Source organism: Bacillus cihuensis (assembly GCF_000504145.1).
Taxonomy (GTDB): Bacteria; Bacillota; Bacilli; order Bacillales; family DSM-1321; genus Peribacillus; species Peribacillus huizhouensis.
The window spans coordinates 403,701-634,386 of the sequence record NZ_AYSD01000010.1 but is presented as its reverse complement, the minus strand read 5'-3'; the positions used below and the strand labels follow the sequence as shown (position 1 = coordinate 634,386).

The following is a 230,686-nucleotide window of genomic DNA, read 5'->3' as shown; positions in this document are numbered from 1 at the left end:
TTGTAGTTATTCCACAATCTGGCCCTTTTCATGAAGAAAGACGCTTTCCTTATTTCAGAAAAGCGCCCGATTCTAGAATAACCTAATGAATTATCGAACTTTAATTGTGTTAAAATAACTTTCGAGGTGCATCTTGCATCTTATGAACTATGACAATATTGATCTAACCAAAATTTACGATTATAAAGATTTTCCTGATAAACAATCTGGACGATGCGATAACTGTGATAATAGTCATTTCGAATCAAAGGTTAATGTGTAGCTGTATAATAAAGTTTGATCAAAAATATCGCTTAAACCTGCATTTTACGATAAATAAAAAGAATCCATTTTGAAAAAAGATTGATCAAAATGGAGTCATATCTAGCAGATTTAAGTATCGTTTTTATTAAAAATTTTGATCATTTCCTTCCTGTGTTGTTCTAAAATCTGCCCTATAATGGAATAGCTAAAATATGATTTCAATCATAAAATTACTTATCTCCCCTTTCACTAAAGAGCTACCCATTAGTACTATAAAAAATGACCGCCATTAAGACGATCACACTCTTTTGAGTTCCAATTCGGAAAATCTTCAGGAACACTCTTACTATTCTAGACTACTTCTGTCTGCGCTGAATCTCCTGCTTCTCCATATAACTGCGCATCCGTCGCATATATTCGGGTGCGTCCATCGGATTCCCGACGATCATTTCAATGATACAGAGTCTTTCGGCACTTTCCTTTTCAGCTTGGGTTATAGCCTGATCAAGCTCTCCATAGGTCCGAACCGTAACGGTAAACGCGTGGCCACCAAAGGCTTCGGCCAGCTTGGTGTAAGACCATCGAGGAATTTGGTTGTACTTTTGATCCTCTGTTTTGACATTCAAATATTTCTCGATCGTATAACCATCGTTGTTCAAGACAAAGATTATGGGCTTGCAGCCGTAATAAAGCATGGAACTGATCTCTTGGGCTGTCAGCTGAAGGGAGCCGTCACCCGTAAACAGTAGCACCCGGCGTTCCGGCGCGGCGATACTAGCACCGAAGGCCGATGGTGTGGCGTAACCGATTGACCCCCAGCCTCCTTGCCCAATATATGTTACATTGCTCGGCAGTCTCACCTCCGCCATTCCATTGTAGAACGTCCCGGTCTCGACGATCACAATATCGCTCTCTTTCAGCATGCGCTGAAAACGGGGATAATAGCCTGCTGCCATTAGAGGTTCGTCGGCACTAGCTGTGACATGATCGTAAGGAAATGACAATTTTCCCTCCAACCCTTTGCCCTTGTAACCCACTTTCTGTACTGCTTGCAGCATGTCGGCTGCCAGAACATTCTGATATTCCGCCTCAGCTACCTTGACCATATCCGGTTGAATATTGACAGTCATCAGTGGGTTCAGCTTTGCGATAAAATTTGCGGTGTTGGTGTCCGCCCATACCATGCCGACCGCAATGATACAGTCTGCATTTTCTACCGTGCTTTGGACTTCGGAACTTCCGAAAGAACCTAGGTACATTCCGATATAATTCTGATGGGTTTCGTCGAATGCTCCCTTCCCGAATATCATCGTCACAACAGGCACGTTCATGGCGTCGGCCAGCTGCCGAACTGCTGTCTGAAGGCCGAAACTCATCGTTTTGACGTCCACCAAAATGGCCGGCCGGTGGGCACGCTCCAGCAGCTTTCGGACATGATCTGCCACTGCCTGAAGGGTTTTCAAGTTGGACATTGGACGCGTCGGCATCGGCTCCTCACGGGCCGTGATCGGCTTGGTCACTAAATCATCGGCAACAACCAGGTATACCGGCTTTTTCTTTTCCTTCGAAATGCGAATCGCAGCAGGAATTTCAATCTTGGCGTTTTCCGGCGTAAGCACCGCGGTATAAACCGCAATATGCTCATACATTTTGCGGAAGACATCAAAATTTCCATCCATTAGGGTGTGGTGCATCAGCTTGTGCTCCTTTTGATCCTTATCAGGTGGCGCACCCACAATGTGAATTATTGGCACATGCTCGCTGTTGGCACCCGCTATCGCATTGCAGGCGCTAAGCTCCCCGACCCCGAAGGTCGTAATAAGAGCGGAAATGCCTTTGATTCTTGCGTAGCCATCCGCGGCATAACCCGAGTTTAGTTCATTCCGTCCACTTATAAACCTGATGCCGTTATACCGCTCCAAAGTATCAAGCAGTGTAAAATTATAGTCCCCTGCGACGCCGAAAATTTCAGTAATGCCCTCCAGCTTCAGGCAATCGAACAAATACTGGCCAACCGTTTTTTGAGGCGTTCCAGAGCTGCCCACAGTCATCATGTTATCCATCGCGCTCTCACTCCTTATCCATTTCCTGGGTTTATTCTCTTTTATAGTACCCTTTCATTGAACAGGTTATCCCGCGTGCGGTGCGGCGAGCGGTATTCTATGCGTTATATCCTTTAAATATTTTGTAATCTTTCTTAAACTAAACTACCACTATAGTGTAATTACATTTCTTCACAATCTACACACTAACATTAACATAAATATCCGGTCCGTTTTGAAAGTCTTATTCCACTAAATGGCCCTATAACGGAAAAAAGCGATCTTCTTTATTGAAGAATCGCGCCCGATTGTTGCATAACTCTATTCCCATAAATTATTTATGATACAGTTCAACCAATTTCATTGGTAATATATATGTTCATACTTAGATTCCATTATTATGTATATTAAAGTTATGAAAAAATAAAGTTGTCTATTATGGAGATTATATTATGTCAAAATATGATTCTACCAATTTTCTATACTAATTGAGGCTGTTCTCTAAAATTAATATGTTCGTACCATTGGTGCTGTATAATTTGCAATATATTGTTCGATTTCGATGAATGAGTTGGAAAACAGCATTGCTTTTTTATCTGCTTCAGTTAAAAAACCGTTTGTTACCATATCATCATAAAAATCTTTTAATTTATCATAGTAGCCACCTACATTGAATAAAATACATGGATTTTGGTGTTGACCAATTCTTGCCCATGAAATTACCTCAGAGATTTCTTCTAGAGTTCCCGGTCCCCCAGGCAGTGCAATATAGCAGTTCCCTAATTCAATCATCTTGTTTTTACGTTCAGACATGGAATGAACAACTTCTAAACGAGTTAAATTTGGATGACTTAGCTCTCGGTCCATTAAAAATGTTGGAATAATGCCGATTACTTTACCGTTATGTAATAAAACTTCATCTGCAATCACGCCCATTAGACCTGCCTTTCCTCCGCCGTATACTAAAGTATGACCATTTTCGGCAATCCATTTTCCAAGTGATCTTGCTGCCTCTTCGTATAAATCATCGTTACCTAGACTTGCACCACAATAAACTGAAATATTCAAATTTTATACCTCCTTTATGTTATCATTATAGAGGTATAAGGAGTGATTTTCATTGAATGTTTTTGAATACCAAAAATGGATAACAGAATTTTATAAAAAACGAGGCTGGTATGACTTAAACGCCTTTATTCGTGTAAATTTTTTAACGGAAGAGGTTGGTGAAGTTTCAAAAGCCATTCGAACAATTGAAATTGGGCGTGATCGTCCAGATGAAGAAACTCTACCAAAAGAAAACCAAATTGAGAATTTAAAAGAAGAACTAGGCGATGTTCTTGATAATTTATTTATTTTAGCTGATAAGTACGAAATTGATTTAACTGAAATTATGTTAAGCCATAAAGATAAACTAACAAAACGATATCAATAATAATGCATGTAACCTTTAAAAAGCCCCTAAATAAAAGTTTTAAAATAACAAAACCACCTAAATCGTTGTCATATCAACGTTCTAGGTGGTTCTTTTCAAAAATCGCACTTACTTATGATACGGTTCACCGTATCAAATCTAAATGAGGTTAATTAAACTTTTATAGAAATTAACTTAAGGAGGAAATTCCTATAATTTGTTATTGATTTGATTTGTATGAATTATTACACTGCATTCCCTCGAGAGCATTTGCTTTGTTTTTTTCCAATTCCTTATCAATGACTTGTGATAATCTTTCTTTACTAGCTAACCCCTGAATCACTTCTTCGCCAAACACAAAGTAATCAAACGTTCGTTTTAAAACGCGCAATTCCTTGCTATGACAAGCCGCATCCGCATCATATCTTCAGGAAATAAAATTAATTAAATGTTTGTTTGGTTTAATATATTGAACAGAAATGAACACCTAGGGATTAATTGCCAAAGTGCTTCGCCAGTTAACCCTTTCGTTCTTTGATTTGCATTTATGGGAAAAAATTTTTAGTTTAAGTAGGGATCAAAAATGTTAAATTCATTTTTCCTTGGAATCATATCGATGTATTTTTTTCAGAAGAATGATCATTTCTAAACTGTTTAGGAGTTAAACCAGTGTATCTTTTAAAGATTCTTATAAAATAACTTTGATCGTTGAAATTTAGCCATGTACTGATGTCTGAAATCGGATAATTTGATAAAGCCAACAACTTTTTTGCTTCGTCTACTCTATGCCGTTGAATATATTCACTTACAGGAATACCGACTTCTTTTTTAAAAAGGGATGATAAGTAATTGGGACTTAAACGACACACTTCTGCAAGTTGTTCAAGTGTAATGTCGCCATAAAGATGGTTGTAAATATAATGTATACAGGCAGTTATAGGCGATGAATATTTTTCTTTATTTAATTGGTGTACACGATGGGTGTAATCACTTATGGCATCTTCCGTTAATCTCAATATTGCTTTTAAGTTTCCTAATTCCTCAATCTGCTGAATGTAGAAATCACTTAACGTAAAGGCCGTTTCTTCGTTTAAACCGCCTTCAATAGCAGCTCTGCATACAAGCGCAATTCCCGTTATCATTAAGTTTTTTTCACTTCTCAAGCGATTCCGTCTCGACAATAATCCTAATTCTGCCTCACCGACAATTGAGTAGTCGAATATATCCTTTAATTTATCAATACGACCGTTTTGGACATAATCAAGTAGAACTCGTTCATAGGAAAGATTAGAATGAAAAATAAAATTCCTTCTCCCTTTCGAAAGCTCAAGTTCCAGCTTCTCTGACTCAATTATTTCGAGGTCTAACGCTTTATTGTTTTCTATGACATACGTTTGATCTAACGTTTTATGATAAATTAAATAATACACCAATAGACTAATCACTAAAAGTTTTTGATTATCAATAATCGGGACGGCTTGATAGTATTCAATGAGATTTCTTTTATTGACGTTTCCATTAAAAGCTTCCATAATCTTGGTAATATTTTCATCCGATATTTCGGACTCAAGGACAGGTCCTACAATAATCGCACCTAAATAATGGTTCAATTTTTTAAGATTAACAAAGAAAAAATTCAAATTTGAATTTGATAAAAAGATCGGAAAATCAAATGGATCATCTTCATAAGTATATACATTTATCTGCTCCTTGAACGGGACATGATAAGGATTACTCCTTAGGTCACTTCTTGAAAACTCGTATTCGAACTCGCCAAATCCATTGACATAATAAACAGGTATTCCATGAACTTCCGAAATAAGCTGGCAAATATATTGTAAATCCTCTGTTGATATCTCCATCTATTTCATCAACTCCATCCGTTTTTATAATCAGTTACATTATTTATTTTTCACATTAAAAAAATACTATTATCCGTAAGATAATACAATAATTGATTCTTAATCAGCAATAAAATAGGTGATGTAAGAAATCTTAAACAAAGGGGAAATGAACATGGAATTAGTAAATAAAATTGCCGTTATCACTGGTGCAGGAAGTGGCATTGGAAGAGCAAGCAGTTTGAAACTTTCTAGCAACGGGGCAACTGTTGTCTTAGTTGATTTTAATAAAGAGACAGGGGAAGAAACATTAAAGCTTGTAAAAGAGCAAGGTGGAGAAGGAATCTTCGTTCAAGCTGATGTATCGAAAAGTGAAGATGTGCAAAACTATGTAAATAAAGCCGTCGAAACATATGGACGTATTGATATATTTTTTAATAATGCAGGCATTATCCAAAAGTTCGCACCATTCACAACCGTTGAAGAATCCGAATTTGATCGGATTATGGACATCAATGTAAAAGGCGTATGGCTTGGATTGAAACATGTGTTAAAAGTGATGGAAGCTCAAGGAAGCGGTTCGATTATTAACACTGCTTCGACTGCAGGAATTCGTCCTGAACATAGTGTAGCTGTATACTCTGCAAGCAAGCATGCCGTTATTGGTTTAACAAAAGGAGCCGCATTAGAGTATGCGAAAAAAGGAATTCGTATTAATGCCCTTTGCCCAGGCGGCGTTCAAACAGCTTTAACAGCAAGTGTCGCTGAACAGTTTGAAAAAGACGGTTACTTCCCAGAAGAGATTTCAAATATGAGAATGGGCCGTTATGCTGATCCAAACGAGCTTGCTGAAATGGTTGTGTTCTTAGCATCAGACAAAGCAAGCTATATGACTGGTTCCATTGCACTTGTAGATGGTGGTTTAACTTTATAAGCGATTGAATTATCAGGCACGGGTCGTCATTTCTGAGTACATTCTTGTAATCCTAAGATAATATAACCGGTAGGAAGGTGCTCTCAATGATGACTATCCGGTTTAGAATATTTAGTAGAAAACTTAGCTCCGTGCAAATGTATAAGCATTGTGCGGAGCCTTATCAGGAAGCTGCTTCATGCTTTCTCTATCCATCGGCTTATAGTGTGCTCAAAATTCTATGCTTATTTGTGTATGACTATTTACCGATGGATAAAAGATTAAAATGCCATAGACAATGTGGCCCTTTGTTTACATACATATCTTTGAAACAATTCTAATTCTTCTAAATCAATTAGAAACTTTCCATTCATTAAGATATCAAGTCCTATTAGCCCATTTATACCCCAATCTTCTAAATTTCCGAAGTCTAGATTAATATTGTTTTTTTATTTTGGAAGTACCAAACAATAAAAAACCTCATTTACTTATGGTACGGTTCACCTTACTTAATATAAAATCAATAATTATTTATTCAACAATCTGGCCCGTTTGTGGAACAACCCTTTAAATAACTTCCAAAGAGGTAAAGCATCGTAACTTTTTTTGCAAACATCGTGACTTTATTTTAAATCCACATATTGAATTCCTTTTGTAGCTTTGATATATATATATTCTCATTTGTTACGGGCATCCAATTAAGCTACAAAAAGTAAAATACTATAGAAGTCAAAAACTATAATAAGAGGGCACCTGTTGTTATCATCTTATTTTTATTAAACAAAAACGACCATTCTTAATGAATAATCGTTCTTGTTCATCCCATTTATCATTATCTACGTACTTTTCTAAAATTTATCTGTAATGACTCCTATTGATGAAGCTTTAATAAAAGGTAATCCTCGCAGACTCTTCAAGGTTTCGGCATCACCAGTAACTACTACCCCAAATACCCTAATATCATCTTTAGTCAATTTTCCATCCTGTCCAAGCAAATTGTTATAAACCCGATCAAATTCCCCCTTAAATCTAGTATCGTATTCTCTTCCATTTTTTAATGCCCAAATAAAATGTTGTAATGGTTCTTCTAACCTTACATTGCTCGCATCTAACGCTTTAATCCCATAGACGGTTTTCTCAGAACGAATCCTTGAAAAGTTGGTCTCTTCGGTTTTTTGTTCTCCATTATCATCTATTTGAGTGATCGTAATAGATTTACTTTCTTCTTTTTCTTCATCGTTCAAATCATCAATCCAATACCACGATAATGTAACATCATTAGGCAGCTTGTCGCGAACTTTATCCATACTATAAGATTGATCAAATGACAAAGCGATCTCCATATTCTTATTGGCTTCAATCTGATCTAATAGATGCAAATCATTTTTATATTGAGGATAATCAACGAAAGGATAAAAGAAGATCATTTCTCTTTGTCCTAACTCATTGTACTTTTGTCTATCCAGATCTTCGGTATCATAACTTGTACCTATAATACTTGGTGCTTCACTTCCAATTAGATTGCCATTATAGTCTTGAAATAAACCATAACTATATTCACTTTCACCTGTATACACTACTTTTCCTTCGATAATTTTATAGGTTGTAAAACTATTTTTACCACCGAGAACACCATGGTACCGATCTATTTTCCCAATATATTTATTAGGAGCTGAAATTTCATTAAAGTCGGATACGGCAATTTGGGTCGGCGCTTCTAGTTTGTAAACTAAGTTTCTATTGGCTATTGAACCGCCAATGAAAAAGACTACTAAAACTCCTAAACTGATTAACACATTTCTTAGAATAGACTGCCATTTTGCTTTTTTTATTGCCTTTTTCAATTTATTTTTCTTTAGATGATCAAATAAATCATCCAGTTCTTTTTCATCTTTTATATCACCGTTTTTGTTATCTTTATTGTTCATCATGATTTCCCTCCCAAATGTGTTTGAAAGTATTTCTTGCACGGTAAAGATAAACTTTTATATTTTGTTCACTTGTCTCCAAAATGCTTGCTATTTCTTTATAAGATAAATCCATGTAATACTTCAAAATTAACAAGTTCTTATACGCTGGTTTTAATTCATTTAAAGCACTCATTAGCTCCTTCTTGTTTTGTTCGGTCAAATATATTTCTTCTGCACTATTACTTGATGGCTTTATCATCTCTAATTGCTCAGAAGTAAGATGAACCATTGTCTTCTTTTTACTATAAAGATTGTAGTAGTTATTAATGGCAACCTTAAAAAGCCAAGCTCTAACCTTATCTTCATGAATAGAATCAATGTTTTTTATAGTTCTATATAAGGTATCTTGCAAAATGTCTTCGGCATCTTCTTTTGAAGCCCCCATTTTCAAAAGATATTTATAAACCAGTTTAGCTTCATCTATTAGAAAATCTTCTATGGCCCCATTTTTCATGTTTCACCAACTTCTACTGTCATGCATTTTAGCCTAGCTAAAAAATAACGTTATTATTTAACTTACATATATAACAAATGAAAAGCCAAAAAGTATACAGTTCTTTTAAAAGAATTCTAGATTATTTATTTTAATTTGGGGAGTAAAGCCTTTTTATATATGATTATTTGGACTTTATAGAAGGAAATTATCTCATATCGTGGTAAATGAAGATGAAAAATAACTATAAACTTCGAGGATTATCATACAGAACTTATCAAAGAGCCTTATTTGTACAAACCCAACGTTTTTAGTACAAAAGGGGAGCGAAGAAATCTCATCCTTGAATAAACCACCGTTTATTTACTCATTTAACTGAGTATATTAAAACACCAAAAATCTCTACATTTTATCTGAAAGCAGAGATTTTATCCATGTTTAACGAATCGCTTTTTTTGCTAAAGTACTACTCTATATTCAAATCATCTTACTCCATTAAATGGCCCTTTAATTGAACAAGTCCTTAAAGTATCACATGAATACCATATACAAATCTAGTTAACATAAAGTCAATTTCCGGAACTTCCGAACTATAAAACCCCTTGGCGCTCAAGGGGTTCCAAATGGTCCATTTTTATCGTTTATACATGATTTTATACATGGTTGATTCATAAAAAAGGGATGTTTTATGCAAATTCTTCTTTCACTAAATCCCCCATTAGTTAAACAAATCTACTTATTTTTATTATGCAGTTCAAATGACTCTTCAAATTTATCCCATTTTACATTTACTTGTATAACTTCATCTTCGTTTACTTTTGCCCCACCTTCTGATTTTCCAAAAGAAGTAAATATTAATTCTCTAGGAGGATCAGTGAATTCCTTTGTTGATGTTTCGTTCTTGCAGAACATCTTTAACCATGCCGCCCCGTCCATTACTAAACGATATATCGGAATTACACAAGACGAAATCGACGAATCATTACAAGATTTCTCCTTATGACACGTTCAGAACTTATTCCTTTTTAAATTCAAAATTTCAACAAAAATCCTGCAGTAAGATGCAAGCATACCTCATCCTATTAATCTGACTTCCAATAAGTATATTTTTAACTAAATTGTCAAGTATAACTATTGATAATTATTATGAGGTGTAAATAAATATGGAAAAAAAATTAGAATTTAACGATGTTAAAGAACACTTTGAACATAGAGGTTATACCTATTCCAAAGCATTTATATCAATAGCAAGACTCCAATAAAATACAGGTGTCCTAAACATCCTGACAAAATACTAGAAAGAACTTTAGATAATTTTCAAAACGGAAAAGGCTGTAAATTTTGCGGTGCTTTATGGCTGCCAGGTCATGAGGTCTGAAGAACAGGTGGAGTCGGCGAAACGAAGGCTGAAGCCATTCTATTGAAAAGCTATGCCAACGAATATGCCGGGCGGCTGAAAAACTGGATATGGTGAGAATCGTTCCGAGAAAGGAACTGACAAATACCCGGATGTACGGGTCTAAAACCTCAACATAGGGAAAACTATGTACCATCCAAACGATGGTGTGAGTGGCGTAGAGTAAAAATATGCTCTCTGAAATACGCTATGCCGAACTACGGCGGTATCTAGCTCACAGACCTACAGGGAAGCACCACCATATACGGAACCGTACGTACAGTGGTGTGAGAGGTCGGGGGTTATCCACCCCCTCCTACTCAATTATCCTACTTTATTAATGTCATCATCATCCGCTGTCAAGTCATCTAACGGTTTAGAATTCGTTTCTTCTCCTAATATTAAGGTAGATAACATACCTACTAGTAAAACACCTGTTGTCATTAAGAATACACCGATAAAACCATAGATTGGATACATAAATCCAATATAGATTGGTGCTAATAATCCGCCAATTCTTCCGAATGCGGAAGCGGAACCTGTACCTGTTGAGCGAATAATCGTCGGGTATTGTTCAGGTGTATACGTATACATACCTGCCATTCCGCCTACCATAAACAGTGATGTGAAAAATCCTGCTATAATAATGGTTGTTGATGTGTCTGCTTGGCTTAAAAATAAGGCTGAAACCGCTCCTAATCCTAGGTACGCGCAGATAACCTTTTTCCGGCCAATCTTGTCATTTAAAAAGGCTGCAGAAAAATAACCCGGTATTTGTGCAAGATAGATCAGAATCGAAAACATAAAAGATTTAGAAATTTCAAATCCTTCATTATAAAGAAGGGTCGGAAGCCATGTAAAGAAACCATAATAAGAAAAGATTACAGAGAACCAGAGAATCCAAACCATAACTGTTCTTTTCACAAACTTTTTGTTCCAAAGTGTAAAGAAGCTGCCTTTTGCTTTTGGAGGCTGTACAAATTCAGTTGGCTCTGGAAGTTTGCCGATATACTTCTCAACATTTGCTTCCATTCTGCTCATTTCTTTCTCAGCTTCTTCTAATCTGCCGCTAGATTCAAGCCATCTAGGAGATTCAGGTAATGTTCTTCTCCAGTATAGAACTAAAAAGATTGGCAGTGCAGTGATAATGAGAGCAATACGCCATCCCCAATCTTCAGACATCGGAATAACAAAATAACCAATAACCGCTGCTGCTACATAACCAAAAGAGTGGAACCCTGTCAATGCGCCAATATATTTTCCGCGATATCTGCTTGCAATTAATTCTGATAAATACGGCGCTAAGATAGCGCTTTCACCACCTGTACCAATACCAGCAATTACTCGCATCCAAAAGAAATGTTCCCATTCAGCCGCAAATGCACTCGCCAAGGTTGCAAGGCAATAAATGACAAGTGTATACATGATGACTTTTTTCCGGCCTATTTTATCGCCAAGCCATCCGGAGAAAAATGCTCCAAAAAAGTAACCGATTAATACAGAACTTCCTAAAATTCCAGCCTGCTCGGAAGTTAAACTCCACAGACCAATTAAAGATGGTAATACGAAAGCAACCATTGCGATATCCATTGAATCAAATGTATTACCGAATCCTGTCCTTATCAGCATCTTCCTGTTATACTTATTATCAGGGATCCGCTCAATTCTAGCTCCAATATTCGCCATTTTTTATCCTCCTCTTGGCCGAACAATCAATTACTTAGTTGTCTTTATGACTCCAATAAAAGATTGCACAATTAAACTTCTAATTTGCTTTAAATCCCATTACATCTGTTAATATTTTACAACGATTTTCGATATTTCTGATAATAGGAAATATTCCGAAAAGTGTCGGCGAAAAAATATATTTTAAATTTATATTCTTATTCATTGATCTGGTATAGATGGGTATCTTCACTATTATTCCTATGTGTTCTAGCATAAGAGGGTTTCTTGTTCTGGGATTTCATTATGGTTTAAGGTAATTAGGATTGGTAATATTACCTCATCTAATCTTAGCAGGCATATATAAGGAAGAGTGTTTTCACATTGTTCAGAAATTTCCTCAATAAATCCTTAAATATTCGGCTGCTGGCTATTTACTCCATTGACGAAGTTTCTATCTGTTAGTCACCGATTTTTTTCCGAATAATCTTTAATGAAAAATAAAATGTGTTCTAAAGGATTCTTCTCAGCTGAATCCTTTTTTATAAAAAGGTATTCAGCTGGGAACCCATAAAATTTAATCTAATAAATTCTAATTTATTTAGCTTCTTCAAAACCTGACCATTCTAAAATGTTTAGAACGTTCGTTTCAACGCAGTCTAACCAATCTTGAATATTTACCCACTCATCCGCGCCATGCAGGTTGCCGCCTTTTGGTCCATAAATAATTGCTGGCATATCCATATAAATAAGCGGGAAGCGGATATCACTGAATGTAGGCATTCCATATATTTCCGTTGTTCTGCCAACAACTTCATCAATATTTGATTTGACCATTTGCACAAATGGATGGTCTGGACTGATCTCCGCTGGGCTTGTATGCCATTCATAAGAAATTTCCGGCGGGTTTTTAGATAACCATTCATCAATAGCCGCAATTTCCTTAATTGCGTTTTCAATCTGTGCTTTCACTTCTTCAAGTGTTTCATTTGGCGGGTAGCCTATTGTTCCAGTTAATTCACATTCAGCCGGAACTTTATATGCCCATTCACCAGCATTAATCATTGCAGGTGTTAAATTACTTGAACGGACTTGCATATCTGAAGCGGCGAAATAACGTTCAAACGGAGCATAGCTGACAGTTTCTACGCGTTTATTGTCCAGTTCAACTAAAGCGTCATATATTTTCATCGCTTTGCCGATTGCATTCACACCAACTTGTCCGTTTAAGTTATGAGCGGCCACACCTGTCACTCTTACTTTAAAAATCAATCCGCCTGCACAAGCAATTTGTGGACCTGCACCAGTTGTTAATGGATGCGGATAAATACATGCATCTGCTTTAAAATTCTGTTCTTCAAGGTATTGAACCATTGCAACAGCTCCGCCGGCTCCGCCTACCTCTTCATCAACAACGGAAATGGTTGTAATATTTCCTTTTGGCTTTAGACCCATATTTTTAATAACCTGCAGTGCAGAAAGGATAGAACCGTATCCGCCTTTATTATCAGCTGTTCCTCTTCCGTACATAAGTCCATTTTCAATTACACCTTCAGTTGGCGGGTAATTCCAGTGGATCTCATCCCCAACCGGTACCGTATCAACATGTGTAAAAAGTAAAAGTGACCGTGCATCTTCTGATCCAGTCCATTTCCCAACAACATTCGGACGGTTCTTAAAACCAACTTTACGTTCTACATCTGACTCCGTATATTCCGGATGCTGTCTTACTTTCACTGGATCTGCTTCGAATGTATCTACTTCAAGACCAAGGTCTAACATAACATTTTTAATATGTTCCTGAACCGGCCCTTCATAACCAGTTTCACTTGGGATTTGGATTAATTTTTGAAGCCCCTTAATTAACTCTTCACGATTTTCTTTCATGTATGTGCTTACCTTTTCACGTACTCCATTTGATAAAACAGTTGCCATTTAAAATTCCTCCAGTCGTTTAAGTTTTTTATGCAGCAGGCTATTCCAGTTGTTGCTTTTGCTTATATTCGATAGGGCACAAGACATTATTCTGAATATTTTTACCCTTTCGAATATTCCTTAAAATAAATGTACCATGGCTTTTTTATTATTTAAAATACATATTTCGAAAGGTTTAATACTTTAAAAATATTAAAGTTTATCATTTCTGAGTTACAATGTATGAATTTAGCATGTAAAAGACTTTACTGCTGCGGTATTTTGCAAAACAGCTCATATGTAATGAACATTTTTTCTACCCCCTATCCCGTTCTATCGTGAGAGGTATCCTAATGCTCAAAAAAACTTATAAAATACAGAAATTGTCGTATTTCCCCCACTGAAAATCGGCTGCGGATTTCATATCCTTTCATTCACTAATTTTCTCATTCTCGTTCATTATGAATTTCTCCTTTCAAGCAAAGGGGAAAGTCCCCTTTGCCTGTTAGTTAATTTTAAAGATAACCCTTTTCTTTCAAGCTGACATGCTTTCCAGTATGGGTAACTATCACATGGTCAAGGACTTCAATTCCAATAATTTTCCCCGCTTCTGCTAATCGCTTCGTTACTTCTATATCTTCTCGGCTAGGAGTGGGATCTCCACTTGGATGCTGATGAGCGACTATGATAGAAGCCGCATTATTTAGAACAGCACTTTTCAACACGTCCCTTGGATGGACAATGCTTGCGTTCAAACTCCCAATTGATGCTCTATGAAGCCCGATAACTTGATTTTTGGTGTTTAACATCATCACAAGAAATACTTCTCTATCTTCTTCATCTGCAATATATGAAACTGCTAATTCTTGTGCATCTCCTGGTGATGCAATCCGATAAGATGAAAACTCTGATGATTCCCTGATTTCCTGTTTTATTCGTACTACTTCAATAATTGGGGTTAATGCCATTTAAAACACTCCTTTGTGGTTGTGATTTTGTACATTTCTTCTCCATTGATTTTCGGTCTGGCCTTTTGGACTTGTCCCTCCTCCTAAAGGCTTTTTCTTTAATGAATTTGGGGTTTTAAGTTTTTCCTTTTGTCTTTCGAAGCGAAGTTTGTTCCCCAAAGGGGGACTATTTTTCCCCTTTTGCAAGTAGAACGAAAAACACGCATAGGCAATGGGTCAAGGGCGATCTGAGCGCAAAAGTTTTTTATGTTGTGTAGCGTTTTTAATAAAAAAGTTTTGTGCCCCTTGACCGATTGACTAGGCTTCTTGGCTTCTGGCCGGAAAGGTTCGGGTGTCCTGCCGGCCAGAAGATTAGAAGCCTTGCGCTGTTTTACGATTCGGAAGGCAAAAGGGAAAAATAAAATAAAAAGCAGCCGGATGGCTGCATTCCTTTCGTCTTTATCTCTTTGATCTTCAGTACTTCGGTTCGTTCGGTATGGAGGGAACCGCAAATGGAACAAACAGGAACCTACGGAATGTAGGCGCTAGCCGTACAAATCGTGGTTATCGGGCCATTTAATGCTGTAGTGCTGCCGCCCGAAGTATGCTTGAAGCCTTTATCTATAAAACCATCTAAAGAAAAACCGCACCTAAAGACTACTCGAGCATCACAAATGAATATAACGTGAAATATATTGATATTGAGCAAGGGAGCTTATTTAGTCATAACTAAGATTTACTTTCACCAGGTACCCTTGCTCTTAACCGTAAAGAACAACTGATTCTTGACAGTGACAATAAGGATAAATAACAATCTTGCACATCTGCTAGTAAAGGTATTACATAACTCAAGTAACGATAATCGATGCCATTTAAATGAACCTTCCTGAAAAATAATGAATTAAAATGGACATGTAACAGATTCTCATTGATAACAAGAATAAACTCTCATTCTCCCTTTTCTTATAAGTTTAATTGAATATAATTATTCAGAGCAACATTTAGGTTTTTATTTTTGCTAAGAGTTGATAAAAGGGGATACCTCAATGAATAAAGAGAAACTATTAAAAAGGCTTCAGAGTGCGCATCAAGGTAATTTATTTTCACTAGAAATTCCCAAGAATACTAAAGAAGATGAAAATAAGATTGAAGAATTAGTTAAAGAATTAGAGAGAGAAGGAAAAATTAAATTAAGAGAGTATGTGCAGCGAGAATACTCCGTTTATTTACAAGGAATCCTTAAGTATGTATCCGATTAATCGGATACTTTTTTATTAGAATTTAGAAAAAACTTTAACAGAGACTTTTGAAAAGAACAGAGTACATATAACCCGTCTTATATGTACTGGTACCTCTTTTGTGGCAACAAAAAAAGGAGCTGCATCCGGTATCATGTATGTGCAAGCTTTAAAGTACGTGGTTATCAGACCATTTAATAATGTTAAAAGCCTAATTCCTCAGTATTATAAACGAGAAATTGGGCTTTCTTTATTTCACAAACGCGCCCTTTAATGGAAGATCGGTTTACAATACTCAGAAATTAAAATATTGCGGAAAAGCTCCCAGTTTAGTGACATAAAATCCTTTTCAATATTTGTATATGTTTATGAGAAATGGGAATTAATTGTATCTTCCACTTTCTTTAACATGCCTTTATATGCTTCTTCATCAAGGTATCCAATACTTCCGAATAGTAAATGGTCCACAGGCTCAATTCCAGTAAAATCAAATATTCCAGTGTCAGAAGTGACTTTCAGACCTGCTGTCATACCCATCTCATCGTAAACCTCATTGGGATGACCATGAGTATTGATGATAAGACCTTTTTTACCTTTCAATAGCTTAATTGTACCTTCTTCCCCAGCAGAATAAGCAAATCCAAATGCAAATACTCGATCTACGTATCCTTTTAAAATTGCTGGAAGACCTGTCCACCAAATAGGGTAAATAAATGTTATAACGTCTGCTTCAGCAATAAATTCTTGTTCCGTTTTAATATCATTAGGTGTATTTCCTGCTTTCATAGCGGCTGTATCTTCTGGTTTCAGGACAGGTTGAAAATCAAGTGCATATAAATCACGAACAACAACCTCATTACCATTCTTTTTTAATGTATTCACTGTTGCTTCCAAAATCGCGTGATTTAAACTTTCAGGGTATGGATGTGCATAAACAATCAGATGTTTCATTTCAAATAACCTCCGAGTATATTATTTGGCTAACAAGCTTCATCAAATACTAGTATTAGACATTTCTTAAATAATCATGAACAATGAGAGAAAAAATGTAATTCCCTGCTTAGATACTAGTTAAAAAAATGATTACATTAAAACATACATGCTCAAATCAAAACTTTGTATCTCTATGTTGTCATTTGAACTGAGCTTTTTATAGTTTAACAAGCGTTCTTCCACGTACTTTTCCTTCTAAAATATCAGCTAATACTCCTGGAAGCTCTTTTAATGAAATTTCATTTACCAGGTCTTCATTTAACGTTGTTGGTTTTAAATCATCCCCAAGACGATTCCAAACCTTTAAGCGCTTATTCATTGGACATTCAACCTAGTCAATACCAAGCCAATTGACTCCTCTTGATATGTAAGGAAGAACTGTTGTGGACACTCCTATCCCACCTGTTAAACCACATGTAGCTACAGACCCTCCATATTTCAAGGTACTTAATATATATTGAAGAGTTTTCCCACCAACGGGATCGATAGCACCAGCCCATTTTTCTTCACGAATTGGTGTTTGATCTGTATCTATTATTTCATGACGATTCAAAATTTGTTTAGCCCCTAATCCTTTTAAATAGGCCTCTTCATTAGATTTACCTGTACCAGCGACCACTTCATACCCTCTTTTAGCCAAGATATTGACTGCAATACTGCCCACTCCACCTGTAGCACCTGCTACTAAAACTGGTCCCTGGCCAGGTTCCAATTCATTATCTTCAAGCCTTTGAACGGATAATGCTGCGGTAAACCCAGCTGTTCCAAGTATCATGGCTTCTTTTAAAGACAATCCTTTTGGAAGAGGAACAACCCACTCTGCAGGTACACGTGCCATTTCGCTAAATCCACCAAAATGTCCTGTTCCTAACTTATAACTAGTCACAATGACTTCATCACCTGTTTTAAATCGTTCATCTGTTGAATCAATAATCGTTCCAGCTAAATCTATTCCTGGCACTAAAGGATAGGACTCTACAAACTGATTTCGGATGGACACTATACCGTCTTTAAAATTCACACTAGAATAAGCTACGCGAATTGTTACTTCCCCGTCTGGTAAATCATCCATGCTCAATTGTTTCATTTCTAGCTTAGTTTGATCACCAATTTTATCGAGCACCATTGCTTGAAAAGTATTCATTTTCTTAATCATCTCCTCTCTTCATGATATAATCGCAAATCATTTGTACATACAAATGATTGGTGAAAAAAAGAGTTAGAATTTCTCTTTTTTTATTATTTCACTTGATTCGTAAAGGATTTTTGCAAGCTCATTACTTTTTTCTTCTCCCAAAATAGAAGCATACCGTTTGTGAAGTTCATCAAAGCATTCATCCATTTTCTCACAAAGCTCTACACCTTTTTCTGATAAATGTATATGCGTTTCTTTCCATTCTGAACGTCGATAAACTAAGTTGAGTTTTTCGAGTTTATTAATAAATCTTGTACTTGTGGAAGGTGCAATTGACAATTTATCACAAAGTTCTTTTTGCGTGATTCCAGGATATTGATACACCACTATTAAGAGATAAATGTAAGAAGGAGACAGATTAGTCTCTGCAAAAGCATCTTCTGCAATCTTCGTCATATAACGAGAAAAACGATTCGATGTAAAAAATAAACACAGAGATAAAATAGAATCATCTATTTTCACTTGATTTCACCTCTCATTTGCATATACAAATTAACATATAATTTATTAAGAGTCAAATAATTAAAAGGGGTATCGCCATCACCCCAAACGGTATTTTTTGTACTGGACAACTTTTTCATAATATAATTCACTTCTAAATTATTCTCCCTGATAGTTTATTTCTCATTCCATTAATCTGCTTTGTTAGTTTAAATGCAAACCTTCGCAATCTCTTCTAAACTTTAATATAGATATCCAATTTTCTTTAAAGGTGTTGTTCCACAATTTGGCCCGATTGCAGAACAACAAAGTCCTGCATATCATACAGGACTTTTAATCAATCTTTTTATAAATTATCGAACTTTATTTTAAATCAACACTTTCTCTTTAGAGCAACCGACCATTGCAATAAATAAACATAATAATAAAACAATAAATTTCTTCAAAATATTCCCTCATTTTTACTTTCGAATATTAACTAAATGTGTAAGCCTCTGTATAACCTAAAAAATAAGAAAACCAGCTAAACCTATAAATAGCAGGGTTTTGCTGGTTTAGTTACTTCCTATTCTTATTTCTATCTATTTTTTATTTTCTTCTAATGAATGACATAACAAGAGCAACGATAGAAAGAACTAACGCGATGATTGATAAAATCATTCCTGTATTTGTTGTTTTATTATCAGTTGCTTTTGTTTTTGTATCAGTTGTTTTTTCAGCTATATCATTTGCATTATGATCTGTAGCTGCTTCTGTTTTATTTGGAACAGAGGTAGTAATTGAAGTAATAGAATGAGGTAAATTAGAACCCTTATCTCCAGTCCATTCTACAACAGAACCATCTTTATAGTATTGATAGGCATCCCAAGCTGCTTTTCCTTCCTTCATTATTTATAAGGCTGAAAATCCACTGATTTTGGTTGGTACATTTTGTCACGATATTCATAAGTAATAATAAACTCTTAATTCTGCATCTATTTAAATAGATCTGCTAATTCATTTTCTGTTTCACTATTTTGATTTTCTCGTCTTTATTGGTAATATTTCTCTATATCAAGTACGTTTTCCTTCAATCCATGCTCTTCTCGACCATTTATAGTTGTACTCTGCACTGTCATTTCTTTATACTTATTTTTGTAAAACCCTACTTCTTCTTTTAAATTATCAATTTCTTTTTCTTTACTATATAGAATTTTCTCAAACTCATCTACTTTGAGGACTTTTTCAAATGCACTTTGATAAGCATTAAGAATTTGATGCACTGCCTCTATTAATCTTTTTTTATTATAATAATTGTTGTTTACTAAGTCTTCTGCTGAAACAAGAAAAGCCTGTTCTTTTAATAAATCAACAATTTCTATTGGTGTTTTATTTAATCTTTCAATCTTATGGCCGGTTCGCAAAATCCAGGAAATGTTGGGTACTTATCAGGCCTACCTTCTCTTGAAAATGATAAGGTAGAAAAAAATAAATAAGGCAATGATAATAACAATGAAGATAGAGATAACTAAAGAAGATCACCAAACGATCTATTCATGGCAATCCTAGTAGTAAACACTATATTTCATTTTGCTAAAAGGAATCAGTGCCGGTTGGCTTTGGTTCCTTTTTCTATCCTATTTTATTATGCTGGAACCGATATATGGTGGACATAGTAAGTAAAACGCCCTTTCACCATAAAAATAATAGCCCAAATCTTGGTCACTTATATATGACCAAAATTAGGGCTATTCTTAAAATCTAAATAAAGATCATCTTCATCATGAAATCAAATACCAGTTAGATAATAGCTGCCTCTTCTAACTCCTAATTTTTTATCTTTTCATGTCATATTAGCAGTATCTGAGTTTTTAGCAATTACTCAAGCAACCTCTACTCGGTTCCGCGAAATGATTACGCGATGGAGGACCATTGCACCAAGGCTCTGTATAACCGTCTTCACAATTACCTGACCTAGAATCGCAAAAGGTACAGCTTCCCATGGTAGGAAATTGGCACCCAATGGGCTTAAGCCAATAATGACAAAGATAGCAGAGTCCAGGAAACCACCGACTAAACCACTATAAAAAACTCGCCAAGCCATCGGCAGTTTCAATCTCGAGTAAATTTCGGTATCGGTTGTTTCTGAGATGACAAACGAAATAGCAGATGCAAGAACGATTAATAATGTGTCTCCCAACAATTTTGACATGATCGCTGAAAGAGCTAAAGCTGTTCCGATTGCTATATAGGTTTTCTTTCTGCCAAATGTATTTTGAACCAAATCTCTTAGGATAAAAGTTGCACCAATAAATAGCGTTCCCATTGGCACAATAAACACACCGAGAGATAAAGGGGCAAAAGAAGCCGTCACAACATTGGCTGTTACAATGGCGATTAAATATAGTAAAATTCTAATCATTTATTCTCCTCGTTTCTTACACGCCTCGTTTATTTCCCCATACTAATGCATGAAGTTGAGGGAGTACTTTAACTTCTTTTAACTCTTTATCTTGTATCACTTGCTCGATTAACTCTGCGTATTTTTTCAGCAAATGGGTAATTAACTCAGCGTCATTTACAGTCTTCGTATCATCATTCCCCACCTGCATGTAAAAAGGAATGCCAGGGTATCTTCTATGAATTTCCTTTGCATAGTTAAAATCAGCTTCATTGAATACAACGACCTTCAAACTGACATTTCCTGAAAAATCGTCTGACATGAGTTTATCGAGGATCATATCAAGTGAGTCAAAGTTTGTGATCATACCTGAACTAGGTGGCTTAGGTGAGATCGTCAACTCATCAATCAAAAGCATCCAATCTTGCCACTTCGACCCTTGCGTTTCAAGACAGGTTTTCATGTTCTCTTCCTTTATTAATTGGACAAATCCTGCAAGATTCTTCAACAGAGCCGGGTTTCCACCTGAAATGGTCACATGAGAAAACCCGTCTCCCCCAAGTTCTCTTAACTGTTGCAAGATTTCGTCTGGCTCCATTTGCTTAATGAGATGTTTACCGGTTCCATCCCATGTAAAAGACGAGTCACACCATGAGCAAGAATAATCACAACCCGCCGTTCTGACAAACATCGTCTTTTGACCGATGACCATGCCCTCTCCTTGAATGGTTGGTCCGAATATCTCCATAACAGGAATTTTACTCATGTTCCATCCACTCCCTTTTTGCCTCGGCATAGCTCGTTGGCGTTTCATAAAGACGGACAAATTCAACCCTTGCTCCATCATATTGTTTTTGTCTATTTTTTAATGCTTCCGCCATTTTTTCATAAATCCAAACAACCATATTTTCAGCGGTTGTATTCATTAATGGCAACGTTTCGTTTAAATATTTATGATCAAGAAAAATTTCAATCTCATTTTTCCAAATTTCTTTAATGTCGCCAAAATCAATAAGTAAGCCTCGATCATCGATAAAACCACTAAGTCCAAAAATAACCCGGTAGGTATGACCATGAAGGTTTTTGCATTTCCCTTCATAACAATGTAAATGGTGAGCCGCATCGAATGTAAACTCTTTACTAACTAGTACTCGTTTAGCATGATATTTTAATTGATCAGCTTTAATATCTTTATTGATCTTTTGCAATTTATCTACTACGCGAAAGCCATACATCAATTCTTCACCTTCTGACTCAAGTAGTCATCGAGGCCTTTTCGACGTAATTTACATGCTGGACAATCCCCGCAACCATCTGCCATGATTCCGTTATAACAAGTTAGTGTCTTATTACGAACAAAGTCCAAAGCACCTAATTCATCCGCCATGCCCCAGGCCTCCGCCTTATTCATCCACATAAGCGGTGTATGAATCACAAATGGCTGATCCATCGATAGATTTAATGTCACATTCAATGATTTTATGAAAATATCTCTGCAGTCCGGATAGCCGCTAAAGTCTGTTTCACACACACCCGTAATAATATGCTTCGCACCAACTTGGCTAGCAAGCACCCCAGCAAAAGATAAGAATAACAAATTTCTCCCCGGAACAAAGGTGGAAGGAAGCTCCCCCTCTTCTCCATCACTCACGGCAATGTCATCACGCGTTAATGCATTCGGCGCCAATTGATTAAGCAGCGACATATCCAGAATATGATGTTTAATGCCAAGTTCGTCTGTAATCTGCTTAGCACAGTCTATCTCTAACCGATGCCGCTGATTATAATCAAACGTAACTGCCTCCACTTCTTTAAACTGCTTCATCGCCCAGAATAAGCATGTCGTACTATCCTGACCGCCACTAAAAACTACTACTGCTTTCTCTTGCTTCATTAAAAAAATCCCCTTTTCGGCAGAAAAACAGCACTACTAAGAAAGCAGTGCTGTTTTCCTTAGTTTTTTAGAGAGGGTAGCTAGAAACCTCTACCGTAATTAAACGGATTTTATATTTACATCAGTTCATTTTAGACTAAAATCATTATTTCTTCAAACTAAAAATAAAACATGCATAAATTGGTACATATTGGATCTCTTTTTTCCATTATCTGTTTTTACATACACTTTCAACATCTCAGATATTTAAGACAAAACCTAAATCATTTGATAAAATTTGATTTGTTGTTGAATTAAATAATAGAATGGAGAACATATGAAGTCAAAATTCAAGGTACTAACACTTGTCATTGTCAGTTTATTATTACTTGCATCTTGTTCAAACGACAATTACCAAGAAGCAATGGATAAAGGTATCGAAAGCTTGATAGAAAAGGATTATCATCAAGCTGCAATCCAGTTTGAACTAGCATTAAAAGAAAAAGAAAGAGACGAAGATGCCTCCTCTTATTTTGAGCAATCGACTCAAATGAAAAACGCACTGAGCGCCTATGAGCAAAAACAATATGATACTGCCATTGATTCGCTTAATGCTGTCATTAATCATAGAAATGGATTAAAAACCTTGCAGTCAGAAGCGAAAAGTCTTCGAAACCTCGTCCATTCAGATCAAAATATCACAGCTTCTTTTCAAAAAAACCTTGACCTTGTTAAAAGCCTGATCACAAAAGAGAGCTATAATTTAGCTGAAGAAAAGATACAGCTTTTACAAAAAGACATCGAAACAAACAAAATTCTAGCAGACTATCAATCTGAAGTGACTAAACTATCTGAACAAGTAACAGTAGCTTTAACGACCTATGAACCTATAGTGCAACAAACTGACACAGATCATAACGAAGAAAAATCTAACAGCAAGAAGAACAAAAAAAAGAAAGCTAAAACATTCAAGTATCGTTCATATGCAAACGACCTTTTTGGTTTTTCAATGCAATATCCAGACGATTTAACAATGGATACTCCACCTACTAATGGCGATGGAGCAAGGTTCTATAATGCAGAATTTGAAGTCACTGCCTATGGCGGTCATACGAATATTGTGAACGAAGGAGAAACAATCGAAACCTATTACCAGGAAGAATTAAATAGCATCTCAGGACAAATTGCCTATCAAAAATTGACAGATGATTGGTATGTAGTTTCATATGAAGAAAATGGCCAAATTTTCTATGAAAAATTTTTCTTTGGCCCAACAGTTTTTAATAAATTTATCATCTCCTACCCGACAAATAAACAAGATAAGTATGATCCAGTAACGACTCATATTGCCAAAACATTTGCTCCAGCTGCTCAATAGAATTAGGAAAGAGTTTGTCTCATAAGGGTCTGACCTCACACTCTAAATCAGTAAGTAGTGTTCCATACACTTATCTTATGTTGTATTTAGTTGTTGCGTGGTCTGACCCTTCTTTTGGGACATTCAGATTTAATTATTATTAAATAAATTTTATCCCCATGCTACTTTCCCCCATTCCGAAGTTATAAAGAGAGTGACAAGCAGAATTCTCTGCATAACGGGAGGGATTAGAATGGCGAAGAAAAAGATTGAATATATTGCAGGTGTCCAAACGTATCAGGAACTAGCATCATTTGCGTCGGTAGAAGAATTAAACGAGGCTATTTTGCTTCATTTAGATTCATTAGAATTAACCAAAACAGAAACAGAAGTCTTACTCCTTCTTGCAAGATATAGTTGTGTGTATCCAGGTGTAAGTTTTTTATGTAAAACGAAAATAGCGGAGATGATTGGAAAAAGTAGGAGAACAGTAATTCGCGTCTGCCTTAAATTAGAACAGCTCGGTGCCATTCGGCAATATGAAATGAAGCGGACAACAGATATGAAACAAACATCCAATGCGATTGTGATTCAATTCATTCAGAAAGAAAAACTTGTGAAAACTGATCTTTCTTCCACTAAAGAAGAAATTGTCACACAAGAGATGCCTGAAAATGTCACACCAAAAAGCTGCATTCCTTTTAAGCAAAAAAATAAAGAATTAGATCATACGTATCAAGACAGTCATTCGTCTGCTTATCAACGATTTAAGGGAATGATTCATAATTTTGTCAGTGACTGCCCTTTAGTGGATAAACTTTATGGCATCTATGTCGCACAAACTCATTACATAAAAAATGTTTATACGCAGGAAGAGCTTTTACATATTGGCATTTCAGCTATTAAGACGTGCTTTCAGGCTACAAAACGAAAAAAAATCCATAATCTTGCTGGATATTATAACGGTACATTGTCCAATATGCTGGATCAATTATATTATGACTCTGTATTTCCTGATTTCGATGATGAAGCTACAAACGAAGAATTGGAGTGGCTAGTTTAGTAGTTTAATTGGAAAGATGCCCATTATATCTATTGATGTTCATACTAATACAGTCCCAATTAAACGTTACCATGTTTGGTTTCCACGACTATATCTAAAGAGTCATCATTTACATATTTCTGGATGGTGCTTGTCACCTAAGTATATTTGCCGTATATGTATTATCTCCAGGGCGTTTCTTGATGTTGTTCCAGGCTGCAATTGCTTCTTCACGGCTTTCTGGGTCAGTGAAAAAGTCACGAATAAATTGATTATATTCAAATTGAGGAGCAATTTTTTTCTTATATGATGGGTCTTTCTTTCGTTCTTCTTCATCCCAAGTATCTACAACATCACGATATGTTTTTCCTACATTGTTTTAAAATAATTTTGAATATAGGTAGGAAAATGAAACTTAGGACTGATCACTGTATTGTTCCTATCAATTTAAATAGACAATTACAACAAACTATACGAAAACAGCCTAAGAAAATGCTCCCTAACACAACACGGGAATATTCGCGCGCCATTATCCGCTACTTTTCATAGAATTTCTGAATCCACAATTACACATTACTGGATGGTACCTGTTACCTACCAAAAAACGGATAGCCCCAAAAGGGCTATCCAGCAATTCTACTATATTTTCCCATCATTATTCTGATAGCTGTTCAGCTACTTTACTTGTATCTTATTATTAATCCATGTAGGTGGAATTTCTCCCTGTAAGCCAGCAACTAGGTTCGTTGCTGCTAACATTGCCATTTTCAAGCGAGTTTCATACGTTGCGGAACCAATATGCGGCAAAGTCACAACATTATTCATAGCAAGCAATGGATTATCCAAATTAACCGGCTCTTTTTCAAAGACATCAAGACCAGCTGCATGAATTTCTCCAGTTTCGAGAGCATGAATTAAAGCGCCTTCATCTACCACTCTGCCTCTTGAACAATTGATAAAAACTGCTGTCTTTTTCATGAATTCGAACTCTCTATTTCCTATCAGCTTTTCAGTCTGGGGAGTTAACGGTGTCATTACACATACAAAATCAGACTGCTTGAGCAGATCTTCCATCGAACAATATGTAGCCCCATACTTTTGTTCAGCTTCATCATTTCTGGATCTATTGTGATATAAAATATCCATATCAAATCCAAAATGAGCCCTTTGGGCAACCGCAGAGCCGATTCCACCCATTCCAATAATTCCTAATACTTTATGATGGACATCAATCCCAAACCAATTTTCCTCAAGTTTTGTTCCCCACTGCCCTGTCTTAACCATTTGATCCAATTCCGGCATCCTTCTAGCCGATGATAAAATTAATCCCATAATCGTATCTGCAACTGTCTCGTTCAGTACTTCTGGAGTATTTGTAGCCATAATTCCTCGTTCTGATAGCTCTGAAACGTCCAAATTGTCGTAACCGACCGAGGTATTGCAGACAATTTTTAATTGTGGAGCCTGATCCAGTAAATTCTTATCCACCTTTAATCCTGAGCCTAATATCCCCTGTGCGTCCTTTAACTCATGTAGAAATTCTGGATAGTTTTGGGAACCAAACTCCTCAAAATAAACAACATGACAAGTCTTTTGAATAAAATCTAATACACTTTGGTCCACTTTCTTATAGACAATTACTTTCGGCTTCATGACTGTTTCCTCTCTTTCAATATAGTAAGAATTACTAGACAGCTGGATTCCACTTTGGTTTGCCATCAATTCTTACCATTATTATTGCACACAGACTTTACAATCTCTATTAAATTACAATATTCTTTAAAGTTTCAATCAACTTCAACAATGAAAAACATCTATGAGCGCCTACTCCCAACCCTACGATGAAAAAGGTGCAGGATCTCAAACTGTATCACCTGATGAAGGTGGCGGGACGGGGCTGATTTTGCGAAGCCCCACCCCTTTTCCGCAGAAAAATAACGACTCTTCACCATTGTTTGTGATTCCCACAAATTCTGGTATAAAGTTAGCTAGATTGGAGCCAATCATCGCAAATTAAAAAGCTGTAGAGTTATGTATATCCAGGGTTGCGGTTATTCCTTTCCTATCGGGGAAATGTCCATCCATTAGCTAGTTGTAAATATTTAATTTTATATTCGAGAACTGTTGCGGTATATAAAATTTATTATACATTAATGGATAATCTGCATTGCTGTAAAGGCTTTCCAATAATAAAAAACATTCATTTTGGCCGATTAATTTTTCTTTCTTGTTGACTAGATTAACAGTACGGGTATATTTGATTTCAATTTCTCCGTGGTTGGCATTCAAATACACTTGGTTCTCTAAAAAATCCAGTAACTCATTCTTATTATTTAAGTCCAAGGATAAACTTTCGACCATTTCCATCGACATAAATGTAAAAGCATAGGCTACTAAATCGTCTCCCTTTCTATACAAACGTTCTAAAGCTACAACTGTAGATGAATCTCTTTTTAATACTTGTTTCGTATATTCCGTTTCCTTGTCCAGACGATAATTTGTATCTATTCGATCAAATGTACTTATATGACACTTATGCATAGGGTTACTTAATTTTTCTAACTGAACACCCTCTTGCTTATAAAACGAATCGATCACAAAATTTCCTTTTCCACGTATATTTCTTACTATTCCATCATCTTGCAAAAGGGCTAAAGCTTGTCGTAAAGTTGCGCGACTAATCCCTAGTCTACTTGCTAAATCTGGTTCTGAAGGAAGCCTACTACCTACAGGGTATTCTCCTTTCGTAATTTGAAGCAGGAGCTCGTCATATACATTGATATAGAGTGGTCTTTTCAATTTATCTCGTTTATTTTTAGTCATTTAGTCAATCCGTATCCTTTTCTAAATAATTTTACAAAAAGGGTCAGACCCTGCAACGACTATATACAGATTATAATATACTGTGTATAGAGTGCGAGGTCAGACCCTTTTTGGATATCCTCTTTCATGTATAGTAACGTAATATTTTAGAAATTGTAAGGAAGAGTTACCATATTAGGACTTATTTAACATGATCAGTCATTACAAGCTTCCTTCACGTTCGTCTATGTAGAAGTGAAGGAGGCTTGTCTAACTCAAAGATGGAGCAAATTTACGCTAATTCTAATGCAATCTCCATCATTTTAGTAAATGCAGTTTGACGTTCTTCAGTAGTAGTCTGTTCTCCTGTAATTAAATGATCACTAACCGTTAAGATACATAATGCATTTACACCTGCTTGAATGGCATTCCAATATAATGATACAGATTCCATTTCGACACTCAAAATGCCCATATCCTGCCATTTTTTGATGTATGTTGGATCAGCATGATAAAATACATCGCTTGATAAAATGTTTCCAATATGAACTTTTTGCCCTTTTTCATCTGCTACTTTTTTCGCTTTTTCCAAAAGTTCGAAAGAAGCCGTTAATGGGAATTGGCCAGGTAAATTAAATTGATCGCCAAAATTTGAATCCGTTGCAGAACCCATCCCTAAAATAACATCATATAACTCAATGTTTTCTTGCATGGCACCACAAGTACCAATTCTAATTAAATTTTTAACGCCAAAGACATTAATTAATTCCCAAGAATAAATCCCCATGCTCGGTGCACCCATTCCAGTACCCATAACAGAGATTTTCTTACCTTTATATGTGCCTGTGTACCCTAACATACCTCTCACTTCGTTAAAGCACTCGTAATTATCTAAAAAGGTTTCCGCAATAAACTTTGCTCTTAAAGGATCCCCAGGTAATAGTACAGTTTCCGCTATTTCTACTCCGTTTGGCTTAATATGAGGTGTTTCTTTAGTAGTACCCATCGTTTTCTTTTACTCCTTTAGTTAAAAATTGAGTTTTTAACATGTCTATTTTTTATACAAGTTTAAATTATCATAATCTTTTTTCGGATGCAAGCACTTTCAAAAATATTTTTATAATACGAAATAGTTAACAAGAGGTGTTTCAAAAGCAAAGAAGGGTCAGACTTCGCAACAACTAAATTCAGTATGAAACACAACATACTGTTTTAGAGTGCGAGGTCAGACCCTTATAAGATACCCTCTCGTTTGAAACTTATTTACTCCAAATTTCATAAATCAATTCTTTAATAATCTCATTTAAATCCGCTTTTTTTTGCTTAGATAACCATTCCGTTTGGTCAATAGGTAAATTTAGTTTTAATATTACTTTCTCATTGGGCATTTCAACTTTTCTGATTTCTTCTAACGTGATGCCTTCTTCTATGTTCGGGAAAAACGACTCGTTTTCTATTACCTTTTCGAAATCATGATATTCTTCAAGATCATTCACTTCACAATATAAATTAAGCTGTGGTAATGTTCCCGACCATATTTTCAGTTGCATAATTGCACCGATGATTCTGCCGTCTTGTAATTCAATCTCAATAATTAAATTTTCCTCCTTTCTATATTTTTTTACGATCACCTCACTAACAATCATATTTAACTCCAATGTATTTCCCGTACTTGTTACAAATATATAGATTGCACTTTTGAAGACATGGATACTTTCTCCATCAATTTTTACAGATTTCACTTCAACCATGAAACATCCCCCTTCACATGTTTACTTTACAAAAGAAGAAAATATATGCTGAATTGATGCAAACAACAATATTAAGATCGTGTCACGTGAGTACAATCTATTCGTCTAACTGCCTCAGTAAAAGATCCTAAAGTAAGACAATTGTAGTCTATGAAACTTACTATTTTTGTAGGATTTCCCTAGATTAGTTCTTGTCTCTATTGTACTATTCGTGGGCTTTTTTCTCTTGCTATGAATCTTCATTCAACTGCGCACTAACTAAGTTTTTTGGTTATATACTGAATTATTTCTATTATGTCATAATTTTCGGATATTAAGCAGAAAAGGGGCTTACGAAAATTATTCATTTTGAGTTAGCATCAAGTATTGAGTTTAACCAAGTTATTTTGTAATTTCTTAATAGCCGATTTTCTCCATGATTTTACGGCACTGTTGGAAACGCCGTAAAGCTCAGCCATTTCACTAATACTCAACTGATACTGAAATGTGCCGATTACCCATCGCTTCTGTGAAACTGTAAGATTTTCGCAATAACAAGATAAGTACTCGGATTCCAGCAGTAGATCACAGGATGATAAAGCAGGATCCTCAGCCATCTCACTTATATCAGTTACCTTACAAGTATCGTCAATCCGTACATTTTTTCTGAGTGCATTTAATAGTTTTCCTTTGATTACTTTATAAGCATAGGTAGAAAATAGAGCACCGTGATCTGGATCGAATTTTGATTGTGCTTCCCACAACGCAATCAACCCAATCTGATAGAACTCTTCCTTATTTTTATAAATGGACAAAGACTGAATAATACTATAAATCATCGGCCGAAATTGTTCAGCCATTTCAGTAAATTTTTCCAAAGACTTCGCCTTTCGAAATATGCATACTTCTTGAATTCCTAGGTAAGTCCACCGTACAGAACTTCAAGATGTTTGACGAAAGATGAAATCGAACATTTGGAATGAATAATTCACGATATTTAAGTAATTCCTCTTTCAAAAACACTGTTTCAATAAAGCAAATTAAGAAATTGCATCTATTTTGATCCGAATTGAATAGAACTAAAAGGCTCTTTTCGTAAAGATTGTTGTTTTTAGCAAGAAACCAGTTCGAACAGATGTTGATCTTCGTTACAGGTGCGAGACTCCTGCGGGAAAAGCGTGTTGAGGGAGACCCCGCAAGTGCAAAGCACTGAGGAGGCTTCTGAGACCGCCCGCGGAAAGCGAGGACCTGCAACGGAAATCAACCCGGGTTATTAGTGTAAAAATGATTGAAAAGCAACAAAGAATGTGAAAACAGCCAACTAAAAAAAGCCATCCAATGATGGCACCTTGTGAAAATTTATAGGGAAATATCTATTATTATTATGTGTTCCTAATGAAAGTACTTAATTAGGAGGAGGGAAAAATGACAAAAGTTCTTATAGATATCCCTTGTTTGAGGGTATTACACAAAGGATCAGTCCCCATTTATTGATTGTTGCGGGACTGATCCTGGCTCTCAACCACTCACTTAATTAGCTTATAATTTTTATGATTAACAACAGTATTTATTGGTTCATCCTTTTTTGTATTTCTACCAATTTCTACAATAACCGAGTTTTCTCGCACGATGACTACTTTCCCCTTCTTTCCTTTTTCAAGTCCACTCTTTATATCAATCATATCCCCTACTTTCACTTTTATTTTACTATCTGTTGGGTTTTTACGATTCGCTTTTTCTTCTGTCAAATTATTTACCCCTTTTTTATGATTTTATTTTGAATATACACTTATATGTAAGATCTAAACTCTATTCCATATGTGCCATAGTTTCACCAGTCCAATTTTTTTCTGAACAGTGTCTTTACTTTTAGTTTATCCTTATCCATCCGACAGCAAGTAAAATTGCCCAGGAAATACTATCTACATATAATATAATTATTCCAGACAACGAATAGATCCAAGCAGCAAAAAGAATAAGTATCCTACAGGTAATTATAGTTAGCAATTTGGGGTTTAATATACTTATGAATGCATGACAAATTTCAAAAAGCTAAAATGACAGTACCTATGTTAGTATGTGAAGATATTAGCTTATATTTCCACAACGTTCAATTATTAAACAAACTTCACAACTTTTCCGCCGAGTTTTTCAGAAGGATTTTTTCCTGATGTTCATCATCATATCGATTTTTCTTCTTTAAAGTCACTATCTGAAATATGTTTACCTCTCTTTTGGAACGTGATAGCCAAAAAGCAGATATTGTGATGGAGGTAAAAGGGAGAGTACTTTAATTCCGAAGATTACAAGTCTCGATTTTAAGGCAATTGAACATATCAAAGTACTCTATAACATAAAGGAAGCTAGGGATGATTCAAAATTTGAATCACCACCTAGCCTCTTATCTTGTCATTTATTATTGAACTTGCAATTGTCTAACTTCTGTTAATCCAAACCTTGATCCGAAGTACAACTACAGCCTTTCTTTCGTGACACTGATGCCATATCCCTCTCTCATTTCAAATCCCTCTATTTACTTCATCCATTCAGGTTTTCCGAATCCTTTAAATTCTTCGTCAATAATTTTTTCGAATTCATCAGACTCAACAACTTCTTTAATGTCCTTTGCAAACTGTGAATCTTTATTATCTGTTTTTACAGCTACTACATTGCGATATTGATCACTCATATTTTCAAGTGCTAATGCATCAAGCAAGTCCATCTTGGCAGCTAACGCGAAGTTTCCAGGTACAGCCGCTAAGTCTGCACTTTCCACTGAACGGGGAAGTTGCCCAGATTCAAGTGGTTGAAACTTCAAGTTTTTCTTATTTTCCGTAATGTCTTTTTCTGATGCTTTTAATGGATCAGTATTTTTATCAATTACAATTAATCCTTCATCTTGAAGCGTATTAAGAGCACGAGCCGCATTGACTGGGTCATTAGGAAGTGTAACTGTTGCCCCGTCTTTTACTTCATCTATAGATTTATATGTGTTTGAAAAAATCCCCATTGGCGCTGTAGGTACAGCGAGTAATGCTGTTAAGTCCATTTTGTTTTCTTTCGCGAAGTTTTCGAGATATATTGTATTTTGGAACAAGTTTGCTTGAATATCGCCATTGTCCAAAGCTTTGTTCGGTTGGATGTAATCACTAAATTCTATGACTGTCACCTTGTATCCTTTTTCTTCTAATCCAGGAATAATCGCTTTCGTTACCATGTCACTATAAGGACCTGCTGTAGCACCAAATTTAATTTCTTTTGATTCTGAACTTGTCCCTTTGTTACTGCTTTTCTCGCTATTAGTATTGCCACATGCAGCTAAAACCGTTATAACGGCTACTAAAATTAATGCTGTTAACCATTTTTTCATAATTGTCTCCCTCTTTCTGTTTCTTTATCCCGCATTAACGGGCAGTAACACCCCCACTCAAGGCTTGGAGGAATCGAAGAAGCGTAGGTGGGGGATAACTGCCCGTAAAAGCCCGATTGGTTCAACTAACAATTAGTAGGGGATGAAGAAAACCCCTACTGATTGAAGTTTCACTTTATCTTTTATCTACAACTTTAGCGATGAAATCACCAGCAAGTTGAATAATCTGAACTAAAATAATTAAAATAACTACTGTTGCAATCATAATCGTGTTGTCATAGCGATAATAACCAAAACGGATAGCTAAATCACCGATTCCACCGCCGCCAACAGTACCAGCCATAGCCGAAAATCCAATTAAACTGACGAGCGTTAACGTGACACCTGAGATAATGCCTGACTTGGCTTCTAGCAGTAGTACATCTTTAACGATCATCCATGGTGTTGCACCAGCAGCAATAGCTGCCTCAATGACACCTTTATCAATCTCACGCAATGCTGTCTCGACAATTCGAGCAAAAAACGGAATCGCGGCCACCGATAAAGATACGCTTGCTGCAGTAGGTCCAATTGTTGATCCTACGATCCAGTCCGTTAGTGGAAGTAGTGCAACTAATAAAATGATAAACGGAATCGAACGGACTAAATTCACTACAAATCCTAAACCATTTTTGAACCAGCGATTTTCTAAAAATAAACCTTTGTCCGTCACAAATAATAATATTCCAATCGGCAGACCGATCAGAACAGCAACGATTAACGAAATTGTAATCATATAAACTGTTTGCATAAATGCTAGATTTATATCTGGGATAAGTTCTATGAAATGATGATAATCAAAGCCCACCGCGTATCACCTCTACTTGTGCAGCCCGACCTTCAATAAACTGGAGTGAGCCCTCTATTTCTTCCTTTTCACCTTTTAATTCCATAATAAAGATGCCAAGTGGTATTTCCTGAATATATTCAATAGAACCGTGCAGAAAATTACCACTAACGTTAAACTGCTGAAGCATATCGGAAATAATTCCTTCAGAAGCAATCTTCCCTTTAAAGATCACTTTGACAATCGGTCCAGTGCATCCATTCAAAATCACTTCTGGGATTTCAAAAGATACAACACTTTCAATAAACTCATTGGTAAGTTCCGTCTGTGGGTTAGCAAAAATATCATATACCGCCCCTTCTTCAATAACCTTACCTGATTGCATAATAGCCATTCGATTACAAATTTCCTTTACAACATTCATTTCATGCGTAATTAAAACAATTGTAATATGAAGCTCTTTGTTAATTTTCTTCAATAAACTCAATATGGACTTTGTAGTAGTCGGATCTAGTGCTGATGTGGCCTCATCACATAAAAGCACCTTTGGGTTATTAGCAAGAGCCCGTGCAATTCCAACTCTTTGTTTTTGACCGCCACTTAATTGCGAAGGATATACGTCTTTTTTATCAGCAAGACCTACCATTTCGAGCAATTCTTCTACTCGCCCTTTTATTCGATTTGCTGGTACATTGGCAGCTTTTAAAGAAAAAGCAATATTATCAAATACAGTCTTTTGACTAATCAAATAAAAATGTTGGAAAATCATACCGATTTTCAACCTTGCTAAGCGTAAATCCTCACCTTTTAAAGATGTAAGATCGGTTCCATCCACTTTAATTTGACCTGAAGTAGGTCGCTCTAACAAATTAATGCAACGCAGCAATGAACTTTTTCCTGCTCCAGAATATCCAACAATTCCATAAATTTCGCCTTTTTGAATCGTTAGAGAGACGTCATCTACTCCCTTAACTAATCCTTTTTTCGTTTTATAAATCTTTGAAAGATTACGAATTTTAATCATACAATTCCTCACATTTCTCCAAATTGACAAGTCATTTAAAATATATAGACTTTTCATCCTACGAAAAATGCTCCCTTCAACTGAAAGGAGCATCGAAATACGAAAGAATCTCGACTTATCTTTCAGAATGAAGATCATTCTGCAGGATTGGCACCTTCCCAATTATTGGGGGTTGCCGGACGTCATAGGGCCTAGTCCCTCAGTCGCTCTGGATAAGTATCTTAAATTAAATTTAATGTAATTAATATATTATAAAACTATCCTATTATTGTCAATCTTTTAAAAAAACTAACTAAAAAGGGAAACTTCATTCAGTAGGGGGAACGGCCCGTTAAAGCGTGATAAACTCTACTACTCTAGCAGAGTACTAATTTTTCCCCTTATAATTCGTATAAATCCGTCCGCCTGTCTTTAAAAACGGGAATCGTCTTCCGCACCTGATCGACTTCCTCTAACTCAAGGTCCGCGTACAAGATCCCTTCCTCTGTTTGATTGCTAATTAGTAGCTCACCCCAAGGTGCAATGACCATGGAATGACCATTGAATTCATTATTTGGGTCATTACCGACACGGTTGACAGCCACGATAAAACACTGGTTTTCAATCGCCCTAGCTTGCAATAATAATTGCCAATGGTCAATACGTTGCTTTGGCCACTGAGCCGGGATAAACATAATCTTGGCTCCATTTAATGCATGTGTCCGAATCCATTCTGGAAACCGCAAATCATAACAGATGACCCCGCCACATGTAATGCCATTCATTTCAAATACATTCATACTTTGTCCTTCGTTTAAATATACATGCTCATCCATTAACTTGAATAAATGAGCTTTATCGTAGGCCGCGACAATTTTTCCAGTTCTATCCACGATATACATCGTATTAAAGTATTTGTCTCCTCTTTTTGTTGCTACTGAACCACCGACAATGTTCACTTGATGTTTTTTGGCCAGTTGAGACAGTAGCTTTCTTGTTATGCTTCCCTCTCGATCAGCCAGTCTGTCGAGTTGATCAAGAGCGTAGCCTGTATTCCACATTTCCGGAAAGACAATGACATCCGCTTGTGCTTTTGCCGCTTCTTCAATGTATTTCTCAATCGCTGTATAATTTTGATCTGGCTCCCCAAAAGCGATATCCATTTGTACACAAGCAATCTTCATTTTTGACACCTCTAGACTTTTTTATCTAAATATTATAAAATTTTAGATTAAATAGCAACTCTTACATAAAAGGTGGTTCACATGGAATATTCAGAGCGCTTAAAAAAATTACCAGTACAATTTTTTGCAAACCTAGTTGAAAAGGTAGGCAAGGCAGTTGCAGAAGGACGGGATGTTATTAATTTAGGGCAAGGTAACCCAGATCAGCCGACACCACCACACATCATCAAAGCTCTCCAAACTGCGGCAGAGGATCCACTAACTCATAAATACTCCCCGTTTAGAGGACTTAAAGAACTGAAGGAAGCTGCTAGCGAATTTTATTTGAAACAATATGGAGTAGCTATCGACCCAGAGACTGAAATAGCTATTTTATTTGGGACGAAAACAGGTCTAGTTGAGCTGCCAATGTGCTTGTTAAATGAAGGCGAACTAATGTTATTGCCTGATCCAGGATACCCGGATTATTTATCAGGTGCAGTGTTAGCGAATGTCGAATATAAAACATTCCCACTTAAAGCTGAAAATCAATTTTTACCTGATTTCAACGCCATTCCGCAAAAACAAAAAGAATCAGCAAAATTAATGTATCTTAACTATCCGAACAATCCGACTGGGGCTACAGTAGATCGGACTTTCTTCGAAGAAACAGTTGCTTTTGCAAAAAAACATTCAATCACGATTTTGCATGATTTTGCCTATGGCGCAATTGGATTTGATGGAAAAAAACCAGTAAGCTTTCTTGAGGTCAATGGTGCAAAAGACGTCGGCATAGAAATGTATACATTATCTAAAACCTATAATATGGCCGGCTGGCGCGTCGGCTTTGCGGTTGGTAATGCCAAAATTATCGAAGCTCTAAACCTTATCCAAGATCATTTATACTGCAGTCTTTTTCCAGCTGTGCAAAAGGCCGCAGTTGCAGCGCTAACAGATGATCAGCAATGTGTTGGAGAACTCGTCAACCGTTATGAACAACGTCGAAATGCCTTTATTACGGCATGCCAAAATATTGGCTGGAAAGTTGAAGCACCAACTGGATCGTTTTTCGCTTGGTTGCCGGTGCCTAGTGGGTTTACTAGTGAAACATTCGCCAATTATTTGCTTGAGAAAGCAGATGTAGCAGTTGCCGCCGGCAATGGGTTCGGTGAATATGGAGAAGGGTATATTCGTGTCGGTTTATTAGTGGATGAAAAGTTATTGGTAAAGGCCGTAGAACGGATCAAAAAACTCGAATTATTCTAATAATTAAATCTCATATAAATTTGAATCATAGAGGGCGTCCCATGAGCCAATGTGTCAGCCCCCACAATACTATATCTAGCGTGATTTCGATTTAAGATAATCTAGATGCAGTGCTGTGTGGGATCCAGAACACTTATGGGACACTCTCTCTTTTTTGTAAGAAAGTTCCTCGTCGTTTCTTTTGTTTGAAAATTCTTTCTTCTGTTATATATCACTAGTATTAATTTACTTATTTTGGTATGATTTACATATAATATTTCAACTATTCATACTACTATTGAAAGTTCGGTGCAACGATGGACCTTATGACGAAGGACTTACTTATCAATTTTTTATTTATTCTACTCTCTCTATGTTTAGTACAAATGGTTTATTTGGTTAAATATGTGTATCGTTTAGAAGAAATAAAAGGCTGGGTTATCGGTATTTTCCCAATAGTCTCTCTTATCCTATGCATGCTGCTTCCTGTAGCACTTGAAAAGAGTTTCATCTGGGACCTTCGCTGGATCCCCTTTATTTTAGGAAGTTTAATCGGAGGATTTCGTTTAGGTTTTTCACAATTGTTATTAGTCCTAATTATCCGCTATTTACAAGGTAATGATGTAGGTTTTTATGTTACAGCGATTACACATATCTACATCGGTTTACTCGCAATCTTTTTATCTAAATACTACTTAAATATGAACATTAAACAAAAACTAACATTAAGTTTTGCATTAACTCTATTTGCACTATCTAGTTCAGCGATTGTTTCAATACATATATTTCATGTAAAAATAGATAGCATATTCTGGACAAAGTATGTCGTCATACATATCATCGGCATGTTCATATCTACTCTTCTTTGGGAAGTGATCCAAACAAATTTTCAGGTGCTACAAAAGTTAGTAAAAGCTGAAAAGCTACAAATTGTGAGCCATCTTGCTGCAAGCATCTCTCATGAAGTTAGAAATCCGCTCACTGTCAGCCGCGGATTTATCCAAATGCTATCTGAAGGTGAAGCTACACAGGCAAGAAAAGAGTATGCAACTATTGCGTTACAAGAATTGGATCGTGCTACAGAAGTGATTAACGATTATTTAACTTTTGCTAAACCGGCATTCGACATAGAGGAAAATATTAATATTAATGAAGAAGTTCAACATGCCGTCAATGTAATCATCCCGTTAGCCAATATGAACGGAATACAGGTGAAGTTATCTTTAGTAGAGCATCATCATTATCTTGCTAAAGGGGACAAAAAAAAATTCCAACAGTGTTTGATTAATATCATGAAAAATGGAATTGAATCGATGGAAAATCATGGAGAAATTAACATCCATTTAGACTATATAGATACCACTCTCCATATTAATATCCAGGATGAAGGGGCAGGGATGACACAAGAACAAATCAATCGTCTTGGCGAGCCCTATTTTACAACTAAAGAAAAAGGAACCGGACTCGGAATGATGGTTTCGTATAGTATTATTAAAGGGATGAATGGACATATACATGTGACCAGTGAACACGGTAAAGGAACTTGTTTCTCTATTATTCTACCAGTACATGCGTATAAAAAAAAGTTAATTAGCAATACTCTATCTTTGACTTAAATCAACAAGATGAAATTGATAGAGAAGCGGGTGTCTCATAAGGGGCTGACCCTTTGCTTTTGGGACACCCTTTTTACATTTTTTTATGATGATCTTGTATGATAAAGTCAAATACTTCTATATTCTCTTCATCTGTTACAACTAGTAAATCTGTATGAATATTGTCAGTCCCCAAAATACCTTGTAAATCTTCATAATGAATGCTGTCTACTCTTACTAAAATATCGTCTGCTACATACATGTAAATCGTAAAGTATTTTTGCAAGAAAGAGAAAAAAGCGGCTACTATCATTCCTGATTTTTCAATATATTCACTATTAAATTCTATAAAACCAATCGCTGATTTACAGCTCTCTAGTAACCCGCTCATCCCTTTTAAAACAAACGCTTCATACCCTTCGACATCCACTTTAAAAAGAACGGTTCCATTTGTTGAGCCTTTCTTAAAGATTGAATCAATCGTAATGGTACGAACAGGCACCTTTTCAATCATATTGTGAGCAGGTATATAGGATGCCGAAGATGTTCCCGACCAATGCTTATCGATATAAAATTCTTTCTGTTCGTCGTTTTTGTCTGATGCAAAGGCATTGATAATCGTTATTTGTGTTTTATTCGGGTGAACTTCTCTCGACTTAATGATGTATTGAATCAAATGATGATTCGCTTCGATTCCATAGATGATCGCTCCTACGGGATAGGTTGTTGAAAAAAGACATTCACCATAGTTTACCCCAACATCTATGATCAGATTTGGCGAGAATTCTTTTACAGATGTACTCCAAAAATAAGAAAGTCGCTTTTGTGTGATGCCATCACTAATTAATAATGCTCTACCACGATTCTCCTCTGAGTTAACATAAAGAACATTGGATGATGATAATACAATTTTGTTGGGAATTTTATTAATGTTTAATGTTTTATATTTAAGGAAGATCCCCAAGTCAATTAATATTCTCCAAGTTTTTGGGTGTCGCTCCCACATATTCATTATAAAAGGGGAACGAACTACAACTTTTGATATCAAGATCTGCCCTCCTATTTGTTTTCTCCAATAGAAGCTAATATTCTACTACTGATTTCTTTAATGTTTCGGGAAAATCCTTCAACAGAATCATAGATTAACAAAACATTTACATTCATTAAAGGACATGGGGACGGGGCTTCGCGACTTACTAATCTAGCTAATCTACTTTGCAGCTATACATACTTTATTAAGAAAGTACTGCAAAATCCGGCTCCGCACCGCCACCATTGTATTTAGGCGAGTGTATCGTGCTACAGGATGGGGCTTTCATGGTAAACGGTGGTGGTGCTTAACGTCATACCCATTTCATTCGTTTGATAATATCCAAAAGGAAAATTATGAATACTTCATGAAGGTCGAGAAGAGTACAATCAAAAAAGAAAATGACTCGTTGAATAAACCCACTACCTTCAGAGTCATCTCCTTTCTGTATTAAAATATTCGTTTGTTGTAAGGAGGAATACTTTGAGGAAAGGTAAATACATTATACGGATCATATGCGGTTTTAACTTTTCTTAGCCGGCTGACATTTTCCCCATAGTAGGTTGTTGGCCAATCTTTGATATAAATATCTGGCCAGTTCACATAATCACCCATCGTATCCTTCGATAGCGCTCTTCTGAGCCTTTCAATCCACTCGACGTTTTTCCGTTCCTCACGCTCGGTATTCCAAGAAGAAATATACTCTTGGCCGATAATGGCTTCTCGATAATAGTAAGCTGTATCTTTAGGATCAAATCGGCTCACTGCACCTCCCAGTGATTGGTGCCATATCGCTGCATTTTCGTTAGGTGCGTTTGACAAAAATTGTTTCATCTTTAAAATGGCTTTGCTTGAAAGAGGTTTTTCTATAAAAGAACCAGAACGCTTAAAATGTGTTGGTCGATCTCCGCTTGGAGAATCAAAAAATTTGACCGTGTCAATATACGGTACCTCTTTTACTCTTTGATCTATAGGGCTGCCAGCTTCCAATAATGGCTGAATTAGTTGCTTTAATTTTGTAGCGGGACCAACAAACTCCCCTAGTACTTCAATTCTATTTACTTCCTTTGCTCTTAATTCAATTGTAGAAGTAAGGCGTTTATTCGTAAAAGGTGCCCAATTCTGCCAGACGTTAAATACCTCTTCAAAATCCTCCCATTCCCATGTAATTGAGAAAATCGATACGTCTGAGATTGGATGGACCCTGAATGTAAGTGACGTGACAATGCCAAAGTTCCCACCACCACCACCACGGGAAGCCCAGAATAAATCGCTATTTTCATACTTATTTGCTTTAATGACTTCCGCGCCTCTATTGGAAGAAGCTTTAACCATTTCAATTTCAAGAAGATTATCACAAGTTAGTCCATATAACCTTGTTAATAAACCAATTCCTCCGCCAAGTGTGAGGCCGACAATCCCGGTATTAATAGATGTTCCGGCGGGAATGGTGACTCCATATTTCCATAATTCTTGATATACTTTCCCTAATCCCGCACCCGCCTCAATCTTCGCGGTTAAACTTTGGCGATTACATATGATTTGATTCATTTCACTTACATCAATAACCAGACCTCTGTTCAATAAAGAAAAATTTTCAAAACTATGGCGACCGCTTCTCAAACGGAAAGGAACCCGATTCTCCCTTGCCCATTTTAATGCATTCACTATATCTTCAACATTTTGACAAAAAACGATTACCTTTGGAAACTTAGGTATGCTCAAATTCAGATTTGTTCTCGCTTGCTCATAATCAGAATCTTTCGGTGTTACAATTCGACCTGTCAGTTTCGTCTTTTCCACAAAGAATCCCCTTTCTACAGTTGATAATGGCTTTAATTGTGTGAAGGGTTTTTCTATAAATATTATGAAGCAATTTTAGGAAAAGACCTTTAAAGAAAATACTCTCTGAACTATATCGAAAAAGAAGATTACAAGTCAGAATCTCATGATTACGCGCCAGCATGGGTCTCTCTCATAAGCAAAAGAGCCAAACCCCGCAGCAACTAAATACAGTATAAGTACGTGTATAAAACACTGCATACTGATTTAGTGTGCGAGGTCTGACCCTCTTTTTTGTTATATTTGCTAGCTTCCGGTAACTCTCATAAAGAAAATTCTACAATAGATCTCTTCTTAATTCTTCTGCAGATTTTGGAGATAAATATACAGGTGCAACTTCATAAACGGTTTTGGCACCAACTTGTCCCTCTTTGTTTAAGCGATATGCAGCTCGTGCATATGCGACTAATACACTTGCAGTAAACTCTGGATTGCTATCAAGATTTAGTGAGAATTCAATAATTTGTTTATTGCCTGATCCTGTTTTCCCACCACGAATAACAAAACCACCGTGTGGCAATTTTGAGTGATTCTCTTTTAATTCTTCTTCTGTAATAAAGTTCACTTTCGTTTCATAATCGGCAAAGTAGTTCGGCATCGTTACAATATCTTGTTCGATTTTGGCTTGATCATATCCTTCTTCTGCTACTACATAGCAAACGCGAAGGTGTTTCTCTGCAGTTGTTAATTCAGGATTTGCACCACTTCTTACTTTTTCAACTGCCTCTTCGATTGGTACGGTATATTGAACAGCACCTTTCACACCTTCAACTCTACGAACAGCATCTGAATGTCCTTGGCTGACACCTTCCCCCCAGAATGAGTAATTTTCCCCGTTCGGCAAAATAGCTTCTGCCATTAAACGATTGATCGAGAACAAACCTGGATCCCAGCCAACAGAGATGATGCTCGTCTTCCCACTTTCTTTTGCAGAACGATCAACTGAATTAAAATATTCAGGAATTTTAGCATGTGTGTCATAACTATCTATCGTGTTAAACATTTTTGCAAAATCTGGACCTTGTTCTGGAAGATCAGTTGCCGATCCTCCGCATAAAATCATTACATCAATTTCATCCTTATAATTCTCAGCTTGAGAGATATGTAAGACCTTCACATTTGGTTCATTTACCGAGATACTGTCGGGTGTTCTTCTTGTAAAAATAGCAACAAGTTCCATATCCGGACATTGTTTAATTGCGTCTACTGTTCCTCTACCAAGATTACCATACCCTACGATACCTACTTTAATTTGATTGCTCATCGTTTTCCCCTCCATCATTGAACATTTCGAGGACATTCATAGTCCTTCATAATATTATATTACTTTTTTTGTGTGGCACACAAATATGAGATGAAGATTGATTTATTTCAAAAGTTAGATTGATTCAGAGAGTTACCCTTGAATATACATAGTTAGACCAGTTTTTATCCTACAAAGGAAACCTTGTGGCTCCTTTGTCGTATTAGTGTTGTTTCTCTAATAAGATCCCTAATCTATTAAAATAAAGTGATAACAATAAAGAAAACAAACATAGTAACTAAACCAACAGGTAGACCGAATTTCGCCCATTCCTTGCTTGTGATCCCTAGTTTTCCAGCTGATATGATATTCGGGATATTGCCTGGTATCAGCATTCCACCACTTATTAATAGACCAAGTAGAATCGCCTTAATAGTCGGTTCATCCATCGAAGGGCTAATTTCAGCTGCAGCGAGAGTCGCATTATCAAGGACTGCTGAAATCATATTAATCCAGTATAAGATCCCCGTATTTAAATCCAGCAGGTAACGGTTGATCAACGTTTCAAAACCTTCCCCTAGAAGCGTCAGCCCCATTACAAACAAATAAATTTTTATCGTTCTAATAATAATTTCACGATAGGTTTCCCTCGATTGATTATTGGACAATCCATCTTGATTTTGTTTCGGATGAACCAGTAACGCAGCAAGAATCCCAAAAATCAGCACAGCAGGAATAACTTCAGGGCCAATTAATCGGAAGAGGTAAAAGAAATCTTCTCCTAATTTACTGATAGCAATAGTTGAAAGTGGCTCACCAATTGGTGTTAATGCTGCTCCAAGACCGATTGAGAAACAGGCTAAAACAACAAGTCGAACCTCTGATTGACGGTCAAGTGTAAGAACACTGACAATAAGAACTAAAATTAAAGCAGCGATAATTGCTGTAATTACACTTGAAAGCAATCCTAAGATAATAACGATTAGAGCAATAAATAACCGAAAAGGCATCGCACGACTTATGCCTAGAATTGTTTTTTCCAAAGGCGTCTTAAGCCATTTAAATAATAGTCCAGCTACCAAAACAGCAATCGTAATTTTAATCGGATCCTCTAATGCTTTAATTAGAAGATGCTTGTCAAATACGCCACCTACAATTGCAGCTAAAAAACCCATGATAAACAAAAATACTTCTAAATTCTCTTCAATGTGTTTGATAAAAAAAGGCAAAAATAACACAAGAAGTAAAATAATTAACAACCCAATAATCATTGAATTCTCCCTTTCAAACAAGCTTTGCTTGTAGCAAAATAATATGTATGACTCTCAATAAAACTATTTTAACATATAACCTGTCATGTTAGTTATATTATTCTGATAATTCAACCAACATTTCAATCTATTAGCCAATACAATGAGGCTTTTTCCAGTCTACTGAACAAAAATGAATGAAAGAATCCTTATCAATGAAGGATTCCGACAAACACCTTGCGATGAAACCTAAGAAACTATCATAAAGTAATTTACGATAGTTTCCTTTGATTACTCAGTTCATTACAGATTCAGATCGTAAAAAAGATATGAAGGCACAAACCTTTCCTATGACTAAAACACCGCTTGCAGAAATAATGGTTACTATTTCAAGCAAAACTGGCTAAACAGAAAACACATGTAACGAAAAGATCCTGCTCTTTTGTTTGAAGGGATAGAGTTTTCTTTTAACTACTTATTCTTCACTCTTTGGCTTCGCTTGATCTTATATTGTTCAAAATCCCACTTCGACAAAAATTCTTTAGTGGAATTATAGCCTGATCTATAGAGAAAATCGATTTCATCTTTATTCAGTTCAAAATCAGTTGCGCTGATATCACCAGTAGGGATTTGAATCGTGCGCTCAATCGTTTCTTCTTTCATATATCTTAAATCATGGGCTTGAAGCATCGTTTTAAATATATTTTTAAAAAGGTGGATTGGCGTTGGTATAACTGCATTTATGTTCACTTCATTTTTCACAAAATGGAAGCCAAACGTTGGAAAGCGGGGATTGTCTGTATCGAATATCCATATTGGGAAGTTACTAAGTAATCCACCATCTAAAATGTAGGATTTGTTACGGTCTTTTGATTTCCAAATAACCGGACGGAAGAAAAATGGTAATGAGGTACTCATCATAATGGCAGTTGAAACTTTTAAATCAGCAGGAGTCATTCCATAGCGAACCAAATCATCTGGCAAAATAAGCAATTGGCCGTTCGAAATATCGGAAGCAATTATCTTCAACTTGCCTTCTGGAAGATCGGCAAATGTCTTAATTCCTTTTACTGCAAGAAGTGAATCGACCCATGTTTCTAAATAATTGTTTTTATAAATTCCAAGATGTACCACAAGCGCTAAAAAGGTACCGATTATGGGGACTCGATTCAAGATCGTTCTGCCTCTTAGCTTTGAGAAATCAAGTTTACTTAGCTCGTCTCTAATTTCATAGCTTTTATAACCACTTGCCACCAGTGCAGCGATGACGGCGCCTGCTGATGTTCCAGCCAATCGTTCCCACTCAACGTTCTCCTCCTCCATCGCCTGAATCGCTCCAATAAAAGCAATTCCCCTGATCCCACCACCTTCAAAAACAGCATCTACCTTCAATGTACTTCACCTCGTAAAAATTATTCATTACTAAACTACTATGATAGTAGATTAGTAATCACCTCTAGTAAAATTGCATAATTCCTTTTATTTTTCGACTTCGAAATTTGATAAAAAGACGGGTCCACGCTATGCAAACCCGTTTAAAACAGCTGAATTCAGATACCAATGATGACAGCTTTTCTTTATTCTATGTAAGGAGACAAGCTTTTGCTATAAGTCTTAGTCTAATTTGATATGGCATTTTAAAACGTTCTGACTAAGTAAATATAAACCGTTATATTTACTTAGTCACTCTTACAGATATTTTGCTTTCATAAGCTCAATAGGACATTGTACCTTTTTCGATGTGTTTCTTCCGTCCAGAATGGAACAAGGATGATTTTAAATATTTTCACACTTTCAAAAGAACACTTTTTTCAAAGTTAGAAAGAAAATGACTAGCTTCTCATTTTTTTCTTTTCTTCCCAATCAATAAGGTGATTTGTGTCATAGTAATAGGCAATGAAGTTTTCTTTCGGTAAGCTAAATATTTAGGATGCCATATATCTGCATATTTTTCTTTAAATTTTCTTAAACCATGAAATGAATAGAGAAATTGACCATGCATAAATATTTGGGAAGCTACTTTCTCACTTAAAAATGAATACTTTGAAATTCCAACATTAGATAAAGGTGCCATCCCTATATTAAAGGATTTATATCCTTCCTCTTTTGCCCATTCAAATAAGGATAGAAAAACAAAGTCCATCGTTCCAGAAGGGGCATCCTTACCAAATCGCATTAAATCCAAAGAGATCGTATCTTTTTTATCGTAAACCGGCATAATGGTTACAAATCCAAGAATCCCCTTTCCTTCAGCTTTCACAATGGCAATCTCAGCTTTATTGAGGTAATTCTCATCAAAAAAGCCGAGGGAAAAACCTTTTTCCGTTCTTCCTTGAAGCCATTCATTGGATATTCCCCTAAGTTCCTTCATGAAATCTTCATCAAAAGGAGGGGCTACAATTTCAAAATGATAATTCTCTCGTTCAAACTTGTTTTTTACTGCCCTGGCTCCTTTCATTTTTTTCCCACTATATGAAAAATGGTCTAAATCAACATATGCTTCTTCGCCAAGTTTAAAAAAGTCATAACCGTTTTCATGAAGATAAGGGAGCATCGTATTGCTGACTTCATAAAAGACAGGTGTAAATCCATAAAGATCAGATGTTTCACGGAATTCTTCGATTGCAAGAAGCAATTCATCGCGTTCACCGATCGGGTCTCCAAGGACCACTAGCTTGTCAGAAAATATCTGATAAGAAAACATGACATTGTGCTTTTGATTCCAATAGATATATTTATCATGTAAAAAAATTAAATGCGTTAGAACCGTTCCATTATATCGATCTAAGTGTTCAATAATTTCATCTTCCTGAGCAAGGGATGTTTCCATACTCCATCTTTTATCCCGACTTAACAAATAACCCGCAATAAATAGAGAGAAAGCAATAAGCAAGCCAATTAAAGCACTATTAAATAAGTCATGATAATCTTGAATCACAAACGGCGATAGCTTTGAATTTACTTTCAATTTGGAGGTAGGTAAATTTGAATATCCAATTAAGACATACATTAAGGTAATCATGACAAACACAGCTATATCAAAAATCGTTTTGCCCCAGCTTAATATAAAATTTTCTCTGTAAAAACGATTTTTTGACATTCTCAGGAGCACAATAACAATCAAAAGGTACAATGCCTCTTCATAATCAAGTCCTTTAAAGAAAGAAAATAAGGCGGCCAAAAACAATACAGCCATAGTTAGAGAATATGACCGTTTCACCTTATACTGAATACTTCGGGATAAACCAAGCAAGATAAAACCTGTTGCAACGGAGAGCTGATGAGATATATTCATGATTGGCAATGATAAAAATTCCTGGGCAATTTGTAACCTTCCGATAATTCCTGGTACTGCCGCTGAAAGAAGTAAAATAATTCCTGAAAAAAACACCAAAAAGGTTAATATTACATGGCTTATCCTCACCATGACCACTTTGGGTAGATTGTTCCATGATTTATTCCACTTGTTCCAAAAATCTTTGATAAAAAGAAAAACTCCTACTAAAAATGGAAGGATAAAATAGCCGATACGATAAAATAGCAATACGACTAGCACTTTCTCATCTGGAACACCCAGTGCATGGGTTCCCCAAATAAAGACTAAATCAAAGGATCCAAAGCCCCCAGGAATCATACTGATAATACCAGCACATGAAGCAACGATAAAAACAGGGACAAGATCGTTAAAATAAATGGGTAGCTTCAAAATAAAAGATAATAACCAAATGCATAGAAATGCGCCTATCCATTCAAGTAAAGAAACAATGAGTAGTTTTATCATAATTCCAAGATCAGTACCTGAACCAGTAGCTTTTTGGCGTTGGATGATATGTACAATAATAAAAAGCGGCAAATATATACTTACGGCTACAACGGCCCAGAAAAGCCATCTTGTCTCTTGAATCAAAGGGGCATTCCTATAAGCGACAAGTACAATCCAGGAAAGTAAAGAGATACCTGTAAGATAAAAAAGTGAAACAAATGCAATTTTTTTCACCAGTCTTTTCCTGTCAGCTTCGTATTCATTATAGAAATATGTTCTTAGCGTAGCTCCAACAAGACCTCCAAAACCAATTAAATTTGAAAAAGAATTCGCGATAAGAGACTTTTTTACCAACTCTTTCAGAGGAACTTTAATACCTAATATTTTCGCTAGAAATACATCATAAAAAACCATAGGGAAAATGGAACAAAAAGTAAGAAGAAGAATAAAGATCGTCTTAGCAAAATGCAACTGGCTTACTTCATGACGAAGCATTTGAATATCTATGTTTCCAGTAAATTTTTTTATTTCAAAGACTGCAAGTACTAATAAAATCAGTGGAAAAATAATTTTTACAGACTTAAAAATCTTGGCTTTATTTAACCTTTTCATACTCATTCACCTCGTATATTTCTCCTTGGTAACTATCCTTAGACAGATACAATTTGAAACTGGTATTCGTTTCTATTTCAGAAATTACAAATGACTATGACTATAAAAGTCAGGGTACCAACACCGTAATTTACATCTGATCAATCTTATAACTGTTTAAGACATTTTTACCACGGACTTTTCCTTCAAACGTGTTTGTTCTTTCCATTCTTGAAAGCCATCATCTTATTGTCTCTAAACTCTTAAAAAATAAAACCGCGATTTCGATTTTTGTTCTTTATTTTTCTGTTTTCACAAATTAGTAAAAGTTTCCTTTAAAAATGTACACATTTGAAATGACAAAAAAATCGGGAGATAGTGTGAATATGATGTTTAACGTAGGTAAAATTATTACTCGAAATGCAGGGACTAAGAAAAGATAAAGACAATAACTTGTTTTGATTTTAGATTGTGTATATCTCCTTTTTAGCACGTTGTTTTTACCGTTCGTTTATAGCTTCATGTTTCCCCTTCAAGTTCCTTCTGAACAATTAATTCATTTAAAGACTATGGAATGTAAACAAGTTGAAGTCCTTATAATTTAAGTCTTGATTTCGGAATATATGAAGGCTTTTTATAATAGAAGTCGAAGTAGGTAGATAGTAGAAAGTCAAAAGGTGGCGAGTTTTATTTTGTTGAATTAGAAGCTGATATCGAAGAAAGGCTTAAACCAACAAAAAGAAATATTGAGCACTCTGAACTATAATGGTGTATGGAGCATTATTGTTTTACACGTAAGAAGAGAGGCTGTCCCAAACAAGACAACCTCTCCCTTATTTTATGTACTTTTTTCATTTCTGTCTTGATTATGTATTGAGTTAACCTTTTATGTCCTATCTCGCACTAAAGCCTTCCTCTCAAGTAGAACAAATTTCCTTTTTCGAGGTCGTAACTAATCAAGTAGAAATAAAAAAGGCTTCCCGAATCAAAGGAACACCCCAAATAGCCTAAGCACAAATTGTTATGATCTGTTCTATTAGGAAATTGTCCCGTCATCTCACATAATGGCGTTTGCCAGTGCTTTTGCTCGTTTAGATACTCTTAGAGCATTTTAGAAATAACTGCCTTTGCCGTACTTTCTTTATTAATGACAGCGTCCTCATATGTTCGATTAAAAAATTCTGCATATAGAATATCTAATAAGTATAGCTGTGATATTTTTGCTGATAAACTTCCCCCTTGAAGAGGACCTTCGTTTCCACCACAAAGCAAAGTGATATCTGAATAATTTGTTAAAGGTGATTTGGCAAATCGAGTGATGACAATAATCTTGGCTCCTCTTTCCTTTGCACATTTTGCTACTTCAATCATATCTTTAGTTGATCCTGAATAAGAAATAAGAATTGCAACATCATTTTCGGTCATTAATGCTGCTGACATAATTTGCAGATGAGAATCAATTGCACACTCTGTTTTGTTACAGATTCTCATAAACTTATTTTTAGCTTCCATAGCTGTCATTAATGAAGCACCTACACCAAAGAAATGAATTCTTTCAGCCTTAATCATACTATCAATAGATTGAATAATAGCATCATTATTCATATTGTTATAGGTTTCTGTAAGCGCACTGATATTTGTTGTTAATATCTTGGATGAAATCTCCTCAATTGTATCTTGGATATTAATCTGACCAGAAAGCTGTGGAGTTTCATCATCATGTGAAATACTATGAGCTAAAGCAATTTTAAATTCCTGATACCCCTTTAGTTTCATCGTTTTACAAAATCTAAATACACTAGACTCACCGACACTACAAGCATCAGCTAAATCTGTGATCGACATGTATATGACTTCCTTTGTATGTTCAAGGATATAGTCAGCTACTTTTTTCTCCGTATTTGTAAATGAATTGTATCTGGCGTGAATGAGCGGAAAAATATCAGTCTTATTCATTAAACACCTCTTCTAGTAATCTCCTTGTAAATGAAGCGAAACTGCACCAAGGATACCGGCTTTATTTCCTAGCGATGCCTTCATTATATGAACATCTGAAAAACTTTCCATTATAAGCTCTTTTACTTTACTCGAAACCATTTTTACAAGTTTCTCCTGTTCCATAACTCCTCCACCAATTATGATTGCTGGTGGGTTAAAGATGTGAATTAAAGATGTAAGCCCTAAAGCCGCTTCAAAAATCCAATCATGAACAATCTTTTCCAATTCTTTGTCACCTTGATTTACTCGCTCAAAAATGACTCTACCATTTATGAAACTCTTGTCAAGCTCCATTGCTTTTCTTACTAACGCTGTAGTAGATGAATATGTTTCATAGCATCCTAACTTGCCACAATTACAATGGTTGCCTAGTGGGTGAGTAACGATATGCCCAAATTCGCCTGCAACGCCATTATTCCCCTTGTAAATGTTAGAGTTCATAATAATGGCACCACCAATCCCAGTCCCATATGTTAAACAAAGAAAATCTTTATAGGCCTTCCCCGCACCAAAATGCGCCTCTCCTAAAGCTGCTGCATTCACATCATTTTCCACCTCAACTGGAACATGAAATGCATCCTCAAAAATCGTCTTTAATTTAGTGCCTGTATAGTTAGGAATATTATCATTCGCGTAAATAATCGATCCTGTTACACGATCAACTTGCCCCGCAGTACTGATTCCAATGGCTTCAAACCCTTCGTAACCCTTGATAATCTGAATCAATTTTTCAACGATATATTCTCCGCCTTTTTTACTTTCTGTATCATATTCTTTAAAAGCTTCAATATTTCCTTTTTCATCTGACATACCAAGTTTAATAGATGTTCCACCAATATCTGCTGCTAATATTCTCATTTTATTCATCCTTTACGAATACATAGACAGTATCCATCCCTCGAGACATCCGGGGATTTATACTAAAACATTTTCTACTACTATTCAGGTTTAATGGCATTCATAAATCTTTTCGTAATTTCCATTGGTCTAGTAATCGCTGTTCCAACTACCGCTGTATGAACACCTAAATCAAAAATACGTTTTAATTGTTCAGGCGTCCAAATCCCACCTTCAGCAATGATCGGAATTGGAAAGTCCTTAACTAAACGTTCAATTAATTCAAAATTAGGTAAACTACTGCCTTTCGTATATTCTGTATAACCATTCAAGGTTGTACCTAAGCAATCAAACCCTAATTCATAAGCTTCTTTCGCTTCTTCATAAGTAGAGCAATCAGCCATGAATAACTGATCTTTATACGTTTCTCTAATTGTCGGAAACACTTCACTTATCGTCTTCCCATCAGGTCTAACCCTGTTTGTTGCATCTATTGCAATAATATCTACTCCAACTTGATAGAGTTGATCTATTTCTTCAATAGTTGGCGTAATGAATACGGCAGATCCTTCATAATCTTTTTTAATGATTCCGATAATCGGTAAATCAACCGTCTCTTTAATTACTTTAATATCCTCAACACTATTTGCTCTAATTCCCTTTGCTCCCCCAAGCTTCGCGGCATAAGCCATCTTGCCCATAATAAAAGGGCTATGAAGAGGCTCTTCTTCTAGTGCCTGACATGAAACAATCAGTTCTCGTTTAACTCGATCAAATACTTGCTGTTTTTTGTTCATACGTATTCATCCCCACATTGTAAATTATTATTTATCTGCACCAATCGTAATCCCTTTTGTAAAATACTTCTGGAAGAAAATAAATATAAGTAGCATCGGAACCGCTGCAACAGTAGCACCAGCCATCTTATAAGCAAAGTTTGGATTGAGGTCTTGCATTAAGGTTGCAATCCCTACCATTAAAGTTTTTGAAGTTGCATCTTGTCCAACGATTAGCTGCCACAAATAGTCATTCCAAACTTGAACAAAGTTCAGAATAAATAATGCACCAATACCAGGCTTAACTAGCGGTAAGTAAATTTTATAAAAGATTTTAAATTCACTTGCCCCATCAATTTTTGCAGCTTCTCTTAAAGAATCTGGGATACTGTCAAAGAAGCCTTTAAGTAAAAATACTCCGAAAGCAGTTGCTACGTTTGGCCAGATCATCCCACTAAGAGTATTTACCATATCAAAATTTTGAATGATTCTGAACAAAGGAACGATCATTACTTCTTTCGGAATCATCAGACTTGAAATAAAAATGATGAAGATGATATTTTTCCCTTTAAACTTAAGTTTTGAAAAGGCATATGCCGCAAGGGAGCTTACGATGATTAAGGCAATTGTCGCAACTAAAGCTACAACTATACTATTATATGCCCATAGTAAAGCAGGTTGATTATTGAAAACGTCTACATAATTACTCATGGTAAAGGTTTTTGGAAACCAATCAGGTGGCATTTTCACAACATCTGCGCTGTTCTTAAAGGAACTAGTCAAAAGCCAATAAAGAGGGAACAGACTTAAAATAGCAAAAAATAACACAATGGAATTCGTGATGATATCCAGTTTTTCTTTCTTTTTCTTGTTCTTATTTCCAAACATACTCTCTCACCTCTAATTCTTCTTAAGCATAGCTCTTAGCTGTGGAATAGATAAAGCTAAAGTAATTAAGAACATAATCACACCAACGGCAGAAGCAATACCAAGCTGATTATACTTAAATGCATTGTTATACAAGTAGTACATAAGAGTTGTAGAGGAATTGTTCGGTCCTCCACCGGTCAATAACTGAATAACAACAAATATCTTCAGCACAGCAATAATATTCATAATGATGATGTAAATGGTTGTTGGTTTAACCATTGGAATGAGAATCTTAAAAATGATTTTCATTCTACTTGCACCATCGACTTCAGCCGCTTCGAAAAGCTCTTTAGGAACGCCTATCAAAGAAGCGATATATAAGATGATTGCCTGTCCGACATTCGTGGCAAATGTTACGAAAATAATAACTGGCAACACCCAGCTCTTATCACCTAAGAAATTAACCGTTGATAGCTCCATTTGTCTAGCTACAAACGGGATAAGTCCATTAGCAGGATTCAATAAAAAGCTCCAAACCATACTCATTACAACCATGGAAACCATTACTGGAATATAATAGGCACCTCTTATAAAAGATACATATTTTGCATTTTTATCAAAAATAGCCGTGGATACAAAAAGAGCAAAGATCACTGTTAACGCAACAATAAATACTACGAATATTACCGTATTAAAGGTAGACTGAACAAATACTGGATCACTAAATAATCTTTGATAGTTTCCAAAACCAATAAATGTTTCAGTTTGATAGTTTATTTTATATAAGCTTAGTCTGATTCCTTCAATGATCGGATACACTAAAAATACTAAAAATAGTAACATCTGTGGAGCTATAAACAGATATCCCGTTATATTTTCTTTAAAAGATTCATTTTTAAATTTCATTAGTATCATTTACCTTTCTTCAAGAGCTTGTCTATAGAAGGGGGCTGACCTCACATTCTACTAGTAGATGCAGGGTTTAGCCCCTTTCGTTATGAGACAACTCTTGGTAAAGTCATATACTCTTTAGAACTATTTGCTATATATTACTGAGTCTGCTTTTGCATCTTCAATGATTTTATTACCTTTTGACTGATAGTCCTTAACTGCCTTATCTGCTGTTTTTTCACCAGTATATAGAGCTTGCAGTTCTGGGTATAGAACTTGTCTTAATTGATTGTATCCTGGTACATTTCCTGTGAAGTTGAACATGAATTGATCATTAGCTGTATAGGCAGCGAATAAAGGATTTTCCCCCTTGAACTCCTCAACAACAGATGATCTAACTGGTACACCATTCTTAGAAGCCTTCACTAGCTCTGGGTCAGATGAGATAAATTTAACAAAATCCTTACTCACTTTAATTCTTGTTTCATCCTTCGTATCAAAAATAGCCGCACCTGTTACATACGTAAATGTTAATGGATCGCCACTTTCAGAAGGAATATTAGCAAGTCTCATATCAAATTTAGGAGCTTTGCCAGATTCCATGTCAGCCTTTGCATTATTAAATAAAATGGAGTTTGTGAAGCTAACACCTAGTTGCTGATTCTGGAACATTGCGTTCGCATCGTTTGAAGAAACAGATTCAGCACCTGGATTCGTTAAACCATCATCATAGATTTTCTTTAACCAATTTGCCGCCTTAGCCCCGTTTTTATCACCAACGATGATATTTCCTTTTTCATCAAAGAACTCATTGCCAAACATTCTTAGGTAAGCAAGGTTCCAAGTATCCCCCTGATTATTTAGTGCAAATAATGCCATTGGGAATGCATTTGAATATTTGTTCTTAGGTAAATCTTTCTTAAGACCATAAAGAATATTTTCATACTCTGCTAGAGTCCATGTTTTAATTTCATTTTCTTCACCAATATACTTTTCTAGTCCTGCATCTCTTAACATATCCGCATTATAAACTAATGTTCCTGGGTTATGTGAAAATGGATAGAAGTAAATGTCATCACCGAAAGTAACGTTATCCCAGAAATTCTGTGCAATGTCCGCTTTAGCATCTTCATCAACAATGTCATTTAACGGTACTAAAGCACCTCTATGTGCATAGTCCCCCATAGCGAAAACGCTCTCAAAAAAGATATCTGGAGGAGTTCCACCGTTAAGATTTACGTTGATTAGTTCATCTCGTTGGTCACTTGCAACGACCTCTACATTCACTTTTACTTTATGATCTTTGTACTCAGCAGCGAATCTTTCTGCCGCATGTTTAAAGAAGCTATCATAATCAGCACCATCTTCAGATGCATTTAGAACTCCCTTCCACTGTGGAGTTAACCAAACTGAAATTTGAACTTCATCACTTGAACTTTTCCCCGAAGATTTACTTGTGTCCTTTCCAACACACCCCGCAAGTACTCCGAGTATGAGCGCTACGCTCAAGATTGAAGCAAGAAATCGTTTCTTAAACATACATAATCCCCCTTTAAATGTCGTTACTAAATCAATCTCTTAACTTTGTGAAAAACAACTTCTGATAATTTCTTATGTCCTTCCTCATCAAGATGCATAAAGTCAATCTGATTCATCGGAACTAAACCTTTTGTATCTAGAAACTCAATTCCTTGAGCCTGTAGTAGTCCGCTTATATGTACAGCTAGCTCGTCCGATTTACGATCACATTCTCTTCCCATTGACTTTCCTATGTCCGTGTCATAATACTCCTTACCAATTGGCGGTGGGGCAATGACCAGTACTTTTGGAAACCTGCCATTTTCACCGACTGGCGTATTCTTCGCCTTCAGTGAAAGTCTAGCTATTCCTTGGGCGATATTATAAGAAGTTAAATGAAATCTTTCCTTGGTGTCATTCGTGCCGAGCATTATAATCACTAGTTCCAGAGGTGCATGACTCATTAAACATGGATGGATATAGGAATAACCATTTAATCCTTCAAATAAAGGATCATCGACTACACTCGTTCTCCCCGATAGTCCTTCTTCTACTACTTGAAAATCGTCTCCTAATAGTTCTCCTAAAAGACTTGTCCATCTAACTCCATCTGAAAACCTTTTCATCGTTCTAGCATCAAAGCCCCATGTATTTGAATCTCCAAAGCAAACGATTCTTTTTTTCATATCCTTACCTTCTATATTTTAGAATAGCTTGATCAATTGACTCTTTAATTCCTTCTATTTTGAATAAATCGTCTCCTGAAACTTCCTCAAGCGGTCCTCTTACACTACCAATGTTTAAACCTCTTAATTTTAATAATTCTTTAATCGCAGAGTACATAGACCCATTTAGTGAACATAAAGCGATAATGATGTCATTAATATCTGTTTGAATTCTTCTTGCATCTGTAAAATTACCAGAAGAAACAAACTCTTCAGCCTGTAAGAAAAGTTCAGGCATTGCCGCGTACGTTCCACCTATCCCACTATCAGCACCGATCAATCTTCCAGAAACATATTGCTCATCCGGTCCATTGAATACGATTACATTTTCTCCGCCACAAGCCTTAAATCTTTCAATATCCATGACAGGCATCGAGGAGTTCTTTACGCCAATAACCTTTTTGTTCTCTAGCATTTTCTTAAATAGATTCATAGAAAGGCTATACCCTGTCGTTTGAGGAATATTGTAAATAATAAAAGGTAAGTTTGTTGAATCAATAATCTCTGACCAATACTTATCAATTGAGCTTTCAGGTAGCTTGAAATAGATTGGTGGAATTGCCGATAACGCATCATATCCTAATTCTTCGGCATACTTTGCCAATATAACGCTTTCTCTAGTAGACGGTGCACCAACATGAGCGATTAAAGTAAGCTTTCCTTTTAACGTTTCTGAAACATACTTTAATGTCGCTTTTCTTTCATCAAGGTTTTGATAAATGCACTCTCCAGAACTTCCTCCTACATAGAGTCCTTTGACCCCTTTTTCAAAGAGATAGTTACAAAATTCTTTCGTTCTATTCTCTGATACTTCCCCAGCATCATCATAACAAGCATAAAAAGCAGGAATAATCCCTTTAAATTTTTCTAATTCCAATTTTCTCTCCACCCTAGATAGACCCCTTTCGTGTTAACGCTTACAAACGAAATATAACATACCAATAAATCATTGTAAATAATTTTCTTCATTTTATGATTATTATGAAAAAAATTTCTTTGAATATCATGTAAAAATTTTTGATATTTATGATCACCTGACTCCTTAGTCAGAATACACGTAATGAAAAGCCACTGTACGCTCTTTATTTTATTTAAATTCAAGTTTAAGTTCATGATCATTTAAAGAGATGAACAACCTTTTATTAAATCTTTCATCCTCTGATGGATAGTCTTCTCGATAATGAGCGCCTCTGCTTTCCTTTCTTTCAAGCATGGCCTGTAAAAGAATTTTGGACAGCATGATGAAGTTCCTAGCTTTAAAAGCGCTTTTCCGATCCTTTACATTATCAACAAATTGACTGATATTAAAGGATTTCCTTAATTCTTCAATCTTTTCAATAGCAGAGAGAAGATTTTGTTCATCCCTGATAACATTTCCGTTAAACCACATAATGTCTCTAATCGAATCAATCACTTCATTAGGTGTCAAAGAATGATCGAGATGAACAGAAAAATGCTTCATAGATTCGTTTAATTTATTGAGCTCTTCTTGTGAATCAATTTCTATAAATGAGTTTTCATTTATATATGCTAGACAATCCTTTGCAGCCCTCTTCCCAAACACCATACATGCACCTGTAGAATTGCCACCGAGTCGATTAGCTCCTTCAATTCCTCCAGCCAATTCGCCTACAGCATAGAGTCCTGCTACATTTGTTTTTCCGAAATGATCAACCTGTACTCCACCATTACTCGCATGGGCGAAAGGAGCTATTTTTACCTGATCCGTTAAAAGATTGATTCCCCGCTCAGTCAACCAATTTAAATAAATCGTGTAAAAATCACTTTCATTCTCATAGAGTGCCTTATTATAAATTAATTCAAAACCTTCTTCACTTCTCGTCTTCATAATCTGTTTCATCATAGCTATATCAAAGTATTTGGACACGAGCGAGTTCGTAAAAGGTCCATGTGTACTTCTAACTTCCAAGCACTCTTCTTTTGATAGCCCCTCAGGAAGAATTTCATCTAAAATACTATTTCCACTATCATCAACAAAGTCTTCACAATAATTTAGAGTGTGCTCTCCAAACAACGTCTTATATTTTGGCGTTGTAAAACCTGGGATAAACTGGATGAATTCTAAGTTAAGCAAGCTAGCTCCAGCTTCTAAGGCAAGAATATGTCCGGAACCATCCACGTCATTAGGATTTAAATTATGCTTATAAATATTTCCGAAACCTCCTGAAGCTAATACGACTGCCTTGCATTGTATCAAAATTAATTCCTTGTTTTTATCCAAAAGAAAGGCACCGATAATCTTGTCATTTCTCTTTATCAAAGAGATAACGACAGATCTTTCCATTACCGTTACATTTGAGTAATTTTCTAAAATTCCCGTGACGTTCTCCCTTATCTTATTCCAATCTCTTAACATATAAATCGTTCGACCATGATTGGCAAAGCATGCCTTTCGATTATCTGAAAGCTTATAAGGCTGAATCCCAATTTCTTCAAACTCATCGACTCGATCTTTAATCTCCTCAATATAGATTTTCGCCATATCCTTATCGTGCATATTATGACTGACGTCTTCTATATCTTGTAAAAACAGATCCTTGTCCTCGTCATTTTTCGTTACTTGAGTTCCTAAAGAGGCTTTAAGAGGATAGAAGCTTGAACCAGAACAAAGCTGGGTTTTGGTTGACATTAAAACGCTTTTCCCTTCTTTAGCCAGTTCAATACTAACCTTCAATCCAGCTATACCGCTCCCTACGACTAATACATCTACCGCTAATTTATCTTTAATATCCATAATTACTCCTCTTAAATTTTCACTTTAAAAACAAGTTTTCTGACCTTTTCCTGTTCATCGACCTTTATTCCAGTCATATGAACATCTTCCGGATAACAAATCATAAAATCGCCCTGTTGGAGTCGTACTTTAGAGTGCAAACTACCTTCCAACAGAAAATAATCGTTCTCTTCATTATAATTCTCTTTAATTCTCATTCTTTCAAATTGCTCGTATCCTATGAATTCGGTTCCTTCTAATAAATAGTGAATATCGATATATTTCTTATGGGATTCCCAAAATCGATTTTCCACATTAGTTGTTTCATATTCAAGTACATTGAAAAAAAGTTCTTCTCCTTCTACTTCATACGTTTTTGGTATGAGTTCGTCAAAGTTCATACTTTTAATGAAAGCAAAGGCTTTATCAATCCTTTCATTGCTTCCTTTGTATAAATCGTAATTAGTAATATGATCAACTATCATATAACTATGCTCCTTTTCTATGTATACTTTGAAGTTCGCAAGCATTAACACCTGTTTTGCTAGCGCTTTCAAATGAAATTTAACACATTACTAACATAATGTAAATAATTTTCACTAATTTTCATAATTGTAGAAAAAATTTCTTTTTATTTTCCTATGAATTACTACATAAGTACCTGATAGGTTTCATTAAGCACTTAATGAGCTTCGTCATATAATGAAACTTTCCTCAGTTCGTATCTGTTACTCTCCATTTAACTGAAATAAAACAGGACAGCTACCGATGAGCTGTCCTGTTTTATAAATATTATTAGATCTTGAGCAAATACAAGGTTCTCGATCACTGATAATTTTTAGCGATTTCGATAAATAGCTTAATCGCATCTGGAATAACCTCTTCATCAATATCGAATTTAGGGTGGTGGTGCGGATACATACTTTTCTCTCCACCCATACCTACAAAGATAAACGCGCCCGGTTTATTTTGTAAATAATAAGAGAAGTCTTCGCCACCCATCACCGGATCAACTAACTCAAATACATCATCACCAAAAGATTGGCGAATGACTGACTCAACGAAGTGAGATTCTTTAGCATGATTAACAAGCGGCGGCGTTCCAATGATAAAATCTACTTGACCTTTTGCATCAAATGCCTTGCAAATCCCTTCTGTAAGTTGAACCATTTTGTTTTGCAGCGTAGCAACAGCTTCCGGCGTCAATGCCCTTATCGTACCAATTAATTTCGCGGTATCTGGGATAATATTATATGTCGTCCCCGCTTCTATCTTTCCAACTGAAATAACACCAGAATCGATTGGATTTAATTTCCGACTAATGATGCTTTGTAAAGATTGAATCACATGTGTCGCCACATAGATCGGATCAACAGTTTCATGGGGCATTGATCCATGTCCGCCTGAACCTTGAATCATGATCTCAAAGTCATCAATTGACGCCATCATCGGTCCATGTGTTAAACCGATTTTCCCTTTTTCCATCCCTTGCCACAAATGAATCCCGAAAATTGCATCGACATTTTCTAAAACTCCTTGTTTAATGAGCCTATCTGCTCCACTAGGGGTAATTTCTTCGGCTGATTGAAAAATAAGGACAATATTTGGTTCGACTTCATTTCCTTTTATCGATAGCCATTCGGCTACCGCTAACAATGTTGCTGTATGACCATCATGACCGCACATATGCGCTACCCCAGGATTTTTTGAAAGATAAGGTTTATCCCCTTCTTCTGTAATCGGCAAAGCATCGATATCTGCTCTTAACGCGATCGTTTTGTTTCCTTTTGTCCCTTTAATAAACCCAATCACACTAGGTGGTTCGAAATCTAATATTTCTATTTTTAATGCTTCAAGTCTGTTACGAATAAAGGCACATGTTTCGAATTCTTCTCCCGATAACTCGGGGTGTTGGTGAAAAAAGCGACGATCTTCAATCGCTTGTTTAATTAAATGCTCATCTATATAGATATTTTGCAAGAAAATTTCCTCCTTTGTTTAAAACGGCCCATAATGAATCCACTGCGCAATCATAAGTGCGATAATGGCAATTCCAATTTGAATGAAGAAAAAGGGCAGCAACCACTTAATCCATTTCCCCCAAGGAATTCCGGCAACTGCTAGACCAGCAATCAAATAGCCGCTTGTAGGAAAGATGATATTTGAAATTCCATCGCCGAATTGAAATGCAAGGACAGCTGTTTGTCTTGTAACACCAACTAAGTCCGATAGTGGAGCCATTAGTGGCATCGGCTGCTTGTCCACTCCCAGATGGAACTAGAAAGTTTAACCCTATTTGAAAGAATAACATCCCCACAGCAGTCATAGAAGCAGGAATTGCATCAATCGCTTGTGAAGAATAGTAAAGGATTGTATCCATTAGTCCCGCTGTATCAAAAACCACTAAAACCGCCTGTGCCAGTCCGATAATCACAGCCGCACCAATTAGGCTGCCTGCTCCCTTAATAAAGTTATCAGCAATTTCAGAGGGAGATAATTTTCCAATAAGGCCCATAATTACTCCAAATAATAAGAACAAACCAGCAATTTCAGTAATATACCAACCTAATTTAATAACACCGAATACGAGGACAACAAAATTGCAGAGAAAAGTGATTAACACTAGTTTGTGTCTCGTTTCCATTTTTGTGTTAGCTTGTAAAAGAGTCTCTTTCTTTTCTTGTTTATAGTTCCCGTAAAACCCAAGTGAAGGATTGCTTTTTACTTTTCCAGCATAACGATAAACATAGATAACAGCTGCCAAGTATAAGACAACAAATACGATAAGACGGAAACCCATCCCTGAAAATGTTGGGAGTTCAGCAATATCTTGAGCAATACCAACCGTGAACGGATTCATCACAGCTGCAGTAAAGCCAACGGACGCACCAAGAGTGACAATTGCATAGCCTGTAATGGCATCAAACCCTAATGCAATCGCCATTGGAACTAGAATCGCGACATACACAATGGTTTCATCTGACATTCCCATTAATGCACCACCCGCAGCAAAAAACAACATAAGCACAGGGATAATTAGTTTTTCACGGTTCGCCATTTTGACTGAAAGCATAGCAATAAATGCATCTAACGCTTTAGTCGCAGAAAGAATTCCAAATGCTCCACCAATAATTAAAACAAAGAAAATAATATTTGAACCTTGTACCATGCCGCTATGAATACTATTGAAAATGTCTAAAAGCCCAACTGATTTCCATCAACATTTTGAAACGTTTCTGGTTGAATGACACTACGCCCATCAACCTCTGTCCTTTCAAATTGCCCTGCTGGAACGAGATATGTTAAGATTGCCGATATTATAATGAGACAAAACATTAAGACATATACATTGATATTTTTTGGCTCTTTTGTTTGATTAACTACCAGTTTACTCACTCATTTCCTCCTTAACCCTACTATTACTCATGTATCACCATATGTGGTTTGTGAAGATTCATTTGTAAAATCTACTTGTATTTCCTTTCAGAATTAAAAGTAGTACATCAGATTTTAAATAAAAATAATTATACATATATATTAATTTTTATACAATGTTATTTTTTAAGAAATCCTTATTCAGTATCCAAATTACTTCAGATTCACGTTCTAGAAACCTCTATTTTGTTCCTAAAATGAAAATTATATCCGATTCTCTTCTTATTAAATGATAGGTATTTATTGAGTGAATGCTTGAAGACTATGGTTATTTAGATGAATAATCCAAGATGTAAAAGTCTGGATGACTTCGGTTAATTTTATAATGTAAATTTGAATCCCCTTTATTTTAAGATTTGGTAAAAACGCTTAGACACCGGTGTCATAATAGGTCACTTATGATATAGTGAACATAGGAATATTGTTAATTAAGTGAGGATTGATAAATTGGAAAAAAAATATACATTACGTGATATTGCACAGCTTGCTAATGTCTCCTTTAAAACCGTTTCAAGAGTGATTAACAACGAAACAGGTGTAAGGAAAGAAACAAAGGAAAAAGTTTTAAGAGTTTTAAAAGAAACTAATTATACGATGAATTACTATGCGAAAGGATTGTCACAAAACAAAACGTTTCAAATTCTTGTTGTGTCTGACATCGATCGAGACAATTATCCTGTCCAAAGAACAAGCATTATTATTAATAACATTATCAAAGAAGCAAACAATGAAAAATACAAAGTCGTATTAGTAAATAACTTAGATGAATTAGAGTCCAATTATATGGGAGTTTTAGAAAAAGGGTATTATGATGGAATGATTGTCCTAAACTCTCCACGCAACAATGCATTACTAGAAGAAGTAGAAAAATTAGGTGTTCCAGTTATTGTATCCGGAAAAAATGATAAATTTACGTATGTGGGAACGGACCATGAAACTGGAGCCTATCTTGCCGCAAACTATTTATTCAAGTCTGGTATGTCCGACATTCATTTATTGTTAGATAATCCAAACTGGCCTACCCATGATGAAAAAATAAAAGGGTTTCACAAAGCTTTTTTAGATAATCATATCCCTTTTGAACCGAATAGGATTATCACTGACTTGTCCAACAGTACTGACGTCTTTCAGTATGTAGAAAAACATTTCAAAAATGATACTTTACCAAATGGTTTAATCATATCTTCTGATTTCTCTGCATTAGGAGCCATCAAAGCGATCAATAAATATCAAATACCGTGTCCTGACAAAGTAAGTGTCATCGGCTTTGGAAATATGCCCATTTGTACGGAAGTTTTTCCTGAATTAACATCTGTGGAACAAGATTTTGAAAGAATTGGACAAAAACTCGTCCAAAAACTAGTCAAAAAATTAGCAGGTGAACAAACGACTTCCTATAAAACTAAGACGGAATTAGTCGTGAGAAAAAGTACATTGTAAAAAACCAAGTTGGGATTTTTCTCTTAACTTGGTTTTTAAAAATATACAACTTGCATGATATATGATCATAAACCATAATTGAGATTTATAGTGATTATAACATGACCGTGTACTTTTCATTTCCTTGAAATAAATTTGTATCTTCTGCATGTCCACATCGTTCGTGGTGAGTATTCAAATCGAATTTTCCCTTCTCCAATTTATTCACGGTTTTCTTTTTGATAAAACCGTTCACTATTATAATGATTCGCTAACTTTTCATCGAGATAGTCTAATAACTTAAAAGAGTAATCGGTTTGAATGATATTCATTCCTTTATCGACCAACCATCCCCAACCTGCATCAGGATCCACAAGTGACAGCGTATCCGAATGACCACCATTTAATGATAAATCCAACGAGTTTACCCATACATTTGCGTTTTCTTTTATTTTTATTAGAACTTCCTCTGATACAACGGTGCTTGTATCATATTGAAAAGAAATCTCAATCGCAATCGGCTGAAATTTTGTAATGATATCTTCTAGTTCATGGACATTTACTTCATTTACCTTATGCATATAATGTAGTTTTTTATCTTTTGAATTCAAAAATTTTTCGATATTCTCGATTGTAGAGTCACTTTTAATCAGTGCATGATCAAACGTATCTGTTTGCTCTAAGATTTCGTATACTTCTTCTCTAATATCCCAGCATTTATCAATATTAACTAAGGCTTTGTCTTTAACTAAATTCATTGCCTCTAACAGTGTCGGTACTTTCTCATTTGTTAATACAGCTTCATCACCACCATTGTTCTTCTTAAGAAACAATGCTTTAATTTGTTCTAACGTTAAATCAGCAATCTTCCCTGACCCGTTTGTCATCCGGTCGACAGAATCATCATGCATCAAGATTACTTTGCCATCTTTCGTTTTGTGAACGTCTAGTTCAATAATGAATACGCCTTTGTTCATACAATTTTGAATGGCTGATAGGGAATTTTCAGGGGCAAATTTCCAACACCCTCTATGCGCAACTGGGAATAAATAATTCCCTTTTTCTTTAAACTTTTCATAAAAATCTTGAAAATTATGATATCTAGATGTGAAATTTAGTATTTGTTCCATCATTTACTCCTAACCATTTTTATTTTGATATACGTTCGGTCATCAAACGATGTGTTCCCCTTTTTTATGCCCTTCGTCGATTTAAGAAGATTAAACATAAGAGGATCATTTTTTAAAAGAGTTTGAAGTTCAGTTTCTGTATCTGTAAAGCTTTCTTTCAAAAATGGGTAGCCATCACTTGCAAGAACAATGGTATGGGCATTATTACATGTAGCTATTTTTATTTGATCGGCATTCATTGAGAAACCATCAATGACTGAATAGGATAACACCGAGTCATACCTATTGTTTTGGTAAAGATATTGACTCATTAAAAAAGGTTGAATATCCTCTCTCGCTCGATCATTTTCTAATAATTCTTCAACGGAATCTGTTTGCAAATAGTTCGAAATGAGCTGACTTCTCATTTCTGATAAAAGATGATCAATCTTTTTTTCGTTTGTGACATGAAAGCCATCTATTAAACAATGACAATCCCCCATTAACCAGATTTCTTGTCTAGTTTTACTAAATATAATGGCACTAGCTGACATTCGCTTATGAGGATGATCCGTTACTTCCTTCATTATGTTATTTTCTACGTAATAATCACGTATACATTCGGTCAATCTTCTTGATGCCTCTAGACAAGTAATATTTGTAGGAAAAGATTGTATTTCGGTTGCAATTCGTTTAACCGCAATACGTGCAGGTGACTCACCTTGATACAGAGAATAATCTTTTGGCGTCATTCCATCAATGACAGCAATAAAGGAATCTGCAATGACCATAGCATCTTCATTGTCTTTTTCTTGTCCTGTTTTTGCGATTGAAATCTTTTCAATAATTTTCATAGAATACTCCTTTATCCCGCATTAACAGGCAGTAAGCCCCCCCACCTCAAGGCTTAGAGGAATCGAAGAAGCATAGGTGGGGGACAACTGCCCGTAAAAGCCCGATTGGTTCAACTAACAATCAGTGGTGGATGAAGAAACCCCCCACTGATTGAAGTTTCATTTTATCTAGATCCTCTAAAGTGCACGAACACTTCTTACTTTCTAGAACCATTTCTACCATATACAGAGTAAATAACCAGAGCTGTTATAAACATTAACAATACGGAGTAAACAAAAGTCATTGCTTTTGCATCAACTGAGGCAGTTGGTGCTGTACTATTTTGAATAACGATACCAAGCGGTTGGAACAATGGATGGTACAAGAATACGGTCATGTCATAATCAGTAAGTTGACTATTAAAGTTCTAAGCAAGAATCGCTAATGCTGACGGTAAAATAATAGGTAATACTACTTTGATAAACGTATAAAACGTTTTTGCACCTAAATTTTTAGCAGCTTCTTCTAATGAAGAATCCAGAGTACATGATTTGAAGTCGAAGCAAATGTCATCACAAATACAACTGCTAGATACCCTGTAAACCATTTAGCATTCATAGTAGGAAAAACGTTCATTAATACTTGAGTAAAAAACCCGTTTCACCATAAATGAATTTATATCCAGCTACTAATATTATTCCTCCATAGAGTCTTCTTATAATCTGTTGATCCATTCATTTAACTCTTTACTAATCAGAAATGCATTCCCTAATGGACACCGGTGTCATTCAGGAGGATAAAGAAGTAAACTTCTAAAGTTGTTTGCCTAACTCTTTTACTTTTCATACAGTAGACACCGGTGTCAAATGTGTGAACCAACATTTATTTATGAATTAAATTTTATCAGTTATTCTTTAATTTAGTTTATTAATATTGTAAATAATACGTAAAAATATAATTATTTGAAAAATCAAGACAACTGGTGAAATCTCAATTCAGCACATATTTTCACGAATTTTCAATAAATAAACAGCATATTAATTCATAAGATTTGGAGGGTAAAAAATACAATTAATCGTGAGAAGATCCTCCATATGATGCATATTTAATGGTCGTTATCTATAATAGATGGTTCAAAATTATGGTAAATTTTGCAGACAGATAAAATTCCTTCACAGTTACAACTTTTTTATTATCGCCTTGTCTCTTCAGTTAATAATGCATAGACACAAGGTTAATACGGTATCTCGCAACTCACCTCTTCTACCCTTCCTCTTGAACACATACTAAAAAATTGCTGAAATGTGGCGCTTTTTTTGTTGTTTAATGAAAAGCTTTACAAGATAAGCTTAAAATTTTTCATAAAATGTCGAATAATAACATATAGGCCAAATAGCATAGAATTTGTTTTTTTTATTAATACATCTACATAAATCGTAGATTAGAACACTGGAGGAGTACAGATCTTGAATGCAGTAAAAGAAAAAAGCAACATGATGTACAAAAAAGTTAGCACAGAAGAGGAGCTTGCAACATTTCATCGCATTAAGAAAGTGTCATGGGATGAGAAGGGATTCGAGATGGAATATGCGAAAAATGGTTCTGATTTATTTTTATTTGTAAGTGAAGACGGACATTATGGCGGGACATATGAAATCACACCTTACGGAATTTGGACAAACCCTTTTATGAAGAACTTATTTGAAGATGTTGTAACTAATGATATGAAGGTCATGGAAGTTGATAGTTTTGCCGTTTTACCTGAATATCGTGGAAAGCTTGGCAGAAGTGCGATTTGTCTAATGATTGATTATGCAGAAAAAAATGGCTACACACACGCAATTGGAATTGCTGATCCTAAGGTTTTTCGTTCATTTAATGATTCATACCATATCTCATCTATAAAGGTAAAAGATGATGTTTTTTACAAAGGTGCTTATGCAGTGCCCACGCTTTTTCATCTAAAGGAAGTTTATGAAAATAAGCATCTTGAAAAATATGCTTGGATTACAACTTTAATTGAACAGAAAGAAGGGGATTTAGTTGGAGAATATTAATTTGTTAGTAAGAAGAAACAACTGGGTCGTTCTAGTTTTTGCGGGCGTCATTACGAGCGTTCAGTTATTAAACCTCATCCTTGGTATTCCATTTTCCTTTGTCGCGACAGTTCTTGGTATCATCTATGGTTTATTAGCCCCGTTTGCCTATTTATCAAATCGACCACGATGGAAAGAAAAACTGTCTGGATTCATGAAATATTTTAATTTAATTGTAATTGGAGCTTTCATGTTCACGGTAATCAGTATTGATCCACATATGATCAATATTATGAGTACTTACTTTTATGTTGCCGTTATGGGCATTTATCAGGACAAAATTATTAACGGATTGACCATTTTAATCACTTTAGCAATCGTATCGTATTACTTTTTTACACAAGGTGATGTCATTTTTCATTCAACGAATCCTGTTGATTTAATGTATTTCTTACTCACCTTTTGTTTTGTATCATTAGCTTCTATATTGCAAGCATATTTCAATAATAAATTACAAAAAGAGGTTGTCGTTCAAAAATTAGAAGCGATTGAATCTCAAGAGAAATTACAACAAATGTTAAATGGCATCACTCATTCGCTAGCATCTGTAAAAGAGTATCAAGTCGGATTGAATCAAGCAACGGATGTTGCAAATACACGTGGCTTAGAAATCGTTGCCTTATTAGATGAAATGCTTCAAACCTTTGATGCTCAAACGGAAAAGTCTAAAGAATTAAACAATGGTATGGAGTCCACAAATAATCAAGTAGACGATATGACCAACTCCATTACAGAAATGCACAATTATGTAGAGTCAACGAAAATGGCAACGCATGAAAGTGGGAAACGTATTGAAATATTGGAAAATGACTTAGTTACTTTCAATCGTGATATTCAAAGTACAATTCATCTCATGCAGGAATTGAATGAAGAAACTGAATCAATTGAAAAAATCATTCAGACAATTTCTGACATATCAAAACAGACAAACCTGCTAGCTTTAAACGCATCGATAGAAGCAGCAAGAGCAGGCGAACATGGAAAAGGATTTGCTGTTGTAGCTGAAGAGGTTAGAAAATTAGCAGAATCCTCTAAAGTATCATCCGACTCTATTTCCGAATTATTATCCGGAATCCATTCAAAAATGAATACAGCTGCAAACACCATTTCTCAATCGCAAAAATCCATCGAGAAAAACACTGTTGGAATGGTTGAAGTAAAAGATATTTTTTCAAATGTGGATTCATATATGCAAAATATTTCCAACCAAACAAAAGATCTGCAAGATTTTATTTTAGATGTACGAAGCATGATGCAAGAGGTTGGTGCAGGAGTAGAAATAAACTTGAATACAACAGAAATTAATAAAGAAAGTCTTGATGACACACTCAAGCTTGTATCCAATCAACAAGAAGAGATTCAAAGTATGTCTGATGGATTTGTAAGGCTTGAACAAGAAATATCTGTGTTATTGGATAAGAAATAATAGTCCAGTCCCCTTACCAAAGATATCAAATCTTCTTTTTATAGAATACGCTTGGATTACATAAATCCAAGCGTATTTTCAATAACTATAAGTGGTTTATCTATTTCCACGATGTTCACATGCTGCCTGTTACAAAAAGAAAAGATAAAGTAGTTTAAGGATATTATTTAAGATCCTTCTTAATGTCTTAAGCTGTTAGAGGCTTTGATTTGTTATTTTCTTTAAAAACAAATTGTAAAGTTACGACGACGACAAACATAACTAATCCAATAATATCAGATACCCCTTCTGGATAGATTAAGAGGATTCCTCCGAATAATGCAAGAATTCTTTCATACCATAATAATTTTCTAAACCAATGTCCGATCACTCCTGCGCCAATTGCCGTCATACCGGCTAATGCTGTGAATACTACCCAAATCAGGTAATACCAAGTTGTATCAATCATTAAGAGTTCAGGTGACAGAACGAACATATAAGGGATGATAAATGCCGCAATAGCCAGCTTAGACGAGCTGACCCCAGTTTTTATTGGATCTCCTCCCGATACGCCTGCAGCAGCAAATGCAGCGAGCGCAACTGGTGGAGTAATGTCTGCAATAATCCCGAAGTAAAATACGAATAAGTGAGCAGGCAAATCAGGCACACCTAATAAAATAATGGCTGGTGCTGCAATTGTTGAAGTAATAACATAATTTGCAGTTGTAGGTGAACCCATTCCTAAGACAAGAGCAGCGAGCATTGTAAGCATTAATGTAGGAATAATTGCCCCGCCTGCTAGATCGAGCAGTCCGTTTGCAAGTTTAAGCCCCAGCCCTGTCTTTGTCACAACTCCAACGATAATTCCCGCTGCAGCAGTAGCCGCGGCTACCCCAAGTGCCGTCCGAGCCCCATCGACAAGAGCTTCAATTGCATCTTTAACGCTAATCCTCGTTTCTTTTCGAATCGCACTGACACCCACAGTAATAACAATTGACCATAATGCAGCTCGAATGACGCTCATTCCGCTCATAAGAAGAACGATTACTGCTAAGATGGGTAATAGCAAGTAAATTTTACTTAACACTTCTTTTCTGTTTGGCATTTCTTCATCCGTTAAACCCCTGAGACCAAGTCTCTTCGCTTCAAAGTGTGTCATAATCCAAATACCAGTAAAATAAAGCAATGCTGGAATAGCCGCTGCCTTAGCAATTTCCCAATAAGTAATTCCGCCAATAAACTCTACCATTAAGAACGCTGCTGCCCCCATTACCGGAGGCATTAGCTGACCGCCTGTTGAAGCAGCAGCCTCAACCCCTCCAGCAAATTCTTTCTTATATCCAAGCTTTTTCATCATCGGAATGGTGAATGAACCTGATGTAACAACGTTGGCTACAGAGCTGCCACTAATTGTTCCCTGTAGAGCACTTGAAAAAATCGCAACTTTTGCAGGTCCCCCAATTCTTTTTCCAGCAATTGAAAGAGCCAGATCATTAAAATATTGTCCGACTCCAGTTTTCACAAGAAAGGCCCCAAACAAGAGGAATAGAAAAATAAACGTAGAAGATACACCTAAAGGGGTACCGAGGATCCCTTCAGTTGTATAAAACATCGTTTGGACAAGACGTTGTAAATCTAGCCCGCGGTGGGCCAAAAATCCCGGCATGTAAGGACCATATATTGCATAGGCTAAAAACAAAGTAGCAATGATCGTAATCGGCAAACCTACCGCACGGCGAGTGGCTTCCAATACGAGGATAATGGCTGCTAATCCGATATAAAAATCAAGATCTGTCAAACGACCAACCCTCATAACAAGATCATCAATCATTAGCGGCCAATAAGCGCCCACCACAACTGCAGTGAGAGCCAAAATATAATCAAACCATGCTGGCCTATGTTTTACTCCCCGGTCTTTTTTTCTAGCCGGGAATAATAAGAAAATCAGTGCCAACGCAAACCCTAAATGAATCGAACGCTGCAGCTGAGCGGTAAGCATTCCGAATACACCCGTGTAGAGCTGGAATAACGAAAAGGATAGCAATCCTAAAAAAACAACCCAGCCTAAAACTCCTTTTAACTTCCTCGTTCCTGCCTCAGGGTCATATTTTTCAAGTAATGCTTGTTGTTGTTCTTGAGATAATGATTCATGACTGCTGCTCAAGGATGTTCACTCCTTTCAATTGCTGTAAAAGATTCAGTTTCTCTATTTTTATACGAACCCAAGTCCCCGGTTGGATTGATTTGGCAAGCGGATACTCATTATTTTTATAGATAACTGTATGATTAGCCTTTACTTGACCAGTCCTAAGATCAAAAGAAGGAAAAACACGGTTCATATTTTTAATAAAATATTTACCGTCTATTTGTTCAAAAACCTCTCCTTTTGACGCGTTTTCTGGCATTCCAATCGCAAAATCTTCATACATAAGCTCATACTGTTGAATATAGCCTTGTTTAGTTACTTGATAACTCTCCACTACATCAGATAAATGAATGGAATGTGTATATTTAATCTTAAATTTATCTTCCTTAGAAAAAGGGATATAAGCCAGTATTCTTCCCGTATCTTGAAATTCAAAAACGAGTCCTTGCCTTATTGGAATGAATAATATAATTGCGATGACTGTTAGGATAAAGAGCAGCGGAAAAACTTTTTTTCTATTTGAATTTCTTTTTTTCATAAAGACCCCGCCTGAATAATAAAAATATTAAACGTACAACAGAAATCGGATTTTATTTTTGTTCCTGTTCTCCTCAAAAAGATAATGTGACCGGCGATCATAACCTATATTTGGCTAAACCACCGGTCAACCTTTGCTGTGGAAAAGAGCGGGGCTTCGCCAATTCAGCTTTGCACCGCCACCTTTATCAGGTAATCCAATTTTTAATCTTTTTCATCGTTTTAGTTGGGATCAGTTGCTCATGGCTGTTTATTAAAACGATTACTGAGCTTTAATCCCTTTTTCATCAAAATATTTCTGTGCACCAGGGTGAACATCAATTCCCACACCTTTTAAAGCATTTTCAGCTTTAATTAATTTCCCTTTTGCATGTGTAACTTTATCCATGTTTTCAAATAAAGCCTTGGTAATATCGTAAACAACTTCATCAGAAAGGTCATTTGAAACAACAAGCATGGCCTGTACCGCAACAGTTGAGACAGCATCAGCCAATTTATATGTTCCAGCTGGAATTTCTTCTTTGATATAGTAAGGATATTTTTCAATTAAAGCATCGATTTTATCTTGTGCAATCGGAACAATAACGACATCTTCAGTAGCTGAAAGACCTTCAACTGCACCTGTTGGCGTCCCAGCAGTTACGAATGCTGCATCAATTGTTCCATCTTGAATACCAGTTGTAGACTCGTCAAATGATAAATCTTGTTTCTTAATATCATCGAAAGTCATTCCGTGGACTTCAAGAATTTGTGCTGCATTTGGGTTCGTACCTGATCCAGGGGCCCCTACAGATACTTTTTTCCCTTTTAAATCTTCCACAGATTTAATTCCTGATTTAGCTGTTGTAACGATTTGAATGGTTTCGGGATAAAGTGTGCCAATTGCACTTACGTTATCAATCTTATCCCCTTCAAACATTAATGTTCCTTCTTTTGCATAGGAAGCAATATCTGTCTGAGAAAATGCAATTTCGGCATCCCCAGCTTTTAAAGTTGTCATGTTTTCAGCAGATGCACCAGACGTTTCCGCGTTTGATTTAATACCTGTTTCCTCTGTTATAATTCCAGCGAAAGCTCCACCTAGCGGGAAATATGTACCACCAGTACCACCTGTTAGAATGCTAATGTATTCAGGTTTTTTAGCACCGCTCTCTCCTCCATTGTTACCTTCAGAATTATTACCGTCTACCTCTTTCGTACTTCCACCACATGCAGCTAGAATTATAGAAAGCGCTAACATTAAAACTGTTACGAGAAGAAAACTTTTCTTTTTCACCTTATTTCCCCCTTTAATATGTAATATTCCCAAATTTTATACTAACATAAATTTTATCAAAATTGTTAATATTTTTACTATTTATCTTGTATTTTCCAAAACGGCATTAACCGCCCCTCTACTCGATACTACTTCGTGAGTTATTGAAAAATCTAATAGAATACAATACCTAGTGAAATATGGATAGAATCCTTTATATAATAAGATAGCTTGTTAGTTTCAACAATTTCATGCACTGTAATAGAGTAGTAAATGCCTACCTTTTCCACAAAAAAAGAGAAATAAGACTTTATCCCATTTCTCCAAAAAGCTTCATGTTTATTTTTAAAAATCAAATGTTTACTTTTTCTATTGGTCATATTCTTTAATCTGCATCAAAGCTATTTGTTGCTAACCTGTTTTAAAACATGCTCAACTTATAATTCTTAGATAACAGTTCCAATAACTTTATACCTGCAATACTGTTACCTTTTTCGTCTAGAGCAGGGCCGAAAATTCCAATGCCGAATTTCCCCGGCACCGCACCCATAATCCCACCGGATACGCCGCTTTTTGCGGGAATGCCAATTTTAATGGCAAATTCTCCAGAAGCATTATACATTCCACATGTCACCATAAATGTTTTACAAATACGAGCGATATCTGCAGGGATGATTTGTTTACCACTTTGAGGATCGATTCCATCCATTGCAAACACCAAACCGATTCGAGCCAAGTTCAAACAATTCATTTCTATGGCACATTGCATTGTATATAATTCCATTAGTTGTTCTATATCTGTATTCTCGGCTATCATTTTATGCTGCTTTAAAAAATAACATAGCGCCCGGTTTAAATAAGACGTTTCAAATTCAGAACGTGCTACTTCCTCACAATACCGAATGGTTGCATCCTTCGTCAGTTCCTGAACAAAAACTAAAAGTCTTTGAATTCGCTCTTTTACTGTATCTCCATTAATCATATGGGTCACAACAAGGGCACCCGCATTGATCAGAGGATTTAATGGTTTGGTCGGAGCCATTGTTTCTAATTTCACGATCGAATTAAAAGGATCTCCAGTTGGCTCCATGCCCACATGCTTAAAAACATCATCCTGTCCTCTATCCATCAAAACAAGGGCCAAACTAATCACTTTTGAGATACTTTGCAGTGTAATCTTTTTTTCGATATCTCCTGCTGATAGACAGCGCCCGTCAGGATAATGAATAGCAATAGACAAATCATCTTCCCTAGCTTTACCAAGTGCGGGAATATAGTCTGCTACTTTCCCGTTTTTTGTACAGTTTCTTGCTTCTTCCACTAATGCCTTTAATTCATCACTAGATTGACATGGCATATTCATCACCCATAGTAGTATATGCCAAATACTTTTAACCTATCCAACTCATTTATATAGTAATCCCTTCCATGGGATTTATGCCATCTATTACTTGCAAAGATGACAGTATTATTCATGTATAATCGATTGAAGAAGGGGTGATTGAATTTGAAAATATTATTCTTTGTCGTATTAGCCATATTTCTTCTTTATTTAATAAAAAAAGCCTATAAAAACACGAAGGATATCGTGATGAATAAAGTTAAAATTCATAAAGAATCAGCCAATGGACAACATCCAACATTAAATATTCTGCAACTTTCCGATTTACATCTCGAAAATATATCGATTTCCCCATTTGAACTCTATGAAAAACTAAAAGATGAGCCAATAGACTTGATTGCACTTACTGGAGATTTCCTCGACCGTAAACGTACCATTCCTAAGTTAGTCCCTTATTTAAACATATTGAATAAATTAAATGCAAAATATGGCATCTATGCCGTTTTGGGAAACCATGATTATCTTTTACGTACTCAAAACCTACAAGTATTAATCGATACACTTACTGAAAATAACTGCAAAGTTTTACAAAACGAAAGCGACATGATTTTTGTTCAAGGAAAACCAGTTAATATTATTGGGATTGATGATTTTAGTACAAAACGAAGCAAGCTTGAAGCTTCTTACAAAGGCATTGAAACTGGAACAAATTTAGTATTAACCCATGATCCAAATATTGTTCTACACATGAAAAATTACCATTTTGACTATCTGCTCGCTGGACATTTCCACGGCGGACAAATCTGTTATCCAAAAGCGTATCACCTCGTAAAAATGGGCAAGCTTGTAAGAATGAATATGATAAAAGGATTCCATACGCATGATGGTAAGCCTTTCTATATTAATGAAGGGCTTGGTCAAACAGGTGTTAACATCCGTGTTGGAAGCCGACCTGAAATTACTCTTCACGAATTATCCTTAGCCGCTGGTAAAACTGAAGTAGATACAGCCATATAAGGAGGGTGTCTCAAAAGGGTCTGACCTCGCACTTTAAATCAGTATAGTGTTTCAACCACTTTTCTTATACTGCATTTAGCTGCGTGGTATGACTTTTTTAGGACACCCTTTTGTAGATCTAACTAAACATATTATTTAATAGGGTAACAAATTATTTCGGAAAATTCAGGACTATTTATACCCTCCTAGATGTGGTGATTTTATTCAGTTTTTTTAAAGTAACAATAATTGTATGTTCAATTTAAGACTAAGAAATTGTTCAAGGTACATATTAAGATTGATTATTTCACCTAATAATACGGAGGTTAATTCAATGAAAAATAAATAGCAAATCTCTATTTTGTCAGGTGTGCTATCGGTGAGTCTTCTATCAGCATGTAATCTTGGTAATAATGAGGTGAATGATCAAGATGATGGAGTAAATTATCGACCAGTTCGTTATGAAAAAGACAATAATGATGTTCTTGATAATCGAACTCCTTTAACTCCTGGTAGAGACTTTGATCCAACTGATGTAAGGTTTGATAGGGACAATAACTTTGGCATAAATAACAACAGAGATACAGATATAGATCTAGAGCCATCTGAAGAAAGAAAAGGTTATTAAACAGATTCGCGTTAGTAGACGAAGCCCTAACTGGACTCCGTCTACTAGTTTTTTGATGTAACATCAATTGCTGATCTGTACTTTGTTTATATAAACAATTATTACTTCTCGGTACTTACAAATACTACAGAAATCTAAAGTGTAATTTAATGAGCTTCGAGAAAAGGGAAAACAGTACTAAACCGTATCCAGTGGTCCGAAATAAGACCGTCTCTTGACGGTGCTATTTATACTTGTTTTTCATTTGTCAACCAAATATTCCGACGGATTTAGTAAAAAGAATTCATCTTGATGTAACATCTTTAACTGTATCAGAAATACGGTCAACGACTGCTTTTCCAACATCTTCAACCGTATCAATTGCATTTTTTGCTACATCGCTTACTGTTTCAACGCCACTTTTTACACTGTTTCGTCCTTGGTCAATAGCAGATTTATTTTGTTCAGTCATTCGTTATTCCTCCTTAAAATCAAATTCAATCTTAGTATAAGATCATGTCATTTATTTATTCATACATTTGAGGAGCAACACGTATTCAATTAAATGACTAGCAAAATATGAATAACTGTGGCGATATTTTAAATAGCTTTAAAATGTTTCGTTATTTTCCCAAGATTCAACGGTTAAATAGGCGTTATGAGGATCCATGCCTTTCCATATTAAATAGGTCATTGCAGCAACTTCTTGTAATGCATGCTCATATGAAATTGCTTTTGCTTCTTTTAAGCCATATTTACCAAAAGGATCAATGGTACTTAATACTTGATGTTTCAAATGAGGGTATAAAGTTTGTTTAATTACTTGCCCTGCCCATATCTCTGACTGAGGATATAGTGGAAACTGGCTGACATATTGCGGTTGATTATAAGGAATATGATAAGAATTGAAATAAAAGCAGATGGCACAGCGCGAAGTTTTTAATAGCTTCGCACTACCATCTGCTTTTATTTAACACAGAACTCAAACATTCTTATGCAGAAATATCATCATCCGGATTACCCTCTAATGGTACTCGCTTATCCATTCTTAACACGTAATAACTTACTGCGACAATAGCGAGGAAAATGACTCCCACAATAAGAGATATTCGAGTACCAGGGTTAAACCACATACCAACTAACACCATCAGTAAAAAGGCAATTGTTGCATAGTTGCTGTATGGGGCAAAAGGCATTTTGAAAGGATGGTTGCCCATTTCTGTAGCTCTTACCTTTCTGAATCTAAGCTCACTAATTAGTATGACAAACCATGGAATCATTCCAGGTAAAACACTAGCACTGTAAACATAAAGGAATAGTTGTGGCGGTGCAAGGAAGTTCAAGACAACACCAATGGCTAAACCTAGAAGGACAGCGATCGTACAATATGCTGGCACTCCATTTTTTGATACTTTTGCAAAGATTTTCGGAGCTTGACCGTTCAATGCTAAAGTGTAAAGCATACGCCCTGCACTAAAAATCCCACTGTTACATCCAGACATCGCTGCTGTAATGACGACAAAGTTAATAATACCTGCTGCTGCTGTAATACCGATTTTAGCAAAAGTTGAAACAAATGGACTACCGATGTCATCTAATCGATCCCACGGATAGACCGTTACAATGACAAAAATTGCGCCAATATAAAAGATTAATATACGCCAAATGATCGTTTGAATCGCTTTGGTCACAGTCTTCGTTGGATCTTTCGCTTCACCAGCAGTAATTCCGATAAGTTCAACGCCTTGATAAGATGCTATGACAAGGGAAAGCGCAAAGAAGAATCCTGAAAAGCCCCCTGTGAAGAAGCCGCCATTTGCCCAAAGGTTTGATAAGCCAATTGCATCGCCTCCATTTCCTAATCCGAAAAAGATAAGGCCAATACCAGCAATAATCATCAGCACAATTGTAATAATTTTAATAAGTGCAAACCAAAATTCAAATTCCCCGAAAGATTTTACAGAGATGAGGTTTGCAGCTCCAAGAATAAGCATGGCGATCACACCTGGGATCCACGCTGGTAGATCTGGGAACCAATACTTCATATACATTCCAACGGCAATGATTTCGGACATACCGACAATTACCCATTGAAACCAATTACTCCACGCAGTCATATAACCCGCTAAAGGATGAATATAGTTACTTGCAAAGGTTGCAAATGATCCCGTAGTAGGCTCTAGATAAAGCATTTCACCCATAGAGCGCATAATGAAAAAAATAAATATTCCACAGACAGCATAAGCAAGCATAACAGATGGTCCAGTCCATTTAATAGTACTAGCTGAGCCCATAAATAACCCAACGCCAATAGTACCGCCCAATGCAATCATCTGAATATGCCGTGCCTCTAGCCCTCTCTTTAATTCTTTATTTGCCAAAATTAACTCCTCCAATTGCCTATATTACCTAATTCAGACCTTTATAGACACTATCTATCTAATCCAATACTTTTTCTTATATCATAATAATATGTTCTCTGTAAAAACACAATTGTATTTTTAGAAAAACACATACCAACATTAGCATATCAATCATTTCCATGAATTATTTTTTCGTTCCCAGGAAAAATTTAATATTTTAATAAAACAAGGGTCAGAAATCACATCCTCTATATATCGCTTTAAACGGATATATAGAATGTGATTCTGACCCTGTTTTGACATAAGACTATGCTTCAATGTTGATTAAAGCAAATCAAGCAAATCAACAAAATCATAAATACTCATTTCTTTACTAAATCAGACGCCTTATCGGCCTCAGCTACCTTATCTAATTCATCACTCACGATATCTTGGGCAGATTTTTTAAACTCAGATAAGGTTTTTCCAAAGGCAGAACCAACTTCAGGCAGTTTTTTCGGACCAAAAATTATCAGTGTAATGATAAGAATTATGATTAAACCTGGAATTCCGATATTTTGTAACATACTCCATGCCCCTTTCTAAACAAGCTGGCCTCCATTTTTACTATATTTCACAATCCCTTCTGCTGCACGATAAGCGAGCGCTCCAAGCGTTCCCGTAGGATTGTAGCCGCTATTATGTGGAAAGGCAGAGGCACCGACGACAAATACATTATCAGCATCCCACATTTGCGAATAATTATTCACCGCTGATATATTTGGGTCATCTCCCATTATGACACCACCCACATTATGAGTCGTCTGGTATGGCACAATATTGTAGTCCACTAATTTCCCAATATTCATAACGGTATCCGCGCCCATTTCCTTCATGATCTTTTCACTTTGCTTAGTTAAATATTCATGTAACTTCCGATCTTGATCAGTAAAATTATAAGTCATTCTTAATAACGGTACTCCATATGCATCTTTAAAGGTAGGATCTAAATCAAGATAGTTGTCCCGGTGAGGCAAAGATGCGCCTTGGAACCCAGCATTAATGGTCCGAGTATAATATTTAATCGATTTTTCTTTGAACTCTTTTCCCCATAATGGTGTTCCAGGAGGGACGGGATTACTTGCAATTGGACGATATCCTGATTGACTAACGACCAATGTACCTCCATGAATAAAATCAAGATTACTATGATCAAAGTTATCGCCATTAAAATCATCAACGACTTGACCAAGAGCTCCAGCACCCATATAAGAATTAAATCGTTCCTTTTCAAAGAAACCGGTACTGCCAGGAGTTAACTGATAGGAGTAATTTTTTCCAATCACACCTTTGCCGGTTTTTGGATCATATGGTTTTCCAAGTTTCGATACGAGTAACAACTTTGCGTTATTCATGACATAGCTTGTTAAAACAACGACATCAGCGGGCTGGATGAATTCTTCGCCTTGTAAGGTGTCTATATACTTGACTCCTGTTGCCTTACCGCCTTCGTGAATGATTTCAATCACATTGGCGTGTGTTCTCAACTCGAATTTACCTGTTTTCATAGCCGTTGGAATAACTGTTATATTTGGAGAAGTTTTTGCTCCATATTCACATCCAAATCGCTCACAAAAGGCACAATATTGACAAGCATTAAGTTTTTCTCCATCAGGATTCGTATACGCCTCAGACAAATTTGCAGATGGTAAAGAAAACGGGTGTAAATTGAGCTTTTTTGCCGCGTCTCTAAATTTATTTGTTATGACCGTATTTTTCATTGGCGGTGTAGGATAATCACTGCTCCGTTTGCCACCAAGCGGATTTGGTTCACCTGAAATTCCACATGTTTTTTCAAACGTATCATAGTATGGCTCTAACTCATCATAGGTAATGCCCCAATCCTGGAGCAAATAATCATCTTTAATTTTCGACTTCCCATACTTTTCGATTGTTTTTGTTTTAATTTCAAAATCGTATGGAAGGAAGCGGAAAGTATGACCATTCCAGTGGACACCTGAACCACCTACGCTAGAACCGAGGAGGAAAGAACCTAATTGCCTCATTGGTAACGCTCTTTGATCTAGTTTGTTGCGAAATGTGATGGTCTCTTTTGACACATCTTGCATTAAATCATAGCGGATGGCATATCTTAATTCATCATGGATCATGGAGAAATCTTCTGTATTGCGATTCCCGCCTCGTTCTAAGCCAACTACGTTTAATCCATTTTTCGCACATTCGGCCGCGATAATTCCTCCAGCCCAACCAACTCCGACTGTTAATACATCGACTTTAGGTAATGTTTTAGCCACTTTTTACTTCCTCTCTGTCTTAAAATATGTATGTCTCATTCACTTATTTTTTTGGTGAAGCAATATGAGAATGTAGACTGCTCGGTTCAATTTCGAGAAATTCCTTTGATTCAATTTGTGCCAAATAACTCATCTGATTGCCAGGAAACCCTTTCATTTTCCAGCCCGCCATGTCACGATTACCACCATATAATGGATCAGCATAAACTCCTTCTAATACCGACATGCGCAGCAAAGTAAAGAAATCATTTGAGCTTACACCTTTCATTTTTACCTTTCCTTTTTCAAAAGCAGCCAATATATCATCTTGTTGGTGCTCGTTTAACTCTGTGAATTTCTTCTTAAAATTCTCCTTGCTAACCGACTGTATTCTAGCAATTCCTTGACTAATGATTTCATTTCTTTTTAAATGCGACTGGAAACCTTGCGTTTCTATACCAGGATAAAATGGCCCCAACATATAGTCTCGCGCATTATTTCCCCAAGCTCCTGCTAATTGATGATCGATATAAAAAGGAACATCTAAATCAATCGCACCTGGTCCAAGGTCATCCGCCGGAAAAATTCGTTCAGAGGCTTGAGCAAGAACTTTAAAATCCTCTTGCTTATTGAAGAACATAAGTGCTTGATTATAGCGTTCTACATCGGCTTTTTGGACACCTTCATTTTTAGTCTTACTTATTTCTGGAGATGGAGATGGAGCTGTCGGCATAAACATTTGAGAAATTGAAGCACCCAAAATCCCACCACCAATAGCTCCGCCAGCAACATAGCCTCCTTTACGAATAAATTGCCTGCGGGTCATCGCATCTTTTCTTTCATCTTTTTCACTCATGGAATATCCCCCTTCTGCCTTTAATTGATGTATTTGGAAATTATTATGTTCATTTAGTTTAAAAATAAACATTCGGCATCTGGAATTTTTACAAAAACCACTAAAATAAGACAAAAACCACCCCAGGAGAAGATGGTTTTAAATAGATATAACTTTTTTAGATTTTATGAAGAATTTAGAATGGGGCATAAAAAATAAAATATCACCACAAATGCCTGACACGACAATCCAGTTTTTTCATAAAATACAAATAAGAACAAATTTCCATATTCATGAATTGAGGAGAAAGTTGTGATATTAAGATATGAGAAACGATTTGGATAATCAGTACCTATTTCAAAATCTACAGGAAAGTTGGATGTCCTTTGACCAGGTTTTTGAACATATTGTAAAATTCATGAAATCTAAACCTTGCAGTCACTTTCGATTAATGGTAGGAACAGATTCTCAAGTTCACCAAACACATACGACCTTTATAACAGGAATTGTCATATTTAATGAAGGAAATGGTGTATGGGCTTGTATAAGAAAAGTTATAATTCCTAGGAGAATGTTGCATTTGCATGAGCGAATTTCCAATGAATTATCTCTATCCGAAGAAATTGTTGCTTTATTTACGGAGGAAAGAAAAAATCAGTTAATCGACATCGTTCTACCTTACCTTTATCAGGGAGCCACATTTACAATGGAAGGCCATATTGATATTGGCGCTGGAAAAAAGAATAAAACGAGTGAATTTGTCAATGAAATGGTAGCAAGAATGGAAGCCATGGGTGTAGAACCGAAAATTAAACCGAATGCATTCGTGGCATCTAGCTATGCAAACCGTTACACCAAATAGAAGATTCGGCTGAAAGCGATCTTGTGTAATAAGCCAAAATAATTATTATGTTATTACGAATTGAAAAAAGTACGAATTATGTATAATTTATTCCTATCGGCAAAGTGCTGGTCGCACCCTGCCCTCTACACCAGTCAATAAATTAAACAGCAAGTCGCTCCCCGAAGCCCGATTCCAACTAAAGAACTGTTAATTCTGAATGGTACAGAGGCTATGGGCTATTTTATTATTTTCATTCCCTCCTTTATTGTACATATATAGAAGCAAATTTTATTTAGAATGATCCCCTATCTACTCTACCGATTTCTTCGATTTATTCCTCTTCGAGTACCTTATAAATGTCTCCCGTTTGAACTAAATCACCAAATATCAAACAAGCAATAATGTACCTGTTTTTTTTATATGTTAAAATAAAGGTATTTTAAAAGGTAGGTGGCACTAGATGCAAAAACTTCAGTATGAATCATCTTGGGATAAAACCTTATCCAATAAAGATCGTAAAATCATTAAAGAAATTTTTTTAGAAACTAGTTTGCCGAAACAAAGTCGTTTTCAATTCACCTCTTTATGGCAAGCAATGAATCATAAAGGTGAATTATTAGTTACCGTGCTTGTCCATAATTTCAGTCACCAAGTATGTTCATTTATTAACAAAAATCTGCGGTATATTGAAAAGAATGAAATCATTGCAGAGCATACTTTCACTCTCCCTTCACTATCCGTTCAGCCGGAAACGAGTATGCCGTGGACGTTCATTTTTCCTATTGAAAGTTTGATGAGTCATGGATCATTAGAAAATGGGCATTTAGAATATTTAAATGATTAAATTCAATTTGTCTGCTCTGATTGTAGTCTTAATAGGAGTCGCAAAACGAAGGGTCTGACCTTTTTGGTTTTGCGACATCTCCGTAATGGATTATATAGATCTGTAAAGAAATTCTCCCTCAACTCCAATTAAAAATAAGAGGGCTTGACATAGAGCTGCATTATCAGAAATGGTCGTAGAGACAGATATAAAAATGAGCTTCCTCCTCTTTTTTATCCCTATTTAGTACCATAGTTCCACAATGCCCCAAGTGCAAAGCATATCGGTTTTTAATTTGGATAGAATGAGTTAGTAAGTTAGTAATATACGAAGTTGCGGGATGGACTTACACACCAGAGACGCAATTTGCCGTGAGAAGTAGTCAGTAAAGTAACTTTATTAAATATTGCTATTCTATTACATTTGTTGGTGTTGCTACTTTTACAATAATAATACCGTCATATGCTTCATTGGGCGTCATTTCAATCGTGTAAAACGTCTTTAAAAACTTATACCACGCTCGGAAATCATCCCCAATATTCGGCATCTTCTGCTCCCTCGTGATGATATCCAATAACTCATCCGACTCACTCGCTTTTCCAAAATCAACATAGAAAATATTTGACTCCACTTTACTGAATGCATCAACTAAATCATTGTGATTCTCCAGTGTATGAATCTGCCTTTCACCAGAGCCTCCATTTTTCGCCTGAAACTCGCTGATGATAAAATCAGTACCAATTGCAAAGTACTCTTCACCATATAACTCATCTAAATAATTCCCCATCGATTTGTAGCCAGCTAACGATGCAGATGTTTTTTCAATATGCCCATTATGTCCGGTGATGAATATTTTATCGTGACCTCGTGTTGCTTCAAATTCAACAATCCATTGTAAATTGTCCGCCAAATATTGATCACGAAGTTTCATATAATCTCCTTCATTTAAAAATAACTGAGTACGCTGTTTCATGATTTTTGCATATTGTAAAGCAAAGGCATAGGAATCAGTAGACGTTTGTTCCACGTAAGTCACTTCATTTGATTGCAAGTCTAAAATGATATTTTCTATTGTTTCATCGATTTCATTCAATTGCTCCGTCGTTAACTTACGCATTTTATTAGTTGAAGCGTGTTCCAGCTGTGATGCATATTTTTTTACTACATCTGCGTTAACAACTTTATAATAGTCAAGCACGCCTTTTTTACTGTAGTCATAGCGTTGCATATCGTTTCCATAAAAATAAACTTTCTCGTCCTCGCTTACCGTCGTGTTATAATCATGCATCCATTGAACAAGATCAACCATTTGTTCTGTCTTATAAATACTATAATCAAGGGTATTCACTGCCTCTTCTGCTGTACCATTTCCGTTTAAAATGAACTGATTAATTCGTTGTCCACCTCCAAAATCACCTTCTAAGACAAAAACTCTTAATCTTTCATTTTTTACCAATACTTTAAAAACATCTTTTTTCAACTCTTGGAATTCAATGTTTCCATGTGTTGCCTCCCCCAAACCGATTATCTTCACATTATCTGGTATATCAATTTGTTCAACGGTTGAAGTGTATTGATCTGTTTCTTCAACTACTTTAGCACTCCCGCAACCTGCTAATAAAACCAAAAGAGAAACTACTGTAAATAATAAAGAACTCTTTGTAGAAAAAATCATTTTATATCCCCTCATTTACTTTGAATTTATAAGACATTTTCGCTGAAGAAAAATTTTTACTGAATATGCCTTTTTACTAAAACGAACTGAATAATGGGATACGCAATACATAAAGCTATGAACAGCGTATAGTTCTCACCTTTGCTTATCGTTCTTATTTCAAATACATATGTCTATAAAAACAAAGAATACAATATTAAATAAACAAAATGCTAAAAAGAGAATATTTTTTGATTCATCAAATAATTCTAACTATTAAATAGGGATTGAGACTATTTTTTTACTTCCCAGATGCAGCTTTCAATTTATTTTCCACCCTTTCATTTACTCACACTCTTCAAAAGATAAGTTTGAAGGTTCGTCTAAGAGGTCAATCGCTATTTCAATATTAGTCGTCGGTGTAGTATGATCAACCTCCTCAAATTTAAGTTTATCAATCCAAACTTGCCCATTCCCTGAAAGAAGAACACCAAAGGAAATGACTGCACTGTTTTCAGGTATATCTAAAACGATATAATAATGATTCCATTCCGTATCTCCTACAATTGGCCGGTCACCCATATTATCAAATTGCAATACATCATGAAGTGCATCATCTACTCGCATCCAAAACCCACAGAATCCATCAACATTTTTTGATTTTATAAATCCAGATAGTTTTAATCGTTTGCCAAGATACTTATCTGCTTTAAATTCTTGCATCATTGTTGCAAACTCGCCTTGAGATTGTACAGTAACAGATTTTAAAAATCCAGATGCTTTCCCTTTATGAAAGATTTCTCGGTCAATTCCCATCTTATAATTAAATGGGTGACTGCCACTTAAGCGCCATCCTTTCAATAACTGTTCATTTTTCAACATGATTTCCTCCCTTTGTAGCGTTAATTTACCCATGATTTTACGATATTGTCCTGGCGGTAATTGATAATATTTCTTAAATGAACGAGTAAAAGATTCTTGTGTTTCAAAGCGATAATAGAAAGCAATTTCAATTATTTTTTCATCCGTATAGAGAAGCATGTTAGCTGAATTCGCAATTCTTCTATAACGAATATATTCAGATGCGGTAACGCCAACCTCTTTTTGAAAAATACGATGATAGTGATACTTTGAAAAACCAGCAATCTGAGCAATGCTTTCTAACGATAATTCTTTATCTAAGTTAGACTCTATATATTCAATGGTTTTTTGGATGATAGGACTGTAGCTCATTCTATGAACCTCCCTTACAAATAAGATAACAGAAAAAACTATGATTTTTTTGACATATATTGCTTTTTTGTCTCGTGAAAAAATAGTAATCTACTTAACAAGTAATAACACAAAGAAAATTAAAAGAGCTTAACGATATAAAAAAGAACCGTTATTTTTATTAAAATTATGAATAATGATAACTACATACAGATTCTCTAAAATGAAAACAACAAATAAAGGTAGGTAGGAAATTTACACAATTATTTGTATATCATGGAAAATGATCGTTGGATTTGAGCAATTACTATTTACTGAGTCCCCCGTCTTCTCAAAGAGTAATTGAATTTAACGAAGTATACCCGTATTATAAAATATAGAAAAATCTAAGTAGTAACAATTATGTTATGAAAATACTTAGTGAAAAGGAGGATTTATTATGTCCAATGAAATGTACCAATTAACAGCGATTATTATTTACATGGCTGCTATGGTTTTCATCGGTTGGTATGCATTTAAACGTACATCTAACCTAACAGACTATATGCTTGGCGGACGTTCTCTTGGACCCATGGTTACGGCTCTCAGTGCTGGCGCTGCCGATATGTCGGGTTGGTTACTAATGGGTCTTCCGGGTGCAATCTATTTGAGCGGCCTTGTTGAAGCTTGGATAGCAATCGGGCTGACGGTCGGTGCGTATTTGAACTATGTACTCGTTGCCCCACGTCTTCGCGCCTATACGCAAGTGTCGAATGATTCCATTACGATTCCAAGTTACTTGGAAAGTCGTCTGAAAGATAAATCGCGTCTATTACGGATTGCTTCAGCTATCATTATTCTTATTTTCTTTACTTTCTACGTATCTTCCGGAATGGTTGCAGGAGGGAAGTTTTTCCTTAGCTCATTCGGACTTGACTACCACGTTGGTCTTTTGATCGTATCTGCCGTCGTTATTTTCTATACGTTGTTTGGTGGATTTTTAGCGGTTAGCTATACAGACGTTGTTCAAGGACTTATTATGTTTTTTGCACTTATACTTATCCCAATAGTTGGGTTATTTTTTACAGGTGGACTCTCAGAAACAGCAACGAGCATCAGAGAGGTTAATCCGCAATTATTGAACTTCGTGTCAGGCGCTTCCTTCCTCGGAATTTTGTCAGCGGTCGCATGGGGGCTTGGCTATTTTGGTCAACCACATATTATTGTCCGTTTTATGGCAATCAGTTCGGTTAAAGAAGTGAAAAACGCCCGTCGTATCGGAATCGCCTGGATGTTCCTCAGCCTTTTTGGTGCTGTTGCAACAGCACTTATCGGGGTTGCTTATTATCAGCAGCATAACGCTACACTTGCTGATCCGGAAACCGTGTTTATTGTTCTCGGACAAATCATCTTCCACCCGTTCATTGCGGGAATTATGCTTGCAGCGGTCCTTGCAGCAGTTATGAGTACAATTTCTTCACAGCTGATTGTCACGTCATCAGCACTAATTGAAGACTTGTATAAAGCGGTGATCAAGACAGATGCAACAGATAAACAATACGTATTTTTAGGAAGAATGGCTGTCCTTGTCGTATCGATTATTGCAGGGGCGCTCGCTTGGCCAAATGACGAATCCATTTTGAAAATCGTATCGTTCGCATGGGCAGGGTTCGGTGCTTCATTCGGCCCAGTCATCTTACTTTCTCTATACTGGCGGAAGATTTCAACTATAGGTGCCCTTTGGGGAATGGTTGCAGGTGCGATCACCGTTATGATTTGGGGAAATGTTGCTTCATTAACTAATACGATTTATGAAATTGTTCCAGGTTTCATCATCTGTTGGATCGTTACATACTTTGTAAGTCTTGCGACGTATCGACCAAATGCTGAAATTGATAAGGAATTCGGAGAAGCACTTGAACTTTTAAAAAAATGATCCTTAAAAAAGCCTGCAGATTGCTGCAGGCTTTTTTGAGTATAGACACATCATCTTGCATAGAGATAGTGTCTTCAATGTCTTTTATCAGGTACTAATCAACACTTTGAATTTTTTACGTTTCCTGAAACGAGAATAGAACCTGAAAGTACAATTAACGCACCAATAACAAATTGCAAAGTAATAGGGGTACCAATAAATAAGATTTCCGTTATTATAGCCCAAAAAACATAAGTATTGTTAAGCGATTGCCCCCTAGCAGCACCGATTAAATTAATTGACGTGTAGTATAAAGAATAATTGGCAAAACCTAATAAACCCGCTATGACAATTAGCCATACGATGTTAGATGATGCTGCCTGAAATGCTAAAGGATATCCTTGAATAAATGGTACAATTAATATTCCATAACAAAGTGCAGAGGTCATCTGTCTTATATTAATTGCATATAAAGGAATGACTTCTTTTCCTTTCATTCCCCAAGCACCGATCACCCCTTCAAGTCCCCAAAATACGGCAGCACCTAATGAAAACAATATTCCAATAAAAAAATGACTATTGACGTTAAACTTCGATGGCACATAGGCTAATATTATTACTCCGATGATACTTAAAAGAACGCCTAACCACGTTCTTTTGTTCATTTTTTCCTTCAAAAAAGAGAAAGCAAGCACAGCACCTATCCCAGGGAATATCGAAGCAATGCTTGCCGCATAAGTTGCACCTACAGATTGAATACCAAGAAAATAAAAGGTCATTGCCAAAGGACCACCGGACAATGCTCCCAATATTAAAATTGCTCCGCTCTTTGTTTTAAACAACTTTAATACATTAATAAATTCACCTTTTACAATCATAAATAAGGATACCCATAGAGCAGAGAAAAAATCATGCATAAAAGCGGCTATAATGGGAGCAAGGCCAACAGCCTGTTTAAAAGGTGTACTAGCTATTATTATGCCAATAATCACCGTATCTACTCCCCAAGCAACAGCTGAAGTAGCCCCTAGGGTTACACCCATTCTAGATTTCTTACTACTTTTTACATTCATCAACTCTACCTCTTTTCCAAGGATCATTTCACCAGAAGGTTCCTTGTATGCTGAATAGTAAGGATAGGAAAAAATGAATATGATACCTTGCCACGCTCCACTAGAAAATGTGAACTAGCGCATACACCCGTTCCATTGCTTATCTTTTCTCCGTGCAGGCTGGAAATTTATATTTAATTTGTCTATCCAGAGTAAAGTTTATACCTCTCTATACAAAACTCCTATAGCGTTAAAACGCCTAATCACAATGGTGGCGGTGTGGAGCCAGAATCAGTGGTACCGTTTTTCGTTGCATTATATCAGGCATTTAAACTTTTAGGCTCCATTGACTGAATTGTCTGTTAAATATTTAGAGGATATCAAATTCTGTGCACTGACAATTAGTGGTTTATATGTGGTAATTATGCCATTTGTTTATCTCGTAGCGGAGCTAGACGATGCCCCAGATCTCATCATAATCGGTATGGCCCCAAGCCTAAACTAGTATACCGATTTCTCTAAGTGCCAGATTAAAAGCTGATTCCAGCCCTAATTATGCATTTTAATTTTTCTAGTAATCTCATGGAAAGCACATATCTCCACTAATTTTTAGGAATGTCATCAACAAAACGGCAATACATTAAAACAAGGCAGAAAAATAAGAGTTAGTTCAAATGTGTTAGATTTTGCAGTGCCATTTATCTTCTTTTTACTTACCATGTATTACTTGAAAAAAGGTATTTCCTTTACATCATTAAAGGATCGGAAGAAAGATTGAACCCTAAGAAAATGAGTGAAAGTGACAAATTAATATCCTATATATTGAAAAATTGATAGTTAGGAGGGCTTAGGATGGTTAGTAAGGATGATTTTGTTCAGGGGTTTGTGCCGAACCATAATCATGGGTCCGTTGATTATACATCTGTCAGTGATGGCCATGTTCATCAATGTTTAGATGTTACTTCACCTCCTATTAAAATTGAGAATGATAACCATGTTCATTACACTGAAGGTTATGTGGTCTTTGAAGATGGGCATACTCATCATTACCAGGCATATTCGGGTCCTGCTATTCCTGTAGGAAATGGAATGCATGTTCATTATTATGATTTTTACACAACAGAAAACAACGGACATCGTCATCATGTAAAGGGTGTGGACCAGCCCGCTCCAGGAAATAAATAAAGAGGCGTTCAATTTGTTCCAATAATCTTACTTAATAATTAAAGTTTACCTGTCTAATAACATGCTTAAGCAGGGGTATTCATATTTTTATGCTTCGAGCTATTCTAACTCGAAGTTTCCTATTTGCTTCTCTTTTTTCTAGGGTGACTTTTGTTTAGAATGCTGTTTAAACCTTCCCGAAAATCTAAACCCAAAACAATCAGAATTTATATTCATGATACTTACCACAGCCTGTTTTAGATGTCGAGAACCTTACTTTAAAAAGAACAACTATAATTTTTGTAATCAACGGTGATAAAGTGAAACTTCAAGCAGTGGGATTTTCTATGATTAGAGAACTTTATAAACTATTAAAGCTATCTCTGAAAACAGGGTTTGATGTAAAAACCAAATTCTATCTCACCTTGCATTTCGATCACCTTTAAATCACATTGAAGAAAAATAATGCTACCTTTTAAAAGAGGTAGCATTATCTTGAAAATCCGTCAATGGTTTGATAAAAATGCTTATATATCAAGTACCGCAAAAGGTTTGGTAAGGAGTTGCTGACACCGGAAGTGTGGAGTATTCAGCCTGTTCGGTGGAGTGTGCGTAAGGGTTTGACAGAACATCCAAAAGCCGCTCCATCACACTATAATCTCCTTGCACAGCCGCTTCTAATGCTTCTTCTACCCGATGATTTCGTGGGATTATAGCAGGATTGCTGTTTCGCATCAACTGATTTACGGAGTCCTTCGATTCCTGTTGTCTACTTAATCTTGCCTGCCACATTTCATACCATTGAGTGAATTCCGGAGAGCCAAATAGGACTGTATCTTCCTGTTTATCAAATGTTAATGCCGAAAAGGTATTCGTATAATCCGCATGATGCTTCTGCATCAGAATGAGGAGGCTATTGATCAAGGCTTCATCTTCTGTCTCTTCGTTAAACATCCCTAATTTCGCTCTCATTCCCGCGAGCCATTTTCCCTGATACAACTCCATAAAATTAGCAATCTCAGCCTGGGCTAGTTTGAGAGCCTGCTCCTGATCATCATGCAATAGAGGCAATAGGGATTCAGCAAATCGGGCAAGATTCCACCCGGCCATATACGGTTGATTACCATAGGCATAGCGGCCTTGCATGTCAATCGAACTGAATACCGTAGCTGGGTCGTAGGTATCCATGAAGGCACAAGGACCATAATCGATTGTTTCTCCACTAATGGTCATGTTGTCAGTGTTCATCACTCCATGGATAAAGCCAGCTAGTTGCCATTTGGCAATAAGCTCAGCCTGAGACTTGATCACTTCTTGCAGTAAGGATAGATAGCGGTCCTCATCAGCTTCAATGTCTGGATAATGACGCTTTATTGTGTAGTCAGCCAGAATCCTTAGTTCTTCAACTGTTCCCCATTGTGCAACGTATTGAAAGGTACCGACACGCAGATGACTGGCAGCCACACGAGTCATAATTGCACCAGGTAGCTCGGTTTCACGGAATACTGACTCACCAGTTGTCACCACTGCTAAACTACGGGTCGTAGGAATACCTAATGCATGCATAGCTTCACTGATAATGTATTCACGTAGCATCGGTCCAAGTGCCGCGCGACCATCCCCTCCGCGGGAGTATGGTGTTCTCCCTGGACCCTTAAGCTGAATATCCATCCTCTCACCTTGAGGCAGAATCTGCTCGCCTAACAGCACCGCTCTGCCGTCCCCCAACATGTTAAAATGACCGAATTGATGCCCAGCGTAAGCTTGAGCAAGAGGCTTGGCACCTTCAGGTATCTGGTTTCCAGCAAGCACTGCTACACCCTCTTCGCTTTGTAGCGCCTGAATGTTTAACCCCAGAGATGTTGCCAACTGATTATTAAGAACAATCAATTTCGGTGAGCGCACAGGAGTTGGGTTGATGCTAGAAAAAAATGATTTCGGCAGACGGGCATAACTATTGTCTAAGTTCCACCCTATTTCTTTACTCGTTGTCATAGTTTCTCCTTTTCTTCTTTTGACTTTTGTACATTCCAAAACACACTACATTCCTTTTTTAATGTCTACTTCTGCCAATTTATTATACCGTTTCCACAGGGAGTTAGCGCCTTTTAAGTAAAGTTGATTGCCTATTACTGTTCTAGCTTTGACATCTTGATATTCAAGTTGTTACATTAGTAATTAATGATGGTATTCGTTCGACCATAAAAGGAGAGTAGGATATTTGTTTTTGTGAAAGGCTGTTTTCACATACTTTGTTGCTTTTCAATCATTTTTACACTAATAACCCGGGTTGATTTCCGTTGTAGAGGCGGTCTCAGAAGCCTCCTCAGTGCTTTGCACTTGCGGGGTCTCCCTCAACACGCTTTTCCCGCAGGAGTCTCGCATCTGTAACGAAGATCAACATCTGTTCGAATTGGTTTCTTGCTAAAAACAACAATCTTTACGAAAAGAGCCTTGTGAAAATAAGAGTGGGATTGTCGAGATAAGATATCCATGGAAGTAATGTAAGCAGGAAAATGGCAAGTTTGAAGAGTATTTCTTTAGAAGAACAAACATGAGTATCTAAAACCCAACTAACACGATGAAAAAGGTTCAGGTTCTCAAATGACATCACTTAATTAAGGTAGAGGTGCAGATCCGATTTTGCGAAGCCCCGGCCCTTTTCCATAAAAAAGGAGACATTTTAAAATGACAACATCAGAAAAAAATGCGAGGACTTGCAACAATGGACATACCTATTATAAAAGCAGCGATTGTCCAACCTGTCCGACTTGTGAACAAGAACGGAGACCCACTAATGGATTTCTTTCATTGCTCTCGGCACCAGCAAGACGAGCATTAGAAAACAATGGGATAACTTCTTTACAGGATCTATCTAAATATAGTGAAAAAGAGATTTTGCAATTTCATGGTATGGGACCGGCTTCTTTACCTAAACTTAGAAATGCTTTGAAGGAAAATGGGTTGTCATTCAGAAACTAATAGCAAGAAAGAGAATGCTTTGATTTTTTCTTCGAGTAATGAATGAGCTTTAAGTTAATGGGGGAAACAATAATTCAAACGCTCAGAGCGATCATTCTCTAAGCGTTTTTGTTTGTGAATAGATATGCGACCTTCACTGTAACGAAAGTGTTATTCGATATTTTTTAAGTTTTTCTCAGAGGTGCCTTTGATCTTCTTAAGAGAAAGAAAACCAAAACAGTTCCTTCATTATCATTCTTGATAAATCTATAATAGCTGGTTTAAAAACCTTTGTGTACGCTCATGTTTAGGATTTGTAAAAATATCATCAGGATGTCCTTCTTCTATAATATTTCCGTCGGCAAGCATGACGACACGATCAGCAACTTCTCTTGCAAACCCCATTTCATGTGTCACAATGACCATCGTCATTCCTTCACGAGCTAACTCCTTCATCACTTGAAGAACTTCTCCAACAAGTTCAGGATCCAAAGCTGAGGTTGGTTCATCAAAAAGCATCACTTTAGGTTCCATTGCTAATGCTCTCGCTATTGCCACACGCTGCTTTTGTCCTCCAGATAATTGATCAGGATAAAAATGAGCTTTATCTTGTAATCCTACTTTTTTCAGGAGAATCCTCGCTTTTTCCCTCGCCTCTTCTTTGTTTTCTCCTCTTACAAAGATAGGGGCTTCGATAATATTTTCTAAAACAGTTTTATGAGGGAATAAATTGAAATGTTGAAACACCATACCCACTTTTTCTCTTACTTTATTCAAGTTCGTTTTCTGTGGGATAACTTTTTCTGAATCAATGCTAATCTCACCGTTCTCAGCTACTTCCAAAAAGTTTAAACAGCGAAGCAATGTACTTTTACCCGATCCGCTAGCACCGATTAGTACGACAACTTCTTGTTCTTTTATTTTCAAGTCAATACTCTTTAATACGTTAAGAGGACCAAAAGATTTTGAAAGATTAGTAATCTCTATCACGCAATACGAACCTCCTTCGGTTTACTTACATCCATTTTTTTCTCTAAACGATTTGTAAACCATGTAAAAATAAGGACGATTACTAAATAATAGAGGCCTACTACAAAATAAGTTTCAAACGGCATATAGTTTTCGCCTTGTACACTAAGAGCTGTATTGTACAAGTCAATAACAGATATGTAAGCAACAAGGGATGAATCCTTTAAGCTAATTATGAACTGATTGGCAAGTGGCGGAATGGACCTTTTGAAAGCCTGCGGAAAAATAATTCTTCTCATCGACAGTGAATAGGACATTCCTAACGATCTGGCTGCCTCCATTTGACCGCGATCAATGGACTGCACTGCCCCTCTAAAGATTTCCGAAATATAGGCACCTGTATGTATGCCTAATGCTAATGCTCCAGCCGTAAAACTATCCAAAGTTACAATACTAGCTATTCCGTAATAAAGAAACATGATCTGAACAATCAACGGTGTTCCCCGAATGATTCCAACATAAATATCAGAAATTCTATTTAAGAATTTAATGGACGAAATTTTAAACCCTGCAAAGACGATGCCAATAATTGTTCCAAAGAATAGCGAAACACCGGTGATTGATATTGTAATCCATGTAGCCTTTAAAAAAGCAATTCCATGTTCATTCAGGATGCCAATAATATTATGCAAAAAATCCATGATTTCTCAATCAGCCTCCTTAGAAAAAAAGTGTATTGCCAGACTTTACTTTTCCAAAATATTTCTATTAAACCATTTCATACTAATTTCTTCATACGTTCCATCGTCGACCATTGATTGAATCGCTTCGTTAATTTTTTCTTTAAGCTCAGTGTTTCCTTCATTAACTGCAACACTTACTCGATCCTCATTTAGCAATTCGCCAACTGGTTTAATTTTTAACCCTTTTTCCTTTTGAGCATTTAAGCCAACAATTTTATCTGTTATCACAGCGTCAAGACGACCTAACTCCAAATCTTGAAGAGCATTTGTATCAACTGGATATCCCTTTACCTTATCAGATAGTTCATCCGCCAGATCCTTCCATGTACTTGCTTGAATAACACCAATTGTTTTCCCTTTTAGATCATCCTTCGATTGAATCGTGCTACCTTCAGCTACAAAAATTTGAGCCCCAGATAAATAGTACGGCTCTGTAAAGTCAACCTGCTTATCACGCTCTGGTGTAGCTGTCATACTCCCAATGATGGCATCGTATTTTTTCGCTTTTAAACCTTGAATAATCGTTTCCCATGGATTGGTTACAGGATTCGCTTCCAGTCCCATTCTTTTGGCAATTTCCGTTCCAATTTCTACATCAAACCCAGTTAATTTTCCATCTTTTTTAAAATTTAATGGTGGATATATCCCCGTCATGGAAAAGGTTAAGTTCCCCTCTTTAACTAGCCCCATCTCCGTATTTTCAGCCTTCCCCGTCTTTTCTGTTCCACTTTCCTGTTTGCTTCCGCATGCTGACAAAAGAATTAGCATGGATGCCGCTATGAGAATCATCATTTTTTTCATTTAATAGTACCCCCTTTTTTAAAATAGACACTGCTAAATCAATCAAAGTCCATCAACAAAATGAAAACGCTGTCTTCAGGATATGACAGCGCTTGCACACCCTCATTCATAAGCATTAGTAAAGATAGTTCTCCACAATTTTTTCATATTGTGACAGTGCTGTCCCTATTCGAGTGCAGCCCCAGCAATTCTGAACACAGTGATTTCAGAAGCTTCGGCAATTTATCCTTTTTCCTATTTTCATAGATTTCACAGAATCTCCAATAGGATACTAATATAAATAGCGACCTCTACCTCATCTAAAACTCTAAAAGATGAGGGATAAATATTTGTTTTATTCAGATAATTTATATTATATATAACGACGTCGTATAAAACAACAAAAAGTTGGAAAAATCGAAGTATTTCGATAATACTTGACGTTTATTTATCCAGTGTTATACATTTTTACAATAACACTCTAGTAAAAAGGAGACAAACCTATGTTGACATGCAGAGAGGAAGTATTAGCTTTTACAAAACAACTTGTTCAGATTGAAAGTATTGTAAATACAAATGGCGAAAAAGCGATTGCCCAATCATTATTTAAATGGGTCTCTTCTTTTCCATATTTTTCTCTTAATCCTTCTCAAATTCATTTGGAACAAACCATTGATGATGAACATGAAAGGTATAATGTACTAGCCTTTGTAAAAGGGACAAAAGGAAGTAGTAACAGAACTGTTATTCTAATGGGACATATGGATACCGTTGGCATTGATGATTTTAATCAACTCAAGCAACAAGCGTGTAACCCAGATGAACTAATGAACACTCTAAAAAATGAGAACCTTCCTGCTGCAGCTAAAAATCATTTAGACTCAGGTGATTGGTTATTCGGACGTGGTGTCCTTGATATGAAAAGCGGAGTAGCAAGTAATCTATACCTCTTAAAATACTATTCAGAGCATCCTGAACAATTAGATGGAAACATGATCTTCCTTGCAGAATGTGACGAGGAGGATAGCTCGCACGGCATACTTTCAGCGTTAAAAACTTTAAATAGCTGGAAAGAAGAACATGGATTTCATTATACGGCAGCGATAAATGCAGATTTTGTTTCAGCTCGATATGAGGGCGACGAAAACCGTTATATTTATAAAGGGACAGTCGGAAAGCTTTTGCCATCCTTCTTTATTACCGGTGCAGAAACCCATGTAGGCTCCTGCTTCGAGGGACTGGATCCTAACTTTATTGCTGCTGAGCTGACAAAGCAAATTAATTATAATCCTGAACTTTGTAACGAAGCTTACGGTGAAACAACCGTTCCGCCGGTTTCATTAAAACAAATGGACTTAAAACCGTCTTATACTGTTCAAACTGCATTATCTGCCTATGTCTATTATAATTTTTTTATCCATTCATGGTCACCTAAAGAGGTCCTTTCAAAGCTGAAGGAACAAGCAATGATTGCCTTTAGCAATTCCCTTTCTTTATTTGAAGAAAGATTTAAGCAATACTGTGCGATAAGCAAAGAGCCCTATATGCCGATTCATTGGCAACCAAGAGTTTTTACTTACGAGGAAATCGAGCAATTATTGATTCAGGAGAATGGCGAAAAATTTGTGACACATATGAATGCGTTCAAAAAAAATCTATTATCAAACACTGAACTAGATAATCGTATGTTTGCCGCTAGAGTGGTTGAAGAAGCTTGGAAATGGATGAAAGATAAAGATCCTGCAATCATCTTATTTTACTCCTCTCTATATTCTCCTAGGGTTGAATTGACAGGGAAAACTGATGATGAACAATTATTAATTGATGCATTAGACCAAGCTGTGGAGATGGTACAACCTAAATATCCATACCCAATTGTAACGAGAAACTTCTTCCCATACATTTCTGATATGAGTTTTGTTGCTCTAAGTGATGATGAAGAAGGAATTAATGCCGTTTCTAAAAATAACCCTTGTTGGGGTACAAAACACTACGTGAATTATCAAGACATACGCAAATTAAATGTACCTGTAATTAATATAGGACCATATGGGGTAGATGCGCATAAAAAACTGGAGAGAATGGAAATGACATATTCTCTTGAAATCGTTCCCAACTTAACAAATTATGTTATTCAAAATCTACTAAAGTAACTTACGTAGAAGAGGGTACCAAAAGTAAAGGGTCAGATCCCGCAACATCTAAAAGATAAGTGTATGAAACACTACGTACTATTTTAGAGAGTGCGAGAATAGACCCTCTTGACGTACCCCCTTCTTATATTTTTAACCTCATATGTCATCAACGATTTTTTTATGATTTGAAATTATTTAGGTGTATCACAATAAAATTACCCAATTTTTCTCCTGTCTTCTTCAACAGAACGTCCTTCCATTTTAACATCACCTTTTTTATATACGAGAAAATATAAGAAACTTACAAAGATTGCTCCGCCAACAGCATTTCCTAAAAATACTGGAATCATATTCAATAATAGTTCAACCCATGATAGATTTCCTGAAAAGATAGCAGCTGAGATAATAAACATGTTAGCAACCACGTGTTGAAATCCTATTAAAACAAAAGTCGTGATTGGGATCCAAATCGCTAAAATTTTTCCAAAGAAATCCTTCGCTCCATAACATAACCATACTGCCATAGCTACAAGCCAGTTACACCCTATTCCTGAAACAAAAGCGACCCAAAATGGATCTTTCACTTTCGCTTGCGCAGTTGAGACGGTCTTTTCTAAAAAGGCTCCCTCTGTTAGACCGACAAAATGCCCAAAAAAATAGGCAACAAACAATGCGCCCAACAGATTAAATAATGCAATTAGGAACCAATTACGTATTAACTGAAATAATGTAACTTTTTTTGCAAAGTAAGCGATACTCAATGTCATCATGTTTCCAGTAATCAATTCTCCTCCCCCTAATAAGATCAATACTAATCCGACTGGGAAAACAGCTGCTCCTATAAAAGTGACTAAACTTCCCCATTCATGAGGCATGGTTCCAGTTACTCGAATATAGGCAAGAAATCCAAATGCAATAAAAGCTCCGCCTAAAAAACCTAAAACTGCAAGAGATACATTAGATAGATTTACCTTTTCAAGACCTTTTTGAATAGATATGTCCGCAATTTCTTTTGGACTATAGTAGTTCATTATTTTCTCCTCACTTTTAACTTCTAATTTAGATTTCTACTTTTCTAGCCGTTCACAACGCATTTGGAAACTCTGTGATTCTACAAGTATGACACGTTCCATTAGAACGTCAAATGAAAAAATATATAACAGGATTTTAGATTATTATTTATCCAATCTGCTGGTTGATAAAAATAAGTTGTTGAGAAAAATTATCTCAACAACCTATAGCTTACGCTTTTCGTAGTATAATTTGGTTAATAAAATATAGTTTTATTTCTTCTAGATTTATTAATAATCTATTTTTCTTGCGCTAAGGATATTAGACACCTTTAGTTTCTGCTACATCTCTAATTTTTTGTGCAACACCCGTTTCTATTGCAGCCTTCGCTACAGCTTCTGCTACACAAGCAGCTACTCTAGGGTCGAATGGATTTGGAATGACATAATCAGCATGAAGCTCTTCATCAGTTATTAATTCTGCAATTGCGTAAACAGCTGCCAGTTTCATTTCTTCATTTATTTCTTTCGCTCGTACGTCCAAAGCCCCTCGAAAGATACCAGGGAATGCAAGTACGTTATTGACCTGATTTGGAAAATCTGAACGACCTGTCCCTATTACCAAAGCTCCCGCTTCCTTCGCCTCTTCCGGCATAATTTCTGGCATTGGATTTGCCATTGCAAAAATAATCGGGTCACGATTCATGGAACGAACCATGTCTTTCGTAACAGCCCCTGCTGCAGACACACCTACAAACACATCTGCTCCCACAAGAGCATCTCCCAATGTCCCAACTATTTGTTCTTTATTAGTGATATAGGCCATTTCCTCCTTAAATGGATTCATTCCAACTAGGCGTCCTTCATAAATGATGCCTTTTGTATCACATAAAATGACGTCTTTTACGCCCATATGGAGAAGCAATTTAACAATGGCCACCCCAGCAGCACCGGAACCGTTTACTACAACACGAATCTCTCCTATTCTTTTGTCAACTAGTTTCAGAGCATTTAGTAATCCCGAAGCGGTTACAATAGCCGTTCCATGCTGGTCATCATGGAAAATTGGAATATTACATACTTTTCGTAGCCGCTCTTCAATTTCAAAGCATTTAGGGGCAGCAATATCTTCTAAATTCACTCCTCCAAAAGTAGGCTCCAATAATTTAACAGCTTCAACAATCTTGTCTGCATCTGTTGTATCTAAACATATCGGAAATGCATCAACATCTGCGAAAGTTTTAAATAATAATGCTTTTCCCTCCATAACAGGCATGGCCGCTTTCGGTCCGATATTACCTAGACCAAGTACAGCTGTACCGTCGGAAATAACGGCAACAAGATTCCCTTTCATCGTATAATCATACGCTTTACTTTCATCAGCATGAATTTCGCGGCAAGGCTCTGCAACTCCCGGAGAATAAGCAAGACTTAGATCCCTCGCATTTTGTACTTGGACTTTCGAATGTACACCTAGCTTACCTTGCTTTTCTTTATGCATATTTAATGACTCTTCACGTAAAGTTGACATATTTTCCCCTTTTGTTTGAATTTTCAGAATTTTAATCGGATAAAGGAAGAAGTTTAAAAAAAATCCTCTCACTTGGTAAAACGGTCTATATCTAATAAATTGAATCAATATTTATTTGCTAGTTCATTTGTTGTTAATTTAACCATTCACGTATTTTGAATTTTGTTTCGTACTAAAAGGGAAGGCTAACTCATCTGCAAAATAGAGGCTTCCAAATCAGCCTTTCACTTTAGAAAAAAACGGAATTATAATTTTTCTACCTTTTTAACATCTAACTGATGGAATTCAGATCCAGTAATCGTGTTTCTAATCTTCCGTTTCATTGGGAAATAATATAAAATGGCGGGCAAAAATAATCCTGCAGCCCAAGCTAAGTCTGCCCCATTAAGTGCTTTTGCAACTGGTCCTACATAAAAGGAAGCATTAATAAAAGGAATCTCAGCAATGATTGAAACTACGAATGCAAAGGAAGCAATCCAATTGACCTTGCCATACTGTCCATTAAGGTCAAAAATATCTTTAACACTATATTCGCCTCGGCGCAATAGATAATAATCGACCAAGTTAATTGAAGTCCACGGTATCAAAAAATAACTCATAAAAAAGATAAAATTTAAGAAAAACTCGAGAAAATTTCCTTGTCCCACAATACATAAAATTGTTGCAAGGAATGTAATGCCTAGCAAGAAGCCCATCCGTACTTTTGGTGTAACTTTGAATTTAATAAACGGTTCAATAGTCGTAACCGATGACATAAATGCTCCATAAAGATTAAAAACATTAATAGCAAGTTGTCCAAAAACAATCAAAACATACATAAGGATTGCAAAGCTACCATATAGCGATGCTAAATTACCACCAGTATTATCCATGAAATTAGGAATCGCTATTGTCAATACCGCTCCTAATACCATCATCCAGACAGCTCCAATCACGGTCCCAGAATAACTATACCAAAACGTTTTTGCAGGTGGTGTATCTTCTGGAAGATACCTTGAGTAATCTGCAACATATGGAGCATAAGATAGCTGCCAAGTAACAGCAATACTAACCGAAAGAAAAAACGCTGACACGTCAATATTAGTAGGTAACCATTGTTCTTGTGGTACTGGCAACTGAAAAACAATATAGGTCATAATCAAAAAAATAAGCAACGATGCGGCCGAGAACCATTTTTGGACTTTGTGAATTAAATCATATCCATAAAGTGCAACTACAAAACAAATAGCACCGATTATGACTATATTCCAAGTTTGGTTAATTGGAAGTATATCACCTATGGTTTGAGCTGCAAGCAGTGTATTACTGGCGAAAAAGCCTAAATAAATAAACATGACAAGGAATAAAGGTATAATTGCGCCGATGACCCCAAACTGAGCTCTACTTTGAATCATCTGTGGTATTCCCAGCTTAGGACCCTGTACAGAATGGGATGCCATAAAAATGGCACCAATGAGCGAACCAATTACGATCGCAACAACACTCCAGAACAAATTAAGTCCTAACATTATTGGCAACGAGCCTGAAACAAGTGTAGTGATATTCATATTGGCGCCAAACCAGATTGGAAATAAATCTTTTGCCTTTCCGTGCCGCTCATTAGCTGGAATGTATTCTATACTTCGAGTTTCAACTTTCATAAAACTCCTCCTTGTAATCGTTTTCATCTTCTTATAAAAGCTAATCCATAAAGAGTGGGCAAGAAACTTAAGTTCACCTTAGCTGAACTTAAAACCATATTATTTCTCATTATGGAAAATAGCTATTTATCAAAGTTTTTCTAATGATAACTTTGAATAGATTTCTTTAAGATTATTAGGAGAAAATTGAAGTTGATCTGGACATGTTGCCTCCCAGCCATGGTGTTCTTCTCCTATAAGCCTCTTTACTATATGAGTAGTATCGTATACTTTAAGATCATAGATCCAATTGGCCATCATTAATGTTGCTGCCATATGTGCTCCTGTCGTTGTCGTACCGCAAATATCCTTAACAAGATTTACTTGGTAATCACGATAATAAGCATCTAACACTGTAGCCAATACACAACAATCTGTGAGAACTCCTCCAATTATTAAATGTTTAACATCTAAACTTTTAAGCATCAAATCTAGGCTTGATTCATAGAAACCGCTGTATCGGTATTTATCCACAATGATATCATTTTCCTGAGGCTTTATTTCATCGATAATCTCAATCGTATCCGTGCCAGAATGATAATAGATAGGTTCCCCATTTTCATTTACTGGTTCTTTATTTGCCAGGCCAATAGCATCTGCTCTGCTAATATGGCGAGTGTAAATGATTGGAATCCCATGATTGCGGCATATACTCACAAGAGTTTTAGCGTTTTTAACAATATCATTCATTCCAACAACATTTGATGTGCCACTTTCTTTTTGAAGATCAATCAATAGAAGAGCTGTTTTTTTCATATCCATTACCACTCACTCCTAAATACCTTTTACTCTTTTACTTCAGCCTTTTGTTTTTCGCTACATATCAATTATGGAGTTTCTGAATTTAATACCAACAATAGAATAAATTACCATGTACCATGCCAGTTACCAGATAAATAAATTTGGATTCTGGATCCAAAGTACAGGTTTTCTATTTTATTAAGCAATCTTCTTATTAACTTAATTCCCCACCGTTAATAAGGGTTAACGCTTCCCTAATTGGCCAATCAGAAAAGCGTTGTCACGATACACGCACTCTTTGTCATATCTTCATCATTCTTTCAGACGACTAGCCACTCTTTAAGCTCAAGTCGACGTGCGCCCTCGACGATATGCGGATCATCTTCCGCTAGTGATAGAGCCTCCTCAATCGAATCGGCAATATACACTACAAGTCCACCTGAACCGTCCAAGAATGGTCCTCTTGCAAAAATTTTCCCTTTTTTATCAAGATCGTCTAAATATTCGATATGACGTGGACGCACTTCAGTATTTTTTTTGGGATCTATCATGTGTAACATCGCTGCATAGTAAGGCATACTTCTTCACTCCTTAATTCCGGTTCCAAACAATTAGCTTCATTTCTGTCATTTCTTCAACTGCATATTTCAATCCTTCACGGCCTGTACCGCTTTCCTTCACTCCACCGTAAGGCATATTATCAACACGGAATGTCGGAACATCGTTGATCATCACTCCACCAACTTGTAAATTTTCTGCTGCATCTAGCGCTGTATGGACATTGTCCGTATAAATTCCTGCTTGCAGGCCATATTTAGAGTCATTGACCAAATTAATTGCTTCTTCCACCGTTTGGATCTTGTTGATTAGAACGATTGGAGCAAACACTTCTTGGCACGACACTTTTAAGTGCGAGTCAGCATCTAATATGACGGTCGGATGAAGAATATTGCCTTCCCTAAACCCGCCTGTTGCAATATTAGCTCCACTTTGTTTCGCCTCCTCAATCCAATTAAGAGTTCTATCAACATCATTTTGGGAAATCAAAGCGGAAACATCCGTTTCCGGATTAAGTGGATCACCTACTTTTAATAATTTAGTTGCTTCGATAAATTTTTCAACAAAACGATCATAAACCTCTTCATGAGCATATATCCTTTGCAATGAGATACATACTTGTCCCTGGTTCGAAAATGCTCCCATTACACATCGAGAGATAATCTTATCAATGTCTACTCCTTTATCAATAATAACAGCTGCATTGGATCCTAATTCTAATGTCACACGTTTTAACCCTGCTTTATTGCTGATACCAATTCCAACAGCTGGGCTACCTGTAAAGGTAATCATATTTACTCTAGAATCGGTGACCAACTTGTCGCCCACCACTCTGCCTCCACCCGTAACCACATTTAATGCTCCTTTAGGCAATCCTGCTTCCTGCAATAGTTCGGCCAAGAACAACGAGGAAAGCGGTGTTTGGCTAGCTGGCTTTAGAACAATTGTATTTCCTGCTGCAATGGCTGGACCTACTTTGTGAGCAACCAAGTTCATAGGGAAATTGAAAGGTGTAATAGCTCCGATTACTCCAATTGGTTCACGTACCGTGTAGGCAAGTCTGTTTTCGCCGCCTCGTGCCGCATCCATTGAAAGTGTTTCGCCGTGAATTCGTTTTGCTTCTTCAGCTGCAAACTTGTAGGTTTCAATGGTTCGATCCACTTCACCCTTAGCTGTGTTAATTGGCTTGGCTGATTCCATCGATATAATTTGAGCAGCTTCCTCTGCACGTTTTTCAAGAAGTTGAGCCAATGTTTCCAACACTTTTGCACGTTGATGAGCTGGCATTTTGGCCATGATTTTCGTAGCGTTTTGCGCTGCTTCGATAGCTTGGTCAGTTTCTTCTTCTGTAGCCATTGGGATTTCAGCTAAGACTTCTCCAGAGTATGGAGAACGAAGTGGACTATATTCTTTTGCATCCATCCATGACCCATTAATAAGTAATTGTTTTTTTATTACATTGTTTATCGTTGTCATGCTCGTTGGTCACCCTTCCCTCTTTGTATTTCTCACCTACAGATTAGAGGCAATTTTTAAAACTCGGCGATTCTATTCTTTGAAAATAATATTCTTCTAATTTTATGATTAATCCACCTTGACCAAATTTACAGCGGTTATTTTCCAATTTAGAATTTCCCTTAATAAATTCAAGAAAAAATAATATACGATTACGTCTTTCTAAAACGTTTCGAATGCCTTGCTTGTAAAACCAAGCATCTATTGTATTAAAAACACCTCTATTAACTCCGTAGTTTTCATTACAAACATTAATAAACGATAAATCTGTTAAGTGTATGGTCTCTTCTACATCTAATAGCAATTTATTCACTCCTTGCTATCTAGCACTGTATTTAGAAATTTTCTTATGTCAAAACATGTTGTTTTCATGAAGATAAACAGTTTCTTATTTCATCCTTATATCATTTGTCAATAAAGGTCTCTCGATCAAATGACTTGTGTCACTTGATTCGTGTTTTTTAATGCTTTTTGCATAAAAACGACTTCTTCACTTAGCAAAGATACACGTTCTAATACATTCTCATCAACTAGTTCGTTTTGCGGACTGAAATGATCATTATGTGCATAAACAGAACTTGGTGCAACGAATGCACGGAAATAACCTGCAATTGGCTTTAGCTGATTCTCAATCACTAAATAATGTTGGTACGTTCCGCCAGTAGCAATAAAGCCCATCACTTTATTTCGAAAAATCGCAGGAGGTACTAAATCAAACAAGTTTTTCAGAGCTCCTGTTAGTGATCCTTGAAATATCGGTGTTCCAATTATGTAAAAATCCGCTGATGCTACGATATCAATTACTTCTTTAGTGTCCCCTGTATATGTTGATGGATCACGACCATCACAAAACTGAACATCATACTTTTTCAAATCAAGCAATTCGATTTCGATATCAGGATGATTTTTCTTTACTTCTTCCAATGCCTTTTCAATCACAACTTTTGTTTTTGAACCAGTTATTGTTCCTGAAATCCCCAGTAACTTCATTACATTTTCCCTCCTATTAATAGCCCTTACTTATAAAGTGATTTTTACCTATTAATATTTACCTCATGATGAACGGATCAGGAATGGGTTCAGAGGATGTATTGATCCAAACCACTTTGTCTTGCATATATTCATGAATGGCTTCATATCCGCCTTCTCTGCCATAGCCACTTAAACCAGAACCGCCAATTGCCGCTATCGGTGATATACTACGATATGTATTCACCCATACGATCCCTGCACGGATCGCTTTTGCCACCCGATGAGCTTTTGCAATATCACTTACCCAAATCCCAGCTGCTAATCCGTAATCTGTACTATTGGCTAATTGAATAACTTCAGCTTCATCTTTAAAAGGAATAACACTTAAGACAGGACCAAAAATCTCTTCTTTGGTAATACGTGACTTGTTATCAGTGTGTTCGAAGATAGTAGGTTCAAAGTACCAACCTTTTTCTAATTGCTTAGGCCTTTTTCCACCGTGAACAAGTTTGCCCCCTTCATCCAACCCGATAGACACATATTTCTCAACACGCTCCAATTGTGCTTGCGTTGCCAATGGCCCCATTTCAGTTTCATTTTGAAATGGATCACCAATTTTAATTTGCGACACACGATCAACGAGTTTTTGCATGACTTTATCGTAAATATCTACATGTAAAAATGCACGAGAACCAGCAACACAACTTTGTCCTGAGGCACCAAAGATTCCTGCTATAATTCCCATCGCTGCATTATCTGGGTTGGCATCCTCAAATACGATATTAGGTGATTTTCCTCCGAGTTCAAGTGATACCTGTGCAAAGTTTTGTGCCGAATTTCTGACAATATGACGAGCAGATTCCGATCCACCAGTAAAGGCAATGCGCCTTACAAGAGGATGTGAAGTAAGCGAGTCCCCGACAGGCATTCCAAAGCCCGTAACTACATTTACGACCCCAGGCGGAAATCCAGCTTTCTCTACTAGTTTTACTAATTCTAAGAGAGATGCCGAGGTCATTTCAGAAGGCTTAATAACGATTGTATTCCCTGCAATAAGAGCGGGCGCTAATTTCAATGTTGTTAAATAAAGAGGAGAGTTCCAAGGTGTAATAGCTGCTACTACTCCAAGCGGTTCTTTTGATGTAAAAGCAAACATATCATTTTTATCAATTGGTAAGGTTCTTCCATGAATTTTATCTGCAAGGCCTGCATAGTAATAGAAAAATTCAGGCAGATACTTTACTTGACCACGCATTTCACGAATTAATTTTCCGTTATCAAGTGTTTCAACTTCCGCAAGCTCTTCAGCATGTTCAGCAATCAGCTCTCCAAGCTTTCTAACAAGACGCCCTCGTTCTGTGAATGTCATATTCACCCACCCTGAATGCAAGAAAGCATTATGAGCAGATTGAACAGCACGATCAACATCTTCAGCGTTCCCTTTTGCGACTTGGCACCATGCTTCACCGGTTGCAGGGTTATAGCTATCGAAATATTCACCACTAGCTGATTCTACCCATTCTCCATTTATATACATTTGATATTTTTTGAGCTCTGTCATTTTCGCTCCCCCTTATACCGCTAATCCTTTTGCTTATCTATAAACATTCGGATCGTATCATTTACAAATTGGGCCCCTTCGATCGGTAACATATGTTTCATATTCGGTACAATCACCATTTCTGACTGGGCAATTTGTTCGTGCATCTGTCTTGCCATTTCTGGATTAGATCCAATATCATCCTCACCTGTAATAATTAAGGTTGGAAGCTCGATTTGCTGAAGCTGCGGCCATAGTTCTTCATCTGCAGTTGCAAAAAGTGTATAAGCTGCTAAATATGATAAAGGTTCATTTGTTTGGAGCCTTGTCCGAATCCTATCAACTGTTTCTTTCTGGGTATTTAAGAAATCATGATTAAACCAACGTTGAATGGCTGGTTCAATTGAGACAGTTGGTCCTTGTACCTTCACTTCTCCAACTCTTGCTAATATGGCTTTTCGCTGTTCTTTCGTACGATTAGCAACGGCACTCATGATTGTTAACGTTTTCATTTTTTTCTTATACTTCAATGCGAATGCTTGAGCGACCATACCACCCATTGAGAAGCCTATAATATGGCTTTTCTCCACCTGTAAGTAATCCATAAGTGCTGCTAATTGCTCGACATACTGTGCTAGGGAATAAGGACCCGGAGGATGCTCAGATCCTCCGTGCCCAACCATGTCATATACGATAACACGGAAATGTTTCGACAAGTCTTCAACTTGCTTTTCCCACATAGTATGATCTAGGCCAACACCATGAATTAGAATGAGCGATTCACCAATTCCTTTTTCTTCATAATGAATCGAATCTTTTCCATGTAATGCTATTGGCATTAAACCAGCCCCATTTCAATCATGTCTTGATGGCGGTTGCCTGTTCTAGGATGTGGACGTCCTCCTGTAGAAATCCCGATTGCGACAACAATCTCATCCGCTCTTGGTGCATCAGGAATAGCTGCTTCAAAAGTTACAAAGTGAGAACGCTCAGACTCGTCAGTTTTATGTACCATTGGAATCATTACAGCGGAGCCTGCACCGCCTCGCTTATTCGTAAAACTTAAAATACTCGTTCCTTTCACAGCATCACGGAATTTATTGCCGAATTTTAATGTATGGATAAATGCTGAAGCATGTTCAATTTCCCCATCCACTCCTACAACTGCTGCCTTGCCAAATGCTTCTACTTCATCAGGTGAACCAATATGCTTAAATAACTCAGCAACTAATAGTTCGCCTATTTCCGGTGCATATTCATCAATTTCCGGCTTTAAGTTTTCAACATATCCTCTATCAATCCAAGGATTTTTGATGACTGCCATCGTTGTTATCATCTTGATCGGATTATCTACTTTCTTACCACCTTCAATACGTGTTTCTTCAACGGCTGTATACACTTTGCGAATTTCCAACATTTACATAACCCCCAGTTTAGTTTTTGTGAATTTTGGCATAACTTCTTCAGTGAACAATTTCAAACTTTTCATCATTTTTTCATGCGGTAAACCATTGTGGTTCACCCAAAGTAGTAAAGTTTCTAAATTGAGTTCTTCCTGTAACTCTTGAATTTTTTCTGCTACATAGTCTGGTGTACCAAATAATAAATTCCTTGGATGCAAGAAATCATAATTCAACTCTTGTCCATCTTTTACTTTTTCCCCTGGATCCATGAGATTGCTAAGTCCTCTCCAATGACAAATCCAGCGATAGTTGTTTAATACTGCTTCTGCAGCATCTTGACGAGCCTGTTCCATTGTTTCAGCAACATACACATCGCGAACCAAAGCGATGTCTTGACCAAGCGGTACATCATAGCCTCTAGCTTTGGAAGCCCTTTCACGATATAGTTCAAAACGCCCTTTCAATTCTTTAACAGTCGGCATCCAAAACATGCCTTTAATATTATTCTCTGCCGCCCATTCAATTGAACGAGGAGAATCTATTACTTGCCACAAAGGCAGTGATTCCTGATATGGTCTAGGCATAAGCGAGATTTTATTAATTTCACCTTTTTCCATGTCCATAAAATCCGGTGTTGCTGGGCTCATTGGATGACTCCATTTCAATCCTTTAGGAGGAAATTGATAAATGTCGCCTTCATGTGAAAAGAAACGATTCGACCAAGCTTTCTGTAAAATCTCTAACGTTTCTTCAAACAGTGCCCGGTTTTGCTCTTGGTTTTTTGGATCAGCCAATGAGTTTAGATTAGCCGCTTCTCTTCCGTATAATCCTCGAGCTAAACCAACTTCTACACGGCCCTTGCTCAGTTGGTCAAGCATGGCAATATCTTCTGCCAAACGAAGCGGGTGCCAGAAAGTTGCAACATTGGCAGCTTGTCCAATTCGAATTCGCTTTGTACGAGCTGCAATATCAGCCCCCATTAAAATTGGGTTAGATATTAATTCATTGCCTTCATGACCAAAGTGGTGCTCGGTGTACCAAATTGAATCATACCCATTTTCATCACAGTAAATAGCTTGTTCACGGGCTTCATCTAGAACCTTGTAATACTCATCGTGTCGTCCTGGTCCAGCAAGGTTGGCGAAGATTCCAAATTTCATAAATCATATACCCCCATTAATTTATATTTGTTGTCCCTAATTTTTTTGCAATATCAGTTTTAAGTTTAGCTCCACTTGCTCTAACATGCTCTCGCATGGATTTCTCAGCTTCTTCACAGTTACCGTTTTCTATGGCTGCTAAGATTAACTGATGTTCTTTAAGCGATTGTTTAAGGCGTATCGGATCTTCAATAGTTACAAAAACATACCGGTTATAAGGTATTTGATTGAGTAACAAATTTAGCATAGTAGTTAATTTAGAGTTGTCGGCCCCTTCTAGAATGACAGTATGAAAAGTATTATTCGCTTCCACATACTGTTTATTATCTGAAATTTGTATAGCCTTCTCCATGTCAGCAACTGCTGCTTTTAGTTTATTAATTTCTTCGGAATTCCCTCTTTCCGCTAGCAGACCTGCTGCAAGCCCTTCCAAAACTTCTTTTAAAGCAAATAATTCATTTAGTTCCTTTTCAGTAGGCTTTGTTACACATGTTCCTACTCTGGGAATAATTTCAACTAACCCTTCTCTTTCTAATTGTTTTAATGCTTCTCTAATTGGCGTTCTACTTACTTTGTAATACTCGGATAAAACAGCTTCTGATAACTTTTGACCTGGCTCATATTCACCAGTAACAATAGCTTCACGAATTGCGTTAGAAACTTGAGCAGTAATGCCTAATGTCAATATAGCTGTGATGAAAAACGCCTCCTCTTAAGTATGTACCATGTACCATACAAGGTTGGTTGATAAGGTAAGTATAGATTATTCAAAATTGCACGTCAATTAAAATTTTAGAAAATTTATTTTTTTATTAATCTTCCATTCTTTAATAAAATCATTTAGTACAGATTAGTATTCACTACGAATTTGTTTTAACTAAAACATCATTGCCCCTACCAAGCTTCCCTTGATTTTCTTCCTTTCACGACAATGAACATTAAGTAATTTTATATTTATTATTAGAATACATTGCGCGGTTATCAAATGTAATCTATCGAACTACATCACGATCTCTATAAGATTATGATTCTCTAACTAGCTTAGAATAAGTAATTGGCTTTGTGGATGGCCAACTCCCATTTAATTTTCCTTCAAAATTCATAGACACCTCAAGTTGTTAATAGGAATGTAAAGATAAGGATCACTGGGCTTTAGCTCGTTATTTTTTCCAACTCTCTACAGTAATATCGACTCGGTAATTTTAAGTAAAAGGAATTTTCATTTTATTTAAAGATAAGACCTTCTTATAGAGTGTTAATCAATTAGTGAAATTAGGCTAATTAATTTACCATGAAGTTGACAATTTTTCCGTCTTAATTTTTTCTGAATATATTGACATTTGTATTCGCTTACAATTATAGTATTTCTATCAAGCTACTTGCATGGTACATGGTATGGTTTAACTTGCATGGTACATGGTAACAGGTAAATTTACAAGGGGGGATTATTAATGAAAGTTGAGACTCGAAGTATTGAATATATTCCTGCAGAAGAGAGGCACGGTAAGGCTCGCGATTTATTTCCTATTTGGTTTGGGGCAAATATGCATATTACTACGCTAGTAACAGGGGCATTACCCATTGCATTAGGTCTTAATTTATTTTGGAGTCTTGCAGCAATCATTTTAGGAACCTTACTAGGCGCCATTTTTATGGCTTCCCATTCGGCTCAAGGTCCTCAACTTGGAATTCCGCAAATGATTCAAAGCCGGGCGCAATTTGGGGTAATAGGGGCTATTTTCCCATTGTTTCTCGTTATGTTTGTTTATTTAGGTTTTTTTGCAAGTAGTGGTTTGCTTGCAGCTCAAACCTTAAGTAGCTTAACATCTATTGACCAAACATGGAGCATAGTATTTTTAAATGTTCTATGTTTTATAGCAACCATTTATGGTTATAACTTAATTCATAAAATGCAGAAAGTATTGTCTTGGACATCATTTCTTATTTATCTAGTTGCCACATTTATTGTTTTTCAATTACCGCTTCCTTCAGGTAGTTGGACAATGGGTAATTTAGATTTACCGGTATTTTTGTTGGCGGTAAGTATGGTAGCAACATGGCAATTAGCCTACGCTCCATATGTTGCAGACTATTCTCGTTATCTTCCAGTATCTACTCCAGCGTCTCAAACATTTTGGTATAGTTATGCCGGAACTTCAATTGGAACTATCTGGATGATGGCATTAGGCGCAATCTTGACTATAGCGATTCCCAACTTCCTTGACCACTCTGGTGGAAATTTAGCACATTTATTTGGTAGCTTTGCCATAATCATGTTCCTCATTATTATCTTTGGACAACTTGCCATCAATGTGTTTAATTTATATGGTGCATTTATGGCAACCATTACAACGATTGAGCCGTTCATCAAGTTAAAGGTTACACCAAAAGTTCGGATTGGCATGATCTTTTCCGTAACAGTTGTAGGAACTGGTCTATGTTTATTAGGTCAAAGTAATTTCCTAGCTTTTTTCTTAAACTTTATTTTTTTCATTAGTTACTTTTTAATTCCTTGGACCTCTATTAATCTAGTAGATTATTATTTGCTACGACGTGGACGTTATAATGTAAAAGATATTTTTGATTTAAATGGCCAATATGGAAAAATAAATTGGATAGCTTGTATAGCTTTTCTTGTATCAATCCTTGCAGAAATCCCTTTTATTAATACATCATTCTACGTTGGACCTATAGCGAAGGCATTCGAGGGGGCTGATATTGCTTGGGTTATTGGATTGGTAGTCCCAGCAGTTTTATACTACTTCCCAATGAAAAAAAAGTTAAATAATGAAAAATGCGCTGAAGATAAAATCGAGAGAGTTATATAGATTATTAAGTTCTCAAATGATGAAATGAACTCTGAATGGGGATCCTTCTAGACTTAGTTCCACAATCTTCAGACCAGCCTATTATATCGAATTGTGTGCAGACTTGGGATTTGGTATTAAATTAGAATGGCTCTTAATAACAATTTATTTTATTAAAAATTGAAATGTAGATATTCTATATAAAGCAAGGGAGCCTATCATAATATAGGCTCCCTTTTATTACTCAACAATTATTTTATTAATTAGATTTAGCTAAAAATAAACGTATGGAAGACAACAACAATACAATAATGCCGTTCATAATATAGAGTCCTGTAAAAAGAACAGTTAGTATACCTGCCCCCCAACCGCTTTCATCGAAGGTTAAAACAAAAAATAAAGTGCCGAAGTAGATAAGTGGCGTTAGCAGTAGAAAAATAATACCTGCCCATACCCTTTTTTTAATATTTTGTTGAGAAAATTTGAAAGTATAAAAGTTGATCAAGCCAAACACTATAATTTCTAAAATAATGGTTAGTGACAATCCAACAGAATCAGACATACAACATCTCCTTTTATTATTTAGAAGGGGTTATTTGGAAATTTTTATTAATTTAAGTTTATCATTTGTTGTTTCAGTTAAGCACAGACAATTTTCCTCAATCATTTTTCTTTAATCCCGATATCAACCAATTATTAAAATTCCTCTTTCCTTTTGCTAATATTAATCCCAATTGTACTTAAAAGCGTTATTAAACAACCTGGCCCAATTGATGAACAAGAAAAAATCCTGCATATCAATACAGGATTTTTGATCAAACTTTTTTTAATTATCGAATTTTATTTCAAAACCACAATATACCTGTCATTATTGCTAAGATTAATTTTTTGCAAATTCTAAGAAGGAGTTTTATGTTAACTACTGTCAAATAGTTCTTACATTTATTAATCTGACTGCTTTATCTATGTGCTTATTACTACCATAATTCTAGATCGTCTACCTCTTTGTTGTTAAAATAGAAAACTTAAGAAAATGGGTAACGAGGCTCTTTTTGAACAGATACCCATTTAACAGTAGTAAATTCTTCAAGAGCCCACTCACCGCTTTTACGGCCTAAACCTGAAAATTTTTCTCCACCAAATGGAATATTAGACTCTATATTAATAGATTGATCATTGACATGCATCATTCCGGTTTTTATTTTTCTAGCAACATGAATTCCTCTTTCTAATGATCCAGAATATACAGCCCCACTTAACCCAAAAGGAGTTGCGTTGGCAACTTGAATCGCTTCTTGCTCACTATTTACTGGTATTAATACAGCAACGGGTGAGAAATTCTCATTTTGGGCAACGGCCATATCATTTTTTACATCAGCTAAGATTATCGGTTCCATAACGTTACTATTTTTTATCCCACTCTTAATGGGCAGTAAAGGTCCGATTGGTTCATCTGGTTAAGTTTAGTGCATCCGCAAACCTTTTTATTCCCTCATTTATAGTCTCTTCTTTCTCTCTAGCAAAAGTGAATCGTGCATAACATTTTTTAGATCCCATCATAGACCCAGGAGCATAAATAATTCCTCGCTTTATGGAGTTTTCCAACAATTTCATTTCATCTACATCTCTTTTTAGTTTGCACCAAATATGGATTCCACCTTGAGGAATAGTAAACTCCACTTCATCTTTTAGAAAATTATTAAAACTTGATACAATTTGATTGCGCCGCTTTTCTAATGCCTTCACTAATTTCTTGATATGAGAATGAAAATGCTCTGATTCTAAAAAATCGTTAGCGATCCATTGGGTAAAGCTAGCATGACCAAAATCAATTTGTTGTTTGGCATCAGATAATCTCTCTATTACCGATCTTGGCCCTATAATCCAGCCAATTCTTAAACCTGAAGCAACGACCTTCGATAAAGAGCTAATGTACAGGACATTTCCATGTTTATCAAGAGATTTTAATGTCGAAACTTCTTCTCCTTTAAAAGACATTAAACTATACGGATCGTCTTCCACAACAGGTATTCCATGTTCTGATGATATTTCTAAAATGGCTTTCTGCTGGCTCTCTTTAAGCAAGGTGCCTGTTGGATTTTGAAAAGCTGGATTTAAAAATATCATTCTTATGCGATGTTTTTTATGTAATTCCAATAACTCATTTGGATCTACACCATCTTCATTTACTGGTAAATAGAAAATTTTTAAACCTGCTGATTTAAATATTGGGAGATTATAATGATAGGATGGATCTTCAATCACCACTGCATCACCAGGCTTTAATAAGCATTGAACGACTAGGTGTAAAGCTTGTTGAGCACCAGAAGTAATTAGAATAGATGAAGGATTTGTTTCAATATTTCGAAACTCCATCACATGCTGTGTAATTGTAGTCCTTAAAACTGCATTCCCCTGTGGATGGTCATAACCTAGCCTACCGATAAAAGACCGTGTTGAAGTAATCTCTCTTAATGCGTTTATTGGAAAGAGGTCCTCCGATAATTCACCACTGGCTAAATTGATTAATTTTTGCTCTTCCATCTCTTTACGTATTCTTTGAGCGACCGGTAGATTCGGTAAAAATGAACCTGCTTCAATGTATCTGTTCCAACTAGGTATACGTTTTTTAGTTATCCCCCATATATCCTTACTTATAGTAGTACCACTTCCACGATTTCGTTGAATGAGACCATATGATTCAAGCTCATCATATGCGGCTACAACAGTACTCCTATTTATATTTAGCTCTTTAGCTAAGTATCTCTCAGAGGGTAGGGGTTTATCTGGCGGAAAAGTTCCATTTGCAATGCCATTTTCAATATACTCAGCAATTTGTTTATAAATCGGTTTTTTAGCTTTTCGATCAATGTTCCAGTCCATTTATTTGCATCCCTTTAAAAACTCATTTTATATATTGTAACCTAATTATCATTACTTTTTCTTTAATACAAATAAATAACCTATTGAGTCATCATAGGTTATTCACCTTAATTCCCACCAAACGGAAAGACTAATATACACACCAAGTGCAAGGAAAGATAATAGAATAGCGATAACATGTATGAATGTTAAGTTTGAAATATTTTTTAGTAGAGCCACTATACTTTTTGTCACTCTTACTCACTTTCCATATTTCCCCAACCAAAGCTAGTATAAAAGTAATCACGACAAAAGCAATCAACATTTTCATAGGCCACCACTTTAATGTACTTTTATAAAAAAGTCTGTCCAAAATGCCCAAATATAATATTTCATCTAAATCATCACTATAAAATAAATTGTACTGCTTGTCCCCATCCATTTTTCAATGAATTTTACCATCCACTTTATTGTATTACACCATTTTCCTTCATCCTGAACTCTTATTGAAGGCCCTTATATCAAGTCATTTTAATATTTTCAAACCCTATTAAACTGCTAAATATCCCTTTTTAAAAAAGTTTTTCTTATTTGAACAATTAGTGACACATCTCATATTTAATTGCATTTTAAAATTGGTGTCTTTATTATAAAGTGAAACTTCAATCAGTGGGGGTTTTACTGCCCGTTAAAGCGGGATAAAAATCAATAATAGTGAATCAGTTAAACGATCAAAACGATTTCATTTTCACTGGAATTAAAAAAGGAGTTAATATCATATGACATGGACAGTTGTTATTAGTTTAGTAATTGGATTTATTCTCAAATTTTTACTTAGTCCTCCAAGTGCAATGGTGGGATGGGTCTTAGGTAAATTTGAACTTCATCCAAAACTTGAGTCAAAAGAGGTTACTGTAACATTTAACGGAAAGAATTTAAAAGAGGAAGAAAAGGTTAGATTTACTGACTATTTTAATGAAGCTGACTTTTTAAAAAAATACTATATATTCCCAGGTAATGAAAAATTATTTTTACATCCAGAGACTAATGTTACTCCATTTGTCATCAACGTAAAAAAAGGCAAAAAAGAGGTTTATTTCTTTGTTTATAATTACGATAATCACGTTGATGTAGTCAAGCAGTCCAAGAAGAAAGTTGTTTCTTATAGTCTTAGTTCTGATAATCTACAAAAATTTACTTTGCCAACTAAGGGATTAGCATAGTACTAAAAGAAAAGGCTTGATATACAATTTAGTAACTTATGTTTCCATTAGCCGGTCATTATTTGAATGTAAATATTGTTTAAAATGACTAAATCTAAATTATTGTATTATAACTTAAGATAAGCATATTGAGAGATGTACAGGGAAAGTCATAAGTACAAAGACAGGATATTCTTTTAGAGAACTCCAATAAATGATATAAAACAAAATCCGGTTTGAACTGCCCCGTAAATGTTAGACACCAACTAACATTTACGGGGCAGTTCATATCAGGGATTTTTTCTATGTTTAATCATTATGGTTTATTTTGAAAGCACTACACTACATTTAATTTTATCCCTAAAAAATCAATAACCATCTATCGACTTATCAGATAGATGGTTATTAAAGATGTTTAAAAATTTAGCATTTCCTTTATTTCACTACTTTTAAGGATAATATATTTGTTTAATTTTTTGTCTGTTCTTCTTTTTTATTTTTTGTAATATCTTCTGAATAAAAAGAGATTTATTTTTAAATATAAGAAACTCTGTCAAGACGAAACGTTGCTGACAAATCAACTTATAATTGGTGATATTCTTTTAAAACATCAGGATTATTTCTCAAATAATTTCTGAATAAAATTTGATTGTTCCAGCCTTCTCCTTCAAACTGATAAAAATGCATATGATGTGTACCAGCTCTCCATTTTCCTTTTCGGAAGAAACGTCTTTTAGGAAATTCTTCATGATAAACAAATTCAAATCCTATTTGGTTTAAAGACTCAAAAAATTTGCTAACTACCTCTAAATCATTTACTCCAATAATAATATCTAAAATAGGTTTAACCCCTAACCTAAATTCAATAATTCCCATTTTTTCTAGTTTTCAGTTTTAAGATCATTCCTTTTTTAGACATCCGTGGACTTTTGCTGAGTAAAGAAAAATATGAAAATGATAATGGGGAGCACTATTAAAAATGTATTGTTTCTAGAAGTTTTTACTGTAGGAATATCTGTTAATGACATTTTACTCATTCCCTTTTAGATTAGTTAATAATTCCGGTGGAACGATATAATGCTGCGTTACAATTTTATTAAAAAAGTTATAATCTTCAATTGGAAGTGCCGGAAGAACTTCAGGATAACCGAAAATAGGACCTGAAACATTAATTGAAAAATCACCAGACGAAACAAATGTGCCAGTCACATGTATTACATCATTGATTAATAGTATAGCTATAATGATGTCCAGTATATCGATAAAAAGGTTTCCTTCTTGCGAATGGTGCTTCCCTTCTAAACGATGCCCTCCAAAAAGAGGACCACCTAACGAGAGACTAAATCTGCCTGGTCTTACAAACACGCCAATGATTGTGATTTGCCCGGTTAATAACAGGATTGCTGTAGTAATTTCGATACTTCGTTGAAAGGAGTGAATTACTTTTTTATTTGTATCAAATTCACAGGTCTCATTCAATATCATCACTCCCTATGTAGGCATTATATTCAGATAAACTGACAAACGTCACTTAATTGAGATCAATAATCAAGGTTTTATCATAAAGTTTGATCATTTCTTACGGAACTAAAGCACCTCGTTAGTGAGTATACTAGTAAAAAATTTTAAAGGAATTTATGGATTTGAATTTGTTACCATACAATTTTATAATTGTGTGAAAAAGGATGAGGATTGTGCCTATTAATTCATTTGAAGATTATCCAATGACATGGAAGCCGACGTTAAACCGAGTAGATAGACCGATTTATCAGGCATTAGCTAAGCAGTTAGAATGTGACATTAAAGAGGGACGCTTAGTTCCAGGAACAAAACTTCCACCACAAAGAGAGTTAGCAGACTATTTGGATGTGAATCTAAGTACAATCTCAAAATCATTTAAGTTAGCTGAGTTAAAAGGACTGATTAGCGCAACCATTGGTAGTGGCACTTATGTTTCATATGATGCGATTTCGAATGCATACTTGCTTTCAGAAGAAAAGCCAAAACATTTAATTGAAATGGGTGCACTGCTATCAGATCGTGTATCGTATGGACCTTTACATGACTTACTGCAATCCATGTTACAAGAATCCGATGGTGCGAGATGGTTTGGGTACAGCCGGCCAGGTGATTCGATTTGGCAAAAAGATGCAGGCGTCAAATTATTAAAATATGCCGGTGTTGAAACGACTAGAGATCAGATCTTACTGGCTAATGGCGGACAAAATGCCATCACCGCAACACTTGCGGGTCTTTGTCAGCATGGAGATCGGATTGGTGTCGATCACCATACATATCCAGGCTTAAAGACAGCTGCCGCGATGCTGGGCATCCAGCTTGTACCGATTCGGTCAGAAACTGATGAAATGAGTCCGGAAGCACTTCTGTATGCATGCAAAAATGATAACATTAAAGGCTTATATATTCTTCCGGATTATCAGAATCCGATGACCTATACAATGAGCGTTGAAACTCGCAAGGCTATTGCGGAGATTGCCATAAAGTATAATTTATTTATTATTGAAAATGGAATGTTTCATTCAATCCAAGATAAAGTATTGCCGCCCGTAGCGGCATATGCTCCTGGGCATACGATTTATGTAGCGAGTTTATCGAAATCGATGGCACCTGGACTCCGTCTTGCTTATGTGGCCGTACCTTACAACTTCCTGGATACTACTCGTAAAGCTCTTTATAACTTAAATATTTCCGTATCACCACTATTTGCGGAGTTAGCAGCACGAGCAATTGTATCGGGTCAGTTTGATAACATTGTTGGACTTCATAAAGAGGAAACTAAAGCTCGCAATCAATTGGTCAATCATTATTTAGATAAGGAAAATTGTTTAGGCGGAGAAACAGGGCTGTTTCGCTGGTTACATTTGCCGAACCATTATTCAGGGGACCAATTTGAACAAATAGCTGAAGCACAGGGGGTACAAGTTTATAGTGGAGGGCGATTTGCGGTAGGCAATGTTGCACCGGCAAATGCCGTGCGTTTAGCTATTTGTGCTCCAGAAACGAGAGCCGAACTTGAAAAAGCGCTTATTACACTCAAAAGATTAATTTAAATATTTTGAAATATAAAATAAATATTGTTTGCCATACAATTATAATATTGTATGGCTTTTTTGTACATGTTATGATATTTCAAATTAGTGGGAGGATGTCACGCCTCGATACAGTAAAGGAAGGGAAACAGCTAATGATGGTTAAACAATATGATTATAAGGAGCATTTAGAAATGCGCAACAAATTTGCAAAGAGAGCTAGTTTGGTTAAATCTTCTGAAACGCGTGAAATCTTAAAGGTCACAGAACGACCAGAAATGATTTCTTTTGCAGGAGGTCTCCCGGCTCCGGAACTGTTTCCCGTAGAGGAACTAAATGTGGTATGTGAAGCCGTTCTTAAAGTAGATGGCCCTGCTTCCCTTCAATACAGTACAACAGAAGGATATATCCCGCTTAGAAACGCGATCATTAAACGGATGGATGCGATCGGTATTCAAGCGCATTTACAGCAAATCTTGATTACATCAGGGTCCCAGCAGGCTATTGACCTGACAGGAAGGCTCTTTCTTGACGAAGGGGATACCATCATTTGCGAAAGCCCCACATACCTGGCTGCGGTCAATGCTTTTAAAGTATACAATGCCAACTTTGTAGAAGTAGAGATGGATGAAGACGGCATGATGATGGAAGCACTGGAGAAACAGCTTCAGGAGAATCCCCAGGCAAAATTTATTTATACCATTCCCGATTTTCATAACCCGACAGGCCGAACGCTCAAACTTGAAAGAAGAAAAAGAATGATTGAGCTCGCCAGCCAGTATGACGTTTTGATTGTGGAAGATAATCCGTACGGAGCGGTCCGGTTTTCTGGAACTGCCCTTCCGCCAATAAAACATTTTGATACAGAAGGCCGAGTCATTTATCTGAGCACCTTTTCGAAAATCTTCACACCGGGACTTCGGCTTGGCTGGATTTGTGCAGATGAAGTATTTATTGAAAAATACGTGGCATTTAAGCAGACAGCAGACTTACACTCTGACAGCTTTGCACAGCGGATCACGGCTAAATATATGGAACTGTATGATATAGAGGCTCATATTGAAAAAATTAAAGCTGTATACAAAGAAAGATGCACAACGATGCTTGCCTGCATCGATCAGTTTTTCCCTAAAAATATCTCCTACAGCAAGCCGGACGGCGGGTTATTTATTTGGGTAGAGCTTCCTGCTTCTGTTGATTCAAGTAAAATCTTTGTGGAGTGCTTGAAGAATAATGTGGCTATTGTTCCTGGTATTCCATTTTTTCCAAATGGTACACAAAAGAACACATTACGGCTAAATTACTCGAATACAACGAAAGAACAAATTAGGGAAGGTATAAAACGTATGGGTGAGGTCTTACATCATGAATTAAAGAAAGAAACAACAACTTCTTAAGTAATGACGAGGCAACCTAGCTGCTGTCTTTGTAGCTCTATATGAAGGAATGCTTAACTTGTCACTATCAATATCTATTAATAGAAATAGGGGGAATTATGATGCCATTATCAAATACAAACTTAAACACTTGGAAGCCATTTTCAACATCACCGCCACCACCGTTTACTCGATTTGTTAAATCAGTACTGAATAAGCTTATATTAAAAACAGATTAAGATTCTGCGAAATATAAGCTGTTTCGCAGATTCGAAGGAGTAAACAATGAAATCTAAAATTCAGTTTATATTATCAATGGTCATTTTCGGTACAATCGGTTTAGTTGTTCGATACATTGATCTTTCTTCGAGCGAAAGAGCCTTACTAAGCAGTTTCATAGGATGCTTATTTTTAACATTAATATTCTACATCATGAAGAAAAAAATATCATGGAATTTAGTTATATCAAATGCTTTAATTTTGTTACTTTCTGGTATTGCATTGGGTGGAAATTGGGTTTTTCTTTACCAATCCTACGACCTTACAACAATTTCCAATGCAACGCTAGGCTACTACTTTGCACCTGTGTTTGTGATGGTTCTTTCTCCATTAATCCTTAAGGAACAATTATCTATTAAAAAAATTGTATGCATTGGTGTAGCGATCATTGGTTTGGTTTTAATTGTTGGTGAAGGCGTAAGTGCATCTAATACAGATGATATTCTTGGACTTTCCTATGGAATAATCGCAGCTGCGTTTTACGCTGCATTATTGCTATTAAATAAATTTATTAAAGATATGGGAAAGTTAGAGCTAACAATCATTCAACTAGGAATAACTGCTTTACTGCTCACGCCATACGTTTTCTTGACTTCCGGCTTTGGTATTTTTGGTGTATCCAGTTCTTCCATTCCATTTATTTTAATTTTAGGGATTGTCAATACAGGGATTGGATTTTGGTTATTCTTCTCTGGCATGGAAAAATTAAAAGGACAAAGTATCGCTATGCTAAGTTATGTGGATCCCTTTGTAGCAATACTGATTTCCGCAATGATACTGCATGAACAGATGACATTGGTTCAAATGCTTGGTGGTACATTACTTTTAAGCTCAACATTTGTTAGTGAAATTAAATCAGTCAAATTTTCAAGACGAATAGTAAAAACATTAGCTAAATAACGAGAAAACAGTGGGAACATTCGTTTCCCACTGTTTTTATTTTTATGCGGTTTTTGAACTAAACCCCCGTTTCTCAATAAGATAAAGGAGCTACCGTAATAACTCCTTTGTTCAACTCTTGTTACCCGTTACTTTAAGTACATTACTTCACAAACTTCCATATTCTTTACAATTATCAGAACACCATTTTAGGAAACCTTTTTTACCCTCACTTTTAAAAGCAATCCAGTCATTCAAAAGATTTCTGTAATAATTTGCGCTTTCATTAACATACTTTTTACTTTCAACATCAATCATTTCTGTGGAGAGGCTTTCAATTTTCAAAACTGCCTCTTGGTCCTCAGAAATATCACCAAGGTAGGCATCATCAGAAATGTGGTGAAAAGAAAATCCAAGGAAATTAAGATAATAATTAATGATCTCCATCAAGACTCTTTGTTCACTCTTTCCACCAATTTCAAGTGCCTTTTCTAAATATTCCATACGATTTTCGGCATTTAAGAATATGCCAAACCATCTGGTGTGAGCCTTCATCACCTGAAGCCTTAGTAAACAATTCAACATCTTCTACTGTGAAAGTCCGTTCAAATATAATTTTATCGCCTACTTTTAGAGACAATTTTATTTCCCCTTTAAATTTTAAAACTCCTCCTCAATTTAAATGTGACATATATCCAAATGCTGTTGTTCCATAAACACTTTTGAAATGTTTATTTAAATGGGTTAAATCAACAAAACCACATTCAGCTACTGCTGAATAAATATCTCCATTTTTTTCTATTAACTGCTTTGCACGTTCTATCTTACAGTTAAGAAAGTATTGGTATGGTGAAATCCCAGTATGAGCCTTGAACAATCTAATAAATGTAAATTTTGATAAATTAAGCTCTTTACATATCTGGTCAAGTTTAAGTACATTTTCTAAGTTGGTTTGAAGCATATCCTTTGCTTTTCTAATTAGGGCGTTATCTTTCTTGTAATCCGTAGAAAGATTAGTTTGAATAAGGCTATCTGCGAGGGATAAAAGTAATTCACTGCACAAAGCCTCATCTTTTTCGCTCAATATTGCATTAGCCAGACTTAAAACTCTTTGTTCAATTCTATAATCGTACACAATAGGGTTTGAAAAACGTACAATATCCTTTTTCTCAATAACTTCTAAAAGCAATTGTGGCTCAATATATAGCATCACATAATCAAGGCCTGTCTCATCATGTGCCCTTCCGTCATGTGCCTGCTCTGGATTAAAAAGCATAACACCATTTTGATATGATAATTGTAAACTGCCATCCAAGTTATACTGCTGAATACCACGCAATGTGACGCCTATTGCATACTCCTTGTGAGAGTGGTTTTTATAGGTAAAATCAGTAATACTTGCTGACAACGCAGTAATACCTGCTGACTTTTTATAGATAAATTTTTCCAATTTAATTCACCTCTTAAGTAGCTTACCTACATCCATATCATGATTGCAGCATAAACTAAAAACAATGCCATCAGTACATTAACAACCTTTTTATGCTTCTGTAAAAACTTCTTGAAGATCGCCCCGAAAAGTACCCATGTAATAAATGCCAAAAATCCAATACCAATTATAGCTATAACACTTATTGTAACGGCAGACTTTGAGACATAGTAAGGCATAATATAGGTAGGAATGACAGTCATTGTAAATAGTACTACCTTTGGATTTAAAAATTGAGTAAGGAAGCCTGACATAAACGTACCAGTTTGATTTGCAGATGGTTTCGATGCATCCGTTTTGTAGACTTGATAAGCGAGATAAAGCATATATAAGCTTCCGATTATCTGCATTATAATGATAATTTTAGGGATAACTGTTACAAGTAAAGTGTTTAACATAGCAGAAATAACAAGTAATAAACCAAAGGCAATCGTTGCTCCATACGTATATTCCATTGCCTTTTTTGTCCCAGAATTATGAACAGTGGATAATATGACGATATTAGTAGGTCCTGGTGTAAACGTAACAATAAAACAGTATACGACAAAAGATGTAATATTCATGAGGTAAACTCCTTTCAAGATATCCTCATATAACTGTACATCTTAAATTTAAATAACTTATAGTATGTTATTGCAGGAATCAAAAAAGCTTCTGTAAAGTTAACCCTACAAAGTTAGCCAGAATTAATAATCCTATTGATATTTGAACTAGCCTGCTTCTATAGTTCAATACTGCTTACTTCATTAAATAGCCCTTTAATGGAAAAAAGCGCTGTTCCTTGTAAAAGAAAAGCGCCCGATAGTTTAAGCGAAATACTTCACATACCCAATCCGATATAAACAAGGGGAGTAGTCCATCTTTAGTCCAAAACCAGAATAAGGATAAAAGGGTACCTTCCTTTTCAAAAGCAAGTCTTCCCCTAAAGAGATCTTTCGTTGAGATTTAAAACAAGTTGAATAAAATTAATCCCCATCGTTACTTCCAAAGACAACATTTTATGAAGCATTTAACATGAATTAGGCTTTTAAATCAGTAACAGTCACCTAAAAGTAAGCATACTTTGTTGAAGAGAGTAAACGTAGTATATCTTAATTACACATAACTGACAAAATTTCTTCCTTCAAATCTCTTGTTAGATGTCTGTTTAACCAATTTTTCTTAAATAAACAGGGGAGGTAAACATGCTCAATTTTCAAAATGAACTTCAAACTTTAGGAATGGATAATTTCCAAGTTGGTCAGTTAATTCCTACGGGTCCTCAGAGTCAGGATTCGAGAATATTTGGCGGTATGCGTTGTATGCGTTGCGGTGGCATGCGTTGTGGCGGCGGTATGCGTTGTGGTGGATTCCGATGTTTCGGTTGCTTCGGCTGCTTCAGCTGTGGTGGTTGTGGTGGTTGTGGTGGTTGTGGTGGTTGTTATAGCGGCTACGTTGATTACGACGATTGGTACAATTACTAATTCACAAAAGAAAGAATGGATATCTATTGAAATAAAGTGCCCATGCATAATTTGCGGGCAAGGGCACTTCTTTACTGATTTTCATTTTGGACAAAAAATCGTACACTAACTGATAGGGCACAATCGTAACGATCAAATAAGAAATGGGATTCCCACAGCAACCCCACTGTCCAACTAAAGCACCAGTTAGTTCAATAAAATATGTATCCTATTTTAAGTGGTCTTCAATAATTTCTCTGAACACGTTCTTAGCTTCTTCCAATGTTACTAACTCCCCGATAACCTTACTTCCAGGGATTTTTGTTGAAAGTGGTATACCTAAAAGATACCTTTGACACTTCCATATAGGAACTTCAAATATAATTTTATTGAACATTTTATTCTCTATTTCTATTTCTACTGAAACGAAAGAAAAATATCTAGGTTTAAAAGGGTCTGTTCCGTATTTTTTCAATTCAAGGTTAATCCTTTGTTTTCTCTCAGTAAAAGTAGGTGTTTATTCACTTAATAATAATTCGATATGTTCATAAAAAGATTGTTCAGTAGCTTTAATTAACTCATTTAAGTCGAGAGAAAAATCCCTTTGTAAATATTTCAATGGACTGGTCCTTCCGCAATGGTTTTAAAAATTTAGTTTAATCTTAATTAAGTTATTATACCTTCTAATCGATTAATTCAACTATCATTACTTAAATTCTTACTACTCAATTAAACTCCTTTAGTTGAAGAAGGGGTCTTTTCGAATGTATGATTTTAGATATTTTTGTACATTGAAAATATCTCCAAATTGGTGGTCGAGTTGTTGAATTAAAGCTCCCCGTTAGTTTAAGTACAGACCTACACAATCTCCTCTAAGCTTAGATAGATATCTATTTTCTTTTAAGGTTTTGTTCAAAAATCTGGCCCTATAATGACAAAAAGCGATCCTCTTTATTGAAGAATCGCGCCCGATTGTTGAAGATCGTTATACAAATATAACCCCCTACTTGAATAAGGATTGAACTTTTAAAGCAACTTCTTTTGGCTAAACATCAATAGATGATAATCATTTAATATTCTACATTACTTATATCTACTTAATATTTCTTCTGGAATATGACAATAATCGTTTGGACATCTAGCTAACCTGTCTTGATGTTCTTCTGCACTTCTCACATAGTTTGTAAGAGGTAATACTTCAACAACTATAAGGTCATGATCATTTCTCTCATCAAGAAATGCCTTCGCTTCTTTTAAGTGTTCTTGCTTTTCACTATATACTCCTGTTCTGTATTTCTTACCAACATCCTGTCCTTGTTTATTCAAACTGTATGGATCAATTATTTCAAAAAAACATCCCATTAATTCCCTGATAGTTACCACCGCTGGATCAAATCCTGTTTTTACACATTCGGCGTAACCATCATAATCACCCTCAAGAGTGTGACTTGTTCCATTAGCTCTTCCCGCTTCTGTAAACTTAACACCAGGTAAAGTTTTTACAAAAGCTTGTACTCCCCATAAACATCCACCTGCAAAATATACTATTTCCATATTATTTTCCCCCTTATAATAAAGTATCTTTTCTGTTATTTTATCACTTACTCCTTGTTCCACTACTGCAACTATAGTTTAAGTACAATCTTTCACAAACACCACACTAATTACCATGAGTACTCAATTTTTCTTGAGACTATTCCTCCATTAAATGGCCCTATAACGGAAAAAAGCGATCTTCTTTATTGAAGAATCGCGCCCGATTGTAGAAGATCAAGTATTGCACAATTTGGATTACTATATTTAACTTGTGATACGGTTCTCCATAGCATATCTATATAAGGTTCTCAAAAATGCGGGGACTAGCAAATACTTTTGAAATGAAAGGGGCTCCCCCCATGAAGGAATCCTCATATATCGTGTTTATTTATTTTTAATTGTCTACATATGCGTTAACAGGCGATCCTTTTGGTCAAGGAAATATGCCATCAGTTTCTTACATTGAGGAATAGAAAATCCTAACATTGGACCTAATCCAAACGCAATAAACACTGTTCCAATTCCAACTGGCCCCCCTAACATCCAACCAAGAAGAAAAACGAGAACTTCAATGCCATTTCTAACCAACGGGATACTCCAACCCGTTCTTTCAACAATTAATAACATAAAGCTGTCTCTAGGACCTGCTCCAAAATCAGCAGAAACATAAAATCCAATACCGTACCCAATTAAAACAACACCTATGATAAAGGCTATTATTGCTCCTGCTAAACTATCAATGCTAGGTAAAATCGAATTAAAAAGATCAATAAATAACCCTAGAAACAACATATTTAGAAAAGCCCCTATTTTTGGCCATGCCTTATTGAAAATTGAACTGATCAACAAAAGTAAAAATCCACTTATTATCGACCAAGTTCCAATAGTAAAGCCAAATTTAGTAAATAGACCATAATGAAACACATCCCATGGTCCAATCCCTAAATGCTTTCCTTCAATTGTTAAAGATATGCCAAATGCTAACACCATTAAGCCAAAAATAAAAAAAGACCATCGTAGAATCCATTCCTTTTTCATAACCGCTCCTCTATCTTATATCTTATTTTTTTATTAATATAACATTAAATTTGGACAGAATTTATAATCTATATATTCTGAAACATTACCTAAAAAGCGTATCTTTCATTTTCTTATTGGGTCTTATTCGTTTTAACAATGGAAAAGCTGACGTAGGCAATATCATATAGCCACGTCAGCTTTTCCATTTTGAAGACTAAAAAATCCCTAAACATTTTGTCGATTAGGAACAATCTAGTATGCCTATTTTATGTTGAAGCAAATATTGAATAAGTAGTAAGTGAATATATTAAATATGGTTTACGTGAAAATTGAGTGAACTTATTAAATGGAACCCAGCCCTCTTTTTGATGAAGGCTGGGTTACTTATAGAAGTTAAAATAAGAATTACTAATTACTCAACTTTCGCACCCTTGCGTTTCTATAAGGGATTTCGCATGCTTACCCTTGGTTGGACAGATGGTGCCACATTTATCTCTATTGAATTTTCCGCTGGGCCGACCGGCTCACCTCGATACCGTCGACCACCCTCAGCTTGGCTCCGTCGATGGCGTCGACGACGTTTTCAACCATGCTGAGGTCCTCCCCGGCATCGATCCTGATGCCGTTGGCGGCCTGTCGAATGACGTTGGACTCGATCCTGATGCCTGAGGGGATGCCTTTGCCCCGTCCTTCAGTACCGTGGTCCTCACGGAGCCGGATGGCCCAGAACCCGTCAATCCCTCCAGTGATGTAGTTACCATGCAACTCCGTGCCCGGCGCATTGCGGACCTCGATGCCTACCTTCGAATCCTCCCCAGCGGTGATCCTGTTATCCTCGATGAGGGTGTCAGGAGTTCCCAGAATGACGAGGATTCCCTGACGGTTTCCAATCAGGTCGTTGGAGTGCACCCAGTTTCCAGGCCCTGAGGCGTCGTGCTTGTTCTTGGACCCGCCGGAATTGCCCAGCGCGATGCCAGCCTGTTGCCCGCCGATGACCGTGTTGTCCCGGACCTCGTTCAGGTATTCACCCTCACCGTGCAGGTCGATGGCGTCGAGGAGGCTACCGACGATGGTGTTCTCCGCCACGAGATTGTTGTGCGTGGGGAACTGCAGCAAAATAGCGTGCCGCAGATGCTTGCCATCGAAGGTATTGCCGATGACGACGTTGTGCCGGGAATCGTTGGCGGCATCCGGGTCGCGTTGGTCCCTTGAGCCCTCGATAGCAATGCCGTAGCCCTGTCCGCCGGGACCGACGGCAGTTGCCTCACTGATGTAGTTTCCAGAAAGAGTCACTTCACGGCTGGCCTTGACTGAGATGCCTTGACGCTCGAACCTGCGGATGCCCAGGTTCTCCACCAGGACCCGGGAGCTAGCCTGCCCTTCAAGGGCTCCAAGGTAAATCCCGTACATCGGTCCGCCACTCGCATCGCTGTCGTCGGGGTCGTCGCCGAGTGGACCCTCATAACGGGAGGTGATGGTGAAGTCAGCTACGATGACGTCGTGGACGCCGGAGCCGCGGATTACCCGGCTGTCATCCTCTCCGTCGAGAGAGGTCAGCAGCACGGTGCTCTCCTGGCCCTCTCCCCGCAGGTCCACGCCGCTGCGCAACACGATGTTCGCCGACTCGTCGGCCGGGTCAGTGGAACGCAGGTCATACGTGCCGGCCGGCAGCACAACCTCGTCACCCGGTACGGCCGCGTCCAGGGCCGCCCGGATGGCTGCTGCGTCGTCGTGTGAGTCCGGATCCGGATCTGCCCCAAAGTGCGTAACGTCAAGGGTCCTGCCCGTGGCCGGACCCGGCCTTGGCACCTCAATCGGCTTGCCGGACCGATCCACCAAGCCGGGGGACTGCCAGTCGCCATGCCCGGACGGGGCGGGTCCCACGGCTTCATCGCTCTCGAACGTCCCTTCGGATTCCTCGACGGTGCATGCGGTCAAGAGGACCAACAGGCCAAGGACCATCCACCATGTATGTGCCAGCCCTCGCCGGCTGTTCCGAACAGATTCCTTCATCAGAACTTCTCACATCCTTTCTGCACTCTTTTCGTTCCTCTCGTCGCCCATGAAAGCGACGAGAAAAGCGGTGAGCTCACGCGCTCACCGCCTTCAGGATGCCCCGACGCCCCCTACCGGGTCGCCGATATCATCCCATTGCTGTTGTCATTGGCTGTTACCATTGTTGTTACCTTGGCCATTGCCTTTGTTACCATTGTTGTTGCCTTGGCCATTGCCATTGTTATTGCCTTTGCCGTTGTCCTTGTTAAGTTTGAAGTTCAACGGGACGTCCTTTTCTAGCGGAGTGTCTGCAGATGAACCACCGACATGCACGCGGTATTTTCCATCAACAGTAGCCCACTCGCCATCTGCCCAGTTCCCTAGGTTGTCCGGTTCTTCCGGAATGAAATAGGAGAACGGGTGGTTGGAGTCAGCCTGGTTAATGCGCACAGTCACCTGCTTGCTCTCACCTGGCTCAAGGTCAACCTTCTCGAAGTTGACAAGTCGCTTGGTCGGCTGACCCGCCTCGTCCGGCAGTGTCAGGTAGACCTGTGCCGCTTCTTTGCCGGAAACGTCACCAGTGTTCGTGATTGTGAAGGACACGTCAATACCAGACAACGAGCCTTTACCTTGGACCTTCTTCACCTTGAGGTCGTCATACGCGAAGGTCGTGTACGATAAGCCGTACCCGAATGGGAAGACCGGGTTCACGTCGTTGGCTTCATACCAACGGTAGCCCATCTCAAGACCCTCAGTGTACTGGGCGATTAGCTGATGAGAACCGTTACCGTACGGGCCTGGGCCACCTGGCTTGCCAGTATCTTGACGCGTTCCAGGGAACTGCTCCTCAGTCGCGAAGGCAGCTTCACGCTCGGTCGCACCGAACGTCATAGGCAGCTTACCAGAAGGATTGACTTTACCATAAAGCAAGTTGGCAACCGCATTGCCATCCTCCATGCCTGGGAACCAAGCCTCAAGCACTGCTGGTACCTCATTCAGCCACGGCATAAGCACCGTACCGGAAGTCTTCAGGACCACAGCGGTGTTCTCCGCATTGGCCTCCAGAACCGCATCGATTAACGGCTCCTGCTCCACCCAGTCCGCGTTCTTGCCGAGGGGAATGGCCGGGAAGCCGAGAGTTTCGCGGTCTATGGTCTCAGCCGGGGTGTCGCCGACCATGAGTAGCACGACGTCAGACTCGGCGGCTAGCTTGGCAGCAGCCTCCGGGTCACGGCCATCGTTGTACGTCACTTTGGTGTCGTAGCCCAGCTCTTTGATGACGTTCTCCAGGCCCTGCTTCGGCGTGACCGTGTAAGGGGTCACGACGTTCTCGTTGTTTACCCGAATGGAGCGCGGTGACATCTTGGCCTCACCGGCGAACCACTCGAGGCCGATCAGCGCGATCGACTTCTGCTTACCATCCAGTGGTAGGAAGCTGTCATCGTTCTTCAACAGCACGGCCCCTTCTTCGGCCATCTCACGTGCGCTGTCGCCGTTGGCCATCGGATCGACGATCTCCGGCAGGAACTTGTCGTAAGGCTCATCCATTTGGCCGAACTCAATCATTTTGACGTATCGTGGACGAAGCAGATTGTCGATGTCGTCCTCGGTCACCTGACCCGAGTCTAGCGCCTCCTGGATCTTCTCCTCAGTGTAGTACTGCGGTGCCCAGTCGAGCTCTACATTCGTACCTGCCTTGATAGCAGATACCGTATTGTGAATCGCGCGACGGTCACTCATGACGTAACCGTCGAAGCCCCATTTAACACGCAGGGCATCTTGGAGTAATTCAGAGCTATCACAAGCATAAGTGCCGTTAACATCCGGGAATGAACACATCACTGAGGCTGGATCAGCATCCTTGACAGTCATCTCGAAAGGCAGCATGTACAGCTCGTTCATGGCCTTTGAAGGAACTTGGACACCCATCGTCCATCGCTCGGTCTCTTGCTCGTTGCCGGCCAAGTGCTTAAGCTGGGCCTGGACCCCTTGGTCCTGGATGCCTTTGACTTGCTCGGTCGCCAGTGTACCCGTCAAGTACGGGTCCTCACTGAAATATTCATAGTTTCGGCCACCGTACGGGTGACGTATTAAGTTCATGCCCGGTCCGAGCAACACGTGATGCGCGAAGGCACGAGTCTCTTCGCCGAGAATGCGGCCAGCCTCATAGTTCAGCTCCTGGTCGAAAGTCGCGGCCATCGCCGGAGTGGACGGAAGTCCCGTTGCCACCGGGTCATTACCACATGATCCGCCCTTTACACCCGTACCACCGTTAGTCATACGGATTGTAGGGATGCCCAGTTCCTCAATCCCACGGATCTGACGTCCAGTGTCCTGCCACTCACACCCAGGCAGTGTACCTTCGGGCGCGAATTCGCCACTCTGGTACTTGTCAGTACCTTTCTTTTTGATGACGACCGTCTCACCGGTGTCGTTCTCATTAAAGCGCGAGATGGCGATTTGCTGGATCTTCTGTTCCATTGTCATCTCATCGAGAAGCAGCTCAGTGCGCTCCTCAGCAGAGAGCTTGGTGTTCATCCAGGGGTTGGTCCCTCCCGTTCCACCGTTCATCGCATTAGCAGGAACTACTAATGTAGACATGGAGATCGCTGCTGTCAAAAGAATTGAACTAATTCGTTTTATCATCTTAATCTCTCCCTTACTATCTATGTTGTCTATGTATTGAAAGAATCGTTTAAAGCTCCCTTCTGTATACTTGTATACAAGCATTATATTTCCATTACCACCTATTTGTATATTAGTCTAATGAACGATTAATTACAGAACTGGAACAAAAAATCACGAAATTAGTAATAATTCTTAAGTCCTGAAAGTAGTATTCAAACACTGTGGCAAGCAATGATTTGCCAAATAAACAATCAAAATAAATAAATTTAAATGAGCAGCATACTCCATTATTCTAAATATACTGTAACAAGATGGAAAAACTTCTATTTATTAAATAAGCATTATTACTATGATATTTGGAAATCCAATCGAATGGCATGTAATGTATGGAATAAGTATTGACCCTTATTTGCATGTACGTACGGTAAAAGGCTTTGAATATGGATCAAATGGAAATAATATCAGCTTTATTTCTGATTATACCGGCGTGCCACAGGTATGGGAGGTCAATCCAGGAGAAGGATGGCCTTTTCAAGTCTCTTTTGCACAAAAAGGAATTACGTTTTTCAGCTATGTTCCTGGAACATCAGATAGGAGTATTGCTATGGACCATGATGGGGATGAACCGGTTCAATTATACTTACTAAAAACCCTGGGGAACTGATTGTGCCAAGAAGATTGCCGATAATAGTATTGATTTAATAGTTACTTCTCCCCCTTTTGCATGATTAAGAAAGAAAAATTATGGTAATCAAGATGCAGCTGACTATATTAATTGGTTTGTTGAATTTGCAACAGAATTTAAAAGAATATTAAAACCAACTGGTAGTTTGGAAAAGGTTGAATATTAAACCACACCCAGCTCGTTTTCCAAATGAACTACCATCTTTCTTTATTAAGTTTCTAACAGATCCAGGAGATGTTGTATATGATCCCTTCGGAGGAAGCTGTGTAACAGGGAAGTTGCTGAGGAACTAAGAAGATATCGGATTACATCTGAACTTGTAGAAGAGTATGTAGAAGCTTCACAATATCGATTTTTCGTTTTACCATTAAATGTAACTGATCCTTAATCTAATATATTTACTAAAAGGTAGACCTCAAAAGGGGGCATTTCAAAGTCTCTACCGCTTATTTTTCTTTTTTCTAACTTTATCCACTAACCTCGTTAAATTATTTAATATTTAATTGTACTTTTAGTATGGTGAATGGAATGTTTAATCCGAAAAGAGAAGCTGCATATGTTGTTATTGATGACCTTGTACTAGAAGGTATTTACAATATAGGAAACATACGGCAAAGTGATAAACTAAGCCGTATATTCGAAAAAAATCGTGATATACGGCTATAATTCATCCTAAGATACTTAACACGCTTGTAATTTATATGGAATCTGTACGTTCTTTCTATCATTATCTGTATTGTTCGATACCTATAAACCACTTGTAATAATCAACACTTTTAAATACCTCTTATACCTTATATAAACACTGAATAGAATATTTCCCTTCACATCTTTTAGAGCTTTTTAGCATTTCGTTGTCAGCCACAAACTGTTTAATATTAGCTTTAGGGGGCATCTCCTACATAAGGTTACGAACAGCTCCCCCATCATCCTTAGATAATCGCTACCTATTTGTGGTAAGGTTCACCGCGTTAAATCATAAATGAGGTAATGAGTTGGAATGACTCTATCTAACTTACTAAATCCTAGCCATTTGCCTATCTATTTTCCAAACCTTTTGCGATATCCGCATTTTCTGCATAGTTCCTCCACTGCCACTCTTCGTGAAAAACCATCTACTAGGTTTTTTGCTCTATCCATCTCGATAATATCAGAAAATGAATTTTCATTAATATTTCCAAGGTTGATAACTCCCTCACCATCTAGGCAACAAGGAATAACAGTCCCATTTGCTAAAATACCTGCTTGATTTCGCATGCCATAGCAGAAGCCCTTCCCATCATCTTCTTCTTCATGTAACGCAGGCCACTGAAACTCGTAATCTTGATTGATGAAGATGCGGTCCGCAATTTTCACGCCGCTTCCTGGTACGACCTTCTCTTCAATTTTGTAGTCTAAATCAAATTCTTTCTCAATAATTTCTAGTAATTCTCTGTTTCGTTTTCTTTCAATATTCGTCGCATTGTCTTGTGTAAGGTTCCATAGTCTCAAGGAAACAATCATTTCTGATTGGCTCGTTGCTTCTTTAATAAAAGAAAGGATGCTTTTCACATACCCTTCCTTATCTTTAGAACCAATATGGCCATCAAAGCTATGGAGTGAGAAATTCATTTGTCTTAGCGCAGGCTTATTTAATAATTTTTCTCTCTTTTTATTAATTAATGTTCCATTCGTTGTGATATTAACTTTAAACCCTTTTTCATGACTTAGGTCCAACAATTGGCCTATTTTAGGATGGAGCAGTGGCTCACCTTTTACATGTAAATAAATGTAGTCTGTATGCGGTTTAATTTGGTCTAATCTCTTAGAAAAATCCTCCACAGAAATAAATTGCTTCTGACGTTCTGTTGGCGGACAAAAGCTGCAAGCAAGATTACATACACTTGTAATCTCTAAATAAAACTTCTTAAATTTTTTCACCATTAATTCCTCACTTCTTTGACTACTTAGAACAGGATGAACGATTGTTCTATCACTATTACAGCATACTTGTTCATAAATAGAAACATGCTTATTCAAGGAAACGGCCGTTGCCATTTTTCTGTTTAACAGAATGCACTTGTATTCACCTATTATTTATCCTACTACTTTCTAAACTGGAATTCCTTCACTTGTACTGTTTACATAATAGTAGAAAACCATCAGAGAATTTTCTCAAATGATCTTCACATGTTAGCGAACGATTAGGTAACTAACATATTGTACAAAATCTTAACCAAAAATGTTCCACCATATACTGTATTCCATTTTATGTAGTCTTAGGCGACGCCCTTACTTAAAAAACCTCATTTCCTTATGAAAAGGTTCACCACTATTAACCTTAAACTTATTTACCATCTTTAAAATCGGTAGCTCTTTCTCAACAATTTGTCCCTTTAATGGAATAATGTTTTTAAACAACTCCATCGTTACTTAACGTAAGTAACTATATTTCAAAAACTAATTTACATATGATACAATACTATATAATCCCTATTATCATTATTTCCTACGCACGCAATGTTTTACTAGTGACAAATGGTAAATCTCCACTAATTTTGTATTCATTTATGCTATTATAATAAAATAGAATTTTTTATATTTAAAGGACTGTTTAACATCACGAGGTACTCTTTCAACGAGAAGTTTATATACGGCGGATAAAAACCCGCTAAATGTGCAATTCAAAAGATTTCACTCACAATTAAGTACTACAAAAGGAGTATGTATGAAAGAAGTTTATACTCAAATCAATAAAAGATTATATTATACGGTAGTGCTCATCATCATATCCCTAATGATGGTAGGGATGTTAGTATCTATTCTATGCTATCGTGAATTTGAGGCAGGTTACATATTACAAGCTGTGCTTATATACGTTCTATCGGCATGTTTATTGCTATATCCTAAGTACGAAAGTCATATCTTTAGAGTTGTCATTATTTTCGTAGGATCCGCTTATTTCTATACACTTTTCTTTTTATATCCAGAAACTTGGTCTACCTTTATCTTTCTTTGTTTAATCCCTGCTGTTGCCATTTTATTTTTTGATTCAAAGTTATTTTATTTATCATTACTATTAAATGGACTATCAATCACAGTTACGTTTTGCTATATTGTGCTAATTGATCAGGGAAATCTATATCCACATATTAAACAAGATATAGTTGGGAATATTATTAATATTATAGGCAGTCAAGTGCTTGTCTATTTTATTTATCAAGCATCGTATGTACGGATAAAAAAACAGCAGTTATATTATGAACAATTGCAAAATTCCGAGCGATTAAAGACAACGGGGCAATTAGCAGCTGCTGTTGCACACGAAGTTAGAAATCCTTTGACTGTAGTTAAAGGTTTTTTACAGCTTTACCGTGAAACAGACACACCATTCAGTAATGATAGCAAAAAACATTTTACTTTGATGATTGATGAATTAAATACAGCAGAACAAGTCATTTCGCACTTTTTAACTATCGCAAAGCCAGACAAAGATAAGAAAATGGAAATTGTGAATGTGAAAATTGTTCTTCAAAGTGTAACGGATTTACTTCAATCATATGGTTTATTACGTGATAATACGATCGATTTAAGTGTGGATGAAGATTGCTACATCTACGCCAACAACATTGAGTATAAACAATTAATGATTAATATTATTAAAAACGCCATTGAAGCCTCAAAAATTGGCGATACTGTTCTTGTTACGGCAAAAAGACAAAATCATTTTGTCGAGATAAACGTAACCGACTATGGTTCCGGCATGTCAGAAGCGGAGGTTATGGCTCTAGGTACTCCTTTTTACTCGTTAAAAAGCAATGGTACAGGACTAGGTTTAATGATTTGCTATCATATTACCGAAAAATATAATGGGACTATTGATTTCCAAAGCTCAAAAGGTGAGGGGACAACTGTGACGATCCGCTTTCCATCAAGGAAATCGTGAGGATTATTAAAGCAGCTCAATATGAGAGTTATAACGTCAATTTTTTTTTCGTTTGTCCTCCATCTTCAAAAGGTATATTCTCTAAAAACTTGCTAACAAACATGTAATTTTGTATCAAATTCTTCTTGATCTTAATACTCTCACAAATCTTTTCTTGTAACTCTTCTCTTTATAGTCCAAACGAAAGGATCTGATCCCGCAACGACTATACACAGTATATAGTTAGTATTTTACTACTATATACTGTGTATAGAGTGCGAGGTCAGACCCTTATGAGATACCTTCTCACTCCTATATTAATAAAGTGAAACTTCAATCAGTGGGGGTTTTTCTTCATCCTCCACTGATTTTTAGTCCCGTTCTAGTGTCACTTATATCTCTGTTCCACTTTAATAAAGCGACACTACGAACTCAATTCAATGATTCACATTCTGTGGGCGCAAACTTACCTTTGAAAACCACAAAGGTAAGTTTCACTGTATCTCACCAATCGGGCTCTTATGGGCAGTTGTCCCCCACCTACGCTTCTTCGATTCCTCATAGCCTAGGTGGGGGCTTACTGCCCGTTAATACGGGATAAAGTGAAACTTTATTACAATGGATTTCCCATGTTAGTCGTATACTTCTGTAACAATACTTCAAAATTCTCTACTGAAACGGGAGGACTTAGAAGAAATCCCTGTATCTCATTGCATTTCAAATCCTTTAAAAACGAAAGTTGATTCTCATCTTCGACCCCTTCCGCTATCACATTAATATTTAAACTATGTGCCATTGAAATAATTGCCTTCACTATAGCTGCATCATCAGAGTCATACATGACATTACTCATGAATGATCGGTCAATTTTCAAATGATCAATAGGCATTTTTTTCAGAAACCCTAACGAACTGTACTTTGTACCAAAATCATCCATACTGATTTTAATTCCCATCGTTTTTAAATTGCGCAATACTTCAATAGAGTAGTCTACATCCATAGCGATGCTTTCTGTAATTTCAATAGTTAGTAAAGAAGGATTAAAATCCGCCTCGTCCAGTATTTCTTTTATAACAGAAATAATAGTAGGATTTTGAAACTGCAGAGCAGAAAAATTTACAGACAACTGGATTGAATCACTCTTTTGCCACTTTTTACACTGAATAACAGCGCTACGCAATACCCAATTGCCTAAAGGGACGATTAATCCTGTTTCTTCTGCTAACGGAATAAAGTGAACGGGTTGAATCATTCCCCGTTCTGGATGATTCCAGCGAACCAAGGCTTCTACACCAATTATTTCATTTGTATTGGTATTAAATTGCGGTTGATAATAAACTTCAAATTCATTTCGTTCTAAAGCTCTGCGCAATTCGGTCTCTAACTGTAACTGATGAGGAGTTCCCGGACCGCTAGCCGGTTGATAAAATGAAAAACCATTCTTCCCAGACTCTTTGGTTTTATACATCGCTGCATCGGCATTTTTTATTAGCGTTTCACTGTCTTTCCCATCTCTTGGATACATCGATATTCCAATACTAGTCGTAACAAAAACTTCATGATCTTCCAGGTTAAAAGGCTCTAATAAAGAATGAATGATTCGCTCTGCTGTATCGATAACATCTTGTTCAGAAGTATCATTAAGGATAATGGTAAACTCATCCCCGCCATTACGGGATACTACGTCCTCGTCATCCAAGCAGCCACTTAATCGATTAGCTACACCACATAACAGTAAATCTCCTAGTGCATGTCCCATTGAATCATTAATATTCTTAAAACGATCAAGATCTAAAAATGCTACAGCAACAGTGGAATGATGTTCTTTTGCCTCAATTAGAGATTGCTCAAGCTTTTTATGAAACATTCGACGATTGGGTAAACCCGTAAGTGTGTCATGATAAGCCATTTGCTTGATCGTTTTCTCTACATTTTTGAATTCCGTTATATCTCGGGCATAAACAGTATAGACAGGGAGTCCATCTTTTTTTATCCTTGTTATTGTCATCTCAACTGGAAATTCTTCACCACTTTTCCGAACACCAGTGACTTCAAACCGTTTATTAAGCATCCATTTTTCATTCGTTTGAATGAACGGCGTTGAAAATGACATATTTGACAAAGACGAATGCAAAAAAAGCTTCTTCTCCATGTTTTGTTCGATTATTTCCTGCCTTGAATATTCAAATATTTTTTCTACTGCTGGATTGCATTCTATGATGTTTCCCTGATGATTGATAATAATCACACAATCTAATACAGACTCAAGAATCGCTCCTTTAAAAGCGATTTCCTCATTTAATCTCTTGTCTAAAATAAAAGAACTAACAAGAACAATTCCTAGAATTATCACTGCACTAATCGCAACAAAAATAACAATTGTATCACTATCATGATTGGCTACTGTATGATTTCCTGGATTAAGATGGCTTAGAGTAAACGTTGCAGCCTCCATTCCTGTATAATGCATGCCAGCGATCGCTACTCCCATAATCCCCCCGCTAATGTATTTAGCTAGATTGTTTATACCTTTTTGGGCCTCTCGAAATTGAAACGCAAGCATCAATGCAATAATGGAAGCACCTATTGCAATCAAAATGGAAAGCGCAAATGGGTAAGGATGATACATAATATGAATACCTTCCATGGCCGCCATCCCTATATAGTGCATCCCGCTAATCCCTAATCCCATAAAGGTACCACCTATACATAATTTCGCCATGTTCATTTTCGGATGGCAAATAAAATACAGTCCACATAGCGATGCGACAATCGCAACAACAATCGATATGACAACTAAATAGACATTGTAATGAATAGGGACAGGCAATTTAAATGCTAGCATTGCAATAAAATGCATAGCCCAAATTCCAAACCCCATTGCGGTTGATCCACTAAACAGCCATGTATTTCTTTTCCATCCTTTTGAAAAATTCACTCGTCTTGCAAGATCTAGTGCAGTAAGTGAAGCCAAAAAGGCAATGATAAAAGAAAGAGCAACTACCGTTATATCATGGGTTCCGTGAATATGCTCCATTCATGTTGTACCTCCCGAATCCCTTAACTATTCCTAGGTTGATAGAGTTATTGTTTTACTTCGATCCAATAAGTGGTCTGCTATCTACGATACAAGAGATTTTATACACAAAGTTTTTTCTTGCAAGATGGTAACTTGGATCGTCGCCATAAAAGTTCACCCACATTTTTTCCAATTCCTCTTGCCGATACACTTCTAAGGGTTTGTACGCTTCATCCGCTTGTCGGTTTCGCTGTTTCTCTAGCAGTAATTCGTCGAAGTCTGAGCTATTAGATAAATGATTGGCGATGTTTTCAATCTCCGTACAAAATTCCTGCGCTGATTGTCCAAACGATTCATCTAGGAGTCCGATGGATACAGCTGTTGTCGTACTGATCGGTAAGCACTCTTCTGTTAATTCTATTGTCTTGTCATAACCGACACGTTTAGGAAGCAGATATGTCCAATATTCAGATCCGTATAACCCACCCATCTTTTTGTAATGCGGGTTAAGTACGATGCCTTGTCTGGCATATACATAGTCTGCTGCCAAAGCTAGTATTACCCCTCCAGCTCCAGCGTTCCCTTGCATTGCTGAAACAATTAATTTAGAGTCTGTCAGTAAAATCTCTCGTACTAAATCATCCTTCGCATGTATGTTTGCCCAAGATTCGTCTGCAGGACTTTCTGCATTTTCAATGGTATTCAAATGTATACCATTCGACCAGAAGTCATGTCCTCCCATTAACACAATTACCTTGATATCTATTTTTTTCGCTTCAACTAACGCATTTTTTAAGCGCATACATTGATCCGTACTCATAGCTCCATTATAAAAATTGAAATGCAAATACCCAACTTGTCCTTTTTGCTCATAATAGATTTCTCTAAAGGTTTGTCCTCCGTATGAATCGAATGGAGTGAGTGGTGCTTCTTTTATTCTATGTAATATATCTTCTAAGACCATTGTAGCGGGTAACTTAAATTCACCTTTTTTCTTTAGATGAGTAATCCACACAGCTCCATCCCCAGTGGCTCTGCAAATAGCTCCATCACGATATGCCAAGATTTCACCCGGTTCCCCCGTTAATCGATCTTCTTCATGTACGCCAAAAAGGTAATATTCTTCGCCACAGATTGTATCAAGTACACCCGGATTACTATCTGCTGCACGAATTTTACGTGCAATTACCTCTGTAGCTTCATGCCAATCTAATTTTCTATCCATCTGCTTCATTGTCGGACGAAGTGTTCCCTTAACTTCTTTTTTGCTATAATCAAGTGGTTCCGGGATAAAAGTTCCTAGTTCAACCTTTTCTATCACATCTAATAACCCTTTAATAGCTGCTTGTGTGACTTCATGACGATAGATGTTACTTTTAGTAGCTTTAGTCATGACAAAGTTTTGACTAGACCAAATGTCACCGGCATCCATTTCCGCATCCGCCTGAAGCAATGTAACTCCCCATTGTGTTTCGTCGTCCATAATCGCCCAATCCAAAGATGATGGCCCTCTATCTCCTTTGATTCCAGGGTGAACAATAATGCACACATGACTTCTCCATATTAATTCCGGAATAGCCGTTTTTAAGAAAGGAGCAATAATTAATTGAGGGCTAAATTGAGTAACAGCTTCTATCATTTGATCTTCACTGCCGGCTAATTGAACGAAAACCTCATGTCCCCGATCTGTGAGTTCTACAAAAGCTCTCTGACTAAGACTGTTGTGTGAGGTTGTGATAAACAAAATACGCATAGTAATATCTCTCCTTTATCAGAAATTATCTCTAGATTAAATAAAAATAACTGCATCTAGTGAACCAATACCCTGTTCACACGTTTTTAAAGTCCAATTTTTAATATACAAATTCATTTTCATAGAGCTTAGAGTATACTAAGCAGACTATATTTTTTGACACAAAAAAAGACTAACCATTCACTGAGTAGTCTTAAATTATTTTTCTATAAGCTATTTAAATGTCGAGTAAGTTTTATGGGGTGTAGCATCTTTAACAATGCACAAAACCCAATTAGAATGACATTTACTTCAATAGAACTTTTAGAAGATAACAAAGATTTTTGCACCCAGATGACTTAACTATTTCTGACTTAAACTCGTGTCTTTGCACCTACATATTTTAAAAATCTATCTTTTAAATTTTTAAAATAATAAGTAAATTCTACAATAAATTTACCATATCAATCCAATACAGTAAATGTTTTATAATGAAAATAACTAATAATTCAAAAAAGGGACATAGGTGAACTGTCCCATTAAACAAATCTATGAAATGAAATATTAACAGAACAATATCCCTTTCCTAATACTTTAGTCGTTACAAAGTGGTATACCTACTGATTTTAAGGCTTCAGCTATATCAGCTGAAATTTCAACTTTAACGGGTTTCCCCAAAATTGTATCGATTAAATAAAATTTACCTTTAATTTCCTTTATACATTTCACTACTTTCCCCTCCTTTACCTATGAAACTAATATTAGGTATTCTTAGATCCCTATCATCTTTATGCATAGCTTAGGGAAAGACGATGTCTCCCGTGATTCCATAATTTCATAACCTCTGTATGGATCATGTCCCGGTATTTTGCAGTCGTGGAAAAATCATACCTCCAGTCTTCTATTAAAATATCTTACTTTTATATTTGTATGGTATAAATTGAAATTCGAATGGGACAAAGTGTTATTTATCTAGAAGGAACATAGGGACAGTAAGTCCTATGCTAGTGATAAAAACAAAATGAAAAGGCATGAACTCAAGTAATAATACCGAGCTCATGCCTTACAAACTATCTATAAATAAAGTATTAATCTGACCAATTACAAATCGATAAGACTTGGAGGTAGCTTTCTAAATCCTTTTGTTGTAATAAGTGCATAGACAACCCCAATGGCCATCCATATAAAGCCTACTTTCAACGTCATTGGTGACAAATTAATAAATAGGTAGAAACAGATTAAGAAACCTAGGCCCGGAATTAATAAATAACGGACAAATTTCTTCTCTTTTTTACGGAAATAATAATACACAATGACTGATAAGTTAACAAACATAAAGCCAGTTAAACCGCCAAAGCTCATTAATTCGGCAACAAAATCGATTGATAAGAAAAGTGCTCCAGCAATACTAATGCTGCACATTAATAATATATTGTAGATAGGTGTTTTATATTTAGGATGTAAATGTGTAAAGAATTTTTTCGGCAGGACTTCATCACGTCCCATACTAAACATTAACCGTGAAGCACTTGCCTGACCTGTTAAACCAGCTGTAAAAGTTGATACGATAATCGCTACTGTATAGAGTGTTACAAGCACTGCACCACCTGCTACATTCGCTATATCAAATAATGCCGTATCGGCTGAGCTAAAGTTATTCACATCTGGCCATACTAGCTGAGCAATATACGCTTGCACGATAAATATAACCCCACCGATTAAACAAGAAAGAATGGCTGCTTTCCAAATATCATTTTTGGGATTCACCGATTCTTCCGATAATGTTGTAATCGAATCAAATCCTAAAAATGAGAAACATGCCATCGCTGCACCTGAAATGATTGCCGTCGTCACAAATGTTTCGTTATTAAAGAACGGAGTGATCGATACTAAAGCAGATGCACCGCCTTCTCCCATAATCGACTTTACACAAAAAATAACGAAGATGACAACAACAATTCCCATAAATAATACTAGAATTTGGTTCGTTTTTGCCGCCATTTCAATTCCAAGAATATTTATTACCGTAATAATCACAGCAATAATGAATACCCAAACCCAATATGGAATGGATGGAATTAATGCATTAGCATAGGAAGCACCAACCATAAAGACGATTAAAGGCACTAATACATAGTCCATAAACATGGCCCAACCGGCAAAAAATCCCAAATGCGGATTGATCGCACGTTGTGTATACGTATACGTTGACCCGGAAACTGGAAACGCTGCGGCCATCCTGCCATAGCTATATGCCGAAAACATCATCGCAACCATCGCGATTAAATAAGCTAACGGCAACATACCGCCAGTCGACTGTGCTGCATAACCATATATATAAGCAGGAGCTATTGGCGTCATAAAGGCGATGCCATAAATCACCAAGTCCTTCAGTGTTAGGACACGCTTAAAATGAGGAGCAGCACTGTCTTGATTTACATTACTTTGTCCTTGACTCATCTAAAAAGCTTCCTCTCTATTTTTGAACGACAGTAAGTTGTTCAATTTCCTCTGAAATGAATTGAATGGTTTCATCTGTGCTCATGACTTGGCAATAAATTTGATTCATGATCATGATTTCTGCATCATGTAATTGTTGTGTCGCTGCTGCACAAGCATCTTCTACTAAAATCACTTCAAAACCCGCATCTGCTAAGCTACGTACAGTTGAGGCAACACATTGGTCTGTTACAACACCAGTACAGACAACTGTTTCAATGCCCATGTTACGAAGTAAAAACTCATAGTTTGTACCACTTAAAACGCTATCTGTCGTTTTATTTACCACGATTTCATCTTCTAATGGTTTTAATTCATCTACCATTTCTGCACCCGGATCACCGATTGGTAATAAAATATTGTTCCAACCTGGACGACGTTGTACAGGAGAACGATCACGTCCATTCTTATGATGACAAGCAATCCGTCCGAAAGTTACTTCTAATTGATTGGCACGGAAAAAGTCTAATAGTTTTTTATTGTTTGGAATTGCTACGTTATCAATACGGTCATAGAAATATTCCCACTTATCGAACATTCCCTTTTCACGTGCAACTTGAGCATCTAGCCCATCACGGCTAATAAATTGATTCTGCATATCAACAACTAAAAGTGCAGTTTTTGCTGGGTCTAATTTCATTCTAGCTTCGCCAGTCGGAATAAATTCGTAATAAAGAGTTTGGTGTTTGTCCATAATCATTTCCTCCATAATAGCTTCATAAGCTATATTCATTTTTTTCAATACAAAATATTTGTGAGCCTCGTATCCTAACTTAAACGATGAAAAAGGTTCAGGTTCTCAAATTGTATTACCTTACGAAAGTGGTGGTGCGGAGCAAATATTTTTGAAGCCCCGCCCTTTTCCACAAAAAAAGAGATTCCCCTATATGCTAAAGGAATCTCTTAAAGGCAATAAAAAAAGACTATATACCTTCCGAGAAAGAACCCGGAAATCGATGTAGCCATTCCAAATTCCTCACCCTTTTATCTCATCTGAGAGATAGCACATCTTAATAAGTTGGGAAACTTATTAAGACAGTCCTGTAATTATTCATTACAGACCCAGCACATAATGGCGAGAACTCATTATATACTTCGGCGATATTTCCTTCTGCTTAGCTTCTTCGTCTTCTCGGACTCCACTAAGCACTAATAAATATCGCGCCTCTACCTCACAATCATAAAAAGCGAGGTGTATTGATTTACTGAAATTATTATATAATTATAAATATTACGATGTCAATTTAAAAATTTACCATTACTAACCTTAGAAATAAGCAAATTATTAAAAACGTTTACAAACAGAATAATATATTAACATAATTCAAATAACTCCAGTTCAAGATTTTCTTTTAAACAAACAAGATCCGCTTCAGAATAGCATAAAAACTCATTTGCGATTTATGATTGCAAATGAGTTTTGTATCACTAGCTAACATCTAGCTTGCTTTAAAAAAATGACTTGTATGAATTTTTTTACTTTAATTGTTTTGCTTAAGCATTGATATAAACCACCATCAGATCTCGTTTATTCAACTAAAGAAAACGATTAAAAATTGGAATATCTGCAACAGTCTCATATATTAAGATCTAAAGCCACGACATCACGTACTTTGCCGGTTAGCTTAGCACGCCGGGGACATAGAAACAGGAATCTGTCCCATTGGACATCTAAGAAAGGAAATATTTGAGGACGCTTTATTTACTAAAAAAAAATAAACTTACTATTAAAGAATTACACTCTTTAGTTCAACGGTGTGATATTTTCTTTTCTTTAAGTCTTTTACTTAATTCTTTAAAGTTTTGTATTACATCAGGCATTGATAATTTTTTTGCTAACATGCTCCCTTTCTGAATAGAGTCTGAGGCTTCGTCTAATAAATTTGCTTTTAGTTGAGCATCTGCAAGGCAATACCAATAAAACCACGCATCCATTTTTGAAATCTTAGCGTCAAAAAACCTTTTAATTTTAGGATAATATCTAGAATATAATTCTGCATTAAGAATCAACTTTTCACCATTCCATGTTAGTACATCCACAAAATAAGTATCAGCTATATACCGTTGCCAAACTGCTAAAGCTACTTTTTTATTTTCATTCAATAGGTCTAATTTATGATAAGGAACCTTAGCTATCATTTTAAATGAATGATCAGTCCACTTAAAAATTTCAAGTTGGTTTCCTGCTGAAGCACCAATTGTCCAACCGAATAAATATTCATTGATTCCATCACCAGTAATATCTGCGAAACCTGAAAAGTGCAACCCCACTGCTTCTCTTTCTGTCTCCCAAATTTTTATCCAACTTTTCTGCTCCTTTTTTAATAAAATGACCCCGTACTGAGAAGGCGATGGCTGGTCTTTTGCTTTTATTTCATATGTAATAATGATTTCTTTCTGGCCATCTTGGTTAAAGTCATATTGTTGAATTGGTTGTGTTGACAAAGGGTTTTCAGGACTTACCAGTAATGAGTTTGACGGTATAAACTCTTTAACTATTTGTATGAACTCTTTATTTTGTTCACTGTCAGCGTAAACAAATATCTGAGAAAGATTTAATATCCCGAATATCAGTATGAACAATAGTATTATTTTCTTCATCAACTTGCCCCCTTTAAACCGGCATTTAATGATATAGTTCCCTGATATTCACTTTTTATATTTGAACTATTTAGAAACGTACTATTAATCTCAACTGATGGATTGCTAGAAATACATGATTGGATGGACAAAAATACATTGAATCTTTTTACTTAAACTAACTCTGTTGATATTTGAATAAATCGAACACTTTTGTTCTATAATGGACGTAAAATAGGACGAGAGTGAGTTGTTAAGAATGGCATTGAAGGACATCATCCTAGATATACAGCAGATCAATACCGCCTGAAAGAGTTCTTTGCTAAATCTTTATCTTCCTAAGAGTGGTTTCATAATCTGGTAGATAAACATCAAGAGTTAGCACTTACAGATACTGCTCACGTATTTAGTGTGTTTAGAAAAGAAGATGGAACACATTTAGGAATGGTTGATTTTTCAACCTTGCAAGAGATGATTTCCAATGGGGAAGGATAGGATATACCATCCATAATCAGTATTGGAAAAAAGGTTACGGCAAAGAAGCAGTAAAAGAAGCTCTTAACATTGCGTTTCAACATTTGAAATTCCGTATAGTAGCTCATATTAACATTGATAATATACCTTCTATAAAATTAGCAGAAGGTATAGGTATGGAATTCGAATGTATTCGGAAAGGTTTTATAGACGAATATGATGAGTGGACAGACCACTTAATTTATTACAAGAACTCAAAGTAATTTTCCAACAATCGGGAGATTTAATTAAACAAGGGGACTCCGTTTTTGGGAGTTCCCTATATTTATTATAAAAATCAACATTATTCTTTAACAAGGTTTCTTCTTAAGTCTTTTTTTCTTCACTTTTCCTTTTAAAAAGGCTGTTTTCACATACTTTGTTGCTTTTCAATCATTTTTACACTAATAACCCGGGTTGATTTCCGTTGCAGGTACTCGCTTTCCGCGGGCGGTCTCAGAAGCCTCCTCAGTGCTTTGCACTTGCGGGGTCTCCCTCAACACGCTTTTCCCGCAGGAGTCTCGCACCTTCCACTACAATCAACATCTGTTAATTGGTTTCTTGCTAAAAACAACAATCTTTACGAAAAGAGCCTTTAAAAAATATAAAAAGGTATCCTATCCTATGAAGAAATATACCCCTAATTTGCTTAAGACTTGTTAGACCCAATTTTCAGCATGGTTTCTAATTAAAGAAATCATGCTATTCATGGATGGAGAAAGCCATTTATCTTTATGATACGCAAGAAATGTAGAAATTGCCGGATGTTCCGGTTCAACTTCTTCTCCTTTTAGTTTATCGCTTTCTATTTCTTCTTTCACCGAAAAGTAAGGCACCAGTGAAATACCTAAACCACTTCGAACACACTGCTTAATCGCTTCTATGCTTTGAAAGTCTAAACTCTCTTTAACATCCATCTGTTTATACCGAATATACTCCTCAAACACTGACTTATAACTGCATGTTCTCTCTGTATAAAGAACTGTTCTCGTATCAACTTCTTTTTCTGGTGGGCTAATCAAAACCATTCTTTCTCCTTTCAGCTTTTCGCAATGAAGCTCAGGTAGAAACCAATCATCTTTTTCTAATACTAATGCCAAGTCGATGTCTCCGTTTTGCAGACTTCTTGTAATATCATAATGATCCAGAGATTTAAGTGCTATGTTAACTTTAGGGTAAGATTTTTTATATTCCAGAAGCATAGAAGGGACCCGACAAATTGTTAGCGATTCTGATATACCAAGAGTAAGATCTCCTGCAGGTTCTTCATCCATGTTTAACGCTTGAGAATACAATTCAATGATTTTAACGGCATATGGAAGAAACCTCTGTCCATAATGGGTTAAAATAACTTTTTTACCTAGCCGATCAAATAATGGTTTACCTACTTCTTCCTCTAATTCTTTAATATGAGTTGTGATAGAAGACTGTGCATACCCTAGATGTTCAGCAGCTTTTTTAAATCCTCCTTTATCAACAATTGTTTTGAGTGTTATAAGATGACGAAGCTCCATAAATAACGATATCCTCCTTTAGTTCATTTTTATCGAACTAATAGTTCTGTATTATCTATTTTACTAAACTATAATAAGGATTTACAATTAAGCTAGTATACAGGTTCAAATCTTTCAAATAGGGAAAAATATAATAAATACACAAAAGAGGTGCTTAGATAATGACAGATACCAAATTGATATTTGAGTCTGTTTCACTAGGTTATACAACATTAAATAATCGTGTAGGAGTTGCACCAATGACACGTATCAGTGCAACATCTGAAGGATTAGTCACCGATCAGATGGTATCGTACTACACATCTTTTGCCCGAGGTGGGTTTGGGCTTATCATTACAGAAGGGACTTATATTGATGACAAATATAGCCAAACATATTTTAATCAACCGGGTATTGCCTTCAATGAACAAGCCCAAGCATGGAAGAAAGTTGTAGACTCCGTCCATCAAGCAGGGACGAAAATCTTTATGCAATTACAGCATACAGGTTCTCTTTCTCAAGGGAACCGTTTTGCTCAAGAAACCATTGCACCTTCAGCTATTCAACCAAAAGGAGAGCAATTAACATTTTATTTAGGAGAAGGTCCATACCCAACACCAAGAGAAGCGACAAAAGAAGAAATCTCAGAAGTTGTAATCGGGTTTGTCAATGCGGCAAAACGTGCTCAATCAGTCGGATTTGATGGGGTTGAAATTCATGGAGCAAATGGCTATTTACTAGATGAGTTCCTTACTGATTATACAAATCAGCGTACAGATAAATACGGAGGTTCTACGGAAAACCGAGTTCGTTTATTAGTGGAAGTCTCTGAAGCTGTTCGGGAAGCAGTTGGAAAGGACTTCACCATTGGTATAAGAATTTCACAAGCGAAAGTAAATGATTACACACATAAGTGGGCAGGAAAAGAACAAGATGCTGAAATCATCTTTGGTCAACTAGGAAAAGCCGGTCTTGACTATATCCATGTTACGGAATATGAAGCATGGAAGCCTGCATTTGATACAAGCGAAGCATCACTCGCATCTCTTGCGAAAAAATATGGGAAACTGCCTATAATAACTAATGGACAATTGGAAGATCCTGAAAGAGCGAGGAAAATTATTGAAAAAAGGGACGCCGATGTGATTGCCTTGGGTAAGGGGGCATTGGCTAACCATGATTGGCCTAACAAAGTAATAAACGGGGAGTCATTAGAAGCGTTTAAACCAGAGGATGTGTTAAGTCCAACTGCTAAGATTAAAGATTTTGAAGTGTAAATCTTATAACAGAGATTAGTTTAAGGGTCAACAGGGACATAGGGACAGGGCAGGTACCTATCCCTATGACTCATATTATTAATCTATTATATTATTAACGTTCCATGCGCCTTCCCTTCGATAATCTGCTCCCCCATACACTACACCATCATCAACAACTAAACTTTGAACACTTCCAAAGGGGAGTGAGGACTTTTCTTCGACGACTTTAAAGCCCAATTTCCGCAATTTTTTCTTTACTTTAGACGAAAGTTCGCCCTCAACCACAATTACATCTTCATTTACTTCCATAAAGAAGCGCGGGTGATCAATTGCATTTTGTATGGTTTCATCGTATTTTATATTTTGAACCAATACCTGTGTAATCACCGAAGGAATACGGCTACCGCCTGCACTTCCAATTCCCATCACGGGTTTTCCATCTTTGACTATAATTGTTGGAGCAATGTGGCTAACAGGTCTTTTCCCTTCCTGAATACGATTTGGAGATTTTTCATGCTCACTAAAGTTTTTCAGTTGGTTATTCAAAAAGAATCCATCCATATATTTACCTGATCCAAAAAAGTTACTTAATGTATTCGTTACGGAAACCATCATTCCACTTTTATCGACGATTACAAAATGGGTCGTATCAGAATGTTCTTCTTTTTCGGCCTTTGAATCCAGTTTCGATTTATAGCCTCCTTCGGAAATGTCGGATACTAGTTTTTCACTATACTCTTTTGATATCAATTTTTCCAAGTCCATATCCACGAAATTCGGATCACCTACATGGGCGATTCGATCACGGTAACTCTTACGATTAATAATCCCCAATTTATAAATATACTCGTCTTGGCTCATTTCTTTCTCAAACTCCATCTCGTCTACCATTTGTAATGATTGAGCCAGCATTACACTACCAGAAGGAGGAGCCGTTGAATAAATGTCAAATTTATCAAATTTGAATTTTATAGGTTTTTTCCTTTCTGCCTCATAACTTTTTAAATCACTTAAGTTAATCGTTTTTACATGATCATGAATATGTTCAGCTATTTCCCCCTCATAAAATCCCTTTGCACCTTCTTTTTGAATGATACGAAGCGTATTTGCTAATTCTTTTTGACGAAGCCTCTCACCAGTCTGTATCGCTTTTCCATTCGGGAAAAAATGAGGTACTTCATCCTTGTTAATTCGATAAGACGCACCTTTCAATCTTTCATGCAACGTTTTTGAAACATCAAAACCTTTCTCTGCCAGCTGTATCGAAGGTTCAATTAATCGTTCCATTTCAACCGTTCCCAATTGCTTATGAACTTTTTCCATTCCTTTGACAAATCCCATGATCCCTGTTCCACTTGAAGGCAGCGTATCTGACGTTGAAAGCGTATAATAGTCATATACAATTGGTTTTTCCCCTTTTCCCTCATGAATAATCATTTCACCACCGCCACCAAGTCCTGAACCATAAGGTTCGACCACACCTAATGCATACGAAACAGCCACAGCTGCGTCGACTGCATTTCCTCCCTTTTCAAGTACTAACATTCCTATCTTCACCGCTAAGTCATTATCAGCAGATACACCATAACCTTGATTTTCTTCACTGCTTTCTCCTTTTGGTTCTGCCAATTCATCGCTGCTTTGATCAAATTCCACAGATATTGGTTCTTCTTTTTTGATTTCATTTAAACGGGAAAAGTTCATTATCCAAACTGTTAACAAAACAGCTAGGACAATGAACCCCCACCAGAAAATACGTTTCATAAGATCACATCACAAAAATTAAAATTCCAGAAATTAAAATAAGCAAAATAATAGCATGTTGCGTACTTCTTTTTTTATGCCATTTAATCGTTTTTAAAACCCATTGCGAAAAAGTCATTTTTTTACTTTCTGCTCTCATTGGATAATTAATCTCCTTTTAGAAAAGTATTTTATACGTCAATACAATACAAAATGTCGATGCAGTTAGTAGCAATGTACTACTTAGCGTAGGAAAAACACCTTGCTTTTGAATTGTATTTGCAATTAAACCAGGTACAATAACACCAATTGCTGCTAATCCTACGACTTCGATTGGTACCGCTAGTGAATAAAAATAATCAAAAGTAAGTTTTAATAATATCCCTACTGTTAACATTGCCGTAAATTTGCGTCTTCCATATAAAATGGTAAATCTGGTCACAACTTTTGTTACAATCAAAAAAGTCAATAAACTAATCAATAGTGTGACTAAAAGAAATAGTGGACTGGTAAAAACTAGAGCTAGATAACCAGGTACAACCAATCCTGCAGGAATTACGCCTGTTTTTTCTGCATAAAATAAACTTAGAATAACTCCAACAACAAGTGCTATATATACTTCCACTCTTCTTCCTCCTACGTTGTTACATATTCTTTGATTTTATTATCTTGGTAATCTTCTATAGAATTAACTTTGCTCTTTTCTAAGTGTTCAATCAAAGGTTCGGCTGCTCCATGGATATTCCCAACCCCATAGATCACACGATCACTTAAATACTCATTTAATATCGTTGCGATATTATCAGTAGTATATCCTTCGAGATCATATACTCTCTCTGCTTGAATATTTCCTAATTCATATTCATCATAGATTGGACTAGTTGTCTCACCAATTAAGACAAGGGCGTCCATTTTAATATAAGGTAATACATCTTTTGCAAATTGTTCCGTTCTGTCTACTCTATCTGCTCTGCAATTCATAATTACAACTGGGTTATTCGTTGGATAATTCAACTCTTCAACCCTTTTCCAAATATTCAAGGTAGATGTTGCATCGTTCGCTGCAAATCCGTTAACCAAATACGAAGGCTTCAGTTTATCCCCTATCGGTAATATAGTCATTGAACCTGGATCTGGATTTGCTTTCAACATCCCTAGAAAAGCTGTCATCTCATCAATCTCCAAAGCTTCGGCTACCGCTAAAGCCAAGGCTGCATTCTCTGGAAACACCATATATTCAAATTGCAATAGGTAATCTTCTGGGATTCTAGAGACATCACATACGATAACCTTCGTATTTCTCTTCTCTGCTATCTCTCTGAAATAACTCACATACGGACTTTCATTGACGATCAAGTGGCCATTATACGGGATTGTCGCTGTAAAAGCTTCAGCTACTTCATCTAACGTTGGTCCCATTACATCCATATGGTCTTCTAATATATTTACAATTACTCCGATATTAGCCTGTAGCAGTTGTTCCTGAAATATAATTTGATAATCCGGATTAACTGCCATACATTCACTTACCAGTACTTCAGCACCTAATTTTGAAGCATGTTCGACAATCATTTTCTGTTCTCGAATATTTGGACCTTCTAGCCTTCTTTTAATTGGAGTTTCTTCTTTCGTATTCCAATACATCATTCGTGCCGATGTCCCAGTAGTTTTCCCTACAGTCTTATAGCCTGCTTCCACTAAAACAGCAGTAATCAAACGTGTCACCGTAGATTTACCACGAATACCATTAACATTTATTCTAATTGGAAGTGAATTTAAGTGCTTTTTATGCCTATTTTTTTCAATAATTCCGATTATTAAAAGTAACATACTCAGCCCAATGATTAAACTCATTCTGATTTAAATCCTCCTAGACCCGAAAAATAATATAATAACTTCCAAAAACTTAAGCTTCTCTATTCTTCCTGAATCACCTCATTAACCTCAACTTTGTAATCTTGGCTAACTCATTAAATTACTTCCGACTGAAATACCATCTTCAATGACAATGTGTACAATAATTTAAGTGAATCACCTACCTCACATAATTTATACATACGGCAGACACATTTAAACACACTTTTACACAATTGTATATTTATGTAAATTAAAACTATATTTAGTATTTTTTAATCCTTTTCAGAATTAACCACTGAATAAATAGTAATCATTTCGATTTACATTACATTTTTTTAATATTCTTAAGCCATGATTATTATTTAAGATTTAGCTAATGGTAATGTACTACGGATATGCTACCTCATTCTAAATTAACCTGTGTTCTTAAAGGTTAATTTAGTCTTATTCAAAAAATCTATTTTCATCGCTGAGTATGTATCTAAAATTTCTTCCCCACAAGCGTTTTGGTAATCCATAAGCCTGTTAAATATGCGATGCATAGAAATTCCACTAGCTATTATTGGGTATTCTCTGACATTAAATCCAAATTTTTTTATATGTAATCACAGTCAACTTGGCAAATTTTTTTCTCTTCCTTCTGATCGATAGATCTATCATACGTAAATTCTACATATAAAAGTAAGCAATATTCAACATATTTTGGCAACATTACATAATTCAGGTAATAAATACTATTTTTGTAATATAAGAGCGCGTACTTAAGATTTAGCACACGTTAATGTACTGTCGACACTGGTTTCTAACCCTAATCTTAGTTCGTTTGATCATTATTTTGTATCTAAAGATGTATCACAAGCACTACAAGAAATGATCTATAGGTCTATTAACCTCACTATTAGGCAATTATCAAGCTAGCTTATTTCATTTCTGTCTGACACGATGTGGCCAACACTTTTAACAAACCATCTACAATTCTAAACATACATATAAACTTGTTTCAACAATTTTTATAAATTGAGGAGATATTAACTATAGGTATAGATTACTTTAATACCATTAAATCCCAATAGCATACTTTAAGCACTTTAAGTTACTCATAACTTGCCATAGATTTGTAAATTCCAGCGCATAGACGTTTCGATTGTTGAGTCATTTCTAGAAATCCCCGAATATGGTATTTAAGATGGATAGACTTTTTAACGGGAGACTCAAAACCTTCTTTCTAGAAGGTTCTTTAAGCCCACTGCTCTCAAACTGTATACTGAGTAATAGTAATTTTGTATTATTAACTTTTTCCAGAATACCAAAATATCCTAGGGCAGACGCTACTTTAAATTAAACATATGGCCTTATTTTCCAAGCCTTTGAACCTAATTTTATATGTAAGTAATAACGACTAAAGCAGATAAACCGACCATTCTTTATGTTTTCGATCATAAAATTTTTGAACTTATCAATGGAAATAAATCAATTATACAGTTGGAAAAGCTATTGGCAGGTACCTTAAAAATCACTAGTTGGAAGGTAAGATAGTTCGTTGAGAACCAAAGTATATATTAATAAGAAGAAACACATCTAAAATAGAACAATCGCCATGGTAATCACCTTTATTTTCCATTTATAACAACATATATGTAGTACTATTTACTACTTGTAAAAAAAAAGAGCCTTATCAATGGCTCTTCACTTTGTGCGTAAGGTATGAGTACTATCTTAAGAATAAGGTCCTGAAAGATTATGGCTATAGTAATAAGTAACATAAATCTTCAGTCCAAAGAATATGAAGCTATAAAACCCGTTTTGCACTATGGTAAATCGGCCTCCAATACGAACTCACTTTATAATTTACAATTCGAACTCCTTGGCTTGATACTACTGCAATTTGCCCATTGCCGATATAGATGGAAGGGATAATGCTGTTGGATTCAAAGAACACAAGGTCTCCTGGCTCTAAATTCTCTTCTTTCACTTCTGTTCCTATTTTAAGCATGTCTTTTCCATAACGAGGTAACTCTATACCAACTTGTTTATAGACATATTGGACAAATCCACCTGTATCAAATCCTTCTAGAGATGTTCCTCCTGATTGATAAGGAACAGCTAGTAGGTCTATTGCTATGTTAACAACTGGGACATCCTTAGGAATTTTAAGATTTTTTACTCGTCTAATACCTGCAAATTTTTCCGTATAAAAATTTTTGGACAGATAATTGGTTCTCACTTCTGCTGTATCTGTTCTTGAAGCGTGTATCATTTGATTGTTTCCAGCATAGATTCCTACATGTGAAATACCTGGACGATGAGTATCTTTAAAGAATACGAGATCTCCTACTTGAATCTTCTCTTTTTCAACTGGTGTACCTAGTTCCCATTGCTGTTCAGGGGCTTCAGGCAAATAAATCCCCACCGCTTTTTCATACACATACTTTGTAAATCCAGAACAATCGAATCCTTTTGGTGTTTTCCCGCCTTCAAGATAAGGAGCTCCCATATACTTTAACGCCTCAGAGATTAAGGGGTCGTTACGGTCAATATCGGGAATTTCTGTTATTCGCTTCGCTCCATAAAAACGATCATTCCAATAAGAAGAATGCGCAAAATCACTCGTTGTAATCCCTTTTGAAGGTGAACTATAAATCATTAGCCCATTTCCTAGATAAAAAGCCGTTGTTGTGATATCACCTGTATCCTTATTTTTGAAGAAAAGGACGTCCCCCGACTGAAGATTTTCTTTGGATACGTTTTGACCTAAGCTCCACTGTTCACTAGCATTTTCAGGAAGTTTAAGGTTCAAAGATTTTCCAAAAACATAGTGAACGAAGCCTGCTGAACTAAAACCTCTATCTGGCGTCTTACCATTGCTTGAGTAATGAACTCCAACGTATTTCATAGCTTCTACTAACAAAGGATGATTGATTTGATAAAGATTAGTAGGATTGATTCGTTTGGCACTAATATACCTATCACCGTAGTAAGATCCCTCTGCAAGTTTAGTGATGATAACACCTTTTGAAACAGAACTAATAATGACTTCATCATTTCCATTGAATATTCCCACACTTGTGATATTATTCGTATCTGTTCCTTTAAAAAAGATGAGGTCACCAAGTTGAAGATCATGCTTCTCTACAACTTCTCCGAGCTTGAATTGATCTTTTGGGTACGGAGGTAAATCTATCTCCTTCGCTTCTTTAAAGACATATCGAGTAAATCCACCTGTGCTAAATCCCTGATCTGGAGCTTGACCATCTGTTAGGTATGGAACACCGAGGTATTTTTGGGCAGTTTCTGAAATACTTAATTCTGCATTTGCAAAGGCTGGTTGAAAAAAGAAAACCGATAGTAAAAAGATTCCTACAATTAAACATGTTTTCGGGCATTTGGACATTACCTTCACTCCTTCTTTTATATGACACCTCCATTATTTCGACAATTATTATTGGATACAAAAGGAATTATACCCAAATTCAACATTTTTTTAGCTAGCAATGCTTGATGCAATACTTTCCTCATCCTACTTAAGAACATATAACTTTCTTACTTTAAAATACGAATTTTTCAAAAAAAGCACCTCAAATGAGATGCATGTTTAAGTCGAAGGAAGAGCCCGATCCTATGATTACATATACTCTTGTTCATTTATTTATTTAAACTAGTTAACCCATGGCTTTCTGTAAAGCTTTTACATATTTTATAAATTCGTCTGTTATGTTCACACGATTAGCACGACTAGTATCACCATTCTTAAAAAACGCTCCTCTTTGTAGTGCACTAATCTCTAATTGAACACCTTGACCTCTAGATATGCGATTAGTGATACTGTTAGGGTTAATGCCTGATAATACACCACTTGCTATCCCCGCCGAAAATCCTTCCATTTTAAGTTCCCTTATCACATTGTCTCTAAGGTGATCATCTAATCCACCTACTTGGGTGTGTTTAACCGAAAGATCAGCATATCCGTGTAACGCCATAGCATTTGACGCTTCACCCACCATTTTTAATACTAAGGGTTCGTCGAAATGGATCGAAGTGATGTGTAGCACACTGTTTTTACTAGGCTTCATCCCTTCAAACTCATACCAGTTATACAATCCACTCGCTACTGCCTTCACCAATTCTGATGTTCCTGGTTCAATACCGCCGCCATGCGGAGTAAAAATGATGGTTTTCGATCCAATCACCCTATGGAAATGAATATCATAGTCTACTCCTTTTACCTCAGCAGCAGCTAACTCGTTATAATTTGCGTAAGTATCAGCCATATATTATCCTCCTACTCACCATTAATTAATACTAGCAACTATAAAACAATGGTCCAACAGTTTTTCGGATTACTTAGCATTGATGAAACTTACTTTATTATTGATTTGTTCAATTAATGAATCAGATAAAATTGCTCATCTTTGTTGTGAGTAGAATGTCCAGTTCACATCTAATGTTTACCTCATTTCTCCTTAAACAAATCATAGTAAAATAGCCTTCTCAGTCGAGAGAAGACCATGTTTATCATATGCCGGTGGCACTAGCGGCCCCTTCAATCTATAAGTCTTACATTCTCCATTCTGACCATGGCTGACATTATCGAATGTCAAAGTACCAGCACTTACTAAAAGAAAACTATATTACACAAAGCATGCCTCGTAAGGGGAATTTTTTGGATCATGCAGTCATGGATTAAAATCTGAATTACTGTATCTCCAGGAATTTGAAAGTATAGAGCATTTTAAGAGGGAACTAGAGAAATATATTCACTATGACAATCACAAACGTATACAAGTAAAACTTAAAGGATTGCTCCCGTACAATACAGAGAACAATCCTCTATAGCTACATAAAATATTTGTCTAACCTTTTGGGTTCATTTCAATCCCCTTGTCCCATTGAGTCCCTATACTTTAAAGCGAGTCCTTTTAAGAAATTCCTAGCGTATCGATCGCCACATGCTTTATAATTCTTATGGCCTTCTTTTCTTAGAATAGCGCTTAATTCCCCTTTTGAAACAATGACTCCAGCCACTTCCAATATATCAAGCATATCTTCACTTGTTAAAGCTAATGCTATTTTCAATTTCTTTAACAATACATTATTAACACTTCTATCATCCGTTATAGACATGGCTGGCCTTTCAGGTTGCCCTGGCTTTGGATCTTGTTTTCCTCTTTTAAAAATAATCAGGCCATTTAAAAATGACTCTAGCGTGAAATTATCGCACAGTATATTCTCTTCATCAAAATCAACATCATTATGATAGCTGTCTTTTGATTTTATGAGCATCTTTTGCACTTCTTCTTTTGTTATCTCAACGCCTCCAAGTTTAAATATCTTGACCATGTCGGTATCTTTTATATCTAGAGCATATCTTAATCGAATTAAGATATCATTATTCGTCATATCCATCTGTAACCCTCCTAAAATATTGACTATTACACAGCTTTCCATTATATTTTCCAAACTATATTTTTCGTTCAAATTTAAATATAACCAAAGTATCTCCATGAATAGTCTTTACTATGTACCACAAGTACTCGCCAATTATATAAAGATTTAAGCGAATGACCATAAAATAATAGTTTAACATTTCAAAAACGTGTTTTATAGTTTAACTGAACTTATAATTAATTTTTCTAGTCCCCTACTTATACGAATAGCTGCCCATTTCTCGGTTCTTTATGTTTTATTTACTGGTTAATGCAGTAAAAAGACACAACCCTATTAAGGTTGTGTCTAAAACTTCTATCTATTAAAAGTAACCTTCTCTTCCAATTGATCTAAAGTTATCGTTGCTTCACTTGGTTTTGTTTCAGCAACCATCTTGCCATTTCTAAAGGAATATCGAACTGTCGCTTGCTTACGAATCGCCTCATATTCGTTTTCTGCAGATAAGACGATGAAGTTAGCTGGTTTACCTTCTTCGATTCCGTAATTCTCTTCAATGTGCAACGTTTTTGCACTATTTTTAGTGATTAAATCGATTGAATTTACAATTTGATCATAGCCCATGAGTTGTGAAGCATGAATCCCCATATGCAATACTTGAAGCATGTTACCTGTTCCTAGTGGATACCATGGGTCAAAAATATCATCGTGGCCAAAGCATATATTTAGTCCCGCTTCCTGTAATTCTTTTACCCTTGTTAGACCTCTTCGTTTTGGATACGTATCAAATCTCCCCTGAAGGTGAATATTCACAAGTGGATTTGATACGAAATTAATAGAAGAAAGTTTTAATAGGCGGAATAATTTATACGTATATGCATCATTATAAGAGCCCATTGCCGTCGTATGGCTCGCTGTTGTGCGAGTACCTATCCCACGTTTGTAGGCCTCCGCAGCTACAACTTCTACAAATCGAGACTGTTCATCATCTATTTCATCACAGTGGATGTCAACTAATCGATCATATTTTTCAGCAAGGTCAAAAGCGACTTTTAACGACTCTACTCCGTATTCTCTTGTAAATTCAAAATGAGGAATGCCGCCTACAACATCGGCGCCCATTTTCAATGCTTCCTCCATCAATTCTTCCCCATTAGGATATGAAAGGATGCCTTCTTGTGGAAAAGCAACAAGTTGAAGATCTACATAGGGAGCCATTTCTTCCTTTACTTCCAACATCGCTTTTAAAGCCGTTAATTCTGGATCTGTTACATCTACATGTGTACGGACGTGCTGAATTCCTTGAGCAATCTGCCATTTTAAAGCCGTTTTTGATCTTGTTTTTACATCATCAATCGTTAGCGTTTCTTTTCTTTGTGCCCATCTTTGAATTCCTTCAAATAAGGTGCCACTTTTATTCCACTCTGGTTCTCCCGCCGTTAACGTTGTATCTAGATGGATATGTGGCTCAATAAAAGGTGGCAGGACAAGAGAGCCATCGACATCGATGATTTCTTTTCCGTCAACATCACCAAGTATTTGCGTAATTTTATGAATCTTATTTTCTTCTATAAATAAATGCCAAAGTCCATCTTTTCCTCTAAGTTTTGCGTTTTTAATAATCACTGATTAACTCACCTTTTCATACATTTTAGTCGTCACTTTTTCTCCATGCTGAGGTAGACATTTCATTATTACTACATAAATAGCTGCAGACCCTAATAGCGCATTAATAGGTGGAATGCCTGGTACTAAATTAGCGACTGCTACTCCGCCTACCCATGCTAATATTGCAACCCAATTTACTGCTTTAAACTTCATCTGTTCGAATGGTTGATATGTTCTGCGCTTCACTATAAAATAATCTGCTAATATAATAGCGCCAATCGATGGCAGAGTGGAGCCTAAGATCGTCAAAAACCCAACAAAATTGTTATAAAGCCACATTGCTGTCATTGTTCCAACAATTCCATTGAAAACAACAACTTTATGTTTTGGTAATTTCGTAATGTTAGAAAAACCTAATCCTGAAGCATATAACGCACTATCATTCGTTGTCCAAATATTCAAACCTAGAACAATAATAGCAGGTATCATTAACCCTTGTAAAAACATCACGTCCGATATGTCAGCTTTACCGTAAGCCATAGCTCCGACTGCACCAAATAAAAACATAAGCGAATTCCCTAGAAAGAATGCAATCACATTCGCACTAACAGCAGAGCGGGATGTCTTAGAAAACCGAGCAAAATCAGGCGTAAGGGTACCAGCGCTAATAAAAGAGCCGATACAAATCGTTAATGCTGCTGAAAGCCCTAATGCCTGTGTCGGTTCATAATCGAATAATCCTTGAATTCCCCCAGCCACATCAGCTGCATCTGTCATCGAATAACTACCGAAAATCGCAATGGCAGGAACAGCAACAAATCCTAGTATAGTCAAAGTCTTCATCCCAAAGATAGCTGATACGGTCATTAATATTCCAAAAATCGCAATTAACAAATAAACATTGGCCCCTGTTGCTTTTGCAACAGGAACAGCAAACATGGCAAGACCGACACCAAACCAACCTACTTGAGTTGAAGCTAGTAAAAATGAAGATAAATAAGAACCTTTTTCACCAAATGCATATCGAGTCAATAAATGAGTTGATAAGCCCGTCTTTGCTGCAATATGAGCCAATGCACCTGTATATAGCCCAAGTACCAAATTACCTGTTAACACGATCCAAATAAACTGTATAAATGTCAATCCAGTTCCTAATGTTCCTCCAGACCACATGCTCGCTGAGAAAAAGCTAAGTGAGAGCATCACCGCAAGAATCTTCCAAAACCCATTCCGATTTGCTTGTGGCACTGCCTGAAACGAGAATTCTGTATCTACTTTTTTCATACCAATTCCTCCTATAAGTTAGTTGATAAGAAACTGGTACCGAAGAAAGCTTCGATTATTTTAGGAGATTAGGAAATAAAAAAAGCTTCTTGCCATTTCTGACAAGAAGCTTTTTTTACACAATGAACATGGGTAACCTACATACAAAGGCCACCAAAGCAATGTTCATTATTTCCGCTGTCCTTGTCAGCCTCACGGGACTGAATTAAAGGTACCAGTATTTAATTAAAGTTATTATCACAGGAAAATTAGATGTTGTCAACAAATTTTTAGGCGCTATACTCCATACATTGCCTCCCTCTACTATTTTACTTAAATAATTGATAATCTTACAATTTCACCTTTAGGCACTTCGAAATCATCTATTTGTCACAAAAAAACATTTAGTTGTGCTATGATAGGTCCAATTTACAAAAAATAATAAAAGGTGGTTTTTTTATGAGCACTCTAGCCATTCAAGAACTTCAAACACAGGATGAATTCCTTAAAGCCTTTCCAATAATGAGCCAGTTACGAACACATCTGAATGAAAATTCTTATCTTGAATTAGTTTTAGAGGCACAAGAAAAAGAGGAGTATAAACTGTTTGCCTTATTCGATGGCAATGATATAGTTGCAGTTATCGGTTTTCAGCCAATGATCACTCTCTATTATGGCAGATTTATTTGGGTCTGTGATTTAGTTACAGAAGCTAATAAGCGTTCAAATGGATATGGTGAAAAACTGCTTTCACATGTACATGAATGGGCAAAAGAAAAGAACTACGAAAACGTTGCTTTATCTTCAGGATTACAGCGGACTGATGCACACCGATTTTACGAAGACAAAATGGACTATAACAAGGTAAGTTATGTGTTTAAAACAGCTTTAAAATAGGTATTGTAGTAGTAAAAGAACAAATATATTAATGCTGAATCTATACATATAGACCAACAAGTGGTCCCTTTTTGGATTTCCCTCGTAGAAAAGTTTTGCTTTTTGAAAGGGGGATAGGGACAATGTCCCTATCCCTTTAACCCAGGTCTGTTAATTGAGAAAAAATAATAATAATTGAAAATTTAAATTATTCTACCAAATCATTTTCCCCTATAGATCTAGACCATCATTCCATAGGTGCTACCGCTATCGAGGCGGAGAGGCTATAACAATACAGTTATAATAAAGTTGAGTGTTATTGTTGACAACAATTAAATATTATATAATAATTAATATGTAATTAGAATTATTATAGTTAAATAATGATAATCAACATGAACTAGAATTATTAATGGTTATTAAAGTTTGACTAATTGTCTAAACTAACTACTAATAAATTCTAAAGAACATACTAGGAGGAAGATTAATTATGTCTTTAATTGGAAAAGAAATACTACCATTCAGCGCATCAGCTTACAATAGCGGTAACGGCGAGTTTATCGATGTTACCGAGCAAAACTTAAAAGGACAATGGAGTGTTGTTTGCTTCTACCCAGCAGACTTTACATTCGTATGCCCAACTGAGCTAGAAGATCTTCAAAACCAATATGCTACTCTAAAAGATCTTGGTGTTGAAGTATATTCTGTTTCAACAGACACTCATTTCACACATAAAGCATGGCACGACTCATCAGAAACAATTAACAAACTACAATACATTATGATTGGCGACCCTTCACATCAGATTTCTCGCAACTTCGATGTATTAATTGAGGAAGATGGTCTTGCAGATCGCGGTACGTTCATCATCGATCCAGACGGTGTGGTTCAAGCACTTGAAATCAATGCAGGTGGTATCGGCCGTGATGCAAGCACTCTTGTTAGTAAAATCAAAGCCGCACAATATGTTCGCAACAACCCAGGTGAAGTTTGTCCTGCAAAATGGCAAGAAGGTGCTGCAACACTAAAACCTAGCCTTGATCTTGTAGGAAAAATTTAAGGAGTATTATCCATGATACTTGATGCAGAAATCAAAGCACAATTAGCCCAATATCTGCAAATGATGGAGGGCGATGTGCTCCTTAAAGTTAGTGCGGGTTCCGATAAAATTTCACAAGACATGCTCGCTTTAGTTGATGAATTAGCTACCATGTCATCCAACATTAAAGTTGAGAAAACACAGTTAGAAAGAACACCAAGCTTTAGTGTAAATCGCATCGGTGAAGACACTGGCGTAACTTTTGCTGGTATCCCTTTAGGACACGAATTTACATCATTAGTCCTGGCTTTATTACAAGTAAGTGGTAGAGCGCCGAAAGTTGATCAGAAAGTCATTGATCAAGTAAAAAGCATTAAAGGCGAACATCACTTTGATTCTTACATTAGCCTGACTTGCCAAAACTGCCCGGATGTTGTCCAAGCACTGAACTTGATGAGCATTATTAATCCTAATATTACTCATACAATGATCGACGGTGCAGCATTCAAAGAGGAAGTAGAAAGCAAAAACATCATGGCCGTACCAACTGTATTCCTAAATGGCGATTCATTCGGAAGCGGTCGAATGGCCCTAGAAGAAATTCTAGCGAAAATGGGGAACGCCCCAGATGCCTCAGAGTTTGCTGATAAAGATCCTTACGATGTACTCGTTGTCGGAGGCGGACCTGCGGGTGCAAGTGCGGCAATCTATGCTGCACGTAAAGGAATTCGTACAGGGATTGTTGCGGAACGCTTCGGCGGTCAGATTTTAGACACTGCTTCGATTGAAAACTTTATTAGTGTTAAACACACTGAGGGTCCGAAACTCGCTGCAAGTCTTGAGGAGCATGTGAAAGAATACAACGTTGATGTGATGAATTTACAGCGTGCCAAACGTTTAGAAAAGAAAGACCTCATCGAAATTGAACTGGAAAACGGAGCTGTTCTAAAAAGCAAAACCGTCATCCTTTCAACAGGTGCTCGTTGGCGCAATGTTGGTGTTCCGGGTGAAAATGAATTTAAGAATAAAGGTGTAGCATATTGTCCACATTGTGATGGTCCATTGTTTGCAGGAAAACACGTAGCCGTTATTGGTGGCGGAAATTCCGGTATTGAGGCAGCAATTGATCTCGCTGGGATTGTGAAACATGTAACAGTTCTTGAATTTAATCCTGAGCTTAAAGCTGATTCTGTACTGCAAGATCGTCTTAACAGTCTGCCAAATGTAACTGTCCTAAAGAACGTTCAAACAACAGAAATTACTGGAACTGATAAAGTAAACGGTATTTCCTACGTTGAGCGTGAGACTGGGGAAGCTCAGCATATTGAATTGGCGGGAGTATTTGTTCAGATCGGACTTGTGCCAAATACGGAATGGTTAGCTGAGACTGTTGAACGTAATAGAATCGGTGAGATCGTTATAGATAACCATGGAGCAACGAACATACCTGGAGTGTTCGCTGCTGGAGACTGCACGAATAATCCATATAAGCAGATCATTATTTCGATGGGATCAGGTGCGAATGCAGCCTTAGGTTCATTCGATTATCTAATCCGAAATTAAACCACCATTTTATTATAAAAGGGCCGTTGAAATTACTTTTTAACGGTCCTTTTTCTTTATTCACCTTAAAAGATCCCGAATTAATAACCTCAGTTACTTATATACGGTTCATCGTAACACGCCTAAATGAGATTTACTTTCTACCTTTATTTCCAATATACCACTATTACTACATTTTTCCCCACCATTATCTTGTTTTATGGTGCATGACTCAATGTAATTTAAGAAGCTTTCCTCACTTTCATTGATTCCCTGACACCTTTTTTTGGAATCGCAGCTACTATAGCTAGTAAAGCTAGTCCAGCAAAAATAGCATTTGTCAATAACCCCATACTTGCAGCCACTTCCATATTTCCAGCCTTTTCAACTACACTATAAACAGTAACAGATATCGCTAATCCGAATGAGTTTCCAAGTGTACTAGACATTTTATAAATACCAGCTGCCTCTCCTGCTTTTGCTGCCGGTACATTGTCTACTGCTGTATCCGTAGATGGTGTCGCATAAAGGCCAAGTCCAATCCCATACACGGTAAAACCAATAAATACAACAATGGAATAAATCGCATTTGGTAAGAATGTTAATGTCATTAAGATAATTCCAACGATCACTAAAAGACAAGCTATGACCATCGGCTTTCTTGGACCACTTCGTTGTAATATTTTTTCACCAATACGAATCATCGCTAATGTAGCAACTAAATTGCCAATTGATAATAACCCAGATTGAAAAGAACTGTATCCTCTTGCCATTTGAACATAGGTATTCGCAACAATAAGTGCTCCCGCTACACCACTTATTAAAAAGTTTGACACAGTAGCCCCAGTAAAATATTTATTTTTAAATAAAGATAGATCGATAAATCCGTTAGATTTCCCTTTTACAAGTTTTAAAAATATCCAACCACCTATGACAGTGGTAGCCATTAACGTTAACGAAAGAGGGCTTGTCCATCCGAAGGCATCTCCATGTGTAATGACAACATTCAAAGCGACCATCACTAATAAAAAGATAACAAAGCCAGGAAAATCAAATTTTGCTGAATTGCTTTGTTCCGCTTTACTCTCTGGTACATCTTTAATCAAAAACATAGATAGTAAAGTGAAAATAATGGAAAATATAAAGATCCAGCGCCATCCCATATACGTAGCAATTAAACCTCCAGCTAATGAACAAATGCCTATGCCGCCCCAAGATCCAAAAGACCAGTAACTTATGGCTCTTTGTCGGTCTGGGCCGTCAAAATAGGTTTTCACCAAAGCAATCGTTGCAGGCATAATACACGCTGCCGAGATGCCTTGAATCACACGCCCAATAATTAAGAGAACCGTCTCCTGTGCAAATACGAGACAAAGTGAACCAATTATATTTAATAGTAAACCAATAGTTGTAATTTTCTTGCGTCCAATTCGATCAGATATTCCTCCAGCTGCTACAATAAACATGCCTGAAAATAAACCGGATAAACTAATTGCTGTATTCAAAAGTCCCATCGAAATGCCCATATCTAACTGAACTTCAGGCATCACATTTATGAGTGACTGTGAGAAAAGCCAATAAGTAAGCACCCCAAACACAATCCCCGTCATCATTCTGTTATTACCTTTATAGCTTGTTTCCATGGTGAACCACTCCTTTTTGGTTAAATATCCATTAAACTAACTATGTCTCTACAGTGATGATGAACGTGTAAATTATGCAGGCACAACAAAAAGGACAGAGAAAAACAGTGTTTTTCTCTGCCCTTCTCTGTCCTTTTACCTGAGAGTTTAGCTCAATAGAGCCTTTCCCCTTTGGTGACGTATCGATTCATACGCTCTCTCCAGAGGTGTGTCCAGCTGCAGTTCTTCTACCTGAGAGATTCGCTTCAAGGGTCTTATTGAAGTTTGCTCCTTCGGTGGCTTATAATAAACACTCTCCTGCAACTTTCATCCATCTATGATTTCTATATTTTCTGTATATTCTGTATTTATAGAATAATTTCAAAAGTCGATCGTGTCAACTAAAATCGAAAACGCTTTCAAAATCTATTGTCACTTTGACGCCCAGAACAATCGTTTCACAAGACGTTCCACGGATAGATATGGAATATTGCTGTGAAAAAGGATCTTTCAGATGGTAACCGACCAACTAATAGCAACTTTCGGTTTACTTTCTAATACCCCATTAAAACTTTCGTGATGGAATATTGTCCTTGTTAGCAGGTTATGTTGCCAATAATACAAAACAGATAACTCCCCTAATAGTAATTAGAGGAGTACATCAATGATCTCTTACCTATAGAAAATAAAGGAGACCGGCAACATCCAATCTCTTATCACTTATTAAAAACTTTAGGCTCTTTTCGTAAAGATTGTTGTTTTTTTGCAAGAAACCAATTCGAACAGATGTTGATCTTCGTTACAGGTGCGAGACTCCTGCGGGAAAAGCGTGTAGAGGGAGACCCCGCAAGTGCAAAGCACTGAGTAGGCTTCTGAGACCGCCCGCGGAAAGCGAGTACCTGCAACGGAAATCAACCCGGGTTATTAGTGTAAAAATGATTGAAAAGCAACAAAGTATGTGAAAACAGCCAAACTTTATCTTTATCCATCCAATTACTCTTTTTCATATCGCTTAATACTTCTTGAGTACAAAATATACTTCACTTTAATTCGAGTTTTATATTCTTCTACTTTAAATAATTAATTGCGAGAGAAATATAAAACCGTATGGAGTCTAGATATTTTTGTATGTCAACCCATTCATCGGGCTGATGAGCCACTGTAGGCTCTCCTGGTCCACAGATTAATATTGGAACATTTTGAAGATGATTCCTATAGATAGACCCATCTGTATAATAATTAACTCCCCCTATATTGGGATCGTTTTGCAAATATGATTGCGCTTTATCCAAAGCCAAATGAATAAATGGATGATCGGGCGCAGTATATACAGATACTAAGTTGTTTATGACATCAATTTTATAAGAAACGTTCATTTCCTCAGATACTTTTTGTAAGAGTTCATTTATTTCCCCAACAATTTCCTGATGATTTTGCCCTGGTACAGTTCGAATATCAATGGTAATTTTGCACTGGTCAGGCACTACGTTAGGACCTACTCCGCCTTGAATCATTCCTATATTTAATGTAGAATCGCCTAAAATATCATGACGTTCATAACGAAGATCATAATTGTTTAATTTATTTATAAAATGATTGATAGCCAATATTGCATTAATCCCATGAGACGGCATTGAACCGTGAGCTGTTTTACCAAACATAGAGATCTCAAGCCAAAGTGCCCCTTTGTGTGCAACAACCACCTGATTTGAGGTAGGTTCACTAATTACAATAGCTGTAGCTTGGTCAATTTGACCTTTTTTAACTACTTCTCTAGCACCAATACAATTTACTTCTTCCCCAACCGTTCCAATGAATTGTAGGTTTCCACTCAATTTTATTCCTGCTTTTTGTATACATTCAATTGCTAAAATCATGGCAGCAACTCCACTTTTCATATCTGAGGAGCCACGCCCGAATATTCGATTTTCTACTTGTTTGCCCTCAAAGACAGGAAAATTCCATTCTACATTTCCAACGGGAACAGTGTCAAAATGACCACTGTAAATCAGTGTTTTTGAGTTATTAGTTAATTGATCTTCACTAGAATATGAAACAATTAAATTTTCTCTATCTTCCTCAACAACATCAGAATGGATCAATAACCCAGATTCACTTAAACGAAGGCTTATTAAATCAGCTAGTGCTTTTTCCATCCCAGGTGGATTTATTGTGTTTATTTGAATTAATGATTGTAAAAATAATATTGCATCATCCTCATCAATTTGTTTAAATACATTTTCTAATTCCAATATAACTCCCCTCCTATTCAAGTGTAAAAGGCAGCCCTTTTCGAGAACCAATCTGAGATACTACCCTACCTCCTAAGTTAATTCCTGTCTGTAAAATCAACTCCTGTGGCCATTCTCGTATGATTCCATATAGTGCACCTACTGCAAAAGCATCGCCTGAACCAGTTGAATCTATTGCTTCTACCTGTAGAGCGGGTAGCTGTATTCGTTTGTAAGTTCCTCCTGAGAAAACACTTGAAAGAGCTCCCTCTTTACCTAATTTAATAAAAACTTGCTTGATACCTAATTCGTGTAGCCTCCGAATGGAGTAATCAATATCTTGTTCTGGAAACAAATCATTTAGTTCAGAATGATTGAGAAACAAAATATCTGTTTTCGACAGTATGGGCAGTAAATAAGACAAGCCCTTCTTAGTTAATAAAGTACTAGGATCTAAAGATATCTTCAGATCAATATTCTCCTCTTTCCATCGAAAGAATGATTCAGCGACTTCTAGATATGGACTACTTAAATGTAAATGTGTAATTTCCTCATAAAATTCCTTTGGCACGTTTTTAAGATTATAGTTTACATTCGCACCTGGATAGGTATACATGGTTCTTAAACCAGAACCATCTACTAATGCCATTGCCGTTCCTGACGGTTTGCCCCTAATTATTTGGACATAATCTAGTCTAGTATTCTCTAAATTATCCAAAAGGTAGGACGTATAGATATCATCACCAATCGCACCTAAAAAATAAACCTCCTCCCCCAAACGGGAGAGTCCAACAGCGACATTCGCTGCTGACCCACCTGGGGTTAATTGAAGGTTCTTAAGTTTGGTCTCCTGATCGGTTTCTGTAAATTTATCTACAAGGCCAATAATATCTATATTAATAAAACCATGTATAGCAACCTTTACCATATTAAGACCTCTAATCTATCGGAGTGAATGAACTTCATCCATAAACTTCTTAACTCTTTCTACCTCTACTCTTTCCCACCAATTTCCGTTTTCTTTTAATGAACTTCCGACAATAGCTCCATCAGCTATGGAGAGAATTTTTTTTGCATTTTGTTCAGTCATCCCACTGCCAATTATCACCGGTAAACTAGCATTCTCTTTTATCCCTATAAGCTCATCTAAGGAAGTTTCGTCACCTGTTCTATTTCCTGTCGCAATTAATATATCTGCATCGAAAAACTCATTATCCCTCGTTTGTTCTGCAAGGCTGCGGTCTGCCACGATGGAATGACTTCCATGTTTCACATGAACATCAGCCATAATTTTAATATCATCACCGTAAAGATTTGCTTTATATCTCATTGCGTTAGCTGAAGCACCTTCTACAATTCCTTCATTCGCAACGTACGCATTTACCCATTGGTTCGATCTTACCCACTTAGCTTTACACGCTTTTGCAATGGCAATGGCTGGAATGACTGCATTTGCTAAACAATTGACTCCAAGGGGGAGCTTTGTAGCTTTTGCAATTTCTACCCCGACAGCAGTCATAGCAGCAACTGTTTCGAAGCTAAAATCTTCAGGCTTCGGGAAAGGGAGATCCCATGCATTTTCTATTTGCAATCCATCGATCCCTCCTTCCTCCAAACGACGTACATCCTCCAGCGCAAATTCAATCATTTCATCAATGCTTTCACCTTTATAATGAGGTGCTCCTGGGAGTGGTTTTAAATGAACCATTCCAATAATTGGTTTACTCACATGAAATATATTTTCTAATACGAATCTCTTTTCAGGAAATACTCCACCGCTCATATTCATCACCTATACGCTAGCCTTTCTTCTTGCTTTAATTGAATTTAACCAAACCGCTAAAAGTATAACTACTCCTTTAATCATTAGCTGATTATAAGAAGACACATTTAATAAATTTAATCCGTTGTTCAGAATGGAAATAATCGCTACTCCCATTAAGGTTCCAGAAATTTTCCCTTCTCCTCCAAATAGATTTGTCCCACCTAAAACAACAGCGGCTATTGCATCTAATTCTGAACCTGTACCTGCATTTGGAGAACCTGATGACAAACGGGAAGCAAGTACAATACCTGCAATCGCCATAATAGCCCCACCAAAAGCATAAACACCTGTTTTGACTAGTTTTACATTTATTCCACATAATCTAGCAGCTTCTTCATTGTCTCCAATTGTATAAACATATCTTCCAAAGCGTGTATGCGATAATAATAAATGGCCAATAATCGCAACAATAATCATAATCACAATAGCAGTTGGAATGGGACCGATAAATCCTCGTCCTATCTCACGAAATACAGCATCAGAAACAACGATTGGCGTTCCTTCGGTGTACACAAATGCGATTCCGCTCAGAATGGTCAACATTGCTAAAGTAACAATGAAGGGCGGAATGTTCTGTGTTGAAATAACAGTGCCCATGAATAACCCAATTAGCCCACCAATGATAATCGTTAAGAGTATTGCCAATGGTATTGGTACACCTGCAACAATCAGTCCACTTACAGCAACTCCACTAACAGCCAGCTGTGACCCTGCACTTAAATCAATCCCACCTGTAATAATAATGAAAGTCATGGCTACAGCCATAATGCATAGAACTGAAGATTGGCGCATTACATTGACTAAGTTGTCAACTGTTAAAAAATCAGTTGTGATAATAGACATAATAATAAAGAGAAGAGCAAGTCCAATAGTCGTACTCCCTTTGTCAAAAATGACGAAAAGAGTATTTTTCCAGTTTATATTTTTGTTATTTTGACTCATTTCGATGCTACTTGAATTATTCTTAAGCACTTATTCCACCCCCAAAAGCTAATTTCAATATATTATCAGAGGTAATCATATCTTTTTCCAGTTCACCCGCAAGAGTACCTTCCCTCATTACGATTGTCCGGTCACTCATTCCAACGATCTCAGCTATTTCTGAAGATATCATGATAATCCCAACTCCTTGCTCAGCAAGTTTACTAATTTGTGCAAAGATTTCTGCTTTTGCCCCTACATCCACCCCGCGACATGGCTCATCTAAAATGAGAATACGTGGTTCTTGGATCATCCACCTTGAGATGATTGCTTTTTGTTGATTTCCTCCACTTAAAGTAGATATCGTCTGTTCTATTGATCTAGTTTTAATATTTAATTTCTTCTTATAGTCTTCCGATTCTTTCTTTTCTGCCTTCTTATTAATAAATAGATTCGTAGTATATTTTCTGAGATTCGGTAGGGAAATGTTATCTCTAACAGTTTGTTTGAGAACTAGCCCTGTCTCTTTACGGTTTTCTGTCACAAAGCCGATACCTAACTTTATCGCATCACTCGGCCCTTTAATTTCTACCTTTTTATTATCAATAAGAATTTCTCCCGCATCCTTTTTAAGCATACCGAATAATGCCTGGGCAATTTCTGTTCGTCCTGAACCTACCAGTCCAGCAATACCTAGAATTTCGCCAGAACGCAGATTAAAGTTGATATTATTAAGAACTCCTGTTTTTGAAAGGTTTTGTACTTCAAGAATTGTTTCACCAATTGGAACTTCAATTTTATTGAAGTAACTCTCCATTTTACGATTAACCATTAATTCGACTAGGGAATCAACATTCTTAACTTCACTCATAGGCAAAGATTTTATATACTTCCCGTCCCTTAAAACGGTTACAGTATCACATACTTTAAATATCTCATCCATCCTGTGCGAAATGTACAGGATACTAACACCTTTATTTTTTAATTCTGTAACTAATGAAAGCAATATCTCTGTTTCTCTTTCTGATAAAGAAGATGTTGGTTCATCCATGATTAATATTTTTGCATCTTGAGAAATGGCACGTGCAATTTCGATCATTTGCTTTTGGGCAATACTGATATCTTTAGCCATTTGCTTTGGATCTAAATTTATTTGAAGCGATGCAAAAATTTCTTTTGCGGTTTGATTCATTTGTTTCCAATCAATTAAACCCAGTTTGTTTACAGGTTGACTGCCTAGAAACACATTTTCTGCTACAGTTAAGTAGTTCGCTACATTTAATTCTTGATAAATACAATGAATCCCTAATTTCTTTGAAGTCTTCGGATCCATATTCTCAACTTTTTCACCTTTATAAAAAATTTCACCACTAGATTTCGAATAAGCACCAGTTAATATTTTCATTAAAGTGGACTTTCCTGCACCATTTTCACCTACAAGCGCATGAACACTACCTGGATGAACAGTTAGTGAAACATCCGTTAAGGCTTTTACACCAGAAAATGATTTTGTAATATGTTTCAACTCGATTATTGGTGAGTTCATTAAACAACTCCCCTCTCTTTTGGAGTTAAAATCAAGGAGAAAAACCTCCCTGATTATTTTTTGAAATGTTCATCGACATTTTCTTTATCAATAAGAATGACAGGAACACTAATATTTTTATCTAGTTTCTTACCATTAATTGCTTCAAGAGCTGCTTTAATAGATTCTTCACCGATTTTAGATGGTTGCTGCTGTATCATTGCTAGTATATAATCTTCACGGACTCCTTCTGCTGCCTCATCCGTCACATCAAAACCAATAATTTTTGTATGCTTGTTGTTAGCTGATTCAAGAGCTGCTAATGCACCTAAAACGCTGTTCTCTGCAGTAGCATAAATATAATCGACATGCGGATTCGCTTGAAGGATATTTTCAACTGTAGCCATTGATTTTTGACGATCGTATCCTGGTTGGCTGTTTAGAATTTTAACCTTATCAAACCCTTTTAGCGCTTCTTTTAATCCTTCTAATCTTTGTTTTTGTACGAAAGATTGCTCGTGCGTGACAACTGCGACTTCTACTTTTTTCCCATCTGCTTCAACTTTGTTTTTTAAATACTCACCTAATTGTTTACCAGCTTCATAATTTTCAGTTCCGATAAAAGTATCTACACTCTCACTATCTACAACAGCATCTGCAGTAATAATAGGAATTCCTTTATCTTTCGCTTCTTCAATTACAGGAATAACTCCAGCATTATCAACCGCTAAAACTACTAAAGCATCTACCTTTTTTTGCATATAATCTTCAATTGAAGATACTTGCTTAGCTAAATCCAAGTTAGGGTCATTAACTAATAATTCTACTCCAGCTTCTTCAGCAGCTTTTTTCATCCCATTGTCAATATCAATAAAAAACTGATGACGTAATGTAGCTGTTGTAACTCCAATTGTTAATTTTCCGTCTTCCTTTTTGTCAGATCCTGACTTTTCCACATTAGACGAACTACAAGCTGCCAAAATCATGACCATAGCTGCAACGATAAGTAAAAAAACTTTTTTCATAAATTCCCCTCCATATTTTTAATTATTTAAATTTATTGACTCAACATCACACCAAGAAATAATGAAATTCACATAAATCTCGATTAATGATAAAAACTGAGATATAGGCACTGATTCATCGACACAGTGACATTGTCTCGGATCTCCACAGCCTACAATAACCGTAGGAATTTTACCGAATCCAGAAAGGATACGAGCATCACATCCCGCGGGCATCCCCTCAATTACAGCTTCTTTCTGTAATACATCCTCTATTACACTCTTCATTTCTTGTACGAGTGAATGAGTTATTGGCGTTTCAAAAGGATATCCTTCCTGATAAACATTTACTTGAGGTGGATGTTCCTTCAACCACTCATCGCCATTGACAACGCTTTCAATAGCCCCTAACACTTGGCTGTTCACACGCTCTCTTGTTAGTTCATAAGCTTCATTTTGTTTTGGCTGATAATGAAGACATGTTTTTAACGTACAAGAACCTGGAACTACTGAACCAGCTATACCTCCTGCTATCTCCCCAAGATTAATAGTAGGGCCTGGTAAAAGAGGATGTTTCTCTGTCATAAGCCAGCGATGCTCCAAATCTTTCAGAGATTGATAGATTTTTATCGCCTTGTCAATAGCATTGACACCCTCCCAAAGTTGGCTGGAATGAAGACTATGCCCTTCAACCACTATTTCATGAAATAAAAACCCCATATGCGCTGGCTGGATGTGTAATTGAGTAGGTTCCCCCACAATCGCTGCATCAGCTGTATAACCTCTTTCTACACAAGCAAGAGTTCCATTCCCACCACCTTCCTCATCAACTACGGATTGGATAATTAAATCACCTTTTAATTGTATTCCTGACGTCTTGATGACTTGTGCTGCTAGAATCATGGCAGCTAAAGATGCCTTCATATCGGTAGACCCAAGTCCATATAGAACATCTCCTTGAACTTGTCCTAAGAAAGGATCATTAGACCACTTATCTCGGTCTCCGAATGGCATGGTATCTATATGCCCGTTTAGTATTAAAGATTTTCCTCCACCCGTTCCTTTTAGAATTCCTACAATATTGGGACGCTCGCGATTATCATGACCTAAATTGGCACCTGGAAATTTTTTTATTTTTTCATCTTCCACTAAAAACTCATCAATTTCAAAGCCAAGATCCAAAAGTTTCTGCTTAATGATTTCTTGCCCCGCTTTTTCTTTTCCGCCAAGAACCCCGTGCCCAAGCACTTGAGTATCGGTTTGCACTAATTGTGACAAGAAGTTTATATACTCTTCCTTATTTGAATATACGATTTCATTTACAGTCATTCACATCACCAGCCTACGATTATTATTTCTTAATGTGTTCTAAAATTCGTTGCCATAATGGTTGATAATATTCCCAGTCCATGAATTCTATTGGCCCCCAATGTGGAGCACAATCGCTAGCAAAAGCAGCTGTTTTCCCTTTTCCATATTCCCCAATAACTAATAATGGATCTCCTTCGATTTGTACCAAAGTTGTTGCATTTTCCTTTGCAGAAAAACGATTATAGCCTAAAAACGGCGGCCATTGTTCGAGACCTTTTGTTATCGAGTGCTCAAGAATTGTTTCAGGATAAACCCCTTCTGGTTTTTCTACCCTATCATCCCTGTCTAACATTTCTACTGGAAGAACGTCAGCAAGAATCGTATTTTTATAGTTGGCTTTTCCTTCTATCCCCATAAAAGATAGATAGCCTCCTATCATCAATAGCCCTCCGCCATTTTCGACATATTGACGTATAAGTTCTAAGGAATTCGGAATTCTTTCCATATAATAAAAGGTTTTATTTTGAAGCAAGAAAGTATTACTTCCTATATCACTAATCACAATCGAATCGTACTGCTCCAAAGCTTCAAGCTTATCCGGAAATCTCACTTGAACTTCGTGTGAAGGCATGTAATCAATTTCTATACCTCTATTTCTTAAACTATCAATTAAAAAAGTTGCGCCTTCTTCATATTTAGTTGATTCAAACGTGTCATATCCTTTTGCATGAATCATATGAACAGTCCATGATTCCCCTATAAATAATATCCTCATTTCAATTCCCCCTTTATTTGTAAGCGATTACATTATCAACGAAAATCTACTTGATTTCTGATAAGATAGTCAATCTTAGCAATTTCACTATACTTCCTCTGACCTATCGCTCCTATCTTCATTTCAACAATCATTTACCATATCAACTTTTTGCATCACCCCTTTCAAATAAAATTTTGATACTTTTTACTCCTACTGTCGTTATTGCTATTTGAAGTCTGATACCTTGATAAAACACTATTCGTTATTAAAAACTATTAATTTAATAGCTACTATACCCTTAGATTAACTTTTAAGTGTTTCATATCAAATGTTCTATCAAGGCAGACATTCAGATTGAGCACCTTCTAGTGTAACTGCTATTGCGGCTGCGTCAGCTTGGGATGCACTCTTTCCTCCTGAGAAAAAGGAAGTTTCTATCCCCTGTATCGTCTCACCTAACAATAACGTTATCCATATTCATACTATTTATCACTAGAATTCGGGACATTTCTCCCGCTCCTTAACCCAAGTATTTCACCGACCCAAATTTCTGAAGTTCAACACCTAAGGTAACTTTCTTAGGAAATGATTCGTTTTTTTCAACCTGCTTTAACTTTTCAATGAGCATTTCAGCTGCATGAGTCCCCATTTCATATGTTGGACGTTTTACAACACTCACTCTCGGCTTAACAAATTCAGCAAGATCATTTGCATCAAAGCCTACGAGGGATACATCTAATCCTATTGTGAGATCCAAATCTCTTAATGCCTTTATAGTTCCTTGACAAATCAGATTGTTTGCAGCAAATATTGCTGTTGGCGGTTTGGGTAATTTCATCAGTTCTTTAGTTGATTGGTAACCGTTGTTTTCAAACCAATCTCCATGCTTTTGGTAATCACTTACTAATTCAATACCATTATCTTTTAGTGCTTGTTGATATCCCCAGTACCTTTCAGTTCCGTCATTAAATGTTTGAGGTCCAGTAATAATTGCGATATCTCGATGTCCATATTCGATTAAATATTTAGTGGCTTCATATGCTCCACCAAAATTGTCAATGATCACTCCATCAAGACCGCAACCATCAATATAACGATCTACGAGGATGACTGGCTTATTCATTTTTTGATAAAATACTGGATCCTTATGTGCGCCAATTAGTACAATTCCATCAACATTTCTCCGGAGGGAGCTTTCAAAGAATGTATCTTCTTCACTTTCACTATCATTTGTTGAAAATACAAAGGTATTATAACCCCTTTCTTTAGCCACATTAACTGTTCCTTTGATAACTGATGTATAAAATGGGTTTTCTATTTCAGGAACGACCACTGCCAACATCTGCGTTTGCTTAGTAATCATGGATGCAGCCATCGTATTAGGTACATAATTTAGTTCCTTAACTACTTTTAATACCTTTTTACGTGTTTGGTCACTAACCCTATCCAGTCCATTTAGGACTCTTGAAACTGTCGCTACTGAAACATTTGCTTGTTTAGCGACATCTTTAATTGTTATGTCACAGGTCATTACGATCCTCCATAAAACTTAGTAAATATGTAAACGTTTTTACCAAATAAATACTATGTTTACCATTGTATCATTATGGTAATTCACCTTTTTGTAAAAACGTTTACATTTGGATTATAAATTAATTTTTTAGACTTTTCAATATTTATTTTAAGTATTATGAATTTTTTTATTTCATGTTGAGATCCGCCATCATCGATATTTTCACGAAAACAAGTCTGTACGAAATGTATATCAAAGCCTTCTGGCTCAGGCTTATTATAAGCAATCAATGATTGTTGACCCATTCGGTGAGTCTGTGTTTAAATCGGCTCAATATCATATCTTGCGTCTATCATTTCGTAACATATCGCCTAAATTTGAACACGCTTATGGAGCCCTTTTAATAAAGGAATCGCCATCTTTCCGTCATTCAAATTTCGGGAAGAAAACGGGATTAAAGAATATATTGGCTTTCTGTTCCAACGGCTAAATGTCCTTAAAGCCATAGCAATAAACATTCTTACCTTCGCTGTTTTTCTTCCCACCTTGTTCAAGCATAACACCACTTCAATAACCAAACTTTATTCCTAAACAACAAAAGAACGTTAAAAGAAATCTTTTCAAAATCCTTCACTCATTATTTTAGATGTTCATTTAGAACGTTCTCTTCCAAGATATCAGATGTATCACCATACACTTTGATAAGATGTTGTTCTCCCCAAGTGCAAAGCGAATTTAAGATACCTTGTAAGCTCCATCCATATTCACTTAGCTCATACTCCACTTTTGGTGGAACTTGATTATAAACAATTCTATTAATGACTCCATCTACCTCTAATTCACGTAATTGTTGTGTTAACATCTTTTGTGTAATGTCCGGCATAAGACGCTTCAATTCACTTGTTCGTTTCTTACCGTGTGTTAGATGGCATAGAATGACACATTTCCACTTTCCCCCTATCACTTCAAGCGTCGCCTCTACTGAAATATTGTATTTCTTCTTCATATATAATTCCTCCACATATATAGGAACTTAAAAGTACCTATAGAACCTTTTGGTTCCTATAGTACTTTTAAGTGCGTACTTCTCTACTGATTTCATATGTATCATAATAGCATTTATCGATTGAGTTTGAATGTAATTAGTTTTTAGTTTACTTAAAACAAGATCGTTCATACATTACCGATTTTTAGGAGGAGAAAAATGTCTTTAGATAAAAAACAAAGTACTTTCGCACTGTTAGCCTTAGCTATAAGTGCATTTGCAATAGGAACAACAGAATTTATCAGTGTAGGTCTTTTACCATTAATAGCGAATGATTTACAAATATCTGTTACGACAGCAGGCTTGACAGTTTCCTTATATGCATTAGGAGTAACATTTGGGGCACCGATTCTAACTTCCTTTACTTCTAGTATGTCAAGAAAATCATTACTTCTTTGGATTATGGTTATTTTTATTATAGGCAATAGTATTGCTGCTAGTGCGACAAGCATTGGTGTGTTACTTGTTGCTCGTGTCATTTCAGCCTTTTCACATGGAGTTTTTATGTCCATTGGCTCTACCATTGCTGCAGATTTAGTACCAGAAAATAAAAGAGCTAGTGCCATATCCATAATGTTTTCTGGACTCACGGTAGCCACTGTAACAGGTGTACCATTGGGAACATTTATTGGACAACAATTTGGTTGGAGAATGGCCTTTATCATCATCATTGGCGTCGGAATTATTGCCTTAATCGCGAATAGTATCCTGATTCCATCTAGCTTACGAAAAGCGACTCGTACAACACTTCGTGATCAATTCAAATTAGTGACAAATGGTCGCTTATTGCTTTTATTTATAATTACAGCCTTAGGTTATGGAGGAACATTCGTTGTCTTTACTTACCTATCTCCCATGCTACAGGAAATAACAGGATATAAAGAAGGAACAGTTGCTGTAATACTTCTTGTTTATGGTATTGCAATCGCAATTGGCAACATGATAGGTGGAAAGCTGTCGAATCACAATCCAATTAAGTCGTTATTTTACATGTTTATTGTGCAAGCGGTGATATTATTTCTCCTGATGTTTACGGCACCATTTAAAATAACAGGATTGATTACCATTTTCTTAATGGGGCTTCTAGCTTTTATGAATGTGCCGGGCTTACAAGTGTATGTGGTTATGTTAGCAGAACGATTTGTACCGACTGGAGTAGATGTGGCGTCTGCCATCAATATTGCTGCATTTAACGCAGGAATTGCAATCGGCTCCTACTTAGGTGGTATGATCACAGACTCTATTGGACTGATTCACACCTCTTGGGTAGGAGCACTTATGGTACTGATAGCTGCCATCCTTGCAGGTTGGAGTGCATCCCTTGAAAGAAAAGACCATAAGGAGGATAAATTGAAACTTCAATCAGTGGGAGGTTCTTCCCCCCACTGATTGTTAGTCCCGATCTAGAGTCGCTAATACCTCACTCCGCTTCGGTAAAGCGACTCTACGAACCCGATTCAATGATTCACAGACTAAGTACGCCGCGTCCTCATGTCTTCGTCTATGTGACCCACGTCCTGTGGGCCTCAACTACACCTTTGAAGACCACAAAGGTAAGTTTCACTGTAACTCACCAATCGGACCTTTACGGGCCAGTTGATCACCCACCTATCTTTTTTAGCATGCTCAGAATCTCAAGGTGGGGGTCTTACTGCCCGTTAAGTGTGGGATAAATTGAAAGGGGTGGTTTGCTAAATAATATAAGTGTGAAATCAACAAATATAACGATCTCATTTCTCATAAATAAAAATTGGAGGTTTAATTATAATGATTAAAAACATACAAGATACAACTAATTTGCATAATGGTGTAAAAATGCCTTGGTTTGGAATTGGGGTGTTTAAAGTAGAAGAAGGACCTGAACTGGTTAATGCCGTAAAATTGGCAATTAAACATGGGTACCGTAGTATTGATACAGCAGCCATTTATGAAAATGAAGAGGGAGTTGGTCAAGCTATCCGTGAAGGAATAATAGAAACAAATATCCCTAGAGAAGAACTATTTATAACATCGAAAGTTTGGAATTCTGACCTAGGTTACGAATCCACTATAGCAGCTTATGAAACAAGCTTAAAAAAACTTGGTCTTGAGTATTTAGATCTATATCTTATTCACTGGCCTGTAGAAGGTAAATATAAGGAAGCTTGGCATGCATTAGAGACTCTTTATAAAGAAGGAAGAGTAAAGGCTATTGGAGTAAGCAACTTCCAGGTCCACCATCTTGAAGACTTAATGAATGATGCCGAAATTAAACCGATGGTCAATCAAGTAGAATACCATCCACGATTAACTCAAAAAGAAATTCAAGCCTTTTGTCAAGAACATGGAATTCAGTTAGAAGCTTGGTCACCTTTAATGCAAGGCCAATTATTAGATAATCTAGTATTACAAGAAATAGCAAATAAGTATAGCAGGACTATTGCTCAAGTTATTTTACGCTGGGATTTACAAAATGGCGTTGTCACCATTCCAAAATCCACGAAGGAACATCGAATTGTTGAGAACTCAACTATATTCGACTTCGAACTAACTAAAGAAGAGATGCAGCGAATTAACAAGCTAAATCAAAATCTTCGAGTAGGTCCAGATCCTGACAACTTTGATTTTTAATAAAAAAGGGCATAAGATATGATCAGCATCCCAATTGGTAGACACATCTATCAATTGGGATGCTGTTTTTTTCGTTAAATATACTTTAGAACAATGAACGCCAAATGATATTGCCCCTAACTTATGTCTGATGGCGTAAGTACTTCAATTCTCCTTATATCCCTTCTAACTCGAAGCGTTTTGTAATTTTTTTCGAAGTTGTTCGGCTGCAAATAATGCATTCATGTCTTGAACAATCTCACCCGGTTTGTTTCCTTCACCAATAATGTATCCGTCAAAGGTTGTCCCTACAAAGTCAAAGATATGCTGGAATTGCTGAATCAATGGTAAACCTTTCATGTATGGCTTATCTCCACCCACTGCAACTACATACGCTCTTTTTTGAGACATTTGATTTTTAAAATCGGGATACTTTGCGTCTTTCAATGTTTGGGACCATCGATCAATAAAATTTTTCATTGTTCCCGTCATGCTATACCAATAAATCGGGGTAGAAAAAATAAGAATATCATGGAGAAGAATGCGATCAATGATTGAGTCATAATCATCATTGATTTCGGGAAACCCTTCCTCTGCATGACGCTTATCTATTATAGGTTCAATCAAATAATCCTTCAGATATATTTCCTCCACGACTAATCCTTGAGTAGCCAACTTTGTTAACGACTCTGTATTCCCGTTTGGACGGTTTCCCCCGTAAATAACTGCAATGGTCATCTTTAAAACCTCCACGTTTTTGTTAATTGATAATTTTTTATTTCTAATTAATATTTTATAATGATATTGAAAAACAATAAAACGGATTATTCCGATTAAATCAATCGATAAAAGCGATTTAAGGAAGGTGAGAGAATTGGAGATCAAACAACTGATTACCTTTAAGGTAGCTGCTGAAAGTCTGAACTTTACCCAAACGGCGAAAATGTTGAATTTTGCTCAATCGAGCGTAACGGCCCAAATGAAATCGCTTGAAGCTGAACTTGGAACACCTTTGTTTGAACGTCTAGGGAAGCGTCTAATTTTGACAGAAGCCGGGCGAAAGTTTCAATTATACGCAGATAAAATGATTAAACTGAATGAAGAGGCAAAGATGGCTGTAAGTGGAGATGAAGGACTTTCGGGAACATTAACAATTGGAGCACAGGAAAGTCAATGCACTTACCGACTTCCACCAATACTCATGGAGTTTAAGAAACAATATCCTAACATTAAGGTCATATTTAAACCGGCACATTCTGACGAAATGGCAAGAAAGGAGCTACAGGAGGGCTTGTTGGATATTGCATTCATAATGGACACATCGAAGCCAGGAGATCCATTGAAAATAGAATGCCTTACACAAGAAAAAATCAAAATGGTCGTTGCTCCAAATCATCGTTTACTTGCCAAATCAGAAGTTCGTCCAAAAGATCTTGAATATGAAACATTTTTACTTACTGAATTAGGCTGCTCCTATCGCACCCTATTAGAAGATTCCCTTCGCTCAGTAGAAGTATACCCACAAAATAAATTCGAATTCGGTAGTATAGAAGCCATCAAACAATGTGTGATGGCGGGTTTGGGAATTGCGGTACTTCCGGAAATGGCAGTCGAGTCAGACATTAGATTGGGAAAACTGAAGGAATTGGCATGGATAAACACCTTATCACCGATTTTTACCCAGATTGCATGGCATAAAGATAAATTGATGACTCCTCCATTAGAAGCCTTTATAGAATTAACCCGTGAAACCTTTAAAACAAATAAAACTTAGATGAGTACTGCACTTTAACGGTTGTTGTATTCTGTGAAATTATCCATAAAAACCCCTATAAATGTTAGATTGATGTCTAACATTTATGGGGCAGTTCATTAGTAGAAGTGCTTTTAAATTAATTCAAAAGTGTTTAAAATAACCTTATTTATATCTGCATCAACTGCAACGCCCTGTTAACAAGAAGGAAATTGTGAAAGACATTTCGATTCTAGTAAAAAAACAACAGTTATTACGATTCACACGACTTGTTATTTAATTGATATGCTTTTCCGCCCAGTAAGCGATTCAGACAATGAAGATAGGGTCATTATTAAGTAAAATTACAGTTTTCCCTTTATTAAAAATATAAAAAGAAGTATCAAGAACATTTAGTTGTTCAATGATACTTCTTTAATAAATACTGACTATATGCTTACTAATTGTTGGGTTTCGCTTTATAGTAACAGTGAACGATCTTATGAAATTTTAACTAATAATCTTTATTACATTTCAAACCAAATACCGTTTCAAAGCAGAAACAAAAAGGATACAGAATATCTATTAAGCAACATTATTTACATTCTTATTTCCATTAAGATCATTCTTGTATTTAAAACTTACAGCAAAAATGATTGCAAGGACGAATGTGTATACTGCAAAAACTAACCAGATACTTTGCCAATCCTTCACTCCGTTAATCGTAAAGTAATCCACCAGTTTTCCACTAAGAACAGCGCCTACATAGGTACCGATTCCGTTGACCATTGTCATGAATAAGCCTTGTGCACTTCCACGAATTCGACGATCCACTTCCTTTTCTACAAAAATAGAGCCGGAAATATTAAAGAAGTCAAATGCAGCACCATATACAATCATTGATAATAGCAATAAGATGACTCCTACATTAGACGGGCTGCCATAGGCAAAAAGGATAAAGCGTAATGTCCATGCCACCATGCTCAACAACATTACCGTCTTAATCCCAAATTTACGTAAGAAAAAAGGAATGGCAAGAATAAAGAATACTTCAGCAATTTGTCCCATTGATAATAAAATTGCTGGATATTTAACAACGAGGCTATCTTTATAGTTAGCGATTGACGCAAAATCATGTAAAAATGGGTCAGCAAATACAAGGTTAATTTGCAATGCCGCACCTAACAGCATAGCAAAAATGAAAAAGATAGCCATTCTCTTTTGCTTAAATAATACGAAAGCATCTAGACCTAAAAGACTTACTAACGACTTATCCTTTTTGACATTTGATGTTGGATTATCAGGCAGTGTAAATGAATAAAGTGCAAGTAAGAAGGAAGCCCCCGCAGCCATGTAAAGCTGGATATTGCTTAACTCAAGTCCACCAAGACTAATTACCCACATCGCAAGAATAAAACTAATTGTTCCAAAAACACGAACAGAAGGGAAGTCTTTCGTTGTATCAAGCCCTTCTTTTTCTAGGCAAAAATACGAAATCGTATAAGATAAAGAAATCGTCGGCATGTAAACCATTGCGTTAAAAAGCATAGCCCAAAACATGAGATTAGGGTCTGAAATCCCTGCAGCTAAAAATAAGAAAATCGCTCCAAGGAAATGGCAAATTCCATATAATCTATTTGCTTTTATCCAACGATCTGCAATAATCCCTACAAGACTTGGCATTAGAAGAGAGGCAATCCCTATTGTGCTATAAACACCTCCAACTTGTGTGCCGGTAAAATGCAAGGTATTGAACATATATGAGCCAAGTGTAACAAGCCAACATCCCCAAATAAAAAACTGAAGTGACATCATAATTTTAAGTCGTGATTTTATAGTCATTTTTTCCTCCAACTATGCTTTTGTGCTAAATTTTCTAAACTCTTTTTTTAATTTTGATTTTAAATAGAGTCATGTATTTATTTTCTGAAAGTTCTGGTAATTACATCTATAATATTGGTATTTGACTTACTCACATGATAATTTTTTCTATAAAAAATACAATCAACTATATTGATCGTAATACATTAAGAACTTTTCTCTAAATGTACTACGATCAATGGTTCACAAAAAAAGAATGGTCTTTAAGCTTTCAAGATAGTTATTAACTTTAACAAAAACTGTAACCTCATGTTAATTAACCATCTATTTCAAAATCTGTATGTTATAGATTAAGCTTTTTTAGATAATTCGGTAATATAATCGAAGAAAGCATTAGAATTTACATCATAAACAACATTTACTGGGCGACCATTGTCTGTTTCTTCTGTACGCCCCTGACTCGGCCCATCTGTATGCACGATACTATTAATTCTTTTCACTTTTACAAGATCACTATTACCAACAAATGCTGTTGTTAAGACATCCCATAAAAAATATGTTGAGTTTGTTGTAAAGTGAACCAACGGCGGGCACATCGCATAACATTGGCCAATAAAATCAACACCGAGGTGTTTACGTTCAGATGCCCAACGATTACGTATATCTACTGTAAGAGGTACCTGGCTAGTACTTTCAAGCGCTACTAAATCAATTTCTATACTACTTTTCCATACTCGACCAGCTGCTTCAGGGTCCCAAAACACATTCCATTCCGCAGTCCCATCATGTTCGGGCTCTTCCACATTTCCTACATCACGAAAAGTGCCGCCCATCCATACGAGTCGATCGATTTTTTCTTCAATAGAAGGGTCTTCATCTAGTGCACGAGCAAGATCCGTAAGTGGACCGGTGAATAAAAGAGTAGTTTTTTCATCTGAAGCGTGAATGGCATCTATCATATGAAGATGTGCTGGTTTCTCCGCTACTGGTGTAACAATCTTTCCGGATTCATTTAATATTGGCAAGGCATCCACAAAGAAAGCGTGCAAACGCCAATCTTTAGGAAAAGGATTTTTTCCGCGAGAATTTGACTCTGCTACATCTAGACTGCCTTTTCCAAAGCGATCAATGATTTTTCGGCTTGCAAACATAGCTGGTTCTAAATAACAATCAGCTGGAATGACGGAAACACCAGTTAGTTCGATGGTATCCATTTGTAGTAATAAAAATAGAGAAACAAGATCATCTACACCGCCATCATGATTAAAGTAAATTTTCTTTTTCATTCTTTCTCAATCCTTTCACATTGCATTTTTATTTTGCTTTACGAATTGATCCAACTGTTTTCTAAGCGTTGGAATGGGTCACACTTTATTACACATTAAGAGCGAACAAAACTTTCTTGGTATAACACTTCACATAATAAAATCTAAAATTAAATAGTACTTAAACGATAAAAAACGCTCCGATATCTACCGGAGCGTTGACTAGGGCATGAGTAAATAAAAGAAAGAGACTCCCTCTTTCATTTAAAACTTACCTCGTAGTCAAGCCCTTTACGGCGGCTTGGTAGAAACTTTTGGGCCATATTCCCAATATTATACGACATAATTCTACATTAAATTCACTTTTATAATAGCAACGATTTAATGTCGCGTCAACAAATAAAAAACAATTGTTTATATTTTTAATAATTGTTTATATTTTCTCGATATAATATCACGAGCGTTTATCATCTAATTTCTACCAATAAAGTGAAACTTCATTCAATGGGGGTTTTCTTCATCCACTACTGAGTGTTAGTCCCGTTCTAGATTCGCTAATATCTCCGCTACGCTTCGATAAAGCGACTCTACGAACCCGATTAAATGAATCACAGACTAAGTACGCCGCATCCTGCGGCAACGTCTGTGTGACCCACATCCTGTGGGCCTCAACTAAACCTTTGAAAACCACAAAGGTAAGTTTCACTGTATCTCACCAATCGGGCTTTTACAGGCAGTTGTCTCCTCCACCTACTTCCTCTAATCCTTGAGGTGGGGGTCTACTGCACATTTATGCGGGATAAAATTACATAAAAAAGAGAGATTCTCATGTAAAATAGTAGTCATCCCTACAACATTTTACGAAGTGGGAACCACTATTGAACTAGTATTGCGCGATTTTTTCACTCATTCATCTTTTCTTTTCGAAGCTGAACTTTAACCGATTTTAGCTGAAGTCACTGTTTTAAATGCCGCGTCGACTATTATTAGATGCCGCTTCATACTCCCCTCACTAACTTAGTGCGCAATTTGTTGGATATATATTCAACAATTAATTTCCTAATTTTATATTAATATTTTTTGTAAATTATAGGTAAACTAAATATTTTTTCCTCTTTTATCAGCTAAAATAATCGTATACTAATAGCCCTTATATAGAACAAATGGAGGTTATATAACTTGGTTATAAAACAATTACAATTACTAGTAACAAGTGATGTTCATGGCTATATCATGCCCACCACATTTCGTAGAACTGAAGAAACTCTCGGTTTAGCAAAAGCTGCAAGTTTAATAGAACAATTGCGACATGAGAGACCTAGTATTTTAATTGACAATGGAGATCTATTACAAGGTAGTCCTTTAACTTATTACCACCAACAATTTCATGCTCATGAACCAAATCCAATTATTGAAGTGGCGAATGCTCTCCACTATGATCTCGCTGTATTTGGAAATCATGAATTTAATTACGGTTTATCTTTTCTAAATAAATCCATTCAGGAATCTCATTTTCCATGGTTAACAGGAAATATAGTTTTTGATGATGGCACTTCTTTTACAATCCCTTATATGATTAAAGAGATTGAAGGTGTCCGTATTGGTATTGTTGGTGTAACTACCCATTTCGTGCCGATTTGGGAAGATCCAAGCCACATTGAAGGAATACAGTTTAGACAGGCCTTTGAAAGTGCTAAGAAGTGGCTTGAACATCTGCACCATCATGAAAATGTAGACGTTACCGTACTTTGTTATCATGGAGGTTTTTCACACAATTTAACTACTGGGGAACTTTTAGAAGCTGATACTGGAGAAAATGAAGGTTACCAAATGTGTAAAGAACTCGACTTTGATATATTTATAACGGGACATCAACATCGTGATATTTGTACAAAAGCATTTGGTAAATCGATTGTACAGCCAGGCACAAAAGGTGTTTGTGTTGCTGCAATTTCATTGGATGTTGCAATGGAAAATGGAAAAGTCATTTCTATCAAACACGAACCTTCTTTACATTACGTAGATCAACATACACCCATTAATAATCGAGTTGTAAATAAAATAGAGCGCGTATATTCATTAACCGAAAAATGGTTAGATGAACCAATTGGGCAAATTGAAGGAAATATGTTATACGAAGATGCATTTGATGTTCGTGTAAGCAAACATCCATATATTGAATTTATTCAACACGTACAAATGGAAGTCACAAATGCGCAAATATCCTGTACTGCACTATTTAACGATGGCCCAGGAGGATTCCCACCACAAGTTACAATGAGAGATATTGTAACAAATTATATTTATCCAAATACATTGAAAGTATTATGCGTTTCAGGAAGACATATTGTTGAAGCACTCGAACAAAGTGCTACTTATTTCACGATCAAAAATGAAACCATAGCTGTTTCAGACTCATTTATTTATCCAAAACATCAACCTTATAATTATGATATGTGGGAAGGTATTGAGTATGTAATGGATATTCACCGTCCGATTGGTCAAAGAATTACTGAAGTAATCTATCAGGGGCATCCACTTGATTTAACTGCATCCTACGAGGTCGTAATGAATAATTATCGCGCATCAGGCGGAGGAAACTTCTCTTATTTTGCAGATTGTCCAATTATTAAAGATATTCAGATTGATATGACCGAACTAATTGCTAACTATTTCCGAAAGAATCCTATTGTACAAGCAACCTGTCATCAAAACTGGACAATTCTTTAAATATCATATTAAAACTATGGGGATGTGTCTTAATAATTTTTAGGCATAGACACGCCCCTTTTGTAAAGTGACAAAAAACTGTTAAATTTCAACATATAGAGATCAGATTCCTCGTTCCGATTTAGGACTGGGCTAAGTGCTATGAAAATAAGCCTCACTTTAAGGAATAAAAAAATATCTTTTCATGAAGATCGTCCTCGATGACACGCTTTCTGACACAAAGAGAGCTTCGCGACAAAAGTATACTAGATGCAGGAAATCCCCTAAGAGCCTATATATTTGGTATTAAAATAATGCCCCTTCTATAGCAATATTTCTTTTAGTTTCCTAATTTGACTTGTTCGACTAATTGGATCATTTCATATCACGAAGGTTTTTCCGTTGGTTTTTAAAACGATATGCCCGGAGCCGTCGATCTGTTCAACGGCTTCAGGCAATGCAAGACAGATAGATATCGCGCGCGCATTCAAGCATGCCTACTGCCTAATGTGATTTCATACATTAAATCGACTATGTCGGATTCTATTTGGCATTCACATCTGGTTGATGAATGCCAAATATATTCCCTTCAGTATCCTTATAGTACCCTTGCCACGCCATTCCAGGCAGGGCATATTTAGGCATTGCGACTTGGCCACCATTTTCAATAATTTTAGTTTCCGTTAAATCGTAGTTTTCCACTCCCATTGTACAAGCGTATCCATTTAACGCCTGATTTGTTTCTGGCGGAGCACTTTGACGCTGCATCAAAGCACCATTGATTCCTAGCTCATTTTCATCGCCAGTCACTGCTCCAAAGTAAGGCATTCCAGCATATTCACTCCAATCTTGAAAAGACCATCCGAATACCTCTCCATAAAACTTCTTCGCTCGCTCCATATCATCAACATGAATTTCGAAATGAACTAATCTTCCCATGATTACCTCCTATTTTTCATTAAAATTTTTATATAAACCCATCCACTATTATCGTAACAATGATGGAAATATATTCAAAGATTACTTTGAGATTTCATTAAAGCATTTGCTTCCTGAACAACTGAATTTGTGTAATAATCTTTCATTTCAAAACGATTTTTCACTGTTATGTGAAGGGATTTATCTCACTTACTTTTCCCTGAACATTTTTCTACCACTTATGTTTGAATAGCAAAATACTTGCTCGATTACAAGGAGGAAATGAGATATGACATCTACATATACTTTCAGAACGTATTTTTGTAGATTCTTTTTGATAAATAAGCATTTTCATCTCCTTCTAAACAGAACATACATTCGTTAATATTATTATAACAGAAAGTTTATCCACTTTACCATATTTGAACAAAAATATTTTTGATAGAAAAAAGCTCCATTCTTCCCCAACCCGCTATCTTGTATTAAAGATAGCGGGTATTCTGTCTAGAAAAGATAAAATGTTAATTTGAATAATAACTGATATGGATGAATCTGATGCAAACTAACAATTAGAAGTTATGTAAATAGGAGAGTATAATGTGAGAAATAATAAAAGTTATGAGGTATTCATATGGAATGGCATCAAATTAATTATTTCAAACCGTTGCTAAAGTTCAACATATGACACGTTCTGCAGAACAATTATCTATTTCCCAACCTGCTCTTAGTAGGTCCATTGCGAAACTTGAAGACGAATTAGGTGTTCAACTCTTTGATCGTAAAGGTAGAAATGTCTATCTGAATCGATTTGGAAAGATGTTCCTAAAACATGTTGAGCAATCCATCAAGCAGATTGAGATGGGAAAGCTAGCCAACGTGTGAGAAATTCTCCCTTTCCCATTATGCATGTATCTCCAATCTATACTTGTTTCTCGACAACTCGAGTATAAAAGACTGGATGATTACGTGCATTTTTTTATGTTTAATATTGTGTTAGAATCCCAACAAATAGTATAGAACCTTTATAAAAACAAACTAGACCCTTTGCGTAAATTCGCAAAGGGTCTTTTATTAGAATCGCTTCACTAGAAACCAGCAATTTCAAGGATAGATAGACATCGGGATAATCAATTTTAAAGAAAAAGGCATAGTCTCCTCACATATTGAGGAGTTATATCTTTTATTATTTTAAGAAGAATTTTTCAGTGGCCTTTATAGGACAGACTCTTTTTTTAGTGTCTATATATAGAGTACATATTGCGCCACTAAGTGCCTTTATCTTATTTTTAGAGATACCTCGTTTACTTATGAACGGTTCACCGTAACTACGTGAACTAATAAGAAGTGGCAATCAAGACAGCCTGATTCATGAAGGCAAGATACGAAAGATCTATTTAAAGGGGATCTATTTAAAGGGGATCATTTTATCGTATTAAAACTTATTCCAAATTTTAAAATTAACCAAATCATTTATAAATTACTTTTGCAATACTCCATACACCTAACATGTGCTTTCAAACTACACAATAACATAAGATCTACTAATCTTAATTGTTTCGAATAGTTCAATGAAGTAGGGAAACTATTAAATCCATTACCCCTTTACCATTGTCAAATGCTCATTTAAACCCATACGTTTGAAATCAAACTACTAATACTGCTCATAGATCTTTAAGATTAATTCTATTTATGCTATCTCTCATCCCTAATTCCGGGGTGTTGTCCCTAACGTTTCTTTATCAGGTACTTTCGTCAATTTTTTTGACTCTTTTATGTTCCCTGAAACAAGGATAGAACCTAAAAGTACGATTACCGTTCCTATAACAAATTGTAAACTAATAGGAGTACCTATAAATATTATTTCAGTTACTATCGCCCAAAAAACATAAGTATTATTAAGAGATTGACCCCTAGCAGCACCAATTAAATTAATTGACATGTAGTATAAAGAATAGTTGGCAAATCCTAATAAACCTGCTATGATAATTAGCCATACTATATTAGATGACACCGCTTGAAATGCTAAAGGAAATCCATGCATAAATGGTACAATTAATATTCCATAACAGAGTGCGGAGGTCAACTGTCTTATATTAATTGCATATAAAGGAACGACCTCTTTTCCTTTCATTCCCCAAGCACCGATCACACCTTCAAGTCCCCAAAATATGGCTGCACCTAATGAGAACAATATTCCAATGAAAAAATTACTATTGACGTCAAACTTGGATGGCATATAGGCTAATATAATCACTCCTGTGATACTTAAAACAACGCCGAACCAAGTTTTTCTGTTCATTTTTTCCTTCAAAAAGGTGAAAGCAAGCACAGCACCGATTCCAGGGAATATGGAAGCAATACTGGCAGCATAAGTTGCTCCTACATATTGAATACCAAGAAAATAAAAGGTCATGGCCAAAGGACCACCAGACAATGCTCCTAAAACTAAAATCGCACCGCTCTTAGTTTTCAACAGCTTTAATACATTTATAAATTCACCTTTTACAATCATAAATAAAGATACCCATAGAGCAGAGAAAAAGTCATGCAAGAAAGCGGCTATAATTGGAGCAAGTACAACAGCCTCTTTAAAAGGTGTACTAGCTATTATAATGCCAATGATTACTGTATCTACACCCCAAGCAATAGCTGAAGTAGCCCCTAGCCCTATACCCATTCTAGCTTTATTAATATTTTTTACATTCATTAACTCAACCTCTTTTCCAAAAATCATTTCACCATAATATTCATTGAATGGTGAAGCTAGGAAAAGCAATGAGAATGTCCCCTTGCCACGCACCTGCTAGAAAAAATAAAATGGCGCGTTCACACGTTCCATTGCTTATTCCTTTTCCATGCCGGCTGGCAATATATTTAATTTGTCTATCAAGAATAGAGTTTATTCTGCTCAAATTCTTTATTTCCTAATATTGAATAGTCGCGTCTTACTAACATTAATATAAGACGGAGAAAAAGTTTTTTTAAATAATCCAAATGAAGAAAAGGTAGAAATATGAAGGTCAAACACCTTAAACTAATTGTTACGAATATCCCTAGCTTCTCAAATTTTTAGAAACTTATATTGGTAGGACGTATAAAAACAACCGAGGAAATGTTTTTGCGGTAATGCTTACCGACGATGGTTTTGTGTAACTTAAATGGATGATAAAAGGAGTCCATTATCTAAAAACTATCCATATTGGATTCATCTAGGAAATAAAGAATAAGTGAATAAGAGCAATCAACGATTGAAAGAGGATGGATTTAAAGTAGAATCCCAAAAACAACTACATCATTTTACGTGTTTCGACTTTTTTTGTCAAGTTCTGTGAGGGTGAGGTCCAACAATACCTTATGTATTCTGAGATATGTTTAGAGTGTTTTCAGATTGAGAGTTCGCTCCAGTGGCCAATTCTTCAATGGTAATCGACACTTGATCACCACCAGTTTTTACTACTTCTGAGGGTGTAAAAGCAAAGCGCTTTGCTTACCAACCTCGACAAGTCTGAAACCTCGTGGATGCTTGACATTTTTCTATAATGTGGACAATTAAAATGCCAGCTACTACATATAGCTGGCCCATTTCTCTCATTATCGATACCTGATTTTACGCTCTTTGTTTACGAGTGAAAACGTCAAAAATAACTGCTAGGGCTAACACACCACCACGAATGATATATTGAGGTGCAATTCCTACCCCCATCAAGTTCATGCCATTTGTTAACGTTGCCATAACGAGTGCCCCAATCACAGCTCCTGTTACTTTACCAACTCCACCTGCTGCAGAAACGCCACCAACGAATGCTGCTGCAATGGCATCAAGTTCGAATAAAGTACCTGCAGTGGTTGTTGCAGATTGTAATCGGGAGGTAAACAAAATACCCGATAATGCGGATAGCATCCCCATGGATCCAAATACAAGGAATGTAATTTTACTCACATTTATCCCACTAAGATGTGCTGCCTCTGGGTTACTACCTACTGCATAAATATGTCGTCCTACCACTGTCTTTGTTGTAATAAAGTGGTAAACCATTACAACAAAAAGCATAATGATAACTGTCCAAGATAATCCGTTGTAACTAGCTAAAATCCATGAAATATACCCAATAATAGCGGATACAAAAAATAACTGCAGAATAAAAATTTCTTTTGATACAACTTCAAAATTGTATTTTACTTTATTTCTTCGGTTTGAGATCGTGCTGTAAATATAGAATATAATCGCCATTGCTCCAACGATCAACGTTAATAGATGCGCACCATTAATGACCATGAGCGCTGGAATATATCCATTACCTATCGCATTAAATGCATCATTATTAACGATAATCGTCCCTGTCTTTTCTGTTGCTAGAAGAATGGCCCCTCTATAAATCAGCCATCCAGCTAATGTAGCAACGAAAGCGGGAATTCCTATTTTGGCTACTAGAAAACCTGTAATCGATCCAGCAAATAGTCCAAGAATTAATATAATTGGGATGACGATATAGACCGGCAATCCTACCTGCATAAGTAATATCGCTGCAATCGCACCAAGAAATCCAGCTAAGAAACCTATAGATAAGTCAATATGCCTAATGACAATAACGAGCATGACACCCACTGCTAAAACGGCAATATACCCAGCAGAATCTAGTAAATTACTTATATTTCTTGCAGACATAAAGAGACCATCTGTTAGAATGGAGAAGGTCACCATAATCACGATTAAAGCAATGTACATACCGTAATCACGAATATTATCCTTAATTAAATGCTTCGCTTCATTCAATAGTTTCATACAATAACCTCCTATTGCGTAGCAAGCTGCATGATTTTTTCTTGATCAGCTTCCTCAGATGACAACTCGCCTTTGATTTTTCCTTCAGCCATCACATAGATACGGTCACTCATTCCAAGGACTTCGCCAAGTTCTGAAGAAATCATCATAATACTCATACCTTGTTCGATTAATTCATTCATAACGGAATAAATTTCAAACTTAGCACCAACGTCGATTCCTCGCGTTGGTTCATCTAGAATAAGTAGTTTTGGACCGACAAATAGCCATTTACCTAATGATACTTTTTGTTGGTTGCCCCCACTCAAATTTCCAACGAGCTGTTGTAATGACGAAGCTTTAATACCTAATGAATTCTTGTAATGATCCGCAACTTTGATTTCTTCATTTTCATTAATCATTCCATTCGACGAGATTCCCATCAGGTTGGAAGCAGTGATATTGTTCTTTATATCCTGTAATAAAAACAACCCGTCTCCCTTACGATCTTCGGTAACATAGGCAATCCCTGCTTTAATGGCCTGACTCGTATGTTTAAAGTTGACGGGACGTCCGTCCACGAATAGATCACCCTGTATCTTGTACGATTTCGAGTTACCAAAAATACTAAGTGCAAGTTCTGTTCGACCTGATCCCATCAATCCTGCGATTCCAACAATTTCTCCTTTTCGCACATGTAAATCGATATCTTTAGAGACGTTGCGGCCTAATTGTGGATCATAGGCAGTCCAGTTAGTTAACTCGATAATCTTATCACCAAAAGATTTTCTCTCTCTTTTTGGGTAAATATCATCAATTTCTCGGCCAACCATATTTTTAATAATCGCTGCTTCATTAATTTCACCCTTGGAGGCGTCTAGCGTGCAAATCGTTTCTCCATCCCGGATAACAGTTGCCTTATCGGCAATGGATGTGACTTCCTTCAACTTATGGGAAATCATAATGCAAGTGATGCCCTGCTTCTTTAATTCACGTAATAATTGTAATAAGTTCTCACTATCGTCTTCATTAAGCGCTGCAGTCGGTTCGTCCAAAATAAGCAACTTTACATCTTTACTTAACGCTTTCGCAATTTCAACTAGCTGCTGTTTACCTACTCCTAAATCTTTAATTAACGTTTCCGGATTGATCTTCAGATTCACCTTATTAAGCAATTTTTTAGATTCAACAATGGTTTTGTTAAAGTCCAGTACCCCGCTATGGTTTACTTCATTGCCAATAAATATATTTTCATAAACAGGAAGATCCGGAAATAAGGCAAGCTCTTGATAAATAATAACGATCCCCGTATCAACACTGTCACTGATTTTGTTGAATTGTTGAACCTTGCCATTAAAAACGATATCTCCCTCATACGAACCATAAGGGTAAACACCGCTAAGTATTTTCATAAGTGTAGACTTACCAGCTCCATTTTCACCAACAAGGAAGTGAATTTCACCCTTTTTCACTTTAAAATTAACATTACTGAGCGCCTTGACTCCTGTAAATTCCTTCGTAATCTGTTTCATTTCCAGAATATATTCGCTCATGTTTTTCCTCCTCAACAAAAACAACTATTACAATTAAGAAATAGTGATAGATGAACGTCTACCACTATTTCTAAAACCTTGCTCTAGTTCTTTACGTTTTTATAGTCCAGTGAATTCACTCTCTTCATAGTAACCGGAGTCAATGAGTTCACTCTTCACATTCTTTTGCTCTATAACGATAACATCTGTTTGTTTTGCTGGTACCTCGATACTTCCATTATCATAAGAACCTGTTGTTTCAGGTGTTTTACCATCAAGTATGTCAACGGCCATTCCCATCGCATCCGCAACAAGTGTACGAACATCTTTAAATACTGTCATGGATTGCTTACCATCAATAATGTATTGAATAGAGGCTTTTTCCGCATCTTGACCAGTTATGACATATTTTGAAACATCAGGGTCTGAGGCAAATACATCCGCAATCGCACGAGATGTACCATCATTTGGAGCAAGAACGACAACTTCGCCTTTGAAGTCTGCCTTAGCAGCTGTTAGGTGCGTTTGAGCTTTATTTTTCGCTTCATTTGCATCCCAGTTTGTTGTTACTTGCCCAAGAATTTTACCTAATTCATCACGTGTAAGTTCTGCTTTATCTTTTAAAGCTTCTGCTGTACTTGAGTTTGCAATGACAAAAGTTCCATCCGCAATTTTTGGTTGTAATACATTCCATGCACCTTCAAAGAATAAGAAGGCATTATTGTCAGAAGCGGCCCCAGCATACAGATATAATGGGATACCTTTTTCTTCACCAGCATGATCGATTAGGTATTGTCCTTGTGCTTCTCCTACAGCAACACTGTCAAATGTTACATAATAATCGATTCCTTTTGTATCTGTAATGAGACGATCATAGGCAATCACCGTCACGCCATCTTTTTTCGCAGCTTCTACCGCAGCACCGGCTGCTGGTCCATCATGCGGCGCAATAATTAAAACATCAATCCCTTTATTAAGAAGTGTTTCTACATTTTCTTTTTCTTTAGCAGATGAACCTTGGCTAAACAAAATTTCTGTTGTATACTCAGAATCTTTTAACGCATCATGAAAACGTGTTTCGTCTTGTACCCATCTTGGTTCGTCTTTAGTAGGTAAAACAATCCCAACATTTATCTTGCCGCCTTTAGCTTTTTTCCCACTTGTTTTTCCATCCCCACTATTCGTTGAAACGTCATTACTACAGCCAACAAGAAATACCATTAGCATAGCAACGAGTAAAGCAGAAAAAAGTTTAAAATTCCTCATATTGAAACCCCTTTCTTTTCTGTGTTTTTTTAACTTCTATTTAACTATATCAACTCAACCAGTCTGTTAAAGCGCTTTCTTCTAGTAATATTTTAGTTTCATCTGTCTTTTTTTAATATTTTCATAAGATTTCCATCATGGCTGTTAATAAAAGTATGAATGAGTAGACATGTTTAAACGTGGTTATTGACTTACACTCCAAAATGATCTATAAATAAGGCTCTTTTCGTAAAGATTGTTGTTTTTAGCAAGAAACCAATTCGAACAGATGTTGATCTTCGTTACAGGTGCGAGACTCCTGCGGGAACAGCGTGTTGAGGAAGACCCCGCAAGTGCAAAGCACTGAGGAGGCTTCTGAGACCGCCTCTGCAACGGAAATCAACCCGGGTTATTAGTGTAAAAATGATTAAAAAGCAACAAAGTATGTGAAAACAGCCTTAAATAAAGAAGACCCTCATATCCATTAAAAGGATATGAAGGTCTTCTTTATTCATCCTGCCATTTAATCGATCTGAAAAGATTTTCAAATCCCCGGCGAGTTTCGACAGTTTAATTAGAGTTACTTTTCTTTATTCTTATATACTTCTTCTCGAGAATGAAACCCATCTGCAATAATTGTTTCATCGATATTGTTTTGGTCGACAGCGATAGGAGAAAGAAGGATGGCTGGCACCTCTAATTTTCCGTTGTTAACAATTCTCTCTACCTCTATTTCTTCTCCTTTAGCAAGCTTCACCGCAAGTTCAGCCGCCTGGTCAGCAAGTGCCTTTAATGGCTTATAGACCGTCATCGTTTGCAAACCTTCAACAATTCTCTGTGTTGCAGCAAGATCAGCATCCTGACCAACAACAGGTATTTTCCCTGCAAGCCCTTGTTCAGCCAAAGCTTGAATAACTTTGCCCGCGGTTGCATCATTTGCGGAAATAACAGCATCCACTTCGTTATGGTTTACTTTTAAAGCCTCTTTCATATTCGTATAGGCATTTTCAGGATACCACTCCTTTGTCCATTGGTCATAAACAACGGTGATATCGCCCTTATCAATCAGCGGTTGGAGTATGTTAAACACACCTTTTTTCAGTAAATGAGCATTGTAATCTGTTTCAGGACCACCGATATACACATACTTTCCTTTCGGGACTAATTTCGTGATCGCCTTCGCTTGAAGCTCACCTACCATTTCATTGTCGTACGATATATACAAATCAGTTTCAGAATTTCTGACTAATCGATCATAAGAAAGTACTTTAATCCCTGCTGCGTGAGCCTTTTTGACAATCATGGCTGTTGACTCGGCATTGTGGGGGACGATGACCAATATATCAATGCCTTCATTTATTAGATTTTCAGCATGTAGGATTTGTAAGGCATCATCTCCCTTTGAGGCGAATATTTTCACTTCAGCACCTAATGCTTCCACCGCTTCTTTAAATAGTTCTCGATCCCTTAACCATCTTTCCTCAGCTAACGTATCCATGGAAAAGCCAATAACGATTTTATCGTCTGGCTCTCTATTACTCGCACTGGATGCTTTATTTAAAAAGGAATCTTCGTGCATCTCTTGATGATCTACTCGACTTTTATTTTGTTGGCAGGCAGTGACAACAAGGATGAAAACAAACATAAACAATAGGAGATGTACCTTCATAAAGGTCGGTTTCATTCATTTCACACCCTTTCTATCTTGTTATGCCTTTGATCCAAGCAATGATTTTCTATATTCTGTTGGCGACGCACCGTACATTTTTTTAAAAACCTTACTGAAATAGTTGGGATCTTGATATCCAACTTCAAATGTAATTTCTTTTAAACTTTTTTCATGATTTAACATCAATTTTTTTGCCTTTTCTAATCGGCATTTCGTCAAGAAGGAGATATAATTAACACCTAACTGTTCTTTAAAAAGCTTGCTAATATAAATGGGACTTAGTTCAAATTTTTGCGCAATCCCATCTAACGAAATTTCTTTATGAGAGTGTTCGATGATGTAGTGCTTAATCTGTTTAATCGTGTCATCCTCAACCTGGTTTTGATAATCGGTATAAGACTGCCACATCTGGTTGAGTAAATGATTGGTTTCCGTACGTAATTGCCTGAAATCTTTTATTTGATAAGAATAAAGAGGAGTATCTGGTTCAACTCCTATTTCATTTAATACCCGAGAGGCAATCCAAAGTAGCTCTAAAACACGTTGCTGTGTTTCTAAAAGATGAACTCCCTTTTTCTCAAAAAACTCGATTAATTCAGATATCTCTTTCATAATTTCCTGCCATTGTCCATTGCGAATCTGATCAAATAATTTATTTTCTAATTTTTTTGATTGATAACCATCTATCCTTGAGTCAGCCAATGGTATATCTGAATAAAAACGATATTTAACAGGAAGGGAGCTATCCTTCGTAGCAATCAGCGATTCCTGATAGGATTGTCGTACTGTGTCCAAGGAATAGCAAACGCTTCCAATTCCGATGAACCAGCCTGCCTTATCCTCCGTATTAGATGCAGATAAAATATTCTTTGCTAGAGTAATAGCTTGGGAGCGAAAAGAATAACTATGTTGCCTAAACACGATAATGGGAATTTGGCGTCCATATAATGTACCCACCCACGCACTTCCTGTCTTTCTAACCCTTTGTTTAATTTCTGCATACAAGCTCTCAGAATCCTGCGGCAGTAAAATAATCATGACAAACTTTTCACTTGTCATCGGAGTATGCAACATCTCCACTAACTCATCCAAATGGACTTCGTGCACGTGATCGAATAATAACTGTGTAACCACATCCGTTTCTACGATGGTTAAGGCTTTTTGCAATACGTTCTTCTGAAGGATACGCTCTTGTCGCGACTTTTTTTCTTCATCAATTTGACTAATTACTTTACGAACCGTTTGTACAACTTCACTCGCTTTACTCGGTTTAAGAAGATAGTCCTTCACCCCTAGCTTTAGCGCTGCTTTTGCATAGTCGAATTCGGCATATGCAGTAATCATGATAAATTTAATATTGGGGTTTTTTATATTTATTTTCTGTACGGCTTCAAGTCCGCTCATTCCCGGCATCTTAATATCCATTAATACCAAATCAGGCATAAATGACTCTGCCTTCTCAATTGCCTTTTTTCCGTTATTTGCTTCTTCTATCTCCATTTCTGGAAAGCCCTTTAATAATATTGCTTTTAAGCCTTCCCTTACAATCTGCTCATCATCGACAATTAGAAGCCGCTTCATCTCCTTCACCCCTCGTTGTTTTTTGGTATTTTTAATATAACCTTTGTGCCAATTCCAACTTTGCTTTCTATTTCAAATACGTCATTACAGCTGTAAAACAAACTTAATCGCTTCACCACATTATTTATACCGATTCCTGTGAAATGACCTCCCACTTCTTTCGAATTCATATGGAGTATTTGTTTTACTTTCTCTTCTGTCATCCCTGGTCCATTATCTTCTATCTCTATTCTCACGTAATCAACTTCATTTTTAACACGGAAATATATACTTCCACCATTCTCATCTGGTTCAACTGCATAAATAACGGCATTTTCCACAATAGGCTGCAAGGTTAAACGCGGAATTTTTATGTCCAAACACGATTCATCCACCTCTAGGTGAAAATGAAGCCGATCTGTAAACCTTGCATGTTGAATATCGATATATTTCTTAAGAACTTGTACTTCTTCAAATAATGCAGCGGAATTTTCCAGATTATTAAGGTTATATCGCAAAAGTCCCGCAACACTCACTAAGAGATCACTTGTTTCTTCAGATCCTTCTAAATAAGCCTTTTTCGATAGTATGTCTAGTGTGTTATAAAGGAAATGAGGATTAATCTGACTTTGCAGACTACGAAGCTGACTTTCTTGTAATAATAGCTTACTTTCTTGAAGCTCATGTTCTAGTTGGGCCTTCTGTTTTATTTCAGATAAATAGTTATTGATATTGATACGCATTTTATCAAACATTTTAGCGAGAAATGAGATTTCATCATTAGAGTCCACCTCTATTTTTAAATCAAAACGCCCTAATGATAACTCATGTGCCGCTTGCGTCAGCTGATTGACCGGTCTTGTAATTCTTTTCGCAAACCAATGAGCTAATAACAGGACCACAAACGTAATCAGCAGTAATAACCAGATTCCAAGCATTCTCAATTCTCCCGAACTGTCAATGATACTGCGATAGAAACGATCATATGTTTTGAGTTCCATGTCAATTAAGGTTAGCGTCATTTCAGATATATATTTCGAAATACGACTCGCTTCAGAAAAGGCACTCAAGTAATCTTCCGTTTGTTGCCCCGTACGAGCCAAGACGGATTGAGTGGTTATTTCAACAAGACTGTCAATTAAGTTTTCATAGTTTGTCAACGCATAATCATTGTCGACGTTTCTGAATTTTGAAACTCTTTCTTTTGTTCTTAGAATCTGATTCTTATTGAGATTGAGCTCTTTTAAATTAGATTCGGATGGTTCAATTAAGTAGTTATTAAGAGCGGCCACAATTTGCTGGCTTTCACTTGTCACTTCGTTCATGATTAAATATCGTTCTAATATTTCGTTGTACTGGTTTTGCATTTTTTGATTATAGTAGGTAAGTGAAGTCCAAATAGCTACCATAATAAACAGAACAGCGATGACGAGCACTAATATTTTTTTCTGTATACTGTTCATCTTACATTCGACGCCTTTACAACTTGAATATCCGTTAGATATCCATTTAAATCGAGTGGCACTTTCTCATTATTAAGCCATTTTAAAATCAGTTCCACACTCTTCGTTCCCATCTCTTCTGGGGACTGCTCAATGATTCCATTAATTTTCCCCTGATTCAGTAATGATATCGATTCATAATCATCATCACATGAATAAATATAATAACGCTCAATTTGTGATCTGCTTTCAATCTCTTGTACCATAGCAGCCAGTATATCCGCATTAATGGCAATAAAAGCATCTATATTCGGATTTTGGTTTAATACGTCTTTCGTTGTTGCCATGACTTGTTCCCTCGCATCTTGCATCTCTATAACAACGATTTGGATATTCGGATATTCTTTTAGTGCATCTTTAATTCCTTCCATTCGCTGTTTTTGAAAATATTGATATTGTTTGTCAATCATGATCGCTACTTCTCCTGCAGTTCCCATATCAGCGAGCAACTGTTCACCAATCATTTTTCCAGCTAAGTATTGATCTGAGCCAACATATGACTTTCTAAGACTATCCCCCATAGGAACATCGTTTGCGACAGTAATAATGGGTATTCCATAAGAAGCAGCTTTTATTTTTGTAAGGGCTTTAAATTCATCGGTGTCTAATCCCTGGACGATAATACCATCCACTTGCGAATAGATAGCGATTTCAATTTTCTTTAAAAAGTCCTCTCTATTGTTACCATAGCTTCCCCAAACTTCAAGACTAGCTGATTCCTTCTTTGCCTGTTCCATTGCAGCATTTGCTACCTTGTCCCAAAAAGGAGTCTCCAGCTCCTGTGTGATTAATACAAGCCGATGCTTCGTATTCACTTGTTCTGTTGCCCGAGGCAACTCCCAATCTGATTTAAACACTTTACTTCCAGATACGACCGTGAAATAAAAAAGGACGACACTAACGAAGCTAAGATTAATGATGACTAATTTACGCAAGGATGTACCATCCTTTCCTCCCATAACTTTATATTCATTTTAGCATAATTAACCAAAAAGATACTGGACAATTGAATGAATGATTGATGGTATTTCAAAACCAAAAAAGCGCCAAAGACAACGAATTGTACTTTGGTGCTTGAATAGAGACTAAATAAGTGGAACTAAATATTGTAGTCGATTCAGATACACACTTTACATCTGGAGTGTAGACAATGTGAACAAACAGATTTATGCAACACAAAAGACACTGATAAATAGTGTAAGGTATCTTTTATTATCAGAAAAGTATTTACAATTCGGATTTGTTAAAATATAATGACTATGAAATTAGATTGTCGACAATCAGACAAAGTATAGAAAGGAGAATCAACAAATAAATGAGTGCTAACTTTTCAAAAAACTCGTTAAAACACCAAATTGCTCAGCAAATTAAAAAGTTGATCTTTGAAGGTGAATTGGAACAAGGTGAAAAAATTACGGAGTTGCAAGTGGCACAGAATTTAGGAGTTAGTCGAACTTCCGTGCGAGAAGCAATGCTTCTTTTGGAGTTGGAAGGTTTGCTTATATCTGAACCGTATAAGGATACAAGAGTAACGACCATCTCACAAGAAGAAGTGCTGGAATTGTTAATTCCAATGCGTCTTCATATCGAAATTTATGCTTTAAAAAAGGGGTTTCCAATTTGGGACGAAGAAATAAAAGAGCAATTTAAACTGATTCTTGCAAATATGAGAAAAGCAATACGGTATGAAGATTTATCAACTTTCATCGAGTTAGATATCCAATTGCATGAGTTGATCGTCATGTCTTCTCAACTTGAAAATGTGATTCGAATTTGGGAAAGCATTGTCCACAGAATTAGACTTCATTTTTTATACCAAAATAGGAAATCGGGTACCTTAGAAAAATGGCTTGTCGATCATGAGGAGTTGGTAGATATTCTCATTAACGGAAATTCCGTAGAAGAAGCTGTGAAAACATTGAGAAAGCACATTGTTGATACGAACATTCCAGAGGTCTATTTATTAGACTAGAAAATCATTTTATTGAAAGGGGGAATGCGCTAACTCTAACATGCCAAAAATGAAAAGGGGTGTCGAATTGATAATGACGAAACTACAGATTGCTAAAATAGAAGTATTTGTTGTAGCTGGAGCAGATGCAAAATACAAAACATCATCCCATTATTCTGATCTTACAATCACAAATACGATTGTAAGAATACAAACAAGCGATGGCTATGAAGGATATGGAGGGGCAATATCTTGGACGGAAGAAGGCATGGATAAAAGTCTGGCAGAATCCATCCGTCATCTGATCCCATTCTTAATCGGAAAATCAGCATTACAAAGGGAAGAAATTTATGCATTAATGGCAAGCCGATGTGTCCAATTGACACCGCAAGCTCAGTCACCGATTGATATCGCTCTATGGGATTTGGTTTCTAAATATGCGGAAATGCCGCTGTATCAGATGTTAGGTGGTGCAAGGGATAAAATTCTTTCCTATGCGAGCACACCATTTTTACCAAGTATTAAAGACTATATCGAACACGTTCACGAATTAAAAGAGCAAGGGTATAAAGTGATTAAATTTCATACATGGTGCACGTTTGAAGAAGATATGGCTTTGGTAAAGGCTATTCATGAAGTGTTTAAGGATTCAGATCTTAAATTTATGCTAGATGTGGAATCGGCCTATACAAGAGAAGAAGCTTTGAAGGCTGCGAGGATTCTGGAAAAGTACGATTATATTTGGTTTGAGGCTCCATTACCTGACACGGATTTGGAAGGTTATAAAGATCTGAGATCTCGCGCTGACATTCCAATTATTGCGGCTGGAAATACTTTGCTTCGTTTAAATCAAATTGAACAAGGAATTCAAAATGGTTGTTGGTCAAGCGTACGTGTAGATGCCACTCTGGCAGGAGGAATCACACAAACTAAAAAAATAATGGGGATTGCCGAAACCAATTCGATGACAGTTGAACTCCAATCATGGGGGTACACTTTGTCACAAGCTGCCAATTTACATTTGATGTTAGCCTGTAACAATAGTATGTATTTTGAGCAAGCCGTTCCAGTTGAGCCGTTAGAATTTGGCGCACTCACTACAATTAGAACTGACCAAGACGGTTTTGTACATGCTCCAAAAGGAAATGGATTAGGTATTGAAATGGATTGGGAATTGATTGAAAAATCTGCGGTACTAAAGTTATCTTTTGACGGAACAGGTTGGTCAGAATAAAAACAGAATCCACATTAAAATAGATGGGGGCAACCATTCATACTTTAAGGGACTCTGCAACATGTATTATAGCACATTAAATATTGAATCGATTCAAATATTGCAAAATTTGGATACTGATAAAGTTCTGACTATTTTTATATAAAAGGAAGTTAACTGATGAAAATAACAGATATAGAAGTAATTACACTGAGGGTTCCACCAATCGATCAAGCTTGTGAGTGGGGAGAAGATGCGTTTATTGTTCGAGTGATTACAGACAATGGTTTTGTTGGAATTGGTGAAAGCGATACATCTCCATTAGTAGCAAAAGCAATCATAGAAGCACCGAACTCCAATCTATACTGCTCGGGATTAAAGACACTGTTACTAGGTGAAAACCCGTTAGAAATTCAAAAACTATGGGATAAAATGTATTGGTCTTCGAATTATTTAGGGAGACGTGGAGCAGGAATCCATGCGATGAGTGCGATCGATATTGCATTATGGGATATCGCTTCTCAATATTATCAAGTACCTATCTATATGTTATTAGGTGGAAAGTATCGAGAGAAAATCCGTGCATATGGTACGTTTATCCCCGCGGATACTCCCGAGGAAAATAAAATAATTGCTCGCAAACTAAAAGAAAAAGGTTTTACAAGCTTGAAATTCGGTGGTGGAATCTTAGGTGATGATCCCCGTGCCGATTTTGAAATAATTAAAGCGGTTAGAGAAGAATTAGGCGAAGACTTCGAACTGCAAATTGATTTAGCTTCTAAGTGGAAATCTTATAGTCATTCAGCACATATGTTTAAAAAAGTTGAGCCCTTTCATTTAAATTGGATTGAAGAACCCGTATTAGCTGATGATATGAAAGGTTATCGCAAATTAGCGCAATTGTCCGTAGCGAAACTTGCTGGTGGAGAATCATTGACTACAAGATATGAATTTGATGATTTTATTAAACAAGCTCAACCAGATATTATTCAACCAGATATTACTCGTTGTGGTGGAATAAGTGAGATGCGCATCATTAATAATATTGCTGAAATGAATGGAATCAAATTAATCCCACACGGATTTAGCACAGGCATTCTTTTAGCAGCTACCGTTCAATTTCTAGCGGCAACAAAAAATGGAGATTTAATGGAATACTCGCAAAGTACAAGCCCCTTATTTACTAAACTGGTGAAAAATTTAATTCCAATTGAAAGCGGTTACGTAAAAGTTCCAGATACAATTGGACTAGGCGTGGAGCTGGATGAAACCCTACTAGAATTATATAGAGTTTAAATCAATTGAATAGCGTGTAGATGATTATAAGAGAATGGGGAATAGTTATGACAAAAAAAGTCGATAAATTATTAATCTCTTTAAGTGTTGCGCTCGTACTTGTTGTCGTTGGAATCTTGTATTTTCAACCCACCCAATCACAAATTGTTGCAAGTAATATCTTCAATAAAATGACAGAATGGTTTGGTTCTGGTGCACTATTATTCACATTTTTTGGTGTCTTACTTCTTGCCTTTGTGGCAATGAGTAAATATGGCAGGATTCGTTTAGGGAATACCAAACCAGAGTATTCATCTTTTAAATGGATTTCGATGATGATTTCCTGTGGGCTCGGATCAGCTACTGTCTATTGGGCATTTATCGAGTGGGCTTATTATATTGGAACACCGGGACTTGGCATTGAGCCCAATTCTCAAAGAGCATACGAAATGGCATTACCTTACAATATGTTCCACTGGGGTATCAGCGCATGGACCCTATATGCATTAGTGGGAGTACCAATTTGCTACCACTACTATGTTCGGAAAAATCAAGGGCTTAGTTTAAGTTCGATTATTAGTTCCATAACGGGAATTAAGCAAAATGGGATAGTTGGTCGCATTGTTGATATTATGTTTATCTTTATTTGCTTTGGAGGTTTAAGTATCACGTTAGGAGTTTCCGTTCCATTGGTCAACACCGTATTAAGTACGGTGCTTGGAATTGAACCATCATTTATGATGAACATTGTATTAATCCTTATAATTTCCATCGTATATTCATTGAGTTCTTACATTGGATTACAAAAAGGAATGGCACGAATTGCAAATATGACGACAAAGTTAGCGATTGCTTTATGTATTGGCATTCTCATCACAGGACCTACCTTTTTTATCATCGCGAATAGTACGAATGCTTTTGGTTTAATGCTACAGAATTTTGTACAAATGAGTTTATTTACTGACCCAATCGGTAAAACCGGATTCCCTCAATCATGGACAATCTTTTACTGGTTATATTGGATCACATATGCACCTTTCACTGGAATTTTTATCGCAAAAGTTTCAAAAGGTCGAACACTCCGTTCAGTTATAATGAATACTTTAATTAGCGGTAGTGTTGGATGTTTCTTCTTCTTTGGTGTTATTGGTAGTTTAACGATCGATCGTCAATTGTCTGGAATGGTTGATGTTGTGGGGATGCTAGGAGCTGGTCAGGATAATAGTGCGATTATTGAAGTGCTGCAAACATTACCTTTAAGCAGTATTTTTATGATTCTATTTTGTGTTGTCTCGGTTTTATTCCTTGCAACTACTTTGGATGGTGCTGCATTTACAATGGCCTCCACTGCAACTCCGAAATTAAAGGAGAACGAAGATCCGCATCCGATGCACCGTCTATTCTGGTGTGTGATGCTAGCTTTAGTTCCATTAACAATGATTTTTATCGGAGCGGATTTAAATACGATTAAGACAAGTGCGATTATAACTGGTGTTCCAATCATCTTTATCATGATTATCATGATTATTGGATGGATGAAATGGATGATTAAAGATTTCGGCCATGTTCCGGCCGACAAAATTGAAGAAGTATGTGCTGCTGAAATTAGTAAGTCGGGAGCAGGAGAATTAAAAAAAGAAATAAACAAAGGTACCAGTTTATAAGACGATTTACTATTTAGTCAGCACCTGCGTTCGACTTTTTAAGAACATATAACATTCTTAGAGAAGGAAAAACTGCTCAAGGCCGATAATCTCTCGCCTTTTTGAGCAGTTTCTTTTATTAAGTGCCAGTCACACATTCATTTCTAAATTAGTAGCGTAAGCCCGTAGTCAAACAACGTATATAAACACGCAGCATCCCCTTGGTACGATATCTGTATCAATTTTTAAAGGAGGTCTTTTTCTAATGGCAAAAAAAAATAACCCTGATAGTAAAAAATCTTTACCGTTCACTTCCTCGTAATCCCCTTTAACACGCATTTGCCTATTACCTTACTACTCTTTATTTACTGGATATTTTAGAGCATTCTTCTCCATTTTCTTAAATGCTTCCTCTTCCAAATCTACATTCATTTTTTCCGCTAACTGAAGAAGATATATAAATACATCCGCCATCTCTTCTTTAATATTCTGTATAGATTCAGCGACCGCTTCTTCACTATTTCTCCATTGGAAATTTTCTAATAGTTCATTTGCTTCTAATGATATAGAAATAGCTAAATCCTTTTCATTGTGATAAGGGGCCCATCCTCGCTCATCTCTAAACTCCATAATTTTTTGCATAATATCTTTCATTTATATCCCTCCTAGTTTGATTTGTAGTTGTAAATATATTCTATTTTATCATTTGTTCTAATCTTCTGCTTATCAAAAAAAGAGATACCAATAAGTATCTCCCTAATTCGGTATATTATTAATTTCACCTTATCACACACTATTAGTTACTTTTATTTAGACTTTTCTCCTGTAGTTTGAATAGCGAATGAAATCTAAGTATTTGGGCTGATAGGCAAGTTACCAAAACCAGCTTCAGGTAATAAGTTATCTGTATAAGCCAAAGGAGTGAGAAAATGGGTAGACGAATAAAACATACTTCACGTGACGTGGAGGAATTAGCAAGGCTCATGCTGGCGGAAGCGAGCGGTGAAGGAGTTCAAGGGATGAACATGGTGGGAACGGTTGTAGCCAATCGAGTCGAAGCTGACTGTGCTCCTGACTTCAAAGGGTTGCGCAATATCAGGCATGCGATCTATCAAACCATACCCGGAACTAGTGTTCCTCACTTTGAGCCTGTCTTAAATGGATCATTGTATACACAACGCCCCGACGAAGCTGACCTCCAGAGGGCTAGGAATTTGTTACAAGGTCATAGGGAACCTCGTTCAAGAATGAATTTGTGGTTTTTTAACCCCAGTCCGGGGAAAAAGTTCCGAGCTCCTTGTACCGAAACGATGCCAAGATCACCCATGACGAAGTTCGACTTTTCGCACAAGAACCATTGCTTCTATGTTGCGGTACCGGGCTATTGCCCAGAGTTTTATGGATAAATTAAAAAGGAGCTGATCTTCTCATGACTTGTGGAGATTCTAGTTATAATCCAATAAATTATTATCCTGGTTATTATCCAGATTCCATGCGAGGTAGTGGCGCACAACAACCTGCCGGCTACCCAACGAATATGCCATCTGGACCCGCGTATAGTGTCCCAGTGGTTCCTATCGGGACTGGACAGCAATTTGCTGGGGGCGCGATTGAAGAATCATTTATCGAAAATATCCTACGCTTCAACAAAGGTAAGGTAGGTACATTCTACTTTACTTATCAAGGTAACAGCAAATGGAATGCTATGGTTTACCACGGACGGATAGAAACAGCTGGTCGTGACCACCTCATCATCAGCGACCCTTCCACCGGTAAACGCTATCTGTTGATGATGGCAAATCTCGACTGGGTGGAATTCGATGAACAAATTAACTATCCTTATCCGAAAATTAGTCCAGCTGTCGAGGCGACCCTGACGACATCGGACTGAGTTTATAGAACGCTTAAAACCCGCTTACTTCTTTTTGGAAAATGAGCGGGTTTTTAGTTCTGACCACATATAGAATGCAGGAGTTTAAACTTTATGTGTTCCTCAGTTGAGTAATGACACTAACGCTTCTTGTATCCTTGTATTCGATGCAACTAATGTATGATCACCTAATCGAAAAGCATTGCCTTCACGATTCGTGACTGTTCCACCTGCTTCTTTGAGAATAATGATTCCAGCTGCGACGTCCCATGGATGTAGTCCATCATGAAAGAAACCAGTAAGTTTCCCAGTAGCTACCATACATAAATCAAGGCTTGCAGCACCAATAATTCTGACACTCCTTGCTTTTCCAACAATATTTTCCATGTGTTTCATTCCATCAGAATTGGACTTCCAATCGTAAGCAGGAAATCCTGTCGCCAGCAAGGATTCGCTTATTTCTTTTTCCGATCCAACATGTATCCGTTCCCCGTTCAAAAAGGCGCCACCATTGATTTGGGCCGAGTATAAGTCCTTTGTCAAAGGATTATACACGACACCACAAACAGGAAAACCGTCCTTCACAATACCGACAGAAATTGCAAAGTAAGGAATTCGGTGAATAAAATTCGTAGTTCCATCAATTGGATCAATAATCCACCCATATCCTTCAGAAGATTGGCTCAATCCCCCTTTAGTTCCTTGGGCATTATCTTCTTCAGATAATATCCAGTGATCTGGGTAGTCTTCACGAATTAATCCACACAGATATTCCTCGATTATCACATCAACCTCGGTTACAAGATCCGATTGATTTATTTTTTCTTTCATATCAATGGGTTTTCTCATAAGATCAATCAACAATTCTCCAGCATTTTTAACATGTGTAATTGCTGAATGTAATAATGTATGAACGGTTTCATCTATTTGATTCATATACTTCCCTCTTTTCTGTGGAAAATGGGCGGAGCTTCGCATATTGACCTCCGCACTGCCACCTCTTAGGTGATACAATTTGATTAGTTAATAACCTATTTGAACGTTCAATGTTTCTCCTTCAAATAGCTGAAAAGAATCTCCATTTTGTATACTTCCAGTTAGATAAAAAGGGGCATCCGTTAGTAAACGAAGTTCATCCCAGTGAGGGAGTAGAAAGGCAGATCGATCTGCACTAATCGGAATCACACAACACTCTGGTTGAATAAGTTCGAGTACCTCTTTCGTAAAAGCATCTTCCATTCCATGGTGAGACACTTTCCAAATTAAACTTTTCAATGGTGTGCGTGAAGATAATAGTTTCCATCCTTCCTCCAGCTGGTCACCACCGAATAGAATATTTTCTGTTGGATTTGAATCTGCTGATAGTCGATACACAGAGCTGTCATCATTTGACTCTTTAAAAAAACGTTCCAAATCAGCAATTTCTTTATTCGAAATTGATTCTTGTCCCTCCAAGAATTCCTGGAGAGTATCGTATGCAGGCAGTGGATCACCTATCCAAGGATACATATGAGTTAAGACAAATCCGTCTTCGGACCAGACGATGGACTTTTCCTGGGCTCCATATTCACTTCGCCATTTTATTTTTGTCCCTTGCTTTTCTAATAACGAAATAAATGTTAAATAACTTTTCAACATATTGAATACTCGTAGTGCTGTTTCATTTCCGCTAAATTTGACCTCATCAAGATTAGCCAGGTTAAAAGGTTGATAAGGAAGAATCACTGCATCTACCTTCTTACATTTCACAATGTCTACTAAACCATTAAGATGGTCTTCATGAATATGCGTAAGAATCATCCAATCCAACTGATCAATCCCGTTTCTTTCCATCCAATTCAAAGGATGATCTTGTTCAGCTGATAGAGCTCCATCTCCCCCATCAATTAACGTAATCAAACCAGACGGTAACTGAATAATATGAGAATCTCCCCATCCCACATTTAGAAATTGAACATTTGCCTTCATATTTTCAGTCTCCTATTCTACCGTTATTTCAACCTCTTTTTTATAAGATGTACTTTTGATTGATCCAACGTCAGGGTGATTTGCCCTTCAAGAGGCCCAGATATTTTCGGATTAAAATCGTCAACGATCCATTGCATCGAACCCGCTTCTACCCAATACCGAATCGTCCTTCCAAGAAAGCTGCTTTTCACGATGTTCCCTTTTACTCCGTTCGATCGATTACGTTGAATGTCTACTTCTGCTGAAATAGAAATACATTCTGGTCGAATAACAAGTGTCACTTCATCACCCATTTTTACTGCATAATCTTTCTGGGGAACACGGATGATGGTATCATTACATTTCACCATAATAAATGGATCATTTAATTCGATGACTTTACCTTCAACAAAATTAGTAGTCCCTACAAAATCTGCTACAAACTTTGTTTTTGGCTTAAAGTAGATATCCATAGGGGTACCTACCTGACAAATCTGTCCTTTATTAAACACGGCTATTTGATCGGAGATTGACAAGGCCTCGTCCTGATCATGCGTTACGAATATGGCAGTAAACCCAAACCGCTTCTGTAACGCTCGTAACTCATCCCGGACTTCAACCCTCATTTTCGCATCTAAATTACTCAAAGGCTCATCCATTAATAATACGTTCTTGCCCATCACTAACGCTCTGGCAAATGCGACCCTTTGTTGTTGTCCACCACTCAATTCTTTCGGAAATCTATTCTCCATCCCGATCAATCCAAACATTTTCAGCATCGAATCGACTCGGTCTTGGATTTCCTTTTTAGGTGTTTTTTTCAGTTTTAGACCATAAGCTATATTCTCGAAAACATTCAAATGTGGAAAGAGTGCATACTCTTGAAATACAAGTGGTGTATCACGCTTATATGCAGGGAGTTCATTTATTTTTTTCTCTTCAAAATAGATGTTTCCATCATCCGGCTCATAAAATCCAGCGATTAAACGGAGGAGTGTTGTTTTTCCACAACCACTCGGTCCTAAAAACGTTAGAAAACTACCTTTTGGTATATCTAACGAGATATTGTCAATCGCTAAATAGTTTCCAAAAGTTTTAGATAAATTTTCAATTTTTATGATGATTTCTTCCGTATTCATAGGAGCCTCCACTTAATAATCGTTAGCATTTCTTTTATTTCTAAAAAATAGTTGCGATATTCCTAAGACAGCAAAAGCAATGGAAATAAGGACAACCGTAAATGACGATGCTTTGCCCCACTCACCATTTGAAACAAGACCAAGAATAGACACCGTACCAACAGATGTTTTTGCAGAATAGATGAATACAATAACACTCAAGCATGTAACCGATCTTAAAAACGTCACAACCATTCCTGAAATAAATGGTCCTTTTAATAGAGGCAGCAAGATATGACGAAACGTTTTTAGATTATTGGCACCTAAATTTTGTGAAGCCTCTTCTAAGGAACTACTTATCTGTTGCAGCCCAGCTAATAGCGTGCTATAAAATGTAGGTACATTCCATATCGTTAAAGCAATGACCATAATCATTGCTGTTCCTGTCAACATAAGTGGTTCAGCATTAAACGCAATCGCAAACCCTAATCCAAGGAAGACTCCTGGAACGGCACCTGGAAGTACGGACAGAAAATCTAAAAAGCGATTCATCCCCATCTTCTTTCTTTGTACAATGAACGCTAGTGGGAAAGCCAATACTCCAGCCAAAATCGATGAAAGAACGGCAAATTGAATACTATTCGTCAGCTCTTTCCCTTTTGAAAATACATAATCTAAATTTGAGAAAGTTAAAGACCAGTTATAGCCCCATGTTGTTGTAAAAGCTCCGTAAAATAAAACACCATATACCAACAAAACAATAACAGTAATAAACATACAAAAAGAAAAAAGAGTCCATTTTATATAGGATGGTATTGGATAATGACTTGAATATGATTCTTTTCCTGTTACTGTCGTATATGATTGTTTTCCAACCCACTGCCTATTCAATAAAAATAAACCTAATGCAGGGATTAAGAGAGTGGTCGATAGGATAGCTGCTGAAGATAAATCAAACCAGCCAATCATTTGCATATACGCTTCAGTTGAAAGAACGGTAAAGTTACCGCCAATAACCATTGGATTACCAAAATCCGCTAATATACTCATTGCTGCAATTAACGCTCCCCCCGCGATTCCCGGTTTGCTTAGTGGAAGGACAATGTTTTTAAATACTTGCCAGTGTGTGGAACCCATATTGTAAGCAGCATATTCCTGACTTGGCGAACTCTTTTTTAATACTCCATAGATCACTGCATAGGCATATGGAAAAAATGTAATCGTTTGTACTAGCCAAAGACCATGCCAGCCATACACATCAACATTCAAATTTAACAATTGTTTGGAGATAATCCCTTGTCTTCCAAACAGCAGAATATAGGACATTCCCACAATAAACGGCGGCGAAACAATCGGAAGGATCGTGATAAATTTGAACAACCCTTTACATGGAATTTCTAATCTAGCAATTGTGTAGGCAAAAATAAATGCAACAAATGTACAAGACAGAGTAGAAATCATCGTCATCATCAATGAATGAATCGCTGCTTGGGACCATCGTGAATTTGTAAATAGTTCAGAGAAATTTTCCAATTGAGCAAAACTAACGACTTTTAGAATGGGCCAAATGACAAACGTAGAGATGATCAATAATAGTAATCCAATCGTTAGGTAAAACAGTAAATTTCTTGTTACATTTTTCAAGATAGTAGTAGTCAAACTGCACACACCCTTTAGTCAAAAATGGAAGGGACTACCCCCTAACGAAAGAGTGCCCCTCCATATCTATTTTTTTATCCCGCCTTAACGGGCAGTAAGACCCCCACCTCATGATTTCTCAGAAACAAATGAAGATAGGTGAGGGATGAAGCCTCCTCCCCTACTAATGGAAGTTTCACTTTATTGACCAATCATCTCTGTAAATTGCTTTACTACATCTTCTTTCATTTCAGCCGCTTTTGTACGGTCGTAATCCACAAGTTTCACATCATCAACAGGAATCATCCCTTGTGGAGGCGCAACATCTGATCTTACAGAGTAGCGGTTAGAAAGTTGCGTATTCATTTCTCCTACTTCTTTTGTAAGTAGCCAGTCGATGAATTTCTTCGCATTTTCTGTATTTTCTCCACCTTTAATAATTCCAGCTCCACCAATTTCGAAAGCAGTTTCTTCTGGAACAATGACTTCAATTGGATAGCCTTGTTTAGCGGATTTAACAATATCATGTGCCCAAGACATACCTGCAGCAAATTCACCTGTTGCAATTAAATTAATCGGGTCAACCGCTCCTGCTGTATAATGATGAACATTGTTATTTAGGCCTTGTAAATATTCCCATCCTTTTTCCTCACCAAGTCGGAATAACTGGGTAGCTGCGAAAATATATCCTCCACCAGCTGTAGCAGGATTGGAAGAAAGGAATAATCCTTTATAATTAGCGTCTAGTAAATCATCCCAAGTTTTTGGCATTTCCAAGCCTTTTGGTGATAGTTCTTCTTCAAATCTTTCTTTGTTTACTACAATTCCAAGTACCCCCATGTACCAGCCTTGCCAATACCCATTTGGATCGTTAAACTTGTCATCAATTTCAGCAGCATTGGGTGATGTATATTTCTCTAAAATCCCTTGTTCACCAAGAGGTTGATAGAATTCTACAGATCCACCTACCATGATATCTGCTTGTGGATGATCCTTTTCAGCTTGTACTCTTGTACTTGCTTCACCAGCGCCTCCAAGACGAATATATTCCATATCAATACCTGTATCGGCTTCAAACTTTTTCTCAATTTCTACGATATCTTCTTCATTTAATGCAGCATAAACAACTAAACGATCAGTAGCTGGTTCTTCTGTTTTTTTTGTTTCTTCTGAAGCTGTTTCTTTGCTGCCTTCTCCAGCAACTGTTTCACTCTCTTCTCCAGTTCCACATGCAGCTAACATGAATACACACATGAACAGAATAAATAAAAACGGTAATAATTTAATATTCTTCCTCATAAATACTTCCCTCCTATTTTTTAGCTGTCTGACATCTAAAGCATAGAAGGTAATTGTAAGCCGAATATAAATTACAGATTAACTTATTGTAAACTTTTACAAAATGGAAAAGGAGGTGTCCAAAAAGTGATTTTTCAGACACCTCCTATGAAACAATCTCTAACATTAATCTCGTTTAATTGTTAATTTAAATATGCTCGTATTTATATAATCTAATGAATAGAATATCGGCTGATTGGCATCATCGAAGTGAAGTTGTTTTAATAAGATAATTTTATTTCCCAAAAGTTCAATTGCCTTTTGATCCATTTCTATAGAGGGGTCTACTGCGTAAATTTCCGTTATAGCAGAAGTTATTTTAACGTTAGCCTCTTTTTCTAAAACATCAAATATGGCTCCTGAAAATCCATCATTGAAGAGATCACCAATCATATTCTGTGGAAAAATATTATAATAAAAAGCTACTTTATTTCCATCTGCCGTTCTCGTCCGCTCTAGTATCGTGACTTGTTCCGTCTCTTCTAAGCGCAATTTTATTTTCCATTCTTCTTCTGGATTCATTTGATAGATTTTTATATCGGTTTCTCCTGCCTCATACCCAACATTTCGAATCATCTGGCCAGTACTTTGTAATTTATTTAAAGGATTTTCTATATGGTTAAGTTTATTGTTCACATATGTACCTACGCCGTTTTTACTGATGAGTAAGCCTTCCTTTTGTAACATCTTTATAGCTTCTCGTAATGTGGATCTGCTGACATTAAACTTTTTTGCAAGCATCGGTTCCGAATTTAGCTTTTGTCCAGGTAATAGCTCCTTGTTTTTGATACTTCTTTCAATCTCTTCTTTGACTTGTATGTATCGAAGCTTTTTCGCCATATTTTTATTCCCCTTTAAAATATATTCCAATCAAATTTATGTTGTCTCAGTGAGCTACTCGTAAGTTCTTACAAAATACGGAAGGAATTTTTTGTTAAAACTATCGACTTTGACATACAATTTCAAGCCTTTCTCCCTCCTATTATAAGCGGAAATTCATACCGATGCTTGCCTCCCGATAATTCGAACAGACATAATGGATCTCTCTTTAGGTATTTGAACACAATGTTCTTGTGCGTATGTCGTCATTCAAATATTAGAGATGCAGAATTGAACAAGGAGCCAAGTATACTATCTATTTATTGACTTAACACTTATACTAAGCAAAATTAGAAGATTATTCATAGGTAAGATTATACTTTATTTGCACGATCAATCAGGCCTCCACTAAAAGGTTACTCTATCATTTTCACCATATGAGAAATGAAAAATCTGAATAATACAACTTTTCTAAATCTTAATATAGAGTTTATACTACGTTTATATTTATCCAATATCCTAAATAATAGCTGTCTGACATCACTATTTAATATTGGAGGGATATTCTTGTTTAAGAAAATGATTGGCACAGTACTGGCAGGGATGTTACTTTTCAGTTCTTTTGGCGCATTTAACCCGCATAAGGCACAAGCGGCTTCAACGCTAGAGATTGCCGAATATTGGGCACCAGAGTTTTATCAGGATGTGAACGATACTTATGGATACAGTGCTGACTTTGTGACGAACTTTGACTATGATGGGGATTGGGTAGGTAATAACAATTGGGAAAATCTAAATAAGTACCCCATGAAGTCCTATATCTATTATTCAGTCGTAGAAACTTCGAGCCATTATTTCATTGGCTATTATGATTACCATGCTCGTGATGACGGTCCAACGGTATTTGATAAGCATGAGAATGATTTAGAAGGTGTTTTAGTTATCATCCGCAAAGACGGTACACCGTACGGGACATTTCAATTAATGGAAACAGTGGCACATAATCAATTTTATCAATATACGAATGATCCATCGATTACAACTGGTGCTGACAACATTGACGGAGGTGCACTATTCAACGGTACCCACCCAAAAGTATTTATTCAGTCGAACGGCCAAAGCCCTATTGGCGGTCACGGCAATTATGCCTATGACGGAACAGGTGCACCAGGAGGAGATGGGATCGTTTATTATTACGGTAATCGTGCAGATGTTGTCACAAACGCTTCTGGTAACTACACTAACAAATACAGTTATGACCTTGTATCCTTTGATGAATTTTGGAAGCGTAGAAATGATATCGGCAACGGACAAACATTTGGCAGTTGGGGTAAACTTGATGGTGACACATATCAGCAGGATTCAGCTGCTATGCCTTGGGTTTGGGATGATCTGGATGACAATGCCACATTCGCCGGAGATTTCTTGAGTGATCCAGCCCATATGGTGGATACACATCTAAATGGACTCGGAAATTTTTCCCACACATATATAAATCATCCTTATTATTCTCACCGGATACAAGTAAATAGTGTGACAAGTCTTAAAAACCGCGATCCATTTGGCGGCAAAAGCGATATTTTCGTAAAAATACGCGTAAACGGAAACGGAGTATCCGATGATCGCTTGTGGAAGAAAAACGATGTTCCAACAAATACGGCCTATAATGTGGCCTGGGGCACGATGGATGCGACATTCGGCAATCAGTACAGCGAGTACTATAATGATCGTTATGTCAACATTCCTGCGAATAGCCAGATTAACGTAGAAGTATATGATTCCGACGGTGTAGACGGGGACGATGAAATGGGAATTCTAAGTGCTTATCCTGTGGTTGGTCATACAGTGGAATGGAATAATACCACTACTTCTAATGGCGAAGCAAAAGTTAAGGCTACGATTTGGGCTGTTCGATAACGCCAATTATGTATGAAACGAAGATATTGTTCTCTAAATCTATCTGACGAGGGGGGCAGTATCTGAACCCATCAAGTCTCGTTTAAAGAGGATGGAATGACTGTTTCCATCCTCTTTTTCTTCCTTTTTATTCACATCTTCATCCACAGGTTTTCACAGGAATATCAAGATTTAGTTCTAAAAAGCGAAAAAGAACCTATAAATAGTTGTAAATCATATGATTTATATCAAGAGATATCTAATTCACTGAAGGAGTTTTCTCATGGCCCCAAAGCAAAAGTATTCTAAACAAGATATTATTGTCGCAGCATTTGAGATCGCAAAGTTCGAAGGATTGGATTCGATTACGATTAGGAGGGTAGCTAAGAAACTAGGTAGTTCCATTGCACCGATTTACGTAAATTTTAATAATGTTGATGAGTTGATACAGGAAGTTGTGAAAAAGGCGTTTGAGGTTTCAAAACAGATGTTAATGGACCAGAATACGGGGCAACCTTTTAGGGATATAGGTATCACAAGCCTTAGGTTTGCAAAGGAATATAGTGTACTTTATAGAGATTTGATTATGAAAAATAATCCCCATATGAAATATAACAACATTAACAATGCTATTGTTATTGAACAAATGAAAAAGGATCCTACATTGTCTGGCTTTTCAAATGAAGAAATGAAAATGATATTATTCAAAATGCAAACATTCCAAACTGGTCTTTCTGTTATGGTAGCGAATCAATTATTTCCAAACGATTTTAATGAAGAGAGAATGATCGAGATTTTGGACAGTGCAGCCGCGGATGTAATTACTGCTGCTCGTTTACGAAAGAACGGTTCATTTGAGTGACAAACGTAAGGGGGTTAGATTCATATGCTAGAACGAAAAGTTATTATTACAGGTGCTAATTCTGGGATCGGTAAATCCGCCGCAATTAAATTTGCAAAAGAAGGATACATGGTTATCATGGCTTGTCGCAATATCGAGATTAGTAGAACAGCCCAAAAAGAAATCATTGAAGCTACTAAAAATAATAACGTCCATTTAATGAAAGTTGACATGTCTTCATTTAACTCAATTCGTACATTTTGCGCGGAATACAAAAACAGATTTGATAAAGTGGACATTTTAATTCATAATGCTGCTTATATTAACCATGGTGAAAAATATCAACTTAGTCCTGATCATATTGAACTAACATTTGCTACAAATGTATTCGGTCCTTTTTTGATGACCAACTTGTTATTGGATCATCTAAAAAATTCTGATGATCCTAGAATCCTTCATGCAGGTAGCAATATAATTAAGCATTTCTTTGATTTGAAAGCAAAAATCAGTTTTGATAACCTTCAAGGCGAATTCAAAGATAGAAGATCCCATAGTGTATATAAAATGTACTGTCAATCTAAAATGGCCTTATTAATGCTCACATTTAAAATGGCTGAAGAATATCAAAATGAAGGAATCAAAGTAAACGCCTTACAAATTAATGGTGCAAAAATGTCAAAGCGAACGATAAAAAAAGTCAAACCTTGGTGGCGCCCCATCGCATGGGTGCAAAATTTATTTTTTCCACCAACTTCTTATATGGCAAATAATTATTTTGAAATATGCACTTCCGATCTATTTCAAAATACAACAGGAAAACTCATAAACGATAAACTTGAAATCATGCAAGTGACCTCAAGTGAATATCCCGGTTTTTTCAAACAACTAAAAATAGTACTTGGTTCTCGTTTCTATCCCACGTATGCTCATAACGATCATATTATGAAACAATTATGGGAGTTATGTACAAAATTAGCTGTAAGTTCCCCCACTTAACACATAACCATACCTATATATATATTCAAATTTTTTATACCTTCATTTAAAAATTTTACATCCATTTCAAACAACTTCATTTATTTCATCCTTTAAGGGAACTTTATTTTCACCTTACAAAATTTTATAAGAAAAAACCTCTCGCTACCTATATACATAGAAAACACTTATGAGCTGCTACTCTAAAGCCCTACGATGGAAAAAGTCCAAGTTTTAGAATTGTATAACCTAATGAAAGTGGGATGCTGCGCTGATCTTGTAAAGCCCCGCCAATTTTCCACAGAAAAAAATTACTTTAATATAATCTAAAAAGCGAATTCCTTGATAAAAGGAATTCGCTTTTTGTATTTTTTATCTTTATTCTGTTTCACCAATCTGTACACCCGCTACTCGTTTAAATACAGAAACAAAGTATTTACCCAAGGTAGTCATTTTTCTGATATAATAGTTCGGTAGTTTTTTAGCTTCAGGGAGGTTTCATAATGAAATTAAATAAAGGTATTTTATTTGTATTATTAGGTGCTGGATGTTTTGGTTTTACACCGATATTTGCTAAATTGGGGTTTAGCTACGGCTACTCACTTGGCCAAATTAATATCGTTCAAATGATGATTTCCTCATTATTATTATGGTCTTTCACTCTAATTAAACGTCCCAGCTTTAAAGGGCTAAATAAGAGAAATCTTCCTCAAATTATGATAACCGGTTGTTTGATCGGATTAACAAGTATTTTTTATTATGGTGCGATGCAATATCTGCCAGCCTCATTAGCCATCATTTTAATGTTTCAATTCGTTTGGATAGGAATTATTTTAGAATGGATTTTCAGCAAAATAAAACCTGCTCCTGCAACCGTATTGTCCATCATTTTAATTTTGATCGGGGTCGTTTTTGCTTCCAATATATTAAATGGCGACATAAAAGGACTACCGTTTAAAGGTTTCCTATTTGGTATTCTATCAGCATTCACTTATGCAGGATTTATTTTTTTCAGTGGAAAAGTCGCTGTAAATGTAGACCCATTGATTCGAACTTCTTTAATGGCAACTGGATCAACCATCTTAGTACTTGTCCTATTCATGCGTGACATTTCTACTGTGCTGCCATTGGAGACAAACTTATTAACGACTGCCGTTGGTGTTTCGCTATTTGGCGCAGTCCTTCCCCCACTATTTTTCGCAGTGGGAGCACCATTGGTTTCAGGTGGAATCGCCAATATATTAACATCCATTGAATTACCGATCGCCATCCTATCCGCCAGCATTATTTTGTCAGAAGCGGTAATGCCGCTTCAGTGGTTGGGCACGGCTATTATATTAGCAGCGATTGCGTTAAATGAACTTGGTAGTAGCCTTTTTAGAATAAGGAAGCCTATTAAGGCGTAGAGATTTGAACTGCACCCTACTTGTTAGACACAACTAACAAGTAGGGTGCAGTTTTCTTATGAAAAAATATTCTTTAGAAACTAAATTAAACGTTGGTTATTTATTTTACTGATCCCATCATACCTGCTACAAAATGTCTTTGAAGCAAGAAGAAGATCAGTGCTGTTGGTAAAGTTGCGATCACAATGGTTGTCATAATAATCCCAAAGTCAGGTGAATTACTTGACCCAAGATTAGATATGAGCAATGGAATCGTATGGTTTTCAGGAGACTGTAGAACAACGAGTGGCCACAAATAATTATTCCAACTTGCCATGAATGTAATAATGGCAGCTGCTGCATACGTAGTTTTCATCGTAGGTACATAAATACGGAAGAAAACACCAAGCTCTGTTAATCCATCTATTCTTCCAGCTTCAAGTAGCGCTCTTGGAAACATCTTTGTATTTTGTCGAAAGAAAAAGATTAGAAAAGCAGTTGTAACGCTTGGTAACATTGCAGATATTAAAGTATCAATACCAATCCCAGGTGCAATTTGCGAGATTGTCCCAAACATTCGAAATAGCGGTATCATGAGTGCAGCAAAAGGAATCATCATCGACAGAAGTAAAATATTAAATACAACATCCTTTGTCTTACTTCTATATATTTCAAAGCCATAACCAGCAAGAGATGCAATGATTAAAGATAAAATGGTCGTTGCAATGGATATGATTGCTGAGTTTATTAAAGCAGGGACAAGGTCTACCGTACTAAAAAGGTTCTGGAGGTTCTCTACCAAATGAGTTCCTGGTAATAATCTCCCTTTTGTAACATCGACAGATTTATTCGTTGTACTAACAATCATCCAAATAAATGGAAAGATAGAGATGATCGCAAAGATTGATAGAATCATATAAATGAACATTCGTTTAATTTTATGCATTTTTATCACCTGCTGCTTTAAACTGAAGGATAGAAAAGAAAACGATCATGATAACAACTGCATATGAGACAGTCGCTGCATAGCCAAAATCAGGAGTATATTTAAATGATAGATTATAGATATACTGAGAAATGGTTAACGTTGCAGTTCCTGGACCACCCTTTGTTATATTCATAACTTCATCAAACAATTGAAGAGTACCGATGGTTGATGTAATAGAAGTAAATAGGATGATTGGCTTTAACATTGGAATCGTAATTTTAAAGAATTGTTGAAATGCATTTGCCCCATCAATTTTAGCTGCTTCATAAATGGAGTGATCCACGTTTTGCAGAGCAGATAAATAGAAAATCATATTGTAGCCTGTCCAACGCCATGTTATTGCAATAATAATGGTTACTTTTGCCCAAAAAGGATCCGTTAGCCATTGTATCGGCTCTGATATGAGTGAAACATTGATTAGCATTTTATTAATGATTCCGTCTGTAGCAAATAAATATTTGAATACTACGGAATATGCTACAAGTGATGTAATACACGGTAAAAATATTGCCGTTCGGAAGAATCCTTTTAGTTTCAATTTCTTATTATTTAATAAAACAGATATAAGCAATGCCAGAATGATCATGATTGGTACTTGGATGATGAGGTAGATTACTGTGTTTTTCAATGCAGCTATAAATGTCGGATCTGTAAATAATCGTAGGTAATTATCCAAACCGACGAATTGTAGATTTGTTCCCGCACCTGATTGAAAAGAAAGAATGAGTGCTTGGACCATTGGGTAGAAATAAAATATACAGATCATGACCGTTGCTATTGAAATAAAGGCCCAGCCAATTAATCCATTTTTAAATCGAAATTTGTTATGATATTTTCTTGGTTTCACCTGTATGTTCTGCTTCATTGTTGCTGGTATCAATTTTTTCAACTCCCAACTTATCTATAAAAGAATAGCCTCGGAAGAGCTCACCTAACACTTGTAATCTCTTCGTTGTATCGTAATGGAAAAGCAGGCGAGTTCCGAGGCGTTATCTCTTATATATTTTTTGCTTAAAAAATATATACGATGTTCAATTCAAGACAAATTATTTAATTTGCATTTCCGCTTGTTGTTGTGCATCTTTTAATACTTTATCAAGGTCTTGACCACCAAGGTAATTCTGCATTGCAACAATTAAAATATCCTCAATCGCATATGTGTGCATCCCATAGTTTACTTGTGGAATTTCTTCAGCCCATTTTGAAAAATCTGAGATAATGGCCTGACCACCGAAGAACTCATCCCCTGTCTTATAGGCCTCTCCTTTAGTTGCTGGGATATAAGTAACAATTACACCGATATCAGTAACTAATTTTTGATATAAATCTACATTCGAACCAAAAGTCTTTGTAAGGAAATCAACTGCTTTCTCTTTGCCTGGAACATTTAGTACGTACCATGACGCACCACCCAAGTTTGAAGCATTTACGGATTCCATACCTGGAAGACTAGGATGTGGCACTACTGCCCATTTGCCTGATTGTGAAGCCTCCGCTTTTATTGAAGGAGTAATCCAATTACCAGTGGATACTGTAGCAACTTCTCCACCATTAAATGTAGCCAAGAACTGATTCCAGTCTGAATGGAAATTCATTAAATCATTGTCAACAAGTTCCTTATAAATTTCAAATGATCGCTTAACAGCTTCATTATTTGCTAAATCAGGCGTAGTACCATCTTCCTTCACATACCACTTACCTGCTGACTGAATCATTGTCCGAAGAAATCCTAATTCATTTGGGTCGAGAGTAAGCAATCTTTTACCAGTTGCTTCTTTTACTTTCTTGCCAATTTCAATATATTCTTTCCAGTCAATGTTTTGTAAATCTTCAATTGTAAACCCAGCTTCTGCTAAATAATCTGTTCTAACATATAATCCAGTTACTCCTGTATCAAATGGTAGCCCGTAGTTTTCGCCATTTACACTTGTTGCTTCCACTTTATATGGAACAAAATCTTCTGTTTTAAAAGATCCCGTTAGTGGTTGGAACATATCTGGATATGCTTCTAGGAAACTTTTTGCACGATAATCTTCAATTAACACGATATTTGGTAATCCCTTGCTAGTACCAGAACTTAAACTCGTATTTAGTTTTTGAACTATGTCTCTTTGACCATTTTCAATAACATTAATTTTAAGGTCAGGATTCTCAGAAGCATAAGCTTCTTTTGCCAATTCTATTGCTTTGATATTAAATTTTGGATCCCATGCCCAAATTGTAATTTGATTTGAATCTGAGCCTTCTTCTGATTCATTACTATTTGAAGCCCCAGAAGAACATGCAGCAAGCAAAAGCATACTCATCATTAGTAATACTAATAGTTTCTTCATCTGTATCCCCCTAAGAGTCTATTTAATTTGTAAGCGCTATCTACCTTACAATTACAATGTTATCATCTCTTAGAGAGGACAAGTTAGGACGATATTTTTGTAATTTTGTGATATTTTTAGAAATTGATTATATAGCTATTTTTTCCGTTTGTACTTTTTTTAGGTTCTAAGACTTTTTTTAGTTTTTTTGTACTGGAAGTGAAATGCGAACTTTTGTTCCTTTACCAATTTCACTTGAAATTGAAACACCATAGGCCTCACCATAAATTAGTTGAATACGCTCATGGACGTTTCTGACACCAATCCCACTAAACATCTCCTGTTTACGCTTCGTATCTGGGAGTTTATTATTTACTGATACTTCCATGCCATCACCATTATCCAATACTTCGCATACAAGGGTTGCTTCTTCCTCCCAAATGAGGACATTAATCGTACCGCCACTTTTTTTATTGAAACCATGAAAAAAGGCGTTTTCAATAAAAGGTTGTAAAATTAATTTGGGAATTTGGCTATTAAAACAATTTGGATCGATGAAATAATTCACTCTAATTCGTTCACCATAGCGTTTCTGATTAATTAAGACATAGCTTTTTAAATTGTTAATTTCTTGCCTAACAGTTATTGTTTCACTAATATTGCCAATTGTATTTTGTAATAAGGAGATAAACGCATTAATTGTGTCCGTTGCTTCTTCCTTTCCACCTTGTTGCACCATGAATTTGATTGAAGTTAACGTATTATATAAGAAATGTGGATTGATTTGCTGTTGCAATGCCGCTAATTCCGCATTACGTTTCTGGTTTTGGATAAGTACAAGCTCATCAACATACTCATGAAGCTCATCAAGCATTGAGTTAAAAGCTTGGCCGATTTGTCTCGTTTCGTATGTACCTTTTACAGATATATAATGATCAAAATCATTTTTTGGAGTATTTTCAATTTGTTTTACTAGATTTGACAATGAATTCGTTACCTTTCTAGAAGCAAAAAACACAATGATAATCGCTAGAAAAATGAATAGTATACAAATAAGTACGATTGACTTTTTATCAATGATATTTCCAAAAGCAGCTTTCTTATCAATTAAATTGACTAAATACAAATCAAAGGTAGGGAGATATTCAATCATGATAAGATGGTCCTTCCCCTTAAAATCTGCATCCATATAATCTTTTTGTTGCTCCCCTAATTGGATCGCATAATCCTTTAGTTCCTCTTCTTTATTTCCAATATACTCATCACGATTACTTGATAAAACAGTACCAGACGGATCCATCACTAACACATCGTTACCTAAGCTTGTATAGCTACTATAAAACTTTCGAAACTCCTTTTCGCGAATTGTAAAGTACATCGTTCCATAAATATATTTTGAAGTTGGTTCCATAAACGCCTTTGTAGCAATAATAACGTTCTCTCCCTTTGTTTGATTTCCTGGTTGTTCTAGATGAAATAACAGTTTATTAGGTTGTTTGAGTGTTTTTTTAGTAATAGAGTGATTCTGTAGTTCTTCATCAGATACAGCCCATGAAGATCTTTCTGTTGCAAAACTAATCCCATTAATCCCATAGACCAAAATACCTACATCATAAGCTTCTACACTTGTTTTTATATTGTTCATCTGTTTTTTTACTTGATAATAATATGAGCCCAACTGTACGTTTGAGTGCTTACCTGTAAGAAAACTCTTAATTGTACTGTTGTTTAATAGATTATTTGAAGCGATAACAATCGAGTATTGAAACGTACCTACACTTTCCTTTATCTGATCTATCATCTTGCTATTGTTAAAACTAAACCGATCAATAAAGAACTTCTCTGACATGCGAAATGTAGTCCAGGTTATTAGAGAAGAGATTGTAACTATGATAAGTATCGTAATAAGAAACATTTTAAAAAATAAACTATTATGTCTAATTCGGTTTGTTAGTATTCTCATTTATCCCCCATCTTTTATCCTTTAGTATGTTTTCTTCTAAACTTACTAGGCGACATTCCATTTATCTTTTTAAATACTTTACAGAAATAGCTATGATCTGAATAACCTACGATTCCACTAATTTCTGAAATGGAGGCTGAATCCTTAAGTAGGTGCTGTGAAGCCTTTTCAATTCGAACCTTATTCAAATACTCAACAAACCCTTCTTTATTATTTGTAGAAAAATAGTTAGACAAATAGGAAGGATTAAAATGAAAATGCTCTGCTACATCTGTAAGGCTGAGTGGATCTGCATAATGGTCTTCAATATATTGCAGGAGCTTCTTCATTTTTAAATTACTAGGTTGATTTTTCTCCGAATATAAGCATTTGTTCACGTGTTCAATAAATTTATTTAATTGCTCTACTGTCTCACTGGATGAATTAGCCTCATTAATGGATCTTAAATACTCATACTTGGAACTTCCTATATCGGCTACATCGTATTCCATATTATTTAGAATAACAGTAATGCGAAAGATGATATTTTCAAAGAATGATTTAAATTCGAATACATCCATCGTGTAACATTTAGAAAATTCAGATACATATTCTTGTAAATAGCTGCAAGCTTCCTGAAAGCGACTATGCTTCCATTCGTTTGTGAACCACTCCATTTTAAAAGCTTCAATATTTGGTATTTCTCGTTGTAAATCCTGTTCCCTTAAAAGAGGGATGTTTGGAAAGTAAAATCGATATTGTATCAATTTTGATACCTTTTCATTATATATTTTCCCTATCTGTGATAAATCAGAGAATTGTTCACTTAGAACAAAACCCGAATTTGTATGGATTCCCGCAACTCTTTCTGCGAAATCAATAACCTTCTGGGACTTATCTTTATTTATGTTCATAATTAATACGATTTCATTTTTTTCAATGGTAATCGTATGATATGCTGCTTGAGCTAAATAAGATTGGTATTGTTGCGTGATACTATCTTGAATTTGAATGAGGTCTCCTCTAGGAGTATTCTGACTAAAAACTACACCTAATAAATAGAAGCTGTCATAGGGAAACACTCTTGATAATTGCTTTGCATCATAATCCACTTCAAAACCAGAAATTAACTTTTCAATTACATGATTTATAGCCGTTTGCTCCTGCTGTTTTGTCTCATTTGTCTCAGAAGTTGGAATTCTACTTACTGCCTTATTTAGCACTTCTAGCAGCGTATTTGCATCAAGCTTAGGCTTTAATATATAATCAACAACTCCACTTTGAAAGGTAGAACGAACGTAGTCAAATTCCCCAAAACTACTTAGTATAATGATCTCGATATTTGGATATTTTGATTTAACGATTCTTGTTAATTCTTCTCCATCGATAATCGGCATTACAATATCGGTTATAACAATTTCTGGATGAGTTCGTTCAATTATTTCAAGTGCCTCCTTTCCATTTGAAGCTTCTCCCACAATTTGAAAACCTTCTTGCTCCCAATTAAGGTAATGTTTTATACCTTGCCTTATTAAAATTTCATCATCTACAATAACAATTTTACTCAATTCTTTAGTTGTCATATGCTCACCTCTAACGCAAATCATATTTACAAATATTCCTACATGTATTATACACACCAAATCTAGCATTTCGCATATATTCTAAGGAGATGATGGCTATTCACAAAAAAATATTGGCAATTAACAGAAAAACTACTGAACTTTTCAAAGTACATCCTTTGCTAATCTTTACAATATTTGCTTCTGAGTTGCTATCGCGTCTTGAATGGGTGTTTGTCCTTATGTAAATTTAAGACAAGAAGAAAACTTGTTTCAAAAACAAAAAGATAAAATGGATCTGCTAAAAACAGACCCACTTTTTATCTATTATTCAAAAATATCTAACTCAGATAATATATTTTTAAAATTTATAAAATCCCATGGTAATACTCTGCAATCGTTAATCCGACAACTTCATTTTCTACAAAAATGCCTTTTAAAATATTCACTAATTCTTTTAACGTCATCTTACCTGATTCTGCAGTAAATTCAGTCACACCAGCTTCAGAGAAATATACTATTAATTCTTAAAAACATAAAATAGACTGCCTATTGACAGTCTGTTCTTGAATTAAAGCTACCGTTTGTTGAAAAAAAATGATAATTGTTATTTCTCCCAAATTAATACAGCACGTTTTAAAATTGAATCCCAAGAATCTTTTCCAGCAGCGATCTTTTCTACATCATAATCTACATAATAAACAGCATCAATTTTTTCACTTTCAGAAAATTTCCAGATATAATCCTGTTCTTTAAGATTCTTCTCGTTATTAATTAGGTTTCTTGAAGGGGAATCAGCGATTGTTTCTTTATAAGTGATAAAACTCACATTCTTTTTCTCTCCGTCAATTTCAAGTGGCATAGGATGGGTCTCGCTAACACTAGCATAACTTTTACCGTAATAATGAGAAACCAATTGATTATCATTTTGCATTTCAATTTTAATTAAATTTTTCGAGTATGGAATAACCCTCTCATAATAAAAAATACATACATACGCTCCTAATAAAATGATAGCCGTAGCAAAAATGGAGGCAAATGAAATTATTACTTTTTTCTTACGCCATTTTTTATTAATCTTTTGAATAATAGGGGCTTTATTTTCTGCTGGAATATACAGTTTACGATTCATTGTTTCATATTCCTTTTGGCATTTTTCACAATGCTGTAAATGCTGGTCTACCATTTCTTTTGTATCTTGACTAACTACCTCATCAATATAAAGAGGTAAAACATCTTGAATAATTGTGCATTTAATCTCTTTC

190 protein-coding genes, 11 pseudogenes and 7 riboswitches (2 of these 208 only partly in view) are annotated in these 230,686 nt (G+C 36.5%); of the genes and pseudogenes, 50 read left to right on the top strand and 151 right to left on the bottom strand.

Annotation, left to right across the window (positions count from 1 at the left end; all coding sequences use genetic code 11):
- Nucleotides 1-599: 599 nt before the first annotated feature.
- The gene (locus tag V179_RS0102805) at nucleotides 600-2,306 is read right to left on the bottom strand and encodes an alpha-keto acid decarboxylase family protein (RefSeq protein WP_028390177.1); all 1,707 of its coding nucleotides are present in this window, start codon (nucleotides 2,304-2,306) and stop codon (nucleotides 600-602) included.
- Between the two features lie 486 nt (nucleotides 2,307-2,792).
- Entirely contained in the window at nucleotides 2,793-3,353 is a 561-nt protein-coding gene (locus V179_RS0102800) for an LOG family protein (protein ID WP_028390176.1), read from the bottom strand.
- A 52-nt stretch (nucleotides 3,354-3,405) separates the two neighbouring features.
- Here V179_RS0102800 and V179_RS0102795 point away from each other — a divergent pair, with 52 nt between their 5' ends.
- Nucleotides 3,406-3,720, top strand: a complete 315-nt coding sequence (locus V179_RS0102795) for a MazG nucleotide pyrophosphohydrolase domain-containing protein (protein ID WP_028390175.1) — start codon at nucleotides 3,406-3,408, stop codon at nucleotides 3,718-3,720.
- Between the two features lie 587 nt (nucleotides 3,721-4,307).
- Here V179_RS0102795 and V179_RS0102790 read toward each other — a convergent pair.
- A complete protein-coding gene (locus tag V179_RS0102790) occupies nucleotides 4,308-5,561 on the bottom strand; it encodes a helix-turn-helix domain-containing protein (protein WP_028390174.1) in 1,254 nt (417 codons plus the stop codon).
- 154 nt (nucleotides 5,562-5,715) lie between these two features.
- Here V179_RS0102790 and V179_RS0102785 point away from each other — a divergent pair, with 154 nt between their 5' ends.
- Nucleotides 5,716-6,474, top strand: a complete 759-nt coding sequence (locus tag V179_RS0102785; RefSeq protein ID WP_028390173.1) for an SDR family NAD(P)-dependent oxidoreductase — start codon at nucleotides 5,716-5,718, stop codon at nucleotides 6,472-6,474.
- A gap of 827 nt (nucleotides 6,475-7,301) precedes the next feature.
- Here the strand turns inward: V179_RS0102785 and V179_RS0102780 are convergent.
- From V179_RS0102780 to V179_RS0102750, 6 genes are all read right to left on the bottom strand, one after another.
- Nucleotides 7,302-8,384 (bottom strand): anti sigma factor C-terminal domain-containing protein, encoded by a 1,083-nt coding sequence (locus V179_RS0102780; protein WP_028390172.1) that lies wholly within the window; start codon nucleotides 8,382-8,384, stop codon nucleotides 7,302-7,304.
- Nucleotides 8,371-8,877 (bottom strand): RNA polymerase sigma factor, encoded by a 507-nt coding sequence (locus V179_RS0102775; protein ID WP_028390171.1) that lies wholly within the window; start codon nucleotides 8,875-8,877, stop codon nucleotides 8,371-8,373. Before V179_RS0102775 ends, V179_RS0102780 begins: the two co-directional genes overlap by 14 nt.
- Nucleotides 8,878-9,588: 711 nt before the next feature.
- Nucleotides 9,589-9,768, bottom strand: a complete 180-nt coding sequence (locus V179_RS30950; RefSeq protein ID WP_028390170.1) for a hypothetical protein — start codon at nucleotides 9,766-9,768, stop codon at nucleotides 9,589-9,591.
- Nucleotides 9,769-10,576: 808 nt separating this feature from the next.
- Nucleotides 10,577-11,938 carry an MFS transporter gene (locus tag V179_RS0102760; RefSeq protein ID WP_028390169.1) on the bottom strand — a complete coding sequence of 454 codons (1,362 nt, stop codon included), beginning with the start codon at nucleotides 11,936-11,938 and terminating at the stop codon, nucleotides 10,577-10,579.
- A gap of 576 nt (nucleotides 11,939-12,514) precedes the next feature.
- Nucleotides 12,515-13,852 (bottom strand): ArgE/DapE family deacylase, encoded by a 1,338-nt coding sequence (locus V179_RS0102755; protein WP_028390168.1) that lies wholly within the window; start codon nucleotides 13,850-13,852, stop codon nucleotides 12,515-12,517.
- Nucleotides 13,853-14,346: 494 nt separating this feature from the next.
- The gene (locus V179_RS0102750; RefSeq protein WP_028390167.1) at nucleotides 14,347-14,799 is read right to left on the bottom strand and encodes a JAB domain-containing protein; all 453 of its coding nucleotides are present in this window, start codon (nucleotides 14,797-14,799) and stop codon (nucleotides 14,347-14,349) included.
- A 1,025-nt stretch (nucleotides 14,800-15,824) separates the two neighbouring features.
- On the opposite strand from V179_RS0102750, the gene V179_RS0102740 reads away from it, so the two are divergent.
- Entirely contained in the window at nucleotides 15,825-16,037 is a 213-nt protein-coding gene (locus V179_RS0102740; RefSeq protein WP_028390166.1) for a hypothetical protein, read from the top strand.
- A 345-nt stretch (nucleotides 16,038-16,382) separates the two neighbouring features.
- Here the strand turns inward: V179_RS0102740 and V179_RS0102735 are convergent, their stop codons facing one another.
- The 9 genes and pseudogenes from V179_RS0102735 to queC form a co-directional block, all read right to left on the bottom strand.
- On the bottom strand, nucleotides 16,383-16,967 hold the full coding sequence (locus V179_RS0102735; protein ID WP_028390165.1) for an NAD(P)H-dependent oxidoreductase: 585 nt from the start codon (nucleotides 16,965-16,967) through the stop codon (nucleotides 16,383-16,385).
- Nucleotides 16,968-17,166: 199 nt separating this feature from the next.
- Nucleotides 17,167-18,153, bottom strand: a pseudogene (locus V179_RS26930) (acrylyl-CoA reductase family protein).
- A 75-nt stretch (nucleotides 18,154-18,228) separates the two neighbouring features.
- A complete protein-coding gene (locus tag V179_RS0102725; RefSeq protein ID WP_028390164.1) occupies nucleotides 18,229-18,666 on the bottom strand; it encodes a MarR family winged helix-turn-helix transcriptional regulator in 438 nt (145 codons plus the stop codon).
- Between the two features lie 567 nt (nucleotides 18,667-19,233).
- Entirely contained in the window at nucleotides 19,234-19,533 is a 300-nt protein-coding gene (locus tag V179_RS26925) for a hypothetical protein (RefSeq protein ID WP_051404801.1), read from the bottom strand.
- Nucleotides 19,534-19,676: 143 nt separating this feature from the next.
- Nucleotides 19,677-20,048 carry a hypothetical protein gene (locus tag V179_RS0102710; protein ID WP_028390163.1) on the bottom strand — a complete coding sequence of 124 codons (372 nt, stop codon included), beginning with the start codon at nucleotides 20,046-20,048 and terminating at the stop codon, nucleotides 19,677-19,679.
- Nucleotides 20,049-20,506: 458 nt separating this feature from the next.
- Nucleotides 20,507-21,043 carry a VUT family protein gene (locus V179_RS0102705; RefSeq protein ID WP_028390162.1) on the bottom strand — a complete coding sequence of 179 codons (537 nt, stop codon included), beginning with the start codon at nucleotides 21,041-21,043 and terminating at the stop codon, nucleotides 20,507-20,509.
- Nucleotides 21,044-21,062: 19 nt separating this feature from the next.
- Entirely contained in the window at nucleotides 21,063-21,791 is a 729-nt protein-coding gene (gene queE / locus V179_RS0102700; RefSeq protein ID WP_028390161.1) for a 7-carboxy-7-deazaguanine synthase QueE, read from the bottom strand.
- A complete protein-coding gene (queD, locus tag V179_RS0102695) occupies nucleotides 21,784-22,260 on the bottom strand; it encodes a 6-carboxytetrahydropterin synthase QueD (protein WP_028390160.1) in 477 nt (158 codons plus the stop codon). The genes queE and queD overlap by 8 nt, the downstream gene beginning before the upstream one ends.
- A complete protein-coding gene (gene queC / locus V179_RS0102690) occupies nucleotides 22,260-22,919 on the bottom strand; it encodes a 7-cyano-7-deazaguanine synthase QueC (protein ID WP_028390159.1) in 660 nt (219 codons plus the stop codon). The genes queD and queC overlap by 1 nt, the downstream gene beginning before the upstream one ends.
- Nucleotides 22,920-22,972: 53 nt before the next feature.
- Nucleotides 22,973-23,016: riboswitch (PreQ1 riboswitch) on the bottom strand.
- Between the two features lie 219 nt (nucleotides 23,017-23,235).
- On the opposite strand from queC, the gene V179_RS0102685 reads away from it, so the two are divergent.
- Both V179_RS0102685 and V179_RS26920 read left to right on the top strand, forming a co-directional pair.
- The gene (locus V179_RS0102685) at nucleotides 23,236-24,276 is read left to right on the top strand and encodes a hypothetical protein (protein ID WP_028390158.1); all 1,041 of its coding nucleotides are present in this window, start codon (nucleotides 23,236-23,238) and stop codon (nucleotides 24,274-24,276) included.
- 232 nt (nucleotides 24,277-24,508) lie between these two features.
- On the top strand, nucleotides 24,509-25,318 hold the full coding sequence (locus V179_RS26920; protein ID WP_051404800.1) for a helix-turn-helix domain-containing protein: 810 nt from the start codon (nucleotides 24,509-24,511) through the stop codon (nucleotides 25,316-25,318).
- 133 nt (nucleotides 25,319-25,451) lie between these two features.
- Here V179_RS26920 and V179_RS31475 read toward each other — a convergent pair.
- From V179_RS31475 to V179_RS0102630, 11 genes and pseudogenes are all read right to left on the bottom strand, one after another.
- A pseudogene (locus V179_RS31475) lies at nucleotides 25,452-25,723 on the bottom strand (DUF6434 domain-containing protein); the annotation flags it as partial.
- A gap of 249 nt (nucleotides 25,724-25,972) precedes the next feature.
- Nucleotides 25,973-26,950 carry a 2-hydroxyacid dehydrogenase gene (locus V179_RS0102675; RefSeq protein ID WP_028390157.1) on the bottom strand — a complete coding sequence of 326 codons (978 nt, stop codon included), beginning with the start codon at nucleotides 26,948-26,950 and terminating at the stop codon, nucleotides 25,973-25,975.
- A gap of 435 nt (nucleotides 26,951-27,385) precedes the next feature.
- The gene (locus tag V179_RS0102670; protein WP_028390156.1) at nucleotides 27,386-28,120 is read right to left on the bottom strand and encodes a GntR family transcriptional regulator; all 735 of its coding nucleotides are present in this window, start codon (nucleotides 28,118-28,120) and stop codon (nucleotides 27,386-27,388) included.
- 271 nt (nucleotides 28,121-28,391) lie between these two features.
- Nucleotides 28,392-29,105 carry a purine-nucleoside phosphorylase gene (gene deoD, locus V179_RS0102665; RefSeq protein ID WP_028390155.1) on the bottom strand — a complete coding sequence of 238 codons (714 nt, stop codon included), beginning with the start codon at nucleotides 29,103-29,105 and terminating at the stop codon, nucleotides 28,392-28,394.
- A gap of 253 nt (nucleotides 29,106-29,358) precedes the next feature.
- Entirely contained in the window at nucleotides 29,359-29,850 is a 492-nt protein-coding gene (locus tag V179_RS0102660; RefSeq protein ID WP_028390154.1) for a hypothetical protein, read from the bottom strand.
- A 359-nt stretch (nucleotides 29,851-30,209) separates the two neighbouring features.
- Nucleotides 30,210-30,707, bottom strand: a complete 498-nt coding sequence (locus V179_RS0102655) for a sigma-70 family RNA polymerase sigma factor (protein WP_028390153.1) — start codon at nucleotides 30,705-30,707, stop codon at nucleotides 30,210-30,212.
- 648 nt (nucleotides 30,708-31,355) lie between these two features.
- Nucleotides 31,356-31,577 (bottom strand): DUF2187 family protein, encoded by a 222-nt coding sequence (locus tag V179_RS26915; protein WP_034300251.1) that lies wholly within the window; start codon nucleotides 31,575-31,577, stop codon nucleotides 31,356-31,358.
- 785 nt (nucleotides 31,578-32,362) lie between these two features.
- Nucleotides 32,363-33,199 (bottom strand): MetQ/NlpA family ABC transporter substrate-binding protein, encoded by an 837-nt coding sequence (locus V179_RS0102645; RefSeq protein ID WP_028390152.1) that lies wholly within the window; start codon nucleotides 33,197-33,199, stop codon nucleotides 32,363-32,365.
- A 175-nt stretch (nucleotides 33,200-33,374) separates the two neighbouring features.
- On the bottom strand, nucleotides 33,375-34,046 hold the full coding sequence (locus V179_RS0102640) for a methionine ABC transporter permease (protein ID WP_028390151.1): 672 nt from the start codon (nucleotides 34,044-34,046) through the stop codon (nucleotides 33,375-33,377).
- Nucleotides 34,036-35,049 carry a methionine ABC transporter ATP-binding protein gene (locus tag V179_RS0102635; protein ID WP_028390150.1) on the bottom strand — a complete coding sequence of 338 codons (1,014 nt, stop codon included), beginning with the start codon at nucleotides 35,047-35,049 and terminating at the stop codon, nucleotides 34,036-34,038. Before V179_RS0102635 ends, V179_RS0102640 begins: the two co-directional genes overlap by 11 nt.
- A 112-nt stretch (nucleotides 35,050-35,161) precedes the next feature.
- Nucleotides 35,162-35,268, bottom strand: a riboswitch (SAM riboswitch).
- Nucleotides 35,269-35,429: 161 nt separating this feature from the next.
- The gene (locus V179_RS0102630) at nucleotides 35,430-36,212 is read right to left on the bottom strand and encodes a carbon-nitrogen family hydrolase (protein ID WP_028390149.1); all 783 of its coding nucleotides are present in this window, start codon (nucleotides 36,210-36,212) and stop codon (nucleotides 35,430-35,432) included.
- A gap of 81 nt (nucleotides 36,213-36,293) precedes the next feature.
- Here V179_RS0102630 and V179_RS0102625 point away from each other — a divergent pair, with 81 nt between their 5' ends.
- Nucleotides 36,294-37,457, top strand: a complete 1,164-nt coding sequence (locus V179_RS0102625) for a pyridoxal phosphate-dependent aminotransferase (RefSeq protein WP_028390148.1) — start codon at nucleotides 36,294-36,296, stop codon at nucleotides 37,455-37,457.
- 305 nt (nucleotides 37,458-37,762) lie between these two features.
- On the top strand, nucleotides 37,763-39,052 hold the full coding sequence (locus V179_RS0102620) for an ATP-binding protein (RefSeq protein WP_161632334.1): 1,290 nt from the start codon (nucleotides 37,763-37,765) through the stop codon (nucleotides 39,050-39,052).
- 73 nt (nucleotides 39,053-39,125) lie between these two features.
- Here V179_RS0102620 and V179_RS0102615 read toward each other — a convergent pair whose 3' ends face one another.
- The 6 genes from V179_RS0102615 to mprF form a co-directional block, all read right to left on the bottom strand.
- Entirely contained in the window at nucleotides 39,126-40,079 is a 954-nt protein-coding gene (locus tag V179_RS0102615; protein WP_028390146.1) for an FkbM family methyltransferase, read from the bottom strand.
- A 432-nt stretch (nucleotides 40,080-40,511) separates the two neighbouring features.
- A complete protein-coding gene (locus V179_RS0102610; protein ID WP_028390145.1) occupies nucleotides 40,512-41,864 on the bottom strand; it encodes an FAD-binding oxidoreductase in 1,353 nt (450 codons plus the stop codon).
- Nucleotides 41,865-42,180: 316 nt separating this feature from the next.
- Entirely contained in the window at nucleotides 42,181-43,167 is a 987-nt protein-coding gene (locus tag V179_RS0102605) for a diaminopimelate dehydrogenase (protein WP_028390144.1), read from the bottom strand.
- A 236-nt stretch (nucleotides 43,168-43,403) separates the two neighbouring features.
- Nucleotides 43,404-44,417: a DUF1646 family protein gene (locus V179_RS0102600; protein WP_028390143.1), complete on the bottom strand. Its 1,014-nt coding sequence runs from the start codon at nucleotides 44,415-44,417 to the stop codon at nucleotides 43,404-43,406.
- Between the two features lie 450 nt (nucleotides 44,418-44,867).
- Entirely contained in the window at nucleotides 44,868-45,788 is a 921-nt protein-coding gene (locus V179_RS0102595; protein ID WP_028390142.1) for a patatin-like phospholipase family protein, read from the bottom strand.
- Nucleotides 45,789-46,236: 448 nt separating this feature from the next.
- A complete protein-coding gene (gene mprF / locus V179_RS0102590) occupies nucleotides 46,237-48,771 on the bottom strand; it encodes a bifunctional lysylphosphatidylglycerol flippase/synthetase MprF (protein ID WP_028390141.1) in 2,535 nt (844 codons plus the stop codon).
- Between the two features lie 646 nt (nucleotides 48,772-49,417).
- Between mprF and V179_RS32290 the strand changes: the two are divergent.
- Nucleotides 49,418-49,510, top strand: a pseudogene (locus V179_RS32290) (shikimate kinase); the annotation flags it as partial.
- Nucleotides 49,511-49,851: 341 nt separating this feature from the next.
- Here V179_RS32290 and V179_RS0102585 read toward each other — a convergent pair.
- The 12 genes and pseudogenes from V179_RS0102585 to V179_RS26910 form a co-directional block, all read right to left on the bottom strand.
- Nucleotides 49,852-50,706, bottom strand: a complete 855-nt coding sequence (locus tag V179_RS0102585; protein WP_028390140.1) for a MurR/RpiR family transcriptional regulator — start codon at nucleotides 50,704-50,706, stop codon at nucleotides 49,852-49,854.
- A gap of 12 nt (nucleotides 50,707-50,718) precedes the next feature.
- Nucleotides 50,719-51,606, bottom strand: coding sequence for an ROK family protein (locus V179_RS0102580; RefSeq protein ID WP_028390139.1), 888 nt, complete (start codon nucleotides 51,604-51,606; stop codon nucleotides 50,719-50,721).
- Nucleotides 51,607-51,686: 80 nt separating this feature from the next.
- Nucleotides 51,687-52,382, bottom strand: coding sequence for an N-acetylmannosamine-6-phosphate 2-epimerase (locus tag V179_RS0102575; RefSeq protein ID WP_028390138.1), 696 nt, complete (start codon nucleotides 52,380-52,382; stop codon nucleotides 51,687-51,689).
- A gap of 27 nt (nucleotides 52,383-52,409) precedes the next feature.
- On the bottom strand, nucleotides 52,410-53,249 hold the full coding sequence (locus V179_RS0102570; protein ID WP_028390137.1) for a carbohydrate ABC transporter permease: 840 nt from the start codon (nucleotides 53,247-53,249) through the stop codon (nucleotides 52,410-52,412).
- Between the two features lie 12 nt (nucleotides 53,250-53,261).
- On the bottom strand, nucleotides 53,262-54,137 hold the full coding sequence (locus V179_RS0102565) for a carbohydrate ABC transporter permease (RefSeq protein ID WP_028390136.1): 876 nt from the start codon (nucleotides 54,135-54,137) through the stop codon (nucleotides 53,262-53,264).
- 129 nt (nucleotides 54,138-54,266) lie between these two features.
- Nucleotides 54,267-55,661 carry an ABC transporter substrate-binding protein gene (locus V179_RS0102560; RefSeq protein WP_028390135.1) on the bottom strand — a complete coding sequence of 465 codons (1,395 nt, stop codon included), beginning with the start codon at nucleotides 55,659-55,661 and terminating at the stop codon, nucleotides 54,267-54,269.
- 26 nt (nucleotides 55,662-55,687) lie between these two features.
- On the bottom strand, nucleotides 55,688-56,326 hold the full coding sequence (locus V179_RS0102555; RefSeq protein WP_028390134.1) for a GDSL-type esterase/lipase family protein: 639 nt from the start codon (nucleotides 56,324-56,326) through the stop codon (nucleotides 55,688-55,690).
- Nucleotides 56,327-56,330: 4 nt separating this feature from the next.
- Nucleotides 56,331-57,242 (bottom strand): dihydrodipicolinate synthase family protein, encoded by a 912-nt coding sequence (locus tag V179_RS0102550; RefSeq protein ID WP_028390133.1) that lies wholly within the window; start codon nucleotides 57,240-57,242, stop codon nucleotides 56,331-56,333.
- 210 nt (nucleotides 57,243-57,452) lie between these two features.
- Complete coding sequence (locus tag V179_RS0102540) at nucleotides 57,453-59,120, bottom strand: FAD-binding protein (protein ID WP_034300243.1); 1,668 nt, start codon at nucleotides 59,118-59,120, stop codon at nucleotides 57,453-57,455.
- An 11-nt stretch (nucleotides 59,121-59,131) separates the two neighbouring features.
- Complete coding sequence (locus V179_RS0102535; RefSeq protein ID WP_028390130.1) at nucleotides 59,132-59,584, bottom strand: YhcH/YjgK/YiaL family protein; 453 nt, start codon at nucleotides 59,582-59,584, stop codon at nucleotides 59,132-59,134.
- Between the two features lie 340 nt (nucleotides 59,585-59,924).
- The gene (locus tag V179_RS0102530; protein WP_034300241.1) at nucleotides 59,925-61,079 is read right to left on the bottom strand and encodes a M20 metallopeptidase family protein; all 1,155 of its coding nucleotides are present in this window, start codon (nucleotides 61,077-61,079) and stop codon (nucleotides 59,925-59,927) included.
- 18 nt (nucleotides 61,080-61,097) lie between these two features.
- A pseudogene (locus tag V179_RS26910) lies at nucleotides 61,098-62,435 on the bottom strand (YfcC family protein).
- A 546-nt stretch (nucleotides 62,436-62,981) separates the two neighbouring features.
- Between V179_RS26910 and V179_RS0102520 the strand changes: the two are divergent.
- Nucleotides 62,982-63,974, top strand: coding sequence for a LacI family DNA-binding transcriptional regulator (locus V179_RS0102520; protein WP_028390128.1), 993 nt, complete (start codon nucleotides 62,982-62,984; stop codon nucleotides 63,972-63,974).
- Nucleotides 63,975-64,174: 200 nt separating this feature from the next.
- On the opposite strand, the gene V179_RS26905 is transcribed toward V179_RS0102520, so the two are convergent.
- The 3 genes and pseudogenes from V179_RS26905 to V179_RS30470 all read right to left on the bottom strand — a co-directional run.
- On the bottom strand, nucleotides 64,175-65,083 hold the full coding sequence (locus tag V179_RS26905) for a glycerophosphodiester phosphodiesterase family protein (protein ID WP_084552171.1): 909 nt from the start codon (nucleotides 65,081-65,083) through the stop codon (nucleotides 64,175-64,177).
- Nucleotides 65,083-65,916, bottom strand: coding sequence for a hypothetical protein (locus V179_RS0102510; RefSeq protein WP_028390127.1), 834 nt, complete (start codon nucleotides 65,914-65,916; stop codon nucleotides 65,083-65,085). The genes V179_RS26905 and V179_RS0102510 overlap by 1 nt, the downstream gene beginning before the upstream one ends.
- Before the next feature lie 197 nt (nucleotides 65,917-66,113).
- Nucleotides 66,114-66,440 (bottom strand): annotated as a pseudogene (locus V179_RS30470) (ABC transporter permease subunit); the annotation flags it as partial.
- 922 nt (nucleotides 66,441-67,362) lie between these two features.
- On the opposite strand from V179_RS30470, the gene V179_RS0102505 reads away from it, so the two are divergent.
- Both V179_RS0102505 and V179_RS0102500 read left to right on the top strand, forming a co-directional pair.
- Nucleotides 67,363-67,953, top strand: coding sequence for a GNAT family N-acetyltransferase (locus V179_RS0102505; RefSeq protein ID WP_235178929.1), 591 nt, complete (start codon nucleotides 67,363-67,365; stop codon nucleotides 67,951-67,953).
- 193 nt (nucleotides 67,954-68,146) lie between these two features.
- Nucleotides 68,147-69,418: a methyl-accepting chemotaxis protein gene (locus tag V179_RS0102500; RefSeq protein ID WP_152534690.1), complete on the top strand. Its 1,272-nt coding sequence runs from the start codon at nucleotides 68,147-68,149 to the stop codon at nucleotides 69,416-69,418.
- 187 nt (nucleotides 69,419-69,605) lie between these two features.
- Here V179_RS0102500 and V179_RS0102495 read toward each other — a convergent pair whose 3' ends face one another.
- The 4 genes from V179_RS0102495 to glsA form a co-directional block, all read right to left on the bottom strand.
- Nucleotides 69,606-71,561: a TRAP transporter permease gene (locus V179_RS0102495; protein ID WP_028390124.1), complete on the bottom strand. Its 1,956-nt coding sequence runs from the start codon at nucleotides 71,559-71,561 to the stop codon at nucleotides 69,606-69,608.
- A complete protein-coding gene (locus V179_RS0102490; RefSeq protein ID WP_028390123.1) occupies nucleotides 71,545-72,081 on the bottom strand; it encodes a DUF1850 domain-containing protein in 537 nt (178 codons plus the stop codon). Before V179_RS0102490 ends, V179_RS0102495 begins: the two co-directional genes overlap by 17 nt.
- Nucleotides 72,082-72,342: 261 nt before the next feature.
- Complete coding sequence (locus V179_RS0102485) at nucleotides 72,343-73,356, bottom strand: TAXI family TRAP transporter solute-binding subunit (protein ID WP_028390122.1); 1,014 nt, start codon at nucleotides 73,354-73,356, stop codon at nucleotides 72,343-72,345.
- Between the two features lie 400 nt (nucleotides 73,357-73,756).
- A complete protein-coding gene (gene glsA, locus V179_RS0102480) occupies nucleotides 73,757-74,692 on the bottom strand; it encodes a glutaminase A (protein WP_028390121.1) in 936 nt (311 codons plus the stop codon).
- Nucleotides 74,693-74,842: 150 nt separating this feature from the next.
- Between glsA and V179_RS0102475 the strand changes: the two genes are divergently transcribed.
- Together V179_RS0102475 and V179_RS0102470 are read left to right on the top strand one after the other, a co-directional pair.
- Nucleotides 74,843-75,694 (top strand): metallophosphoesterase, encoded by an 852-nt coding sequence (locus V179_RS0102475; protein WP_028390120.1) that lies wholly within the window; start codon nucleotides 74,843-74,845, stop codon nucleotides 75,692-75,694.
- Between the two features lie 358 nt (nucleotides 75,695-76,052).
- Nucleotides 76,053-76,301: a hypothetical protein gene (locus tag V179_RS0102470; protein WP_028390119.1), complete on the top strand. Its 249-nt coding sequence runs from the start codon at nucleotides 76,053-76,055 to the stop codon at nucleotides 76,299-76,301.
- Nucleotides 76,302-76,584: 283 nt separating this feature from the next.
- On the opposite strand, the gene V179_RS31255 is transcribed toward V179_RS0102470, so the two are convergent.
- The 6 genes from V179_RS31255 to V179_RS0102440 all read right to left on the bottom strand — a co-directional run bounded on the left by V179_RS31255 (nucleotide 76,585) and on the right by V179_RS0102440 (nucleotide 81,772).
- A complete protein-coding gene (locus tag V179_RS31255) occupies nucleotides 76,585-76,752 on the bottom strand; it encodes a hypothetical protein (RefSeq protein WP_182503543.1) in 168 nt (55 codons plus the stop codon).
- A 138-nt stretch (nucleotides 76,753-76,890) separates the two neighbouring features.
- Complete coding sequence (locus tag V179_RS0102460; RefSeq protein ID WP_235178927.1) at nucleotides 76,891-77,076, bottom strand: hypothetical protein; 186 nt, start codon at nucleotides 77,074-77,076, stop codon at nucleotides 76,891-76,893.
- A 196-nt stretch (nucleotides 77,077-77,272) separates the two neighbouring features.
- Complete coding sequence (locus tag V179_RS0102455) at nucleotides 77,273-78,661, bottom strand: amino acid permease (protein ID WP_028390117.1); 1,389 nt, start codon at nucleotides 78,659-78,661, stop codon at nucleotides 77,273-77,275.
- 344 nt (nucleotides 78,662-79,005) lie between these two features.
- Nucleotides 79,006-79,209, bottom strand: a complete 204-nt coding sequence (gene tatA, locus V179_RS0102450; protein ID WP_028390116.1) for a twin-arginine translocase TatA/TatE family subunit — start codon at nucleotides 79,207-79,209, stop codon at nucleotides 79,006-79,008.
- 15 nt (nucleotides 79,210-79,224) lie between these two features.
- A complete protein-coding gene (locus tag V179_RS0102445) occupies nucleotides 79,225-80,937 on the bottom strand; it encodes a GMC family oxidoreductase (RefSeq protein WP_028390115.1) in 1,713 nt (570 codons plus the stop codon).
- Nucleotides 80,938-80,980: 43 nt separating this feature from the next.
- On the bottom strand, nucleotides 80,981-81,772 hold the full coding sequence (locus tag V179_RS0102440; protein WP_028390114.1) for a gluconate 2-dehydrogenase subunit 3 family protein: 792 nt from the start codon (nucleotides 81,770-81,772) through the stop codon (nucleotides 80,981-80,983).
- A 304-nt stretch (nucleotides 81,773-82,076) separates the two neighbouring features.
- On the opposite strand from V179_RS0102440, the gene V179_RS0102435 reads away from it, so the two are divergent.
- Together V179_RS0102435 and V179_RS0102430 are read left to right on the top strand one after the other, a co-directional pair.
- On the top strand, nucleotides 82,077-82,613 hold the full coding sequence (locus V179_RS0102435; RefSeq protein ID WP_028390113.1) for a ribonuclease H-like YkuK family protein: 537 nt from the start codon (nucleotides 82,077-82,079) through the stop codon (nucleotides 82,611-82,613).
- 442 nt (nucleotides 82,614-83,055) lie between these two features.
- Nucleotides 83,056-83,439, top strand: coding sequence for an SLAP domain-containing protein (locus V179_RS0102430; RefSeq protein ID WP_028390112.1), 384 nt, complete (start codon nucleotides 83,056-83,058; stop codon nucleotides 83,437-83,439).
- A 388-nt stretch (nucleotides 83,440-83,827) separates the two neighbouring features.
- Here the strand turns inward: V179_RS0102430 and V179_RS0102425 are convergent, their stop codons facing one another.
- Nucleotides 83,828-85,093, bottom strand: coding sequence for an erythromycin esterase family protein (locus V179_RS0102425; protein WP_028390111.1), 1,266 nt, complete (start codon nucleotides 85,091-85,093; stop codon nucleotides 83,828-83,830).
- A gap of 324 nt (nucleotides 85,094-85,417) precedes the next feature.
- Entirely contained in the window at nucleotides 85,418-86,305 is an 888-nt protein-coding gene (locus tag V179_RS0102420) for a helix-turn-helix transcriptional regulator (protein WP_028390110.1), read from the bottom strand.
- A gap of 418 nt (nucleotides 86,306-86,723) precedes the next feature.
- Here V179_RS0102420 and putP point away from each other — a divergent pair, with 418 nt between their 5' ends.
- Nucleotides 86,724-88,199 (top strand): sodium/proline symporter PutP, encoded by a 1,476-nt coding sequence (gene putP / locus V179_RS0102415; RefSeq protein WP_028390109.1) that lies wholly within the window; start codon nucleotides 86,724-86,726, stop codon nucleotides 88,197-88,199.
- Between the two features lie 98 nt (nucleotides 88,200-88,297).
- Here putP and V179_RS0102410 read toward each other — a convergent pair whose 3' ends face one another.
- Complete coding sequence (locus V179_RS0102410) at nucleotides 88,298-89,251, bottom strand: DMT family transporter (RefSeq protein ID WP_028390108.1); 954 nt, start codon at nucleotides 89,249-89,251, stop codon at nucleotides 88,298-88,300.
- Between the two features lie 270 nt (nucleotides 89,252-89,521).
- Here V179_RS0102410 and V179_RS29535 point away from each other — a divergent pair.
- Nucleotides 89,522-89,723: pseudogene (locus tag V179_RS29535) on the top strand (DUF2975 domain-containing protein); the annotation flags it as partial.
- A gap of 359 nt (nucleotides 89,724-90,082) precedes the next feature.
- The gene (locus V179_RS0102405) at nucleotides 90,083-90,415 is read left to right on the top strand and encodes a YmaF family protein (protein WP_028390107.1); all 333 of its coding nucleotides are present in this window, start codon (nucleotides 90,083-90,085) and stop codon (nucleotides 90,413-90,415) included.
- A 513-nt stretch (nucleotides 90,416-90,928) separates the two neighbouring features.
- Here V179_RS0102405 and V179_RS0102400 read toward each other — a convergent pair.
- A complete protein-coding gene (locus V179_RS0102400) occupies nucleotides 90,929-92,389 on the bottom strand; it encodes a protein adenylyltransferase SelO (RefSeq protein WP_028390106.1) in 1,461 nt (486 codons plus the stop codon).
- 693 nt (nucleotides 92,390-93,082) lie between these two features.
- Here V179_RS0102400 and V179_RS0102395 point away from each other — a divergent pair.
- Nucleotides 93,083-93,376 carry an RNA polymerase alpha subunit C-terminal domain-containing protein gene (locus V179_RS0102395; RefSeq protein ID WP_028390105.1) on the top strand — a complete coding sequence of 98 codons (294 nt, stop codon included), beginning with the start codon at nucleotides 93,083-93,085 and terminating at the stop codon, nucleotides 93,374-93,376.
- 246 nt (nucleotides 93,377-93,622) lie between these two features.
- On the opposite strand, the gene V179_RS0102390 is transcribed toward V179_RS0102395, so the two are convergent.
- The 3 genes from V179_RS0102390 to V179_RS0102380 are packed head-to-tail and all read right to left on the bottom strand — an operon-like array spanning nucleotide 93,623 to nucleotide 95,868.
- On the bottom strand, nucleotides 93,623-94,345 hold the full coding sequence (locus V179_RS0102390) for an amino acid ABC transporter ATP-binding protein (protein WP_028390104.1): 723 nt from the start codon (nucleotides 94,343-94,345) through the stop codon (nucleotides 93,623-93,625).
- The gene (locus tag V179_RS0102385) at nucleotides 94,342-95,025 is read right to left on the bottom strand and encodes an amino acid ABC transporter permease (protein ID WP_028390103.1); all 684 of its coding nucleotides are present in this window, start codon (nucleotides 95,023-95,025) and stop codon (nucleotides 94,342-94,344) included. The genes V179_RS0102390 and V179_RS0102385 overlap by 4 nt, the downstream gene beginning before the upstream one ends.
- Nucleotides 95,026-95,070: 45 nt before the next feature.
- On the bottom strand, nucleotides 95,071-95,868 hold the full coding sequence (locus V179_RS0102380) for an ABC transporter substrate-binding protein (protein WP_028390102.1): 798 nt from the start codon (nucleotides 95,866-95,868) through the stop codon (nucleotides 95,071-95,073).
- Nucleotides 95,869-95,985: 117 nt separating this feature from the next.
- Nucleotides 95,986-96,169, bottom strand: a riboswitch (Lysine riboswitch).
- 181 nt (nucleotides 96,170-96,350) lie between these two features.
- On the opposite strand from V179_RS0102380, the gene V179_RS0102375 reads away from it, so the two are divergent.
- Complete coding sequence (locus tag V179_RS0102375) at nucleotides 96,351-98,000, top strand: M20/M25/M40 family metallo-hydrolase (protein ID WP_028390101.1); 1,650 nt, start codon at nucleotides 96,351-96,353, stop codon at nucleotides 97,998-98,000.
- Nucleotides 98,001-98,197: 197 nt separating this feature from the next.
- Here the strand turns inward: V179_RS0102375 and V179_RS0102370 are convergent, their stop codons facing one another.
- The 13 genes from V179_RS0102370 to V179_RS0102310 form a co-directional block, all read right to left on the bottom strand.
- The gene (locus V179_RS0102370; RefSeq protein ID WP_028390100.1) at nucleotides 98,198-99,013 is read right to left on the bottom strand and encodes a formate/nitrite transporter family protein; all 816 of its coding nucleotides are present in this window, start codon (nucleotides 99,011-99,013) and stop codon (nucleotides 98,198-98,200) included.
- A 301-nt stretch (nucleotides 99,014-99,314) separates the two neighbouring features.
- The gene (locus V179_RS26900) at nucleotides 99,315-100,523 is read right to left on the bottom strand and encodes an NAD(P)-dependent malic enzyme (protein ID WP_034300233.1); all 1,209 of its coding nucleotides are present in this window, start codon (nucleotides 100,521-100,523) and stop codon (nucleotides 99,315-99,317) included.
- 245 nt (nucleotides 100,524-100,768) lie between these two features.
- Entirely contained in the window at nucleotides 100,769-102,163 is a 1,395-nt protein-coding gene (locus V179_RS26895; protein ID WP_051404799.1) for a purine-cytosine permease family protein, read from the bottom strand.
- A 129-nt stretch (nucleotides 102,164-102,292) separates the two neighbouring features.
- Nucleotides 102,293-102,964 carry a cysteine hydrolase family protein gene (locus V179_RS0102355; protein ID WP_034300231.1) on the bottom strand — a complete coding sequence of 224 codons (672 nt, stop codon included), beginning with the start codon at nucleotides 102,962-102,964 and terminating at the stop codon, nucleotides 102,293-102,295.
- Between the two features lie 299 nt (nucleotides 102,965-103,263).
- Nucleotides 103,264-103,521 (bottom strand): YciI family protein, encoded by a 258-nt coding sequence (locus V179_RS0102350; protein WP_028390098.1) that lies wholly within the window; start codon nucleotides 103,519-103,521, stop codon nucleotides 103,264-103,266.
- A gap of 13 nt (nucleotides 103,522-103,534) precedes the next feature.
- Nucleotides 103,535-104,977, bottom strand: a complete 1,443-nt coding sequence (locus V179_RS0102345; protein ID WP_028390097.1) for an aldehyde dehydrogenase family protein — start codon at nucleotides 104,975-104,977, stop codon at nucleotides 103,535-103,537.
- Between the two features lie 43 nt (nucleotides 104,978-105,020).
- Nucleotides 105,021-105,320: a hypothetical protein gene (locus V179_RS26890; protein ID WP_034300229.1), complete on the bottom strand. Its 300-nt coding sequence runs from the start codon at nucleotides 105,318-105,320 to the stop codon at nucleotides 105,021-105,023.
- 125 nt (nucleotides 105,321-105,445) lie between these two features.
- Nucleotides 105,446-106,006, bottom strand: coding sequence for an NADPH-dependent FMN reductase (locus V179_RS0102335; RefSeq protein WP_028390096.1), 561 nt, complete (start codon nucleotides 106,004-106,006; stop codon nucleotides 105,446-105,448).
- A gap of 58 nt (nucleotides 106,007-106,064) precedes the next feature.
- Complete coding sequence (locus V179_RS0102330) at nucleotides 106,065-107,549, bottom strand: aldehyde dehydrogenase (protein ID WP_028390095.1); 1,485 nt, start codon at nucleotides 107,547-107,549, stop codon at nucleotides 106,065-106,067.
- 20 nt (nucleotides 107,550-107,569) lie between these two features.
- Nucleotides 107,570-108,367, bottom strand: coding sequence for an alpha/beta fold hydrolase (locus V179_RS0102325; protein ID WP_028390094.1), 798 nt, complete (start codon nucleotides 108,365-108,367; stop codon nucleotides 107,570-107,572).
- Nucleotides 108,367-108,945, bottom strand: coding sequence for an amino acid synthesis family protein (locus tag V179_RS0102320; RefSeq protein ID WP_028390093.1), 579 nt, complete (start codon nucleotides 108,943-108,945; stop codon nucleotides 108,367-108,369). Before V179_RS0102320 ends, V179_RS0102325 begins: the two co-directional genes overlap by 1 nt.
- A complete protein-coding gene (locus tag V179_RS0102315) occupies nucleotides 108,946-110,091 on the bottom strand; it encodes an LLM class flavin-dependent oxidoreductase (RefSeq protein WP_028390092.1) in 1,146 nt (381 codons plus the stop codon). It abuts the gene before it with no gap.
- Nucleotides 110,092-110,107: 16 nt separating this feature from the next.
- Complete coding sequence (locus V179_RS0102310; protein ID WP_235178925.1) at nucleotides 110,108-110,776, bottom strand: GntR family transcriptional regulator; 669 nt, start codon at nucleotides 110,774-110,776, stop codon at nucleotides 110,108-110,110.
- A 766-nt stretch (nucleotides 110,777-111,542) separates the two neighbouring features.
- Here V179_RS0102310 and V179_RS0102305 point away from each other — a divergent pair.
- Nucleotides 111,543-112,919, top strand: a complete 1,377-nt coding sequence (locus V179_RS0102305; protein ID WP_028390090.1) for a purine-cytosine permease family protein — start codon at nucleotides 111,543-111,545, stop codon at nucleotides 112,917-112,919.
- 238 nt (nucleotides 112,920-113,157) lie between these two features.
- On the opposite strand, the gene V179_RS0102300 is transcribed toward V179_RS0102305, so the two are convergent.
- From V179_RS0102300 to pdxR, 3 genes are all read right to left on the bottom strand, one after another.
- The gene (locus V179_RS0102300) at nucleotides 113,158-113,460 is read right to left on the bottom strand and encodes a hypothetical protein (protein ID WP_028390089.1); all 303 of its coding nucleotides are present in this window, start codon (nucleotides 113,458-113,460) and stop codon (nucleotides 113,158-113,160) included.
- 463 nt (nucleotides 113,461-113,923) lie between these two features.
- Nucleotides 113,924-114,313 carry an aldehyde dehydrogenase family protein gene (locus V179_RS0102295; RefSeq protein ID WP_268745169.1) on the bottom strand — a complete coding sequence of 130 codons (390 nt, stop codon included), beginning with the start codon at nucleotides 114,311-114,313 and terminating at the stop codon, nucleotides 113,924-113,926.
- A 34-nt stretch (nucleotides 114,314-114,347) separates the two neighbouring features.
- On the bottom strand, nucleotides 114,348-115,781 hold the full coding sequence (gene pdxR, locus V179_RS0102290) for a MocR-like pyridoxine biosynthesis transcription factor PdxR (protein WP_028390087.1): 1,434 nt from the start codon (nucleotides 115,779-115,781) through the stop codon (nucleotides 114,348-114,350).
- Nucleotides 115,782-116,539: 758 nt separating this feature from the next.
- Between pdxR and V179_RS0102280 the strand changes: the two genes are divergently transcribed.
- Nucleotides 116,540-116,983 (top strand): YfmQ family protein, encoded by a 444-nt coding sequence (locus tag V179_RS0102280; protein WP_028390085.1) that lies wholly within the window; start codon nucleotides 116,540-116,542, stop codon nucleotides 116,981-116,983.
- Between the two features lie 561 nt (nucleotides 116,984-117,544).
- Here the strand turns inward: V179_RS0102280 and V179_RS26885 are convergent.
- Together V179_RS26885 and V179_RS0102270 are read right to left on the bottom strand one after the other, a co-directional pair.
- Nucleotides 117,545-117,838 (bottom strand): GrpB family protein, encoded by a 294-nt coding sequence (locus V179_RS26885; RefSeq protein ID WP_152534683.1) that lies wholly within the window; start codon nucleotides 117,836-117,838, stop codon nucleotides 117,545-117,547.
- A gap of 153 nt (nucleotides 117,839-117,991) precedes the next feature.
- Nucleotides 117,992-118,447, bottom strand: a complete 456-nt coding sequence (locus tag V179_RS0102270; RefSeq protein WP_028390084.1) for a hypothetical protein — start codon at nucleotides 118,445-118,447, stop codon at nucleotides 117,992-117,994.
- Between the two features lie 209 nt (nucleotides 118,448-118,656).
- Between V179_RS0102270 and V179_RS0102265 the strand changes: the two genes are divergently transcribed.
- The 3 genes from V179_RS0102265 to V179_RS0102250 all read left to right on the top strand — a co-directional run bounded on the left by V179_RS0102265 (nucleotide 118,657) and on the right by V179_RS0102250 (nucleotide 122,567).
- A complete protein-coding gene (locus tag V179_RS0102265) occupies nucleotides 118,657-120,033 on the top strand; it encodes an aminotransferase-like domain-containing protein (protein WP_028390083.1) in 1,377 nt (458 codons plus the stop codon).
- 173 nt (nucleotides 120,034-120,206) lie between these two features.
- Nucleotides 120,207-121,409, top strand: coding sequence for an aminotransferase-like domain-containing protein (locus tag V179_RS0102260; RefSeq protein ID WP_028390082.1), 1,203 nt, complete (start codon nucleotides 120,207-120,209; stop codon nucleotides 121,407-121,409).
- Between the two features lie 264 nt (nucleotides 121,410-121,673).
- Entirely contained in the window at nucleotides 121,674-122,567 is an 894-nt protein-coding gene (locus tag V179_RS0102250) for a DMT family transporter (RefSeq protein ID WP_028390081.1), read from the top strand.
- Between the two features lie 147 nt (nucleotides 122,568-122,714).
- On the opposite strand, the gene V179_RS26880 is transcribed toward V179_RS0102250, so the two are convergent.
- From V179_RS26880 to V179_RS0102235, 4 genes and pseudogenes are all read right to left on the bottom strand, one after another.
- A complete protein-coding gene (locus V179_RS26880; RefSeq protein WP_051404797.1) occupies nucleotides 122,715-123,050 on the bottom strand; it encodes a hypothetical protein in 336 nt (111 codons plus the stop codon).
- Nucleotides 123,051-123,087: 37 nt separating this feature from the next.
- A pseudogene (locus V179_RS31470) lies at nucleotides 123,088-123,186 on the bottom strand (enoyl-CoA hydratase); the annotation flags it as partial.
- A gap of 33 nt (nucleotides 123,187-123,219) precedes the next feature.
- Complete coding sequence (locus V179_RS0102240) at nucleotides 123,220-123,996, bottom strand: AraC family transcriptional regulator (RefSeq protein WP_028390080.1); 777 nt, start codon at nucleotides 123,994-123,996, stop codon at nucleotides 123,220-123,222.
- Nucleotides 123,997-124,022: 26 nt separating this feature from the next.
- Nucleotides 124,023-124,598 carry a LysE family translocator gene (locus tag V179_RS0102235; protein ID WP_028390079.1) on the bottom strand — a complete coding sequence of 192 codons (576 nt, stop codon included), beginning with the start codon at nucleotides 124,596-124,598 and terminating at the stop codon, nucleotides 124,023-124,025.
- Between the two features lie 621 nt (nucleotides 124,599-125,219).
- Between V179_RS0102235 and V179_RS32285 the strand changes: the two genes are divergently transcribed.
- Nucleotides 125,220-125,498: a heterocycloanthracin/sonorensin family bacteriocin gene (locus V179_RS32285; RefSeq protein ID WP_084552168.1), complete on the top strand. Its 279-nt coding sequence runs from the start codon at nucleotides 125,220-125,222 to the stop codon at nucleotides 125,496-125,498.
- A 208-nt stretch (nucleotides 125,499-125,706) separates the two neighbouring features.
- Here V179_RS32285 and V179_RS0102225 read toward each other — a convergent pair whose 3' ends face one another.
- The 5 genes from V179_RS0102225 to V179_RS26875 all read right to left on the bottom strand — a co-directional run bounded on the left by V179_RS0102225 (nucleotide 125,707) and on the right by V179_RS26875 (nucleotide 132,674).
- On the bottom strand, nucleotides 125,707-125,952 hold the full coding sequence (locus V179_RS0102225) for a hypothetical protein (RefSeq protein ID WP_028390077.1): 246 nt from the start codon (nucleotides 125,950-125,952) through the stop codon (nucleotides 125,707-125,709).
- 608 nt (nucleotides 125,953-126,560) lie between these two features.
- Entirely contained in the window at nucleotides 126,561-127,031 is a 471-nt protein-coding gene (locus V179_RS0102220) for a peptide-methionine (S)-S-oxide reductase (protein WP_028390076.1), read from the bottom strand.
- Nucleotides 127,032-127,415: 384 nt separating this feature from the next.
- Nucleotides 127,416-128,051 carry a YczE/YyaS/YitT family protein gene (locus tag V179_RS0102215; protein WP_028390075.1) on the bottom strand — a complete coding sequence of 212 codons (636 nt, stop codon included), beginning with the start codon at nucleotides 128,049-128,051 and terminating at the stop codon, nucleotides 127,416-127,418.
- Between the two features lie 477 nt (nucleotides 128,052-128,528).
- On the bottom strand, nucleotides 128,529-129,443 hold the full coding sequence (locus tag V179_RS32625) for a right-handed parallel beta-helix repeat-containing protein (RefSeq protein WP_456061775.1): 915 nt from the start codon (nucleotides 129,441-129,443) through the stop codon (nucleotides 128,529-128,531).
- 750 nt (nucleotides 129,444-130,193) lie between these two features.
- Complete coding sequence (locus tag V179_RS26875) at nucleotides 130,194-132,674, bottom strand: beta-glucosidase (protein WP_084552185.1); 2,481 nt, start codon at nucleotides 132,672-132,674, stop codon at nucleotides 130,194-130,196.
- Nucleotides 132,675-133,005: 331 nt separating this feature from the next.
- On the opposite strand from V179_RS26875, the gene V179_RS0102200 reads away from it, so the two are divergent.
- Together V179_RS0102200 and V179_RS32280 are read left to right on the top strand one after the other, a co-directional pair.
- Complete coding sequence (locus V179_RS0102200) at nucleotides 133,006-133,320, top strand: TolB-like translocation protein (RefSeq protein WP_028390073.1); 315 nt, start codon at nucleotides 133,006-133,008, stop codon at nucleotides 133,318-133,320.
- A 176-nt stretch (nucleotides 133,321-133,496) separates the two neighbouring features.
- Nucleotides 133,497-133,634 (top strand): DNA methyltransferase, encoded by a 138-nt coding sequence (locus V179_RS32280; RefSeq protein WP_200868651.1) that lies wholly within the window; start codon nucleotides 133,497-133,499, stop codon nucleotides 133,632-133,634.
- A gap of 748 nt (nucleotides 133,635-134,382) precedes the next feature.
- Here the strand turns inward: V179_RS32280 and V179_RS0102190 are convergent.
- Nucleotides 134,383-135,261 carry a radical SAM/SPASM domain-containing protein gene (locus V179_RS0102190; RefSeq protein ID WP_028390072.1) on the bottom strand — a complete coding sequence of 293 codons (879 nt, stop codon included), beginning with the start codon at nucleotides 135,259-135,261 and terminating at the stop codon, nucleotides 134,383-134,385.
- 787 nt (nucleotides 135,262-136,048) lie between these two features.
- On the opposite strand from V179_RS0102190, the gene V179_RS0102185 reads away from it, so the two are divergent.
- Nucleotides 136,049-137,266 carry a sensor histidine kinase gene (locus V179_RS0102185; RefSeq protein ID WP_028390071.1) on the top strand — a complete coding sequence of 406 codons (1,218 nt, stop codon included), beginning with the start codon at nucleotides 136,049-136,051 and terminating at the stop codon, nucleotides 137,264-137,266.
- Between the two features lie 592 nt (nucleotides 137,267-137,858).
- Here the strand turns inward: V179_RS0102185 and V179_RS0102180 are convergent.
- From V179_RS0102180 to V179_RS0102155, 6 genes are all read right to left on the bottom strand, one after another.
- Nucleotides 137,859-140,282 (bottom strand): bifunctional diguanylate cyclase/phosphodiesterase, encoded by a 2,424-nt coding sequence (locus V179_RS0102180; RefSeq protein WP_028390070.1) that lies wholly within the window; start codon nucleotides 140,280-140,282, stop codon nucleotides 137,859-137,861.
- Between the two features lie 55 nt (nucleotides 140,283-140,337).
- Nucleotides 140,338-142,017, bottom strand: a complete 1,680-nt coding sequence (locus V179_RS26870) for a hydrogenase maturation protein (RefSeq protein ID WP_051404796.1) — start codon at nucleotides 142,015-142,017, stop codon at nucleotides 140,338-140,340.
- 573 nt (nucleotides 142,018-142,590) lie between these two features.
- Nucleotides 142,591-142,725, bottom strand: a complete 135-nt coding sequence (locus V179_RS31935; RefSeq protein ID WP_268745167.1) for a hypothetical protein — start codon at nucleotides 142,723-142,725, stop codon at nucleotides 142,591-142,593.
- 372 nt (nucleotides 142,726-143,097) lie between these two features.
- Nucleotides 143,098-144,456, bottom strand: a complete 1,359-nt coding sequence (locus tag V179_RS26865) for an APC family permease (protein ID WP_051404795.1) — start codon at nucleotides 144,454-144,456, stop codon at nucleotides 143,098-143,100.
- Nucleotides 144,457-144,472: 16 nt separating this feature from the next.
- Nucleotides 144,473-145,189: a cysteine hydrolase family protein gene (locus tag V179_RS0102160; protein WP_084552167.1), complete on the bottom strand. Its 717-nt coding sequence runs from the start codon at nucleotides 145,187-145,189 to the stop codon at nucleotides 144,473-144,475.
- A 299-nt stretch (nucleotides 145,190-145,488) separates the two neighbouring features.
- Nucleotides 145,489-145,673: riboswitch (Lysine riboswitch) on the bottom strand.
- A 571-nt stretch (nucleotides 145,674-146,244) separates the two neighbouring features.
- Nucleotides 146,245-147,096 (bottom strand): hypothetical protein, encoded by an 852-nt coding sequence (locus V179_RS0102155; RefSeq protein ID WP_028390068.1) that lies wholly within the window; start codon nucleotides 147,094-147,096, stop codon nucleotides 146,245-146,247.
- A 321-nt stretch (nucleotides 147,097-147,417) separates the two neighbouring features.
- Here V179_RS0102155 and V179_RS29520 point away from each other — a divergent pair.
- Nucleotides 147,418-147,812, top strand: a pseudogene (locus V179_RS29520) (GNAT family N-acetyltransferase); the annotation flags it as partial.
- A 435-nt stretch (nucleotides 147,813-148,247) separates the two neighbouring features.
- On the opposite strand, the gene V179_RS0102150 reads toward V179_RS29520, so the two are convergent.
- The gene (locus tag V179_RS0102150; protein ID WP_028390067.1) at nucleotides 148,248-149,102 is read right to left on the bottom strand and encodes a LysR family transcriptional regulator; all 855 of its coding nucleotides are present in this window, start codon (nucleotides 149,100-149,102) and stop codon (nucleotides 148,248-148,250) included.
- Between the two features lie 161 nt (nucleotides 149,103-149,263).
- Here V179_RS0102150 and V179_RS0102145 point away from each other — a divergent pair, with 161 nt between their 5' ends.
- A complete protein-coding gene (locus tag V179_RS0102145) occupies nucleotides 149,264-150,358 on the top strand; it encodes an NADH:flavin oxidoreductase (RefSeq protein ID WP_028390066.1) in 1,095 nt (364 codons plus the stop codon).
- Nucleotides 150,359-150,436: 78 nt separating this feature from the next.
- On the opposite strand, the gene ggt is transcribed toward V179_RS0102145, so the two are convergent.
- The 6 genes from ggt to V179_RS0102115 all read right to left on the bottom strand — a co-directional run bounded on the left by ggt (nucleotide 150,437) and on the right by V179_RS0102115 (nucleotide 158,208).
- Nucleotides 150,437-152,104 (bottom strand): gamma-glutamyltransferase, encoded by a 1,668-nt coding sequence (ggt, locus tag V179_RS0102140; protein ID WP_028390065.1) that lies wholly within the window; start codon nucleotides 152,102-152,104, stop codon nucleotides 150,437-150,439.
- 4 nt (nucleotides 152,105-152,108) lie between these two features.
- Entirely contained in the window at nucleotides 152,109-152,243 is a 135-nt protein-coding gene (locus tag V179_RS31930) for a hypothetical protein (protein WP_268745166.1), read from the bottom strand.
- A gap of 18 nt (nucleotides 152,244-152,261) precedes the next feature.
- Nucleotides 152,262-152,708: a poly-gamma-glutamate biosynthesis protein PgsC gene (gene pgsC, locus V179_RS0102130; protein ID WP_034300225.1), complete on the bottom strand. Its 447-nt coding sequence runs from the start codon at nucleotides 152,706-152,708 to the stop codon at nucleotides 152,262-152,264.
- A gap of 11 nt (nucleotides 152,709-152,719) precedes the next feature.
- Complete coding sequence (pgsB, locus tag V179_RS26860; protein ID WP_051404794.1) at nucleotides 152,720-153,937, bottom strand: poly-gamma-glutamate synthase PgsB; 1,218 nt, start codon at nucleotides 153,935-153,937, stop codon at nucleotides 152,720-152,722.
- Nucleotides 153,938-155,729: 1,792 nt separating this feature from the next.
- On the bottom strand, nucleotides 155,730-157,331 hold the full coding sequence (locus tag V179_RS29005) for a C40 family peptidase (protein WP_051404793.1): 1,602 nt from the start codon (nucleotides 157,329-157,331) through the stop codon (nucleotides 155,730-155,732).
- A gap of 268 nt (nucleotides 157,332-157,599) precedes the next feature.
- Entirely contained in the window at nucleotides 157,600-158,208 is a 609-nt protein-coding gene (locus V179_RS0102115; protein WP_028390062.1) for a poly-gamma-glutamate hydrolase family protein, read from the bottom strand.
- 290 nt (nucleotides 158,209-158,498) lie between these two features.
- Between V179_RS0102115 and V179_RS31460 the strand changes: the two are divergent.
- Nucleotides 158,499-158,781: pseudogene (locus V179_RS31460) on the top strand (IS3 family transposase); the annotation flags it as partial.
- A gap of 28 nt (nucleotides 158,782-158,809) precedes the next feature.
- Here V179_RS31460 and V179_RS0102110 read toward each other — a convergent pair.
- The 3 genes from V179_RS0102110 to codB form a co-directional block, all read right to left on the bottom strand.
- Nucleotides 158,810-159,343, bottom strand: a complete 534-nt coding sequence (locus V179_RS0102110; protein ID WP_028390061.1) for a YehS family protein — start codon at nucleotides 159,341-159,343, stop codon at nucleotides 158,810-158,812.
- A gap of 336 nt (nucleotides 159,344-159,679) precedes the next feature.
- The gene (locus tag V179_RS0102105; protein ID WP_028390060.1) at nucleotides 159,680-160,948 is read right to left on the bottom strand and encodes a cytosine deaminase; all 1,269 of its coding nucleotides are present in this window, start codon (nucleotides 160,946-160,948) and stop codon (nucleotides 159,680-159,682) included.
- Nucleotides 160,949-160,951: 3 nt separating this feature from the next.
- Nucleotides 160,952-162,214: a cytosine permease gene (gene codB / locus V179_RS0102100; RefSeq protein ID WP_028390059.1), complete on the bottom strand. Its 1,263-nt coding sequence runs from the start codon at nucleotides 162,212-162,214 to the stop codon at nucleotides 160,952-160,954.
- A gap of 438 nt (nucleotides 162,215-162,652) precedes the next feature.
- Here codB and V179_RS0102095 point away from each other — a divergent pair, with 438 nt between their 5' ends.
- The 3 genes from V179_RS0102095 to ahpF all read left to right on the top strand — a co-directional run bounded on the left by V179_RS0102095 (nucleotide 162,653) and on the right by ahpF (nucleotide 165,671).
- On the top strand, nucleotides 162,653-163,090 hold the full coding sequence (locus V179_RS0102095) for a GNAT family N-acetyltransferase (RefSeq protein WP_028390058.1): 438 nt from the start codon (nucleotides 162,653-162,655) through the stop codon (nucleotides 163,088-163,090).
- Nucleotides 163,091-163,559: 469 nt separating this feature from the next.
- Nucleotides 163,560-164,129: an alkyl hydroperoxide reductase subunit C gene (gene ahpC, locus V179_RS0102090; protein ID WP_028390057.1), complete on the top strand. Its 570-nt coding sequence runs from the start codon at nucleotides 163,560-163,562 to the stop codon at nucleotides 164,127-164,129.
- A 12-nt stretch (nucleotides 164,130-164,141) separates the two neighbouring features.
- Nucleotides 164,142-165,671 (top strand): alkyl hydroperoxide reductase subunit F, encoded by a 1,530-nt coding sequence (ahpF, locus tag V179_RS0102085; RefSeq protein WP_028390056.1) that lies wholly within the window; start codon nucleotides 164,142-164,144, stop codon nucleotides 165,669-165,671.
- Nucleotides 165,672-165,892: 221 nt separating this feature from the next.
- Here the strand turns inward: ahpF and V179_RS0102080 are convergent, their stop codons facing one another.
- The 12 genes and pseudogenes from V179_RS0102080 to V179_RS0102010 all read right to left on the bottom strand — a co-directional run bounded on the left by V179_RS0102080 (nucleotide 165,893) and on the right by V179_RS0102010 (nucleotide 179,365).
- Nucleotides 165,893-167,293, bottom strand: coding sequence for an MFS transporter (locus V179_RS0102080; protein WP_028390055.1), 1,401 nt, complete (start codon nucleotides 167,291-167,293; stop codon nucleotides 165,893-165,895).
- A 125-nt stretch (nucleotides 167,294-167,418) separates the two neighbouring features.
- A riboswitch (glycine riboswitch) is annotated at nucleotides 167,419-167,499 on the bottom strand.
- Nucleotides 167,500-167,502: 3 nt separating this feature from the next.
- A riboswitch (glycine riboswitch) is annotated at nucleotides 167,503-167,603 on the bottom strand.
- 736 nt (nucleotides 167,604-168,339) lie between these two features.
- Nucleotides 168,340-169,524, bottom strand: a complete 1,185-nt coding sequence (locus V179_RS0102075; RefSeq protein ID WP_028390054.1) for a M20 family metallopeptidase — start codon at nucleotides 169,522-169,524, stop codon at nucleotides 168,340-168,342.
- A 13-nt stretch (nucleotides 169,525-169,537) separates the two neighbouring features.
- Nucleotides 169,538-170,431, bottom strand: coding sequence for a carbohydrate kinase family protein (locus V179_RS0102070; protein WP_028390053.1), 894 nt, complete (start codon nucleotides 170,429-170,431; stop codon nucleotides 169,538-169,540).
- A gap of 15 nt (nucleotides 170,432-170,446) precedes the next feature.
- Nucleotides 170,447-171,286: a BtpA/SgcQ family protein gene (locus V179_RS0102065; protein ID WP_028390052.1), complete on the bottom strand. Its 840-nt coding sequence runs from the start codon at nucleotides 171,284-171,286 to the stop codon at nucleotides 170,447-170,449.
- A 9-nt stretch (nucleotides 171,287-171,295) separates the two neighbouring features.
- A complete protein-coding gene (locus tag V179_RS0102060; protein WP_200868650.1) occupies nucleotides 171,296-172,300 on the bottom strand; it encodes an ABC transporter permease in 1,005 nt (334 codons plus the stop codon).
- Entirely contained in the window at nucleotides 172,293-173,795 is a 1,503-nt protein-coding gene (locus V179_RS0102055; protein WP_028390050.1) for a sugar ABC transporter ATP-binding protein, read from the bottom strand. Before V179_RS0102055 ends, V179_RS0102060 begins: the two co-directional genes overlap by 8 nt.
- A 53-nt stretch (nucleotides 173,796-173,848) precedes the next feature.
- The gene (locus V179_RS0102050) at nucleotides 173,849-174,799 is read right to left on the bottom strand and encodes a substrate-binding domain-containing protein (protein WP_028390049.1); all 951 of its coding nucleotides are present in this window, start codon (nucleotides 174,797-174,799) and stop codon (nucleotides 173,849-173,851) included.
- Nucleotides 174,800-174,817: 18 nt separating this feature from the next.
- Nucleotides 174,818-176,107 carry a M20 family metallopeptidase gene (locus V179_RS0102045; RefSeq protein ID WP_028390048.1) on the bottom strand — a complete coding sequence of 430 codons (1,290 nt, stop codon included), beginning with the start codon at nucleotides 176,105-176,107 and terminating at the stop codon, nucleotides 174,818-174,820.
- A 22-nt stretch (nucleotides 176,108-176,129) separates the two neighbouring features.
- Nucleotides 176,130-176,864 carry a glutamine amidotransferase gene (locus V179_RS0102040; protein ID WP_028390047.1) on the bottom strand — a complete coding sequence of 245 codons (735 nt, stop codon included), beginning with the start codon at nucleotides 176,862-176,864 and terminating at the stop codon, nucleotides 176,130-176,132.
- 502 nt (nucleotides 176,865-177,366) lie between these two features.
- Nucleotides 177,367-178,377, bottom strand: coding sequence for a LacI family DNA-binding transcriptional regulator (locus tag V179_RS0102025; RefSeq protein ID WP_034300222.1), 1,011 nt, complete (start codon nucleotides 178,375-178,377; stop codon nucleotides 177,367-177,369).
- A 161-nt stretch (nucleotides 178,378-178,538) separates the two neighbouring features.
- A pseudogene (locus tag V179_RS31455) lies at nucleotides 178,539-178,905 on the bottom strand (transposase); the annotation flags it as partial.
- 91 nt (nucleotides 178,906-178,996) lie between these two features.
- Nucleotides 178,997-179,365, bottom strand: coding sequence for a winged helix-turn-helix transcriptional regulator (locus V179_RS0102010; protein WP_028390043.1), 369 nt, complete (start codon nucleotides 179,363-179,365; stop codon nucleotides 178,997-178,999).
- Between the two features lie 198 nt (nucleotides 179,366-179,563).
- Here V179_RS0102010 and V179_RS0102005 point away from each other — a divergent pair, with 198 nt between their 5' ends.
- Both V179_RS0102005 and V179_RS0102000 read left to right on the top strand, forming a co-directional pair.
- Nucleotides 179,564-180,793, top strand: a complete 1,230-nt coding sequence (locus V179_RS0102005) for an MFS transporter (RefSeq protein ID WP_028390042.1) — start codon at nucleotides 179,564-179,566, stop codon at nucleotides 180,791-180,793.
- Between the two features lie 378 nt (nucleotides 180,794-181,171).
- Complete coding sequence (locus tag V179_RS0102000) at nucleotides 181,172-182,014, top strand: aldo/keto reductase (RefSeq protein ID WP_028390041.1); 843 nt, start codon at nucleotides 181,172-181,174, stop codon at nucleotides 182,012-182,014.
- 165 nt (nucleotides 182,015-182,179) lie between these two features.
- Here the strand turns inward: V179_RS0102000 and V179_RS0101995 are convergent, their stop codons facing one another.
- Nucleotides 182,180-182,731 (bottom strand): flavodoxin family protein, encoded by a 552-nt coding sequence (locus V179_RS0101995; RefSeq protein WP_028390040.1) that lies wholly within the window; start codon nucleotides 182,729-182,731, stop codon nucleotides 182,180-182,182.
- 136 nt (nucleotides 182,732-182,867) lie between these two features.
- On the opposite strand from V179_RS0101995, the gene V179_RS0101990 reads away from it, so the two are divergent.
- A complete protein-coding gene (locus V179_RS0101990) occupies nucleotides 182,868-183,767 on the top strand; it encodes a LysR family transcriptional regulator (protein ID WP_028390039.1) in 900 nt (299 codons plus the stop codon).
- Nucleotides 183,768-184,310: 543 nt separating this feature from the next.
- On the opposite strand, the gene V179_RS0101985 is transcribed toward V179_RS0101990, so the two are convergent.
- The gene (locus tag V179_RS0101985; protein WP_028390038.1) at nucleotides 184,311-185,567 is read right to left on the bottom strand and encodes a nucleoside permease; all 1,257 of its coding nucleotides are present in this window, start codon (nucleotides 185,565-185,567) and stop codon (nucleotides 184,311-184,313) included.
- 329 nt (nucleotides 185,568-185,896) lie between these two features.
- Nucleotides 185,897-186,832 (bottom strand): nucleoside hydrolase, encoded by a 936-nt coding sequence (locus V179_RS0101980; protein ID WP_028390037.1) that lies wholly within the window; start codon nucleotides 186,830-186,832, stop codon nucleotides 185,897-185,899.
- A gap of 238 nt (nucleotides 186,833-187,070) precedes the next feature.
- Nucleotides 187,071-187,172: riboswitch (purine riboswitch) on the bottom strand.
- Between the two features lie 818 nt (nucleotides 187,173-187,990).
- On the opposite strand from V179_RS0101980, the gene V179_RS0101975 reads away from it, so the two are divergent.
- Nucleotides 187,991-189,541: a bifunctional metallophosphatase/5'-nucleotidase gene (locus V179_RS0101975; RefSeq protein WP_028390036.1), complete on the top strand. Its 1,551-nt coding sequence runs from the start codon at nucleotides 187,991-187,993 to the stop codon at nucleotides 189,539-189,541.
- Nucleotides 189,542-190,063: 522 nt separating this feature from the next.
- Here the strand turns inward: V179_RS0101975 and V179_RS0101970 are convergent.
- Nucleotides 190,064-190,459 (bottom strand): VOC family protein, encoded by a 396-nt coding sequence (locus tag V179_RS0101970; RefSeq protein ID WP_028390035.1) that lies wholly within the window; start codon nucleotides 190,457-190,459, stop codon nucleotides 190,064-190,066.
- Nucleotides 190,460-191,069: 610 nt separating this feature from the next.
- Here V179_RS0101970 and V179_RS0101965 point away from each other — a divergent pair.
- Nucleotides 191,070-191,305, top strand: a pseudogene (locus V179_RS0101965) (LysR family transcriptional regulator); the annotation flags it as partial.
- An 838-nt stretch (nucleotides 191,306-192,143) separates the two neighbouring features.
- Here the strand turns inward: V179_RS0101965 and V179_RS26850 are convergent.
- The 9 genes from V179_RS26850 to V179_RS0101925 form a co-directional block, all read right to left on the bottom strand.
- Nucleotides 192,144-193,145, bottom strand: coding sequence for a DMT family transporter (locus tag V179_RS26850; RefSeq protein ID WP_034300370.1), 1,002 nt, complete (start codon nucleotides 193,143-193,145; stop codon nucleotides 192,144-192,146).
- Nucleotides 193,146-193,185: 40 nt separating this feature from the next.
- Nucleotides 193,186-193,350, bottom strand: coding sequence for a hypothetical protein (locus tag V179_RS30940; protein WP_154663986.1), 165 nt, complete (start codon nucleotides 193,348-193,350; stop codon nucleotides 193,186-193,188).
- A gap of 695 nt (nucleotides 193,351-194,045) precedes the next feature.
- Nucleotides 194,046-195,221: a sugar ABC transporter permease gene (locus tag V179_RS0101955; protein ID WP_028390033.1), complete on the bottom strand. Its 1,176-nt coding sequence runs from the start codon at nucleotides 195,219-195,221 to the stop codon at nucleotides 194,046-194,048.
- 11 nt (nucleotides 195,222-195,232) lie between these two features.
- Nucleotides 195,233-196,753: a sugar ABC transporter ATP-binding protein gene (locus V179_RS0101950; RefSeq protein ID WP_028390032.1), complete on the bottom strand. Its 1,521-nt coding sequence runs from the start codon at nucleotides 196,751-196,753 to the stop codon at nucleotides 195,233-195,235.
- 99 nt (nucleotides 196,754-196,852) lie between these two features.
- Nucleotides 196,853-197,998 (bottom strand): sugar ABC transporter substrate-binding protein, encoded by a 1,146-nt coding sequence (locus V179_RS0101945; protein WP_028390031.1) that lies wholly within the window; start codon nucleotides 197,996-197,998, stop codon nucleotides 196,853-196,855.
- Nucleotides 197,999-198,557: 559 nt separating this feature from the next.
- Nucleotides 198,558-199,661 carry a sugar ABC transporter substrate-binding protein gene (locus tag V179_RS0101940; RefSeq protein ID WP_028390030.1) on the bottom strand — a complete coding sequence of 368 codons (1,104 nt, stop codon included), beginning with the start codon at nucleotides 199,659-199,661 and terminating at the stop codon, nucleotides 198,558-198,560.
- A 24-nt stretch (nucleotides 199,662-199,685) separates the two neighbouring features.
- Nucleotides 199,686-201,227 carry a response regulator transcription factor gene (locus V179_RS0101935; protein ID WP_028390029.1) on the bottom strand — a complete coding sequence of 514 codons (1,542 nt, stop codon included), beginning with the start codon at nucleotides 201,225-201,227 and terminating at the stop codon, nucleotides 199,686-199,688.
- A 5-nt stretch (nucleotides 201,228-201,232) separates the two neighbouring features.
- Complete coding sequence (locus V179_RS0101930) at nucleotides 201,233-202,669, bottom strand: sensor histidine kinase (protein WP_028390028.1); 1,437 nt, start codon at nucleotides 202,667-202,669, stop codon at nucleotides 201,233-201,235.
- Nucleotides 202,666-203,643: a substrate-binding domain-containing protein gene (locus V179_RS0101925; protein WP_028390027.1), complete on the bottom strand. Its 978-nt coding sequence runs from the start codon at nucleotides 203,641-203,643 to the stop codon at nucleotides 202,666-202,668. Before V179_RS0101925 ends, V179_RS0101930 begins: the two co-directional genes overlap by 4 nt.
- Before the next feature lie 380 nt (nucleotides 203,644-204,023).
- On the opposite strand from V179_RS0101925, the gene V179_RS0101920 reads away from it, so the two are divergent.
- From V179_RS0101920 to V179_RS0101905, 4 genes are all read left to right on the top strand, one after another.
- On the top strand, nucleotides 204,024-204,680 hold the full coding sequence (locus V179_RS0101920) for a GntR family transcriptional regulator (protein WP_028390026.1): 657 nt from the start codon (nucleotides 204,024-204,026) through the stop codon (nucleotides 204,678-204,680).
- Nucleotides 204,681-204,753: 73 nt separating this feature from the next.
- Nucleotides 204,754-205,893: a mandelate racemase/muconate lactonizing enzyme family protein gene (locus V179_RS26845; RefSeq protein ID WP_161632333.1), complete on the top strand. Its 1,140-nt coding sequence runs from the start codon at nucleotides 204,754-204,756 to the stop codon at nucleotides 205,891-205,893.
- Between the two features lie 159 nt (nucleotides 205,894-206,052).
- A complete protein-coding gene (locus tag V179_RS0101910; protein WP_028390025.1) occupies nucleotides 206,053-207,168 on the top strand; it encodes a mandelate racemase/muconate lactonizing enzyme family protein in 1,116 nt (371 codons plus the stop codon).
- A 47-nt stretch (nucleotides 207,169-207,215) separates the two neighbouring features.
- Nucleotides 207,216-208,811, top strand: coding sequence for a BCCT family transporter (locus V179_RS0101905; protein WP_034300214.1), 1,596 nt, complete (start codon nucleotides 207,216-207,218; stop codon nucleotides 208,809-208,811).
- 333 nt (nucleotides 208,812-209,144) lie between these two features.
- On the opposite strand, the gene V179_RS0101900 is transcribed toward V179_RS0101905, so the two are convergent.
- The gene (locus tag V179_RS0101900; protein WP_028390023.1) at nucleotides 209,145-209,444 is read right to left on the bottom strand and encodes a nucleotide pyrophosphohydrolase; all 300 of its coding nucleotides are present in this window, start codon (nucleotides 209,442-209,444) and stop codon (nucleotides 209,145-209,147) included.
- Nucleotides 209,445-209,719: 275 nt separating this feature from the next.
- Here V179_RS0101900 and V179_RS0101895 point away from each other — a divergent pair, with 275 nt between their 5' ends.
- Nucleotides 209,720-210,196, top strand: a complete 477-nt coding sequence (locus V179_RS0101895; protein ID WP_028390022.1) for a cell wall hydrolase — start codon at nucleotides 209,720-209,722, stop codon at nucleotides 210,194-210,196.
- Between the two features lie 23 nt (nucleotides 210,197-210,219).
- Entirely contained in the window at nucleotides 210,220-210,681 is a 462-nt protein-coding gene (gerQ, locus tag V179_RS0101890) for a spore coat protein GerQ (RefSeq protein ID WP_028390021.1), read from the top strand.
- 102 nt (nucleotides 210,682-210,783) lie between these two features.
- On the opposite strand, the gene V179_RS26840 is transcribed toward gerQ, so the two are convergent.
- From V179_RS26840 to V179_RS0101860, 6 genes are all read right to left on the bottom strand, one after another.
- On the bottom strand, nucleotides 210,784-211,596 hold the full coding sequence (locus V179_RS26840; RefSeq protein WP_051404790.1) for an inositol monophosphatase family protein: 813 nt from the start codon (nucleotides 211,594-211,596) through the stop codon (nucleotides 210,784-210,786).
- An 87-nt stretch (nucleotides 211,597-211,683) separates the two neighbouring features.
- The gene (locus V179_RS0101880) at nucleotides 211,684-212,628 is read right to left on the bottom strand and encodes a ComEC/Rec2 family competence protein (protein ID WP_028390020.1); all 945 of its coding nucleotides are present in this window, start codon (nucleotides 212,626-212,628) and stop codon (nucleotides 211,684-211,686) included.
- Nucleotides 212,629-212,651: 23 nt separating this feature from the next.
- The gene (locus V179_RS0101875) at nucleotides 212,652-213,746 is read right to left on the bottom strand and encodes an ABC transporter ATP-binding protein (protein WP_028390019.1); all 1,095 of its coding nucleotides are present in this window, start codon (nucleotides 213,744-213,746) and stop codon (nucleotides 212,652-212,654) included.
- Nucleotides 213,747-213,758: 12 nt separating this feature from the next.
- A complete protein-coding gene (locus V179_RS0101870; protein ID WP_028390018.1) occupies nucleotides 213,759-215,384 on the bottom strand; it encodes an ABC transporter permease in 1,626 nt (541 codons plus the stop codon).
- A gap of 180 nt (nucleotides 215,385-215,564) precedes the next feature.
- Complete coding sequence (locus tag V179_RS0101865; protein WP_028390017.1) at nucleotides 215,565-216,662, bottom strand: ABC transporter substrate-binding protein; 1,098 nt, start codon at nucleotides 216,660-216,662, stop codon at nucleotides 215,565-215,567.
- A 165-nt stretch (nucleotides 216,663-216,827) separates the two neighbouring features.
- Entirely contained in the window at nucleotides 216,828-217,541 is a 714-nt protein-coding gene (locus V179_RS0101860; protein ID WP_051404789.1) for a GntR family transcriptional regulator, read from the bottom strand.
- 546 nt (nucleotides 217,542-218,087) lie between these two features.
- Between V179_RS0101860 and V179_RS29000 the strand changes: the two genes are divergently transcribed.
- The 4 genes from V179_RS29000 (at nucleotide 218,088) to V179_RS0101835 (ending at nucleotide 222,638) form a co-directional block, all read left to right on the top strand.
- A complete protein-coding gene (locus tag V179_RS29000) occupies nucleotides 218,088-219,437 on the top strand; it encodes a C2 domain-containing protein (protein ID WP_051404788.1) in 1,350 nt (449 codons plus the stop codon).
- A 262-nt stretch (nucleotides 219,438-219,699) separates the two neighbouring features.
- Complete coding sequence (locus V179_RS0101850) at nucleotides 219,700-220,278, top strand: TetR/AcrR family transcriptional regulator (protein WP_028390015.1); 579 nt, start codon at nucleotides 219,700-219,702, stop codon at nucleotides 220,276-220,278.
- A 24-nt stretch (nucleotides 220,279-220,302) separates the two neighbouring features.
- Nucleotides 220,303-221,253: an SDR family NAD(P)-dependent oxidoreductase gene (locus V179_RS0101845; protein WP_028390014.1), complete on the top strand. Its 951-nt coding sequence runs from the start codon at nucleotides 220,303-220,305 to the stop codon at nucleotides 221,251-221,253.
- 482 nt (nucleotides 221,254-221,735) lie between these two features.
- Complete coding sequence (locus tag V179_RS0101835) at nucleotides 221,736-222,638, top strand: EamA family transporter (RefSeq protein ID WP_028390013.1); 903 nt, start codon at nucleotides 221,736-221,738, stop codon at nucleotides 222,636-222,638.
- A 100-nt stretch (nucleotides 222,639-222,738) separates the two neighbouring features.
- Here the strand turns inward: V179_RS0101835 and V179_RS0101830 are convergent, their stop codons facing one another.
- Entirely contained in the window at nucleotides 222,739-223,563 is an 825-nt protein-coding gene (locus tag V179_RS0101830; RefSeq protein ID WP_028390012.1) for a carbohydrate ABC transporter permease, read from the bottom strand.
- Nucleotides 223,556-224,470 (bottom strand): carbohydrate ABC transporter permease, encoded by a 915-nt coding sequence (locus V179_RS0101825; protein WP_152534689.1) that lies wholly within the window; start codon nucleotides 224,468-224,470, stop codon nucleotides 223,556-223,558. The genes V179_RS0101830 and V179_RS0101825 overlap by 8 nt, the downstream gene beginning before the upstream one ends.
- 181 nt (nucleotides 224,471-224,651) lie before the next feature.
- On the bottom strand, nucleotides 224,652-225,938 hold the full coding sequence (locus V179_RS0101820) for an ABC transporter substrate-binding protein (protein ID WP_028390010.1): 1,287 nt from the start codon (nucleotides 225,936-225,938) through the stop codon (nucleotides 224,652-224,654).
- 178 nt (nucleotides 225,939-226,116) lie between these two features.
- Complete coding sequence (locus V179_RS0101815) at nucleotides 226,117-227,766, bottom strand: cache domain-containing sensor histidine kinase (RefSeq protein ID WP_235178921.1); 1,650 nt, start codon at nucleotides 227,764-227,766, stop codon at nucleotides 226,117-226,119.
- Between the two features lie 128 nt (nucleotides 227,767-227,894).
- A complete protein-coding gene (locus V179_RS0101810; RefSeq protein ID WP_028390008.1) occupies nucleotides 227,895-229,442 on the bottom strand; it encodes a response regulator transcription factor in 1,548 nt (515 codons plus the stop codon).
- A 347-nt stretch (nucleotides 229,443-229,789) separates the two neighbouring features.
- Nucleotides 229,790-229,918 carry a hypothetical protein gene (locus tag V179_RS31925; protein ID WP_268745165.1) on the bottom strand — a complete coding sequence of 43 codons (129 nt, stop codon included), beginning with the start codon at nucleotides 229,916-229,918 and terminating at the stop codon, nucleotides 229,790-229,792.
- Between the two features lie 110 nt (nucleotides 229,919-230,028).
- Nucleotides 230,029-230,686, bottom strand: partial view of a zf-HC2 domain-containing protein gene (locus tag V179_RS0101800; protein ID WP_028390007.1) — the 3' portion only. The gene runs 2 nt beyond the window's last position; only the last 658 of its 660 coding nucleotides appear in the window; the start codon is cut by the window's right edge — 1 of its three bases falls inside, at nucleotide 230,686; its stop codon occupies nucleotides 230,029-230,031.
- Nucleotides 230,675-230,686 carry the 3' end of an RNA polymerase sigma factor gene (locus V179_RS0101795; RefSeq protein WP_028390006.1) on the bottom strand. Its footprint extends 480 nt past the window's final position, so 12 of the gene's 492 nt are visible here — the last part of the coding sequence; the start codon falls outside the window, past its right edge; it ends in the stop codon at nucleotides 230,675-230,677. The genes V179_RS0101800 and V179_RS0101795 overlap by 14 nt, the downstream gene beginning before the upstream one ends.

Excerpts from the sequence above, each read along its gene's own strand:
- V179_RS0102500 (WP_152534690.1), top strand. The coding sequence starts at position 68,147 with ATGAAATATTTTAATTTAATTGTAATTGGAGCTTTCATGTTCACGGTA.
- V179_RS0101835 (WP_028390013.1), top strand. The coding sequence starts at position 221,736 with ATGAAATTAAATAAAGGTATTTTATTTGTATTATTAGGTGCTGGATGT.
- V179_RS26840 (WP_051404790.1), bottom strand. The coding sequence starts at position 211,596 with ATGAATCAAATAGATGAAACCGTTCATACATTATTACATTCAGCAATT.
- V179_RS0102050 (WP_028390049.1), bottom strand. The coding sequence starts at position 174,799 with ATGAAAAAAGTTTTTTTACTTATCGTTGCAGCTATGGTCATGATTTTG.
- V179_RS0101825 (WP_152534689.1), bottom strand. The coding sequence starts at position 224,470 with ATGAAGCAGAACATACAGGTGAAACCAAGAAAATATCATAACAAATTT.
- V179_RS26900 (WP_034300233.1), bottom strand. The coding sequence starts at position 100,523 with ATGTCAACTTTACGTGAAGAGTCATTAAATATGCATAAAGAAAAGCAA.
- V179_RS0101845 (WP_028390014.1), top strand. The coding sequence starts at position 220,303 with ATGCTAGAACGAAAAGTTATTATTACAGGTGCTAATTCTGGGATCGGT.
- V179_RS26885 (WP_152534683.1), bottom strand. The coding sequence starts at position 117,838 with ATGGGAATTATTGAATTTAGGTTAGGGGTTAAACCTATTTTAGATATT.
- V179_RS0102305 (WP_028390090.1), top strand. The coding sequence starts at position 111,543 with ATGAAAGTTGAGACTCGAAGTATTGAATATATTCCTGCAGAAGAGAGG.
- V179_RS0101875 (WP_028390019.1), bottom strand. The coding sequence starts at position 213,746 with ATGAATACGGAAGAAATCATCATAAAAATTGAAAATTTATCTAAAACT.
- V179_RS0102435 (WP_028390113.1), top strand. The coding sequence starts at position 82,077 with ATGAGAAACGATTTGGATAATCAGTACCTATTTCAAAATCTACAGGAA.
- V179_RS0101910 (WP_028390025.1), top strand. The coding sequence starts at position 206,053 with ATGAAAATAACAGATATAGAAGTAATTACACTGAGGGTTCCACCAATC.
- V179_RS0102370 (WP_028390100.1), bottom strand. The coding sequence starts at position 99,013 with ATGAACTACTATAGTCCAAAAGAAATTGCGGACATATCTATTCAAAAA.
- pgsB (WP_051404794.1), bottom strand. The coding sequence starts at position 153,937 with ATGAGTTTAATCATTGGGCTGAGTATGTTACTTTTAATAATCGGAATT.
- V179_RS0102780 (WP_028390172.1), bottom strand. The coding sequence starts at position 8,384 with ATGATGAACAATAAAGATAACAAAAACGGTGATATAAAAGATGAAAAA.
- V179_RS0101930 (WP_028390028.1), bottom strand. The coding sequence starts at position 202,669 with ATGAACAGTATACAGAAAAAAATATTAGTGCTCGTCATCGCTGTTCTG.
- V179_RS0101880 (WP_028390020.1), bottom strand. The coding sequence starts at position 212,628 with ATGAAGGCAAATGTTCAATTTCTAAATGTGGGATGGGGAGATTCTCAT.
- V179_RS0102430 (WP_028390112.1), top strand. The coding sequence starts at position 83,056 with ATGCAAAAACTTCAGTATGAATCATCTTGGGATAAAACCTTATCCAAT.
- V179_RS0102440 (WP_028390114.1), bottom strand. The coding sequence starts at position 81,772 with ATGAGTGAAAAAGATGAAAGAAAAGATGCGATGACCCGCAGGCAATTT.
- V179_RS0101815 (WP_235178921.1), bottom strand. The coding sequence starts at position 227,766 with ATGTCAGAGAAGTTCTTTATTGATCGGTTTAGTTTTAACAATAGCAAG.
- codB (WP_028390059.1), bottom strand. The coding sequence starts at position 162,214 with ATGAAAAAAGTAGATACAGAATTCTCGTTTCAGGCAGTGCCACAAGCA.
- V179_RS0102605 (WP_028390144.1), bottom strand. The coding sequence starts at position 43,167 with ATGAGCAATCAAATTAAAGTAGGTATCGTAGGGTATGGTAATCTTGGT.
- V179_RS0102095 (WP_028390058.1), top strand. The coding sequence starts at position 162,653 with ATGAGCACTCTAGCCATTCAAGAACTTCAAACACAGGATGAATTCCTT.
- V179_RS0102065 (WP_028390052.1), bottom strand. The coding sequence starts at position 171,286 with ATGAGCGGTGGAGTATTTCCTGAAAAGAGATTCGTATTAGAAAATATA.
- V179_RS0102215 (WP_028390075.1), bottom strand. The coding sequence starts at position 128,051 with ATGAAAAAGGAATGGATTCTACGATGGTCTTTTTTTATTTTTGGCTTA.
- V179_RS29005 (WP_051404793.1), bottom strand. The coding sequence starts at position 157,331 with ATGTCCAAATGCCCGAAAACATGTTTAATTGTAGGAATCTTTTTACTA.
- V179_RS0102380 (WP_028390102.1), bottom strand. The coding sequence starts at position 95,868 with ATGAAAAAAATGATGATTCTCATAGCGGCATCCATGCTAATTCTTTTG.
- V179_RS0102510 (WP_028390127.1), bottom strand. The coding sequence starts at position 65,916 with ATGAAAATTATTGAAAAGATTTCAATCGCAAAAACAGGACAAGAAAAA.
- V179_RS0101935 (WP_028390029.1), bottom strand. The coding sequence starts at position 201,227 with ATGAAGCGGCTTCTAATTGTCGATGATGAGCAGATTGTAAGGGAAGGC.
- ahpC (WP_028390057.1), top strand. The coding sequence starts at position 163,560 with ATGTCTTTAATTGGAAAAGAAATACTACCATTCAGCGCATCAGCTTAC.
- V179_RS26895 (WP_051404799.1), bottom strand. The coding sequence starts at position 102,163 with ATGAAAGTTGAAACTCGAAGTATAGAATACATTCCAGCTAATGAGCGG.
- V179_RS0101945 (WP_028390031.1), bottom strand. The coding sequence starts at position 197,998 with ATGAGGAATTTTAAACTTTTTTCTGCTTTACTCGTTGCTATGCTAATG.
- V179_RS0102395 (WP_028390105.1), top strand. The coding sequence starts at position 93,083 with ATGACAACATCAGAAAAAAATGCGAGGACTTGCAACAATGGACATACC.
- V179_RS0102110 (WP_028390061.1), bottom strand. The coding sequence starts at position 159,343 with ATGGATATGACGAATAATGATATCTTAATTCGATTAAGATATGCTCTA.
- V179_RS0102200 (WP_028390073.1), top strand. The coding sequence starts at position 133,006 with ATGATATTTGGAAATCCAATCGAATGGCATGTAATGTATGGAATAAGT.
- V179_RS0102555 (WP_028390134.1), bottom strand. The coding sequence starts at position 56,326 with ATGAAAAAAAGAATCGTTTGCTTTGGAGATTCAAATACATGGGGCTTT.
- V179_RS31930 (WP_268745166.1), bottom strand. The coding sequence starts at position 152,243 with ATGAGAGCAGAAAGTAAAAAAATGACTTTTTCGCAATGGGTTTTAAAA.
- V179_RS0102010 (WP_028390043.1), bottom strand. The coding sequence starts at position 179,365 with ATGAAGAAGAAATACAATATTTCAGTAGAGGCGACGCTTGAAGTGATA.
- V179_RS0102355 (WP_034300231.1), bottom strand. The coding sequence starts at position 102,964 with ATGGATATGAAAAAAACAGCTCTTCTATTGATTGATCTTCAAAAAGAA.
- V179_RS0102620 (WP_161632334.1), top strand. The coding sequence starts at position 37,763 with ATGACGAAGGACTTACTTATCAATTTTTTATTTATTCTACTCTCTCTA.
- V179_RS26865 (WP_051404795.1), bottom strand. The coding sequence starts at position 144,456 with ATGAGTCAAGGACAAAGTAATGTAAATCAAGACAGTGCTGCTCCTCAT.
- V179_RS0102385 (WP_028390103.1), bottom strand. The coding sequence starts at position 95,025 with ATGGATTTTTTGCATAATATTATTGGCATCCTGAATGAACATGGAATT.
- gerQ (WP_028390021.1), top strand. The coding sequence starts at position 210,220 with ATGACTTGTGGAGATTCTAGTTATAATCCAATAAATTATTATCCTGGT.
- V179_RS0101970 (WP_028390035.1), bottom strand. The coding sequence starts at position 190,459 with ATGGGAAGATTAGTTCATTTCGAAATTCATGTTGATGATATGGAGCGA.
- V179_RS0102740 (WP_028390166.1), top strand. The coding sequence starts at position 15,825 with ATGAATAAAGAGAAACTATTAAAAAGGCTTCAGAGTGCGCATCAAGGT.
- V179_RS0102490 (WP_028390123.1), bottom strand. The coding sequence starts at position 72,081 with ATGAAAAAAAGAAATTCAAATAGAAAAAAAGTTTTTCCGCTGCTCTTT.
- V179_RS0101810 (WP_028390008.1), bottom strand. The coding sequence starts at position 229,442 with ATGACAACTAAAGAATTGAGTAAAATTGTTATTGTAGATGATGAAATT.
- V179_RS0102185 (WP_028390071.1), top strand. The coding sequence starts at position 136,049 with ATGAAAGAAGTTTATACTCAAATCAATAAAAGATTATATTATACGGTA.
- V179_RS0102425 (WP_028390111.1), bottom strand. The coding sequence starts at position 85,093 with ATGATTTTTTCTACAAAGAGTTCTTTATTATTTACAGTAGTTTCTCTT.
- deoD (WP_028390155.1), bottom strand. The coding sequence starts at position 29,105 with ATGGGTACTACTAAAGAAACACCTCATATTAAGCCAAACGGAGTAGAA.
- V179_RS30950 (WP_028390170.1), bottom strand. The coding sequence starts at position 9,768 with ATGTTCTGCAAGAACGAAACATCAACAAAGGAATTCACTGATCCTCCT.
- V179_RS0101850 (WP_028390015.1), top strand. The coding sequence starts at position 219,700 with ATGGCCCCAAAGCAAAAGTATTCTAAACAAGATATTATTGTCGCAGCA.
- V179_RS0101950 (WP_028390032.1), bottom strand. The coding sequence starts at position 196,753 with ATGAGCGAATATATTCTGGAAATGAAACAGATTACGAAGGAATTTACA.
- V179_RS0102325 (WP_028390094.1), bottom strand. The coding sequence starts at position 108,367 with ATGCCAATAGCATTACATGGAAAAGATTCGATTCATTATGAAGAAAAA.
- V179_RS0102350 (WP_028390098.1), bottom strand. The coding sequence starts at position 103,521 with ATGCCTTACTATGCAGCGATGTTACACATGATAGATCCCAAAAAAAAT.
- V179_RS0102040 (WP_028390047.1), bottom strand. The coding sequence starts at position 176,864 with ATGAGGATATTATTTATAGGGGAATCATGGACTGTTCATATGATTCAT.
- V179_RS0102345 (WP_028390097.1), bottom strand. The coding sequence starts at position 104,977 with ATGACAACGATAAACAATGTAATAAAAAAACAATTACTTATTAATGGG.
- V179_RS0102580 (WP_028390139.1), bottom strand. The coding sequence starts at position 51,606 with ATGAGAATATTAGCAGCAGATATTGGTGGAACATCTATTAAACTTGGT.
- V179_RS0102565 (WP_028390136.1), bottom strand. The coding sequence starts at position 54,137 with ATGAAATTTAAAAATGAATCTTTTAAAGAAAATATAACGGGATATCTG.
- V179_RS0102775 (WP_028390171.1), bottom strand. The coding sequence starts at position 8,877 with ATGAAAAATGGGGCCATAGAAGATTTTCTAATAGATGAAGCTAAACTG.
- V179_RS0102145 (WP_028390066.1), top strand. The coding sequence starts at position 149,264 with ATGACAGATACCAAATTGATATTTGAGTCTGTTTCACTAGGTTATACA.
- V179_RS0102000 (WP_028390041.1), top strand. The coding sequence starts at position 181,172 with ATGATTAAAAACATACAAGATACAACTAATTTGCATAATGGTGTAAAA.
- V179_RS0102755 (WP_028390168.1), bottom strand. The coding sequence starts at position 13,852 with ATGGCAACTGTTTTATCAAATGGAGTACGTGAAAAGGTAAGCACATAC.
- V179_RS0102625 (WP_028390148.1), top strand. The coding sequence starts at position 36,294 with ATGGAATATTCAGAGCGCTTAAAAAAATTACCAGTACAATTTTTTGCA.
- V179_RS0102540 (WP_034300243.1), bottom strand. The coding sequence starts at position 59,120 with ATGGATATTAAAGATAAATTAGCGGTAGATGTATTAGTCGTAGGGAGC.
- V179_RS0102535 (WP_028390130.1), bottom strand. The coding sequence starts at position 59,584 with ATGATAGTTGATCATATTACTAATTACGATTTATACAAAGGAAGCAAT.
- V179_RS26845 (WP_161632333.1), top strand. The coding sequence starts at position 204,754 with ATGACGAAACTACAGATTGCTAAAATAGAAGTATTTGTTGTAGCTGGA.
- ahpF (WP_028390056.1), top strand. The coding sequence starts at position 164,142 with ATGATACTTGATGCAGAAATCAAAGCACAATTAGCCCAATATCTGCAA.
- V179_RS0102045 (WP_028390048.1), bottom strand. The coding sequence starts at position 176,107 with ATGACTGTAAATGAAATCGTATATTCAAATAAGGAAGAGTATATAAAC.
- V179_RS0102785 (WP_028390173.1), top strand. The coding sequence starts at position 5,716 with ATGGAATTAGTAAATAAAATTGCCGTTATCACTGGTGCAGGAAGTGGC.
- V179_RS0102280 (WP_028390085.1), top strand. The coding sequence starts at position 116,540 with ATGACATGGACAGTTGTTATTAGTTTAGTAATTGGATTTATTCTCAAA.
- V179_RS26880 (WP_051404797.1), bottom strand. The coding sequence starts at position 123,050 with ATGGAATATTTAGAAAAGGCACTTGAAATTGGTGGAAAGAGTGAACAA.
- V179_RS0102315 (WP_028390092.1), bottom strand. The coding sequence starts at position 110,091 with ATGAAATTTGGAATCTTCGCCAACCTTGCTGGACCAGGACGACACGAT.
- V179_RS0101895 (WP_028390022.1), top strand. The coding sequence starts at position 209,720 with ATGGGTAGACGAATAAAACATACTTCACGTGACGTGGAGGAATTAGCA.
- V179_RS0102080 (WP_028390055.1), bottom strand. The coding sequence starts at position 167,293 with ATGGAAACAAGCTATAAAGGTAATAACAGAATGATGACGGGGATTGTG.
- V179_RS0102585 (WP_028390140.1), bottom strand. The coding sequence starts at position 50,706 with ATGAATAAGACTGATATTTTTCCGCTCATTCACGCCAGATACAATTCA.
- V179_RS26875 (WP_084552185.1), bottom strand. The coding sequence starts at position 132,674 with ATGATAAAACGAATTAGTTCAATTCTTTTGACAGCAGCGATCTCCATG.
- V179_RS0101940 (WP_028390030.1), bottom strand. The coding sequence starts at position 199,661 with ATGAAACCGACCTTTATGAAGGTACATCTCCTATTGTTTATGTTTGTT.
- V179_RS0102560 (WP_028390135.1), bottom strand. The coding sequence starts at position 55,661 with ATGTTTAAGAAACGATTTCTTGCTTCAATCTTGAGCGTAGCGCTCATA.
- V179_RS0102685 (WP_028390158.1), top strand. The coding sequence starts at position 23,236 with ATGAAGTCAAAATTCAAGGTACTAACACTTGTCATTGTCAGTTTATTA.
- glsA (WP_028390121.1), bottom strand. The coding sequence starts at position 74,692 with ATGCCATGTCAATCTAGTGATGAATTAAAGGCATTAGTGGAAGAAGCA.
- V179_RS0102055 (WP_028390050.1), bottom strand. The coding sequence starts at position 173,795 with ATGAACTCACCAATAATCGAGTTGAAACATATTACAAAATCATTTTCT.
- V179_RS0101860 (WP_051404789.1), bottom strand. The coding sequence starts at position 217,541 with ATGGCGAAAAAGCTTCGATACATACAAGTCAAAGAAGAGATTGAAAGA.
- ggt (WP_028390065.1), bottom strand. The coding sequence starts at position 152,104 with ATGAAACGTATTTTCTGGTGGGGGTTCATTGTCCTAGCTGTTTTGTTA.
- V179_RS0101980 (WP_028390037.1), bottom strand. The coding sequence starts at position 186,832 with ATGAAAAAGAAAATTTACTTTAATCATGATGGCGGTGTAGATGATCTT.
- V179_RS0102025 (WP_034300222.1), bottom strand. The coding sequence starts at position 178,377 with ATGACCTGTGACATAACAATTAAAGATGTCGCTAAACAAGCAAATGTT.
- pdxR (WP_028390087.1), bottom strand. The coding sequence starts at position 115,781 with ATGGACTGGAACATTGATCGAAAAGCTAAAAAACCGATTTATAAACAA.
- V179_RS0102635 (WP_028390150.1), bottom strand. The coding sequence starts at position 35,049 with ATGATTAAAATTCGTAATCTTTCAAAGATTTATAAAACGAAAAAAGGA.
- V179_RS26920 (WP_051404800.1), top strand. The coding sequence starts at position 24,509 with ATGGCGAAGAAAAAGATTGAATATATTGCAGGTGTCCAAACGTATCAG.
- V179_RS0102420 (WP_028390110.1), bottom strand. The coding sequence starts at position 86,305 with ATGAGCTACAGTCCTATCATCCAAAAAACCATTGAATATATAGAGTCT.
- V179_RS0102150 (WP_028390067.1), bottom strand. The coding sequence starts at position 149,102 with ATGGAGCTTCGTCATCTTATAACACTCAAAACAATTGTTGATAAAGGA.
- putP (WP_028390109.1), top strand. The coding sequence starts at position 86,724 with ATGTCCAATGAAATGTACCAATTAACAGCGATTATTATTTACATGGCT.
- V179_RS0102250 (WP_028390081.1), top strand. The coding sequence starts at position 121,674 with ATGAAATCTAAAATTCAGTTTATATTATCAATGGTCATTTTCGGTACA.
- V179_RS0102405 (WP_028390107.1), top strand. The coding sequence starts at position 90,083 with ATGGTTAGTAAGGATGATTTTGTTCAGGGGTTTGTGCCGAACCATAAT.
- V179_RS0102675 (WP_028390157.1), bottom strand. The coding sequence starts at position 26,950 with ATGAAGCCGAAAGTAATTGTCTATAAGAAAGTGGACCAAAGTGTATTA.
- queD (WP_028390160.1), bottom strand. The coding sequence starts at position 22,260 with ATGTATGGCTTTCGCGTAGTAGATAAATTGCAAAAGATCAATAAAGAT.
- V179_RS0101920 (WP_028390026.1), top strand. The coding sequence starts at position 204,024 with ATGAGTGCTAACTTTTCAAAAAACTCGTTAAAACACCAAATTGCTCAG.
- V179_RS0102300 (WP_028390089.1), bottom strand. The coding sequence starts at position 113,460 with ATGTCTGATTCTGTTGGATTGTCACTAACCATTATTTTAGAAATTATA.
- V179_RS0102750 (WP_028390167.1), bottom strand. The coding sequence starts at position 14,799 with ATGGCATTAACCCCAATTATTGAAGTAGTACGAATAAAACAGGAAATC.
- V179_RS26905 (WP_084552171.1), bottom strand. The coding sequence starts at position 65,083 with ATGGAACAAATACTAAATTTCACATCTAGATATCATAATTTTCAAGAT.
- V179_RS0102220 (WP_028390076.1), bottom strand. The coding sequence starts at position 127,031 with ATGGAAATAGTATATTTTGCAGGTGGATGTTTATGGGGAGTACAAGCT.
- V179_RS0102260 (WP_028390082.1), top strand. The coding sequence starts at position 120,207 with ATGCGCAACAAATTTGCAAAGAGAGCTAGTTTGGTTAAATCTTCTGAA.
- V179_RS0102670 (WP_028390156.1), bottom strand. The coding sequence starts at position 28,120 with ATGACTAAAAATAAACGAGATAAATTGAAAAGACCACTCTATATCAAT.
- V179_RS26850 (WP_034300370.1), bottom strand. The coding sequence starts at position 193,145 with ATGAATGTAAAAAATATTAATAAAGCTAGAATGGGTATAGGGCTAGGG.
- V179_RS0102270 (WP_028390084.1), bottom strand. The coding sequence starts at position 118,447 with ATGATATTGAATGAGACCTGTGAATTTGATACAAATAAAAAAGTAATT.
- V179_RS0101830 (WP_028390012.1), bottom strand. The coding sequence starts at position 223,563 with ATGCATAAAATTAAACGAATGTTCATTTATATGATTCTATCAATCTTT.
- V179_RS26925 (WP_051404801.1), bottom strand. The coding sequence starts at position 19,533 with ATGAAGGAAGGAAAAGCAGCTTGGGATGCCTATCAATACTATAAAGAT.
- V179_RS26870 (WP_051404796.1), bottom strand. The coding sequence starts at position 142,017 with ATGCGTATTTTGTTTATCACAACCTCACACAACAGTCTTAGTCAGAGA.
- V179_RS0102235 (WP_028390079.1), bottom strand. The coding sequence starts at position 124,598 with ATGAATATTACATCTTTTGTCGTATACTGTTTTATTGTTACGTTTACA.
- V179_RS0102760 (WP_028390169.1), bottom strand. The coding sequence starts at position 11,938 with ATGGCGAATATTGGAGCTAGAATTGAGCGGATCCCTGATAATAAGTAT.
- mprF (WP_028390141.1), bottom strand. The coding sequence starts at position 48,771 with ATGAAAAGGTTAAATAAAGCCAAGATTTTTAAGTCTGTAAAAATTATT.
- V179_RS0102070 (WP_028390053.1), bottom strand. The coding sequence starts at position 170,431 with ATGGTAAAGGTTGCTATACATGGTTTTATTAATATAGATATTATTGGC.
- V179_RS0101865 (WP_028390017.1), bottom strand. The coding sequence starts at position 216,662 with ATGAGGAAGAATATTAAATTATTACCGTTTTTATTTATTCTGTTCATG.
- V179_RS0102735 (WP_028390165.1), bottom strand. The coding sequence starts at position 16,967 with ATGAAACATCTGATTGTTTATGCACATCCATACCCTGAAAGTTTAAAT.
- V179_RS0101905 (WP_034300214.1), top strand. The coding sequence starts at position 207,216 with ATGACAAAAAAAGTCGATAAATTATTAATCTCTTTAAGTGTTGCGCTC.
- V179_RS32625 (WP_456061775.1), bottom strand. The coding sequence starts at position 129,443 with ATGTACGGGATTTACCTTGGAGCCCTTGAAGGGCAGGCTAGCTCCCGG.
- V179_RS0102335 (WP_028390096.1), bottom strand. The coding sequence starts at position 106,006 with ATGAAGTTACTGGGGATTTCAGGAACAATAACTGGTTCAAAAACAAAA.
- V179_RS0102155 (WP_028390068.1), bottom strand. The coding sequence starts at position 147,096 with ATGAAGAAAATAATACTATTGTTCATACTGATATTCGGGATATTAAAT.
- V179_RS0102600 (WP_028390143.1), bottom strand. The coding sequence starts at position 44,417 with ATGATTATTGGGTTGTTAATTATTTTACTTCTTGTGTTATTTTTGCCT.
- V179_RS0102630 (WP_028390149.1), bottom strand. The coding sequence starts at position 36,212 with ATGAAGATTGCTTGTGTACAAATGGATATCGCTTTTGGGGAGCCAGAT.
- queE (WP_028390161.1), bottom strand. The coding sequence starts at position 21,791 with ATGAGTAAAATTCCTGTTATGGAGATATTCGGACCAACCATTCAAGGA.
- V179_RS0101900 (WP_028390023.1), bottom strand. The coding sequence starts at position 209,444 with ATGAAAGATATTATGCAAAAAATTATGGAGTTTAGAGATGAGCGAGGA.
- V179_RS32285 (WP_084552168.1), top strand. The coding sequence starts at position 125,220 with ATGCTCAATTTTCAAAATGAACTTCAAACTTTAGGAATGGATAATTTC.
- V179_RS0101985 (WP_028390038.1), bottom strand. The coding sequence starts at position 185,567 with ATGACTATAAAATCACGACTTAAAATTATGATGTCACTTCAGTTTTTT.
- V179_RS0101955 (WP_028390033.1), bottom strand. The coding sequence starts at position 195,221 with ATGAAACTATTGAATGAAGCGAAGCATTTAATTAAGGATAATATTCGT.
- V179_RS0102575 (WP_028390138.1), bottom strand. The coding sequence starts at position 52,382 with ATGAACAAAAAACAGCAAGTATTTGATCGAGTTAAACGAGAACTGATT.
- V179_RS0102645 (WP_028390152.1), bottom strand. The coding sequence starts at position 33,199 with ATGAAAAAATGGTTAACAGCATTAATTTTAGTAGCCGTTATAACGGTT.
- V179_RS0101995 (WP_028390040.1), bottom strand. The coding sequence starts at position 182,731 with ATGACCATTGCAGTTATTTACGGGGGAAACCGTCCAAACGGGAATACA.
- V179_RS0102180 (WP_028390070.1), bottom strand. The coding sequence starts at position 140,282 with ATGGAGCATATTCACGGAACCCATGATATAACGGTAGTTGCTCTTTCT.
- V179_RS0102005 (WP_028390042.1), top strand. The coding sequence starts at position 179,564 with ATGTCTTTAGATAAAAAACAAAGTACTTTCGCACTGTTAGCCTTAGCT.
- V179_RS0102375 (WP_028390101.1), top strand. The coding sequence starts at position 96,351 with ATGTTGACATGCAGAGAGGAAGTATTAGCTTTTACAAAACAACTTGTT.
- V179_RS0102805 (WP_028390177.1), bottom strand. The coding sequence starts at position 2,306 with ATGGATAACATGATGACTGTGGGCAGCTCTGGAACGCCTCAAAAAACG.
- V179_RS0102790 (WP_028390174.1), bottom strand. The coding sequence starts at position 5,561 with ATGGAGATATCAACAGAGGATTTACAATATATTTGCCAGCTTATTTCG.
- V179_RS31255 (WP_182503543.1), bottom strand. The coding sequence starts at position 76,752 with ATGACTGAACAAAATAAATCTGCTATTGACCAAGGACGAAACAGTGTA.
- queC (WP_028390159.1), bottom strand. The coding sequence starts at position 22,919 with ATGAAGCAAGAGAAAGCAGTAGTAGTTTTTAGTGGCGGTCAGGATAGT.
- V179_RS0102570 (WP_028390137.1), bottom strand. The coding sequence starts at position 53,249 with ATGTTTGGAAATAAGAACAAGAAAAAGAAAGAAAAACTGGATATCATC.
- V179_RS0102410 (WP_028390108.1), bottom strand. The coding sequence starts at position 89,251 with ATGAATGTAAAAAGTAGTAAGAAATCTAGAATGGGTGTAACCCTAGGG.
- V179_RS0102115 (WP_028390062.1), bottom strand. The coding sequence starts at position 158,208 with ATGGCTGATACTTACGCAAATTATAACGAGTTAGCTGCTGCTGAGGTA.
- V179_RS0101820 (WP_028390010.1), bottom strand. The coding sequence starts at position 225,938 with ATGAAGAAACTATTAGTATTACTAATGATGAGTATGCTTTTGCTTGCT.
- tatA (WP_028390116.1), bottom strand. The coding sequence starts at position 79,209 with ATGTTACAAAATATCGGAATTCCAGGTTTAATCATAATTCTTATCATT.
- V179_RS0102320 (WP_028390093.1), bottom strand. The coding sequence starts at position 108,945 with ATGTTGGAAATTCGCAAAGTGTATACAGCCGTTGAAGAAACACGTATT.
- V179_RS0102400 (WP_028390106.1), bottom strand. The coding sequence starts at position 92,389 with ATGACAACGAGTAAAGAAATAGGGTGGAACTTAGACAATAGTTATGCC.
- V179_RS0102160 (WP_084552167.1), bottom strand. The coding sequence starts at position 145,189 with ATGGACAAACACCAAACTCTTTATTACGAATTTATTCCGACTGGCGAA.
- V179_RS0102330 (WP_028390095.1), bottom strand. The coding sequence starts at position 107,549 with ATGACAGAGCTCAAAAAATATCAAATGTATATAAATGGAGAATGGGTA.
- V179_RS0102660 (WP_028390154.1), bottom strand. The coding sequence starts at position 29,850 with ATGGTTGAAGTGAAATCTGTAAAAATTGATGGAGAAAGTATCCATGTC.